The 223770-nt window shown below is 70.6% G+C and carries 215 protein-coding genes, 1 tRNA gene and 17 pseudogenes (1 of these 233 only partly in view); 122 read left to right on the top strand and 111 right to left on the bottom strand.

Annotation, left to right across the window (positions count from 1 at the left end; translation table 11 throughout):
- A pseudogene (locus AB0F91_RS07065) lies at window positions 1-785 on the top strand (cation:dicarboxylase symporter family transporter) (it extends 1266 nt beyond the left edge of the window).
- 338 nt (window positions 786-1123) lie between these two features.
- Here AB0F91_RS07065 and AB0F91_RS07060 read toward each other — a convergent pair.
- Genes AB0F91_RS07060 through AB0F91_RS07050 form a run of 3 tightly spaced genes read right to left on the bottom strand, consistent with a single transcriptional unit; the run spans window position 1124 to window position 3400 of the window.
- Window positions 1124-1888, bottom strand: a complete 765-nt coding sequence (locus AB0F91_RS07060) for a crotonase/enoyl-CoA hydratase family protein (RefSeq protein ID WP_360595532.1) — start codon at window positions 1886-1888, stop codon at window positions 1124-1126.
- Window positions 1885-2337, bottom strand: coding sequence for a hypothetical protein (locus tag AB0F91_RS07055; RefSeq protein ID WP_360595530.1), 453 nt, complete (start codon window positions 2335-2337; stop codon window positions 1885-1887). The genes AB0F91_RS07060 and AB0F91_RS07055 overlap by 4 nt, the downstream gene beginning before the upstream one ends.
- A 7-nt stretch (window positions 2338-2344) precedes the next feature.
- Window positions 2345-3400, bottom strand: coding sequence for an AMP-binding protein (locus AB0F91_RS07050; RefSeq protein ID WP_360595528.1), 1056 nt, complete (start codon window positions 3398-3400; stop codon window positions 2345-2347).
- Window positions 3401-3456: 56 nt separating this feature from the next.
- Between AB0F91_RS07050 and AB0F91_RS07045 the strand changes: the two genes are divergently transcribed.
- Entirely contained in the window at window positions 3457-3987 is a 531-nt protein-coding gene (locus AB0F91_RS07045) for a helix-turn-helix domain-containing protein (protein ID WP_360595527.1), read from the top strand.
- 3 nt (window positions 3988-3990) lie between these two features.
- Here the strand turns inward: AB0F91_RS07045 and AB0F91_RS07040 are convergent, their stop codons facing one another.
- Both AB0F91_RS07040 and AB0F91_RS07035 read right to left on the bottom strand, forming a co-directional pair.
- A complete protein-coding gene (locus tag AB0F91_RS07040; RefSeq protein ID WP_360595526.1) occupies window positions 3991-4893 on the bottom strand; it encodes a serine hydrolase in 903 nt (300 codons plus the stop codon).
- On the bottom strand, window positions 4890-5783 hold the full coding sequence (locus AB0F91_RS07035) for a LysR family transcriptional regulator (protein WP_360595524.1): 894 nt from the start codon (window positions 5781-5783) through the stop codon (window positions 4890-4892). Before AB0F91_RS07035 ends, AB0F91_RS07040 begins: the two co-directional genes overlap by 4 nt.
- 102 nt (window positions 5784-5885) lie before the next feature.
- Between AB0F91_RS07035 and bla (AB0F91_RS07030) the strand changes: the two genes are divergently transcribed.
- From bla (AB0F91_RS07030) to bla (AB0F91_RS07020), 3 genes are read left to right on the top strand one after another with little or no spacing between them, the layout of a single operon-like run.
- Window positions 5886-6794 (top strand): class A beta-lactamase, encoded by a 909-nt coding sequence (bla, locus tag AB0F91_RS07030; protein ID WP_360595523.1) that lies wholly within the window; start codon window positions 5886-5888, stop codon window positions 6792-6794.
- Between the two features lie 20 nt (window positions 6795-6814).
- Window positions 6815-7378 carry a D-alanyl-D-alanine carboxypeptidase gene (locus tag AB0F91_RS07025; protein ID WP_360595521.1) on the top strand — a complete coding sequence of 188 codons (564 nt, stop codon included), beginning with the start codon at window positions 6815-6817 and terminating at the stop codon, window positions 7376-7378.
- Window positions 7375-8298: a class A beta-lactamase gene (gene bla, locus AB0F91_RS07020; protein WP_360595519.1), complete on the top strand. Its 924-nt coding sequence runs from the start codon at window positions 7375-7377 to the stop codon at window positions 8296-8298. Before AB0F91_RS07025 ends, bla (AB0F91_RS07020) begins: the two co-directional genes overlap by 4 nt.
- 1 nt (window position 8299) lies before the next feature.
- Here the strand turns inward: bla (AB0F91_RS07020) and AB0F91_RS07015 are convergent, their stop codons facing one another.
- Genes AB0F91_RS07015 through AB0F91_RS07000 form a run of 4 tightly spaced genes read right to left on the bottom strand, consistent with a single transcriptional unit; the run spans window position 8300 to window position 10958 of the window.
- Window positions 8300-8665: an RNA-binding S4 domain-containing protein gene (locus tag AB0F91_RS07015; protein WP_360595517.1), complete on the bottom strand. Its 366-nt coding sequence runs from the start codon at window positions 8663-8665 to the stop codon at window positions 8300-8302.
- Between the two features lie 25 nt (window positions 8666-8690).
- Window positions 8691-9320, bottom strand: a complete 630-nt coding sequence (locus tag AB0F91_RS07010; RefSeq protein ID WP_360595515.1) for a TetR family transcriptional regulator — start codon at window positions 9318-9320, stop codon at window positions 8691-8693.
- A gap of 46 nt (window positions 9321-9366) precedes the next feature.
- On the bottom strand, window positions 9367-9558 hold the full coding sequence (locus AB0F91_RS07005; RefSeq protein ID WP_360595513.1) for a ferredoxin: 192 nt from the start codon (window positions 9556-9558) through the stop codon (window positions 9367-9369).
- Window positions 9558-10958 (bottom strand): fatty acid desaturase, encoded by a 1401-nt coding sequence (locus AB0F91_RS07000; RefSeq protein ID WP_360595511.1) that lies wholly within the window; start codon window positions 10956-10958, stop codon window positions 9558-9560. Before AB0F91_RS07000 ends, AB0F91_RS07005 begins: the two co-directional genes overlap by 1 nt.
- Window positions 10959-11086: 128 nt before the next feature.
- Here AB0F91_RS07000 and AB0F91_RS06995 point away from each other — a divergent pair, with 128 nt between their 5' ends.
- The 15 genes from AB0F91_RS06995 to AB0F91_RS06925 all read left to right on the top strand — a co-directional run bounded on the left by AB0F91_RS06995 (window position 11087) and on the right by AB0F91_RS06925 (window position 27953).
- Complete coding sequence (locus AB0F91_RS06995; RefSeq protein WP_360595509.1) at window positions 11087-11878, top strand: class I SAM-dependent methyltransferase; 792 nt, start codon at window positions 11087-11089, stop codon at window positions 11876-11878.
- Window positions 11879-11918: 40 nt separating this feature from the next.
- Window positions 11919-12734, top strand: a complete 816-nt coding sequence (locus AB0F91_RS06990) for a TetR family transcriptional regulator (protein ID WP_360595507.1) — start codon at window positions 11919-11921, stop codon at window positions 12732-12734.
- A 181-nt stretch (window positions 12735-12915) separates the two neighbouring features.
- Window positions 12916-13371, top strand: coding sequence for a Fur family transcriptional regulator (locus tag AB0F91_RS06985; RefSeq protein WP_360595505.1), 456 nt, complete (start codon window positions 12916-12918; stop codon window positions 13369-13371).
- Window positions 13364-15598, top strand: coding sequence for a catalase/peroxidase HPI (gene katG / locus AB0F91_RS06980; protein ID WP_360595503.1), 2235 nt, complete (start codon window positions 13364-13366; stop codon window positions 15596-15598). Before AB0F91_RS06985 ends, katG (AB0F91_RS06980) begins: the two co-directional genes overlap by 8 nt.
- A 226-nt stretch (window positions 15599-15824) precedes the next feature.
- Window positions 15825-16865, top strand: coding sequence for a LacI family DNA-binding transcriptional regulator (locus tag AB0F91_RS06975; protein WP_360595501.1), 1041 nt, complete (start codon window positions 15825-15827; stop codon window positions 16863-16865).
- A gap of 142 nt (window positions 16866-17007) precedes the next feature.
- Window positions 17008-17979 (top strand): sugar ABC transporter permease, encoded by a 972-nt coding sequence (locus tag AB0F91_RS06970; protein WP_360595500.1) that lies wholly within the window; start codon window positions 17008-17010, stop codon window positions 17977-17979.
- A gap of 3 nt (window positions 17980-17982) precedes the next feature.
- Window positions 17983-18810 carry a carbohydrate ABC transporter permease gene (locus AB0F91_RS06965; RefSeq protein ID WP_360595498.1) on the top strand — a complete coding sequence of 276 codons (828 nt, stop codon included), beginning with the start codon at window positions 17983-17985 and terminating at the stop codon, window positions 18808-18810.
- A gap of 74 nt (window positions 18811-18884) precedes the next feature.
- On the top strand, window positions 18885-20162 hold the full coding sequence (locus AB0F91_RS06960) for a sugar ABC transporter substrate-binding protein (RefSeq protein ID WP_360595497.1): 1278 nt from the start codon (window positions 18885-18887) through the stop codon (window positions 20160-20162).
- Between the two features lie 20 nt (window positions 20163-20182).
- Window positions 20183-21400, top strand: a complete 1218-nt coding sequence (locus tag AB0F91_RS06955) for an ADP-ribosylglycohydrolase family protein (RefSeq protein WP_360595495.1) — start codon at window positions 20183-20185, stop codon at window positions 21398-21400.
- Window positions 21397-22743, top strand: coding sequence for an ADP-ribosylglycohydrolase family protein (locus AB0F91_RS06950; RefSeq protein ID WP_360595494.1), 1347 nt, complete (start codon window positions 21397-21399; stop codon window positions 22741-22743). The genes AB0F91_RS06955 and AB0F91_RS06950 overlap by 4 nt, the downstream gene beginning before the upstream one ends.
- On the top strand, window positions 22740-23624 hold the full coding sequence (locus AB0F91_RS06945) for a ribokinase (protein ID WP_360595492.1): 885 nt from the start codon (window positions 22740-22742) through the stop codon (window positions 23622-23624). The genes AB0F91_RS06950 and AB0F91_RS06945 overlap by 4 nt, the downstream gene beginning before the upstream one ends.
- Complete coding sequence (locus AB0F91_RS06940) at window positions 23621-25606, top strand: SUMF1/EgtB/PvdO family nonheme iron enzyme (RefSeq protein ID WP_360595490.1); 1986 nt, start codon at window positions 23621-23623, stop codon at window positions 25604-25606. The genes AB0F91_RS06945 and AB0F91_RS06940 overlap by 4 nt, the downstream gene beginning before the upstream one ends.
- On the top strand, window positions 25603-26811 hold the full coding sequence (locus AB0F91_RS06935; protein ID WP_360595489.1) for a CoA transferase: 1209 nt from the start codon (window positions 25603-25605) through the stop codon (window positions 26809-26811). Before AB0F91_RS06940 ends, AB0F91_RS06935 begins: the two co-directional genes overlap by 4 nt.
- Entirely contained in the window at window positions 26808-27647 is an 840-nt protein-coding gene (locus AB0F91_RS06930) for a CoA ester lyase (protein ID WP_360595488.1), read from the top strand. The genes AB0F91_RS06935 and AB0F91_RS06930 overlap by 4 nt, the downstream gene beginning before the upstream one ends.
- Before the next feature lie 75 nt (window positions 27648-27722).
- A complete protein-coding gene (locus AB0F91_RS06925; protein WP_360595487.1) occupies window positions 27723-27953 on the top strand; it encodes a hypothetical protein in 231 nt (76 codons plus the stop codon).
- Between the two features lie 310 nt (window positions 27954-28263).
- On the opposite strand, the pseudogene AB0F91_RS06920 reads toward AB0F91_RS06925, so the two are convergent.
- The 4 genes and pseudogenes from AB0F91_RS06920 to AB0F91_RS06905 form a co-directional block, all read right to left on the bottom strand.
- Window positions 28264-28403: pseudogene (locus tag AB0F91_RS06920) on the bottom strand (transposase); the annotation flags it as partial.
- A 78-nt stretch (window positions 28404-28481) separates the two neighbouring features.
- Window positions 28482-28904: a DUF6010 family protein gene (locus tag AB0F91_RS06915; protein WP_360595485.1), complete on the bottom strand. Its 423-nt coding sequence runs from the start codon at window positions 28902-28904 to the stop codon at window positions 28482-28484.
- 103 nt (window positions 28905-29007) lie between these two features.
- Window positions 29008-29172 carry a hypothetical protein gene (locus tag AB0F91_RS06910; RefSeq protein WP_360595484.1) on the bottom strand — a complete coding sequence of 55 codons (165 nt, stop codon included), beginning with the start codon at window positions 29170-29172 and terminating at the stop codon, window positions 29008-29010.
- Between the two features lie 47 nt (window positions 29173-29219).
- Window positions 29220-31196 (bottom strand): Na+/H+ antiporter NhaA, encoded by a 1977-nt coding sequence (locus AB0F91_RS06905; RefSeq protein WP_360595482.1) that lies wholly within the window; start codon window positions 31194-31196, stop codon window positions 29220-29222.
- Window positions 31197-31324: 128 nt separating this feature from the next.
- Between AB0F91_RS06905 and AB0F91_RS06900 the strand changes: the two genes are divergently transcribed.
- Entirely contained in the window at window positions 31325-31837 is a 513-nt protein-coding gene (locus AB0F91_RS06900; RefSeq protein WP_360595481.1) for a CGNR zinc finger domain-containing protein, read from the top strand.
- A 37-nt stretch (window positions 31838-31874) separates the two neighbouring features.
- Here AB0F91_RS06900 and AB0F91_RS06895 read toward each other — a convergent pair whose 3' ends face one another.
- The 3 genes from AB0F91_RS06895 to AB0F91_RS06885 all read right to left on the bottom strand — a co-directional run bounded on the left by AB0F91_RS06895 (window position 31875) and on the right by AB0F91_RS06885 (window position 33482).
- On the bottom strand, window positions 31875-32009 hold the full coding sequence (locus AB0F91_RS06895) for a hypothetical protein (protein WP_360595479.1): 135 nt from the start codon (window positions 32007-32009) through the stop codon (window positions 31875-31877).
- Window positions 32010-32256: 247 nt separating this feature from the next.
- Window positions 32257-32922: a GntR family transcriptional regulator gene (locus AB0F91_RS06890; RefSeq protein ID WP_360595477.1), complete on the bottom strand. Its 666-nt coding sequence runs from the start codon at window positions 32920-32922 to the stop codon at window positions 32257-32259.
- A gap of 59 nt (window positions 32923-32981) precedes the next feature.
- On the bottom strand, window positions 32982-33482 hold the full coding sequence (locus AB0F91_RS06885) for a VOC family protein (RefSeq protein WP_360595476.1): 501 nt from the start codon (window positions 33480-33482) through the stop codon (window positions 32982-32984).
- A 105-nt stretch (window positions 33483-33587) separates the two neighbouring features.
- Here AB0F91_RS06885 and AB0F91_RS06880 point away from each other — a divergent pair, with 105 nt between their 5' ends.
- The 3 genes from AB0F91_RS06880 to AB0F91_RS06870 all read left to right on the top strand — a co-directional run bounded on the left by AB0F91_RS06880 (window position 33588) and on the right by AB0F91_RS06870 (window position 37706).
- Window positions 33588-35750: a thiamine pyrophosphate-dependent enzyme gene (locus tag AB0F91_RS06880; RefSeq protein ID WP_360595474.1), complete on the top strand. Its 2163-nt coding sequence runs from the start codon at window positions 33588-33590 to the stop codon at window positions 35748-35750.
- A gap of 34 nt (window positions 35751-35784) precedes the next feature.
- The gene (locus tag AB0F91_RS06875) at window positions 35785-37077 is read left to right on the top strand and encodes a dihydrolipoamide acetyltransferase family protein (protein WP_360595472.1); all 1293 of its coding nucleotides are present in this window, start codon (window positions 35785-35787) and stop codon (window positions 37075-37077) included.
- Window positions 37078-37256: 179 nt separating this feature from the next.
- Window positions 37257-37706 carry a hypothetical protein gene (locus tag AB0F91_RS06870; RefSeq protein WP_360595471.1) on the top strand — a complete coding sequence of 150 codons (450 nt, stop codon included), beginning with the start codon at window positions 37257-37259 and terminating at the stop codon, window positions 37704-37706.
- On the opposite strand, the gene AB0F91_RS06865 is transcribed toward AB0F91_RS06870, so the two are convergent.
- Complete coding sequence (locus tag AB0F91_RS06865) at window positions 37670-38479, bottom strand: lysozyme (RefSeq protein WP_360595470.1); 810 nt, start codon at window positions 38477-38479, stop codon at window positions 37670-37672. The two genes, AB0F91_RS06870 and AB0F91_RS06865, sit on opposite strands and share 37 nt — an antisense overlap.
- 545 nt (window positions 38480-39024) lie before the next feature.
- On the opposite strand from AB0F91_RS06865, the gene AB0F91_RS06860 reads away from it, so the two are divergent.
- A complete protein-coding gene (locus AB0F91_RS06860) occupies window positions 39025-39912 on the top strand; it encodes an RNA polymerase sigma-70 factor (RefSeq protein WP_360595468.1) in 888 nt (295 codons plus the stop codon).
- Between the two features lie 9 nt (window positions 39913-39921).
- Window positions 39922-40311 (top strand): hypothetical protein, encoded by a 390-nt coding sequence (locus tag AB0F91_RS06855; protein WP_360595466.1) that lies wholly within the window; start codon window positions 39922-39924, stop codon window positions 40309-40311.
- 10 nt (window positions 40312-40321) lie between these two features.
- Here the strand turns inward: AB0F91_RS06855 and AB0F91_RS06850 are convergent, their stop codons facing one another.
- From AB0F91_RS06850 to AB0F91_RS06840, 3 genes are all read right to left on the bottom strand, one after another.
- The gene (locus tag AB0F91_RS06850) at window positions 40322-42712 is read right to left on the bottom strand and encodes an excinuclease ABC subunit UvrA (protein WP_360595464.1); all 2391 of its coding nucleotides are present in this window, start codon (window positions 42710-42712) and stop codon (window positions 40322-40324) included.
- A gap of 135 nt (window positions 42713-42847) precedes the next feature.
- Window positions 42848-43198: a VOC family protein gene (locus tag AB0F91_RS06845; protein WP_360595462.1), complete on the bottom strand. Its 351-nt coding sequence runs from the start codon at window positions 43196-43198 to the stop codon at window positions 42848-42850.
- 162 nt (window positions 43199-43360) lie between these two features.
- Complete coding sequence (locus AB0F91_RS06840; protein WP_360595460.1) at window positions 43361-43690, bottom strand: FCD domain-containing protein; 330 nt, start codon at window positions 43688-43690, stop codon at window positions 43361-43363.
- Window positions 43691-44395: 705 nt separating this feature from the next.
- Here AB0F91_RS06840 and AB0F91_RS06835 point away from each other — a divergent pair.
- The 3 genes and pseudogenes from AB0F91_RS06835 to AB0F91_RS06825 all read left to right on the top strand — a co-directional run bounded on the left by AB0F91_RS06835 (window position 44396) and on the right by AB0F91_RS06825 (window position 46983).
- The gene (locus AB0F91_RS06835; RefSeq protein WP_360595458.1) at window positions 44396-44860 is read left to right on the top strand and encodes a hypothetical protein; all 465 of its coding nucleotides are present in this window, start codon (window positions 44396-44398) and stop codon (window positions 44858-44860) included.
- Between the two features lie 131 nt (window positions 44861-44991).
- Window positions 44992-46194, top strand: a complete 1203-nt coding sequence (locus AB0F91_RS06830) for an MFS transporter (protein ID WP_360595457.1) — start codon at window positions 44992-44994, stop codon at window positions 46192-46194.
- Window positions 46195-46393: 199 nt separating this feature from the next.
- A pseudogene (locus tag AB0F91_RS06825) lies at window positions 46394-46983 on the top strand (SDR family oxidoreductase).
- On the opposite strand, the gene AB0F91_RS06820 reads toward AB0F91_RS06825, so the two are convergent.
- The gene (locus AB0F91_RS06820; protein ID WP_360595455.1) at window positions 46958-47497 is read right to left on the bottom strand and encodes a GNAT family N-acetyltransferase; all 540 of its coding nucleotides are present in this window, start codon (window positions 47495-47497) and stop codon (window positions 46958-46960) included. The pseudogene AB0F91_RS06825 and the gene AB0F91_RS06820 overlap by 26 nt on opposite strands.
- 110 nt (window positions 47498-47607) lie before the next feature.
- Between AB0F91_RS06820 and AB0F91_RS06815 the strand changes: the two genes are divergently transcribed.
- Genes AB0F91_RS06815 through AB0F91_RS06805 form a run of 3 tightly spaced genes read left to right on the top strand, consistent with a single transcriptional unit; the run spans window position 47608 to window position 50441 of the window.
- The gene (locus tag AB0F91_RS06815) at window positions 47608-48249 is read left to right on the top strand and encodes a GntR family transcriptional regulator (protein ID WP_360595453.1); all 642 of its coding nucleotides are present in this window, start codon (window positions 47608-47610) and stop codon (window positions 48247-48249) included.
- A 15-nt stretch (window positions 48250-48264) separates the two neighbouring features.
- Entirely contained in the window at window positions 48265-49167 is a 903-nt protein-coding gene (locus AB0F91_RS06810; protein WP_360595452.1) for an isocitrate lyase/PEP mutase family protein, read from the top strand.
- Window positions 49164-50441 (top strand): amidohydrolase family protein, encoded by a 1278-nt coding sequence (locus AB0F91_RS06805; RefSeq protein WP_360595450.1) that lies wholly within the window; start codon window positions 49164-49166, stop codon window positions 50439-50441. The genes AB0F91_RS06810 and AB0F91_RS06805 overlap by 4 nt, the downstream gene beginning before the upstream one ends.
- Before the next feature lie 104 nt (window positions 50442-50545).
- On the opposite strand, the gene AB0F91_RS06800 is transcribed toward AB0F91_RS06805, so the two are convergent.
- Window positions 50546-52168 (bottom strand): AMP-binding protein, encoded by a 1623-nt coding sequence (locus tag AB0F91_RS06800; RefSeq protein WP_360595449.1) that lies wholly within the window; start codon window positions 52166-52168, stop codon window positions 50546-50548.
- A 120-nt stretch (window positions 52169-52288) separates the two neighbouring features.
- Here AB0F91_RS06800 and AB0F91_RS06795 point away from each other — a divergent pair, with 120 nt between their 5' ends.
- From AB0F91_RS06795 to AB0F91_RS06760, 8 genes are all read left to right on the top strand, one after another.
- A complete protein-coding gene (locus AB0F91_RS06795) occupies window positions 52289-53017 on the top strand; it encodes a DsbA family protein (RefSeq protein WP_360595447.1) in 729 nt (242 codons plus the stop codon).
- A 118-nt stretch (window positions 53018-53135) separates the two neighbouring features.
- A complete protein-coding gene (locus AB0F91_RS06790) occupies window positions 53136-53714 on the top strand; it encodes a TetR/AcrR family transcriptional regulator (protein WP_360595446.1) in 579 nt (192 codons plus the stop codon).
- 143 nt (window positions 53715-53857) lie between these two features.
- Window positions 53858-55036 (top strand): thiolase family protein, encoded by a 1179-nt coding sequence (locus tag AB0F91_RS06785; RefSeq protein WP_360595444.1) that lies wholly within the window; start codon window positions 53858-53860, stop codon window positions 55034-55036.
- A gap of 45 nt (window positions 55037-55081) precedes the next feature.
- On the top strand, window positions 55082-55816 hold the full coding sequence (locus AB0F91_RS06780; protein ID WP_360595442.1) for an SDR family oxidoreductase: 735 nt from the start codon (window positions 55082-55084) through the stop codon (window positions 55814-55816).
- A 16-nt stretch (window positions 55817-55832) separates the two neighbouring features.
- Complete coding sequence (locus tag AB0F91_RS06775) at window positions 55833-56990, top strand: acyl-CoA dehydrogenase family protein (RefSeq protein WP_360595440.1); 1158 nt, start codon at window positions 55833-55835, stop codon at window positions 56988-56990.
- Window positions 56991-57057: 67 nt separating this feature from the next.
- Window positions 57058-57489 carry a nuclear transport factor 2 family protein gene (locus AB0F91_RS06770; protein WP_360595438.1) on the top strand — a complete coding sequence of 144 codons (432 nt, stop codon included), beginning with the start codon at window positions 57058-57060 and terminating at the stop codon, window positions 57487-57489.
- A 3-nt stretch (window positions 57490-57492) separates the two neighbouring features.
- The gene (locus tag AB0F91_RS06765) at window positions 57493-58731 is read left to right on the top strand and encodes a chloride channel protein (protein WP_360595436.1); all 1239 of its coding nucleotides are present in this window, start codon (window positions 57493-57495) and stop codon (window positions 58729-58731) included.
- 13 nt (window positions 58732-58744) lie between these two features.
- Window positions 58745-59323, top strand: coding sequence for a TetR/AcrR family transcriptional regulator (locus AB0F91_RS06760; protein ID WP_360595435.1), 579 nt, complete (start codon window positions 58745-58747; stop codon window positions 59321-59323).
- Here AB0F91_RS06760 and AB0F91_RS06755 read toward each other — a convergent pair.
- Complete coding sequence (locus AB0F91_RS06755; RefSeq protein ID WP_360595433.1) at window positions 59306-59806, bottom strand: DUF2716 domain-containing protein; 501 nt, start codon at window positions 59804-59806, stop codon at window positions 59306-59308. The two genes, AB0F91_RS06760 and AB0F91_RS06755, sit on opposite strands and share 18 nt — an antisense overlap.
- Before the next feature lie 47 nt (window positions 59807-59853).
- Here AB0F91_RS06755 and AB0F91_RS06750 point away from each other — a divergent pair, with 47 nt between their 5' ends.
- On the top strand, window positions 59854-60123 hold the full coding sequence (locus tag AB0F91_RS06750; protein ID WP_360595431.1) for a methyltransferase domain-containing protein: 270 nt from the start codon (window positions 59854-59856) through the stop codon (window positions 60121-60123).
- Window positions 60124-60132: 9 nt separating this feature from the next.
- Window positions 60133-60414: a hypothetical protein gene (locus tag AB0F91_RS06745; RefSeq protein ID WP_360595430.1), complete on the top strand. Its 282-nt coding sequence runs from the start codon at window positions 60133-60135 to the stop codon at window positions 60412-60414.
- Here the strand turns inward: AB0F91_RS06745 and AB0F91_RS06740 are convergent.
- Window positions 60380-61600 carry an MFS transporter gene (locus tag AB0F91_RS06740; RefSeq protein WP_360595429.1) on the bottom strand — a complete coding sequence of 407 codons (1221 nt, stop codon included), beginning with the start codon at window positions 61598-61600 and terminating at the stop codon, window positions 60380-60382. The two genes, AB0F91_RS06745 and AB0F91_RS06740, sit on opposite strands and share 35 nt — an antisense overlap.
- A gap of 458 nt (window positions 61601-62058) precedes the next feature.
- On the opposite strand from AB0F91_RS06740, the gene AB0F91_RS06735 reads away from it, so the two are divergent.
- Both AB0F91_RS06735 and AB0F91_RS06730 read left to right on the top strand, forming a co-directional pair.
- Window positions 62059-62712 (top strand): LysR substrate-binding domain-containing protein, encoded by a 654-nt coding sequence (locus AB0F91_RS06735; protein ID WP_360595427.1) that lies wholly within the window; start codon window positions 62059-62061, stop codon window positions 62710-62712.
- Between the two features lie 747 nt (window positions 62713-63459).
- The gene (locus tag AB0F91_RS06730) at window positions 63460-64641 is read left to right on the top strand and encodes a hypothetical protein (RefSeq protein ID WP_360595426.1); all 1182 of its coding nucleotides are present in this window, start codon (window positions 63460-63462) and stop codon (window positions 64639-64641) included.
- Window positions 64642-64645: 4 nt separating this feature from the next.
- On the opposite strand, the gene AB0F91_RS06725 is transcribed toward AB0F91_RS06730, so the two are convergent.
- The 4 genes and pseudogenes from AB0F91_RS06725 to AB0F91_RS06710 form a co-directional block, all read right to left on the bottom strand.
- Window positions 64646-65371, bottom strand: coding sequence for an alpha/beta fold hydrolase (locus tag AB0F91_RS06725; RefSeq protein ID WP_360595424.1), 726 nt, complete (start codon window positions 65369-65371; stop codon window positions 64646-64648).
- Between the two features lie 99 nt (window positions 65372-65470).
- On the bottom strand, window positions 65471-65935 hold the full coding sequence (locus AB0F91_RS06720; RefSeq protein ID WP_360595422.1) for a helix-turn-helix domain-containing protein: 465 nt from the start codon (window positions 65933-65935) through the stop codon (window positions 65471-65473).
- Window positions 65902-66363: pseudogene (locus tag AB0F91_RS06715) on the bottom strand (hypothetical protein); the annotation flags it as partial. The pseudogene AB0F91_RS06715 and the gene AB0F91_RS06720, both read right to left, overlap by 34 nt.
- 98 nt (window positions 66364-66461) lie before the next feature.
- Complete coding sequence (locus AB0F91_RS06710) at window positions 66462-67253, bottom strand: serine protease (protein ID WP_360595420.1); 792 nt, start codon at window positions 67251-67253, stop codon at window positions 66462-66464.
- A 399-nt stretch (window positions 67254-67652) separates the two neighbouring features.
- Here AB0F91_RS06710 and AB0F91_RS06705 point away from each other — a divergent pair, with 399 nt between their 5' ends.
- Window positions 67653-68342 carry an enoyl-CoA hydratase/isomerase family protein gene (locus AB0F91_RS06705; RefSeq protein ID WP_360596277.1) on the top strand — a complete coding sequence of 230 codons (690 nt, stop codon included), beginning with the start codon at window positions 67653-67655 and terminating at the stop codon, window positions 68340-68342.
- Here AB0F91_RS06705 and AB0F91_RS06700 read toward each other — a convergent pair.
- Together AB0F91_RS06700 and AB0F91_RS06695 are read right to left on the bottom strand one after the other, a co-directional pair.
- Window positions 68326-69438, bottom strand: coding sequence for a 3-isopropylmalate dehydrogenase (locus AB0F91_RS06700; protein WP_360595418.1), 1113 nt, complete (start codon window positions 69436-69438; stop codon window positions 68326-68328). The two genes, AB0F91_RS06705 and AB0F91_RS06700, sit on opposite strands and share 17 nt — an antisense overlap.
- A 51-nt stretch (window positions 69439-69489) precedes the next feature.
- Window positions 69490-70245, bottom strand: coding sequence for a GntR family transcriptional regulator (locus tag AB0F91_RS06695; protein WP_360595417.1), 756 nt, complete (start codon window positions 70243-70245; stop codon window positions 69490-69492).
- On the opposite strand from AB0F91_RS06695, the gene AB0F91_RS06690 reads away from it, so the two are divergent.
- The 3 genes from AB0F91_RS06690 to AB0F91_RS06680 are packed head-to-tail and all read left to right on the top strand — an operon-like array spanning window position 70238 to window position 71666.
- Window positions 70238-71020 (top strand): extracellular solute-binding protein, encoded by a 783-nt coding sequence (locus tag AB0F91_RS06690; RefSeq protein ID WP_360595415.1) that lies wholly within the window; start codon window positions 70238-70240, stop codon window positions 71018-71020. The two genes, AB0F91_RS06695 and AB0F91_RS06690, sit on opposite strands and share 8 nt — an antisense overlap.
- Window positions 71021-71073: 53 nt before the next feature.
- Window positions 71074-71556 (top strand): hypothetical protein, encoded by a 483-nt coding sequence (locus AB0F91_RS06685; protein ID WP_360595413.1) that lies wholly within the window; start codon window positions 71074-71076, stop codon window positions 71554-71556.
- Window positions 71544-71666 carry a hypothetical protein gene (locus AB0F91_RS06680; protein ID WP_360595411.1) on the top strand — a complete coding sequence of 41 codons (123 nt, stop codon included), beginning with the start codon at window positions 71544-71546 and terminating at the stop codon, window positions 71664-71666. The genes AB0F91_RS06685 and AB0F91_RS06680 overlap by 13 nt, the downstream gene beginning before the upstream one ends.
- A gap of 37 nt (window positions 71667-71703) precedes the next feature.
- Here AB0F91_RS06680 and AB0F91_RS06675 read toward each other — a convergent pair whose 3' ends face one another.
- Together AB0F91_RS06675 and AB0F91_RS06670 are read right to left on the bottom strand one after the other, a co-directional pair.
- Window positions 71704-72486, bottom strand: coding sequence for a methyltransferase domain-containing protein (locus AB0F91_RS06675; protein WP_360595409.1), 783 nt, complete (start codon window positions 72484-72486; stop codon window positions 71704-71706).
- Between the two features lie 9 nt (window positions 72487-72495).
- Window positions 72496-73116 carry a hypothetical protein gene (locus tag AB0F91_RS06670; RefSeq protein WP_360595408.1) on the bottom strand — a complete coding sequence of 207 codons (621 nt, stop codon included), beginning with the start codon at window positions 73114-73116 and terminating at the stop codon, window positions 72496-72498.
- A 136-nt stretch (window positions 73117-73252) separates the two neighbouring features.
- On the opposite strand from AB0F91_RS06670, the gene AB0F91_RS06665 reads away from it, so the two are divergent.
- From AB0F91_RS06665 to AB0F91_RS06640, 6 genes and pseudogenes are all read left to right on the top strand, one after another.
- Window positions 73253-73972: an SDR family oxidoreductase gene (locus AB0F91_RS06665; RefSeq protein ID WP_360595406.1), complete on the top strand. Its 720-nt coding sequence runs from the start codon at window positions 73253-73255 to the stop codon at window positions 73970-73972.
- 20 nt (window positions 73973-73992) lie between these two features.
- The gene (locus tag AB0F91_RS06660; protein ID WP_360595404.1) at window positions 73993-75294 is read left to right on the top strand and encodes an MFS transporter; all 1302 of its coding nucleotides are present in this window, start codon (window positions 73993-73995) and stop codon (window positions 75292-75294) included.
- A gap of 8 nt (window positions 75295-75302) precedes the next feature.
- Window positions 75303-76451, top strand: a complete 1149-nt coding sequence (locus AB0F91_RS06655) for a C45 family peptidase (RefSeq protein WP_360595401.1) — start codon at window positions 75303-75305, stop codon at window positions 76449-76451.
- On the top strand, window positions 76448-77281 hold the full coding sequence (locus tag AB0F91_RS06650) for a polysaccharide deacetylase (RefSeq protein ID WP_360595399.1): 834 nt from the start codon (window positions 76448-76450) through the stop codon (window positions 77279-77281). Before AB0F91_RS06655 ends, AB0F91_RS06650 begins: the two co-directional genes overlap by 4 nt.
- Before the next feature lie 3 nt (window positions 77282-77284).
- Window positions 77285-77722: pseudogene (locus AB0F91_RS06645) on the top strand (SDR family oxidoreductase); the annotation flags it as partial.
- A 112-nt stretch (window positions 77723-77834) separates the two neighbouring features.
- Entirely contained in the window at window positions 77835-77984 is a 150-nt protein-coding gene (locus tag AB0F91_RS06640) for an SDR family oxidoreductase (protein WP_360596275.1), read from the top strand.
- Here the strand turns inward: AB0F91_RS06640 and AB0F91_RS06635 are convergent.
- Window positions 77977-79629 (bottom strand): ABC transporter substrate-binding protein, encoded by a 1653-nt coding sequence (locus AB0F91_RS06635; protein ID WP_360595397.1) that lies wholly within the window; start codon window positions 79627-79629, stop codon window positions 77977-77979. The genes AB0F91_RS06640 and AB0F91_RS06635 overlap by 8 nt on opposite strands.
- Window positions 79630-79744: 115 nt before the next feature.
- Here AB0F91_RS06635 and AB0F91_RS06630 point away from each other — a divergent pair, with 115 nt between their 5' ends.
- The 4 genes from AB0F91_RS06630 (at window position 79745) to AB0F91_RS06615 (ending at window position 81621) form a co-directional block, all read left to right on the top strand.
- The gene (locus AB0F91_RS06630; RefSeq protein ID WP_360595395.1) at window positions 79745-79924 is read left to right on the top strand and encodes a hypothetical protein; all 180 of its coding nucleotides are present in this window, start codon (window positions 79745-79747) and stop codon (window positions 79922-79924) included.
- Between the two features lie 61 nt (window positions 79925-79985).
- Entirely contained in the window at window positions 79986-80468 is a 483-nt protein-coding gene (locus tag AB0F91_RS06625) for a sigma-70 family RNA polymerase sigma factor (protein WP_360595393.1), read from the top strand.
- Window positions 80465-81007, top strand: coding sequence for a hypothetical protein (locus AB0F91_RS06620; RefSeq protein ID WP_360595391.1), 543 nt, complete (start codon window positions 80465-80467; stop codon window positions 81005-81007). Before AB0F91_RS06625 ends, AB0F91_RS06620 begins: the two co-directional genes overlap by 4 nt.
- The gene (locus tag AB0F91_RS06615) at window positions 81004-81621 is read left to right on the top strand and encodes a methyltransferase domain-containing protein (RefSeq protein WP_360595389.1); all 618 of its coding nucleotides are present in this window, start codon (window positions 81004-81006) and stop codon (window positions 81619-81621) included. The genes AB0F91_RS06620 and AB0F91_RS06615 overlap by 4 nt, the downstream gene beginning before the upstream one ends.
- 52 nt (window positions 81622-81673) lie before the next feature.
- On the opposite strand, the gene AB0F91_RS06610 is transcribed toward AB0F91_RS06615, so the two are convergent.
- From AB0F91_RS06610 to AB0F91_RS06600, 3 genes are all read right to left on the bottom strand, one after another.
- Window positions 81674-83098, bottom strand: coding sequence for a lamin tail domain-containing protein (locus AB0F91_RS06610; protein WP_360595387.1), 1425 nt, complete (start codon window positions 83096-83098; stop codon window positions 81674-81676).
- 505 nt (window positions 83099-83603) lie between these two features.
- The gene (locus tag AB0F91_RS06605) at window positions 83604-84299 is read right to left on the bottom strand and encodes a hypothetical protein (RefSeq protein ID WP_360595385.1); all 696 of its coding nucleotides are present in this window, start codon (window positions 84297-84299) and stop codon (window positions 83604-83606) included.
- Between the two features lie 322 nt (window positions 84300-84621).
- Complete coding sequence (locus AB0F91_RS06600; RefSeq protein ID WP_360595383.1) at window positions 84622-85641, bottom strand: helix-turn-helix domain-containing protein; 1020 nt, start codon at window positions 85639-85641, stop codon at window positions 84622-84624.
- A gap of 96 nt (window positions 85642-85737) precedes the next feature.
- On the opposite strand from AB0F91_RS06600, the gene AB0F91_RS06595 reads away from it, so the two are divergent.
- From AB0F91_RS06595 to AB0F91_RS06585, 3 genes and pseudogenes are all read left to right on the top strand, one after another.
- Window positions 85738-86628, top strand: a complete 891-nt coding sequence (locus AB0F91_RS06595) for an alpha/beta hydrolase (RefSeq protein ID WP_360595381.1) — start codon at window positions 85738-85740, stop codon at window positions 86626-86628.
- Window positions 86629-86646: 18 nt separating this feature from the next.
- Window positions 86647-87012 carry a hypothetical protein gene (locus AB0F91_RS06590; RefSeq protein WP_360595379.1) on the top strand — a complete coding sequence of 122 codons (366 nt, stop codon included), beginning with the start codon at window positions 86647-86649 and terminating at the stop codon, window positions 87010-87012.
- Window positions 87013-87236: 224 nt separating this feature from the next.
- Window positions 87237-88155, top strand: a pseudogene (locus tag AB0F91_RS06585) (LysR substrate-binding domain-containing protein).
- A gap of 877 nt (window positions 88156-89032) precedes the next feature.
- On the opposite strand, the gene AB0F91_RS06580 reads toward AB0F91_RS06585, so the two are convergent.
- The 4 genes from AB0F91_RS06580 to AB0F91_RS06565 all read right to left on the bottom strand — a co-directional run bounded on the left by AB0F91_RS06580 (window position 89033) and on the right by AB0F91_RS06565 (window position 90683).
- Window positions 89033-89260, bottom strand: coding sequence for a hypothetical protein (locus AB0F91_RS06580; RefSeq protein ID WP_360595377.1), 228 nt, complete (start codon window positions 89258-89260; stop codon window positions 89033-89035).
- Window positions 89261-89354: 94 nt separating this feature from the next.
- Window positions 89355-89576, bottom strand: coding sequence for a hypothetical protein (locus tag AB0F91_RS06575; RefSeq protein ID WP_360595375.1), 222 nt, complete (start codon window positions 89574-89576; stop codon window positions 89355-89357).
- A gap of 52 nt (window positions 89577-89628) precedes the next feature.
- Entirely contained in the window at window positions 89629-89805 is a 177-nt protein-coding gene (locus AB0F91_RS06570) for a hypothetical protein (RefSeq protein WP_360595373.1), read from the bottom strand.
- On the bottom strand, window positions 89802-90683 hold the full coding sequence (locus tag AB0F91_RS06565) for a fumarylacetoacetate hydrolase family protein (protein WP_360595372.1): 882 nt from the start codon (window positions 90681-90683) through the stop codon (window positions 89802-89804). Before AB0F91_RS06565 ends, AB0F91_RS06570 begins: the two co-directional genes overlap by 4 nt.
- A 222-nt stretch (window positions 90684-90905) precedes the next feature.
- Between AB0F91_RS06565 and AB0F91_RS06560 the strand changes: the two are divergent.
- A pseudogene (locus tag AB0F91_RS06560) lies at window positions 90906-91124 on the top strand (hypothetical protein); the annotation flags it as partial.
- A 65-nt stretch (window positions 91125-91189) separates the two neighbouring features.
- Here AB0F91_RS06560 and AB0F91_RS06555 read toward each other — a convergent pair.
- Window positions 91190-91570 (bottom strand): annotated as a pseudogene (locus tag AB0F91_RS06555) (response regulator transcription factor); the annotation flags it as partial.
- On the opposite strand from AB0F91_RS06555, the pseudogene AB0F91_RS06550 reads away from it, so the two are divergent.
- The 9 genes and pseudogenes from AB0F91_RS06550 to AB0F91_RS06510 all read left to right on the top strand — a co-directional run bounded on the left by AB0F91_RS06550 (window position 91506) and on the right by AB0F91_RS06510 (window position 101377).
- Window positions 91506-92274: pseudogene (locus AB0F91_RS06550) on the top strand (CoA transferase). The pseudogenes AB0F91_RS06555 and AB0F91_RS06550 overlap by 65 nt on opposite strands.
- 141 nt (window positions 92275-92415) lie before the next feature.
- The gene (locus AB0F91_RS06545; RefSeq protein WP_360595370.1) at window positions 92416-93066 is read left to right on the top strand and encodes a methyltransferase domain-containing protein; all 651 of its coding nucleotides are present in this window, start codon (window positions 92416-92418) and stop codon (window positions 93064-93066) included.
- Between the two features lie 374 nt (window positions 93067-93440).
- Complete coding sequence (locus AB0F91_RS06540) at window positions 93441-94334, top strand: FAD binding domain-containing protein (protein ID WP_360595369.1); 894 nt, start codon at window positions 93441-93443, stop codon at window positions 94332-94334.
- 31 nt (window positions 94335-94365) lie between these two features.
- A complete protein-coding gene (locus AB0F91_RS06535) occupies window positions 94366-94833 on the top strand; it encodes a (2Fe-2S)-binding protein (protein WP_360595367.1) in 468 nt (155 codons plus the stop codon).
- The gene (locus tag AB0F91_RS06530) at window positions 94830-97265 is read left to right on the top strand and encodes a xanthine dehydrogenase family protein molybdopterin-binding subunit (protein WP_360595365.1); all 2436 of its coding nucleotides are present in this window, start codon (window positions 94830-94832) and stop codon (window positions 97263-97265) included. The genes AB0F91_RS06535 and AB0F91_RS06530 overlap by 4 nt, the downstream gene beginning before the upstream one ends.
- 5 nt (window positions 97266-97270) lie before the next feature.
- The gene (locus AB0F91_RS06525; protein ID WP_360596273.1) at window positions 97271-98749 is read left to right on the top strand and encodes a CoA-acylating methylmalonate-semialdehyde dehydrogenase; all 1479 of its coding nucleotides are present in this window, start codon (window positions 97271-97273) and stop codon (window positions 98747-98749) included.
- An 8-nt stretch (window positions 98750-98757) separates the two neighbouring features.
- A complete protein-coding gene (locus tag AB0F91_RS06520) occupies window positions 98758-99528 on the top strand; it encodes an SRPBCC family protein (RefSeq protein WP_360595363.1) in 771 nt (256 codons plus the stop codon).
- A 14-nt stretch (window positions 99529-99542) separates the two neighbouring features.
- A complete protein-coding gene (locus tag AB0F91_RS06515) occupies window positions 99543-100319 on the top strand; it encodes an IclR family transcriptional regulator (RefSeq protein WP_360595361.1) in 777 nt (258 codons plus the stop codon).
- A gap of 32 nt (window positions 100320-100351) precedes the next feature.
- Window positions 100352-101377 carry a hypothetical protein gene (locus tag AB0F91_RS06510; RefSeq protein ID WP_360595360.1) on the top strand — a complete coding sequence of 342 codons (1026 nt, stop codon included), beginning with the start codon at window positions 100352-100354 and terminating at the stop codon, window positions 101375-101377.
- A gap of 256 nt (window positions 101378-101633) precedes the next feature.
- Here AB0F91_RS06510 and AB0F91_RS06505 read toward each other — a convergent pair whose 3' ends face one another.
- From AB0F91_RS06505 to AB0F91_RS06490, 4 genes and pseudogenes are all read right to left on the bottom strand, one after another.
- On the bottom strand, window positions 101634-103061 hold the full coding sequence (locus tag AB0F91_RS06505) for a UbiD family decarboxylase (RefSeq protein WP_360595358.1): 1428 nt from the start codon (window positions 103059-103061) through the stop codon (window positions 101634-101636).
- A gap of 255 nt (window positions 103062-103316) precedes the next feature.
- A complete protein-coding gene (locus tag AB0F91_RS06500) occupies window positions 103317-103622 on the bottom strand; it encodes a thiamine pyrophosphate-dependent enzyme (protein ID WP_360595357.1) in 306 nt (101 codons plus the stop codon).
- A 418-nt stretch (window positions 103623-104040) separates the two neighbouring features.
- Window positions 104041-104964 (bottom strand): annotated as a pseudogene (locus AB0F91_RS06495) (thiamine pyrophosphate-binding protein); the annotation flags it as partial.
- A 28-nt stretch (window positions 104965-104992) separates the two neighbouring features.
- On the bottom strand, window positions 104993-105706 hold the full coding sequence (locus tag AB0F91_RS06490; protein ID WP_360595355.1) for a flavodoxin family protein: 714 nt from the start codon (window positions 105704-105706) through the stop codon (window positions 104993-104995).
- 161 nt (window positions 105707-105867) lie between these two features.
- Here AB0F91_RS06490 and AB0F91_RS06485 point away from each other — a divergent pair, with 161 nt between their 5' ends.
- Window positions 105868-106194 carry a hypothetical protein gene (locus tag AB0F91_RS06485; protein ID WP_360595353.1) on the top strand — a complete coding sequence of 109 codons (327 nt, stop codon included), beginning with the start codon at window positions 105868-105870 and terminating at the stop codon, window positions 106192-106194.
- 17 nt (window positions 106195-106211) lie between these two features.
- On the opposite strand, the gene AB0F91_RS06480 is transcribed toward AB0F91_RS06485, so the two are convergent.
- Entirely contained in the window at window positions 106212-106478 is a 267-nt protein-coding gene (locus tag AB0F91_RS06480; protein ID WP_360595352.1) for a hypothetical protein, read from the bottom strand.
- Between the two features lie 122 nt (window positions 106479-106600).
- Complete coding sequence (locus AB0F91_RS06475) at window positions 106601-107818, bottom strand: GAF domain-containing SpoIIE family protein phosphatase (protein WP_360595351.1); 1218 nt, start codon at window positions 107816-107818, stop codon at window positions 106601-106603.
- Between the two features lie 99 nt (window positions 107819-107917).
- Here AB0F91_RS06475 and AB0F91_RS06470 point away from each other — a divergent pair, with 99 nt between their 5' ends.
- From AB0F91_RS06470 to AB0F91_RS06430, 9 genes and pseudogenes are all read left to right on the top strand, one after another.
- A complete protein-coding gene (locus AB0F91_RS06470; protein ID WP_360595350.1) occupies window positions 107918-108370 on the top strand; it encodes an SRPBCC domain-containing protein in 453 nt (150 codons plus the stop codon).
- Entirely contained in the window at window positions 108367-108717 is a 351-nt protein-coding gene (locus AB0F91_RS06465; RefSeq protein ID WP_360595349.1) for a metalloregulator ArsR/SmtB family transcription factor, read from the top strand. Before AB0F91_RS06470 ends, AB0F91_RS06465 begins: the two co-directional genes overlap by 4 nt.
- A complete protein-coding gene (locus tag AB0F91_RS06460) occupies window positions 108714-109163 on the top strand; it encodes an SRPBCC domain-containing protein (protein WP_360595347.1) in 450 nt (149 codons plus the stop codon). Before AB0F91_RS06465 ends, AB0F91_RS06460 begins: the two co-directional genes overlap by 4 nt.
- Window positions 109164-109254: 91 nt before the next feature.
- Window positions 109255-109701, top strand: coding sequence for a cyanase (cynS, locus tag AB0F91_RS06455; protein WP_360595345.1), 447 nt, complete (start codon window positions 109255-109257; stop codon window positions 109699-109701).
- Between the two features lie 289 nt (window positions 109702-109990).
- Window positions 109991-110656, top strand: a pseudogene (locus tag AB0F91_RS06450) (alpha/beta hydrolase); the annotation flags it as partial.
- A complete protein-coding gene (locus tag AB0F91_RS06445; protein WP_360595344.1) occupies window positions 110649-110915 on the top strand; it encodes an alpha/beta hydrolase in 267 nt (88 codons plus the stop codon). The pseudogene AB0F91_RS06450 and the gene AB0F91_RS06445, both read left to right, overlap by 8 nt.
- A 632-nt stretch (window positions 110916-111547) precedes the next feature.
- The gene (locus AB0F91_RS06440; protein WP_360595342.1) at window positions 111548-112459 is read left to right on the top strand and encodes a universal stress protein; all 912 of its coding nucleotides are present in this window, start codon (window positions 111548-111550) and stop codon (window positions 112457-112459) included.
- Window positions 112460-112816: 357 nt separating this feature from the next.
- The gene (locus AB0F91_RS06435) at window positions 112817-113206 is read left to right on the top strand and encodes a hypothetical protein (RefSeq protein WP_360595340.1); all 390 of its coding nucleotides are present in this window, start codon (window positions 112817-112819) and stop codon (window positions 113204-113206) included.
- Complete coding sequence (locus tag AB0F91_RS06430; RefSeq protein ID WP_360595338.1) at window positions 113131-113997, top strand: CoA transferase; 867 nt, start codon at window positions 113131-113133, stop codon at window positions 113995-113997. Before AB0F91_RS06435 ends, AB0F91_RS06430 begins: the two co-directional genes overlap by 76 nt.
- Before the next feature lie 560 nt (window positions 113998-114557).
- Here the strand turns inward: AB0F91_RS06430 and AB0F91_RS06425 are convergent.
- Together AB0F91_RS06425 and AB0F91_RS06420 are read right to left on the bottom strand one after the other, a co-directional pair.
- Window positions 114558-114911, bottom strand: a complete 354-nt coding sequence (locus AB0F91_RS06425; RefSeq protein WP_360596272.1) for a sterol carrier protein domain-containing protein — start codon at window positions 114909-114911, stop codon at window positions 114558-114560.
- A 30-nt stretch (window positions 114912-114941) separates the two neighbouring features.
- A pseudogene (locus AB0F91_RS06420) lies at window positions 114942-115771 on the bottom strand (GNAT family N-acetyltransferase); the annotation flags it as partial.
- A gap of 412 nt (window positions 115772-116183) precedes the next feature.
- Here AB0F91_RS06420 and AB0F91_RS06415 point away from each other — a divergent pair.
- A complete protein-coding gene (locus tag AB0F91_RS06415) occupies window positions 116184-117893 on the top strand; it encodes a phospholipid carrier-dependent glycosyltransferase (protein WP_360595336.1) in 1710 nt (569 codons plus the stop codon).
- Window positions 117894-117919: 26 nt separating this feature from the next.
- Here AB0F91_RS06415 and mmsB read toward each other — a convergent pair whose 3' ends face one another.
- From mmsB to AB0F91_RS06375, 8 genes are all read right to left on the bottom strand, one after another.
- Window positions 117920-119143, bottom strand: a complete 1224-nt coding sequence (mmsB, locus tag AB0F91_RS06410) for a multiple monosaccharide ABC transporter permease (protein WP_220239590.1) — start codon at window positions 119141-119143, stop codon at window positions 117920-117922.
- Window positions 119140-120660 (bottom strand): multiple monosaccharide ABC transporter ATP-binding protein, encoded by a 1521-nt coding sequence (mmsA, locus tag AB0F91_RS06405; protein ID WP_360595334.1) that lies wholly within the window; start codon window positions 120658-120660, stop codon window positions 119140-119142. The genes mmsB and mmsA overlap by 4 nt, the downstream gene beginning before the upstream one ends.
- Entirely contained in the window at window positions 120657-121757 is a 1101-nt protein-coding gene (gene chvE / locus AB0F91_RS06400) for a multiple monosaccharide ABC transporter substrate-binding protein (RefSeq protein ID WP_360595332.1), read from the bottom strand. Before chvE ends, mmsA begins: the two co-directional genes overlap by 4 nt.
- 14 nt (window positions 121758-121771) lie before the next feature.
- Window positions 121772-123277, bottom strand: a complete 1506-nt coding sequence (gene araA / locus AB0F91_RS06395) for an L-arabinose isomerase (RefSeq protein WP_360595330.1) — start codon at window positions 123275-123277, stop codon at window positions 121772-121774.
- A gap of 30 nt (window positions 123278-123307) precedes the next feature.
- Window positions 123308-123985, bottom strand: a complete 678-nt coding sequence (locus AB0F91_RS06390) for an L-ribulose-5-phosphate 4-epimerase (protein ID WP_360595328.1) — start codon at window positions 123983-123985, stop codon at window positions 123308-123310.
- Complete coding sequence (gene araB, locus AB0F91_RS06385) at window positions 123976-125661, bottom strand: ribulokinase (protein WP_360596270.1); 1686 nt, start codon at window positions 125659-125661, stop codon at window positions 123976-123978. The genes AB0F91_RS06390 and araB overlap by 10 nt, the downstream gene beginning before the upstream one ends.
- 60 nt (window positions 125662-125721) lie before the next feature.
- On the bottom strand, window positions 125722-126750 hold the full coding sequence (locus tag AB0F91_RS06380; protein ID WP_360595327.1) for a LacI family DNA-binding transcriptional regulator: 1029 nt from the start codon (window positions 126748-126750) through the stop codon (window positions 125722-125724).
- Window positions 126751-126872: 122 nt separating this feature from the next.
- The gene (locus tag AB0F91_RS06375; RefSeq protein WP_360595325.1) at window positions 126873-127301 is read right to left on the bottom strand and encodes an MmcQ/YjbR family DNA-binding protein; all 429 of its coding nucleotides are present in this window, start codon (window positions 127299-127301) and stop codon (window positions 126873-126875) included.
- A gap of 68 nt (window positions 127302-127369) precedes the next feature.
- Between AB0F91_RS06375 and AB0F91_RS06370 the strand changes: the two genes are divergently transcribed.
- Window positions 127370-127948, top strand: a complete 579-nt coding sequence (locus tag AB0F91_RS06370; protein WP_360595324.1) for a TetR/AcrR family transcriptional regulator — start codon at window positions 127370-127372, stop codon at window positions 127946-127948.
- 411 nt (window positions 127949-128359) lie between these two features.
- On the opposite strand, the gene AB0F91_RS06365 is transcribed toward AB0F91_RS06370, so the two are convergent.
- Window positions 128360-128905, bottom strand: coding sequence for a hypothetical protein (locus tag AB0F91_RS06365; protein ID WP_360595322.1), 546 nt, complete (start codon window positions 128903-128905; stop codon window positions 128360-128362).
- Between the two features lie 95 nt (window positions 128906-129000).
- Entirely contained in the window at window positions 129001-129969 is a 969-nt protein-coding gene (locus tag AB0F91_RS06360; RefSeq protein WP_360595321.1) for a GNAT family N-acetyltransferase, read from the bottom strand.
- Window positions 129970-130094: 125 nt separating this feature from the next.
- On the opposite strand from AB0F91_RS06360, the gene AB0F91_RS06355 reads away from it, so the two are divergent.
- The gene (locus AB0F91_RS06355; protein WP_360595319.1) at window positions 130095-130502 is read left to right on the top strand and encodes a DUF6086 family protein; all 408 of its coding nucleotides are present in this window, start codon (window positions 130095-130097) and stop codon (window positions 130500-130502) included.
- Between the two features lie 53 nt (window positions 130503-130555).
- On the opposite strand, the gene AB0F91_RS06350 is transcribed toward AB0F91_RS06355, so the two are convergent.
- The gene (locus tag AB0F91_RS06350) at window positions 130556-131713 is read right to left on the bottom strand and encodes an LLM class flavin-dependent oxidoreductase (protein WP_360595318.1); all 1158 of its coding nucleotides are present in this window, start codon (window positions 131711-131713) and stop codon (window positions 130556-130558) included.
- Between the two features lie 181 nt (window positions 131714-131894).
- Between AB0F91_RS06350 and AB0F91_RS06345 the strand changes: the two genes are divergently transcribed.
- Window positions 131895-132908 carry a helix-turn-helix domain-containing protein gene (locus AB0F91_RS06345; protein ID WP_360595316.1) on the top strand — a complete coding sequence of 338 codons (1014 nt, stop codon included), beginning with the start codon at window positions 131895-131897 and terminating at the stop codon, window positions 132906-132908.
- 3 nt (window positions 132909-132911) lie between these two features.
- Here AB0F91_RS06345 and AB0F91_RS06340 read toward each other — a convergent pair whose 3' ends face one another.
- On the bottom strand, window positions 132912-133871 hold the full coding sequence (locus AB0F91_RS06340) for an MFS transporter (RefSeq protein WP_360595315.1): 960 nt from the start codon (window positions 133869-133871) through the stop codon (window positions 132912-132914).
- Here AB0F91_RS06340 and AB0F91_RS06335 point away from each other — a divergent pair.
- Together AB0F91_RS06335 and AB0F91_RS06330 are read left to right on the top strand one after the other, a co-directional pair.
- Window positions 133870-134022 (top strand): annotated as a pseudogene (locus tag AB0F91_RS06335) (MFS transporter); the annotation flags it as partial. The gene AB0F91_RS06340 and the pseudogene AB0F91_RS06335 overlap by 2 nt on opposite strands.
- Window positions 134023-134402: 380 nt before the next feature.
- Window positions 134403-134894: a TetR/AcrR family transcriptional regulator C-terminal domain-containing protein gene (locus AB0F91_RS06330; RefSeq protein ID WP_360596268.1), complete on the top strand. Its 492-nt coding sequence runs from the start codon at window positions 134403-134405 to the stop codon at window positions 134892-134894.
- Window positions 134895-134945: 51 nt separating this feature from the next.
- On the opposite strand, the gene AB0F91_RS06325 is transcribed toward AB0F91_RS06330, so the two are convergent.
- The 5 genes from AB0F91_RS06325 to AB0F91_RS06305 form a co-directional block, all read right to left on the bottom strand.
- On the bottom strand, window positions 134946-135407 hold the full coding sequence (locus AB0F91_RS06325; protein ID WP_360595313.1) for a cupin domain-containing protein: 462 nt from the start codon (window positions 135405-135407) through the stop codon (window positions 134946-134948).
- Window positions 135404-136315, bottom strand: coding sequence for an NADP-dependent oxidoreductase (locus AB0F91_RS06320; RefSeq protein ID WP_360595311.1), 912 nt, complete (start codon window positions 136313-136315; stop codon window positions 135404-135406). The genes AB0F91_RS06325 and AB0F91_RS06320 overlap by 4 nt, the downstream gene beginning before the upstream one ends.
- 24 nt (window positions 136316-136339) lie before the next feature.
- The gene (locus AB0F91_RS06315; RefSeq protein WP_360595310.1) at window positions 136340-137554 is read right to left on the bottom strand and encodes an MFS transporter; all 1215 of its coding nucleotides are present in this window, start codon (window positions 137552-137554) and stop codon (window positions 136340-136342) included.
- A gap of 13 nt (window positions 137555-137567) precedes the next feature.
- Entirely contained in the window at window positions 137568-138206 is a 639-nt protein-coding gene (locus AB0F91_RS06310) for an HD domain-containing protein (RefSeq protein ID WP_360595308.1), read from the bottom strand.
- A 117-nt stretch (window positions 138207-138323) separates the two neighbouring features.
- Window positions 138324-139058: an alpha/beta fold hydrolase gene (locus AB0F91_RS06305; protein WP_360595306.1), complete on the bottom strand. Its 735-nt coding sequence runs from the start codon at window positions 139056-139058 to the stop codon at window positions 138324-138326.
- A 175-nt stretch (window positions 139059-139233) separates the two neighbouring features.
- Here AB0F91_RS06305 and AB0F91_RS06300 point away from each other — a divergent pair, with 175 nt between their 5' ends.
- From AB0F91_RS06300 to AB0F91_RS06290, 3 genes are all read left to right on the top strand, one after another.
- Window positions 139234-140250 (top strand): GlxA family transcriptional regulator, encoded by a 1017-nt coding sequence (locus AB0F91_RS06300; RefSeq protein ID WP_360595304.1) that lies wholly within the window; start codon window positions 139234-139236, stop codon window positions 140248-140250.
- A gap of 213 nt (window positions 140251-140463) precedes the next feature.
- Window positions 140464-142602: an alpha/beta fold hydrolase gene (locus AB0F91_RS06295; RefSeq protein ID WP_360595302.1), complete on the top strand. Its 2139-nt coding sequence runs from the start codon at window positions 140464-140466 to the stop codon at window positions 142600-142602.
- 67 nt (window positions 142603-142669) lie between these two features.
- Complete coding sequence (locus tag AB0F91_RS06290) at window positions 142670-142825, top strand: DUF417 family protein (RefSeq protein ID WP_360595301.1); 156 nt, start codon at window positions 142670-142672, stop codon at window positions 142823-142825.
- 138 nt (window positions 142826-142963) lie between these two features.
- Here AB0F91_RS06290 and AB0F91_RS06285 read toward each other — a convergent pair whose 3' ends face one another.
- Entirely contained in the window at window positions 142964-143461 is a 498-nt protein-coding gene (locus AB0F91_RS06285) for an alpha/beta hydrolase (protein WP_360595300.1), read from the bottom strand.
- A 15-nt stretch (window positions 143462-143476) separates the two neighbouring features.
- On the opposite strand from AB0F91_RS06285, the pseudogene AB0F91_RS06280 reads away from it, so the two are divergent.
- A pseudogene (locus AB0F91_RS06280) lies at window positions 143477-143959 on the top strand (ATP-binding cassette domain-containing protein); the annotation flags it as partial.
- A gap of 1 nt (window position 143960) precedes the next feature.
- On the opposite strand, the gene AB0F91_RS06275 reads toward AB0F91_RS06280, so the two are convergent.
- Window positions 143961-144665: a class I SAM-dependent methyltransferase gene (locus AB0F91_RS06275; RefSeq protein ID WP_360595298.1), complete on the bottom strand. Its 705-nt coding sequence runs from the start codon at window positions 144663-144665 to the stop codon at window positions 143961-143963.
- A gap of 282 nt (window positions 144666-144947) precedes the next feature.
- On the opposite strand from AB0F91_RS06275, the gene AB0F91_RS06270 reads away from it, so the two are divergent.
- The 3 genes from AB0F91_RS06270 (at window position 144948) to AB0F91_RS06260 (ending at window position 145918) form a co-directional block, all read left to right on the top strand.
- On the top strand, window positions 144948-145238 hold the full coding sequence (locus AB0F91_RS06270; RefSeq protein WP_360595296.1) for a hypothetical protein: 291 nt from the start codon (window positions 144948-144950) through the stop codon (window positions 145236-145238).
- A 123-nt stretch (window positions 145239-145361) separates the two neighbouring features.
- Window positions 145362-145520, top strand: coding sequence for a hypothetical protein (locus AB0F91_RS06265; protein ID WP_360595294.1), 159 nt, complete (start codon window positions 145362-145364; stop codon window positions 145518-145520).
- A 125-nt stretch (window positions 145521-145645) separates the two neighbouring features.
- Window positions 145646-145918, top strand: coding sequence for a hypothetical protein (locus AB0F91_RS06260; RefSeq protein WP_360595292.1), 273 nt, complete (start codon window positions 145646-145648; stop codon window positions 145916-145918).
- Window positions 145919-145966: 48 nt separating this feature from the next.
- Here the strand turns inward: AB0F91_RS06260 and AB0F91_RS06255 are convergent, their stop codons facing one another.
- Together AB0F91_RS06255 and AB0F91_RS06250 are read right to left on the bottom strand one after the other, a co-directional pair.
- Window positions 145967-146221, bottom strand: coding sequence for a hypothetical protein (locus AB0F91_RS06255; RefSeq protein ID WP_360595290.1), 255 nt, complete (start codon window positions 146219-146221; stop codon window positions 145967-145969).
- A 175-nt stretch (window positions 146222-146396) separates the two neighbouring features.
- Window positions 146397-146684: an amphi-Trp domain-containing protein gene (locus tag AB0F91_RS06250; RefSeq protein WP_360595288.1), complete on the bottom strand. Its 288-nt coding sequence runs from the start codon at window positions 146682-146684 to the stop codon at window positions 146397-146399.
- A 212-nt stretch (window positions 146685-146896) separates the two neighbouring features.
- On the opposite strand from AB0F91_RS06250, the gene AB0F91_RS06245 reads away from it, so the two are divergent.
- Both AB0F91_RS06245 and ctaD read left to right on the top strand, forming a co-directional pair.
- Complete coding sequence (locus AB0F91_RS06245) at window positions 146897-147022, top strand: hypothetical protein (protein WP_360595287.1); 126 nt, start codon at window positions 146897-146899, stop codon at window positions 147020-147022.
- Between the two features lie 136 nt (window positions 147023-147158).
- Window positions 147159-148874, top strand: coding sequence for a cytochrome c oxidase subunit I (gene ctaD, locus AB0F91_RS06240; protein ID WP_360595285.1), 1716 nt, complete (start codon window positions 147159-147161; stop codon window positions 148872-148874).
- Window positions 148875-148950: 76 nt separating this feature from the next.
- Here ctaD and AB0F91_RS06235 read toward each other — a convergent pair whose 3' ends face one another.
- Complete coding sequence (locus AB0F91_RS06235; protein ID WP_360595283.1) at window positions 148951-149523, bottom strand: TetR/AcrR family transcriptional regulator; 573 nt, start codon at window positions 149521-149523, stop codon at window positions 148951-148953.
- Window positions 149524-149601: 78 nt separating this feature from the next.
- Between AB0F91_RS06235 and AB0F91_RS06230 the strand changes: the two genes are divergently transcribed.
- Entirely contained in the window at window positions 149602-150987 is a 1386-nt protein-coding gene (locus tag AB0F91_RS06230) for a cytochrome P450 (RefSeq protein ID WP_360595282.1), read from the top strand.
- 352 nt (window positions 150988-151339) lie between these two features.
- Here AB0F91_RS06230 and AB0F91_RS06225 read toward each other — a convergent pair whose 3' ends face one another.
- Window positions 151340-151522 (bottom strand): hypothetical protein, encoded by a 183-nt coding sequence (locus AB0F91_RS06225; protein ID WP_360595280.1) that lies wholly within the window; start codon window positions 151520-151522, stop codon window positions 151340-151342.
- Window positions 151523-151880: 358 nt separating this feature from the next.
- Here AB0F91_RS06225 and AB0F91_RS06220 point away from each other — a divergent pair, with 358 nt between their 5' ends.
- Window positions 151881-152960 carry a sodium:proton exchanger gene (locus AB0F91_RS06220; RefSeq protein WP_360595278.1) on the top strand — a complete coding sequence of 360 codons (1080 nt, stop codon included), beginning with the start codon at window positions 151881-151883 and terminating at the stop codon, window positions 152958-152960.
- Between the two features lie 3 nt (window positions 152961-152963).
- Here the strand turns inward: AB0F91_RS06220 and pqqE are convergent, their stop codons facing one another.
- The 11 genes from pqqE to AB0F91_RS06165 form a co-directional block, all read right to left on the bottom strand.
- Window positions 152964-154058, bottom strand: a complete 1095-nt coding sequence (gene pqqE / locus AB0F91_RS06215) for a pyrroloquinoline quinone biosynthesis protein PqqE (protein WP_360595277.1) — start codon at window positions 154056-154058, stop codon at window positions 152964-152966.
- On the bottom strand, window positions 154051-154344 hold the full coding sequence (gene pqqD / locus AB0F91_RS06210; RefSeq protein WP_360595275.1) for a pyrroloquinoline quinone biosynthesis peptide chaperone PqqD: 294 nt from the start codon (window positions 154342-154344) through the stop codon (window positions 154051-154053). Before pqqD ends, pqqE begins: the two co-directional genes overlap by 8 nt.
- A 5-nt stretch (window positions 154345-154349) precedes the next feature.
- Window positions 154350-155054: a pyrroloquinoline-quinone synthase PqqC gene (pqqC, locus tag AB0F91_RS06205; protein ID WP_360595273.1), complete on the bottom strand. Its 705-nt coding sequence runs from the start codon at window positions 155052-155054 to the stop codon at window positions 154350-154352.
- A gap of 3 nt (window positions 155055-155057) precedes the next feature.
- On the bottom strand, window positions 155058-155948 hold the full coding sequence (pqqB, locus tag AB0F91_RS06200) for a pyrroloquinoline quinone biosynthesis protein PqqB (RefSeq protein ID WP_360595271.1): 891 nt from the start codon (window positions 155946-155948) through the stop codon (window positions 155058-155060).
- Between the two features lie 71 nt (window positions 155949-156019).
- The gene (gene pqqA / locus AB0F91_RS06195; protein ID WP_220239625.1) at window positions 156020-156115 is read right to left on the bottom strand and encodes a pyrroloquinoline quinone precursor peptide PqqA; all 96 of its coding nucleotides are present in this window, start codon (window positions 156113-156115) and stop codon (window positions 156020-156022) included.
- Window positions 156116-156160: 45 nt separating this feature from the next.
- Window positions 156161-157867: a PQQ-dependent dehydrogenase, methanol/ethanol family gene (locus AB0F91_RS06190; protein WP_360595270.1), complete on the bottom strand. Its 1707-nt coding sequence runs from the start codon at window positions 157865-157867 to the stop codon at window positions 156161-156163.
- Window positions 157868-157880: 13 nt separating this feature from the next.
- Window positions 157881-158342: an MSMEG_3727 family PQQ-associated protein gene (locus AB0F91_RS06185; protein ID WP_360595268.1), complete on the bottom strand. Its 462-nt coding sequence runs from the start codon at window positions 158340-158342 to the stop codon at window positions 157881-157883.
- Window positions 158343-158695: 353 nt separating this feature from the next.
- The gene (katG, locus tag AB0F91_RS06180; protein WP_360596266.1) at window positions 158696-160927 is read right to left on the bottom strand and encodes a catalase/peroxidase HPI; all 2232 of its coding nucleotides are present in this window, start codon (window positions 160925-160927) and stop codon (window positions 158696-158698) included.
- 58 nt (window positions 160928-160985) lie between these two features.
- A complete protein-coding gene (locus AB0F91_RS06175) occupies window positions 160986-162380 on the bottom strand; it encodes a LytTR family transcriptional regulator DNA-binding domain-containing protein (protein WP_360595266.1) in 1395 nt (464 codons plus the stop codon).
- Between the two features lie 131 nt (window positions 162381-162511).
- Window positions 162512-163354 carry a hypothetical protein gene (locus tag AB0F91_RS06170; RefSeq protein ID WP_360595264.1) on the bottom strand — a complete coding sequence of 281 codons (843 nt, stop codon included), beginning with the start codon at window positions 163352-163354 and terminating at the stop codon, window positions 162512-162514.
- Window positions 163312-163608 carry a hypothetical protein gene (locus AB0F91_RS06165; RefSeq protein WP_360595263.1) on the bottom strand — a complete coding sequence of 99 codons (297 nt, stop codon included), beginning with the start codon at window positions 163606-163608 and terminating at the stop codon, window positions 163312-163314. Before AB0F91_RS06165 ends, AB0F91_RS06170 begins: the two co-directional genes overlap by 43 nt.
- 665 nt (window positions 163609-164273) lie before the next feature.
- Here AB0F91_RS06165 and AB0F91_RS06160 point away from each other — a divergent pair.
- From AB0F91_RS06160 to AB0F91_RS06105, 12 genes and pseudogenes are all read left to right on the top strand, one after another.
- Window positions 164274-164521: pseudogene (locus tag AB0F91_RS06160) on the top strand (pyridoxamine 5'-phosphate oxidase family protein).
- 513 nt (window positions 164522-165034) lie between these two features.
- Window positions 165035-165397 carry a hypothetical protein gene (locus AB0F91_RS06155; protein ID WP_360595261.1) on the top strand — a complete coding sequence of 121 codons (363 nt, stop codon included), beginning with the start codon at window positions 165035-165037 and terminating at the stop codon, window positions 165395-165397.
- Window positions 165398-165511: 114 nt separating this feature from the next.
- The gene (locus AB0F91_RS06150; RefSeq protein WP_360596300.1) at window positions 165512-165676 is read left to right on the top strand and encodes a hypothetical protein; all 165 of its coding nucleotides are present in this window, start codon (window positions 165512-165514) and stop codon (window positions 165674-165676) included.
- Window positions 165673-165975, top strand: coding sequence for a GNAT family N-acetyltransferase (locus AB0F91_RS06145; protein ID WP_360596264.1), 303 nt, complete (start codon window positions 165673-165675; stop codon window positions 165973-165975). The genes AB0F91_RS06150 and AB0F91_RS06145 overlap by 4 nt, the downstream gene beginning before the upstream one ends.
- Before the next feature lie 194 nt (window positions 165976-166169).
- A complete protein-coding gene (locus tag AB0F91_RS06140) occupies window positions 166170-166574 on the top strand; it encodes a hypothetical protein (protein ID WP_360595259.1) in 405 nt (134 codons plus the stop codon).
- A gap of 24 nt (window positions 166575-166598) precedes the next feature.
- Window positions 166599-167066, top strand: a complete 468-nt coding sequence (locus AB0F91_RS06135; protein WP_360596263.1) for a zinc-binding dehydrogenase — start codon at window positions 166599-166601, stop codon at window positions 167064-167066.
- 510 nt (window positions 167067-167576) lie between these two features.
- Entirely contained in the window at window positions 167577-170288 is a 2712-nt protein-coding gene (locus tag AB0F91_RS06130) for a Pls/PosA family non-ribosomal peptide synthetase (RefSeq protein WP_360596261.1), read from the top strand.
- Between the two features lie 14 nt (window positions 170289-170302).
- Window positions 170303-173548 carry an amino acid adenylation domain-containing protein gene (locus tag AB0F91_RS06125; RefSeq protein ID WP_360595257.1) on the top strand — a complete coding sequence of 1082 codons (3246 nt, stop codon included), beginning with the start codon at window positions 170303-170305 and terminating at the stop codon, window positions 173546-173548.
- 22 nt (window positions 173549-173570) lie between these two features.
- Window positions 173571-174575: a TauD/TfdA family dioxygenase gene (locus tag AB0F91_RS06120; protein WP_360595255.1), complete on the top strand. Its 1005-nt coding sequence runs from the start codon at window positions 173571-173573 to the stop codon at window positions 174573-174575.
- Window positions 174572-175642, top strand: coding sequence for a 2,3-diaminopropionate biosynthesis protein SbnB (gene sbnB / locus AB0F91_RS06115; RefSeq protein WP_360595253.1), 1071 nt, complete (start codon window positions 174572-174574; stop codon window positions 175640-175642). The genes AB0F91_RS06120 and sbnB overlap by 4 nt, the downstream gene beginning before the upstream one ends.
- A 24-nt stretch (window positions 175643-175666) precedes the next feature.
- Window positions 175667-176653 (top strand): 2,3-diaminopropionate biosynthesis protein SbnA, encoded by a 987-nt coding sequence (gene sbnA, locus AB0F91_RS06110; protein WP_360595251.1) that lies wholly within the window; start codon window positions 175667-175669, stop codon window positions 176651-176653.
- 49 nt (window positions 176654-176702) lie between these two features.
- Window positions 176703-177059, top strand: coding sequence for an extradiol dioxygenase (locus AB0F91_RS06105; protein ID WP_360595249.1), 357 nt, complete (start codon window positions 176703-176705; stop codon window positions 177057-177059).
- Here AB0F91_RS06105 and AB0F91_RS06100 read toward each other — a convergent pair.
- From AB0F91_RS06100 to AB0F91_RS06075, 6 genes are all read right to left on the bottom strand, one after another.
- Entirely contained in the window at window positions 177029-177391 is a 363-nt protein-coding gene (locus AB0F91_RS06100) for a hypothetical protein (protein WP_360595248.1), read from the bottom strand. The two genes, AB0F91_RS06105 and AB0F91_RS06100, sit on opposite strands and share 31 nt — an antisense overlap.
- Before the next feature lie 14 nt (window positions 177392-177405).
- Window positions 177406-177936: an XRE family transcriptional regulator gene (locus tag AB0F91_RS06095; RefSeq protein ID WP_360596259.1), complete on the bottom strand. Its 531-nt coding sequence runs from the start codon at window positions 177934-177936 to the stop codon at window positions 177406-177408.
- Window positions 177937-178030: 94 nt separating this feature from the next.
- A complete protein-coding gene (locus AB0F91_RS06090) occupies window positions 178031-178162 on the bottom strand; it encodes a hypothetical protein (RefSeq protein WP_360595247.1) in 132 nt (43 codons plus the stop codon).
- 311 nt (window positions 178163-178473) lie between these two features.
- Window positions 178474-179469, bottom strand: coding sequence for a hypothetical protein (locus tag AB0F91_RS06085; RefSeq protein ID WP_360595245.1), 996 nt, complete (start codon window positions 179467-179469; stop codon window positions 178474-178476).
- A gap of 61 nt (window positions 179470-179530) precedes the next feature.
- On the bottom strand, window positions 179531-180001 hold the full coding sequence (gene cynS, locus AB0F91_RS06080; RefSeq protein WP_285967901.1) for a cyanase: 471 nt from the start codon (window positions 179999-180001) through the stop codon (window positions 179531-179533).
- Between the two features lie 29 nt (window positions 180002-180030).
- On the bottom strand, window positions 180031-180600 hold the full coding sequence (locus tag AB0F91_RS06075) for a carbonic anhydrase (protein WP_360595243.1): 570 nt from the start codon (window positions 180598-180600) through the stop codon (window positions 180031-180033).
- 127 nt (window positions 180601-180727) lie between these two features.
- Here AB0F91_RS06075 and cynR point away from each other — a divergent pair, with 127 nt between their 5' ends.
- Window positions 180728-181594 (top strand): transcriptional regulator CynR, encoded by an 867-nt coding sequence (gene cynR, locus AB0F91_RS06070; protein WP_360595241.1) that lies wholly within the window; start codon window positions 180728-180730, stop codon window positions 181592-181594.
- A 1161-nt stretch (window positions 181595-182755) separates the two neighbouring features.
- Here the strand turns inward: cynR and AB0F91_RS06065 are convergent.
- The 4 genes and pseudogenes from AB0F91_RS06065 to AB0F91_RS06050 all read right to left on the bottom strand — a co-directional run bounded on the left by AB0F91_RS06065 (window position 182756) and on the right by AB0F91_RS06050 (window position 185638).
- A complete protein-coding gene (locus AB0F91_RS06065; protein WP_360595240.1) occupies window positions 182756-183589 on the bottom strand; it encodes a spermidine synthase in 834 nt (277 codons plus the stop codon).
- Entirely contained in the window at window positions 183586-183978 is a 393-nt protein-coding gene (gene speD, locus AB0F91_RS06060; protein ID WP_360596258.1) for an adenosylmethionine decarboxylase, read from the bottom strand. The genes AB0F91_RS06065 and speD overlap by 4 nt, the downstream gene beginning before the upstream one ends.
- 60 nt (window positions 183979-184038) lie before the next feature.
- Window positions 184039-185028, bottom strand: a pseudogene (locus AB0F91_RS06055) (type III PLP-dependent enzyme); the annotation flags it as partial.
- A gap of 133 nt (window positions 185029-185161) precedes the next feature.
- Window positions 185162-185638 carry a hypothetical protein gene (locus AB0F91_RS06050; RefSeq protein WP_360595238.1) on the bottom strand — a complete coding sequence of 159 codons (477 nt, stop codon included), beginning with the start codon at window positions 185636-185638 and terminating at the stop codon, window positions 185162-185164.
- Window positions 185639-185892: 254 nt separating this feature from the next.
- Here AB0F91_RS06050 and AB0F91_RS06045 point away from each other — a divergent pair, with 254 nt between their 5' ends.
- Window positions 185893-186186 carry a hypothetical protein gene (locus AB0F91_RS06045; protein WP_360595237.1) on the top strand — a complete coding sequence of 98 codons (294 nt, stop codon included), beginning with the start codon at window positions 185893-185895 and terminating at the stop codon, window positions 186184-186186.
- Window positions 186187-186195: 9 nt separating this feature from the next.
- On the opposite strand, the gene AB0F91_RS06040 is transcribed toward AB0F91_RS06045, so the two are convergent.
- Together AB0F91_RS06040 and AB0F91_RS06035 are read right to left on the bottom strand one after the other, a co-directional pair.
- Window positions 186196-187515 (bottom strand): DUF4474 domain-containing protein, encoded by a 1320-nt coding sequence (locus tag AB0F91_RS06040; protein WP_360595235.1) that lies wholly within the window; start codon window positions 187513-187515, stop codon window positions 186196-186198.
- Window positions 187512-187820, bottom strand: a complete 309-nt coding sequence (locus AB0F91_RS06035; RefSeq protein WP_360595233.1) for a hypothetical protein — start codon at window positions 187818-187820, stop codon at window positions 187512-187514. Before AB0F91_RS06035 ends, AB0F91_RS06040 begins: the two co-directional genes overlap by 4 nt.
- Before the next feature lie 484 nt (window positions 187821-188304).
- On the opposite strand from AB0F91_RS06035, the gene AB0F91_RS06030 reads away from it, so the two are divergent.
- A tRNA-Leu gene (locus tag AB0F91_RS06030) sits at window positions 188305-188388 on the top strand.
- Here the strand turns inward: AB0F91_RS06030 and AB0F91_RS06025 are convergent.
- From AB0F91_RS06025 to AB0F91_RS06000, 6 genes are all read right to left on the bottom strand, one after another.
- Complete coding sequence (locus AB0F91_RS06025; RefSeq protein WP_360595231.1) at window positions 188370-190121, bottom strand: recombinase family protein; 1752 nt, start codon at window positions 190119-190121, stop codon at window positions 188370-188372. The genes AB0F91_RS06030 and AB0F91_RS06025 overlap by 19 nt on opposite strands.
- A 150-nt stretch (window positions 190122-190271) precedes the next feature.
- Window positions 190272-192395, bottom strand: coding sequence for a cell division protein FtsK (locus AB0F91_RS06020; protein ID WP_360595229.1), 2124 nt, complete (start codon window positions 192393-192395; stop codon window positions 190272-190274).
- A complete protein-coding gene (locus AB0F91_RS06015) occupies window positions 192388-193086 on the bottom strand; it encodes a hypothetical protein (RefSeq protein ID WP_360595228.1) in 699 nt (232 codons plus the stop codon). The genes AB0F91_RS06020 and AB0F91_RS06015 overlap by 8 nt, the downstream gene beginning before the upstream one ends.
- Entirely contained in the window at window positions 193083-193412 is a 330-nt protein-coding gene (locus AB0F91_RS06010; protein ID WP_360595225.1) for a hypothetical protein, read from the bottom strand. Before AB0F91_RS06010 ends, AB0F91_RS06015 begins: the two co-directional genes overlap by 4 nt.
- The gene (locus AB0F91_RS06005; protein ID WP_360595224.1) at window positions 193409-193735 is read right to left on the bottom strand and encodes a WhiB family transcriptional regulator; all 327 of its coding nucleotides are present in this window, start codon (window positions 193733-193735) and stop codon (window positions 193409-193411) included. Before AB0F91_RS06005 ends, AB0F91_RS06010 begins: the two co-directional genes overlap by 4 nt.
- Entirely contained in the window at window positions 193717-193911 is a 195-nt protein-coding gene (locus AB0F91_RS06000; protein ID WP_204089415.1) for a helix-turn-helix domain-containing protein, read from the bottom strand. The genes AB0F91_RS06005 and AB0F91_RS06000 overlap by 19 nt, the downstream gene beginning before the upstream one ends.
- A gap of 155 nt (window positions 193912-194066) precedes the next feature.
- Between AB0F91_RS06000 and AB0F91_RS05995 the strand changes: the two genes are divergently transcribed.
- The 3 genes from AB0F91_RS05995 (at window position 194067) to AB0F91_RS05985 (ending at window position 196468) form a co-directional block, all read left to right on the top strand.
- Window positions 194067-194447, top strand: coding sequence for a helix-turn-helix transcriptional regulator (locus AB0F91_RS05995; RefSeq protein WP_184778382.1), 381 nt, complete (start codon window positions 194067-194069; stop codon window positions 194445-194447).
- A gap of 111 nt (window positions 194448-194558) precedes the next feature.
- Window positions 194559-196121 carry a transcriptional regulator gene (locus AB0F91_RS05990; RefSeq protein WP_360595222.1) on the top strand — a complete coding sequence of 521 codons (1563 nt, stop codon included), beginning with the start codon at window positions 194559-194561 and terminating at the stop codon, window positions 196119-196121.
- The gene (locus AB0F91_RS05985; RefSeq protein WP_204089413.1) at window positions 196118-196468 is read left to right on the top strand and encodes a cupin domain-containing protein; all 351 of its coding nucleotides are present in this window, start codon (window positions 196118-196120) and stop codon (window positions 196466-196468) included. Before AB0F91_RS05990 ends, AB0F91_RS05985 begins: the two co-directional genes overlap by 4 nt.
- On the opposite strand, the gene AB0F91_RS05980 is transcribed toward AB0F91_RS05985, so the two are convergent.
- The gene (locus tag AB0F91_RS05980; RefSeq protein WP_360595221.1) at window positions 196457-197926 is read right to left on the bottom strand and encodes a helix-turn-helix transcriptional regulator; all 1470 of its coding nucleotides are present in this window, start codon (window positions 197924-197926) and stop codon (window positions 196457-196459) included. The two genes, AB0F91_RS05985 and AB0F91_RS05980, sit on opposite strands and share 12 nt — an antisense overlap.
- A 161-nt stretch (window positions 197927-198087) precedes the next feature.
- Between AB0F91_RS05980 and AB0F91_RS05975 the strand changes: the two genes are divergently transcribed.
- Together AB0F91_RS05975 and AB0F91_RS05970 are read left to right on the top strand one after the other, a co-directional pair.
- A complete protein-coding gene (locus AB0F91_RS05975; protein ID WP_360595219.1) occupies window positions 198088-198534 on the top strand; it encodes a hypothetical protein in 447 nt (148 codons plus the stop codon).
- 232 nt (window positions 198535-198766) lie between these two features.
- Complete coding sequence (locus AB0F91_RS05970; RefSeq protein ID WP_360595218.1) at window positions 198767-199165, top strand: MarR family transcriptional regulator; 399 nt, start codon at window positions 198767-198769, stop codon at window positions 199163-199165.
- A gap of 277 nt (window positions 199166-199442) precedes the next feature.
- Here the strand turns inward: AB0F91_RS05970 and AB0F91_RS05965 are convergent, their stop codons facing one another.
- From AB0F91_RS05965 to AB0F91_RS05940, 6 genes are all read right to left on the bottom strand, one after another.
- Window positions 199443-200207, bottom strand: coding sequence for an ESX secretion-associated protein EspG (locus AB0F91_RS05965; RefSeq protein ID WP_360595217.1), 765 nt, complete (start codon window positions 200205-200207; stop codon window positions 199443-199445).
- A 9-nt stretch (window positions 200208-200216) separates the two neighbouring features.
- The gene (locus tag AB0F91_RS05960) at window positions 200217-201575 is read right to left on the bottom strand and encodes a hypothetical protein (protein ID WP_360595215.1); all 1359 of its coding nucleotides are present in this window, start codon (window positions 201573-201575) and stop codon (window positions 200217-200219) included.
- Entirely contained in the window at window positions 201575-202198 is a 624-nt protein-coding gene (locus tag AB0F91_RS05955) for a DUF3558 domain-containing protein (protein WP_360595214.1), read from the bottom strand. The genes AB0F91_RS05960 and AB0F91_RS05955 overlap by 1 nt, the downstream gene beginning before the upstream one ends.
- Window positions 202195-202668 (bottom strand): hypothetical protein, encoded by a 474-nt coding sequence (locus AB0F91_RS05950; protein WP_360595213.1) that lies wholly within the window; start codon window positions 202666-202668, stop codon window positions 202195-202197. The genes AB0F91_RS05955 and AB0F91_RS05950 overlap by 4 nt, the downstream gene beginning before the upstream one ends.
- A 371-nt stretch (window positions 202669-203039) precedes the next feature.
- Window positions 203040-203972 (bottom strand): hypothetical protein, encoded by a 933-nt coding sequence (locus AB0F91_RS05945; protein WP_360595211.1) that lies wholly within the window; start codon window positions 203970-203972, stop codon window positions 203040-203042.
- Window positions 203969-207382, bottom strand: a complete 3414-nt coding sequence (locus tag AB0F91_RS05940) for an AAA domain-containing protein (protein ID WP_360595210.1) — start codon at window positions 207380-207382, stop codon at window positions 203969-203971. Before AB0F91_RS05940 ends, AB0F91_RS05945 begins: the two co-directional genes overlap by 4 nt.
- Here AB0F91_RS05940 and AB0F91_RS05935 point away from each other — a divergent pair.
- Together AB0F91_RS05935 and AB0F91_RS05930 are read left to right on the top strand one after the other, a co-directional pair.
- A complete protein-coding gene (locus AB0F91_RS05935; RefSeq protein ID WP_360595208.1) occupies window positions 207353-207880 on the top strand; it encodes a hypothetical protein in 528 nt (175 codons plus the stop codon). The genes AB0F91_RS05940 and AB0F91_RS05935 overlap by 30 nt on opposite strands.
- Window positions 207881-209818: 1938 nt before the next feature.
- Window positions 209819-213790, top strand: coding sequence for a hypothetical protein (locus AB0F91_RS05930; protein WP_360595206.1), 3972 nt, complete (start codon window positions 209819-209821; stop codon window positions 213788-213790).
- A gap of 236 nt (window positions 213791-214026) precedes the next feature.
- On the opposite strand, the gene AB0F91_RS05925 is transcribed toward AB0F91_RS05930, so the two are convergent.
- From AB0F91_RS05925 to AB0F91_RS05915, 3 genes are all read right to left on the bottom strand, one after another.
- Entirely contained in the window at window positions 214027-217758 is a 3732-nt protein-coding gene (locus AB0F91_RS05925; RefSeq protein ID WP_360595204.1) for a DUF4365 domain-containing protein, read from the bottom strand.
- Window positions 217759-218452: 694 nt separating this feature from the next.
- Window positions 218453-220351, bottom strand: a complete 1899-nt coding sequence (locus tag AB0F91_RS05920; protein ID WP_360595202.1) for a DNA/RNA helicase domain-containing protein — start codon at window positions 220349-220351, stop codon at window positions 218453-218455.
- Window positions 220352-220487: 136 nt separating this feature from the next.
- Window positions 220488-221510: a hypothetical protein gene (locus AB0F91_RS05915; RefSeq protein WP_360595200.1), complete on the bottom strand. Its 1023-nt coding sequence runs from the start codon at window positions 221508-221510 to the stop codon at window positions 220488-220490.
- A gap of 301 nt (window positions 221511-221811) precedes the next feature.
- Between AB0F91_RS05915 and AB0F91_RS05910 the strand changes: the two genes are divergently transcribed.
- The gene (locus AB0F91_RS05910) at window positions 221812-223230 is read left to right on the top strand and encodes an EVE domain-containing protein (RefSeq protein WP_360595198.1); all 1419 of its coding nucleotides are present in this window, start codon (window positions 221812-221814) and stop codon (window positions 223228-223230) included.
- A gap of 103 nt (window positions 223231-223333) precedes the next feature.
- A pseudogene (locus tag AB0F91_RS05905) lies at window positions 223334-223770 on the top strand (ATP-binding protein); the annotation flags it as partial.

The raw sequence follows: 223770 nt of genomic DNA, 5'->3' as shown, positions 1-223770 counted from the left end.
CCTGCGGCCTCGCCGCGCTGGGCGAGAAGGCGCAGCCGGTGCTGAACATCGTCGGTACCGTGCAGCAGTCGCTGTTCTGGATCATCAAGAAGGTCATGCGGCTCGCGCCGTTCGCCGCGTTCGGGGCCATCGCGTTCACGGTGTCGAAATACGGGCTGAGCACGCTGCTGCCGTTGGGCAAGCTGGTCGGGGTGTTCTACCTGATCGTGGTGTTGTTCTTCGTCCTCGTGCTCTGGCCGGTCTCGCACTACGCCGGCGTCAGCCTGTGGAAGGTGCTGCGCTACTTCCGCGCGGAGCTGGTTCTGGTACTCGGCACGAGCTCGTCCGAAAGCGTGTTCCCGCAGCTCACGGCGAAGCTCGAAAAGCTGGGCGTGGACGAGCCGGTGGTGGGGCTCGTGCTGCCCACCGCGTACAGCTTCAACCACGACGGCACGTGCCTGTACTTCGCCGCGGTGAGCGTGTTCCTGGCGCAGGCCACCGGCACGGACCTGAGCTGGCAGGCGCAGCTGGGCCTGCTGTTCGTGCTGCTGCTGACGTCCAAGGGGGGCGCGGGCGTGTCGGGCTCGGCGATCGCGGTGCTGGCGCTGACCCTGGCGGCCACGCACACGATCCCGGTCAGCAGCATCGCCCTGGTGCTGGGTGTCCACAGTGTCCTGTCGGCCGCGTTCGTGTTCACCAACATCGCGGGCAACTGCGTGGCCACGCTGGTCGTGGGCAAATGGGAGAAGGCGATCGACCGCGTGACCCTGCATCGGGAGCTCGACGCGGGTTACGTCGCGGCGTGACGAATCGGGGGCGGGGTTTGCGTACCCCGCCCCGGATTCAGCCGGTCACCGCGCAGTGGTGCCCGCGATTTCGTTGCGAACACCGGACGCCGATCGCGAGAGCACTTCGCCGGCGTCGATGGTGAGCTCGACCTCGCGGCCTAGCCCGCGCTCTCGCCGGACAAGTGGTGCGCAAGCTCGACGAGCTACCGGACGTGGCTGCAGCTGTGCACCGCGGCCAAGGAGCGATCGTCAAGTCGAGGTGCTCGCGGTCCGAACCGATGCGCGCCACGGCGAGCACTGTCCGAAGTCCCGCGGTGTCCACCGAAAACTTCTGGGTGCCGTGGCCCGCCCCGGATTCAGGCGTCGAACGAACCGTGGCGGCCGGCGCCGCGGGCGAAACGGGTGGCGCCGGCGACGGTGCCGCTCGACAAGGACACCAAGCCGTGGCCGAACTCGTTGGCCATGGCGGACTCTTCGGTGGCGCCGTGTTGTTCGAGCACCGACGCGCGGTCCTGGCGCAGGCAGGTCTGCGGGAAAGCCGCCAGGCTCCGAGCGAGCTCGACCGCCGTGTCGAGTGCCTGCCCGGCGGGGACGACGCGGTTGGCCAGGCCGATCCGCAGCGCTTCTTCGGCCGCGACCGGGCGCCCGGTGAGGATGAGGTCCAGCGCGTGACTCTGGCCGATCAGGCGAGGCAGCCGCACGGTGCCACCGTCGATGAGCGGCACGCCCCAGCGCCGGCAGAACACCCCGAACACAGCGGTTTCGTCGGCCACGCGCAGGTCGCACCAGATCGCCAGCTCCAGGCCGCCCGCCACGGCGTGGCCGCTCACCGCGGCGATGACCGGTTTGGTCAGGCGCAGCCGCGTCGGTCCCATCGGCCCGTCGCCCGAGGGTTCGGTGCGGTTGCCCCGGCCTTCACTCACGGCTTTCAGATCGGCGCCCGCGCAGAACGTGCCGCCGGAGCCCTGCAACACGGCGACGGACGCGTCCTCGTCGGCATCGAACGCACGGAACGCGTCGGCGAGGGCTTCGGCCGTGGCGCGATCGACGGCGTTGCGCCGTTCGGGCCGGTCGATCGTGACGATCGTGACGGGGCCGCGCTTCTCGACCAGGACGTTCATCGGTCCTCCCACAGGGGATCACGCAGGGCGCGGCGCAGGATCTTGCCCACCGCCGACTTCGGGATCGCATCGACCACGTGCACGCTCTTGGGCACCTTGTACCCGGCCAGCAGGCCGCGCACGTGCGTGCGCAAGTCCTCCTCGGTCACCGTCGCGCCAGGGCGCAGGGCGACGAACGCCGTCACGGCCTCGACCCACGTCGGGTCGGGCGCGCCGACCACGGCGGACTCGGCCACGGCCGGGTGCGCCGCCAGCGCGTCCTCGACCTCGCGCGGGTAGACGTTGCAGCCGCCGGTCACGATCATGTCGCTCGCGCGGTCGACCAGGTAGAGGTACCCGCGCTCGTCGGCGCGGGCCAGGTCGCGGGTGCGGATCCAGCCGTCCACGAGGGTCTCGGCGGTGAGCTCGGGCGCGTCGAGGTACCCGCTCATCGTGAACGGCGCGCGCACGCGGAGCTCACCGATCTCCCCTCGTGGGACCGGATTCGGCCGGGTCGGTGAGCAAGAGCTCCGCGTCGACGGCCGGGTGGCCGCACGAGCCGAGCAGGTCGGTCTGCAGGTGGTCGGCCTTGCCGAGCACCGTCTGGCACAGCGGAGCCTCGGTTTGACCGTAGTACTGCACGAACTTCGGCCCGAAGCGGTCCAGCGCTTCCAGGATCAGCGGCTTCGGCATGGGGCTGGCGCCGTAGACGATGGTGTCGAGCGTGGCCGCCGCGTCCACAGTGGATCCGGCGAGTAGCAGGCCGAGCATCGTCGGCACGAGGTTGACGTCGGTGACGCGGTGCCGGGTGATCGAGTCCAGATAGGACCCGGGATCGAAGCCGGGCAGCACGACCGCGCGGCCGCCGCGGATCCAGTACGGCAGCACGAAAGTTCCGCTGGCGTGGATGAGCGAGGCGGCGTGCAGCATCGCCGAGCCGCGGCCGGGGGAGAGGAGGTTGGCGAGGATGTTGGTGGTGATAGCCGCGTAGCTCGCCTGCGTGTGCTGCGCGGCCTTGAGGGTGCCGGTGGTGCCGGAGGTGTAGAGGGCGAGCACGACGTCGTCCGGGGCGACGGCGACGCGCGGGTCGGCCGCCGGTACGCGGTCCAGTTCGGCGACGAGGTCGAGGTCCTGGGCGCGTTGGCGGTCGCCGAGCCCGGCGAGCCGAAGGCCGTCGAGGGCTTCGGCGAGTGTCACGGCCCGTTGCGCCAGGGGCTTGCTGTACACGAGCAGGGTCACGCCGGTTTCGGCGAGCATCCGGGTCTGCTCGGCGACGGCGAGGCGGGCGTTGAGCGGCACCCTGGTCACGCCGGCTTTCAGGCAGGCGAAGTCGAGCGGGATGGACCACTCGCCGTTGTCGACCAGCAGTCCCACCCTGGTGCCGCGGCCGGCGCCCGCGGCGAGCAGGGCGTTCGCGAGGCGGCCGGCGCGCTCGTCGATCTCGGCGAAGGAGAACTCCCGGTCGCCGACGACCACGGCCGTGCGATCCGCGAAGCGCTGGGCACCCCGGCGCACCAACTCCACAGCGAGCATGCCCGGAGGTTTTCACAGTCCGTCTGGACTGTCAACGAGGGCGGTAGGCTGCTCGGGTGATCCGCAGCGAACAACGAGCGCGCACGCACCAGACCCTGCTGGACGCGACCGTCGGGTGCCTGGTGGAGTTCGGCTACGCCGGCACGACGACGCAGCGCGTGCAGGAGCGGGCGGGGGTCTCTCGGGGAGCGCTGCTGCACCACTTCGGCTCGAAGGCGGACCTGTTCGTCGCGGCGATCCACTACATCGCCGAGCAGCAGCTGGCGCGGGTGCGGCTCGCCGGCGCGGATTCGCGGCGGCAGCTGGTGACGGCGCTGCGCGAGGCGATGTCGGGGCCGTTGTTCCTGGCGGGACTGGAACTCTGGCTCGGCGCGCGGACCGACCCGGTGTTGCGGGCGGCGTTGCTGCCCGCGGAACGTGAGCTGGGACGGGAGCTGCGGAAGGCGTTCGAGTCCACAGGAGACGATCGCGTCGGCTACGAGTCGCTGCTGATGATGTTGCGGGGCCTGGCCCTCACCAGCATCCTGCGCGACGACCCCACGATCGCCGACGCGGTCGTGGACCGGTGGTACGACCGCCTGGGCTGAGTTTCACCGCGAACGCAGGTGGTCTCGCATCGTGCGGGCCACCCGGGCCATCAGGATCTCCGCCTCGGGCTGGATCGCCGCGGGTACCCGCGACTCGGTGAGCGCGCCCACCGCGAACACCTGTCCGTCGGCGTGCTCGGCGACCCCGATCTCGTGCCGCAGGTTCAGCAGCGTGCCGGTCTTGGACGACCACTTCGTCGCGTCGGACCCGAAATCCGGCGTGAGCCGCTGGCGCAGCAGGTTGTGGGCCATGAGATCCCGAGTGCGCGCCGCCACCCCGGGGTCTATTTCGGACGGCCGCCACAGCGCCTCCAGCAACGCGACGTACGCCCGCGCCGACCCGGCACTGGCCCGGCTGACGTCCAGCTGCGACACCGGGTGCCCCCGCCCGGCCGTGCCCGCGCGAATCGCGAGCGCGTGCGCGAGGTGCACCTCGCCCGGCTCGAACCGTTCCGCGGGGGTGTCGGCCAGCTCCGCCGTGTCGTGCCGGACGGAGACGCCGTCGATGCCCCACTCGCGCAGCATCCGCGTGACCTCGGCCGGGGGCGTGAGCGCGAACAGCGCGTCGGCCGCGGTGCCGTCGCTCACCGCGACGCTCAGGTAGAGCAGATCGTCGATCGCCACGCGCGCCGGGTGGCGGAACCGCGCCAGCCCGGCGGGCCCGGGGGTGGTGACCCGCCCGGGCTCGACGTCCAGCCGCGTCGCGCCGTCGAGTTCACCCCGCCGGATGCGCTCGAACGTCGCCGCGGCGAGCGGCACCTTGACCAGAGACGCGCTGGGGAACTCCAGGTCCGCGTCGAGCCCGATCTCCTGGCCGGTGTGGAGGTCGCGGACGAGGAACGATCCGCGCAGGCCGCCGTCGTCGAGTTCCTCGCGGAGGTCGCGGAGCAGGGATTCGGTGTTCACGTGGCCTCCTCGTCGGGGGCGCCGAGGCAGCGGGCGATGCCGGGACGCAGGCGGGTGCGCAGGTGGTGGGCGTCTTCGCCGAGGGCGGCGGCGAGGTCGAAGCCGCGGGCGAGGGCGACGTCGCCGAGGGGGCGCCAGCCCAGACCGAGCTCGGTGGCCTGCGCGGGGGAGCACAGGAGCAGGTCGGCGGAACCGTAGACGGCGGCCGCGGCGGCCGTCAGGGAATCGGCGACGGAGACCTGTGCGGGTTGCAGACCCACGGCATCGCGGACCCGGAACACGCGGTCTCGGATGTGGGGCACGTCGTCTTCGGGCTGGATCCACACGCGGCGGCGCTCGGCGTTCGTGGCGCGTCCGGCGCGCAGCGTCTCGAGGTGGACCACGGGTGGGAGCTGCTGGCGTTCCGTGGCGGCGACGCCGAGGGGCACCGTCCACACGGCATCGGTCTCGGGCATGGCGACTAGGGCGGCGCGCACCTCCTGCGTGCGCACGAGCTCGGCGCGTTCGCCGGGCGGCGCGGGGCGGAATTCGAGGAAGATGCCGAGCGCGCGGGCTTCGGCGTCGAGTTCGGCGAGATCGCGGGTCGGACACGTGCCGGGCACGGCGAGGCGCAGTGGGCGCAGCTTCGCGCGCTTGGCGTCGTGCTCCATAGCGTCGGCCAGGTGGACGAGGCGCCGCGCGGACGGCAGCATGTCGCGGCCGAAGGGCGTGAGCTGGGCGCGCCGCGTGGCGCGGTCGAAGAGGCGCTCGCCGAGGTGGCGTTCGAGCGCGGCGATCCGGCGGCTCGCCACGGGCTGGGGGATGCCGGCCACCGCCGCCCCCGCCGTGAAGCTCCCGGTCTCGCTCACGCCGACGAACGCGCGGCAGCTTCCGATCAGGTCCACGACCACACTGTATGCCCGTTCCGCATGGAAGTGGCCACTTCTGTCTTGGACAGCATGAGCGGCCTTGGTGAGACTGCGGATGTCGATCACGTCCGAAGGGGGAACACAGTGCTCAGCAAGTCTGTGGTGACAGCGGTGGCAGCGGTGGCCGTGGTTGCGCTGGCGGGATGCGGCGCGCCGCCGGCTCCGCAAGCGCTCGCGCCCGCCGCACCGCCTGCCACCTCCGCTTCGCCGACGGGCGCGAACCACGATTTCGAAGACCTCGAGCGGTCTTTCGGCGCCCGGCTCGGCGTGTACGTCCTGGACACCGGCTCGGGCCGCGAAGTCGCCTACCGCGCCGACGAGCGCTTCGCCTACGCGTCGACGCACAAGGTGTTCAGCGCCGCGGCCGTGCTGCAGAAGGTGGGGACGGCCGGGCTCGACCGCGTGATCAAGTACGGCCCTGGCGACGTCGTCGCGGATTCGCCGATCACCCGGAAACACGCGGGCGCCGGTATGACACTGAGCGCGATCATGGACGCCGCCCTGCGCTACAGCGACAACACCGGCGGGAACATGCTGTTCCGCGAGCTCGGTGGGCCGGCCGCGTTGAGCACGTGGCTGCGCTCGATCGGCGACACCACCACCCACGTCGACCGCATCGAACCCACCCTCAACGAAACCGCCCCCGGCGACCTTCGCGACACGACGACGCCGCGCGCCTGGGCCCGGTCGCTGCGCACGGTGACTCTCGGCGACACCGTGCCCGCGCCCGTGCGCACCGTCCTGACGAACACCATGCGCGCCAGCACCACCGGTACCCACCTCGTCCGCGCGGGCGTCCCCGCGGACTGGCAGGTCGCCGACAAGTCCGGCACCGCCGACCACGGGACCCGCAACGACATCGCCGTCGCCTGGCCTCCGGGCCGCGCGCCAATCGTGTTCGTGGTGTTCTCCGACCGCCCCGCCGCCGACGCTCCCACAACCGACGCTCTCGTCGCCCGCGCCACGGCGGCCGCGGTGAAGGCGCTGGGATGAGACGTTCGCCTGGGGGAATCATGAGGCTTTGCCCGTCCACTTCGGACCCCGCGGGCCGGCGGCGCGACGTCGGCTACCGCGTGGTCACCCGTCTGCTCGCCTTCGTGTTGTGGCCCTTGGCCTCCGTGATCGCTCCGGGCCGAGCGCGATCCGTCGCTTGCTCCTGGGCGCTCGGAATCCGTTTCCCGGCAGAGGACCTCACCGGCCTGTCAGCCGGGACTCACGCGGCTTTCGTCGCGGCGCGCACCACTGCCCTGTGGCACCACGGCACCCTTCTCGGCCTCACCTCAGGCCACCGCGACGCCGGCGCCCAGGGCCGCCTCTTCACCGCCGAGGTCCGCCGCACCGGCTCGGTGGCCCTGGCCCGCCACCACACCCTGCCGCCCACGGAGTCCCGCCACGTCACCGGTACCGCCCTCGACCTCCGCCCCCGCGACGGCGCCCGCTGGCTCGAACTCCACGGCGCGGCCCACCACCTGTACCGCGTCTACGACAACGAATGGTGGCACTTCGAATACCATCCCGAAGGCCGCCCACGACGAGTTCCGCACCCCGGCTTCTCGTTGGCGGACGCGGAAACATGAAAGGAACCCTCTTGGTCGGCCGCCGCTTCGCCCGCCGCACGCTGCTAACCGCGGCCTTGACCGCCCCGCTCGGCGGGTGCGCGGCACCGGCCGTGAACCCCGCCCCGGCGCGGCCGGCGGCCAAACCCGCACCGGAGCCGCCGTCGACCGCGCCGCTGGCAGCACTGGAGCGCAAATACAGCGCCCGTCTCGGCGTCCACGCGTTCGCGACCGGTAGCGGCGCCACCCTCGAGCACCGGGCGGACGAACGCTTCGCCTTCTGCTCGACCTTCAAGACGTTCGCGGTCGCGGCCGTGCTCCAGCGGCATCCCCTGTCCTATCTGGACACCACCGTGCGCTACACCCGGGCCGAGGTGAACTCCTTCTCACCCATCACCGAGCGCCACGCCGGCGCCGGGATGACCGTGCGGCAGTTGTGCGACGCCGCCATCCGCTACAGCGACGGGACGGCCGGCAACCTGCTCATGCGCGACGTCGGCGGTCCGGCCGGGCTGACCGCGTACCTGCGCGGCCTGGGCGACGCCACCAGCCGCATGGACCAGTACGAGCCGGAGCTCAACCGCGATTCCCCCGAGGATCCGCGCGACACCACCACGCCACGGGCTCTCGCCGCCGGCCACCAGGCAGTGGTGCTCGGCAACGCGCTGCCCGCCGACAAGCGCGCGCTCGTCGAAGACTGGCTCGGCCGCAGCACCACGGGCGCGCAGACCATCCGCGCGGGCGTGCCCGCTGAGTGGCTCGTGATCGGCAAAACCGGCCACGGCGACTATGGCCGGGTCAACGACGTCGCCGTCCTCAGGCCACCGGGCACACCCCCGCTGGTCTTCGCGATCATGTCCGACCGCGCGGCCTACGACGACGAACCCCGGTACGCCCTGATCGCCGAAGCCGCGAAGTACGTCGCCCGAGTTCTGCGCTGACTCAGCCCCAGCGCGAGCGGAACTCGTCGAGCACCCGGCGTTGCCGCTTCGTCGGACGCCCCGCGCCGCGCTCGCGCCGAGCCACCGGGATCGCGGCCTCCGGCGGCGGCTTCGGGGTGCGGTCGATGATGCACTTCGCGGCTTCGGGCGCGCCGACGCGTTTCTGGATCACCTGGACGACCTCGACCACCCGGGTGGTCTGGCCGATGCGGGCGCGGACCTCGTCGCCGGGCACCACGGTGGTGGCGGGTTTGGCCGGGCGGTCGTTCACGCGCACGTGCCCGCCCCGGCACGCGGCGGCCGCGTCCGAGCGCGTTTTCGCCAGCCGTACGGCCCACAGCCAGCGGTCCACCCTGGTCGACTCCACGGGTCCATCATGCCCCAGCCAGGGGTCAGCCGCGGCGCATAGGCCGCGCCGCCGAGGTGCCCAGCACGCGCCCGACCACCCAGGCCAGCGCGTCGGCCGTGCGGACGGGCGTGTCGGACGGCTGCATCACGTGGCTGAGCACCGTGCGCACCACAAGGTCGATCACCACGGCGATCTGCTCGTCGTCCAGCGGTGGCCCGTAGGTCCGCACGCGTTCGATCAGCATCGCCTTCGCCTCGGTGAGCAGCGAGCCCGCGCGCGTGGTGAGCAGCGGCAGCAGTTCGGTGTCCGTGCCGTGCGTCGCCGACGCGATCGCGCGCAGCAGCGTGTTGTCGTCGGCGAGGTCGAGCACGGCGCGGATGGCCTCGTAGATCGCCTCGACCAGGTCTTCGGGGTGCCGGTCGAACGCGGTGCGCACCACGGCGAGGAAGCGGGCCAGCTCGTGGGAGATCATCACCTCGGCCAGCGCGGCCTTGGAGCCGACCTCGTTGTACACGGTCTGTCGGCTCACGCCCGCGGCCTCGGCCAGCCGCGCCATGGTGACCGCCGACCAGCCCTCGCTCGCGGTCAGCCCGATGGCCGCGGCGACGATCGGCTGCCGGTGCTGGCCGCCCTCGGGCGGTGCGGCCCGGAGTGCCCCGCTCACGATCGTCATCCTAGGCCGCCTCCCGTGTGGTCCCGGCGAGCTGGGGACCACATCCTCAGTCCCGCACCTTCAGTGCCAGCACCGGGCACGCGTCGGCCGCGGCCGTGACGTCCAGGCGGTGCCGCTCGGCGGGGCTCTCTTCCAGGAGCACCACCGTGCCCTCGGCACCGACCTCGAAGAAGTCGGGCGCCATCGCCTCGCACATGCCGAGCCCCGCGCACAGCTCGCGGTTCGCCTCGATCCGCATCACGCACCCACCCTTCCGGGAGCCACGAAGTCGACCTTCTCGCGCACGCCGCAGTCCGGGCAGCACCACGAGTCCGGGATCGCCGACCACGGCGTGCCGGCCGGGAAACCCTCGCGCGGATCGCCGCGCTGTTCGTCGTAGACGTAGCCGCAGCCGGGGCACATCCCGCCCTCGGCGGCGTCGCCGCGGGTGTCGGCGGTGCTCGGCTCTTCGGCCGTCACGCGGGTGCCGTACCGCGCCAGGACCTTGCCCCGCTTGCGCGGCTGGATGTTGGCGCGGCCGATGTCGCCGTCGAAGTGGGCGAGCACGCGCGGGTCCATCACCCGCCGCCACAGCGGCGGCACTAGTGCCAGCACGATCATCCCCGCGTACCCGGTGGGCAGCACCGGCGACTCGGCGAAGTCCCGCAATGTCTGGTAGCGGCGCGTGGGGTTGGCGTGGTGGTCGCTGTGGCGCTGCAGGTGGTACAGGAGCACGTTGGTGGCGATGTTGTTGGAGTTCCAGCTGTGACTCGGGTCCACGCGCTCGTAGCGGCGCCGGTCGGGCGCGCCCACGCGCCGGCGCAGCATCCCGTAGTGCTCCATGTAGTTGACGATTTCCAGCAGCGAGAAGCCCACCACGGCCTGGATCAGCAGGTACGGCAGAATCCCCACCCCGAGCCACGCGAGCATCGCCGCCCACAGCACGGCCGACATCAGCCACGCGTTGAGCACGTCGTTGCCGATGCGGAACGGGTGCTTCTCGCGCCGGGCGTAGCGCTTGCGCTCCAGCCGCCACGCCGACTTCAGCGAGCCGCTGACCGTACGCGGCCAGAAGCGGTAGAAGCTCTCGCCGACGCGGCTGGAAGCCGGGTCCTCGGGCGTGGCCACGCGGACGTGATGGCCGCGGTTGTGCTCGATGTAGAAGTGGCCGTAGAAGCTCTGCGCCAGCGCGATCTTCGACAACCAGCGCTCGTGGCTCTCCTTCTTGTGCCCCAGTTCGTGCGCGGTGTTGATGCCGATCCCGCCGATGCACCCGACGGACGCGGCCAGCCCGATCTTGTCCACCACGCTGAGGTCGCCGCGCCCGATCAGCCAGAACGCCGCCACGAACCCGACGTACTGGATCGGCAGGAAGAGGTAGGTGATCCAGCGGTAGTAACGGTCGTTCTCCAGCTGCTCGAGCACGTCGTCGGGCGGGTTGCTGCGGTCGAGCCCCGCGACCAGGTCGATCACGGGCACGATCACGAGAATCACGATCGGCCCGATCCAGAACCACACGCCCCAGCCGGTGGCCGCGTGCAGCCCGATCGCCAGGAACGCGAGCGAGGGCACCACGAGCCCGATCAGCCACAGGTACCGCTTGCGGTCCGTCCACGACTCGGTCGACCCGGCGGGCACCGTTCCCGCGGCTTCGCTCATCTCGTCCTCCTCCGTCAACGACACTGTCCGACGTGGTTGACAAGACGGTAAGTGATGTACACCAAGCTTGACAAGTGGATGCAAAATGTAAAGACACGACCGGGTGGCCGCGGGCGTAGGTTCGGACGATGAGCGACTGGTCGTGGGGTGAGGCCTACGAGCGCTACGTCGGCCGGTGGAGCCGCCGCGTCGCCGCGGCCTTCCTCGACGGCACGGTCGTGCCGTCCGGGGCGCGCTGGCTCGACGTCGGCTGCGGCACCGGCGCGCTGACGTCGGCGGTGTTGGCCACGGCCGATCCCGCCGGCGTCCTCGGCGTCGACCAGGCCGCGCCGTTCGTCGCCCACGCCCGGCGGCTGGCCGCCGACCCGCGGGCGGCCTTCGTGGTCGGCGACGCGCAAGCCCTGCCCGTGGCCGGCGACGCGTTCGACGCCGCCGTGAGCGGGCTGGCGCTCAACTTCGTGCCCGACCCGCACCGGGCGGTCACCGAGTGGGTCCGGGCCGTGAAGCCCGGGGGAGTGGTGACCGCGTACGTGTGGGACTACGCCAAGGGTATGGAGCTGATGCGCTGGTTCTGGGACGCCGCGGCCGAGCTCGACCCGATGGTCGCGGACCTCGACGAAGGCCGCCGCTTTCCCTTGTGCCACCCGGAGCCGCTGAGTCGACTGTGGACGGACGCGGGGCTGGCCGGCGTGGTGGTGCGCGCGATCGGGGTGCGCACCGCGTTCGCCGGCTTCGACGACTACTGGCTGCCGTTCCTCGGCGGGCAGGGCCCGGCGCCCGCCTACGCCGTGCGGCTGCCCGAAGACCACCGCCGGGCCTTGCGCGACCTGCTGCGCGCCCGCCTGCCGATCGCCGCCGACGGCACGATCACCCTCACCGCGCGGGCGTGGGCCGTGCGGGGCAACGTGCCGCACCGCTGACTCGCCGGAAATCCCGTGTTCTCAAGCTATTCTCGGTTTCGTGGGCGGACGGCGGGTCGACTGGGCGGCGTTGCGGACCCCGCGGGACGAGACGCCCGCGGAGGGTCTGCGCGAGCGCAAGAAGCGCGAGACGCGGCGCCTGCTCGTCAACACCGCCACGGAGCTCTTCCTGGCGCGCGGTTTCGGCGCCGCGCGCGTCGCCGACGTCGCGCACGCCGCCGGCGTCTCGGAGAAGACGGTCTTCAATTACTTCCCCGCGAAGGAATCCCTCATCCTCGACCGGCCCGACGCGACCCTGGCCGCGCTGCGCGTCGAGCTCGGCGACCCGGCCCGCACGCCCGTCGAGGCCGTGCTGCGCGTCCTTGCCGGCGAGCTGGCCGGGGTCACCGGCTGGTTGGAGCACCAGCGCGACCGCCGCGCCGCGGGGGCTGGGTTCCGCCGCTACGGCGAGCTGATCCGCTCCACGCCGGCGCTGGCCGCCTACCAGCGAGACCTACTCGATGAGCTCGCCGCCGGCGCCGCGCAGCTGCTGGCCGTGCGCGCGGGCCTGGCCGCCGCCGATCCGGAGCCGCAGCTCGCCGCGACCGCGCTCGTCGGGCTGTGGCGCGTTCAGTTCGGCAGCCTCGCCAAGCACGTCGACGCGGGCCGCACGCCCGCGCGAATCCGCGGCGCCGTGACCACCGACGTGCTCCGCGCCGCCCGGCTGCTGGAGTCGGGCCTCGGCAGCTTCGCGCGCACCCGGCGTCCGGCGGTGAAGGATTCCTCGAAAACGACAGGGGTGAAAAACCCCGCCGGGAAAAGCCCGTCGAGTACGAAACCGGCACGGACTTCGCGGCGCGCGAGCACTGGCACCTGAACGTCCAGAGTGACTGCCGGCGGCGGGAACCCCCGCGCTCACCCAGGGGTGGCGCGAAGTTTCCGTGACTGTAAGTTTACGGCGACCCCGCAGCGTGTGCCGGTGGCAGCGGGTCATCCGGCAGGTTCACGACGACGGGTCATTCTTGATTGATTCCAGAAGCTGCGGCACACTGCCAGGCGTGCCAACGACTTCGGACTTCGAGCGCTTGCTACGCGGAGCGGCTCTGCGAGTGACGCGTCCTCGGATGGCGGTGCTGTCCGCGGTGCACGATCATCCCCACGCCGACACCGCGTCGCTCATCGGTGCCGTGCGCGCGGATGTCGGCGAGGTGTCCCACCAGGCTGTCTACGACGTCCTCAACGCCTTGACCTCCGCGGGCCTCGTGCGGCGGATCGAGCCCGAGGGCTCGGCCGCGCGGTACGAGGCACGGGTGGGGGATAACCACCACCACGTCGTGTGCCGGTCGTGCGGTGCGATCGCCGATGTCGACTGCGCGGTCGGCGCCGCGCCCTGCCTGACCGCGTCCGAAGACCACGGTTTCGTCATCGACGAGGCCGAGGTCATCTACTGGGGCCTGTGCCCCGACTGCAACACCGTTACCCACACTGATTCCCGGAAGGATTCCCGTGTCTGACACCCCCAACGCCGAAGTCGGCGAGATGAACGTGGAGAGCGCGGGCGGGTGCCCCGTCCACACGGGGCGCTTCGCGCACCCCACTGAGGGCGGCAGCAACCGTGACTGGTGGCCGAACCAGCTCAACCTCTCGATCCTCCGGAAGCACTCGGCCGTGGCGAACCCCATGGACGAGGACTTCGACTACGCCAAGGAGTTCCAGACCGTCGACCTCGACGAGCTGGCGCGCGATGTCGACGCGGTCCTGACCACCTCGCAGGACTGGTGGCCCGCCGACTTCGGCCACTACGGCGGCTTCATGATCCGCATGGCGTGGCACAGCGCCGGGACCTACCGCATCGAAGACGGCCGCGGGGGAGCGGGCGCGGGCATGCAGCGCTTCGCGCCGTTGAACAGCTGGCCGGACAACGGCAACCTCGACAAGGCCCGCCGTCTGCTGTGGCCGGTGAAGAAGAAGTACGGCAAGAAGATCTCGTGGGCCGACCTCATGATCTTCACGGGCAACCGCGCCCTGGAGACCATGGGCTTCAAGACCTTCGGCTTCGCCGGCGGTCGCGTCGACGTGTACGAGCCCGACCAGGACGTGTACTGGGGTCCGGAGCGCACGTGGCTGGGCGACGAGCGCTACACCGGTGACCGCGAGCTCGAGGCGCCACTGGCCGCCGTGCAGATGGGCCTGATCTACGTCAACCCCGAGGGCCCGAACGGGAACCCGGACCCGCTGGCCGCGGGCCGCGACATCCGCGAGACGTTCCGCCGCATGGCGATGAACGACGAGGAGACGGTCGCCCTGATCGCCGGTGGCCACACCTTCGGCAAAACCCACGGTGCGGCCGACGCCGACGAGTTCGTCGCCGCCGAGCCCGAGGGTGCGCCGATCGAGGAGCAGGGCCTGGGCTGGCGCAACAGCTTCGGCTCGGGCAAGGGCCGCGACGCCATCACCAGTGGCATCGAGCTCACCTGGACCCCGACCCCGACCAAGTGGAGCAACTGGTTCTTCCACAACCTGTTCACCTACGAGTGGGAGCTCGAGAAGGGCCCCGGTGGTGCGAACCAGTGGAAGCCGAAGAACAACGCCGCCGCGAACACCGTGCCGGACCCCGAGTCGGGTGAGCTCAACCGTGCCCCGGGCATGCTGACCACGGACCTCGCGCTGCGCTTCGACCCGATCTACGAGCCGATCTCGCGCCGCTTCTACGAGAACCCGCAGGAGTTCGCCGACGCGTTCGCCCGCGCCTGGTACAAGCTGACCCACCGCGACATGGGCCCGCACCAGCGCTACCTCGGTGCGCTCGTCCCGGACGAGGCCCTCATCTGGCAGGACCGCGTGCCGGCCGTGGACCACGAGCTGGTCGACGCCGCCGACGTTGCGGACCTCAAGGCCAAGCTGCTCGACTCGGGCCTCACGGTGGCGCAGCTCGTGTCCACCGCGTGGGCGTCGGCTTCGACGTTCCGCATCGGCGACAAGCGCGGTGGCGCCAACGGCGCCCGTCTGCGCCTCGAGCCGCAGCGCGGCTGGGAGGTCAACAACCCGGACGAGCTGGCGCAGGTGCTGACCACGCTCGAGGGCGTGCAGGAGGCCTTCAACGCGGCCCAGTCGGGCGGCAAGAAGATCTCCCTGGCCGACCTGATCGTGCTGGGTGGCGCCGCGGGTGTCGAGAAGGCCGCGAAGGACGCGGGCGTCACCATCACGGTGCCGTTCACCCCGGGCCGCACCGACGCGACGGCGGAGCAGACCGACGCCGAGTCGTTCGTGCCGCTCGAGCCGAAGGCCGACGGCTTCCGCAACTACCGCGGCAAGGGCAACCGCCTGCCGAGCGAGTACCTGCTCATCGACCGCGCGAACCTGCTGAACCTGAGCGCGCCCGAGATGACCGTGCTCGTGGGTGGCCTGCGCGTGCTGGGCGCCAACTACCAGGCGTCGAAGCAGGGCGTGTTCACCGCCACGCCGGGCGCGCTGACCAACGACTTCTTCGCGAACCTGCTCGACATGGGAGTGGAGTGGAAGTCGACGTCGGAGGACGGCGAGGCCTTCGAGGCCCGCGACCGCGCCACCGGCGAGGTCAAGTGGACCGGCAGCCGCGTCGACCTGCTCTTCGGGTCGAACTCGGAGCTGCGCGCCGTCGCCGAGGTCTACGCCGCGGACGACGCGAAGGAGAAGTTCGTGAAGGACTTCGTGGCCGCGTGGGACAAGGTCATGATGCTGGACCGCTACGACCTGGTCTGAGCGTGATGTGATTCCCGGGCCGGGCCCGGGCTGAGAGGGGCGGGGACCTGCGGGTCTGCGCCCCTCTCTCATGCCCGGACCACGATGTGGTGTACCGCTGGTTGACACGGCGGCTCCACGGGGTGCACTATCGTGATTAATCCCGTTGGAAACGTTTCCAACGGCCCGATCGCGATTTGGAAACGTTTCCAAACCTCGCGAGACCACAACCGAGGTACGAACGACGATGACGTCAACACGGGCCACGCTGATCCAGGTGGCCGAGCGCGCCGGGGTGTCCCTGGCCTCCACCTCCCGTGCGCTGCACGGGGTGGGCGCGAGCAAGGCGATGGTCGAGCGCGTCCGGGCCGCCGCCGAGGAGCTCGGGTACAGCGCCGACGCGATCGGCCGGTCGCTGCGGATGAAGAAGACGTTCCAGGTCGCGTTCGCCGTGGCGGACATCGGCAACCCGGTCTACGTCGAGATGATGCGCGCGATCCACGAGGTGCTGGCGCCGCACGGCTACCGTGTGGTCGTCATGTCGACGGGGGACACCTCCGACTCGACGATCGAGCTGGTGCGCAGCCTGGGCAGCGGCTTCGTGGACGGCATGATCGTGAGCCCGCTGCGCACCGACGACGGCCTGATCGCCGAGATCCAACAGGCCCCCGTGCCCGTGGTGGTGATCGGGCGCGCGATGGACGACCGCGGCATCAGCTCCGTGTCCACCGACTCCGCGGGCGGGATCGGCGAGGCGGTGCGCCACCTGCACACGATCGGGCGCCGCCGCATCGGCTTCCTCAACGGTCCGGTCGACACGACACCGGGTGCCTCGCGCCAGCGCGGGTTCGACGCCGCGGTCAACGCCGGCGATCTCGCCGCCGTGCGCATCGAGCGCGAGACCGCCGAGGACTTCACCGTGGGCGCCGGTCTCGAAGCCGCCCGCCGGATCCTGGCGCGCGTGCCCGAGGGCGCACCGCAGCTCGACGCGCTCGTCGCGGCCAATGACCTGCTCGCCATCGGCGCCATCCGGGCCGTGCGGGAGCTGGGCCTGTCGGTGCCGGAGGACATCGCCGTGACCGGCATGGACGACACCGAGCTCGGCCGTGTCTTCCAGCCCAGCCTCACCAGCGTGTCCCTCGGCGCGAGCGAACGCGGGCGCGCCGCGGCCCGGCTGATGTTGCAGCTCGCCGACGACCCCGACCAGCCGGCACAGCAGGTGTCGGTCGGCGCGGAGCTCGTGGTGCGGGAATCCACCACAACGGCCACCGAACGGGGTGAGCGATGACAGTGCGGCTTGTACTCATGCGGCTTGTGCCCATGCAGGAGGGCCCGGCTGCGGGCCGATCCTCCGCCGACGAACGGCCGGCGCCCGGGACCACCGACCCGACTGCGGCCACCGGCACCCCCGGGACCGATCGAGGTGACCGATGACGACCCCCTCCCTGACCGAGCCGAAGCGCGGCACCGCGCAGCCCCCGGCCCCACGGTCCAAGAAGCGCGTGAAGCCGATGGCGCGCACGCGCCGGCGTGAGGCGATCGCGCTGGTGCTGCCATCGTTGATCCCGATCCTGGTCCTGAGCGTGGCCCCGCTCGTGGTCGGCGTGTTCCTCGCGTTCACCAACGCGCGGCTCGTGCGCCACCCCGACTACAGCTTCGCCGGGCTCGACAACTTCGCGCGCCTCGGCGGCAACGCGTTGTTCTGGGACTCGCTGCGGATCGGCATGATCTGGACCGTCGGCGTGACGCTGCTGCAGCTCGCGGCGGCGCTGGGCCTGGCGCTGCTGCTCAACTCCGGCCTGAAGCTGCAGGGGCTGACGCGGGTGCTCGCGCTGGTGCCGTGGGCGATGCCGCCCGTGGTCGTGGCGATCATGTGGCAGATGATCTACTCCGCCAACGGCGGGCCGCTCAACGCGTTCCTCGGCGCGGTGGGCTTGCCGAGCGACATCAACTGGCTCGGGGATTTCTCCACGGCGCTGCCGGCGGTGATCGTCGTCGGCGTGTGGGTCGGGATGCCGCAGACCACGGTGACGCTCCTGGCCGGGCTGCAGCAGATCCCCGGTGAGCTGCTGGAGGCCGCGGCGGTCGACGGCGCGGGCGCGTGGCGGAAGTTCACGGCCGTGACGTGGCCGGCGATGCGCCCGATCGTCACGTCGATCACCTCGCTGAACTTCATCTGGAACTTCAACTCGTTCTCGCTGGTCTACGTGCTCACCGCCGGTGGGCCGGGCGGCAAGACGATGGTGCCGGTGCTGTTCATCTACCTGGAAGCCTTCAAGAACCGCGAGATCGGCTACGCCGCGGCGATGGGACTCGTCGTCGTGATCGTGGTGGTGCTGATCCTCGCCGTGTACCTGCGGTCGCAGTTCCGCACCGAAGACCGCACGGAAAAGGGGCGCTGAGCCATGCGCTTGCTCGTTCGCCCGGCCCAGTACGTGGCCCTGGCGCTGTACATCCTGTTCCTCGGGTTCCCCCTGCTGTGGCTGATGTCGGCCTCGGTGAAGTCCTCAGGTGAGCTCAACTCGCTCACGGTCAACCTGCTGCCGCAGGAGTGGCACTGGGAGAACTACACCGAAGCCCTGACGCGCCAAGGACTTCTGCACTCCGCGTGGAACAGCCTGCTCGTGGCGCTGGCCTCGACGGTGCTGTCGATCATCATCTCCGTGCCGGCGTCGTACGTGCTGGCCCGGCTCAAGGGCAAGGTCCGCATCGCCGGTGTGGGCTGGATCCTGGTGAGCCAGGTCTTCCCGGTGGTGCTGATCATCCTGCCGCTGTTCCTGATCCTGCGGACGCTCGGGCTGGCCGACAACCTCGTCGGGCTCACGCTCGTGCACACCACGTACATGCTGCCGTTCGCGTTGTGGATGCTGCAGGGGTACGTGGCCGCGATCCCCACGGAGCTCGAAGAAGCGGGTGCGATGGACGGCGCGAGCCGGTTCACCGTGCTGCGCACGATCGTCTTCCCGCTGCTGGCCCCCGGCGTGGTCGCGACGGCGATGTTCAGCTTCGTGTCCTCGTGGAACGAGTTCTTCTTCGCCTTGGTGTTGTTGCAGTCGCCCGAGAACTACACGCTGCCCATCACCTTGAACATGTTCGTGGGCGGCGAGGGCAAGACCGCCCTCGGACCGCTCGCCGCCGGGGCCGTGCTCGCCGCGATCCCCAGCATCGTCTTCTTCAGCATCCTGCGGAGGAAGCTCACCAGCGGGCTCATGGCCGGCGCGGTGAAGGGATGACCCCGCACCCGCCCGGACCCCGCGAAACCCCCCAACCCCGAAACCTCCAACAGAAATCCCCGAAAGGTCGGTCGATGAAGACACGACGCCTGCTGGCCGCCGCCAGCCTGATGGTCACCGCCCTGCTCGTCGCCGCGTGCGGCAGCGGCAGCGGTGACGCGAGTGGCCCCGTCACCCTCACGTTCCAGTCCCTGTCCGACCAGCCCGCCGCGATCGCCGAGACGCAGAAGATCGTCGGCGCCTGGAACACCGCGCACCCCGACGTGCAGGTCAAGATCGTGCAGGCCGGCTGGGACAGCGTCTACGACAAGCTCATCACCCAGTTCAACGCCGGCACGGCGCCGGACATCGTGCACTACGAGGCGGCGGGTATCGAGCCGTTCGCGGAGGACGACTACCTCGCCGACCTCACGCCGTACCTGTCGCAGGCCAAGCGCGCCGACTTCCAGAAGGGCGTGCTGGACTCGGTGACGTTCGGCGGCAAGGTCGTCGCGTTCCCGACCGAGGTGCAGTCCTACGTGGTCTTCGCGAACAAGAAGCTGCTGCAGCAGGCCGGGGTCGCCGTGCCGACCGGCAAGACCATGACGTGGGACCAGCTGCGCCAGATCTCCAAGGCCACCACCAAGGGCTCGACGTACGGCCTCGGCTGGGGCCTGTCGAGCCCGACGGCGGCGTTCGTCGCGCTGGCCCCCGGCTTCGGTGGCAAGTACTTCCAGGGCACCGGCGACCAGGCGAACCTGACGGTGGGCGAGGGTGAGACGGCGCTGCCGAAGCTCGTCGACGAGATGGCGTACCAGGACCACTCGATCCTCCCGGTCACGCTGACGCAGTCGGGTTCGAAGGCGCTCGCGCCGTTCTACGCGGGCCAGACCGCGATGACCGTGCAGGGTTCCTACCAGGCGGCCAACATCGCGAAGGACGCGCCGAAGGGCTTCGACTGGGTCGTGCTGCCGCCGCTGGCCGGTCCCGCCGGTCCCGCGCAGGCCGCCAGCCCGCAGACGCTGTCGGTGAACAAGGACTCCGCGCACGTCAAGGAAGCCGCGGAGTTCATCGACTACTTCACCGGCACCGACAACCTGGCCGCCATGAACGAGGCCGACGCGCTGATCCCGCCCACGAACTCCGCGCGCCAGGCGCTGGCCACGAAGCTCGCCGGCAAGACCGGCTGGGACCAGATCCTCGCCTCGGGTCAGTACATCACTTCGGCGCCGTACCTGTTCGCCGGCAAGTACCCGCAGTGGAAGGACACCATCGCCACCCCGGCGTACCAGCAGTTCCTGGCCCAGAAGATCGACGCGAACGGCCTCACCACCCAGCTGCAGAACGGCTGGAAGAGCGTCACCACCAACTGACCTGTGTCACCACAAGAACGGTGACCGACAAAGAAACGGGACTGGAGCGGATTCTCTTGACCTGGCTGGAAGACCGGGCCGTCGCGGTGATCACCGGCGCGGCCGTGGGCGACGCCCTCGGCGGGGCCGTCGAAGGGTGGACCCCCGAGCAGATCGAGGAACGCCACGGCGGCCGCGTGACCGGCATCGTGGGCCCGTGGTACCCGAACTGGCGTGACGCGCGTCCCATCGCGCCGTACCACAAGGGCGACGGGCACATCACCGACGACACCCTCATGACCCGGGCGCTCGTGGAGGTCTACGCGAAGCGCCGTGAGCACCTCGACGCGTTCGCCGTGGCCGAAGACCTCGTGCCGCTGATGATCGGCGAACCGCAGTGGGTGCCGGAGCTGGAGTCCACGGCGCTGCTGCTGCAGCGCGTGTTCCTCGCGGAGAAGTGGATCGTCGCTCGGCTCCACTACGGACACGTCGACCCGCGCGAGGCGGGGGTGGGCAACGTCGTCAACTGCGGTGCGGCGATGTACGTGGCGCCGGTGGGCGTGGTCAACGCGGGTGATCCCCGCGGTGCCTACGCCGAGGCGATCGACCTCACCGGCGCGCACCAGTCTAGTTACGGCCGGGAGGCGGCCGGCGTTCTCGCGGCGCTGGTCGCGGCCGCAGCCGCCCCGGGCGCGACGCTCGACGACGTGACCGCGGCGGCGCTGGAGCTCGCGCACGACGGGACCGCGGTGGCGCTGCGCGCGGTGATCGACGCCTTCGGCGGGGCCCCCGCGGCGCCGGTCACCGACGAGGAGGAACGCGCACTGGCCCGCAAGGTCCGGGAAGTCGTGGCGCCGTTCGATTCCGTGGGGCCGGAGTACCGGCAGATGTCGCTGGACGCGCGGCGCCCGTCGCGGACCAAGTCCATCGAGGAGCTGCCGGCGGCACTCGCCTTCGTGCTCGCGCACCGCGGCGACTTCCGCGGCGCCGTGCTCGCGGCCGTGAACTACGGGCGAGACGCGGACTCGATCGCCGCCATGGCCGGGGCGATCTGCGCGGCTCTCGGTGGCGCGCAGGTGGTGCCGGCGGAGTGGCTCGACCCGATCAGCGAGGCCAGCCGCATGGATATCGTCGAGACCGGCCGTGTGCTGGCCTCGGCGGCGGCCGACATCATGCGGGCCGATCGCGAGCGGGCGCAGGCTCGCGTCAAGGCGCTGGACGGCCTGGCCGGGGCCATCGCGGTGGAGGCGCGCGCGTGAGGCTGACCTGGGCCCAGCCCGAGGACCTGCTGGCGCACGAGCTCGTCCAGTCCTCTGTGGAGGGTCGCGAGACCGGGCACGTGCGGATGCGCTGGGTGGCGGCGGGCGGCGACCCCGTCCCCGCCGTGAGCGGCGCCGGGCCCGACCCGGCGCCGCCCGCCCTGCGGGCCCTGGCGCGCACGCTGCTCGACGAACTCGCCGCGGTTCCGGCCGCGCCGGCGCCCGACGAGCCGGACGAGTGGGACGCGATCGTCGCCACGTTGCCGGCCGCGCCGGACCTGCCGCGGGGCCTGCGGGATGGGCGGGTGCTCGGCGCGTGGACCGGGCGGGCCGCCGGGTGCCTGCTGGGCAAGCCGGTGGAGAAGATTCCGCGCGAGGGCATCGAGGAGATCCTGCGCGCCACGGGCCGGTGGCCGCTCGAGAAGTGGTTCACCGCGGTCGGGCTGCCCGCGGAGGTCGCCGCGCGGTGGCCGTGGAACAAGCGCTCGGCGCCGACGTCGCTCGAGGAGAACATCCACGGCATGCCCGAGGACGACGACCTCAATTACCCGATGCTCGCGCTCACGCTGCTGGAGACGCGCGGGCGCGGGTTCACCACCGAGGACGTCGCGCAGCTGTGGCTCGACAACCTCCCGGCCGGGCGCGTGTTCACCGCCGAGCGGGCGGCCTACCGCAACATCCTCGACGCCCGCCCGGTGCCCGAGACCGCGACGCACCTCAACCCGTTCCGCGAGTGGATCGGCGCGCTGATCCGCACGGACGTGTTCGGCTGGGTCTCCCCGGGCGACCTGCGTGTGGCCGCGCGCCTCGCGTGGACCGACGCCCGCCTGAGCCACACGCGCAACGGCGTCTACGGCGCCATGTGGGCCGCCGCCCTGGCCTCGGCGGCGATGGTGTGCGACACGGTGGACGAGGTGCTCGACGCCGCGTTCACGGTGATCCCGCCGGGCAGCCGGTTGGCGGAGGCGGTGCGGCTCGGCCGCGCGGCCGCGGTGGACGGTGACCTCCGCACCGGTCTCGACCGCCTCCACGACGCTTATGGGGACCTGCACTGGGTCCACGTGCTCGGCAACGCGGCCGTGATCGCCTACGCCCTCGCCAAGGGCGCCGGCGAGCTCGGCCCGAGTGTCTCGATCGCCGTCACAGCGGGCTGGGACACCGACTCGGCGGCCGCCACGGTCGGCGGCGTGGTCGGCGCTTTGCGCGGGCTCGCCGGCATCGGCGACCAGTGGGTCAAGCCGCTCGACGGCCGCATCGCGACGTCCCTGCCGGGCGGCGAGCAGAAGATCACCGACCTGGCGGCCCGGACGGTCGCGCTGGCGCTCGCGGAGCGTGGGGTGTGACCGGGACGGTGGTCGTGGTCGGGTCGGCGAACGTCGACCTGGTCGTCGACGCGCCGCGCCCGCCGCGGGCCGGGGAGACGATCCTCGGCGGGCGGCTGCGGCGCAGCCCCGGCGGCAAGGGCGCGAACCAGGCGGTGGGTGCCGCCCTGGCCGGGGGAGCGCACACGACGTTCGTGGGCGCCCTCGGCGAGGACGAGGCCGGGGACCTGATCCTGCTGTCGCTGGGTGGCGCCGGCGTGCGGACCGACCTCGTCGCGCGGACGAAAGCGGCCACGGGCACGGCGTTCATCACTGTGTCGCCGGACGGCGAGAACGCGATCGTCGTCGCGCCGGGTGCCAACGAGCGCGTGCGGATCGGCGAGGTGGAAGCCGCGCGGATCGCGGCGGCCGACGTGGTGCTGGCGCAGCTGGAGATCCCGCTCGCGGTGGTGCGCGCCGCCGCGGCAGCGCGCAAGCCGGGCGCGCTGTTCGTGCTCAACGCCGCGCCGTCGCGTGAATTGCCGGCCGACGTGTGGGCCGCGCTCGACGTGCTCGTGGTCAACGAGCACGAGGCCGCCGACCTCGGCGGCCTCGAAGCCCTGCTCGACCGCGTGCCCGCCGCCGTGGTCACGCTCGGCGGTGACGGCTGCCTCGTCGCCGAACGCGGCCGGGAACCCGTGCGGGTGCCCGGAATCCGGGTGACCGCCGTGGACACCACCGGCGCCGGCGACACGTTCTGCGGCGTGTTCGCCGCGGCGCTGGCACAAGGGCGCTCACTGGCCGACGCCGCGCGGCTCGCGTGCGTGGCCGGTGCGCTGGCCGTCACGCGGCCCGGTGCGCAGGCCGCCGTTCCCACTGCCGAAGAGGTCGCGGCGTTCGCGACCGGAGAAAAGGTGCGATGACCGCCCCGTTCGACCCCCTCGTGCCGCGTCCGATCGACCGGCCGGCGGAGGTCCCGCTCACCCCGCTCACCGACGAGCAGCTCGTCGCGCTCGACGAGGCCAAGATCTTCGCCGCGCCCGCGGATCGGGCCGACCGGCCGGCGTGGCGGGAGAACCTGCGCCGCTGGCGCCAGGATTCCCGCCGCCGCCACGACTACACCGGCGAGGCCTACGAGCGCCCCGGTGCCGCGTGGGCCGCCCGGTGTCACACCGTCGCGCAGGTCTGGCTGTGGGACGAGCTGCTGTACTCCTTCGCCGAGCACAAGTTCACGCCCGAGGTGTTCCTCGCCGACGCCCGCGAGCGCTTCGGCGGCCTCGACGCCGTCGTGCTGTGGCACGCCTACCCCGTGATCGGCCTCGACGACCGCAACCAGTGGGACTACTACCGCGACGTCCCCGGCCTGGCCGAGCTCGTCAAGGCCCTGCACGACGCGGGCCTGCACGTGTTCGTGGACTACAACCCCTGGGACGTCGGCACCCGCCGCGGCGCAGACGACCTCACCGAACTGGCGGCCCTCGTCGCGGACTTCGAGGCCGACGGCGTTTTCCTCGACACGCTCAAAAAAGCCGAGCCGGGCTTCGTCGAACGGCTCGAAGCCGCGCGGCCCGGGATTGTGCTGGAGGGCGAGTCGAAGCTGCCGGTCGAGCGCATCGCCGACCACACGGCGTCATGGGCCCAGTTCTTCGCCGACTCGCCCGTGCCCGGCGTGCTGCGCGCGCACTGGTACGAGCGGCGCCACATGCAGCACCACGTCCGCCGCTGGCACCGCGACCACTCCGAGGAACTGCAGTCGGCGTGGCTCAACGGCGTCGGTGTGATGGTGTGGGAAGTCGTGTTCGGCGTGTGGGTCGGCTGGTCTCGCCGCGACGCCGCGACCGTGCGGCGCATGGTGACCGTGCAGCGCGCGGCCGGCGATCTGCTGCTGGGCGGCGAGTGGACCCCGCTCGCCGAGCTGACCGCCGAGGCCGACAGCTCGGGCGTCTACGCGTCCAGCTGGGAGCTCGACGGCGTGACACTGTGGACACTCGTCAACCGCGGCGAGACGGACTACACCGGTGAGGTGCTGCCCACCGGGCCCGGCAAGGCGCTCGACCTGCTCGGCGGTGTGCCCGCCGGGGGCATCGGCGCGGTGCTGCACCTCGCCGACGGCACTCCCGAACCCCCGTGGCTGCCGGGGCTGGTTGACGCGGTGAAGGCCGCGCCGCACGACGCCAACTCCCGCTTCCCGCACCGGATCGCGAAACGAATAAGTCCACAAAGGACCAACGGCAGGCCTGAAGCCGATGCTGTCACCGTGCCGGCCGGCCCGTACGTGCTGACCGTCCGCTACCAGGCCCGCGAGACCGGGATGTACCAGGGCGCGCCCTACGTCGACGAGTGGAAGCCCCTCCCGCCGCGGTTGCACGACGCCCGCACCCTCCAGCGTGACGGCTCGCTCGCGACCTCGGTCGCGGTGGCGGCCACCGAGGTCACCAACGCGCAGTTTGCCGAGTTCCTCACGGCCACCGGCTACAGCCCCGCCCACGGGCACCGGTTCCTCGCGCACTGGATCGACGGCGTGCCCGGCAACCCCGACGAGCCCGTGACCTTTGTGGACCTCGACGACGCCCGCGCGTACTGCGCGTGGCGCGGCGGCCGGCTGCCCACCGAGGACGAGTGGCAGCTGGCGGGGGAGACCGGCGGCCTGCCCGGTGACCGTGCCGGGGCGCCCGCCCGGTGGAATTCCAATCTGTGGAACTGGACCGAGAGCGAGCATTCGGACGGGCGGACCCGCTTCGTCATGCTCAAGGGCGGCAGCGACTACCGGGCTGAGGGCTCCGAATGGTACGTCGAGGGGGGCCGCCACGCGCCGGACGTCAGCGTGAAGCTGTTGCTGCCCGGCCTGGGTCTCGCGCGCGCCGCGACGGTCGGGTTCCGCTGTGCTTGGGAGGTGACGGCATGACGACGTCGCGGGATTCCGCCGGTGGCGCGCTGGCCGGGCTGCGGGTGGTGGACGCGTCCACGCTCTTCGCGGGTCCGATGGCCGCGATGCACCTGGGCGACATGGGCGCCGACGTGATCAAGGTCGAACACCCGCGCCGGCCCGACCCGTCGCGCACGCACGGCGTCGCCAAGGACGGCGTGAACCTGTGGTGGAAAACGCTCGGGCGCAACAAGCGCACCGTCACTGCCGACCTCGGCAGTGACGGTGGCCGTGAGGTTTTCCTGGCGCTGGCCGCCGAGGCCGACGTGGTGATCGAGAACTTCCGCCCGGGCACCCTGGAACGCTGGCACCTCGGCTACGACGAGCTTTCGGCCCGCAACCCGCGGCTCGTGCTCGCACGCGTGACCGGGTTCGGGCAGTTCGGCCCGTACCGCTCACGCCCCGGGTTCGGCACGCTCGCCGAGGCGATGAGCGGGTTCGCCGCCACCACGGGCGAGCCAGACGGCCCGCCGACGCTCCCGCCGTTCGGCCTCGCCGACGGCGTCGCCTCCCTGGCCACTGCCTACGCGATCATGGTCGCGCTTGCGGCCCGGGCCACCAGCGGGCGCGGGCAGGTCGTCGACACCGCGATCATCGAGCCGATCCTCGCGATGCTCGGCCCGCAGATCACGCGGTGGGACCAGTTGCGGACCGTGCAGCCGCGCACGGGCAACCGGTCCATCAACAACGCACCGCGCAACACCTACCGCACCGCCGACGGGCAGTGGGTCGCCGTGTCCACCTCGGCGCAGTCGGTGGCCGAACGCGTGGTGCGGCTCGTGGGCCGGCCCGACCTGGCCGACCAGCCATGGTTCGCCCGCGGCGCCGACCGGGCCCAGCACGCCGACGAACTCGACGACGCCGTGGGCGGCTGGATCGCCCAGCGCAGCCGCGCGGAGGTCGTCGCCGCGTTCGAGGAAGCGCAGGCCGCGGTCGCCCCCATCTACGACGCCGCGGACATCGTCGCCGATCCCCAGTTCCGCGCCCTCGGCACCATCCACGAGATCGACGACCCCGAGCTCGGCCCGATCCTGATGCAGGGCCCGCTCTTCCGCCTGTCCGGCAACGACGGCGTCATCGGCTTCACCGGCCGCCCCCACGGTGCCGACACCGACGCCGTGCTGAAGGAACTGGGCTTCTCGGCCGAGCGCATCGCCGAACTTCGCGAAGGGGGAGCGGTATGAGCGCGACCCCGCCGTTGACCTTCCTCTACGCCCCGGCCGACCGGCCCGATCGCGTGGAGAAGGCGCTCGCGTCGGCGGCCGACGTGGTGCTCGTGGACCTCGAAGACGCTGTCGCGCCCGCGCACAAAGACGCGGCGCGCGAGAACGCTGTGCGGCTGCTGGCCGGCCTGCCCGAGGGGCGACAGGTGCAGGTGCGCGTGAACCATCCCAGCACGCCTTGGCACGAGGCGGACGTCGAGGCGCTCGCGGGGCTGCCGGTGGCGGTCGGGGTGCGGATGCCGAAGGTGGAGGCGGCCGAGGAGCTGCTGGCGCTCGCGGCGGCGTTGCCGGGGCGGGAGCTGCACCCGTTGATCGAGTCGGCCCTGGGGGTGGAGCGGGCGCTGGAGATCGCGACCGCGTCGCCGCAGGTGGCGTCGATCGGGCTCGGGGAGGCGGATCTGCGCTCGGATCTGGGCGTGGACGACGAAACCGGGCTCACGTGGGCGCGCAGCCGCGTGATCGTGGCGGCGCGGGCCGCGCGACTGGCGCCGCCGGCGATGTCGGCGTACCCGAACGTCCGGGATCTCGACGGGCTCGCGGCTTCGTGCCGGGCCGGGCGCGCACTCGGGTTCCGGGGCCGCACGGCGATCCACCCGGCCCAGCTCGCGACGATCCGCGCCGCGTTCCTGCCGAGCGCGGAGGAGGTGGCGCGGGCCAGTGAGGTCGTCGCGCGCGTCGCCGACGCCACCGCGGCCGGCGTCGGGGCGATCGCGCTGGCCGACGGGACGTTTCTCGACGTCGCGATGGTCGAGCGTGCGCGCACCGTGCTGGCGCTGGCCCAGCCGGATCCCGCTTGAGCAACCTCGAACACAGAAAAGCCCGTCCCGTCTTCGACTACTCTGGGCATCGACGAGTCCGGAGGGAGGGGGGCCATGACCGACGAGGAGCTGGTGGTCGAGTTTGCGCTGCGGCGCCTGGACAACCCCGACCTCGAGCTGGAGGAAATCGCGGCGCTGGTCGTCCGGCGGCTGGGGCCCGAGCGCATGCTGGAGTTCGCGTCACAGAACCTCGCCGCGCGCGGTGAGCTGCGCGCAGCGATCTTCCCCTCGGCCGTCGAGCACGTGCTCCGCGTCGTGCTGACCCTGCGTGGCCGCAGCGACTAGCAGCGGCCCTGTAAGCATCGGCGCCGAGGACGATGGCGGCGATGGTGAGTTCGGCTTGGTGGTAGGCGCCGCGTTCGGCGTAGCTGGTGGCCAGGTCACGGAACCGTTTGAGCCGGTTGACGCAGCGTTCGACCACGTTGCGCTGCTTGTAGACCTCGGCGTGGAAGGCCGGTGGTCGCCCGCCGTGGGAACCTTTCGCCGTGCGGCGGGCGATAGGACCCGCATCGGCAGGCTACAGCCGTCGACGGCGAGGACTTCGATTCCGTCGCTGCATCCACCGTTTTCGGGCCCCGGACGGGCCCCGGCGGAATTTCCAGAGCCCGTAGCGTTCGGGCAGGTCACGCCACGGGGCACCGGTGCGCAGTTTCCACAGGATGGCGGGATCACCTGACGGTGATCCCGCCATCGCCGGCCACCGCCCTGCTGCGGCGGCAGCACCGGCTCGATCACCGCCCACGCGTTATCCGTCAGCGCACCCCGACCAACCACCAGGCACAACGACAGACCACAGCTCACCACTCGACACGCCTAGTCGCTCACCGCGGGCGTGGCAGCGGCCGGCGCCTTCCGGCGTGGCCACGCCCAGCGACTGCGCCCGCCCGTGAACGCCCACAGCGCGATCACCGGGTCCGTCAGCGCGCACCCGAGCGACGAGTCGGCCGCGAACGGCAGGATCGGCGCGCCCTTGATGTGGTGGACGACGTCCCACGCCGTATGCAGCAGCCACCCGATCCCGATGAACGTCCACGAGTCCAGCCCGCGGAAGGCGACGAGCGCCATCGCGGCGCAGAACACCAGTTCCCACATCCCCAGCTCGCCGCCGGACTGGTAGGCCGCGCCCGCGCCGGCGGCCATGAGGGCGTTGAACTTGCGCCGGTGCGGCTCAGGGATCAGGGACGAGAGCAGCACGTACACCAGGCCGATCGCGATCGGCAGCAGCACTTCGGTCATGGTCGTCACGCTAGGAAGCCCTGGGCGCGCTCACTACCGGCCGCCCTGCCAGACAGCAGCGGATTCCCGCCAACCGACGGGAATCCGCTGCTGCGTAGCGGGCTCAACGCGGCTTCGGCGTGGCGCGCCGACGGCGAGACCAGAAGGGCAGCCGCGCGCCCTGCCGGGTGACGTAGACGCCCGGGACGAGGCCGAGGGCCGGGCTCAGCGCGCCGATGGTGTCGATCTCGGCCGGGGCGGTGGTCTGAGTGGTGGTGCGAGCGGGCATGACTTCCTCCGGGTGTCCTGAGTGGACAGGTCGCTAGTGGACGGTTCTCAGGCCGCGGCCGCTGCGGCGTCGGCCTCGATCGGTGCCGCGGTGGCGAAGGCGGCCACGCGGCTGCGGGCGCCGGTGATCACGGTCGTCAACGTCGCGAGGTCCTGCGGGCCGTCGTGGCGCTGGTCGTTGACGAAGAAGGTCGGGGTCCCGGCCACGCCGCTGAGGTCGGCCGACTCCACGTCACGCTCGACGTGGCCGGCGAATCGGCGGCGCAGCAGGTCGTCGCGGAACCGGTCGACGTCGAGGCCGAGCTGCTCGGCGTACCCGACAAGGGCGTCGAAGTGCAGGTCGGTCTGGTTGCCCAGCAGCAGGTCGTGCATCGGCCAGAACGCGCCCTGCGCGCCCGCCGCCTCGGCGGCCTCGGCCGCGAGCTGCGCGTGGGGGTGGATGTCGTGCAGGGGCAGGTGTCGCCACACGTAGCGGATGTCGCTGTTTTCGGCCAGCAGTTCGCGCGCGGTCGGCGCCGCCATGCCGGTCCACGGGCACTCGAAGTCGCCGTACTCGACCACGGTCACCGCGGCGTCCGCCGGCCCGCGCACGTGGTCGCGGCTCAGGTCGACCGGAGCGGCGAGGTCGGTCAGCAGGGGAGCGTCGCCGAGCAGCGCGCGGGTCCGCACCTGTTCCGGCAGCGCGGCTGTGATCTTCTGCACGAGGAACGTCAGCAGCGCCGCGCCCGCCGCCGCGGCGAGGACCCCCAGCTTCGCCTCCTCCAGCTCCCGCCCGGCGAAGGCGAGGTCGGCGATCAGCAGCGACACGGTGAACCCGACGCCAGCCATCGCGCCGCCGCTCAGCACGCCGGCCCAGCCGACCTGCGGCCGCAGCGCGCCGCCGGTCAGGCGGGTCAGCAGCCACGACGTGCCGAACACCGCGACCGGCTTGCCCAGCACGTAGGCGAGGAAGATCCCGACGGTGATCGGTGCCGTGACCGCGCCGGCCAGCACCTCGGTGTTCACGGTGATGCCGGCGTTGGCCAGCGCGAACAGCGGGACGACGACGTAGCTCGTCACGCGGTGGAAGGCGTGGCGCAGCCGGGCGTTGGCCGACAGCGTCGCGCTCAGCCGCTTGCTGGCCGAGCTGGCCGCCTCCGCGGTGGGCTGCTCGCGGAACAGGCGCACCAGCGTGGTCGCCTCTTCCAGCGAATCGCGCTTCGGCACGTACGCCGACGTCGCGAGCCCCACCGCCAGACCGGCCACCACCGGGTCGATCCCGCTGGTCAGCAGCGCGCCCCACACCGTCAGCGCCAGTGCGGTGAACACCGGCTTGCGGTAGCGGTAGTCGAGCCGGCGGCTCGTCAGCACTCCGGCGTACGCGGCGGCGGCGATCCCGACGGCCGTCAGGTCCACGTGCCCGCTGTACGCCAACGCGATGACCACCAGGGCCACGATGTCGTCGACCACGAACACGGTGAGCACGAACGTGCGGATCCGCTCGGGCGCGCCCCGCCCGACCACGGTGAACACGCCCAGTGCCAGCGCGGTGTCGGTGGACATCGCGGCGCCCCAGCCGTGCGCACCGGGCCCGCCGCCGTTGAGCGCCAGGTAGATCAGCACGGGCACCGCCATGCCGGCCAGCCCGGCGACGGCGGGCAGGATCAGGCGGCGGCGGTCGCGCAGGTCGCCGAGGTCGAACTCGCGCCGCGCCTCGAGCCCGACCACCAGGAAGAACAGCGTCATCAGACCGCTGTTGACCCAGTCGCGCACCGGCAGCGCGGCGCTCAGCGGGCCGATCCGCACGCTCAGCACCCAGTTCCACACGGCGTCGTACGCGCCCGGCGCCAGGTTCGCCCAGGCCAGGGCCACCACGATCGCCGCGACGAGGATCCCGGCGCTGCCGGACTCGGTCCGCAGGAACGTCCGCAGCGGGCTGGAGGACGGCCCGGACATCGACATCCGGCCCATCGGCATCCCGGACTGGCTCATCCCCGACATCGACATGGCTTCGCTGGTCCGCGGGTACATCGGCGTCACGTTCATGTCTAACCCTTAAAGTCGCTGTTTGTAGTTAGAACTGAAACATGGTAGAACTAACCTGTCAAGAGGGTATTTGAGGGTTAGAAATTCGAGGAATAGGTCCAGTGGAGGGCAGCGCGGTGGAGAACGCAGTGGGGAGATTCCCGGAGAAAGACGAGACGCTGGTCCTTGACCTGCTGAACACCACGGCCCTCGTCGACGGCGCGCCGCACGACGACCTGGCGGACGCGGCCGACGCCCGGCGCTGGCTGTCCGCCCACGGCCAGCCGGCGACGGAAGGGGAATGGCGCACCCTGCTCGACCTGCGCGCGACGCTGCAGGAGGTGGTGCGCGGCGACGCGGAACCCTCGTCGGTCGGGCGCTTCGTCGAGGGCGTCGGCTACCGCGCGACCCTCGGCGGGGACGGCATCGGCTGGACCCTCGACGCTCCCGCGGGCCACGCCGCCGCGGCGCGCGCGGTCCTCACGTGGGACGGGTTGCGCGACTCCGGCCGCCTGCGCCCGTGCGCCAACCCGGAGTGTCGCCTGTTCCTCATCGACCACAGCAAGGCCAACAGCGCCCGCTGGTGCTCGATGGCCACGTGCGGCAACCGCCTCAAGGCGCGCCGGCACTACCGCCGCGCCCAGCAATCCGAAGTGGACTGAAGAGGACCCTCGTCGGCGGCAGGGCCCGCTCCAGGGCTCATTCGTTGTGCAGCACCGTCGGGATCGGCAGCCGCGCCGCGCGTCCGGCGGGGACGAGCGCACCCAGCACGGCGATGACGACCCCGGCCAGCCCCAGCCCCACGAGCAACGGCGCGCGGTAGACGTCGATCACGAAGCCGAAGACGTCCGACTGCGCAGCGCGCAGCTCCGCCGTTGCTCGACGACAGCGGCGGCCGTTCGCGCTTCGGCTCCAGTGGCTCGGCCCCGCTCGCCGGCGGGGTCGAACAGCTCGTCCACGGTCAGTTCAGGCCTGGCGCAGGCGCCCCCGATGCCCGCGAGGACGTCCGCGGTTGAGGCGGTCACCTTCGTTCAATCTTGGTGTACATCGGGCGGGGTGTTCAGTGACCGTTGAACCCGCCTCAGGACGGGACGGGAACCGCGAACACCTCCGGGTGCCTCACCAGCTCCACCCGCGTCCGGCGGATGTGCAGCTCCAGGATGCGCTCGGCCGACGCGTGGTCGCGCTGGCGCAGCGCCTCGATGAGCAGTCGGTGCTCCGCGCGGATGATCCAGCTGCGGCGTTCGCCGGCCAGCCGCGTGAACGCCCGGCGGTAGTGCTGCGTGGTGTCCCACAGGCGGTTGAGGATCGCGGCGAGATCGTGTGCGTCGTGGTGGCGGTAGACGGTCCAGTGCAGCTGCCGGTCGAGCACGAGGAACTCCTCGACGTCGTCGGTCAGCTCGATGCGGTCCTCGAGCGCCTCCAGCTCGTCGATGTCCTCATCGGACAGCCGAGGCGCGGATTCGGCCAGCAGCAAGGGCTCCAGGCGCTCGCGCATCTTGTACGACAGCTCGCACTCGCGCACGTCCATGGACGTGACCCACGCGCCGGAGTTGGCGCGCAGGGTCACCAGTCCTCGGGACTCCAGGATGCGCAGGGCTTCGCGGACCGGCAGGCGGCTGGTGCGCAGCTCTTCGGCCAGCTCGTCCTGGATGATGCGCGTGCCGGGGGCGAGGCGGCCGTCGAGGATTCGCGCTCGCAGCTCGTCGGCGACGCGCTGGCTCGCCACGCCCGCGGGTACGGCCACGCCGGTTCCTCTCGATCGGACGCCTCGTGGCGGTGGTCCCAGACCCAGCCGAACAAGACTCAGTCGAACGCCTTCGGGTTGTGGTCGAAGGCCTTTCCGTTCGGGTAGGACACTAGCTCACACTGCAGGCCCCACGGTGACAGGAAGTACACCCACCGCTGCCCTTCGCTGGCGCCACTGCTGGTGGTCGGCTCGCCGAGCACGCGCAGACCGCGGCGATGCAGGTCGGCGACGGCGGCGTCGAGATCCTCGACGTACAGCGCGATGTGGTGCCCGCCGACGTCGGAGTTGCGCGGCGGCGTCGGGTTCTGCTCCGGCGCCGCGTACTGGAACACCTCGAAGATCGCCTTGCCGCCGAGCCGGTAGAAGTGCAGGCGCCGCATCACCGCCTTGTCGTCGACGCCCAGGTGCTCGCTCATCCAGCCGTCGTCGTGTTCGAACGGCCCGAGCCGGTACAGGTATTCGCAGCCCAGCACCTCGGTGAAGAACTCGTGGGCCTGGTCGAGGTCCGGCACTGTGAGGCCGAAGTGGTCGACGCCCGTGACTCCCGGGATCGGCATGAGCACACCTCCAATGGATCCATTCGCTTGCTTTTCATGGCTACTTGACGGCATAGTCTCCGTCAAGCCTTTCCTAATGGATCCATTCGAAGATGAGGAGCCCTGATGGCCACTCACGAGTCACTGGTCGCCGGCGCGCCATGGATCCGCCTGCGCGCCACGCCGGAGGACTGGGACGAAGCCGCACCGGACCTGCTGCTGAGCCTGCTCGGCCGGGCGCAGTGGATCAGGTCGTTCGAGGAGTACGTGCTGGAGCTCGCGGGCCAGGGTCTCGTGCACGGCCCGGCGCACTCGAGCATCGGCCAGGAGGGCGGCGCCGTCGGCTCGATCGCCCCGCTGCGCAGCGACGACTTCGTGAACGGCTCGCACCGCGGCCACCACCAGTTCCTCGCCAAGGCCTTCGGCCACGTCACCCCGAAGCCCACCGGGCTCCCGACGATCGACGACGAGGTGCGCACCGTGCTGCGCCGCACGCTCGCCGAGATCTGCGGCCTGGCCGAGGGCTACGGCAGCGGGCGCGGCGGGTCGATGCACCTGCAGTGGCGCGAGGCCGGCGCGATGGGCACCAACGCGATCGTCGGCGGGGGAGTGCCGCAGGCCGCGGGCTTCGCGTGGAACCAGCGCCACGCCGGCACCGACGCCGTCACCGTGACCTACTTCGGCGACGGCGCCGTGAACATCGGCTCGGTGCTCGAGACGTTCAACCTCGCCGCGGCGTGGAAGCTGCCCGTCTGCTTCTTCATCGAGAACAACCAGTACGCGGTGTCCACGCCCGTCGACACGGCCACGGCCGAGTCCCGGCTCTCCGCGCGCGGCCTCGGGTTCCACATCCCGAGCTGGCAGGTGGACGGAATGGATCCACTCGCCGTGCACCTGGCGATGAGCGAGGCCCTCGCCCACATGCGCGCGGGCAACGGCCCGACCATCGTCGAGGCCGAGGTGTACCGCTACTTCCACCAGAACGGCCCGTACCCGGGCAGCGCCTTCGGCTACCGCACTAAGGAAGAGGAGAAGTCCTGGCGCGATCGCGACCCGATCGACCTGCTGCGCGGCCACGTCGTGCGGCGCGGGCTCGCCGACGACGACCAGCTCAAGGCGTTCGACGAGGAGATCACCCGGACGCTGCACGAGATCGGCGCAGGCTTTCTCGAAGACGGCCCTGACGGAAAGCGCCGCATCAAGGACTCGGCGTGGCCGGACCCGGCGTTCGTCGACGTCGGCGTACGCGGAGATCTGTCCGAACTGGACGGAAGCCGTTACGAGGAACCCGAGTCCTTCAGCGGTGCGCTGAAGGACCGCCGGTTCATCGACGTCGTCAGCGATGTCCTCGCCCGGCGGCTGGAGACCGACGAACGCGTGGTCGTGCTCGGGGAGGACGTCGACCGGCTCAAGGGCGGCACCAACGGCGCCACCAAGCGGGCCATCGAAACGGCACCCGAGCGCGTGCTGGGCACCCCGATCAGCGAGAACGCGTTCACCGGCCTCGCCGGCGGCATGGCGATCGACGGCCGCTCGCGTCCGATCGTCGAGTTCATGTACGCCGACTTCATGTGGGTCGCCGCCGACCAGCTGTTCAACCAGGTCGCCAAGGCTCGCCACATGTTCGGCGGAACCGGCGGCGTGCCCCTCGTGCTGCGCAGCAAGTTGGCGGCGGGCACCGGCTACGGCTCGCAGCACTCGATGGACCCGGCCGGGATCCTCACCACCGCACCCGGGCTGCGGGTCGTGGCGCCGTCGAACCCGTTCGACTACGTCGGACTGATGAACACCGCGCTGGCCTGCGACGACCCGGTCGTGGTGCTGGAACACGTGGACCTCTACGCCACCACGGGCACCGCGCCGGTCGACGACTTCGACTACCGCATCCCGGTCGGCAAGGCCGCGCTGCGGCGCACCGGCGACGACCTCACCGTGATCAGCTACCTGTCCATGGTCGGGCACTGCCTCGAGGCACTGGACGAGACCGGCGTGAGCGCCGATCTGATCGACCTGCGCTGGCTCGACCGCGCGAGCCTCGACTGGGACACGATCGAACGCAGCGTCCGCAAGACCAACCGGGTGCTGATCGTGGAGCAGGGCGCCATCGGGACTTCGTACGGCGGCCGGCTCGCCGACGAGATCCAGCGCCGCCTGTTCGACTGGCTCGACGCGCCGGTCGAGCGCGTCACCGGCGGCGAGGCGTCGCCCAGCATCAGCAAGCTCCTCGAACGCGCGGCGATCGCGCGGACCGAGGAAGTGACCGCGGCGCTGCGGCGCCTGACCGACTGACCGCAACTGCGACTGGCAGCGAGGAGTTCCAACGATGGCAACGCTGTTGCGGGTGCCCGAGGTCGCCACGGGGTCGACCGAGGCCGTGCTGAGCGAGTGGCTGGTGCCCGAGAACGAGGCGTTCGACGCCGGCACGGCGCTGGCCGTGCTGGAGACGGACAAGGCGGCCGTGGAGGTCGAGGCCGAAGCCGGCGCGACCGTGCTGCGGCAACTGGTGGACCGCGGGACGGCCGTGGCGGTCGGCACGCCGATCGCCGTGCTGGGTGCCGTGGGGGAGGACGTGAGCGGGCTGCTGGCGGAGCTGGGTGGATCGGCTTCGCGGAACGGCTCGGGTCAGTCCGAGCCGGCCCGGCTCGAGTCAACACCGGCCGAGTCGGCGCCGGCCGCGTCGAACGGTTCGCGCGAGCGGATCTTCGCGAGTCCCCTGGCGCGCAAGATGCTGAAGGAAGCCGGGATCGGGCTCGAGGACGTGGCCGGGACCGGGCCGAACGGGCGGATCGTGCGCAAGGACGTGGAGGCCGCGATCGCGCGAGCGGACCGGCCGGCACCGGCAACACCACAGCCGGAACCGACGCCGGAACCCGCACTCGAAAAGTCCGCGGCCAAGCCGGAACCGGCTCCCGTCCGCCGGGAGCGCGCGGCGGGCGCGGCGTTCACCGAGATCCCGCACACCCGGATCCGCCGCGCCATCGCGAGCCGGCTGACGATGAGCAAGCAGACCGTGCCGCACTTCTCCGTGCGGCGCACTGCGCGGATCGACGCGCTGCTGGCTCTGCGCAAGCAGCTCAACGAGGTGTCGGCGGCGCGGATCTCGGTCAACGACCTGATCATCCGGGCCGTGGCCGTCGCGCACACCGAGGTGCCCGACGCCAACGTCATCTGGACCGAAGACGCGCTGCGCAGGTACGACTCGGTCGACGTCGGTGTCGCCATCGCCTCCGAGCGGGGCCTGGTCACGCCGGTCGTGCGCGGGGTCGAGAAGCTGGCGCCAAGCGCGATCTCGAGCCAGGTCAAGGGGTTCGCGGCCCAGGCCGACGAGGGCAAGCTCAAACAGCAGCACCTCGAAGGCGGCTCGATCGCGGTGAGCAACCTGGGCATGTACGGCGTGGACGACTTCACGGCCATCATCAACCCGCCGCAGTCGTCGATCCTCGCGGTGGGCGCCGGGAAACCCGGTGCGGTCGTGGTGGACGGCGAGCTGACGGTGGCGACGCAGCTGGCGCTCACGCTGGCGGTCGACCACCGCGCGATCGACGGTGCGCTGGCGGCTTCGTGGCTGGGCGTGCTGGTCGACGCGCTCGAACAGCCGCTGCGGCTCGTCGCCTGACCCGGCCCGGCTCCGCCCGCCCGACGTTCCGGCGGGCGGGCCGGGCTCCGGTCGATCACTTCGGCGGCGGCTGACTTCCGAGTGCCGACACTCGGGCTTTCCCCGGGTGCGGTGTTCTGGTCAACGGGCGGCTTCAGCTTGCAGCGCATCCCTGCTTGCGATTTCACCGCCGAGGCCTGTTGCGCTGGACCGCGTACGCCGCAGCTGCGGTGGGTTCGACGACGTTGTTCGACCCCGCCTGCGCGCTGGCCACGACCGACTCCCACGGCTCGGGGCCGGTCAACCTCGAACTCGTGACGCTCGCCGAAGACCGCGCCGTGATCACCTGGTACACCGGCCGCGCCGGCACCGACGACGGACTGGTGTCCGGGGTCGGCGCCGGCCGCGTGGTCCGGTCCTCGGGATACAGCCACGCCGGGGACGCCGTCGTCGAGGAGGCCGGCCCGGACCGGTGCCGCCTGGAGCTGGGCTCGTGCTCGTGGGTTTCGCTGGCCGCCGCGTTCGGGCGGTTCGACGCCGACCTGGAGGTCGTCGGCCCGCCCGAGCTGGCGGCGGGGTTCGAGGTGCTCGCGCGCCGCTTCGAACGCCGGGGTCACGCCGCGGCGGACGGCCCGCTCGCCAGCGCCTGAACCCGGTTGAACGGCCCGTTGTAGTAGTTCTGGTCGCCCGGCAGGCCACCCGTGCGGGAGAACTGCCAGATGCTCTGCTTGTCCCAGCCCGCCGGTAGTTCGCCGATCTGCGGGGCGTAGCGCGCGAGCCACAGCGGATCCGTGTCGCCGAAGCGGTTCGTGTTGCCGGTGCAGCGTTTCCACCACGTGGTGGAGGTGTAGATCAGCGCGCTGCGGCCTTCTTTCGCGAGGTAGGTGCGGGTGAAATCGGCGATCCAGGCGGTCATGTCGGCCGGGCTCTTGCCGTAACAGGCGTCGCCGTACGGGTTGTACTCGATGTCGAGCGCGCCCGGCAGCGTTTTGCCGTCCCCGCGCCAGGCCCCGCCGTGCGCGATGAAGTACTGCGCCTGCTCCGCACCGCCGGACACGTCGGGCCGTGCGAAGTGGTAGGCGCCGCGGATGATCCCGGCGGCGTGCGCGCCGTCGTACTGCCCGCCGAACTGCGGGTTGACGAACCCCGTGCCCTCCGTCGCCTTGACGTAGGTGAACCGCGCGCCCGACCCGCTCGCGGCCTTCCAGTCGACGGCGCCCGTGTGCCCGCTCACGTCGTGGCCGAGCGTCTGGTCCACGTCGGCCCGGGCCAGGTCAGGACCGCCGTGCACCCCTTCGTGCGCCGCGATCTGCGCACCCGCGTACGTGTCCCCGGCGAGCGAGTAGTCGGCAACCGGCGCCGCCGAGGCCGGCGCCGCCGTGAGCAGCCCTCCCGCCACCACCACCCCGGCGGCGAGGGGCAATACCCTCCGCCACCGGCCGCCACGGTCGTTTCCCGGCAGTGTTCGCATTCCGGCTCCGATCCTGTCACTGGCAGGTCCGGTGATCATCGTGCCTCCGATGTGGACACCTCGCGAGCCTTCTGTCACTCGATCGTGGAACGCTCCACTGTGGATGGTGAGGTCCCGGTGCCGGTCGGCGGCCTCACCCGGCGCTCGGCCCGTGAGTACGTCACAACGGTTCGACGTGTCGTCGACTCTGCTCGAAGGGCCGGAGGAGGCATCGCGGTCGATGGCCGGGGGGCGGGCTCGCACCCGGGCTCCGGGCGCATTGCCGCCGGGGCGAGCGGCCTGCCGGGCCGCGAAGGTGCCCGCGCTGCTCCACGCGTCGACGACCTGCGATTTCCCGCCCGGACCGCCGGAGGCGCTTCACTGTGGACAGGCAACCGGCCCCGGCAAAGCAGCAGCAGATCACGGCCATCATCGCGGTGGATGATCACCGCCGGTTCCGCGGCGGGCGTAGGCTGGCCGCGTCAGTCGCAGACGTCGTCGGAAGGGCCGCCGGGGGTATGGAAGACAGCGGAAGCGCCACTCTCGACGACGCGGCCGAGGTCTTCGCGCAGGTGCGTCCGAGGCTATTCGGCATCGCCTACCGCATGCTCGGCAGCGCGGCCGACGCGGAGGACGTGCTGCAGGAGGTGTGGCTGCGCTGGCAGAAGGCCGACCGTTCGGTGGTCGAGAACCCGGCCGCCTACCTCGCGACCACGACGACGCGCCTGGCCATCAACGCCACGCGCACCGCGTACGCGCAGCGCGAGACCTACGTCGGGCCCTGGCTGCCCGAGCCCGTCGACACGACGGCCGACCCGCAGCTCGGCGCCGAGCGCGCCGCCGCGCTGGAGGTCGCCGTGCTGATGCTGCTGGAGAAGCTCACGCCGACCGAGCGCGCCGCGTACGTGCTGCGCGAGGCGTTCGACTACCCGTACTCGCAGATCGCCGAGATCATCCAGACCACCGAGGTCACGGCGCGCCAGTACGTGAGCCGCGCCCGCAAGCACCTCGCGGCGGAGAAGCGCAAGCCGGTCAGCGAGGAGGAGCGGAAGAAGCTGCTCACCGCGTTCCTCGCCGCCGCGCAGGCCGGGGACATGCCGGCGCTGGAGCAGCTCTTCGCCGCCGACGTGGTGAGCTACTCCGACGGCGGCGGCGTCGCCCGGGCCGCGCGCTCGGCGATCTTCGGCCCGGCCACGCTCGCGAAGGTCATCCGCACGTTCCAGCCGTTCTTCTGGACGGACGCCGAAATCGTCTTCACGCAGGTCAACGGTGAGCTCGCCGCGGTCCTCAGCCGCAACGGCGCCGTGTACGGCGTCCTCAGCTTCACCTCGACGGAAGAGGGCATCGACAAGATCCTCTGGATGCTCAACCCCGGCAAGCTCACCGCCGCCCTGCCCGCGAACTGACGCCAGGCGGTGCGGCGCGTCGTCCTCCTCGGCCGTGGCGGCGCGGGCAAGTCGACGTTCGCCGGGTGGCTCGGCGCGGCCCTCGACCTGCCCGTCGTGGAGCTCGACGCGCTGTTCCGGCCCCCGGACCTCACCCCGGTGGCGCCCGGGCGGTGGGCCGAGGTTCAGGAAGAGCCGGCGAGCGAACCGCGCTGGCTCCTCGACGGTGACCTCGGCCCGTACGACGTGCTGAGACCCGTCTCGAAAGGCCGACACAAAAGGAGAACCGGGCCTTCTGGCACTGGCTCGTCACCTACCGCCGTCGCGCGCTGCCCGTCGTCGAAGCCGCGCTCGCTGAGCACGCCCGGCACGCGACCGTGTACCGGCTCAGGAACCCCCGCGCTGCCGAAGGGTTCCTGAGCCGCGTGGATCAGGCGCCGACGTAGTCGGCCAGGTGCTCGCCGGTGAGCGTCGCGCGCTTCGCGACGAGGTCGGCCGGCGTGCCCTCGAACACCACGGTCCCGCCGTCGTGGCCGGCGCCGGGACCGAGGTCGATGATCCAGTCGGCGTGGGCCATCACGGCCTGGTGGTGCTCGATGACGATCACCGACTTGCCGGCCTCCACCAGCCGGTCCAGCAGCCCCAGCAGCTGTTCGACGTCCGCCAGATGCAGGCCGGCGGTCGGCTCGTCGAGCACGTAGACGCCGCCGTCGGTGCCCATGTTCGTGGCCAGTTTGATCCGTTGGCGCTCGCCGCCCGAGAGTGTGGTGAGCGGCTGGCCGAGCGTGAGGTACCCGAGCCCGACGTCGGCCAGGCGCTGAAGGATCTTGTGCGCCGCCGGGAGCTTCGCCTCGCCGTTGCCGAAGAACTCCTCGGCCTCGGCCACCGACATCGTGAGCACCTCGCTGATGTTGCGCCCGCCCAGGTGGTACTCCAGCACCTCGGCCTGGAACCGCTTGCCCTCGCACACCTCGCACGGCGTGGCCACCCCCGCCATCATCGCGAGGTCGGTGTAGACGACGCCCGCGCCGTTGCAGTTCGGGCACGCGCCCTCGGAGTTGGCGCTGAACAGGGCCGGCTTCACGCCGTTGGCCTTCGCGAATGCCTTGCGGATCGGCTCCAGCAGACCGGTGTAGGTGGCCGGGTTGCTGCGCCGCGACCCGCGGATCGCGCCCTGGTCCACAGTCACCACGTCGCCGCCGCCGGAGACCGAGCCGTGGATGAGCGAGCTCTTGCCCGATCCCGCCACGCCGGTGACGACCACGAGCACGCCAAGCGGGATGTCGACGTCCACGTCCCGCAGGTTGTGCGTGCTCGCGCCGCGCACCTCGAGCACGCCCGACGGCGTCCGCACCGACGGCTTCAGCTTGGCGCGGTCGTCGAGGTGCCGCCCGGTGCGGGTGCCCGACTTGCGCAGGCCTTCGACGCTGCCCTCGTACACGACCTCGCCGCCGCCGCTGCCCGCGTCGGGGCCGAGGTCGACGACGTGGTCACCGATCGCGATCGTCTCCGGCTTGTGCTCCACGACGAGCACTGTGTTGCCCTTGTCCCGCAGCTGTTGCAGCAGGCCGTTCATGCGCTGGATGTCGTGCGGGTGCAGGCCGATGCTCGGCTCGTCGAACACGTAGGTCACGTCGGTCAGCGACGACCCGAGGTGACGGATCATCTTGGTGCGCTGCGCCTCGCCGCCCGAGAGCGTGCCCGACGGCCGGTCGAGCGAGAGGTAGCCGAGGCCGATCTCGACGAACGAGTCGAGCGTGTGCCGCAGCGAGGTCAGCAGGGGAGCGACCGACGGTTCCTTCAGCGCGCCCACCCACTCGGCGAGATCGCTGATCTGCATCGCGCACGCGTCGGCGATCGAGAGCTTGCCGATCTTCGACGAACGCGCTTCGGCCGACAGACGCGTGCCTTCGCACTCGGGGCAGGTGGTGAAGGTGACCGCCCGCTCGACGAACGCGCGAATGTGCGGCTGCATCGCGTCGACGTCCTTGGACAGGAACGACTTCTGGATCGCGGGCACCAGGCCCGAGTAGGTGAGGTTGATGCCCTCGATCTTGATCTTCGTCGGTTCCTTGTACACCAGGTCGTTCAGCTGTTTTTTCGTGAACTTCTTGATCGGCTTGTCCGGGTCGAAGAAGCCGCTGCCGCGGAAGATGCGGCCGTACCAGCCCTCCATGCTGTAGCCGGGGATGGTGATGGCGCCTTCGTTGAGCGACTTGTTCTCGTCGTAGAGCGCGGTCAGGTCGATGTCGTTGACCTTGCCACGTCCTTCGCAGCGCGGGCACATGCCGCCGGTGATGCTGAAGCTGCGGCGCTCCTTCACCGTCCGCCCGGCGCGTTCGAAAGTCACCGCACCAGCGCCGCTGATCGACGCGACGTTGAACGAGAACGCTTGCGGGGAACCGATGTGCGGCTTGCCGAGGCGGCTGAAGAGGATCCGCAGCATCGCGTTGGCGTCGGTCGCGGTGCCCACCGTGGAGCGCGGGTCGGCGCCCATCCGCTCCTGGTCCACGATGATCGCCGTGGTGAGGCCTTCGAGCACGTCGACGTCGGGCCGGGCGAGCGTGGGCATGAAGCCCTGCACGAACGCGCTGTAGGTCTCGTTGATCAGCCGCTGCGACTCAGCCGCGATCGTGCCGAAGACCAGCGAGCTCTTGCCCGAGCCGGACACGCCGGTGAACACGGTCAGGCGGCGTTTCGGGAGCTCGACGCTGACGTCCTTGAGGTTGTTCACGCGCGCGCCGTGCACGCGGATCACGTCGTGGCTGTCGGCGCCCTGCGGCGCGGACGAGGGCCGGGCCTTCGCCGTGACCTTGGTCATCGGGTCTCCCTCTGCTGGGACAGGGCCGCGCGTGCGGCGTCGACGGGTCGGTGGAGTGGCTGGCGTCGATTCAACCAGTTCGGCGGGGGAGCTCGTGGCCGATCAGCCCCTCGTTCTGCCGGAGCGGGCGGCGGCTCAACGGTCCTGGAGCAGGCCCAGCACGGTGCCGTCCGGGTCGGTGACGGTGGCGACGAGCCGCCCGCCGCCGACGTCCTTCGGCTCCTCCCGCACCACGGCGCCCGCCGCGGTCACCTCGGCCAGCTTCGCCTGGATGTCGTCGACGTGCCAGTAGGCCACGGGCGACGGCGAGGCCTGCGGGCCGCCGTTCGGCACGAGCCCGATGTGCTGGCCGGCGGTGTCGAAGCCGACGTAGTACTCGCTGTCGGCCTGCGGCGCGATCCCGAGCAACGCGGTGTAGACCTCCTTGGCCTTGCTCAGGTCGGAGACGGAGTGCAGCACGGTCTTGATGCCCTGCGTGGGGGACATGGTGGCTCCTGGGGTTCGTGGGTCCGAATGGTTCGAGTGCGTGTCTGCGACGTTATCCGCGGCGCTCGCGCGAGCGCTTCTCGATTCCTGCTCGGTTCCCGCCCCCGCAACGGTGGGTCCCCGGGTGTGGACGGTGCGTGGACCGACCACAGTGGACGCGGGTCAGAGGCCCTTCACGAGCACCTCGTGGGTCGCCTCGAGGTGGGCGGCGAGGCGATCGGCCGCGAGGCCGGCGTCGCGGGCGAGCACGGCGTCGAGCAGGCCGCGGCGCTCGGCGTCGAAGTCGCGCTCGCCGTCCGGCTCCGCGACGGACCAATGGCGGTAAAGCTCGCCCTTGTCGCGCAGCCGGTACGCCATTGGGAGGATGCGCTGGTTGCGGCAGCCTTCGAGCAGCGCGGTGTGGAACGCGCCGTGGGCCTTGCCGGCGGCCACCGAGGGCCGCGGGTCGCCCGCGCGCGGAGTGACGAGCAGCAGGCGGTGGGCGCCGACCACGCGCCTCCCACGCTGCGTCGCCCTCGTGCACCGAATGTTTCAGCGCGAGCGTCTCGGTCTCCAGCCGGGCTTCAGTTCCTCTCCGGCGCGCGAACCGGGCTCGCCGCTGCGCACGGCGCAGCTGTGCAAACGCGTCGAGTGCAGCGTCGGCGTCGCGCGCGAGAGCCTGCTGCCCTCGCCGAGCGCGACCTGGTGCAGGAGCGGCCGATGCAGGGCTTCCGCGTCGCGGCACTGTCGGAGGCGGACCTGCGGGACGTCACCGCATCCTCCGAATGTTCGAGCCCGGTGCCGGGGTGGTCAGGCCCGGCCCTTGGGCGGGCCCGGTGCCCGGCATCCCGCCGCTGAGCGTGCCGACGTTCGACGCGCCGGAGCTCACCCCGCTGCGTGAACCATTGGCCGGCGCGACCGTCGGGCTGCTCGTCACGTGCGGCGCCGACCGCCCGGACCAGAAGCGGCTGGGGCAGCGACCTGTCCTATCGCCTGCCGTCGCGCGAGCGGGATCTGTCCGAGGTGCTGTTCGCGCACATGACGCCGATCCGCCCTGGCCGACGCCAACGTCGCCTACCCGCGCGACACGATGCTCGACCTCGAGCGCGCCGGCGTGCTCGGCCGCTACGCCGACCACCGCCGTGTCGATGGTCGATCTCGCAGTACGGCCGGCTCGCCACGGAGACTGCGCCGAGGGGCGTCGACGAGTTCACGGCGATGGGGGTGGGCCTCGTGCTGGTGGTGCCGTTCTGCCCGCAGTGCCACGTCGCCGGCGGGGTCCTGGCGCGTGGGATCGAACGTCGTGGCCTGCCGACCACCAGCCTCACGACGCTGCACCGCGCGGCTTCGGCGGTCAGAGCCCCGCGCGCGACGTTCCTCGACTTCCCGCTCGACTTCCCGCTCGGCTGGCCGTGCGGCCGGCCCGGGAGGCCGAGCAGCAACGCGCCATCGTCCGCGCCGCTCTGGAGACGGGCGCCACCGTCGACCCGGCCGACGAGTGGTCGCTGCGCCGGCTGCCGTTCCAGTGAGCGGCCGGACGGCGGCCGGGCCTGGGAAGCACTGGTGACCGACCTGTACCGCGTCGACAACGAAATCCGGGGAAGTGTGCGAGCGAACCTCAACGCGCACGTCACAACGCTCGAAGGGCAGGAGAAGGAGTTCACGATCCGCTGCGCCTGCTGACGCCTGTCCTCTTAGGACTGGTTGTCGCGTTGAAGAATTCCCCGCCGCGCGCCGTGTGCCCGGCTCCGCTCGCGAGGGATAGTCGGAGCGGGTGCCGCTCGGGGCCGAACGCGCCCGGAGAGGGGGCGGCGGTGGCCGAGGAGGTCGTGGCTGCGCCCCGGCGGGCGGAGTGGGCGCTCGCCGGCGTGGCCACGAGCACGCTGCTCGCCATGAGCGTGTGGTTCTCGGCGTCGTTCGTGGTGCCGCAGCTACGGGACCGGTGGGAGCTGAGCGGCGGGGAGTCGTCGTTGCTGACCGTCGCGGTTCAGCTGGGGTTCGTGGCGGGCGCACTGGGCCTGGCTGCCGGCGGCCTCGCGGACGCGGTGCCCGGCCGGCGGCTGATGTGCGCGGGCGCGGTCGGTGCCGCCGCGGTGAACCTGGTCCTCTTGTGGGCGCCCGGGTTCGGCGTCGCGCTGGTGGCGCGGGCGCTGACCGGCGCGTTGCTCGCCGCCGTGTATCCGCCGGCGCTGAAGGAAGTCGCGTCGTGGTTCCGGCGCGGGCGCGGCACCGCGATGGGCATCATGATCGGCGCGCTCACCCTCGGCTCGGCCGCGCCGCAGCTCGTCAAAGCCGCCGGCGGCCTGGCTTGGCAGACGGTGATCGTGGCGACGTCGGCGCTCACCGCGGCGGGCGGGCTCATCGCGGTGCTGGTGCGGGGGAGCGGGCCGTATCCGTTCCCCCGCACGGTATTCAGCGTGCGCGCCGCGCTCAAGGCAGTGCGCAGCCGTCCGGTGGTGCTGGCCGACTTCGGGTACGTGGGCCACATGTGGGAGCTGTACGCGATGTGGGCGTGGCTCGGCACGTTCCTCGCCGGGCTCGCGCCCTTCGCGTCCACTCCCGACGGACCCCGCCACGCCGCGCTGGCCACCTTCGCGTGCATCGGCGCCGGCGCCGTGGGCTGTCTCGTCGGCGGGCGCATCAGCGACCGCTTCGGCCGCGCGCAGGCCGCGCTCGTGAGCCTGGTGCTCTCCGGCAGTTCGGCCGTCGTGCTGGCCTTCGTGCGCGGCCTGCCGCTGCCCGTGGTGCTGGCCGTCAGCGCGTTCTGGGGCTTCTGGGTCATCGCCGACTCGGCCCAGTTCTCGGCGATGGTCACGGAAAATGCCGACCCGCGCTTCGTCGGCAGTGCCCTGTCACTCCAGCTCGGCCTCGGCTACACCACCACCGCGGTCACGATCTACCTGGTGCCGGTGCTGGCCGAACGCGCCTCCTGGACGGCCGCGCTGCTCGTGCTCGCCCTCGGCCCCGCCGTCGGGATCGGCGCGCTCGTCGCCTACCTCCGCCCGCGGCCCGCTTGACCTGGAGCGCGCACCAGCTCCTAGCGTCGGGGCGATGGCGACGAAAGTGCTCGTGACGGGTGCGACCAGCGGCCTCGGACTTGCCATGGCGACGGCGCTCGCCGGAGCCGGGGCGCGCGTAGCGGTGAGCGGACGGTCGGGGAGAGCGGGCGCGTGAGGTCGCCGCGGGTTGCCAGGGGCGTCCGGGGTTGAGCTGGACGTGCGCGACGAGACGTCGGTGGCGCGCGCCGTCGAGTCGGCGTGGGCCCGGCTCGGCGGGATCGACCTGCTGGTGAACAACGCCGGGCTCGGCATGCGCACGGTCAACCCGCGGTTCATGACCAAGCCGCGCGAGTTCCGGGAAGTCCCGGTCGAGGGCTTCCGCCGGGTGGTGGAGACGAATCTGACGGGCTACTTCCTCGTGGCACGCGAGTCACACCGCGGATGCTGGCCGCGGGTGGCGGCCGGATCGTGAACATCGCGGTGAGCGAGGCGACCATGCGGCGGGCCGGGTTCGTGCCCTACGGCCCTTCGCGCGCGGGCAGCGAGTCGCTGTCGCGGGTGATGGCGGCCGACTTGCGCGGCACCGGCGTTACGGTGAACCTGCTCCTGCCCGGCGGCGCGACCGTCACCGGGATGCTGCCGGACGTGCCCGCCGGCCGGCGCTTCCTGGAGCCGGAGGTGCTGGGGCCGCCCATCGTGTGGCTGGCCTCGCCCGAGGCGGCCGGGGTATACGACGAACGCATCGTCGCCGCCGAGTTCGAGCAGTGGCTGCGCGAGCGCGTCAGGCGCGGAACTGCTCCGGAATGAACGAGAAGACCGCGTACTCGCGGCCCGCATACGTGAAGTCGCCGACGTGGTTCATGCCGAGGTGGGTGTGGACCGCCAACGACTTCTCGTTGGCGCGCTCCACGAACAGCACGCCCGCGGTGTGGTCGGCGAGGTGCTCGGCCACAGCGGCGAGCAGGAGCCGCACCACGCCCCGGCCACGGTGGGCCGGCGCGACCGTGACGGGGCCGTAGAGGAACACGCCCTCGGTCAGGCCCGCGGCACGCGCGACCTCGACGGTGCAGCCGGGCGGGCCGGCGCCGGCCGACTCCGCGGGTGAGGTCAGCGCGACCCCGGCCGGTTCGCCGTCGTCGGTGGCGAGGTAGACGCCGGTGGTGGTCTCGAACAGGGCGAGCTTGTCGGCGTCGAAGCTGCCCTGCACGAAGCCCTGCGCGGCGCGTTCCGCCGGGGGCAGGTCGAGCCCGCGGGCGCCGTCGAGCAGCGCGAGGATCGCCGGGCGGTCGGCGGGCCCGGACTTGCGCACCAAGATCGTCACGACCCCAGCCTAACGAGCGCGCCCAGAGCCACTCGACAGTAGTGTCGCTTGCATTGTTGACAATCCAGGCGACAGGCTCGTACCCTGGGTGGCAGCACGAAGGGACGGCCATGAAGAGCGAAGAGGTCGAGCTGCACCTGCGGGAGCGGCTGTTGCGCGGGGACTTCACGCCGGGCAGCCGGCTGCCGGAGGTGAAGCTGGCCGCCGAGCTCGGCACCACCCGCAACGCCGTCCGGTCGGCTCTGCTGGCGCTCGAGTCGCGCAAGCTGGTGGAGCGGATCCCCAACGTCGGCACGGTCGTGGCGAAGGTCGACTTCGACCGGCTGGAAGAGATCTACGACGTCCTCGAGGTGCTCGAAGGTCTCGCCGCGCGGCTCGCGGCACAGCACGCCGAACCGCGGGACTGGACGGCGCTTCAGGAGCTCTTCGCGCCGAGCCGGCTCGACGACGCCGCCGCGAGCGGTGACCTCGAGACGTTCCTCGCGGCCATCGACTCCTACCGCGACACCGTGATCCGCTTGGCGGACCAGGATTTCCTCGCCGAGACCCTCGCCGGCATCCAGGACCAGGCGCACCTGCTGCGGCGCCGGATCCTGATGACGCCCGGCCGGATGGAGGAGAGCCTCGCCGAGCACCGCGACATCATCGAAGCCCTTGTGCGCGGTGACGCCGGCCGGGCCGAAGAGCTGAAGCGCCACAACATGAAAACCGCCCGAAAGCGGTTGCGCCGCTACCGCGATTTCCTCGTCTGAGGAGAAGGAAGTTCGATGCCGAACACACCGCACGAGCGCAGGAAGGCGTTCAAAGCCCTCCTCGCCGGAACCGGGCCGCTGGTGCTGCCCGGAGCGTACGACGCATTCAGTGCCCGCCTGGTCGAAAAGGCCGGTTACCCCGCGACCTACCTGGGCAGTTTCGCCGCCGCCGCGTCGGCGTTCGGGCTGCCGGACGTCGGGCTCCTGACGCTGAACGAGATCGCCGAGCAGGCGCGCCGCGTCGTGGACGCCGTCGGCATCCCCGTGCTCGCCGACGCGGAGAACGGCTTCTACGACGCCCCGAACATCTGGCGCGCCGTGAAGGTGTTCGAAGACGCGGGGGTTGCCGGCGTGCACATCGAGGACAACCTGGGTGGCAAGCACACGTCGATGCCCGCCGGGCTGCTTTCGGCGGAGCAGATGGCGAACAAGGTGCGCGCGGCGGTCGACGCCCGCACCGACCCCGACTTCCTCGTGATCGCCCGCTCCGACGCGGCGTGGGTCGAGCACGACCTCGAAGGCTGTGTCCGCCGGCTCGAGGCGTACGCCGCGGCCGGTGCGGACCTGGTGTTCGCGCCCGCCATCCCGGCGACCGACCTCGAGCGCGTGCGGGACCGGATCCCGGTGCCGGTCATGGTGCCCGGGGATCTGCTCGACGTGCCGGGTTCGGACGAGCCGTCGAGCACGATCGCGCAGTACGGCGAGGCCGGTGCCGACGTGGTTCTGCTGTGGTACACGGTGATCGGCGCCGCGTCGAAGAACGTCACAGCGGTGCTCGACGCGCTGCGCGAAGGCGAAGACGTGGCCGCGGTGAAGCACCTCGTCACCGAGCAGCACGTGTTCGAAGCCGCCATGGGCTACGACGAGTACGAAAAGCGCAGTGCGCGGTACGCGAGCGGACCGGAGGCGCGGGCGTGAGCGACGAGACCGTCTACACGGGAGCGCGCCTGATCACCGGCGAGCAGGTGCTCGACGACGCGGCGCTGGTCGTTCGCGACGGGGTGATCCGGCAGGTCGGCGCGACGGCGGACATCGGGGCGGAAGGCACCGTGGTTTCCCTGCGCGGCAAGACGGTGATCCCCGCGATCGTCAACCCTCACGGCCACATCGGGTACATGCGCGGCACCACGTCGGACGCGAGCTTCTACTCGCGCGCCAACGTCGTCGACCACCTGCACCGGCTGGCGTACTACGGCGTCAGCACGTTCCAGTCGCTCGGGACCGACCGCGACGACACCGAACTCGCCGTTCGCGACGACCAACGTGCCGGCACGCTCGGCGAGCGTGACGTCGCGCAGCTGTTCACGGCCGGCGCCGGGATCGTCGCGCCGACACCGGGCGACACCAACGGTGGGCCGTTCTTCGCCGCCGACGCCGTGCACGAGGCGACCGGCCCCGACGAGGTGCGCGCGTTCGTGCGCGGGCTGGCCGCGAAGCGGGTCGACGCCGTGAAGTTCTGGCTCGACAGCCGCCACGGCACCAAGGAGAAGCTCGGCCCGGAGATCTACGAGGCCGTGATCGACGAGGCGCACGCCCACGGCCTCACCGTGGCGGCGCACATCTACACGCTCGAAGAGGCGAAGGCCGTCATCCGCGCGGGCGCGGACATCATCGCGCACCTGCCGCGCACGGGCATCGACGACGAGCTCATCAGGCTGCTGAAGGACAACAACGTCGCCGTCTTCACCTCGATGGCCATCCAGCGCCCGCCGGGCGAGGACTGGCTGGACGAGCCCGCGTTCGCGGACATCCTCCCGCGCGACGCCGTGGAAAGCCTGCGCGCGACGATCCGCGAGAAGGCGCCGGAACCGCTGTTCGACACGGGCGAGGCCTACCGCGGCATGGAGCAGACGCTCGTCGCTCTGGCCGACGCGGGCGTGCGGCTGATCTTCTCCGCCGACACAGGCCTGCTCGCGCAGATCATCGGCTTCGCCGAGCACCGTGAGCTGGAGGCGCTGGTGGCGGCCGGGTTGTCGCCGCAGGCGGCGTTGCGGCTGGCCACGGAGGTGTCGGCCGACCTGTTAGGGCTGGCCGACCGCGGTTCGCTCACAGTGGGCAAGCGGGCGGACTTCGTCGTCCTGGACGAGGATCCGCTGCGGGACATCACGGCGACCCGCCGGATCGCCGACGTGTACCTCGAAGGCGTTCGCGTCGACCGGGAAGGGCTGCGCAAGGGCTGGCACAACGCCTGAGCCACGCCGTCCACAGCGGAAGGCCGGTACCCCGACGGGTACCGGCCTTCCGCTGTGGACTGTCTTGTGTGGACGGCGTGGTGCCGGCACGCCGTCCACCGTGGTCAGCCGCCGACCTTGCGGTCGCTGCCCGCCCAATACCGGTCTCGCAGACGGCGTCGCATGATCTTGCCCGAACCGGTCTTCGGCAGCTCGTCGACGAACTCGACGGAGCGCGGCTTCTTGTAGCCGGCCAGGTGTTCCGCACACACGGCGATCACCTCGTCGGCCGTCACGGTGAACCCGCTGCGCACCACCACGATGGCCTTCAGCGCCTCGCCCCACGTCTCATCGGGTACGCCGACCACGGCGACCTCTGCGACCCCAGTGACCGTCGACACGACGTTCTCGATCTCCGTCGGGTAGACGTTGAACCCGCCGGTGACGACCATGTCCTTCTTGCGGTCCACCAGGTACAGGTAACCCTCGTCGTCGAACCGGCCGAGGTCGCCGGTGCCGGCCCAGCCGTCCGGTCGGAGGATCGCGGCCGTCGCGTCGGGCAGGTGCCAGTAGCCCATCATCGTCTGGTCGCCGCGCACGGTGATCTCGCCGATCTCACCGGGGCCGACCTCGGCGCCGGTGTCGTCGACGAGCTTGACCTCCACGAACGGGCTGACCCGGCCCGCCGACGCCAGCCGCGCCGGGATGCCGGCTCCCGGGTCGAACGCGTGGTCGCGCGCCGAGAGGCACGCGATCGGGATCGGTAGCTCGCTCAGCCCGTAGAACTGCACGAACACGTCGCCGAACACCGCGCGGGCGCGGGCGAGCCGGTCGGGCGCGATCGGCGAACCGGCGTACACCACGGTGTGCAGTGAGGAGTAGCCGCCGGGCCGCTGCTCCGCGGCGAGGACGAGCAGGTTGAGCATCGTCGGCACCATCGGGAGGATCGTCACGTGGTGCGATTCGACCAGGTCCAGCACCACCGCGGGGTCGAACTTGGCGCACGTGAGGTGGGTGGCGCCGCGTACGAAATACGCCGGCGCCACGTATCCGCTCAGGTGGCTCAGCGGCGCGACGTGCAGCACGAGATCGTCGTCGGCCACCGGCGGCAGTTCGAGCAGTTCGTTGCGCACCATGGCCGCCCAGGCGGCGTGGCTGAGCGTGGCGCCCTTGGGCAGGCCGGTCGTGCCGCTTGTGTAGAGGATCGCGGCGGGGTCGCCGGCGTCGGGCTTCACCGGTCGCGCGGGTTCGCCCGCGCGCAGTTCGTCCAGCGTCGTGTCGCCCGGTCCGCCGGCGACCGTGACGACGAATCGGAGGTGGGGGAGCTCCGCGCGGATCCCGGCGAGCTGCTCGGCCCACGCGGCGTCGGCGAACACCACGGACGCGGCGCAGTCGTTGAGGATGTGGACGACTTCACGCACGTGCAGGCGAGTGCTGAGCGCGGTGCGCACGAGTCCGCCGGCGAACAGGGCGTGTTCGGATTCGAAGAACTCGAGTCCGTTGGCCACCAGCAGCACGCCACGGTCACCCCGGCGCAAGCCCAGCGCGGTGAGGCCGCCGACGACGCGGTGTACCCGGTCGCCGAGCTCGCGGTAGGTGAGTGCGGTGTCGCCGTCGCGCACGGCGATGCGCGAACCGAACTGGCGGTAGGCCCGCTCGTAGAGCTCCGCGATCGTGACCCGCGCGCAGACCGGCCGGCGCACCAGGCCGTCTTCGCCGGGGGTTGCCGTGGCTGTCCCGTCGAGCATCGTCGCCCAACCTCCTTCGCCGAGTCGGCCGTTGGACCGATCGGTCTGAGCACTTCTCCTGGTTGGCGATTATGCTTGTACCGATCGGTATAAACAAGGGTCGTTGGGTACGCTCACCTCATGAGCGAGCCTGATCTGCACTTCTACTTCGACCCTGTCTGCCCCTTCGCCTGGATGACGAGCAAGTGGGTGCGCACCGTCGCGCGGCTCCAGCGGTACGACGTCGAGTGGCGGTTCATCTCGTTGCGCCTGCTCAACTCGCACATCGACTACGCGGCGCACTTCCCGCCGGAGTACGAGGAGTCGCACACGTCGGGCCTGAAGCTGCTGCGCGTGGCAGCTCGGATCCGCCGGGAACACGGCCCCGAGCCGATCGGCGCGTTCTACGAGAAGCTGGGGCAGGAGACTTTCGAGCAGGACGCCGTCCCCGGCGGCACGGCCGCGGCGGTGCACCGCGGCGTGCGCGACCTCGCGACCACGGCGCTCGACGCCTGCGGCCTTCCGCGCGAGTACGCCGACGCGCTCGAGGACGACACCTGGGACGCCGTGATCCAGGCTGAGACCGATGTGGCCCTGACGTTGACGGGTAAGGATGTCGGCACGCCGATCCTGCATTTCGAGCCGCCGCGCGGCACCGCGTTGTTCGGCCCGGTGATCAGCCGGCTGCCCGGCGACGAGGAGGCGGTCGAGCTGTGGGACCACGTCGTGGCGCTGTCGCGCTTCCCGGGTTTCGCCGAGCTCAAGCGCAGCCTGCGGGAGCAGCCGCAGCTGCCGGCGTTCGGCGTCAGCGCGGACGAAGCCGGCAAGCAGGAGGACTGGCACGGCGGGAGCCGTCGGCAGAAGAAGTGAGGCCCCGGCCGCCCGGCCGTTCGACGTGCGGGGACCTCGCCCTCGAACCGGGGCGGGGTCACCGGCGGATATCCTTGGAACGTTCGGTCCACGAGGGGTGAAGGCGGGCATCGGCGAGATGACGGTGACGGGATTCGAGGCGAACCGCGCGCGCGTGATCGGCATCGCGGCCGAGTTGTTCGCGCGCAACGGCTACCACGGCACCGGGATCGCCGAGCTCGGCACGGCCGCCGGCCTCGGGCGGGGCGCGCTGTACCACTACATCGGCAGCAAAGAGGCCGTGCTCTACTCGATCAGCAAAGAGCAGGTCGACTCCATGAACGCCTATGCCGAGCAGTTGCTCGACGAAGACCTCGGCGCCGAGGAGCTGTTGCGGCGCATGGCCCGCGGGCTGCTGCGCAACATCGCCGAGCACCGCGCGGAATGGGCCGTGTTCTTCCGCGAGTACACCGCGCTGACCGGTGAGTGGCGCGACCACGTGATCACCGCGCGCGAGCGCTACGAGGGCTACTGGCGCCAGGCGCTGGACAACGGCGTGCGCGCCAAGGTGCTGCGCCAGACCCCGCGCCTGCTCGTGAAGGGCATCCTCGGCATGCTCAACTACACCTACCTCTGGTACGAGCCCGACGGCGAGCTGACGCCCGACGAGGTCGCCGACATGTTCCTCGATGCGTTGATCGAGGGCATCCGCGCCTGACCCGAGCGCATTCAGACTGCCTTCGGCCAGCGTTTTCCCGATCGAATTACTGTCACGGGCCTTCGCGTGCCGAAGTTCTTGTACCGACCGGTCCATACAGGTATCGTCACCGGTAATTCCAGCGCCGGAGACCGGGAGGACCCATGACTTCACCACGCGACGCGGTGATCGTCGACGTGCTGCGCACCCCCGTCGGCAAGGGGAAGCCGGGTGGCGCCCTCTCGCACGTCCACCCCGTGCACCTGCTGGCCGACGTCCTCGCCGGGCTCGTCGCGCGCAACGACCTGGACCCCGCGCTCGTCGACGACGTGATCGGCGGCTGCGTGACCAAGGCGGGTGAGCAGGCCGTGAACCCAGCCCGCAGCGCCGTGCTCGCCGCCGGGTTCCCGCGGTCGGTGCCCGCGACGACGGTCGACCGGCAGTGCGGCTCGAGCCAGCAGGCCGTGCACTTCGCCGCCCACGCGATCCAGGCCGGCGCGGCCGACGTCGTGATCGCCTGCGGCGTGGAGTCGATGTCGCGCGTGCCCATGCACTCCGACACCCAGGGCACCGACCACCTCGGCTCGCGCGTGGCCGAACGGTTCCCCGGCGGGCTCGTGGGCCAGGGGATCTCCGCGGAGCTGATCTGCGCGCGGTGGGGGCTGAGCCGTGACGAGCTCGACGCCTTCTCCGTGGAATCCCACCGCCGGGCGGCCGAGTCGCGCTCGCTCTTCGCCGCCGACCTGGTCACGGTCGCGGAGGCACCGGAGGTCACAGTCGACGAGACCGTCCGCCCGTCGACCACAGTGGACGGTCTGGCCAGCCTCCGGCCGTCGTTCGTGGACGAAGTCGCCGCGAGTCGCTTTCCCGAGCTGGGCTGGAAGATCACGCCGGGCAACTCGTCGCCGCTCTCCGACGGCGCGGCCGGCGTCCTGCTGATGAGTGCGGCCAAGGCCGCGGCGCTCGGGCTGACCCCGCGCGCCCGGATCCACACGACGGCCGTGGTCGGCGACGACCCGATCCTCATGCTCATGGGTGTCGTGCCCGCCACGCGCGCGGTGCTCGCGCGGGCCGGGCTGGGCGTCGACGACATCGATCTGTTCGAGGTCAACGAGGCGTTCGCGCCGGTGCCGCTTGCCTGGCAGCACGAGATCAAAGTGGAGCCCGAGCGGCTCAACGTCCACGGGGGAGCGATCGCGCTGGGTCACCCGCTGGGCGCGAGCGGTGCCCGGATCCTGAGCACGCTCGTCGGCGCGCTCGAACACCGCGGCGCCCGGTTTGGGCTGCAGACGATGTGCGAATGGGGCGGCATGGCCAACGCCACGATCGTCGAGCAGCTCTGACGTTCGTCACAATTATCCGTACAGACCGATCGGTACAATCATTCCATGAATGCAGAAGACGCCAGGGTCGCGCTGGTCACCGGCGCCTCGCGGGGGATCGGAGAAGCCATCGCGCGGCACCTGCTCGACCGGGGGCTGAGGGTCGCCGGCACGTACCGCTCCGGCAAGGACCGCGTCGGGAAGCTGGCCGCGGACGCGCCCGGCCGGGTGCTGCCGGTGGCGTTCGACCTCGCCGCGCCCGACACGGCCGAAGCTCTCGTCGCGCAGGTCGCCCGGCACTGGGGCCGGCTCGACTCGCTCGTGCTCAACGCCGCGGTGTGGCAGGGCGGCAAGCTCGCCCGCGTCGACCCCGGCGACTGGTGGCGCGTGATCGAGGAGAACCTGCGCAGCACGGCGGCGCTGGTGCGCGCGGCGATCCCGTGGCTGGCCGAGGGTGTGAACCCCAGTGTCGTGCTCGTCGGGTCGGCCGTCGGAACGGTCGGCTTCCCCGGCGACACCGCGTACGCGAGCGTGAAGGCCGCGGCGGTGGGCTTCGCCCGGTCGCTCGCGAAAGAGCTCGCGCCGCAAGGGGTCCGGGTGAACGTGCTGGCACCCGGGTTCGTCGAGACCGACATGACCGCCGCGATCCCCGCCGGCGCCCGGAAGAAGATCGCCGACGCCACCGTGCTCGGGCGGTTCGGCACCGTCGAGGAGATCGCCCGCGCCGCGGTGTTCCTCGCCGAGGACGCCACGTTCTGCACGGGCGCGGTACTTGCCGCCGACGGCGGCTGGACGCTGTGAAACCAAGGAGGAACCGATGAGCACTGGCCTGCCCGCCGACGACTACCGCAAGCTGCGCGACGCCGTCTTCGCCACGATCTGGGACGAGCTCGACCCGCTGGAGCACCGGATCGAGGACACCGAGAAGATCCCGTACGACGTGGTGCTGCCGGCGCTGCGCGCGTGCGGCGCGTTCGGGCTGATCGTGCCGCGCGAGTACGGCGGCTCCGGCCTGTCGATCGCGCAGTACCTGCCGATCCTCGCCGAGTTCGCCAAGATCCAGGGCGGGATCCGGGCGATCGTGCACGTCCACAACTCGTTCGCCCACGCGCTGTCGGAGATCGGCAACACCGCGCAGAAGAACGAGATCCTGCCGGGCGCGGCGACGGGGGAGAAGTCCCTGGCGTTCGCGCTCACCGAACCCGGCAACGGCACCGGCGCCGACCTGTCCACGGTGGCGCGCCGCGAAGGTGACGAGTACGTGCTGAACGGGCGTAAGTGGCTCATCACCAACTCGGACATCGCGTCGCACTTCCTGGTGTTCGCGAAAACGTCGGAGGTGGACGTATCCGCGCTGATCGTGCCGCGGGACGCGCCGGGGTTCGCCATCGCGCCGCTGCCGGAGACCATGGGCTGCAAGGGGGCCGAGCACGGCGAGCTGACGTTCACCGACGTGCGCGTGCCCGCGGCGGCGCTCGTGGGCGCCGAGGGTGAGGGCGGCAAGCACCTCGAGCGGGCCCTGGAGGTCAGCCGGGTGTTCATCGCGGCGTCTTCGCTCGGCACGGCGACGCGTGCGCTCGAGCTTTCGGTGAAGTACTCGCAGGAACGGGTGACGTTCGGCAAGCCGATCGCGTCGCGGCAGGCGATCCAGCGCTACCTGGCGGAGATGGCGGCCGACGTGTACGCGCTGCGCGGCATGCTGGCCGACGCCGCGGCCAAGTGGGACGCCGGCCGGCGCATCCCGGCCGAGTCGTCGCTGCTGAAGCAGTTCGGGCTGGAGGCCGTCGGGCGCGTCACCGACCGGGCGCTGCTGGTGCACGGCGGCATCGGTTACACGCGCAAGTACCCGATCGAACGGTTGTACCGCGACGCGCGGCTCAACTGGCTGGAGGAGGGTACGCCCACGATCCAGTACCTGGTGGCCGCGCGCGAGCTGCTGGACGGCTACCGGTTCGACGACGCGTTCGCCGGCTAGCCGCGGTGGTGTGGTGCTGCTCGCAAACAGGACCGGTGTGGCCGCCTCGGAGCTATCTTTGACAGCAATGTCAAACATGACTCGGGAGGTCACCGTGCCGAACTCGGCAGAGCTGGTCGAAGCGTTCTGGAACGAGGTCTGGAACGCGCACAACCCGGCCGCGGCCGACGATTTCGTGGTCGAGGACTTCGTGATCACGAACGCGGGCGTGCGCATCGAGGGCCGCGAGAACTTCAAGGCGTGGATCCACGCGTTCCTCGAGCAGGTGCATGATCTGGAGCTGGAGATCGTCGAAACGTTCCAGAACCACGACGGCAGCCGCGTCGCCTCGCGGTGGAACGTGCACGGGCGCAACAACGGCGTGCTCGGGTCCGCACCGGACGGTCGTCCGATCTCCTTCAGCGGCACCGCCGTGTGGGAGGTCGAGGACGGCAAGCTGGTGCGCAACCACGTCGAGCGGGCTTCGTACGAGCTGCACCAGCGCCTGAACGCGGCCTGACGCGTGCGCTCGGGCCCGCTGCTCCTCGCGGCCGCCCTGGCCGGCGTTCTCGCCGGGGTCGCGGCTGTCGCGTTCGGACAGACGGTGGGCGCGCTCCGGTCGCTGGTGGCCGGTGCGACGCCCGCCGTCGTCGTGCTCGCGCCGGTCGTGGGGGCGCTGCTGTGCGTCGCGGTGGTTCGCTTCGTGCCGGACGCCAGCGGTGGCGGGATTCCCCAGGTGCGCCGGGCGTTCGCGGGTTCGTCCCTGCGCGGCCGGGTCGCGGGCGCCAAGGTGCTGGCGTCCGGCGTGATGCTCGGCTCCGGCGGTTCCGGTGGCGCGGAAGGCCCGGTCGTCCACATCTCGGCGGCGCTGGGCTCCGCGTTGGCCCGTACCGTGCGGCTGTCTCCCGCTTCGGTGCGCCCGGTCGCGGCGGCCGCCGTGGCGGGCGGGGTCGCGGCTTCGTTCGGCGCGCCGCTGGCGGGCGTGGTGCTCGTGGCGGAGGTGCTCGTCGAGGGCCTCGGCGGGGTGGAGCTCGTCGCGGTGGCGATCGGCTCGGCCGCCGGCGCGCTGACGGGCTGGGCTCTGCCGGGCGAGCCGTTGCGGCTGCCGGACGTCGCGGTCGGCGGGTCTCCGTTCGGTGGTGTGGTGGCGGGGTTGTTCGGTGTGGTGCTGGCGTGGTCGTTGTACGCCGGCGGGGCCTGGTCCGGGTGGGTTCGCGGGGTGGCCGGCGCGCGGCGGATCGAGGGCGAGAACCGGGTGGTGGCCGGTTCCCCGCGGACTGTCTCCGGCCGGGTTCGTGAGGTCGTGGAGCGGGCCGGTTCGGGCTGGGTCCGCGCTGTTGTCGGCGGGCTGGCCGTCGGGCTGCTCGTGCTCGCGGTGCCCGGTGTCGCCGGCGTCGGGCAGCCCGGGGCCGCGGCGGGCGGAGTGAGTGCGTTGCTGGTGCTGGCGGTGGTGAAGGTCGTTGCGACGGGGGTGACCGTCGGGGCGGGCGGGGTGGTTGGGACAATCGGGCCGGCGTTGTTCGTCGGGGCGACAGTGGGCTCGGCGCTGCCCACGGCGGGCGGCGCGGCGGCGGGAATGGCCGCGTGCCTGGCCGCGGCTTCGAGGGCCCCGGCGACGGCCGTCGTGCTCGCGGTCGAGCTGAGCGGGGTCGACCTGCTGCCGCCGATCCTGCTGGCAGCGGCGCTGGGGTGGCTGGCCGGGCTGCTCACGCGGCACGGCGTTTTCGACGTTCCGGTGCCGACTGGGCCGGCCGGCGGGTAGGGAAAGGGGTTCCATGGCGGGCGTACGCCAGTTCGACGAGCGCGAGGCTCTCTCCCGCGCCCTGGACGTCTTCACCGACCGCGGTTTCCGCGCCACGTCGATGCTCGACCTGGCCACCGGAACCGGCGTGCAGCGCGGCTCCCTGTACCACGCCTACGGCGGCAAGGAAGAAATCTTCCTGCGCGCCTTCGGCGAATACACGGCCGGCTTCCTCGCCGGCGCCTCCGCGGCGCTGGACCGGCCGACGAAACGCGCGGCCCTTCTGTCGTTCTTCGACTACTGCATCCAGACCTTCACCGCCGGCACCCCGGCCCACGGCTGCCTCTCCACCCGCACCGCCATCGAAGCGGCCACGGAGTCGCCCCGCGCGGAGTCCGCCGTGCGCGCCCTGCTGGACGAGCTGGAAACCCTGGTGTACGCGAAACTGTCCACTCTGGACGACGGCGTCGAGTCCCCCGTGAACCTCCACGGCGCCGCCCGGCTCGTCGTGAGCACCACGCGCGGTCTCGCGGTGATGGAGCGGGTGCGCTACGAGCCGGACGCGCTGCGGGAGATCGCGGAAACCTTGGTGACGTCACTGTTCGGTCGGTGAGGCCTGGTTCACGGTCTGCCCGTCGCGGCGGAGCAGGGGGCCGAGAATCCCGCGGTTCAGCTCGGTGGCCGCCTGCGCGGCGGTCTCGCCGAAGAAACACAGGCGCTCCTCGTGGTGGTTGCCGAGGATGCCGAACGACAGGTCTTTCGAGACGAAGATCAGGTAGTCCCCGTTGGGGTAGCGGGTGTACTCCCAGCCGTCGAGATCCGTGATGTCCGTGACGCGGTGCGGCCGGTACTGGGCCGACTGGTGCACCGAGTCGTGCCAGAACACCGAGTCCCAGTATTCGGTGCAGGCGCGCAGGACGTCGCACACGAGTTGCGCGACCGGTCGCCTCGGCGCCGAGCCGAGCGCCCGGCACACCGATGGTGCCGGCTCCCTGATCGCCGGCCAGGAGCCGGCCTTGCCACTTCCGCAACAAACCTTGCCGGTAAACCGCCCCCGGGCACGGTGGGGTCGGGCGGACAGGCGAAGGCGAGGCACATGAACACGCAGTCCTGGGACGACATGTACCGCGGTCGCGCGCGCAGGTGTTCAGCGGGGAGCCCAACGGGGTGCTCGTGGCGGAGGCCGCGGAGCTGCCGCCAGGGGAGGCGCTGGACGTCGGGTGCGGGGAGGGGGTCGACGCGGTGTGGCCGGCCCGCCGGGGGTGGCGGGTGACGGCGGTGGACGTCGCGGAAACGGCGTTGCGGCGGGGTGCGGCGGCGGGGGCGGACGTCGCCGGGCGGGTGGCGTGGACGCGGGCCAATCTGAGCACCGCCGGGTTGGCGGCCGGGGTGTTCGATCTCGTGTCCGTGTAGTCCTTCCCGTTGCCGTACCAGCCGGGGCACGAGGCGCTGCACCGGTTGCCGGCGTCGGTCGCGCCCGGGGGCACGCTGCTCGTCGCCGGGCACGATCCCGGCGACGAGGGCGCGGACTACACCGGCTACTACCGGCCCGACGAGGTCGCGCGGGTCCTCGGCGACGGGTGGACGATCCGGGTCCACGAGTGCCGGCTCCGAACCAGGCCGGGGCCGGAGGGCACTCACCACACCCGCGACGTCGTCCTGCGCGCGGTCAGCTCCGGCGGGGAGCCAGCAGCAACGCGGTGAACGTGATCGCGCACGCCACCACGATGTACAGCGCGATCACCCACGACCCGCCGAACCCCGCGAACAACGCGGCCGCGATGAACGGTGCCGGGCCGCTCGTGATCAAGCCGCCGACCTGGTACGCGACCGAAACGCCCGTGTAGCGGTGTTCCGCGCCGAAGAGCTCGGCGAGAAAACCCGCCATGGCGCTGTAGGTGGTGGCGTGGCCGAGGGTCGCGAGCAGGAACATCGCCAGCAGCACCGCGGCCGGCGCGCCCGTGTCGAGGAGCCAGAAGAAGGGGAACGCCACGGCGGCCGAGTACGCCGCGCCACCGAGGAGGACCTTCCGGCGGCCGACGCGGTCGGCGAGGATGGCGACCAGGGGCACGGCCGCGATGTCCATCAGTGAAGCCACGATGAGGCACGTCAGCACCGTCGGGCGCGACACGCCGGCTTCGTTCGGGCCGTAGGACAGCACGAAAACGCTCGCGATGTAGAACGGGATGTTCGTGCCCGCCTGTGCGAAAACGCCGACGAGCACGGCGCGCAGGGATCGTCGCAGGGTGTCCCTCAACGGGAACGTGGGCACGTCCGCGCGCACGAACTCCGGAGACTCCTCGAGCCGCGAGCGCACGTACAGCCCCACGAGGATGAGCACCGCGCTGGCCAGGAACGGCAGCCGCCAGCCCCAGCTCAGCAGCTGGTCCTTCGGCAGCTGCTGCACCGCGAGGAACGCCGACGCCGAAAGCACGAGACCCGCGGGAACCCCGGCCTGCGGCCAGCTGCCGTAGAACGCGCGCCGGTGCGGCGGGGCGTGCTCGACGGCCATCAGCACCGCACCGCCCCACTCGCCGCCGACGGCGAAACCCTGCAGCAGCCGCACGAGCACCAGCAGGACCGGTGCCGCGACGCCGATCTGGCCGTACGTCGGCAGCAGCCCGATCGCGACCGTGCCGCCGCCCATCAGCAGCAGAGACAGGAACAGCATCCGCTTGCGGCCGATCCGATCGCCGAAGTGGCCGAACACGATGCCGCCGAGCGGGCGCGCCACGAAGGCGACCCCGAACGTCGCGAAGGCCGCCAGGGTGCCGGCCAGCGGGTTGAGGGTGGGGAAGAACTGGGCGTTGAAGACGAGCGTGGCCGCCGAGCCGAAGAGGAAGAAGTCGTACCATTCGATGGCGGTGCCGACGAAACTTGCGAATGCCACGCGCGCGGGTCTGACCCGCGTCGCCTGCTGCTGCTCGACAACCACAACTACCTCCAACGTCATCGGGGGAGACGGCACGCGAACGGCGCGCCGGTGGTGCCGCCACCAGTCCTGGGACCAGCGGCGGACGGGCACGGGCCGGCGATCTTCAGGCCCGTGACCTGGGATGTTCCGCGGAACTATAGTCGTACCGACCGATCGGTACAAGACCTTGAATGCGGTGAGGCGAAGCTCCTGCCCGCCCGGCGCGGCCTGCTGTCCGCGCCGCGAGTAGCACGACGGTGGTTCCTCGCGTTCGCCCGGAACGAGCAGAGGGTGCGCGGCGGCGTCAACGTGACGACGGTGCAGCGCAGCGTCCGCGCGCTGGAGCGCAAGGTCGGGGTCGACCTCATCGAGCGGCACGGGCGCCGCGTCCGGCTGCGCGACGCCGGCCGGGTGTCGCACGCGAGGCGAGTCCGGTGCTGCGCACCCGCGCCGACGCGATCGTCACCATACGCGCCGCTTCGGGCGACCCGCGGCGGGTGCTGCGGATCGCGCACACGTTCTCCCGCCGGCTCGGCTCCGTGCCTGAGGTGCTGGCCGGTCTCCTCGACCGCCACCCCGACCTGCGGTTCCCCTGCCACCAGAGCTCCGCGACGGACGCGGTCATCCCTGCGCGGCGCCGCGGCGCTCGGCTCCGCCGCCGCGGCCGACCCCAGCGTGGTGGTGCTGCCGCCGTTCACGGAGCCCTGCTGCTCGCCGTGCCGACCGGAGATCCGCTGACCGGGCACAAAACGGTGCACCTGCGCGAAGCGAAGGACCGTTCGTTCGTCGCCACGACGCCCGGCGCGTGCAGCCGCGCGCACCTGATCGGCGCGTGGCCCGTGGCGGGGTTCGTGCCGCGCGTGACGGTGCCGGGTAGCAACCCCTTCGTCGTCGAGTCGATGGTCGGGCTCGGCGTTTCCGCGGCGCCGGGCCGGATGGCCGATCACGACCACCCGCACGTCGTGCGGAACCCGATCGCCGACGAGGGGTGCCACCGCACGATTTTCCCGGCCCACCGCAAAAAATCGGCCATTGCGCTGATGGTGCGGGCACTCACGAGCGTCGCAGTGGCGCGGGGAAGCGGCTGACCGTTGGATTTTCGCGACGGACCGGCGGGTGGTTGTCGTTGTTCGCGCCGGAGCAACGGGGTCACTGCGGCGGAGGACCCGTTGTCGGGTCGGCGGGGTTTGTTTGGGTTGATGCGGCCGGTGGGTGAGTTCTGAGCTGCGTGGTGCGAATCGGTGCGGGGTGGTGGGCGTTCGCTGCGAGGGCTGCTGCGGCTGCCGTTGCGAGTGTTGGAGTGGCTTTGCTGGGTCTGGCGGGTTCGTTGTGGCGGAGGACCCGTTGTGAAGGTCGGCGGGGGGTGTTGGCGTTGATACGGTGGATGGGTGAACCCCGAGCTGCGCGGTGCCGATCGATACGGGGTGATTCGGGCCCGCCGCGGCTGCAAGTGTGGCAGTGGCTCCGAGGTGAAGAGACGACGTCACCGTCGGTGAAAATCGGTGGTCGGCACCGCGGCGACGCAGGCCTTCGGGGCGGCTGCGGCACAAGGGCGCGCGGTGGCGCGTCGTCAGGTGCGCCGCGGCCATCGTGGTCGGGGCAGCGCACCAGCGCCGCAGCCCTCGAAGATCCGGCCGCGCGGTGTCCGCGTACCGAGGCGGCCCGCAGATGAGTACCGAGTGGACAGTGGGCAACCGGCGGGTGTACCCCTGACTCGCTGTGACAGGGATCGGCATCAGGGGGATTGCGCAACCCCGGCGCCCACCCCTAGCGTGGCCGCGAGCGTAGCTTCGACTTCTGGGGGTCTCATGTCGGTGCGTCGTCGTGTTCTGGTTGTGTCGCGGGCGGTTGTCGCCGCCGCGGTGCTCGTCGGGGGAGCGGTGGTGGCGTCGCCGCCGGCGTCCGCCGCGACCGCGCCCACCAACCTGCCCACGAGCCAGTACACCCTGAGCGCGGACTACCACCAGTTCGACGCCGTGAACACCGCCCTGGTCTCGACCTTGGGCACCGCGGCCGTGCACACGGTGATGGACAACGCGAACCACGACCGCACGGCGCTGCCGTCTTCGGTGTCGGTCGCCGGGCTGGCCGACGGGTTCCGCTTCGACAGCGCGGACAACTCCGACTGCGCCAACTACCCGCAGGGCATCACCACCAGCCGCGACGCCGTGGGTACCGCCAACAGCGGCAATTACGACGGCCACCAGCTCGTGCTCGTCAGCTGGTACACCAAGGACGGCTGCGACGGCGACCAGGCGCGCAGCCGTATCACGCTCGTCGACTGGGACGCGACCTACCCGAACAAGTACCGCAAGATCCTTCTCGTCGAGCCGACCGGCACCGCCGCGGCGCCGGACTTCAAGGACATCCCGATCCACGCCGGCGGCGTTTCCTGGTACGGCGACTACCTCTACGTCGCCGACACCGGGCACGGCATGCGCGTGTTCGACCTGCGCAAGATCCTCAAGACCGACACCGGCGGCACGGCCGGGCAGATCGGGCACCAGACCGGCAGCGTGTACTACGCCCACAACTACGCCTACGTGCTGCCGCAGGTCGGCACGATCACGTCGAAGACCACGTCGGGCACCAACCTCGCGTGGTCGTCGATCTCACTCGACCGCGTGAGCAAGTCGATCGTGATGGCGGAGTACACCTGCCAGTCCGGTTGCACCGCGTACCCGAACCGCGCGCCGCGCGCGATCCGGTTCCCGTTCGCCGCGGGCGCGACGACGTTCGCGGCCACGACCACGGCGAGCGAGGCCCTGCAGCTGCCCTGGTACAACCTCAACGGCGTTGCCTCGCACAACAACCGCTGGTGGTTCAACTCCTCGGGCCAGAAGAAGCTCTACTACTGGACCCCGGCGACCGGCCCGGCGACGCACACGTGGATCTCCAGTGGTGAAAGCCTGTCGTACTGGGAAGACGCGACGAACGCGGATCTACTGTGGACGCTCCAGGAAGGCGTGGGCAACCGCAACGTGTTCGCGGTGACGCAGGCGACGTACGGCGCCTGACCCGTCAGTCGCGGGCGGCTTCCTCGATCGCGGTGGCGAGCCGGTCCGGTGCGGTGAACATGACCTCGTGGCTGCCGCGCAGCTGTACGAGGCGGTACAGCCCGAGTCGGCCCGACATCCGCGGGTGCCAGCCCCATTCGCCCGGCGGCAGGGCGGTGTCCTCGGTGGCGTTGATGTAGCTCTTGGGGAGGTCGCTCGCGTAGAAGCGCGTGAGGTCGAGCTTGTCCAGGAACGGCTGGTACGGCTCAGTGGACAGCTCTTTGTGCGTCGACGCGGCAAGCTCGGCGTCGGCGTCCTGGATGAACGCCTCGCGCCACAGCGGGAAGGGCATCGCGACGGAGTTGTCGTCGCTGGCGGCGGCGGCCTGCGCGAACATCTCGCGGTAGTGCGGCGGGAGCTCGTCGTTGAGGCTGTTGCCCGGCGCAGGGACGAAGGCGTTCCAGAAGATCAGCCGCTTGAGCCGCTCGGGGATCTCCTCGGCGACGCGGGCGATCACCGTGCCGCCGAAGCTGTGGCCGAGCAGGACGACGTCGTGCAGGTCGGCGGCGGTGATGGCGTCGACGATCGACTGCGTGCAGTCGTCGTGGTCGACGTTCTTGGGCACGCCGTTGCCGTGGCCCGCGACGGTCGGGGTGTGTACTTCGTGGCCGTGGTCGCGCAGGTGCTTCGCGACCGGTTCCCAGAGCGGGCCGTCGTGCCAGGAACCGTGGACGAGGACGAGAGTGGCCATGGTGTCTTCCCTTCGCCGGCGTGTGCGGTGGCGGGGAAGGTAGCCCGGGCGCCCGGCCGGGGCTGTCCGGAATCCGCGGCCTGGCCGGAACGCGCGGACTCAGGCCCGGTGCAGGTCTTCGGACGGGGCGGTGCCGAACATCCGGCGGTAGTCGGCGGCGAAGCGCCCGAGGTTCCCGAAGCCCCAGCGTGTCGCGACTTCGGCCACGGACTTTCCGGCGCCGGCCAGCAGTTCCGCGTGCACGCGTTCGAGACGGACCTGCCGCAGCCGGTTTGTGGGGGACGTGCCGAGCTGCTCGCGGAAATGGTCCTGCAGGGTGCGTGGTGCGACGTCGGCCGCGGCGGCGATGTCGAGCAGGCCGACGTCGGCACCGGCGTGGGCGTCGATGTACTCGCAGGCCCGGCGGACGACGTCGGCGGCGTTGCTTTGCCGGCGGGGGTGGGCCCGCCGAACGAGTCGAGCGCCGCTGCGGCCACGAGCTGCGCCACCGACGTGCCGAACGGTGCTTTCAGCAGGCCGTGGGGAAGGACCTCGCGGACGACGAACCGGGTGACAGCGTCCCATGGCCCGGGGTCGAGCGCCGGGCCGGTGCGGATGTCGGCGGCCCGGCGCGACGCGGCCGCCGCGCGGGCGAGCAGGTTGCCGGGGAGCTTCACGGTGAGGAGCCGGCAGCCGGGGCCGAAGGTGAGGGCGTGGGCGGACCGCGCATCGAGGGCGACGGTCTGCCCAGTGGTGACACGGGTGTCGTTGCCGACCGTGAGCTCGCCGGCGAGCGGCCGGGAGAAGAGCACGAAGTCCCCGAACGGCACGGGATCGACCTGCACGGGATCTCCGCCGTAGGAGAGGGAGAAGACGCCTAGCTCGTCGCCGGACGCTTCGGCGTGGCGGGCGTGGAAGGCCGGCCCGCGCGGCGTGAGGTCGTGCGGGCAGTAGGAGCCCGCCACCTGGGCGCGGGCCAGGTCGGCGTCGCGGGTGTCCAGCCGGACGGTCATGCCCTGCATCGCGCCTCCTCCACCCGGCCGCCGCGTCGGATGGACGGACACGCTACCCCGCCGGCGGGCTGGTGCGCAGCCCGCCGGCGAGGCGGTGGTCAGCCGAGGTGGGAGCTGATGACCTGGTAGTCGTTGCCCACGTTGGAGTACACGCCGGGGAACCCTTCGCGCGCGCAGCCCTGGCCCCAGGACACGATGCCGGCCAGCTTGCCGTCGACGTAGGCCGGGCCGCCGGAGTCGCCCTGGCACGAGTCCTTGCCGCCTTCCGGCACGCCCGCGCAGAACATCGACGCCTTGTCGAAGTTGTCCCCGATCTTCTCGTACGCCTCGGCGCACGCGGTGTTGTCGGCCACCGGCACGGTGACCTTCAGCAGCCCGTCCGAGACGTCGCCGTTCTCCGACGTGGTGCCCCAGCCGACCACGGTGACGTCGGTGCCGGTCCGGTAGGCCGCGTCGTCGGCCGACTGCACCAGCGTGGCGGGCTTGAAGGAGAGGTCCTTGTCCAGCGTCAGCACGGAGTCGTCGTGCTGCATGCCCCGCATGGTGAACTCGGGGTTCTGCCAGACGTCCGTGACGCCCGCCTTCTCGCCCGTGGTGTCGGAGAAATTGGTCTGCCCGCCGATGATCTCCATCTGGGCGGGTTTCACGCCGTCGGTGCAGTGCGCCGCTGTGAGCACCTTGTTCGGTGCCACCAGGCTGCCCGCGCAGTGCTGCGTGCCGTCCACGTTGAAGATCACCGTGGCGGGGAACTCGTCGATCGTGGTGGGCGTCCCGCCCACGATCAGCGGCTCCTGCCCGGCGGACGCCGAGGGCGCCCCCGCCGCGGCCACCACGCCCGCGGTCACCACGCCGGCCAGCGCGGCCACCACGCGCCTCACGTCTGCCCTCATTCGCCATCTCCCTTCGGGACCTGCAGGATCTCGTCCCTGAGCAGACCAGACAGCCTGGGCGCAGGTTAGCTACGAAAGTAGTGAACTGAAAACCGTCCAAGATGGTTGGTTTTTGTCTGACTCTTGCGAATTGCCTTCCGAGCGGCGCCGGCGAACGGAAGCGGAAGCAGGAAGCCCGAAGGAGGCAGGGGAGTGGCCGTCACCCCGTGCGTGCCGGGAGTGTCAACTCAGGACGGTCCCGAACGGCGCGCGCGAGGGGTCCTTTCGGGGCGTCCGCCCCGGGTGCTCGGATGTCCGTACTCAAGATCAACTCATGCCCAACCGGACGCTGGAAGACCGTGACGGCGTCGCCCTCCTGACCACACCCGCGCGCCCCGCGACTACCTCGACTTCGCGTCGATCGCGGAGCTCGGTGACCCGCTCGGGGACCTCGCCGAGCGCTCCGGCGAGGTGAAGGGTGTGATGCTCACCGGCGGTGTCGACGGGTACTCCGTCGCCCACGGAGACCTCGAAGACCTCGCCCGCCTCGGCCGCGGCGAGGGCCGGGACGTCCCGCCTGCCTGGCGGCGCGTGACCGACCTCGTACGCAACCTGCCGCAGCCCGTGGTCGCCGCCATCGACGGCCAGTCCTGGGGCGCGGGCAACGAGCTGGCCATCGCGTGCCAGCTGCACGTCGCCTCCGAGCGCTCGCACGTGGGCGACCCCGAGGTCAACGTCGGCATCACCACCGGCGGAGGCTGCGCGCCGCGCCTGCTGCGCCTGATCGGCCTGGGTCTCGGCGCCGACGTCCTCCTGCGCGGCCGGCTCGTCGGCGCGGCCGAAGCGCTGCGCGTCGGCTGGATCAACGAGGTCCTGCCGAACGAGGGCTTCCTCGACGCGGCGGTCGAGTGGTGCCGCAAGCTGCTCGAGCTGCCGACCAACGCCGTCTACGTCGCGAAGCGCGTGCTGGTGCGGAGTGCGGAGCTGTGCTGGACGAAGGCCTGGCCCTGGAGCTCGACGAGTTCCGCGAGATCACCGGCACCAGTCCCGAGATGCTCGCCCGCATCGACCGGATTCTCGCAACTGACCTCGCTCAGGCGAGCGCGCTGATCAACGACCGGTCCGGGTCGCCGATCGCCGCCGGGTCCACCGTGGCGACGCGTTCGGCGATCCGGCGGCCGAGCTCTTCCGTCGTGGCACCCATGTCCGGGCCCGCCAGTGCGGGGAGCTCGGCGAGCACGGACGCCGCCGCGGCTTCGAGCGCGAGCGCCGCGTCGCGCTCGCCGAGCGTGGCCAGGCAGAGCGCGGCCGACAGCACGGCTGCGGCCGGGTTCGCCCAGCCGCGCCCGGCGATGTCGGGCGCCGAGCCGTGCACGGGCTCGAACATGCTCGGCGCGCTGCCGGCCGGGTTGTAGTTGGCACTGGCCGCCACGCCGAGTCCACCTTGGACTCCTGCGCCGAGATCGCTGATGATGTCGCCGAAGAGGTTGTCGGTCACCACCACGTCGAAGCGGCCCGGGTTCGTCGGCAGGTAAAGGCACATGGCGTCGGCGTGCACGTAGTCGTGCTCGACGTCGGGGTGGCGCGTGGCGACCTCGTCGACGACGTCCTGCCACAGCCGCCCGGCGTGGACGAGAATGTTCGTCTTGTGGCACAACGTCACGCGCCGCCGGCGCCGCTCCGCCAAGCGGAACGCGAACTCGACGATCTCCGTCGTGGCCGCCACGGTGGTCACCGAGTTCTGCAGCGCCACGGCGTGCGGGGTGCCGGCGTGGGTGGTCGAACCGCCGCCGGTGTAGAGGCCTTCGGTGTTCTCGCGCAGCACGACGAGGTCGCAGTTCTCCGGTGTCACGCCCTTCATCGGGCTTTCCACGCCGGGGTAGAGCCGAACCGGCCGGACGTTCACCGACTGCCGGAACGCCACTCGCAGCGCCACGATCAGGCCGCGCTCCAGGACGCCGGGCGCCACGCGCGGGTCGCCGACCGCGCCGAGCAGGATCGCGTCGTGTTCGCGCAGCTTCTCCACGGCCGGCTCGTCGAGGACCACACCGGTGCGCAGGTAGTGCTCGGCGCCGAGGTCGAACTCCGTGGTGGCCACGGCAAAACCGAACTTCCCGGCCGCTGCGTGCACGGCGGTGAGCGCGGCGGCGGTCACGTCCGGGCCGATGCCGTCGCCGCCGATCACGGCCAGGTGGTGCTTGCGCATGCGGGTCTCCTGTTCGACTGAGGCTTTGCCGGGGCTTCTGCGGGGGGTGACCTAGTCGGAGCGGACCGACGCGTCGAGCAGTTCCAGCCGGCGCCGGTCCTCGGCCGAGAGGCTCTGCCCGTACACGGCTGCGAGACTGTGGTGCGAGAGCGACGCGGCGGTCTCCGCGTCGCCGCGCTCGATCGCGTCGTAAACCGCTTGGTGCGTGCGCACGAACTCCGCGCGCACGTCGTCCGTCTCCGTCGAAGAGTCCACAGTGTCGCGAGCGAGGTCCACTATGGCCTCTTCGATCGCGTCGTTGATGATGTCCATCAGCGCGTTGCCCGCCGCCTTGCGGATCGCGGCGTGGAATTGCGCGTCGGCGCGTGCGAAGGCCTCGGTGTCGCCGGAACCGACCTCGGCCATGAGCCGGATCGCCTCCGCCATCTCGTCGAGGTGCTCCTGCGTGCGCAGGTGCGCGGCGAGGAAGTTGGCCGTGGAACCGGTCATCATCCGGTACTGCACGAGATCGACGAGCGAGATCTGCTCGACCTTCACCGCGCCGTTGAGCATCCGCGAGATGCCCTCGGTCATCGACGCCGACACGCGGGGTCCCTTGTGGCTGCCGGGGCTGGTCTTGATCAGCCCCATGTTCTCCAGGATGCGCAGCGCTTCCCGGACCGTGGAGCGGCCGACGGAGAACTGCTCGACCAGCGCGCGTTCCGACGGCAGGTAGTCGCCGGCTTTGAACTGGCCCCCGTAGATGGCGGCCTCGATCTGGGCGACGACCGATTCGAAGGCCCGGCCCTTGGTGACGGGGGTGAACATTGCGCAATCCTCTCGTGCCCACCCGCGTGAGGTCGACGGGGGCGAGCGCGCGCAGCTGCCGTCGCTGTCGGAGCTGTACCCGCTGGCCGTGGACTCCGGCGGCTACTGGGTCGCCGAGCTCGCGTCGATGACCGGCATCGTCTACCACACCGAGCGCGTGAAAACGCCACTGAAGTCGTGGAAAGACCTGCGGGACCCGAAGTACCGCGGCAAGGTCGCGATCTCGAACGTCAGCGGCACCGCCGGCTACCACTTCCTCGCCATGGCCGCGCGGCTCAACGGCGGCAGCGAGACCGCGATCGACCCCGGCTTCGCCGCGATCGCCTCCCTGAAACCGAGTCTCGCGGCCATCTACAGCACGCCCGACGAGATGAGCAAGCTCCTCACGAGCGGCGAGGCCGACATCGGCGTCTGGTACGCCGACCGCACGAGTGCCCTGAAATCCAGTGGCGCGCCCGTCGCCTTCGTCCGGCCCCGGGAAGGCGCCACCGCGATCCTGTCCGCGATGTGCCTGCCCGCGGCCACCAGCCGCCCGAAAGACGCCCACGCCTACCTGGACTTCCAGATCTCCTCGGCCGTCAACGGCAAGTTCGTGCAGGCGATCGCGGAAGGTCCGACCAACAGCAAGGTCACGCTGCCCCAGCCGTTCCTCAGTGCGAACTACGTGCCGTACGGCCAGCAGCAGATCTCGTCGCTGATCCAGCTCGACAGCGAAGCGATCTCCCAGAACCTCTCCGCCTGGATCACGCGGTGGCAGCAGGAGATCGCGAGCTGAGCCGTGCCCGAACCCGGCTTGTCGGGCCCGGCGCGGGGCCGTAATTTGGGACAATGGGGCGGATTCCGGCGGTGGCGCAGGCAGGGGCCGTCGGTGCTCCCGGCAGTGTCTCCTGGTCGCTGCTGGTCGCGGGCAGCGCCGTCACCGTGCTCGGGTTCGTGGCGAGCACGGTCTGCTACCGGGCGGCCTGCCGGTGGGCCTCCCGGGGGCTCGAGACGAGCAGTCTGTTCGCGGGATTCGCGGGGTTGGCGGGCATGGTCGCGGCCCTTTGGGGCGCGATCGAGATCGTCTCCGACGCGCCGGACGACCCGCCCGCCGGGACGGGAGCATTCCTCCTGCTGCTCGCCGCGGGTTTGGTGGCCGGTGCGGTACTGGCGGGGATGATCGCGCTGGAGCGCACGGCGCGGGTTCCGGCGGAGCTGGTCTCGATCGTGGCGCTGGACCCAGTGCCGGTGGTGCCCGTCGCCCTCACCGCCGTCGCCGCGATGGGCACGGCCGTGCTGGCGGTGCTGGGCGCGACCGGGTGCTGCACCTGAGCATCGTCGTGGCCGTGGCGTGGGTGTTCGTCGGCGTCGGGCTCCTGGTGGTCGCAGGACTCGTCGTCCTCGCTCTGGTGTGGATCGTGGCCCTGGTCTTCGGCGCGTGACCACCCGGCTCGCGGCCGCTCGCCGGAAACGCGCCGGTCATTCCGCTTCCGCGGTGAAGAGGTACCGGTTGAGGCAGTAGAAGTACTCGCCTTCCTCGGCGCGCTCTCGCAGGTCGGCTAGCCACGCCTCGGCGTCGGCTTCGGTGACGCCGCCATGGCCGGGCACGAACTCGGCGATGATGTGCATCTGCGTCGCGCTGAACGAATCGGGCGTCAGTTGCGGGTTCAGGATCGGGTGCACGTGGTGCCCGGTCACGCGGAAGCCCGCGCCCCGCAGCAGCGCCGGCAGGATTCGTGGCAGCCGGGGGTGCGCGAGGTGCTCCTCCCAGGCGGCGAGAATCCGGCGGTGCCGGGCGCGGTCGGCGGTGTGCCAGACGAGCGAGTCGGCGTCGGTGTCGAGGATCAGCACGCGCCCACCGGGGCGAAGCACTCGGCGCAGCTCCGCCAACGCACCGGGCACGTCGGGCACGTACTCGTAGACCTGTGTGGACACAGCCGCGCCGAACGAACCTTCGGCGTAGGGCAGGGCGCCCGCGCCGCCCTCGTCGACGCGCACCCATGGCAGCTCGCGGGTGCGCGCGACGGCGAGCTCGTTCATCGCGCCACTGGGGTCCAGCCCGTGGGCGGCGCCCGACGCGCCCACGGCCCGTGCGATGGACTCCAGCAGGTACCCCGGCCCCGACCCGACGTCGAGCACCCGCTCACCCGGCCGCGGCGCCAGCCGCGCCAGCACCGCGTCCCGCTGCGCCACGACGTCAGGGCTCGCGTACAGCCGCTCGGTGCGCTTCGCGCCTTCGTCGTCGAACCGCAGCATCGCCATGGCCAGACCCTACGACGAGAGCAGATCCAGCGAGAACCCGAAGACGAAGATGACCAGGCCGATCCATTTCAGCCGCGATTCGAGACCTTCGCGGGTCCTGAGCTGCCCGAGCGTGGTCACCACGAACGCCTCGACCAGCAACAACCCCAGCACGTACCCGCCGCCGCCCAGCACGAGGCCGCCGACGGTGGGGGCGGCGATGGTGATGAACATCAGCGCCACGGGCCACGGCATGGGGTCACTCGGCGGCGCGTACAGGTAGTGCACGCCGGCGTAAAGGAGAATCGCCATCGCGGCGGTGCCGGCGAACCACGCCACCCGCAGCCCCTTCTCGTGCGCTTCCGGGCGGGCCGGTTCCGGGGCCGCGCCGGCCGGGACCGGGCGGCGCAGAAGGGTCCAGACCCAGTAGGGCACCCACCGCGCCAGCCGCCGGCGCCGGTGGCGCAGCGACGCGTGGAAGGTCTCCATCCGCTGCCGTCCCAGCAGGTCGATGACCACCGTCAAGCCGCCGAGGAACTCCAGCGTCTTCCCGATCCGCCCCCACCAGAGCACGGCGATGCCGAACACGCGCAGCTGCGCCGTGTCGTGGCCGGCGAGCCACTCGCGCCACGCGTGCAGCAGATCCCACATCCCGCCCCCCGTGGTCGCTGCGATCTTCGCAGCCGAGTCAACCCCCGCGGCACGCACATCGGTCGAACGACCGATGCCGAGCCGGGCCCGCCCGCCTACCTTCCCCGGCACCGTCGTCGATCGGGAGGAGACGTGAGTGGACACGCTGGCGGTGGTGACCGGCGCGGCCGGAGGGCTCGGGGCCGGCTTCGCGGACCGGCTGACCCGCATGGGCGCGACCGTCGTACGCGCTGACCTGCGGTTCGACGGCGTCGACCAGGACCGGGCGCACCTCGACGTGACCGACCCGGCGTCGTGGGAGCGGCTGCGCGACCACGTGCACGAGCACTTCGGGACGGTCGGGCTGCTGGTGAACAACGCGGGCGTCAGCGCGCGCGACGACCTGCTCTCCACCTCCGACGACGACTTCGCCCGCGTGCTGGCCGTGAACGCGTTCGGCCCGTGGCGCGGCATCAAGACCTTCGCCGACGACCTCGTCGCCACCCGGGGCGCGGTCGTGAACGTGGGCTCCATCTACGGCGTCACCACGCCGCCCGGGGGCGAGGGGACCGTGCCGTCGTCCGTGGCCTACCAGATGAGCAAGGCGGCGGTGCACCAGCTGACCAAGGTCGCCGCCGTGGAGCTCGCGGCTCGCGGGATCCGCGTGAACGCGGTGCTGCCCGGGGTGTTCCGCACGGCGCTGCTCGAACACCTGCCGCCCGACGCGTTGCGCGCCCGCGTCGACGGTGCCCCGATGGCGCGTGCGGGTGAGATCGGCGAGCTCGCCGACGTGCTCGCCTTCCTCGCCGGCCCGGAGTCCTCGTTCGTCACGGGCGCGCTGGTGCCCGTCGACGGCGGGTACCTGGCGGCGTCCTGACCCACTCCCGAGGAGGAACCATGACCGTGCACCCCGCGCACGCCGCCACGGGGGCGAACACCCCGAGACTCCAGCTGAGAGCCGTCGTCTCGAGCAGCATCGGCAATCTCCTGGAGCAGTACGACAACCTCGTCTACGCGTACTCGGCCGTCTACCTGTCCGCGCAGTTCTTCGCCGGCGACTCGTTCTCGTCGCTGCTCTCGACGTTCGCCGTGTTCGCGGTCGGCTTCCTGGCCCGCCCGGTGGGCACGGTGGTGTTCGGCCACATCGGCGACAAAGTCGGCCGACGGCCCGCGCTGATCCTGAGCGTGGTCCTCATGGGCGCCGCGACGGTGCTGGTCGGCCTGCTGCCCGGGTACTCGACGATCGGGCTCGCCGCCCCGATCCTGCTCGTGATCCTGCGGCTGTTCCAGGGCTTCGCGGTGGCGGGCGAGTGGGCGGGGTCGGCGACGATGCTCGTCGAGTACGCCCCGCCGAAGGCCCGCGGCCGGTACGGCAGCCTCAACCAGGTCAGCACCGCCGCCGGCTTCCTCGTGGCCGCCGGGGTCGTCGCGCTCAACTCGCTGTTCTGGACCGAGCAGAGCATGAAGGACTTCGGGTGGCGCATCCCGTTCCTCGTCGGGGCGCTGACGGCCGTCGTGGCGCTCGTGCTGCGCTTCGGGCTCGAAGACACGCCGCTCTACCGTGCGGAGAAGGCCGCGGGGGAGGTCAGCTCGAGCCCCCTGCGCCTGGCCCTGCGTACGCAGAAATCCGCGATGGCGCTGGGGTTCTTTTTCACCGTGAGCTGGACCGTCGCGTACTTCTTCTTCCTCACCTACCTGCCGACACACCTGAAAACGCAGGTGAAGCTCGACTCCGGCACCGTCGAGGCGTCGAACCTCGTCGCGCTCGTGGTGCTGACCGTCGCCATCTGGATCTTCGGTGTGCTGTCCGACCGGATCGGGCGCAAACCGTTGCTGCTCATCGGGTCCGGCGGCTTCATCGCGCTGACGTTCCCGGTGATGTGGCTGTTCCAGACCGGCAGCACGGCCGGCGCCTACCTCGGGCAGATCCTCATCGCGCTCGTCCTCGCCGCGTTCTCCGGGCCCGGGCCCGCGGCGCTGGCCGAGCTGTTCCCCACCAACGTCCGCTACTCGGCGCTGGGCATCGGCTACAACTTCTCCGTCATGGCCTTCGGCGGCACCGCCGGCTTCATCGCGACCGCGCTGATCGACGCCACCGGCAACGCCCTCGTGGTGGCCGCCCTGCCCACCGCCGCGGCGATCATCACCTTCGTGGCGGTCTGCCGGATGCCCGAGACCTACCGGACCGAGCTGAAATGAGCACCGCCATGACCACTCCCCGCCTGATCGTCGTGCAGGGCAGCTACCACCGGATGGGCGAACAGCTCGGCACGCAGACCGCCGAGCTCATCGAACGCAGCCTCGCCACCTACGTCGGCCGCTTCCGCGACGACGCCGGCCTGTCGGACGCCGACATCGACCGCTGGGGCCGGATCTACCTCGACGTCGCCGAGTCCTACGTCCCCCAGATCGCCGCGATGCTCCACGGCATGGCCGACGGCTCCGGCCACCCGGCGCACCGCCTGGCCGCGCTCAACGCGCGCACCGAAATGCTCTACGGCACCGGCTACCGCGACGAAGGCTGCACGTCGGTGTCCGTGCTTCCGCGCTACACCGCCGACGGCCACACGCTGCTCGCGCAGAACTGGGACTGGCACCCGGAACAGGCCGAGGTCACGTTCCTGCTGGCCACCCGCGACGAGTCCGGGTTCTCCGTGCTGTCGCTGACCGAGGCGGGCATGTTCGCCAAGAGCGGCCTCAACTCGGCGGGCCTGGGCGTGTGCGCCAACCTGCTGATCTCCGACCTCGACCACGGCGGGCGCGGCGTGCCGTACCACTACCTGCTGCGCGGCGTGCTGCAGTCGCCGACGATGTCCGTGGCGCACAAGCGGTTGCTGCCTGTCGAGCGCATCTCCTCGGGCAACGTGCTGCTCGCCGACGCGGGCGGCGAGTCGATCGACTTCGAGCTCGCGCCCGGCGTCTTCGGCACGCTGCTGCCGGAGCAGGGGCTGATCACGCACTCCAACCACTTCCAGGCGAACCTTCCGTTGCAGGACAAGAAAGCCGCCACCAGCGCGCTGACCCAGCTGCGGCCGGCCCGGGCCCGGCACCTGCTGGAGCCCGCGCTGGACGAGCGGCGCGTGCGGGTGGCCGACGTCGTCGCGACGCTGCGGGACGAGTGGTCGTTCCCGGACGGCATCTGCCGCCACCCCGACCCGGACGTTCCCGCGTCGGACAAGTTCTGCACGGTGTACTCGCTGGTCATGGACCTCACGGATCGGGTGCTGTGGATTGCGCCGGGCCCGCCGAGCCGGCACGCCTACACCCGCTGGGATCTCGACCGGCTCTTCGACGGTGATCCCGCCGACCTTCCGGTCCGCACCGAGTTCGAGCCCGAGGAGGCCGCCGTCGCATGAGCCCGACTGTCTGCTTGACGTTCGACTTCGACGCCATCTCCCTGTGGGTCGCGCGCGGTCAGATGACGCCCGGACCCGTGTCGCGCGGGGAGTTCGGCGCGTACGCGATCGGTCGCATCCTGGATCTGCTGGGGCGTCACGCGGTGCGGTCGACGTTCTTCATTCCCGGGCACACTTTGGAGACGTACCCGGCGCAGTGCGAGGCGATCGCCGCGGCCGGGCACGAGATCGCGTTGCACGGCTACGCCCACGAACCTGTGTCCATTTTGGATCGTGATGCCGAGCTGGCCGTGAACCGGCGTTCGGCGGCGTTGATCGAGAAGCTCACGGGCGCGCCGCCCGCCGGGCACCGGACGCCGAGCTGGGACTTCACCGACAATACGATCGAGATCCTCGGCGAACTCGGCGTGGAGTACGACTCTTCCTTGATGGGCACGGATTTCGAGCCGTACTTCGCGCGTTGGGGGGACGTCTGCGATCCCGACGGGCCCTATCGGTTCGGGCCCGCGTCTTCGATCGTCGAGCTCCCGGTGTCGTGGACGCTCGACGACTACCCGCACCTGGAGTACCTGCGCCTGCCGCAGGGCGTGATGCCGGGGCTGCAGGACGCCGACGCGGTGTTCGAGCGGTTCCTGCGCGACGTGCGCTACCTGACCGAGACCGTGCCCGGCGGCGTGGCCACGGTGACGCTGCACCCGCAGGTCGTCGGCCGCGGTGCGCGGATGGCGGCGCTGGAGCGGTTCGTCGTCGGCTGCCGGGAGCTGGGCGTGGGGTTCGAACGTTGTGCGGACGTCGCACGGCGGTTCCGGCCAGTCCTCGAAGGACGGTGACCGGTGCTGAAATCGGTGCTGCTGCTGGGTTCTCGCGGTGGCCTCGGGCGGGCCATCGGCTCGCGGCTGACCGAGGACGGGTGGACGGTCGTCGGCGCGGACCTGCCGGAGCTGGATCTGGCGCGACCGGACGTGGCTTCGGCGGTGGCGCGGCTGCAGGAGTCGCACGGCGGGTTCGACGCGCTCGTGCACGCGGCGGGGCTCTATCCGGCGGCGCCGGTGTCGGATGGTGACGAGGAGCTGTTCGATCGGGTCCTGACGGTGAACGCGCGCTCGGCGTTCGCGGCGGGCGCGCAGTTCGTCCGGAGGTGTGTGGCCGCGGGCCGGCCCGGGGCGATGGTGTTCGTCAGCAGCGGCGCGGCGACGCGGGCGCGGCCGGGCACCGCGGTGTACGCCGCGTCGAAGGCCGCTCTGGACGCGCTGGTGCGGGCTTTCGCGCTGGAACACGGGCGCGATCGCATCCGCTGCAACGCCGTCGCGCCCGGGTTCGTTGACGTCGGCTCGCAGGTGAACCCCGTGCCGCGCTCGTACGTCGAGGGGGTCGAGGCGGCCAGTGAGCGGGCGGCTGGGCCGTCGCGAGGAGATCGCCGCCGTCGTCGCGTGGCTGCTGAGCGAAGATGCGTCGTGGGTCAACGGGCGGTCGGTGCCGGTGGACGGCGGGGACGGCATCGGGTCGGTGACTTCGCCGTCGTGGCTCAGCTGAACCGCGCCGGGGCCAGGCGGCGGTGGATGCCGCCTTCGATGCGGTAGACGAGGTGCGGGTGGCCGCGGGTCGGGTCGCCGGTGTCGTCGGGGTAACTGAGGCCGCGCTGACCGCGGCCGAGGAACTGGTGCGCGCCGGTGACGCCGAACGACGCGACCGAGCGCAGCTGCCGGCGCACCGCCGCGAAGTCCCACGGCCTGCTGACCTGGCTCCACACCTGGGCGAGCACGTTGACCATGTCGAAGTGCACCGCGGCGGCACCCAGGCCGGGCTCGCCGCCGTAGGCCGCGCGGTAGCGCTGCTCGAACGCGTGGCAGGCGGGGCTGTCGACGTGGCCGATGACCGTCGACCACAGCAGCCCTTCGGACAGCGAGCGGAACCGGTCCGTGAAGCCGGGTGCGGCGGGCGACCAGGCGACGTGTACGAGCGTGCGGTCCCGCAGCGGTTCGGCGGCGGCGAGGAACGCGCGCAGCGTCGGCTCCGGAAAGCTCGACAACGAGACGGCGTCGGCTTCCGCGCGCTCCAGCTGCCGCACGACGTTCGTGAAGTCTCCGGTGTGGTCGGGCACCGGTTCGGCGAACACCAGCTCCCAGCCCGCTGCGGCGGCGTGGCGCTCGACCTGCTCCGGGATCGACGCGTCGAAGGTGCTTTCGCGCGGCAGCACGGCCAGCCTGCGGCGCCGTCCGTGGTCGAGGTGGGGGAGCGTGCGCAGGAGGCCTGGTACGTAAGCGGATTCGGTGGAGCAGACCTGGAACACGGCGCCGAGGCCGCGCGGGTCGGCGTGCACGTCGTCGGAGAGGGCGGGCCCGGTCATGCTGTGCAGCACGGGCGCCCCGGCGGTGGCGGCCGTCGCGATGGCCTTGCGCGCGTAGGTCAGCGGGAAGTTGCCGAACACAACGGCGTCCACGCCGCGCGCCGTCAGCTCCTCGACGGCGTCCTGCAGGCCTTCCGGCGTCGCCCCGAGCGCGACGTGCTCCACCTGCCGCCCCGCGACGCCGCCCCGCGCATTGAGCTCGGTGACGGCCAGCTTGTCACCGCGGCGCATCGCCACGACCTCGGGTCCGGCGGCCGCCGCGTAGACCGCGCCGATGAGCGCGGGCCGGGGCTTGGCCGTGCGTGGTTTTGCCGGGGGTCTGGTTCGCAGGAGGGCCAGCAACTTCGCCGGCAGCACCAGCTCGATGGCGGGCAGGGGTGCCGCGTAGGCGTCGAGCTCGGCCAGCAGCGTCGCGACGGTCACGCGGGAGTTCGTGCCGGTCTTGGTGAAGATGTGCTCGAGGTGCGTCGCCACCGTTCGCCGTGAGCACTGGAGCGCCTTGGCGATGTCCTGGTTGCCCAGCCCACCCGCGACGCCGGTGGCCACCTGCAGTTCACGCACGGTCAGCCCGAACGGCGCGGTGGTGTCGACCACGTCCAGCCGCGCCAGCCGCTCGTCGCCGTCGGTGACGTCCACGGTCACCCGGCGCACCACGTTGTCCGCGACGTCGAGGTACTGCACCACTTGCTCCCGCAACGTGCGCACGGCCCGCTCCGCGACCATCACGAGGTCGTGCCGCCTCCGGAAGAACACCTGGTCACTGCCCGTTCCAGCCCCGGCTTCCGGCTGCAGCCACCGCCGCGCCGTGATGTCGTGCTCCCGCGTCACCACCAGCCGTCTCCCTTCGTGGGGGCAGAGGGGAGTATCCCAACCGGGGGCCACTTCGGCGCCGTCGTTCGGTCGTCGTTGCTGGTGTGGGGTGCCCGAATCGGGCAGAGTCGGCGATATGCGCAGATTCCTGACCGCCGGTGTGCTGGCCGGCTCGTTCGCCTTCGGCGCCCTGGCCGTGCCCGCCACTTCGTCGGCGGCCGTCGCGCCTGGCTGGTGCCTGGGGCCGGCCCCCTGCACGGTGACCCCCGACGGCTGGTGCCCCACCCCGTCCGACGACATCTGCCGGCGCTCCTGACCCGGACCGTGCAACCTCCGGGGCATCCCGGCTCGTATGGGACGGCGACGAGAGGGGTGGCGTGGCGGATCGGGCGAGTTTCACCGACGTGGCGCGGGACCGGGCGCCGCGGTGGCGTCGGGTGTCGTTCCTGCTGTGCGGGGACTGGGCGTTGGCCGAGGACATCGTGCAAGTGACGTTGCTGCGACTGTACAAACGCTGGCACCGCCTCGACCCGGCGGGCATCGACGCCTACGCCCGCCGCGTCATGGCGCGGCTGGCGATCGACGCCGCGCGCCGGCCGCACCGTCGCGCGGAGGTGCTGACGGCGCCGCCCGAACGGCCGCGTCCGGACGCGATGCCCGAGGACAGCGCCGACGTCCGCGCCGCGCTGGACACACTCGGTCCTCGGCAGCGGGCGGTGCTGGTACTGCGGTTCTATTGCGACCTGTCGGTGACCGACACCGCGAAGACGCTGCGCATCACCGAGGGCACCGTCAAATCCCAGTCGGCCCGCGCTCTCGCCACGCTGCGGACGTTGCTGACGGAAGGAGCCAGCTCATGACCCGGGACCTGCTCGACCGCGCCCTCGGCTCCGACGAACCCCCGCTGCGGCTGGACTTCGAGGCGATCGCGGCCCAGGGCGCGCGCTCGGTGCGGCGCCGGGCCCGGCTGGCGCTGGCCGGCTCGGCCGCGGCGGTCGTCGTGGCCGCGTTGGGTGCGGTCGCGGTGCTGCGGCACGAACCGGTGTCCCCGGCCTCGTCCGGGCAGATCACCTACGCCAAGCCCAACGACCGCGAGATCGCCTACTGCTACCACACCGCGGACATCACCAGCCCCGCGCCGAACCAGCACGTCCCGGCCGGCATCAACGGCAACAGCCCGAACGGACGCGGCGACATCGCCGCCGCGATCATGGACATCTGCGTCACGGCTTGGAGAGACGACTACTACGAATGGCACAGCCCCACCGTGCCGCCCTTGGTCGCGTGTGTCCTCACTTCGGCCGCCGTCGGGGTCGAAGCCGGCGCCGTCGGCGTATTCCCCGGAGACGAGCGGACCTGCGCCGTCATGGGCCTGCCCGTCGCGAACCTGAGCCGATGACCGAACCCGCCTGGCTCCGCGCCCAGTGGGACAAGTACGCCTCGCGGTACGACCGCAGCATCGGCTTCCTCGAACGCGTCCAGTTCGGCGGCGGGCGTGAATGGGTGTGCGAGCAGGCGCACGGCGAGGTGCTGGAAGTGGCCATCGGCACGGGGCGCAACCTGGGTCTCTACCCGCCCGACGCCCGCGTGACCGGTCTCGACCTCAGCCCCGCCATGCTGGCGCTGGCTCGCCGGCGCGCCGACGACCTCGGCCGGCCCGTCACGCTGCGGCAAGGGGTCGCCGAAGCACTGCCGTTCCCCGATGCGACCTTCGACACCGTCGTCTGCACCCTCGGCCTGTGCGGTTTCCCCGACGACCGCGCCGCCATCGCCGAGATGCACCGTGTCGTGCGCCCCGGCGGCGCGCTGCTGCTGCTCGACCACATCGGCAGCCACCACCGTCCGCTGCGCTGGGCCCAATGCCTCCTGGAACGCGTCACCCTCCGCCAGATCGGCGACCATCAGACCCGCCGCCCCCTGCCGCTGGTCACCGCCGCGGGCTTCGAGATCACGCGGGCGGAGCGGCTCAAATTCGGGACGGTGGAACGGCTCGCGGCCCGGAAGCCGGCCTGAACACGGCTGTGGTCCCGGCCGGCTCACGGCCGGGACCACAGACTCGCGCACGTCAGCAGCTGATGCTGCCCTTCCGCACCGCGTGCCCGCCGTCGTTGCTGTCGTCGGACCAGTAGACCGGCTTCGAGCCGCCCGAGCACTCGCTCGCGGGGGCGACGGCGAAGCCCTCGTTGTTGTAGTTCGACATCCCGGTCGGCCGCTGGTACACGGCGGCCGTCGTGAAGGAGCCCGACGACACCTGGAACGTGCGGTGCTGCCCATCGCACGTGTCGTCGCAGACGGCCCACAGGCGAGAGGCCTGCGGTTCCCACTGCAGCTCCATCACGCCCTCCATGCCGCTGCCGAACGAGGCCACCCGGGTGAACGCGCCGGAGTCCTGCAGCACGTAGCCGTAGATCATGCCCGTGCCCTCGACGCCGACGAAGAACACGCCGCCGGTGTGGGAGCCGTAGCGGCCGGGGGAGTAGGCCGCGCCCGTGGAGGAGTCCGTGAAGCCCGCCGCGGTGAGCGACGCGTCCGGCACCCAGGTGACGCCCTCGAAGCCCGAGTTGGAGTCAACGGAGGGCAGGTCCGATGTCAGGTTCCACTCCTTCGCCGCGTTCAGCGCGGTCGCCGAGCCGCTGACGTCGTAGCGCAGCACCGAAAGCCGGCTGGTGCCGGACTTGTCGTCGTCGCGCTCGGTGGCCACGAAGACGCCGGCCGAGGAGCCGGAGCCGGTGACCGTGACGCCCTCGTCGTCGGGTGTCCCGGAACCGTTGGGGAAATGCAGCTTCTTGCCCGAGGACCAGCCCGACGCGGTGTCCGGCAACCACCCGCCGGAGCCGTTGGGCACCAGGCGCCACAGCTTCCCGGAGTTCTGGGCCGCCCACAGCACGCCGCCCTCTTGGTACAGACCGGACAGGTCCTCGCCGAAGACGTTCGACGCGTCGGCCGTGGACACCGAACCGCTGCCCGGCCACGCGACCGGCGAGGTGCCCTGGCCCGAGCCAGCGCACGCGTTCGGCCCGCCCAGCGTCAGCGCGGACGCCTGGCGGAACGAGCCCGTGCCGTCGGGGCAGCGCGACCACGACGGGTCGGAGTGGTCGTGCCAGCTGAAGCTGTCGACGAGCGTGCTGCCGTTGGCGAGGTAGAGACGCGCCTCGTCCTCGGAGCCGAGGCCGAACTCGTCGTGCACGTCGAACGCGCGGAACGCGCCCGGCGCCAGCGTGGTGCCCGAGGCGATCTTGTAGTTCGAGCCGTTGTCGTCGTCCTTGAGGATCCATCCCGAGATGTCGACGGCCGCGGTGCCCTTGTTGTAGAGCTCGATCGAGTCGTTGACGTCGCCGGTCGTCACCACCTCGTTGATCCGGACGTCGTCGGCGGGCGCCGCACTGGCCGCGGGCGCGGTGAGCGCACCGAGGACCAGCACTGGTCCGGCGACGGCGACGAGGGGACGACGGAGGTTGCGGTGCCACCGGCGAACGCGTGAATCGGCCACGGAATCCGTCCTGGGGTCGGGGAACAGGGCCACCCGACAGTTCCGACCCGGGCCGAACAGGCGCCCTCTCACGGATGAGCACGGTGTGAACGCTGGACGAACGCGTGAACTCGGTGGCTCGTCGTGGCACTGTGTCGTTACCTCGACGCGTGAACGGGCTCCGTCTGGTCCCGGGCTCGGCGAGTCGCTGTGTTCACTCGGCGTCGACGCGCTGCCCGACGGCCGCGTGCCGCTGTTCGTCTGCCCCGAATGCGGTGATCTCGGCTGTGACGGCGTGACGGTGGTCCTCGGGCGGACTGCCGACGAGGCCGTGTGGCCGACTTCGGCCGGCAGACCGACTACGACCCGGAGGTGTTCCGTGAGCGGCACGCGGGACTGGGGCCGGTCGGCTCCTCGCGCGCAGTAAGCCGCGGCGCTTTCCTGACGCTTCCCGGAAACACCGAAGGGACCCCGGGGTTTCCGGGATCCTTTCGGCGCTTTTATTCGTGCTGGTGTGCTTGCCGCGTCAGCCGGCGAGGCGGATCGAGGCGACCTGGCGGTCGAAGCCGATCTTCTCCAGGTCGGGCGCGTCGCCCGTGATCAGCATCGACTTGCCGGTGCAGTTCGCGCCGGTCCAGATCTTGTACGTGCCGTCGGCGTCGATGGAGCGGACGAGGTCGGGGTTGCGGACCTCGTTGCAGCCCTTGTCGGCGGCGACCTGGGAGCCGTCGGGCTCGGAGAAGTTCTTGCCGCTGTCGAGGAGGGCGAAGGTGGAGGTGAGGTTGGCGTTGGCGCCTCCGTTGTTCCCGCCGTTGTCATCGCCGGCCAGCTTCACCGACACGGTCTTGTTGTCGAAACCGAGCTTCGCGAGGTTGCTCACGTTGCCGGTGACCACGATCGACTTGCCGGTGCAGTTCGCGCCGCTCCACAGCTTCAGCGTGCCGGTCGTCGTCAGCGACGAGGTGACCTTCGGCCGGGCCAGCGTCTGGCAGCCCTTGCCGGAGATGCCCTGGGAGGCGCCGTTGTCGGAGAACGCGGCGTCGTCGAAGAGGGTCGCGCTGGTCGCGGTCAGCGTGGCAGCCGGCGCGGCCGCGGCGGCGCGCAGGTCGTCCGCCCCCGCCGGCGCCGTCGTCGCGCTGTCGCTGCCTGCCCCACACGCGGACAGCACCGCGGCCCCCGCCGCGACGAAAGCGGCCAGGAACATCGCCTGCTTGCGGAACATGAGAACACTCCCCGTTGTTCTTGGCACCCGGTTCGTCCGGGCGACTCGACGAGGACACGGCTGCCGGATCCCCTGCGGTTCACCGGTTCCGGAAGTTTTTTCAGACCGAAGTGGACGGCCCGGCCTCAGCGTGGCGGCTGCGACGAACTCCAGCCGTGGGCCCGGACATCCGTAAGCTGCGGGGCGTGACGGTGGACGTGGCCCGGCGTTGCCCGCGGATCCGGCCGCGTTGAAGCACGACGTCGCCCGGGGTCGGGTCGAGACCGTGGCCGCATGGTGAATTCCTGCTCCGACGGCGAGACCGCCCTCGTCTCGCGCTGACTCAGGCCTCCAGCAGCCGCCACGCGGTGAGGCCGAGTTGGGCGCGCGCGGGGCCGGTGGGGGAGACCAGGCTGTAGCCGAGGGTCTTGCCGAGCTGGTCGAGGCGGCGGGCGACGCTGCTGTGGTGCAGGTGCAGCACGTCGGCGGCGCGGCGGACGGAGCCCGTGGCGCAGTAGGCGTCGAGCGTGTCCAGGTCGTCGGCGGCCAGGGAGGCCAGTGCGGCCACGTCGGTGTTGTCGCGGGCGGCATCGCCGGGCACGTGCGCGAGCAGGGCCAAGGCCCCCAGCGAGCAGTAGTCCACGACCGGCCGGCGCGACGTCGTGAAGCGCAGCGCCGTGCGCGCCGACAGCCACGAGCGCGGCAACGGCCCCACTGTCCCGATCCCGGCCCGCACCTGCGCCGGGAACCGCGAGACGTCGACGGTGGTGAGGAGCAGCACGCCGACCTCACCCAGGGGCGCAGCCTTCACCGGGCGCGTGGGGCAGACCAACGCACCGAGCTGGTCGAGCGGCAGCGGCGAGCGCACGGCGACGACGCGCACCGCCGCGTCCGCCGCGAAGCCGAGGAGCCGCAGGGCCCGCGCGCGGGCGGCATCGTCGGTACCGGGACTGATGGCGAGCTCGACGAGGGCCGGGTCGGCCATGGTGGTGCGGGCGGGGCCGTAGCGTTCGACGACGGCGGCCGCGGCGATGGCCAGGCGGTCGAGCAGAAGGCGGTCGAGGGGGAGCGGCGACTGTCGTTCCAGCCAGACCGCGCCGATCTGCTCGTCGTCCAGCGTGATCGCGACCGTGGTCGACGCGCGGCCGGAGGCGGGCGCGGGGCCGTCCGGGGCGACGCGGAACGTCTGGCCGGTGCCGTCGAGCCGGATGCCGGCCACGCACTCGGCCAGGCCCGCCGACGCCCGGGCCAGCGCGGGCAGGTCGACGCGCCGGCGGATCAGCGTGTCGTAGAACATCACGACGCGGATCGCGCCCTCGGCCTCCGAGTCCAGCTGCGAGAGCCGGACGACCAACGCCTCCATACCCGGCAGCGTACGCGGCGAGCGTCGCGGCATCAGGCGATTTCGCGCGACGGCCGGCGGGCGACTCGGCGCCCGAGCAGCGGCAGGATCATCGGCATGAACCCGGAACTCGAAGCCTTCCTCCCGCTGTTCCCGCCCGCTGACCTCGACGATCCGGTCACCGCCCGCGAGAAGCTCGCCGGCCTGTCCGCCTCCGCGCCGCCGCCCGACACCGCGGGCCTCACGATCGAGGACCACACCGCCGACGGGGACGTCCCCGTGCGCGTCTACCGGCCGCGGCAGGCCCACGGCGCGATCATCTGGCTGCACGGCGGCGGCTTCGTCATGGGAGACCTCGACACGGAGCACCCTTGGGCCGCGCGCGTCGCGGACGGCGCCGGCGCCGTGGTGATCTCCGTGGGCTACCGGCGGGCTCCGGAACACCCGTTCCCGGCCGCGGTGGACGACGCGTACACGGCGCTGACCTGGGCCGGGAAAAACGCGGCGGACCTGGGTATCGACCCGGCCCGCATCGCCGTCGGCGGGCACAGCGCGGGCGCCGGGATCGCCGCCGCGATCGCGCTGCGGGCCCGCGACGAGCACGGGCCGGCGATCCGCTTCCAGCTGCTCAACCAGCCCGAGCTCGACGACCGCCAGGACACCTGGTCGGCGCGCACCTTCACCGACACGCCGTGGATGACGCGCGACAAACTCGCCGCGACCTGGCGCCACTACCTCGGCGACGCCCCCGGCACGCCCTACGCCGCCCCGGCGCGCGCGGCCGACCTGTCCGGCCTGCCGCCGGCGTACGTCGCCACCGCCGAGTTCGACCCGCTTCGCGACGAGGGCATCACGTACGCGCTGCGCCTCCTCCAATCGGGCGTGTCCGCCGAGCTGCACCAGTGGCCCGGCACCTTCCACGGCTCGCAGGCGATCCTGTCCGCCGAGGTGTCGCAGCGCCAGATCGCCGAACTCGCCGCCGCCCTCCGTCGCGGCCTCGCCGACTGACCCCTCGAAAGGAAACCCATGACCCCGATCGACCTGTTCACCTCCTTCCTGCACCTCCACGACGACGGCCACGCCAACGCGGCTCCCCGCGCCTTCGACGGCGAGCCCGACGACTGGCATCTGATGACCTTCCACGCCACCACCGACGCCGACGTCCACTCCGACCACTGGGAGATCCATGCCGCCGCCGACGAACTCGTCTGCTGCCTCACCGGCGGCTTCCGGCTGTACCTCCGCGACGAGGACACCCCGGCCACGCTCACCCCGGGCACCGCGGCGATCGTCCCGTGTGGACGGTGGCATCGCCTCGAACTCGACGCCCCCGGCGACCTCCTGTCGGTCACCGTCCCGCGCGGCACGCGGATCGAACCCCGGGCCGCGTAGAGCTGCGCGTCCACCTCGGATCGAGGACCTCATCCCGGACAGCAGTTTCCGGCCGGGCCGGTCCAGCGCAACGCCCCGCGGAGCCCGGCGGCCGGTCCAGAACGTGTCGGCCGACAGCGGAACAGTGGTCGGAGCAGCCATGCCCCGACGGTAGGTCGGCGCCGAGCGACACGTCCAGCTCACCATTCCGGACGTTCTGTTCGGCCCAACCGCACAATGAAGCGGTGCTGAACCCGTGGCGCCTGCGCCTGCTGAGCCGGCTCGACACCCTGGGCACCATCCGCGCGGTGGCGAGCGCGTCGAACCTGAGCGCGTCGAGCGTGTCGCAGCAACTCTCCGTGCTGGAGACCGAAACGCGCACCAAGCTGCTCGAACGCACCGGCCGCCACGTCCGCCTGACTCCGGCCGGGCTGATCCTCGCGCGCCGCGCCCGGGCGATCCTCGAACCACATGGCCACGGTCGAGGCCGAGCTGCGCGGGCTCGGTGACGAACCCGCCGGCCTGGTGCGGCTGGGCGCGTTCCAGAGCGCCGTCCACGCGCTCGCGGTGCCCGCCGTAACCCGGCTGGCTGCGGCGCATCCGGACCTGCAGGTCGAGGTGCTGCAGCTGGAACCGCACGAGAGCATGCCCGCCCTGCGCGGGGGCGACGCGGACCTCATCATCACGACCACGGACTTCGTCGAGCAGCCGCTGGACCCCGACGTGGACCTCGTGGCGCTCGCGACCGACCCGATCGTGCTGGTCATGCCGCCCGATCACCCCGCGACCCGCCGCGGCGCCGTCGACCTGGCGGCGTTCGCGGACGAGGCGTGGTCGCTGGACCTGCCGCAGTCCTACATGGCCAACCTGACGCTGCGGCTGTGCCGGCAGTCGGGTTTCGAGCCGCGCGCGGTGTGCCGCTTCGGCAACTACATGCTCGCCCTGCAGCACGCCGAGGCCGGCTTGCCGATCACGCTGCTGCCCGGCCTGGCCGTCGACCCCCGGTACCGCGTGACGACGCGCGAGCTCGCGTCGCCGGTGACGCGGACGATCACCGCCGCCGTGCGCCGGGGCTCACCGCAGCGCGCGGCGCTGCAGGTCGTGCTGGACGCGCTGCGGCGGAATCCGCCGGTTTCGGCCGGTGTGCCGGGTGCGGCTGTGTGACGGTGGGCCAGCAGGCGCACGTCCGCCGACGGATCAGAACCCCAGCCCGGCGCGGGTTCGAAGGACCCGCGCGCCCGTCCCCTCCCCGGTCGGGCGCGCGGGAGTCGTTCCCCGAAGGGCTCAGTGGCTCGCGTTGAACTCGAGCACCTCGTCGAGGCGGGTCGACCACGCCGGGGACGTACGGCGGAGGCCGACGACGAAGGGGGCCGGTCGCCGGGTCCGTCGTGTCGGAGAAGCACCCGGAGCACCCGGATCGGCCGGTTTGACACGCCACCACCGGTTCACCGCGCCTCGGTGGTCGCTCATGCCGTTCAGCTCCTCTCGTCCGGTCATGATCCACTCTGGCAGCGCGGGCGCGATCCCGCACCCGTCTGCGCGGCGGGCCGGGTGGTCCGGGAATCAGGTGTGCACGACGGTCACAATGTCGTCGACAATCTTGTCAACAGGGCGCCGCCCGCCGCCGGTGTTGATCACCACGCCGGTCACCACGCGCGCGGCGACCGGGTCGGCGAAGTACCCGAACGCACCCCGCGCGGTCGTCCGGCGCGGCCGTGGTCTTGAGCAGCGTGCCGGCCGCGATGCGTTCCGAACGGCCCGCTCTGCGCTCCACAGTGGACTCCGTGCCGCCGAGCGCGGTCAGTCCCGAACAGCGCGTGCTCGAGGTGCCGCCCGGGCGCCCCGCCGTTCCCGCGCACGGCCGGCGCCAGGGCCACCGACAGGTGCTGGACAACCCCGCGCAACGCCCGCTTCGAGCTGCCGTAGAGCACCTCGCCGCCGACGGGGTGGAACGCGGACTCGGTCACCGCCACCGGCCCGCGCGTCGCGCAGCGCGCCAGGTGGCGGTCACCGCCACGAGCGCGGCGAGCACGTTGGTCCGCTACGTCTCCTCGGCCGCGGCGACGAGATCCGACACCGGCAGCTCGCGAACCCACGCGTAGTGGTCGAACACGCCGACACAGCACGTCAGCTGGTCGACCCGGCCCGCCGGTGCACACCGCCGACCGAGCACCTCGGACGAGGTCGCGTCACCTTCGACCATGGTCAGCGGCTGTGACGTGGCGTCGGCCCGCGGCGCGGCGGCGTGCTCGGCCGAGCGCTCGACCACGGTGACCGTGACGCCTTCGCGCAGGCAGGCAGCGCGGCGGCCCGGCCGATGCCGGAGCCGCCACCGCCGACGCGGATGGTCAGCCCGCGCAGGCTCACGGCGCGGACCGCCGTTCCAGCAGGGCGGAGATCAGCTCCGGTGCCGGGAAACTGAGGCAGCCGAACGCTGCCGCGTCGAGCTGCCACGAATCCCGGCGTGGGGACCGGATGTCCAGGCGCATCCGGTTGCGCGTTCGCACTTTGCGGACCACGACGTCGACGAACGCGTTGCCGATCACGATCGGCCCGTCACCCGGCTCGGCCGCCAGCGCGACCACGTCGCCGATCTGCGGCCTTTCGAACAGCGACTCCTCGACCGCGAATGCCTCTTCAGCCGAAGCTGGACCGGTTGTGCGCGTTGATCGGCGCCTGGTCGGACGCCGCCCACCACCGCGCCAGGCGCCGGCCGTCCGCGGTGCGGCGCACGGCGTCGTTGCGGGCCGGCGAGTACAGGCACGGCGTCGGGCTGCCGCCCGGTTGCGGCAGCGGAAACAGTGCTGACGTCACCGGGCTTCGAGCAGCTTCGCCACTTCGTCCTTTCCGGACACCACGGTGCTCGTCAAGGTGCCGACCTCGCCGACGGTGATCGCGACCCGGTCGCCGGCGGCGAGGGTGAAGGGCAGGTCCGGCACCAGCGCGGTGCCGGTGGCGAGCACCACTCCGTCGGGGAACACGTCGGCGCGGAAGAGGTACTCCAGCAGCTCGTCGAATGTGCGGCGCAGCAACGATGTGCTGGTGGCGCCGGACCACACGAGAGCGCCGGCGCGGTGGATCTCCAGCTCGATCGGGAGGTTCGACGCGTCGGCCACCTCCCAGGCCGGCCGGATGCCGGGGCCGACGGCGCAGCCGCCCAGGTAGGTCTTGGCCTGGGGGAGGTAGAGCGGGTTGACGCCTTCGATGCTGCGCGAGCTCATGTCGTTGACGACCGTGTACCCGACGACCTCGGCCCGGGAGTTGACGACGAGCCCGAGCTCCGGCTCCGGCACGTCGATGCCGGAGTCGGTGCGGATCGCCACGGACTCGCCGTCGCCGGTCACGCGCCAGGCGGCGGACTTGAAGAACAGCTCGGGCCGCGGGGCTTCGTACACGAGGTCGTAGACGTCGGCGGCGCGCTCGCTTTCCGTGATCCGCGCCTCGCGCGAGCGCTGGTAGGTCACGCCCGCCGCCCAGACCTCGGTGCGCCTGTCGACGGGCGGCAGGAGCCGGACGCCGGCCACGTCGTGCGACGGGCCGTCGGCGCCGGCGCACAGGTCCCGCAGCTCGTGCAGCGGCAGGGCGAGCAGCTCGCCGATGGACGTCACCGGCAGCTCGAGGACGGTGTCCGCGGTGCGGACGCCGACGGCCGGGTGGGTTCCGCCCGGGGAACGGAAACGAACGATGAGCACGGCTGACCTCGATCCTCGTGGGGATACTGCGGCCCGATCCGGGGCCGAGGGGGAACCTAGACACGGCAGCGGGTCCGGCGCAAGTGTGTCCGAAGTGGACTGTATGGTCACGGGCCGGGTCGCGGTGCTGACGCTGAACCGGCCGGCGAAGCGCAACGCGATCACGGCGGAGATGGCCGGGCCCCGCGCTCCCATGCCTTGGCGCTGGGCGCGGACCCGGACGTGCGGGCGATCGTGCCGACCGGGGCGGGCAGCGACATCGGTGAGCTGGACCGCTACGCCACAACCGCCGGCCTTCCGCGAGCGTGCCGACGACGGCGACACGATCCGCGACCTGCGCACGCCGGTGATCGCAGCCGTCAACGGCTTCGCCTTCAGGGCGGCCTGGAGCTGGCCTTGGCGTGTGACGTGCGGCTCGCCGCCTCGACCGCGACCTTCGCCGCATCCGAGATCAAGCTCGGCTGGATCGGCGGCAGCGGCCAGTCGGCTCAGCTCGCCGCCGCGCGGTTGGTCGCGCCCGCCGCAACCAGGCGCAGCACGTCGAGCTCGCGGGCCGTCAGCACGCCCGGCGCAGGACGCCGAAGGGGCGCCATCAGGTGGGCAGCCACCGCGGGCGCCAGCACCGGCTCGCCCCAGGGCGGCGGCGCGGACGGCGCGCTGGAGCTCGGCGACGGGCGCGTCCTTGAGCAGGTAACCGTGGCGCCCGCCTCGATGGCGGGCAGGACGTCGGCCTCGGTGTCGTACGTGGTGAGGCCCAGGACGCGCACGGCGGGGTGCTCGGTGGCGAGCCGGCGGGTCGCGCCGACGCCGTCGAGCTCGGGCATGCGCAGGTCCATGAGGACGACGTCGGGGTGGTGGCGCGCGACGAAAGCCAGCGCCTCGACGCCCGTGGCGCACAGCATCGGGCCGGGCGACGCGGCGACGATGCTGCTCACGGGTGACCCGGTCTCCGCGGTGCAGGCGCTGACGTGGGGCCTCGTCAGCGAGGTGACCGACCCCGCCGGCCTGGTGCCGAAAGCGCGTGCGCTCGCCGAGCGATCGCCGCCCGGGCCCGATCGCGGCGCCAACGGCCCAAGCCAATCTGCGCGCGGCCTCCTCGTTGCCGCTGGAGCAGGCCATCGGCGACGAGCGGGGCCTGCCTGCGGCATGTCTGTCCACAGCGGACGCCGCGGAAGGCCGGGCGGCCTTCGCGCAGCGCCGCGAACCACGGTTCAGCGGGGAGCGACGACGCGAGTGCTGGACGGGTACCGCGTGGCCGACGTGCCGATCGCGACGGCCGGGAAGCTGCGGCTGGGTGACCTCGGCGCGGACGTGGTGAAGGTCGAGGCGCAGGGCGGCCAGTGTCAGCGGCACGCTCCGACGGCAGAGGCGACCGGCGTCGCGGTGAACCCGTCGTTCCTGTCGCTGACCCGCAACAAGCGCAGCCGCGGACGTCATGCTGCAGAACTACCGGCCGGGCGTGGCACAGCGGCTGGGGCCGGACCACGAGATGGGGCGCGAGATCAACCCGGCTGTCGGGTACGTGTCGATTTCCGGGGGTACCGCAGAGCGCGTCCACGGCCTGTCGCGTGTTGCAGAATCACCGCCATGACCTCCGGACAAGGGTTACCTCCTCGACAACGCCCAACCGGAAGCGGGCTCGCGCTTCGACGCGCTCAGCTCGCTGTTCGACGCGTCGACGTTCCGGCATCTCGACGATCTCGGCATTTCCCCGGGCTGGCGGTGCTGGGAGGTGGGTGCCGGCGGCCCTTCGGTCGTGAGGTGGCTCGCCGACCGTGTCGGCCCCAGCGGCCACGTCCTGGGCACCGACCTCGACACCTCCTGGGCGGCGACCGCCGTGAGCGACGTCGTGGAGGTCCGCCGCCACGCCGTCGGCCTGGACGCACCCCCACCCGGCGGCTTCGACCTCGTCCACGCCCGCTTGGTTCTGGTCCACGTGCCAGACCGCGAACGCGCCCTGCGCACCCTGGTCGCCGCCCTGCGCCCAGGCGGCCGTCTCCTGCTGGAGGACGCCGACCCGGCTCTGCAGCCCCTGATCTGTCTCGACGAACAAGGCCCGGACGAGGCGCTGGCCAACCGCCTCCGCCGCGCCTTCCGCGAGCTCCTCGCCTCGCGCGGCGCCGACCTCGCCTACGGGCGCACCCTCCCGCGCGCCCTCCGCGAAGCCGGCCTCACCGACGTCACTGCCGACGCGTACTTCCCGATCACGTCCCCGGCCTGCACGGCCCTGGAAGCCGCGACCGTCCGCCAGATCCGCGGCGGCCTCGTCTCCGCCGGCCTCGCCACGGACGCCGAGATCGACCAGCACCTCGCCAACGTCACTTCCGGCCGGCTGGACCTGGCGACCTCGCCGATGATCTCGGCGTCGGGCCGTAGGCCGTAGGCCGTAGGCCCTCAGCGAGGGGCGCTCACCGCCGCGACCAGTGCCCGCAGGGCGCGGACGTGCACCCTCCGTAGGCGTCGCCCGCCGGATGCATGCCGGCGGTGATTTCGAAAGCCTCGGTCACCTCGGTGAGCAGCTCGAGGCGCACTCGGGCATGGCCGGACACTTCACCGCTTGACGAGGCACGGCTTCTTTGGTCCGCGCACTCGCGCCGGCCGCGGATGCCCCATGCCGCTCGTGCGTGGCTACCCGAAGATCACCAGCAGGCGCCGCTCGACTTGACATCCGTCCCGGCTCTCCTGAGACTCGTTCTGCAAATCGAACAGCGTTCAGCATTTCGAACACTGACCGAAACGAGCAGGAGGGGCGAATCGGTGAAACTGCCTGCTTTCGGCTACCACCGGGCCGAATCGCTGGGCGACGCGGTGGCGGTGCTGGCCGAGCACGGGCCCGACGCGCGGGTGCTCGGCGGTGGGCAGAGCCTGTTCCCGGTCATGGCGCTGCGCATGTCGAACCCGAGCGTGCTCGTGGACATCACCACGGCGAAAGACCTGCAGGGCCACGCGTTCCGCGACACCGACGGTCTCGTCGTGTCGGCGGCGGTCACCACGCGCGCGCTCGAGACCGACGCCGAGACGCGCCGCCGCCACCCGCTGGTCGCCGAAAGCCTGGCGCAGGTCGGGCATCCCGAGATCCGCAACCGCGGCACCGTGTGCGGCTCGCTCGCGCACGCCGACCCCGCGGCCGAGCTGCCCGCGTTGCTGCTCGCGCTCGGCGGATCCGTGCGCGTCGCCGGCGCCGAGCGGCGGCGCCGGATCGCCGCGCGCGACTTCTTCCTGGGTCCCTACCTGACCGCGTTGAACGACGGTGAGGTCGTCGCCGGGGCCGAGCTGCCGCTCGTGCCCGCGACGGCCGGCTGGTCGCTCCGCGAGATCACGCGCCGCAGCGGCGACTTCGCTCTCGTCGGCGTGATCTGCGTGCTGGACGCCGATTCAGCCGGGCGTTGCACCGACGCGCGGATCGCGCTGTTCGGCATCGCCGGCACCCCGCGCCGCGCCACCGCCGCCGAGGCGATCCTCGCCGGCGAGGTCCTCGACGACGCCGTGCTCGCCGAAGCCGCGGCGCACGCGTTCGACGAAATCGACGTCGTCGGCGACATCCACGGCTCCGTGACCTACCGCCGCCGCGTGGGCACCCGGCTCGTCGCCCGCTCGCTCGCCGAAGCCGCCGCCCGCAGCCAGTCCGAAGTGGAGAGTACCCGTGCTTGACGCCCATGAGCCGACACAGGTTTCTTTCACGGTGAACGGGAAACCAGAGTCGGCGCGCACCACGCCGCGGACCACGCTCGCCGATTTCCTGCGCCACGACCTGGGCCTCACGGGCACGCACCTGGGCTGCGAGCACGGCGTCTGCGGCGCCTGCACCGTCCGGGTCGACGGCACGGCGGTGCGCAGCTGCCTCACCCTCGCCGTGCAGGCGCACGGATCCACAGTGGACACCGTCGAAGGGCTGGGTGAGACGGCCGGCGCCGAGGACGTGCTGCACCCGCTGCAGCAGAAGTTCTGGGAGCACCAGGCGCTGCAGTGCGGCTTCTGCACGCCGGGCTTCCTGATGGCCGCCGTCACCGCCGTCGAGGAGAACCCGGATCTCACCCGCGACGAGATCCGCGAGCGGATGTCCGGGAACCTGTGCCGCTGCACCGGGTACGCACCGATCGTGGCCGCGATCGCCGAATACGCCGAGCAGGTGCGGGAGGCGCGGGCGTGAGCATCACCGAAGGCTGGGTCGGCCGCCGCGTCAAGCGCGTCGAGGATCCGAAGATCCTGCTCGGGCGCGGCCGCTACGCCGACGACGTCACCCCCGCCCGTTGCCTGCACGCCGCGTTCGTCCGCGCCCCGGTCGCGCACGCGCTGATCACGGCGATCGACGTCGAGGCCGCGAAGCAGGTACCGGGGGTGGTCGCCGTGTTCACCGCCGACGACTTCAACCCGATGTGCCGTTCGTGGAAGGGCCTGCTCGACTGGCCGGGCCTGGTCGGCGGCGACCAGCGGCCTCTGGCCACCGGCAAGATGCACTACGTCGGCGAGCCCGTGGTGATGGTCGTGGCCGAAAGCCGCGCCGTCGCGGAGGACGCGCTGGAATCGGTCACCCTCGACTACGAGGAGCTCGCCCCGGTCGTCGACGCCATCGCCGCCCTCGACGCGTCGGCGGCGAAGGTGCACGACGAGCTGCCGTCCAACCTCGCGTTCGAAGGCACCTTCGGCACCGGTGACGTCGAAGCGGCCTTCGCCGAGGCCGCCGTGGTCGTGGAGACCGGCATCAGCACCGCGCGCCACACGGCCGTCGCGCTGGAGCCCCGCGGCGTAGTCGCCGAGTACGACCCGGCGGCGAAATCGCTCACCGTGCGGCTGTCCACGCAGGCGCCACACATGCTGCAGTCGGTGTTCGCCGAGCTGCTCGGCCTGCGCGAGAGCAACATCCGCGTGCTCACCGACGAGGTGGGCGGCGCCTTCGGCATGAAGGCGCACGTGTACTCCGACGAGGTCGCCACGTGCGCGGCCAGCATCCTCCTGCGCCGCCCGGTGAAGTGGATCCAGGACCGCGTCGAATCGCTGCAGTCGGACACGCAGGCGCGCGACGAGCGGGTGTCCGCCGCGCTGGCGGTCGCGGCCGACGGCCGGATCCTCGGCCTGCGTTCGGAGGTCGTGAGCGACGGCGGCGCCTACTCCGTCTACCCGCGCAGCATGGTCACCGAAGGCATCCAGGTCGCCACGATCATGCCCGGCCCCTACCGGATCCCGGTCTACTCGGGTCACTTGCGCGTCGCCATCACCAACAAGGCGCCGCTCGCGGTGTACCGCGGGGTCGGGCACCCGGTCGCCATCCTCGCGATGGAGACGCTGCTCGACGAGACCGCGCGCCGGCTCGGGCTCGACCCGGCGGAACTGCGCCGCCGCAACCTGATCGCGCCCGCCGAGCTGCCGTACACCTCCGTGACCGGCCAGGTCTACGACAGCGGCTCGCACCAGGAGTCGCTGGAGAAGCTGCTCGCCATGCTCCCGTCCGGGCCGGACCTGGACAAACGCAAGGCCGAAGCGCGCGAACGCGGGCGCCTGCTGGGCGTCGGGCTCGCCTGTTTCGTCGAGGTCACCGCGCCCGGTGTGATGTTCTACGGCAAGCGCGGCGCCCCGATCACCGCGCACGACCAGGTCGAGGTCCGCGTGGAGGCCGACGGCTCCGTCACCGTGCTGCTCGGCACGCCCGGTCAGGGCCAGGGCCTGCAGACGACCGCCGCGCAGGTCGTGGCCGACCACCTCGGGGTGTCGTTCGACCGGATCAGCGTCGTCAGCGGCGACACGGCGGTGGTGCCGCACGGCACGGGCGTGTGGGCCAGCCGTTCGGCCGTGGTCAGCAGCGGCGCTGCCGCGTCGGCCGCCCGCGAGGTGAAGGAGCGGCTGCTCGCGATCGCCGGGCACCTGCTGGAGGTCGACCCGGCCGACCTCGAGATCGGCGACGGTGTGGTGCGGGTCGCGGGCGCGTCGAACGTCCACTTGGAAGTGGCAGAGCTCGCCGAGGTCGCGCACTTCCGCACCCACCGCCTGCCACCGGAGCTGCGGATCGGGCTGTCGGTGGTGGGCGAGTACAGCGGCCCCAACGTCACCTTCAACAACGGCGCCCACGCCGCGGTCGTCGAGGTCGAAGAGGACAGCGGGCTCGTGCACCTCGTCGACTACGCGTGCGTCGAGGACTGCGGGGTGCTCATCAACCCGGAGATCGTGGACGGGCAGATCCGCGGCGGCGTCGCGCAGGGCATCGGCGGGGCGTTGTTCGAGCGGCTGTACTACGACGAGAGCGGCCAGCTGCTCACCTCGACCCTGCTCGACTACCTCATGCCGACCGGCCCGGAGCTGCCGGACGTGCGCATCACCCACCTCGAAACCCCGAGCCCGATCACCATGCTGGGCGTGAAAGGCGCCGGCGAGGCCGGGGCCGCCGGCGCACCCGCGGCGGTGCACAACGCCGTGAACGACGCGCTCGCCGCGCTGGGCGCGCGGGTGTGGCACGAGCCGATCAGCCCCGAACGCGTTGTCCGGGCCCTCGACGAAGCGGCCGGCCACAGCTGGCCCGAACCACCCGACACCCCACCCGTACCGGCTCTCCCGCACCTCGGCTCGACTGTCGAGAAAGGACACTCGTGAACACCATCCAGCACTTCGTCGGCGGCGCCTTCGTCCAGGACGAACCGCCCGCGTGGGCCGACGTGCACGACCCCGCCCGGGGCAGCGTCGCAGGCCGGGTCGCGCTGGGCGACGCCGGTGCCGTGGACCAGGCCGTGAAGGTGGCACTCGATGCCCAGGCCGCCTGGGCCGAGGAGTCGCTCGGCGTGCGCCAGCAGGTTTTGCTGGAGTTCATCCGGCTGGTCGAGCGTTCGCGTGCCGAGCTGGCCGAGCTCGTGACCGGCGAGCACGGCAAGACGCTCGCCGACGCCCGCGCGGAGGTCAACGCGGGCCTGGACGTCGCGAAGTTCGCGGCCGGGATCCCGCACCTGCTCAAGGGCGACTTCAGCGAGAACGTCTCCCGCGGAGTCGACACGTACTCGATCCGCCAGCCGCTCGGGGTCGTAGCCGGCATCACGCCGTTCAACTTCCCCGTGATGGTTCCCATGTGGATGTTCCCGATCGCCGTCGCGTGCGGCAACGCTTTCGTGCTCAAGCCGAGCGAGAAGGACCCTTCGGCGGCCAACCGCCTGGCCGAGCTGGCGCTCGAGGCCGGGCTGCCCGCCGGCGTGCTCAACGTCGTGCACGGCAGCGCCCCGGCCGTCGACGCGCTCCTGGCCCACCCGGACGTCGGCGCGGTGAGCTTCGTCGGGTCGACGCCGGTGGCCCGGCACGTCTACGAGACCGCGGCCAAGCACGGCAAGCGGGTGCAGGCCCTTGGGGGCGCGAAGAACCACCTCGTGGTGCTGCCCGACGCCGACCTGGACGCGGCCGCCGACGCCCTCGTCTCCGCCGCCTACGGCTCGGCGGGGGAGCGCTGCATGGCCATCTCGGTCGCGGTGGCCGTCGGCGGGGTCGGCGACGCGCTGCGCGACCGCCTGGTGGAGCGCATCGGCCGGCTGTCCACCGCGGACGGCCACGACGAGGGCACCGACATGGGCCCGCTCGTCACCGCCGACCACCTGCGCCGCGTGAGCGGCTACGTGCAGGCCGGGTCCGATGCGGGCGCGGATCTCGTGGTCGACGGCCGCGACGTGCGCGTTCCGGGGCGGGAGAACGGGTTCTTCCTCGCGCCGACGCTGCTCGACCACGTGCGCCCGGACATGTCCGTGTACACCGACGAGATCTTCGGCCCGGTGCTGTCGATGCTGCGCGTCGACTCGCTGGACGAGGCCGTCGCGCTGATCAACGGCGGCGAGTACGGCAACGGCGTCTCACTGTTCACCCGCGACGGCGTCGCCGCGCGGAAGTTCCAGCACACCGTGCAGGCCGGGATGGTCGGGCTCAACGTGCCCATCCCCGTGCCGATTCCGTATTTCCCGTTCGGCGGTTGGAAGCACTCGCTCTTCGGCGACTCGGGCCAATACGGCGAGGACGGCATCCGGTTCTTCACGCGCCGCAAGGTCGTCACGAGCCGGTGGGCGCCTTCGGCCGGCTCCCGCGTCGATATGCGGTTCCCGGCCTAGGGGCGCTCGTGCGACTGGAGAACAGCTTCACCGTCGACCTGCCGCCCGCGCAGGCGTGGGCCGTGCTCACCGATCCGGAGCGGGTCGCGCCGTGCATGCCCGGCGTGCACCTGGACGAGGTCGACGGCGACGACGTCCGCGGCGGCCTGCGCGTGAAGGTCGGGCCGATCGTTGCCGAGTACTCCGGCGTGGCGCGGTTCCGCGAACGTGACGAGGCGGCGGGCATGGTGGTCGTAGCGGCGTCGGGGCGTGAGGTACGGGGCCGGGGTTCGGCTTCGGCGACGGTCACGCTGCGGCTGGCGCCGGCCCCGGGAGGCACGCGCGTCGACCTGGCCACAGACCTCGCGTTGACGGGACGGCTGGCGCAGTTCGGGCGTGGCGTGCTGGGTGAGGTGACGGGGCGCCTGGTCGACGAGTTCGCGCGGGCGCTGGCGGACGAGGTGTCCGGGTCGCAGGTTCGGGCCGCGGCAGCGCCGAAGGCCGCGCCGTCCAGTGCGGCGGTGGCCGCTGTCGAGCCGGTGGCGGAGGTCGTCGATCTGGCGACGCAGGAGTGGCCGGACGACGAACCCGTGCGCACCGCCTCCGCGGCCGAGCCCGTCGCCGCGGCTGCGGCCGTGGGCTTTGCCGATGCCCCGCCGAGCCCTCAGGACCGGCCGCGCACTCGCAACGCGGACACTGTCGTCCTGCGGGCCATTGCGGTCCCGGTCGCGAAACGCGCTGTCCCGGCCGTGGCCGCTGTCGTCGCGGCGATCGTCCTCGCCCGCCGGTTGCGCCGATGACAGAATCTCCCGCGATGACCAGTTCGCCTTCCTCGGCGGGCCTGCCGGTTCCTTCGGTTGCCCGCGCCGCGTACCTGCTCGACGCGCTCGCCGCCGCACCCGACGGGTTGCCGCTCAGCGAGCTCGCGCGAGCCATCGGCGCGCCCAAGAGCAGCTGCCTCGCCGTGTGCACGACGCTGGTCACCACCGGCCTGCTCACGCGGACCCCGGGCGGGCACTACCGGCTCGGCTGGAAGGTCGTCCCGCTCGGGCGCGCCTACCTCGCGAAGTCCGGGTTCGTGCTGGAGTTCCGGCGCGTCGACCAGGAGCTCGGGTTGCTGCCCGAGGACACGATCGTGCTGTCCCTGCTGGACGGTCGCCATGTCGTCTACGTCGAAACCCGCCCGGGCCTGCGGACGCTCGCGATGTCGTACGAGATCGGCCTGCGCCTGCCCGCCCACTGCACGGCGAGCGGCAAGTCGCTGCTCGCCTCGCTGACCGATGACGAGATCGCCGGCCGCTACGCCGACGGCCGCTTCGAAACCCTGACCCCGCACAGCATCTCGCGGATGCCGCGGCTCATGGCAGAGATCGAGAGCACCCGCGCCCACGGTTACGCCGTCGATGACGAGGAGACCGCGCCGGGCATGATGTGCGTCGGCGCCGCCGTCGCCGTGCGCGGCGGCCAGCCCGTCGGCGCACTGTCGGTGAGCATGGTCAAGTCCACTGTGGACGCCGAGCGCCTGAAACACTCGACGTCCGCCATCCTCCGCCTGAGCACCGCCATCACCGAACGCCTCGGCGGGCTGTAACCCCTCTCGGAAACCGGTGGCGCCGTGCTGTCGTGGACGGCACGATGGCGCCGGAGAGCGGGACGATGGCGACGGAAGAAGAACTGGACGCGCTCGCCGCCGGCGACTCGCGCGAGTGGCTGGCGCTCGACGAGTCGGAGCGGCGCTGGTCCGGGTGCTACGGCCAGGACTGCCGGCGGGCCTTGCCGTGGCGTCGGCTGAGCCGCGTCCAGCTCGTCGAGGCGGTCTGCCACGCCGACGGGTATGTCCGGGAGCCGGGTGTGCGCCGGCTGCGGAGAAGCCGCAACCCGGAGGCGTTGCCCCTGCTGCTGGTGCGCTGCGTCGACTGGGTGCCCCAGGTGCGCGCGATCGCCCGCGCGGCGGTGCTCGCGCGGTTCGCGCAGGCGGATCTGGCACCCTCGCTGCCGCTGGTCGTCGTGTTGAGCCGCCGGGCCGTGGACCGCTGGGTGGACGAGCACCTGCTCCAGCCGATGCTGCGCTCGCCCGAGCTCCTCGACCACGCGCTCGCCACGCCGGATCTGCGGACCCGCCGGATGGTCCACGAGTCGGCCCTGCGCGCCGGGCTGCTGTCCGACGAGCGGCTGGCCTCGATCGCGGTGCACGACCACGACGACGTGGTCCGCACGCGTCTCGGCCACCTCCTGCTCGACCGCGGCGACCCGCGGTTCGTGCGGCTGCTGCTCGAGGGCGGCGCGCCCAAGGTGCGGGCGCGGGCGGTGCAGTCGCTGGGCGTCGAGACCGCCTGGGAACGGCTCGCGGAGAGCTCGTCGCTGGTGCGGTCCATGGCGCAGGCCCCGGTTCTGCGCTCGGGTGGGATCCGGCCGCGTATTACCGGGAAGCGCTGCGGGCGGGTGCCGTCACGCGCGCGATCGTGGCCGGCCTCGGCGAGACGGGCACGCTCGACGACGTCGACCTCGTGCGGGCGCAGCTCGCCGACGACCGGCCCCGGTGAGATGGGGAGCTCCGACGACCTCGAATTCGTGGCGGCACGGCGCGGGATCGCGTCAAAGGCGATCTCGCGCGCCTCGGCGGAGCCGAGGCGAACAACACAGGTCTAGCCGGTGGTCGCGGCTGGCTGCCGACCTGTGGCTGCTCAGCCTTCCGGCCGACCCGCTCGCCGAAGAAGCCCGCCGCGACCTGGACGACTGGCGGCAGGACGGCACCAGCGCGTTCACCCGGCCGTCCCCGGAGCTGGCGGCCCGGATCGGCGAGCTGCTGGACCAGCTGAAGCCTCGGCTCGGCAGTGCGGTGACCGGGGAGCTGCGGCACCTCGCCCTGGTGTGAGGTTGTCCGTCCGAAGTGAACGGACAACCGTCAGGCCCAGCCGGGCAGGTCGCTCACGGCCGTGATCGTCTCGACGGCGTCCACGTCCACCGCCAGCATCGCCTCCTCCGGGACCCGCGCGCGGGCCGGGAAGACGACCGGCGGCGCGGGTTTGGTGGCGTCGACGATCACGGCGGAGGAGCGTTGCGGGGTGCGGCCGCCGGCTTCGTCGTAGGACCAGTTCGTGGGCAGCAGACCGCCGGGGCCGTTCCAGCGGGGGATGATCTGCAGGTCTTGCGACGCGTCGAAGCGGGTGCCGATGGCCCAGGCGACTTCGCGTTCGTCGTAGACGTCGATGTCGTCGTCGACGATGACGATGGCGCGCAGGTTCTCCGGCTCGGTGTTGAGGGCGGCGAAGGCCGCGCGCGTCGGGTCGGTGTCGGAGTTCTTGCGGATCGACAGGTAGCAGTGCATGCGCGCGTGCAGGGGGATGTTGACTGCGCGCAGGCCCGGCACCTTCTGCTGCACGGCCTCGTGGATGCTGGCGATGCGCGGCAGCGCGCCCATGAGCCGGTGTTCGCGGCCGGAGGCCTGGATGTCCTGGAAGATCGCGTCGTGGCGCATGGTGATGGCGTCGACCTCGATGACGGGCTTGCGGCCGCCTCCGACGTAGTGGCCGGGCCATTCGGCGAACGGGCCTTCCTCTTCGAGCTCGTCGGGCAGGATGTGGCCCTCGATGACGATCTCGGCGTGCGCGGGCACGGGGATGCCGGAGGTGACCGTGGGGACGGTTTCGACCGATTCCCCCAAGTAGGCGCCGGCGGCGTCGTACTCGCCGCCGATGCCGGGCACGCGGGACACCGCGCCCATGAGGAACGCCGGGTGGTGCCCGATCACCAGCGCGATCGGCGTGGGCTCGCCGCGTTCGGCGTACCGGCGGTGGATCGTGCCGCCGTCGTGGGAGCCGAAGAACCACACACCGAGACGCCGCGGGCCGTAGATGTGGTGGCGGTAGATCCCGGCGTTGATCGCGCCCGACTCCGGGTCGCGCGTCACGCCGACGGCGGCGGTGAGGAACGGGCCGCCGTCGAGCTCGTTGTGCGTGGGGATCGGCAGGCGGGTGAGGTCGGCGTCCGCACCGCGCCACACCACCTCCTGCACCGGCGCCGCGCCCTCGAACTCCACCGGCGGGTACGCGGCCCGGCCCTGGCCCGCGACCGACGAGCGCACGAGCGTCTCGACCTCGACCCCGAGGGCCAGCGCCATCCGCTCGTGCGTCGCGACGAGGTTGGTCAGGCACCGCAGCTCGCTGCCGGCGACGTTGCTGAACAGCAACGCCGGGTAGTCGCCGCGCTTGTCGTACCACGCTCCGTAAGCGGTGACACCGAACCGCGGGTCCACCTGCTTCGGCACGTGCTTGACCTCGCCCGCACCGGTCGAGACCACCTCCGCGAGAAACGACCGCAGATCCTTCGTCACCGTGAGCCTCCCAAAGACGTCAGACGTCTGACGCACTATAGGAAGGTCACTCCGGCCTCGACAAGGTGTCCCACCCCCTGGTCATGCAGACTGCCGGTGGAGATCCCCGCGAGGTACGCGCCGATGTTGCACCCGCCGAATCGCCGACTGCGGCGTCCGCCCAGCTGAGAAGGTCTGTCTCAGCCGAGCGTGTGACTGGCACAAAACGAACGAGGCCCGACCTCGCCGGTCGGGCCTTGTTGACAGCGGAGCTGGTTACGCCTTTTCGCCGGCATCGTGCGCCGAGATCAGGGTCTCCTCGATCTTGGCGATGGCGAAGCCCCACGCCTGGCCGACGGTGGGCTTCGGCGGGATCACGATCTCCTCGGCGTTGGTGACGACGTCGAGCAGCACCGGGCCGGGGTAGGCCAGCGCATCGCGGACGTCCGCGTCGACCTGGCCGGGGTGCTCGACGCGGACGGCGTGGATGCCGCAGGCCCGGGCGACGCCGGCGAGGTCCGGGTTCTTGAGGACGGTGCCGAACTCGGGGATGCCACCCTGTTCCTGCTCGAGCTTGACCATGCCGAGGCGGGGCCGCCGTCGCCGCAGAAGGCGATCGTCTGGCGGGCGGGGTCGAGCTGGGCGGCGCCGAGGGCGTGGGGCAGGGCGTTGGCCATGGAGCCCAGGTTGTACGACCGAGCAGCTGCCGGTTTCCGCGCAGGGTCATGAAGCGGGCGAGCCACACCGTGGACATGCCGGTGTCGGAGGTGAACACCGCGTCGGCGTCGGCGTGCCGGTCGATCGCCGCCGCGAGCACCTCGGGGCGGATGGCGCGCTCGTGGTTGTCGAACTGCTTGCGGACCCGGCCGACGACGGTGGCGTCGTAGCCGGGGTCGGCGAGGTGGCGCTGGCGCTCGCGCCAGCTCGTGTAGCGCTCGCGGGACGCGGTGAGGTGCTCGCGCGAGGGCTTCGCCTCGAGCAGGGGCAGCAGCGCCGCCAGCGTCGTGCGGGCGTCGCCGACGAGCGCGTGGTCCACGTGCGTGCGGCGGCCGAAGCGCATCCCCTCGTGGTCGATCTGCACCACCGTCTTGCCCTTCGGATACCAGTCGCGGTACGGGAAGTCGGTGCCCACCATCAGCAGCACGTCGCCGTGGGTCAGCGCGTGCTGGGCGGCGGGATTGCCGATCAGGCCGGTCTGCCCGACCTGGTAGTCGTTGTCCCGTTCGCGGGTTTCCTTGCCCTTGAGCGTGAGGACCATTGGCGCGGCGAGGGTTTCCGCCGTCGCCAGCACCTCGTCGCGGGCCGGACGGGCGCCGGAGCCGACGAGCATGGTCACGGTGTTCGCGCCGTTGAGCACGGCGGCCACCTCGCCGAGCGCCCCGTCGTCCGGGGTCACCCGCGGGTGCTGGCTCACGAACCGCGGCTCCTGCGTGCCGTGCGGCAGCTCGCGGGCCGCGACGTCCCCCGGCAGGGTCAGCACGGCCACCCCGTCGCGGGCGTACGCCGCGTTCACCGCCAGCTCCAGCAGGTACGGAAACTGGGCCGGGTCGGTGATCGTGCGGGAGAACACCGACACGTCGCGGAACACGGCGTCGTTGTCCACTTCCTGGTGGTAGTCACTGCCCATCTCGGCGCTGGGCACCTGGCCGCAGATCGCGAGCACGGGAGTGTGGGACTTCTTCGCGTCGTAGAGGCCGTTGAGCAGGTGCAGCGAGCCCGGCCCGACGGTGCCCATGCACACGCCGATCCGGCCGGTGAGCTGCGACTGCGCGCCCGCGGCGAACGCGCCCGCCTCCTCGTGCCGGACCCCGATCCACCGGATGCGGGGCTCCTGGGGCAGCGCGTCGGTGATCGGGTTCAGCGCGTCGCCGACCACGCCCCACATCGCGGACACGCCGTGGTCGGCCAGGCTTTGCACGAGCATCTTCCCGACAGCGGTCATCGGTGTCCTCTCAGCGGTACTCGGGGTTGGGGTGGGTGAAATCGAAGCGCTCGCCCTCGTCCCAGGCCGCCCGCTGGTTGCCGTACGCGGGGATTCCGCCCGCGTCCTTCAGCATTTTCGCCAGGTGCATGAGGTTCCACGTCATGAACGTGGTGTTGCGGTTCGTGAAGTCGCTCTCCGGTCCGCCCGACCCCGGGTCCAGGTAGGACGGACCCGGGCCGATCGGCCCGAGCCAGCCGGCGTCGGCCTGCGGCGGGATCGTGTAACCGAGGTGCTGGAGGCTGTAAAGCACGTTCATCGCGCAGTGCTTCACCCCGTCCTCGTTGCCGGTGAGCAGACAGCCACCGACGCGTCCGTAGTATGCGTACTGGCCGGCGTCGTTGAGCAGGTGCGAACACGCATAGAGCCGTTCGATCACTTTCTTCATTTCGGACGAGTTGTCGCCGAGCCAGATCGGTCCACACAGGACGAGGATGTCGGCGGCCAGCACCTTCTCGTACAGCGCCGGCCATTCGTCGCTCGCCCAGCCGCGCTCGGTCATGTCGGGGTACACGCCGACGGCGATGTCGTGGTCGATCGTCCGGATCACCTCGACCTCGACGCCCTCGCGCCGCATGAGCTCCGCGCTCACCCGCAGGAGACCTTCGGTGTTGCTGGGCTCCGGCGAGCGCTTCAGGGTGCTGTTGAAGAACACGGCGCGCAGGCCGTCGAATCGGGGACTCACGGGCACTCCAGGGTCGGTCCGAGCTGGCCCTCATACCCTAGGGAGCATCACGCGCAGTCACCATTATCGGGACGTTACGGCGGATCTTACGGAAGTGTTGTGCCCGGTTCCGACGGCCGTGCGGCTTGCTACTTTCGCCGCACCTCACGGGAAGGAACCCCATGGCTGAAGGACTCGACGACCTCGGGGCGCGCGACGGCGAACGCGTCCCCGCCGCCCACATGGCCACCGCCTTGACGGCCGGGCGCCTGCGGTTCGACGACGGTTCGACGCAGACCTTCTCCGCCGACGGCACCACCAGCTACGTCGATGCCGGCGCCACCACTCGCGGCGAGTGGACCGTCGAAGGGGATGGGCGGTTCGGCTCGTTCTGGCCGCCGAGCTACCGCGCTTCGTACGATTTGCGGTGGATCGTGGAGGACGGGCGGGTCGTCGGCCTGCGTTTCATCGAACAGGGCCGCGGGTCCCGGTTCGACGGCCGCTACTGAGACCTGCGGGCGGTGACTTACGGGCGGCGCTGTTCGATCGTGAACCCGAGCTTCCCCAGCACCGCCACCGCGCCCGCTCTGCCGCCTTCGAAGTCGCCGGGTGCCAGGCGCTCGCCGGTGGCGAACTCATACGCGGTACCGAGAACGGCTTTGTGCGGGTACCGCTTGCCCTCCCACACCAGCTCGTAGGTGCGCGAGGGCCCGAACCCGTGCTGCGCGAAGAACGCCTCCGCCCCGAGCCGGTCGTACTCCTGCGCGGCGCGCACCACGTCCGCCTCGCTCACGCGGCTCCACGACACCATCTCTGCCGGACCTCCCGGGGCTGGGCGACACGTCGAGGCCCAGCGTGGGTCCGGTGCGGGGTCCTTCGCATCGGGGAACTCCCCGGTGGGCTCGCACCGGGCGGCTACGAACGCACCGGCCGTTTTGTCGCCACCAGCAGAGCGACGTCGTCCTGGGCCGGGTTCGTGCCGACGAGCGCGGCCATCACGCGGGCGCACACGGCTTCCGGATCGCCCGTGGTCATGGCGGTGGTCAGTTTGCGGAAGCCGACGTCGAGGTCGGCGTCGCGGCGTTCGACGAGGCCGTCGGTGTAGAAGCCGAGCGTGCATTCCGGGGGCAGCGCGACCACGGTGTCGCGCCGGTCCGCGGGCGGCAGGCCCAGGCCCACGGGCAGGTCCGGTGGCACGTCCAGCAGGCGCGCGGGGGAGCCGGGCGTGGCGAGGACGGGCGGCGGGTGCCCGGCGAGGGACAGCACGAGGGTTTCGCGGTCCGGCGGCACGACGCCGTACGCGACGGTCGCCATGATGCCCTGCTCGAAGTGGTTCATCTTGCGGCTCAGCTTGCCCAGCGCCTCCGCCGGGCTCGCGGCGTCGAGCGCGTAGGCGCGCAGGGCGCTGCGCAGCCGGCCCATCACCACGGCGGCGCCGAGGCCGTGGCCCGCGACGTCGCCCATCACGATGCCGAGCCGGTCGCCGGGCAGGGGGAACACGTCGTACCAGTCGCCGCCGACGGCGAAGTCCGCGCCGGGCACGTAGCGGGAGGCGAAGTCCAGCCCCGGCACCGAGGCGATGCGCGCCGGCAGCAGGCTCCGTTGCAGCGCCGCTGCGGCCGCGCGGTCTTCGCCGGCGGCCTCGGCCACCATCGTCAACGCGAGGCGGGAAGCGGCGATCCGCAGGAGCTCGATGTCGTCCGAGTCGAACGCGCGCTGCACGGTGGACCCGATGTGCAGCACGCCCACGAGCTCGTCGCGGGCCAGCATCGGCACGCCCAGCAGCACTTTGAGGCCGCGTTCCCACAGCAGCGCGTTGATCACGGTCGACTCGTCGACGTGGTCGATCAGCACCGGCGTGCGCTGCGCCGCGACCCGGCCGGCGAACCCGGCTCCGACCGGCACCCGCACGCCCTGGAAGACCTCTTCCTCGATGCCTGCCGACGCGATGGCGGTGAGTTGCCCGGCGGCCTCGTCGTAGCGCAGGACGGTCGCGGTGTCGACGTCGAACAGCTCGCGGACCCGCTCCAGCAGGGCGCGCAGCAGCGGCTCCAGCTCCAGCCTGCCGAGGGCGGCGTCGGTGATCGACTCCAACCGGTGCAGGTGGTCGCGGGCGCTCGGTTTGACGGGCATCCGGCCAGGCTACTGTGCCTCAAACATGCAACAAATGGTTGCGCGTCGTGCCGGTCTCGCCTAACCTGCAACCATTGGTTGCCAATAGGGAGGACGGCCATGGAGTACGGCACCATCGAGCGCGAGATCCGGGTGGCGGCGACGCCCGAAGTCGTCTACGAGGTGATCACGCAGCCCGAGCACATCGCGGCGTGGTGGGGGTTCGACGCGGTGTTCGAGGGGACCGCGGGAACCATGGGCCGGCCGCGCCGCGACGGGAGCGGGACGGTCGTCGTGCCGGTGTCCGTGGTCGAGGCGGAGCCGCCGCGGCGGTTCGCCTTCCGCTGGGTGCAGCCGGCGGGACAGGCGGCGACGCCGGAGAACTCGTTCCTCGTCACGTTCGAGCTGGTGCCGGAGGACGGCGGCACGCTGCTGAAGCTCACCGAGGCCGGCTTCCGCGAGATCGGGTGGGAGGCGGCTCGGCTCGAGGCGTACTACCACGACCACAGTGCGGGCTGGGACGAGCACCTGCCCAACCTGGCGGCGTACGCGGCCGGGTTGGTGCGCACGTGATCGACGACGAGCTGTGGGGCGCCCTCGGCGACCCCACCCGGCGGCACCTGCTGGACCTGCTGCTGGCCGACGGGTTCGGCACGGCGACGGGGTTGAGCGAGCACCTGCCGGTGACGCGTCAGGCGGTCGCCAAGCACCTCGCCGTGCTGGAGCGCGCGGAGCTGGTCGTGGCCCGCAAGGACGGGCGTGAGGTCCGGTACGTCGTCAACGAAGCGCAGTTCTCCCGCGCCGTCGCGCAGCTGACCTCCGTCGGCGCGGCGTGGGACGCCCGGCTGCGGCGGATCAAGACGATCGCCGAGTCGATCCAGGCGCTGCGATCGACCGAAGGAAAGGAACCCCCGTCATGACCCCGGACTACCAGCGGACGGTCTCGGTCAACGCGACTCCGGCCACCCTGTTCGCCGCGCTCACCACCGTCGCCGGCCTCGGCGCGTGGTGGACCCGCGTCACGGGATCCGGCGACGCCGGCGGCGAGCTCCGGTTCTTCTTCTCCCATCCGGACCCGTGCGTGATGCGGGTCGACGAAGCCACGCGGCCGAGCGTGGTGCGCTGGACCGTCACCTCGTGCGACTTCCTCCCGGACTGGGTCGGCACGCGGCCTGCCTCCACCCTCGTCCCGGTCGACGGCGCCACGGAACTCCGCTTCCGGCACCACGGCCTGACCGCGGAGCTCGACTGCATCGACATGTGCACCGCCGGCTGGAACCACTTCACCGAAAGCCTGCGCGCCTACGCGGAATCCGGCGTCGGCATGCCGAGCGGCAGCCCCGCGGACCTGGCTCGGCGCAGGTGAGCGAGGAAATCGAGGGCTCAGAGGAAAAGGCAGTGAACACGAAACAAGAATCGATGGCTCCCGCGTGGTCGGGGCCCTTACGCTCGATCGCATGACTACCAAGAAGCAGGCGGCCGACGCGGTGCTCGAGGCCAAGACCCGGCTGGGGCTCACCTGGGCCGCAATCGCCGAATCCCTCGACGCCCCCTTGGCGTGGACGACGTCGGCCCTGCTCGGGCAGCACCCGGTCCCCGCGGACAAAGCCGCGAAGGCCGTCGCGGTCCTGGAGCTGGGTGACGACGTCGCGCGAGCGCTGCAGCTCCAGCCGACGCGCGGCGCGCTCGAGGAGGCCGTGCCGACCGACCCGACCATCTACCGCTTCTACGAGGTTTTGCAGGTGTACGGCCCCACCATCAAGGAACTGATCCACGAGCAGTTCGGCGACGGCATCATGAGCGCCATCAACTTCAAGATCGACGTCGGCCGCCGCGAGGACCCGGGTGGCGAGCGCGTGGTCGTGACGCTCGACGGGAAATTCCTCAAGTACCAGTGGGGCTGAGCGCGACCGGATCGCCTTGCCCCGGTGTGGGCAAGGCGATCCGGCACCGTGAAGCTACGAAGCCGACCACCCGGCGAGCACATTGCCTTGCCGGTCCCGGAAGTGGAACGGCCGCCCGCCCGGCAAGTTGTAGGCCGGTTCGGCGATGGTGCCTCCTGCCGCGACCAATCCTGGATGACTCCGTCGAGCGAAATGTTCTCGCTGACGACGATCTTTCCCATGACCGTTCTCCCTTGTTCTCGGCTGTCGGGGGTACCGACGCCGCGGGATCCGGAGAACGGAGACCACCATGCCGACGATCACCACCGCCGACGGTGCCGAGACCTTCTACAAGGACTGGGGCACCAGGCAGCCGCGTTCGACGGCCCGGCTGTGCGGACCCGCCCTGGTTGACGCGACCATCGTCGCCGGGCCGGGTCCCGCACAGCGCCAGACAGATGACTGTGCCGGTGACATCGTGTTCAGCCACGGCTGGCCGCTGTCGGCGGACGACTGGGACACCCAGATGTTGTTCTTCCTGCAACAGGGTTACCGCGTCATCACCCACGACCGGCGCGGTCACGGCCGCTCCGCACAGGTCGCCCACGGGCACGACCTCGACCACTACGCGGACGACCTGGCTGAGCTCACCGCGCACCTCGACCTGCACGACTCGATCCACATCGGACACTCCACCGGCGGCGGCGAGGTCGTGCGCTATCTGGCCCGGCACGGTGAGTCCCGGATCGCCAAGGCCGCCATTCTGTCCGCCATTCCGCGGCTGATGGTGCAGACCGGGACCAACTCCGGCGGACTGCCGAAAACCGTCTTCGACGACAGGCAGGCGCAACTCGCCGCCAACCGCTCCGAGTTCTTCCGCGCGGTGGCGTCGGGTCCGTTCTACGGCTTCACCCGGCCGGGCGTCGAGCCGTCCGAGGCGCTCATCCAGCACTGGTGGCGTCTAGGGGATGCTGGGCAGCGCGCTGGCCCTCTACGACGGCATCGTCGCGTTCTCCCAGACCGACCAGACCGAGGACCTGAAGAAGATCACCGTGCCGACGCTGGTCATGCACGGCGACGACGACCAGGGCGTCCCCTACGAGGACCCGGCCCTGTTGTCGGTCGAGCTGCTGAAGAACGGCACGCTCAAGATCTACCCGGGCTTCCCGCACGGAATGCCGACCACCGAGGCCGCGACCATCAACGCCGACCTGCTCGAGTTCATCCGCGCCTGACACCTCCTCGCACCGCCTGACAGCGCGGCCCGGGCCGGCGACCGTCGGAGACCCAGCCATCTGACGGGCGCCGGACGAGGTGCGGGTCCGGGTGGTCGTCTCCGGCATTCACGTCGGAGACGTCGGAAAACGGCGCGGTTACTGGGGCTCGACGATGGCCTACCCGCGCGTGATCCCGCACGGCGACGGCGCCGGAGTCGTCGACGCGGTGGGCACGGGCGTCGACCCGGCTGCTACGACCCGAAGTACCCGGTGCCGACCCTCGACGGCTGCCCGAACTGACCTGAACGCGTCACCGCGGCTGCGGTCATGGAAGTCCCTTCGCTGGAGAGCGGGCGCTGCGGAAGGTCGAAGTGCTGCCAACGCATCGCTGCGCCGCAGAAGCATCAGCACGCAGAGGAAATCGCCGCTGTCGGCCGGTCCGGTGTCAAGCATTCCCTTCACCCGACGACATGGGCGAGCGGCCTGCCGGGCCGCGTAGGCCGTCTGATGCGGATCAAATCGACAGCTGCTCGATGAGCGGGCGCCGCTGGACGAAAGTCACCCGGACGGGGGTCTGTTGGCCGTCTCGCACGCCGGTCCGCTGCGGTTACAGTCCGGGTGGCCGGCAGACCGACGAAGGCGGGGAACCCATGACAAGCGCGTCCACCGATCTGGTCGTCGGGGTCGACGGGAGTGAGTCTTCGCTGATGGCGGTGCGGTGGGCCGCGCGGATGGCCCGCGAGCGCCGCGTGGGGCTGCGGCTCGTGCACGCCGTGGACGAGATCCCGGTGACGTACCCGCACGCCGCGCCGACCTACGAGGACGCGCAGCGTGTCGTCGGCGAACGCGGCGAGCGGGTGCTCGACCGGGCGCAGGCGGCCGTCGCGGAGGTTGCTCCGGAGCTGGCCGTCGAGGCCGTGCTGCGGCCGGAACAGCCGGCGTCGGCCCTGCGGGCCGAGTCCGCGTCGGCCGGCATGCTGATCCTGGGGTCGACGGGCCTGCGCCGGCTCGGCCGGTTCGTGCTGGGCTCGGTGTCGGTCTCGCTCGCGTCGCACGCGGAGTGCCCGGTCGCGTTCGTCCGCCCCCACGTCGCCGAGGACGCGCCCCCGGTGGACGGCCCGGTCGTCGTCGGCGTGGACGCCACGCCGATCGGGGAGGACGCCATCGGCGCCGCTTTCGAGGAGGCGTCGTGGCGCCGGACTCCGCTCGTCGCCGTGCACTGCTGGAAGGAAGGCTTCCTCGCGTCGGTGTTCGAGGAGTCCGGCTCGTCCGCCGACGCCGACGCGATCGAGGCCCACGAACGGGAGCTGCTCGCGCAGCGGCTCGCCGGATGGCAGGCGAAGTACCCCGACGTGCAGGTCGAGCGCGTGGTCGTGAAGGAGAAACCGGCCGACGGCCTGCTCGACTTCGCCGATCGCGCGCAGCTGCTGGTCGTCGGCAGCCGCGGCCGCGGCGGGCTCGCCGGCCTGGCGCTCGGATCGACCAGCCAGAGTCTGATCTCGTACGCGCTGTGCCCTGTCCTGGTGGTGCGCGGGAACGCTTCGGCGACGAAGGACGAGTGAGGAGATTCTCCGAAGTCGCCCCGGCGTGGCCCGCTGCCGTCGCTACGGTCGACGCGCTGGCCCGTGTCGCGGTCGTCGCGGTCCCGACCCTGGCGTGTCCACTGTGGAAACCACCGATCCGCGGGCGATGCGCGACGCCATGCTCCAGGTGGTGCGCACCCGCGCGTCCGACGACGCGTTCGACCCTCACGCCGAGCTGCGCGAAGTGTTGGTACCACTGGGATTCACACCCGAGGACAGCGGCGGCGCCATCACCTTCCGCAAGCGTGACCGCTGCTGCCCAGCTCGATCCGCATCGGCGGGCCGGCGGCTGTCGCGCTGGCCCAGCAGTCGGTGCTCGCCGCTAAGCTGTGGCGGATGCGAACGGGGTTGGGCCAGGACATCAGGGTCGACCTCGGCCAGGCCATCCGCCGGCTCGCCCCGGCGTCGGAGCTGCGGTGGGAGACGCTCAACGGCTACCGCGCCGACCTGGCCGACCGACTCGTCGGCTCCTACCTCGGCTTCTACCCGACGCGCGACGGCCGCCACGTCGTACCCGCGAACATCTACCCGGGCCTGAAGTCGAAGATGCCCGCTGTCCTTTACTGCGCGGACAGCCCCGAAGCGCTCGGCCGCGCGATCGCCCGGCACACCTCCGACGAGCTGGAGGAGGTGGGGAGCGGCACGGCATCGTGTTTGCGAAGGTCCGCAGCGTCAAGGAGTTCGTGGCCGAGCCGGTGTTCGAGCACCTCGCTTCACGGCCGCTGATCGAGATCGAGAAGGTCGCGGACACGCCGCCCGAACCGCTGCCGGACTGGGGCACGCACCCGCTGTCCGGCATCCGCGCACTCGGCATGGGCCGCGTCATCGCCGGCGCCGGCATCGGCCGCGCGCTGGCCGCGCTGGGCGCCGACGTGCTCAACGTCTGGCGCGTCATGGAGTTCGAGATGGACTCGCTGGTCGCCACGGTCAACGTGGGCGTCCGCTCGACCCGCCTCAACGTCCGCGCCCCGACGGCCAGGCGACCCTCCACGCTCTCCTGCGCGGACGCCGACGTCTTCCACGCCAACCGCCGCCCCGGGCCTGCTCACCGAGTTCGGCGTCGACGCCCACCAGGCGATCGGCCTGCGGCCCGGCCTCGTCCACGTCACTCCGGCTGCCACGGCGACACCGACCCGTGGGCGAACCGTGGGGGCTTCGACCAGGTCGCCGAAACCGTCACGGGCATGGTCGCCGCCGAAGGCACCCTGGGCCAGCCGAAACTCCCGCCGACGTCGATCATCAACGACTACCTCGTCGCCTGGCTGGGCGCCACCGGCGCGCTGGCCGCGCTCATCCGCCGCGCCACCGACGGCGGCAGCTACCGCGTCCACGTCTCCCTCACGCGCGCCGCCATGTGGGCGACCATCCTCGGCTTCTTCGACCGGGACTACGTCCGCCGCGCCGTCGGCAGCGGGGGTGAGCACGAGCTGCTCGACCCGCAGCTGTTCACGCCGCTCGGGCTGTACCAGGGCGTCACGGAAACGTCACGCTCTCGCGGACCCCGCACCACTACCTGAACGTCCTCTCGTCCCGCGGCGCCGACCAGCCGGCATGGCTGCCGAAGCCCCGGCAGGTCGACGTCGCGGCGCTCGCGAACGTGCTCAACCGCTGAGCCTCGGCCGGAGCGCCTCCGTGGCCAGGGCAGCACTGGCACGCTGGCACCCCGACCGCCGGATAACGCTTCGCGAGATAGCAGCTCGGCACGGCATCGGTTCTGCTCTCCGAGCGACGTGATGCGGCACGTGCGGGCGGCGGCGTGCTTCATTGATCAGCGGGCGGGCGTTCGGGCCGAACAGCCACTGGCTGAGCTCAGGCATCTTTTTGCCGCCGGGAGCTTGTATCGGCCTGCTCGTGGCCAGGACGACGCGCAACCGGATTGCGGCAAGGTGGCGTCCTCGCAAAACGCTGGTTGTTTGTAGTGGCGCGGCGATGTCGACCATGGCGTTCGCGGCTACCGGAAGTGACGACGGCCACCTCTTCGGCGGTCTCGTTTTCACCGGAGGAGCCGCTGGGATCGTCGTGCGTGCGGCGATGAACATGTTCGCTCGATGTCGAACCTGAGTCTCGGCCGGCGCCGTCAGAACCAGTGCAGGCAGTGCGGCTCTCGGTCGGAGCGGAACAGCGCGTCGGCGGTTGCCGCGGCCTCGGCGTGGTGCGCGTGGACGTGGCCGGCGCGCACGAGGGTGCTCGGGGTGGTGCCACCGAGGTAGAGGGAGCCGAGGTCGCGCACGTCCAGGGACAGGTCGGGCGTGCGGTCCGTGGGGACGCACTCCGCCTTGCCGTCGCGGACGGTCAGAAGGTGGCGGCCGCGCTCGTCGAGGAAGGGGTCGATGACGTCGAGGACGAGCTCGCCGTCGGTGAACCAGCCGCGGGCGGTCAGCGCGCGCGGGACGTCGAGCAGCCGTACCCACAGCCAGTCGTCGTCGGTCATTTCGCCGGCGCGGAAGTCCGCGAGCTGCCAGCGCAGCGGGTGCCACGGCGGGATGTGCTTGAACACCACGCGCGTGACCAGGTCGTGGCCGAGCACGAACCGGGCCAGGGCGGTGAGGACGGCGTCGTCGACGGCGATGGTTCGTCGACGGTCAGCGTGCCGGGCTCACTGAGCGAATAGCTGGCGTACCCGTCCGGGGTGCCGTCGGCGTCCCGGTGCACGGCGAGGTACCGCGGCGCCGCGGTGATCGGCGGCTGGCCCGCGCGCAACTCCCACCACCGGTGCGGTCGGGACAACGCGCCGGGCTGCGCGCGGCGGTAGCGGTCGTAGACGTCTTCCAGCAGGTCGACGCACTCGTCCCGCTTCAGAACCTCCACCGAGCCGGCGTCGGCCGGCGGCTGAGCCCGCGGTGCGGCGAGCGCGGCCTGGTGCCGTGGCACTGTCAGCTTCCCGGTGTAGGTCGCCGGCCCGTAGCCGAAGCGGCCGTAGATCGTGGCTTCCGACGCCAGCAGCACGGACAGGAACTCCCCGCGCGCCCGCAGTTCGGCCAGCTGGTGGCGCATCATCGCGGTCAGCACCCCCCGGCGCCGATGCGTTGGCAGTACCCCGACGGACGTGATCCCGGCCGCCGGCACCACGACCTCGCCGGGCAGCGTGAGCTCGAACGAGTAGGCCGCGGCGGTCCCGACGGGCCGCCCGTGCGCCACGGCCAGCACCCCGCGATCCATCTCGAGCGCCGACCACCACAACCCGCCGCCCTCGGCCGGCGTCTCGGGGAACCGCGCGAACGCGGCGTGGACGGTGTCGACGAAGACGTCGAAGTCTTGCTCGGTCGTGGCGCGGATCTCCAGTGCGTGCATATCCACCGTGGCGGTCTCCCCGGGATGTCGTGGCTGTCGCGCCACAGTGCAGCGCCGCCGCAGGGCCGGGTCAACCGAATAACCGTCCGGTCCACGCGGCGCCTCGCACCGCGACGTTCCCGCAGCGTTCGTGCCGAAACCGGCTTTCGACGACGACCTGCCCGCCCGCGCCGCTCGCCGCAGGCGCTTGGCGGACAGCGGGCGCCGGCCGGCCCCTGGCACGACGACGTTCCCGGCGCCCTGCCGGTGTTCCGCACCGACCACCCGGGCTTGGACACGATCCTGTCTGCCGATAGTCGGCGAAGCCCCAGCGCTTATCCGGACGGTCGCCGGTGGTCACGAGCCGATCGCACCGCCGGGCGGGACGTAGCATGGGCTCGGACGTGTTCTCTCGCGTGGAAGGAACTCCGGGGTGTCGCCGCCTACGAGCCAGCTGTCGAGCTCGGGTCCGGCGACCCCGGCGGAACCGGACCGGGACCCGGCCAAGGCTCCGGGGGGCCGGTTCGAGTGGCTGCGACGGCACCGCCGGTGGGCGTTCGCGCTCGTCGGGTTCGCGTTGCTCGCCCAGATGGCGTTCGCGATGGTCACCACGGCCGTCGAGCAGACCCCGACGATCGACGAGCCGGTCTACGTCGGCACGGCCGTCGTCTACCTCGACCAGCACAGCCTTCGGTACAACCCCGAGCACCCGCCGCTGGGCAAGCTCATCATCGCGGCCGGCCTGGCCTTCGCCGACGTGCACCTCGACCCCGGCTTCGCCGGCGACGAAACGCAGCTCGGCCGGCGTGTGCTGTACGAGTCGGCCAGCGATCCGGGCCACCTGATGCTCCTGGCTCGGCTGCCGATGATCGTGCTGACGCTGTTGTTCGGGCTGGTCGTCTTCGCGTTCGCGCGCGACCTGGCCGGCCCGGTCGGCGGACTCATGGCGCTCGCGCTCTACGCCTTCTCTCCCGACGTCATCGCGTACGGCTCGCTGGCCACGCTCGACGTGCCGATGGCCGGGTTCCTGCTGACGTCGGCCTGGCTGGTGTGGCGGGCCCGGCGCCGGCCCGCGCGGTATCTCCCCCTGGCGGGACTCGCGCTCGGCGCCGCGATCGCCACGAAGATGAGCGCTCTGCCCGCGGTTCCGGTGGTGCTGCTCTTGGCCGCGTTGTCCGTGTGGCACTTCCGTCGCGGCCGCGGCTCCGGCTCGAAACGGACCGCCCTCGAGCTCGTCGCGGCGGTCGTCGGCGTGGGGCTGATCGCCGTCGCCGTCGTCTGGGCCGCCTACCTCGCCGTCGATCCTCGCTTGCGCTGGCAGGCACCGCCCGGCCTGCCGACCCTCCACGGCCTGCGCGCGCTCGCCGACTGGCTGCCGGTACCCGCGCCGTACCGCGACGGCATGCATCTCCAGTTCGGTTTCGAAGACCAGGTGTGGAGCGGCTTCCTGTTCGGCCGCTTGTACTTCGGCGCCCTCTGGTACTACCTCCCGGCCGCGATCCTCGTGAAGACCCCGCTCGGCACACTGGCGCTCTGGGCGGCCGGCATCGTCGCGCTGCTCGCGATTCCCCGGCTGCGCTCCGCGGCGCCCTACCTCCTCGTTCCGTCCGTGGTGCTGCTGGCCGCCGCCATGACCGGCAGCCGCGACTTCGGCGTCCGGTACACGGTTTTCCTCCCGATGTTCCTCGCCGTCGCGGCCGCCGGCCTCGCCCTCGTGCGCCGCCGCTCGGCCCACCTCACCGCGGCGGCCCTGGTCGTGTTCACGGCCGTCAGCTCGCTGCTGACGTTCCCGTACTACCTGCCCTACTCGAACGAGGCCTTCGGCGGCCCGACGCAGACCCACCTGCGACTGCACGACTCGAACGTCGACTGGGGCCAGGACCTCGGCCGCCTCGCCGATCGCCTCCGCACGACCTACCCGGGCGAGCACGTCTGGCTGGTCTACAAGGGCAGCGGCGTGCCTGCCAGCTACGGCATCGAGGCCGCCGACCCGCTCCGGGTGCCCCCGGACCAGGTCCACGGCCTCCTCGCCGTCTCCGACTCCTCCGTCGCCAAGGCCGACGCCCACATGAAGTCCTTGCTGGACACCAGCACCCCGATCGACGAGGTCGGCCACTCGATCACGATCTACCGCCGACCTTAGAAGACCCCGTCACGGCCCGGGCCGCCTTACGCCGTACCGCGACGCTTCGTCCAGATGTCGTACGCGACCGCCGCGAGCAGGACCACGCCCTTGACCAGCATCACGCGCTCGCTCGGAGCGCCGATCAGGGACATGCCGTTGTTGATCACCGCCATGATCAGCCCGCCGGTGATCGCGCCGACGACCTTCCCCACGCCGCCCTGCACGGCGGCGCCGCCGATGAACGCCGCGGCGATCGCGTCGAGCTCGAAGTTCACGCCGGCCGTCGGGCCGGCCTGGTTGAGCCGGCCGGCGAAGATGATCCCGGCGAGCGCGGCCAGCACCCCCATGTTCACGAAGATCCAGAACGCCACCGACTTGACCTTGACGCCCGACAACGTCGCGGCCTGGAGGTTGCCGCCGACCGCGTAGATGTGGCGGCCGAACACCGAACGGCCGGCGACGAGCGAGTAGCCGACCACGAGCACGGCCAGCAGGATCAGCACCCACGGCAGGTTCTTGAACCGCGCGAGCTGCACAACCACCGCGAGCACCAGGATCGCGGCGCCGGCGACCTTCGCGACGAACACCGGGTACGGGTCCACGTCCTGCCCGTACCCGAGCCGCGCGGAGCGCTTGCGCTGCTGGGTGATCGCGATCGCGGCGACGGTGAGCACCCCGACGATGAGGCTGACCAGGTCGGCGCCGCCGAGCGGGCCGAGGCCGATGTTGCCGAGGTAGCCGTCGGTGAAGCCGTTGGACAGCGTGCGGATCGCATCGGGGAACGGGCCGATGCCCTGGTTGCCCAGCACGGTCAGCGTCAGCGCGCGGAACGCCAGCATCCCCGCCAGCGTCACGATGAAGGCCGGGATGCCGAAGTAGGCGACCCAGTACCCCTGCCACGCGCCGATCACCGCGCCCGTCACCAGGGTGATGAGCACCGCCAGCGGCCACGGCACATGCAGGTTCACCATGAGCACCGCGGAGACGGCGCCGGTCATCGCAACCACCGAACCGGCCGAGAGGTCGATGTGGCCGGAGATGATGACCAGGATCATGCCGATCGCCAGGATCAGCACGTAGGAGTTCTGCACGATGATGTTCGAGATGTTCTGCGGCTCGAGCAGCGCGCCGCCGGTGAGCACCTCGAACAGCACCACGATCAGCGCAAAGGCGACGTAGATCCCGCTCTGGCGCGGGTTGATCGAGATCCGCCTGCCCGGGGTGGCGGCCGGGGGCGCGGCGGGCCGGGCCGTGTCCGTTGTGGTCATGGGCGTTCCTTCGTCATGTACTGCATCAGCAGCTCCTGGGTGGCGTCCTCGCGGGCGACCTCGCCGGTCACCCGGCCCGCGGACAGCGCGTAGATCCGGTCGCACAGGCCGAGCAGCTCCGGCAGCTCGGAACTGATGACCAGCACCGCCTTCCCTTGCGCGGCAAGGGAGTTGATGATCGAGTAGATCTCGAACTTCGCGCCGACGTCGATGCCGCGGGTCGGCTCGTCGAGGATCAGCACGTCCGGATCCGTGAAGATCCACTTGGCCAGCACGACTTTCTGTTGGTTGCCGCCCGAGAGCTTCCCGGTCACACTGCGCACGGTCGGCGCCTTGATCCGCAGGTCCCGGCGGAACCGCGCGGCGGTGTCGTGCTCGGCGTGCTCGTTGACCCAGCCGCGGCGCGCCAGTTTCCCGAGGCCCGCGGCCGAGACGTTGCGCTGCACGTCTTCGATGAGGTTGAGCCCGTAGCGCTTGCGGTCCTCGGTGGCGTAGGCGATGCCGTGGCGCACGGCGTCGCGGACCGAGCGGACGTCGATCGGCACGCCGTCCTTGACCAGCCGGCCGGAGATGCCGGTGCCGTAGGAGCGCCCGAACACGCTCATCGCCAGCTCGGTCCGGCCCGCGCCCATCAGCCCGGCCAGGCCGACCACCTCCCCGCGCCGCAGCGTCAGGTTGGCGTGGTCGACCACGACCCGGCCGGGCTGGGTGGGGCTGTGCACGGTCCAGTCCTCGATCCGCAGCACCTCGTCGCCGACGTCGGGTTCCCGCGGCGGGAAGCGGTGCTGCAGGTCGCGCCCGACCATGCCGGTGATCAGCCGCTCCTCGGTGAGCCCGGCCGCGTCGAGGGTCTCGATCGTCCGGCCGTCGCGCAGGATCGTGACGGTGTCGGCGATCGCGATCACCTCGCCGAGCTTGTGGGAGATGATCACCGACGTCACGCCCTCGTCGCGCAGCCCGCGCAGCAGATCGAGCAGGTGCGCGGAGTCGTCGTCGTTGAGCGCGGCGGTCGGCTCGTCGAGGATGAGCAGCTTCACCTGCTTCGACAGCGCCTTCGCGATCTCCACGAGCTGCTGCTTGCCGACGCCGAGGTCGCGCACCGGCGTGACCGGGTTCTCCGCCAGGCCGACGCGCCGCAGCAGCTCGCCGGCCTCGTGGTTGGTGCGGTTCCAGTCGATGAACCCGCGCCGGGCCCGCTCGTTGCCGAGGAAGATGTTCTCCGCGATCGAGAGCTGCCCGCACAAGGCGAGCTCCTGGTGGATGATCACGATGCCCCGGCGTTCGCTGTCGCGCACCGAGCCGAACTCGCACGCCTCACCGTCGAACCGGATCTCCCCGGCGTAGCTGCCGTGCGGGTGAACCCCGGAGAGCACCTTCATCAGGGTCGACTTCCCGGCGCCGTTCTCCCCGCAGATCGCGTGGATCTCCCCGCGGCGCACGGAAAGGGTGACGTCAGCGAGGGCGGTGACCCCGGGGAAGGTCTTGGTGATCCCGCGCATGCCGAGCAGTTCCGTCACTTCAGCTGCCCCGCCGTGTAGTAGCCGGAGTCGAGCAGCTCCTTCTGGTAGTTGCTCTTGTCCACCACCACCGGCTGCAACAGGTAGGAGGGCACCACCTTCTTGCCGTTGTTGTAATCCGTGGTGTTGTTGACCTCCGCCTTGCCACCCTTGAGCACCGTGTCGGCCATCTTCACGGTGACGTCGGCGAGCTTGCGGGTGTCCTTGAACACCGTCGAGTACTGCTCACCGGCGATGATCGACTTGACCGACGCGACCTCGGCGTCCTGGCCGGTGACCACCGGGTAGGGCTGGCCGGCGGTGCCGTAGCCGTTGCTCTTGAGCGCCGAGAGGATGCCGATGGACAGACCGTCGTACGGCGAGAGCACGCCGTCGACCTTCGCGCCGCCGCCGTAGGTCTTGGTGAGCAGGTCCTCCATGCGCCGCTGCGCGGTGGCCGGGTCCCAGCGCAGGATCGCGGTCGGCGCGAACGTCGTCTGGCCGCTCTTCACCACGAGCTTGCCGCTGTCGATGAGGGGCTTGAGCACGGACATGGCGCCGTTGAAGAAGTACGTTGAGTTGTTGTCGTCGGGCGAGCCGCCGAACAGCTCGATGTTGAACGGGCCGGGGCCGGTGCCGAGGCCCTTCACCAGCGAGGTCGCCTGCTCCACGCCGACCTTGTAGTTGTCGAAGGTCGCGTAGTAGTCGACGCCTCCGCTGTTGAGCAGAAGGCGGTCGTAGGCGATCACCGGGATCTTGTGGTCGGCCGCCTCCTGCAGCTGGGTGGTGATCGCGGTACCGTCGATGGAGGCGATCACCAGCAGCTTGGCACCCTTGGTGATCTGGTTCTCGATCTGGTTGACCTGCGTGGGGATGTCGTTCTCGGCGTACTGCAGGTCGACCTTGTAGCCGAGCTTCTCCAGAGCTGACTTGATGTTGTCGCCGTCGTGGATCCAGCGTTCCGACGACTTCGTCGGCATGGTGACGCCGATCAGCGCGCCGGCCGACGAGCCGGCGGCCGGCTGCTGGTCGGCCGTCTTGACACTCGAACCACAGGCGGCCAGCGTCAACGCCAGTGCTGCGACGGTGACCCCTCGGATTCCTCGGATGAACTTCATTGTTCGTGCTCCTTTCAGAAGCCCTGGGCGAGCCGGTGGTAGGCCTGGTTCCAGCGGATCCGGTCGGCGAACCCGGAGGTGGTGGTGCCGGCGTCGATGGTGAGGAGCTCGACGCCGAGCAGGTCGGCGAAGTCGCGGAGGGTCTCGACCGGCACCGCCTGGGTCAGCACGGTGTGGTGCGGCGCGCCGGCGGTGATCCACGACTCGGCAGACGTGGCGAGCGACGGCGCCGGCTGCCAGACCGCGCGCGCGACGGGCAGGCTGGGCAGGGGCTCGTCGGGTGGGACGACCTCGATCTCGTTGGCCACCAGGCGGAACCGGTCGCCGAGGTCGGCCAGGCCGAGCACCACGCCGGGGCCCGGGGCGGCGTCGAACACGAGCCGCACCGGGTCCTCGCGGCCGCCGATGCCGAGCGGGTGGATCTCGCACGACGGGCGGGCGGCGGCGATGCTCGGGCAGACCTCGAGCATGTGCGCGCCGAGGATCTTCGGCTCGCCCGGCCCGAAGTGGTAGGTGTAGTCCTCCATGAACGACGTGCCGCGGCCAGTGCCGGCTCCCATCGCCTTCACCGCGGCGAGCAGGGCCGAGGTCTTCCAGTCGCCTTCGCCGCCGAAGCCGTAGCCGTCGGCCATCAGCCGCTGCACGGCCAGCCCCGGCAGCTGCCGCAGGCCGCCGAGATCCTCGAAGTTCGTGGTGAACGCGCCGAAGCCGCCCTCGGTGAGGAACCGCCGCAGCCCCAGTTCGACTTTCGCCGCGTACCGCAAGGAGTCGTGGCGGGGGCCGTCTTCGGCGAGCTCCGGCGCTACGTCGTAGGCCGACGCGTACTCGGTGACCAGTTCGCCGGTGTCCTTTTCGGACGCGCTGTCGACGAGCTCGACGAGGTCATTCACGCCGTAGGTGTTCACCGAGACACCGAAGCGCAGCTCGGCCTCGACCTTGTCCCCTTCGGTCACGGCGACGTCGCGCATGTTGTCGCCGAAGCGCGCCAGCCGCAGCTCACGCAGGTGGTCCGCGCCGATCGCGGCCCGCGCCCACGCGTCGATCCGCGCCACGACCACCGGGTCGCCCGCGTGCCCGGCGACGGTCTTGCGCGGCACCGAAAGGCGGGTCAGCACATGGCCGAACTCGCGGTCCCCGTGCGCCGCCTGGTTGAGGTTCATGAAGTCCATGTCGATGCTGCGCCACGGCAGGGCTTCGTTGAGCTGGGTGTGCAGGTGCAGCAACGGTTTCCGCAATGCGTCGAGACCGCCGATCCACATCTTCGCCGGCGAGAAGGTGTGCATCCACGCGATCACCCCGACGCAGGAGGCGTCGGCGTTGGCCTCGAGCAGCAGCCGGCGGATCGCGGCGGCCTCGGTCAGCACCGGTTTCCCGACGAGCTCGGCCGAAAGCCGTCCCGTCGAGGCCAGCAGCCGCTGGATCTCCAGCGACTGGCCGGCGACCTGCGCCAGCGTGTCCTCGCCGTAGAGCGCCTGGCTCCCGGTGAGGAACCAGACCTGGGGTTTGTTCTGCGAAGCCATTTGTCTCCTCGTCGTGTGCGCCGGCCGGGCTCAGCGCTGGCCGTAGACGTTCTGGTAGCGCGCGTAGAGCCGGTCGACGTCCTCGGCCGGCAACGGCGTGGGTGCGCCGAGCTCGAAGGCCTTGTGGACCGTCCGGGCCACGTCCTCCACCAGCACCGCCGCCTTCACCGCGTCGCGGGCGGTACGCCCCACGGTGAACGGGCCGTGGTTGCGCATCAGAACGGCGGGGGAGCGGCTGGCCCGCAGCGTCTCGACGATGCCGCGGCCGATGGAGTCGTCGCCGATCAGCGCGAACGGTCCGACCGGGATCTCCCCGCCGAACTCGTCGGCGATCATCGTGAGCACGCACGGGATGGGCTCGCCGCGCGCGGCCCACGCGGTGGCGTAAGTGGAGTGCGTGTGCACGACACCGCCGACCTCGGGCAGGTGCCGGTAGACGTAGGCGTGGGCGGCCGTGTCGGACGAGGGCGTGAGCTCGCCGTCGCGCAGCCGCCCGTGCAGGTCGGTGACGACCATGGTGTCGGCGGACAGCTCGTCGTAGGAGACCCCGGACGGCTTGATCACCATCAGCTCGCGCCCGGGCACCCGTGCCGAGACGTTGCCCGCCGTCCAGGCGACCAGCTCGTTGCGGGTGAGCTCGCCGTGCAGGTCCGCGACGGTGCGGCGCAGTTCGGCGACGGTGCCGAGCAGCTCGTCGGTCAGCGACATGTCAGGACTGTCCTTTCGCCGGCGGAGGCGGTGGCGTGGCGGCGGGCCGCGAGGCGGTGCAGCACGTCGCTGCCGCCGCGGCCGAAGTGGTCGTGCAGCTCGCGGTAGTCGGCGTAGAGCTCGTCGTAGGCACGGGCGTGCGCGGGCACCGGCCGGTACACGTCGCGGTGGACCGAGCCCATCGCGCGAGCGGCCGCGGTGATGTCCGGGTGAGCGCCGGCCGCGACGGCGGCGTGGATGGCCGAGCCGAGCGCCGGCCCCTGCGCGGACCCGATCACCGACAGGGGCAGGTTCACCACGTCGGCGTAGAGCTGCATCAGGAAGGCGTTGCGGACGAGCCCGCCGGCCACGACCAGCTCGGTGACCGGCACTCCTGAGTCCCGGAAGGCTTCGATGATCGTGCGGGTGCCGAATGCCGTCGCCTCCAGCAGCGCCCGGTAGGTGTCCTCGGCGCGGGTGGCCAGCGTCTGGCCGACGACGACGCCGGACAGCTCGTGGTCCACCAGCACCGAGCGGTTGCCGCTGTGCCAGTCGAGCGCGAGCAGTCCATGCGCGCCGATTTCCTGATCGGCGGCCAGCTTCGTGAGGTGCTCGTGGAGCGAGACGCCCGCACGTCGCGCGTCCTCGTGGTAGCCGGGCGGCACGCCGTGCTCGACGAACCAGCCGAAGATGTCGCCGACCCCGCTCTGCCCGGCCTCGTAGCCCCACAGCCCGGGCACGATCCCGCCGTCGACGACGCCGCACATGCCGGGGACCTCACGCAGTTCCTCGCCGTTGAGCACGTGACACGTCGAGGTGCCCATGATCGCGACCATCCGGCCGGGTTCGACGGCCTGCGCAGCGGGCGCGGTCACGTGCGCGTCGACGTTGCCGACCGCGACGGCGATGCCTTCCGGCAGCCCGGTCCACGCCGCCGCTTCGGCCGTGAGCGAGCCGGCGCGGTCGCCGAGGCGCCCGAGCGGCCGGTCGAGCTTGTCCGCCACGAAGTCCGCGAACCCGGGGTTCAGCTCACGCAGGAAATCGGCGCCCGGGTACTCGCCGTCCTGCAGGATGCCCTTGTAGCCGGCGGTGCAGGTGTTGCGGACGTAGCAGCCGGTCAGCCGCCAGACGATCCAGTCGGCCAGCTCGACCCAGTGCGCCGTCGCCGCGTAGACGGCCGGCGCCTCCTCGCACACCTGCAGCGCCTTGGCGAACTCCCATTCCGACGAGATCCGCCCGCCGTAGCGGGGCAGCCACTTCTCGTCGCGGGTGCGCGCGAGCTCGGTGATCCGGTCGGCCTGGGGCTGCGCGGCGTGGTGGCGCCACAGCTTCACATACGCGTGCGGCTCGCGCTCGAACTGCGGCAGCTCGCACAGCGGCGTTCCGTCCACAGTGGTCGGAACCATCGTGCACGCGGTGAAGTCGGTGCCGAGCCCCACGACGTCGGCGGGATCGCCGCCGGCGTCGCGCAGTGCGGCGGGGATGGCGGTGCGCAGCACTCCGATGTAGTCCGAGGGGACCTGCAGTGCCCAGTCCGGGGGCAACGGCTCGCCGGTCGCGGGTAGCGTGCGGTCGACGACGCCGTGCGGGTACTCGTACACGGCGGTGCCCAGCTCGGCGCCGTCGGAGACCCGCACCACGACGGCGCGGCCCGAAAGCGTGCCGAAGTCGACGCCGATCACGAGGGGCTCGTGAATGTTAGCGCTAACATTCGGAGAGTGCGGGGACACGGGGTTCTCCTTCGGTGGGAACCGCGCTCAGCGCGGTCCGGTGCTCTCCCGGACGATCAGTTCGGGCTCGACCAGGTACCGCGCGTGCTGGTCGCCGCCGCCCATCCGCTCGGTCAGCAGCCCGAACGTGCGCCGGCCGACTTCGATGAAGTCCTGGCGCACCGTGGTCAGTGGCGGCGTGAAGTACGCGGCCTCGGGGACGTCGTCGAAACCGGCCACGTGCACGTCGCCCGGCACACCGATGCCGGCCTCGGTGAACGCGCGCAGCAGCCCGAGCGCCATCTGGTCGTTGGCGGCGAACACCGCGTCGAGTCCGCCATGCCCGGCGGGCACCTTCTTGGCCAGGGTCCGCCCGGCGGCGTAGCCGGAAGCCGGACTCCAGTCGCCGCGGATGACGGGCGGCACTTCGGCGCCGTGGCGCTCCAGCGTCTCGCGCCAGCCGCGCTCGCGCTCGAGCGCCTCCAGCCAGTCCTCCGGCCCGGCGACGTGCCACACCGTGCGGTGCCCGAGCGCGAGCAGGTGCTCGGTCGTGCGGCGGGCGCCGTCGTACTGGTCCACGGAGATCACCGGAACCGGCGCGCTCTCGCCGCCGCCGACGGCGACCACCGGGACCGCCGAAGGCACTCCCGCCAGTGCCAACCCGGCCGTGACGTGCGGGGCGATCACGACGATCCCCTCCACCGCCTGGCGCCGCAGGCTCTCCACCGCGTCCGCGATCGACGACCGGCCCGGTCGGCTCACGCTCGAGATCGTGATGGCGTAGCCGGCTTCCCGCGCGGCGTTCTCGATGCCGTGCAGGGTGCTCGCGGGTCCGTACAGATTGGACTCGAGCGCCACGACGCCGAGCGTGCCGGAACGGCCTGTGACGAGCGCGCGGGCCGCGGAGTTGGGCCGGTAACCCAGCTCTTCCACCGCGGCCATCACCCGCGCCCGGGTCTCGGGGCGGACCGGGCCGGTGCCGTTGATCACCCGCGAGACGGTCATGTGGGAGACGCCCGCGAGCCCTGCCACGTCGGTGAGGCTCGCCTGCCGATCTCCGGCTGGCCCTGCTGACACTTCGTCACCGCCTTTCCCGTCCGGGTGGTCCGCGTCACTCTTTCCGGCGCATAGTGTTAGCGATAACACTCACTCGGTCAAGCCTTGGCTCGGTCACGACTGGGTCTCCCCGACGTCGTTCGTCACCCGGTCGGCGGTGGGTGTTCAGCGAGCCACGCGGCCGCGCGACGGGCGGAGGCGCGCGAAAGCCACGCCTCCTGCACCACTTCCGCCAGTTCTCCGCGGCTGAGCTCGCCGAGGCGGCACGCTCGTGCCAGCACCGACAGGTGCCCGCGAAAGTGCGGGGTGGTGAAAAACGGCGTGGCCTCGTCCTGCACGAGCGCCTCTTTGTCGGCTTCCGATGGGACCCAGAAGACGATCACATCGGGGTAGCGCTCACCAGTGTCCGGGTCGAAGGCGTCCGGTCGCGGGTTGCGGAAGAAGACGAACGACTTGCCGCCGACCTGGTACACGGGCTTGCCTTCCGACCCCGGCCAGATCTTGACGTGCGGCATCGCGAGCGCGAGCTCGTGCACGTCCTCGACGCACGCGGGGCGGTCGTTGTCCGACATACGCCCAGGGTAAGGGGTCGGCGGCCATTTGTTGACCTGAAGGTACACAATTGACTACGGTCGCGGACATGGGGAGGCTGAGGCAGTTCGATCCGGACGTCGCCGTCGAGCAGGCGATGCAGGTGTTCTGGCGGCAGGGATACGCGGCCACGACACCTCAGGACCTCGTCGACGCACTGGGGATCGGCAAAGGCAGCCTGTACCACGCGTTCGGCAGCAAGCACGGCCTGTTCGAGCGGGCCCTGAGGCGCTACCGGGACCGTGAGGCGCAGCGGCTCGTCGACGCGCTCGGTGGACCCGGGCCGGTGAAGGAGCGGCTGCGGCGGGCGTTGCGCGAGCTCGTCGAGATGGACCTGGCGGACCCGGATCGCCGGGGCTGCCTGGCGGTGAACACGGCCGCGGAGCTGGGCGGCGCAGACGCCGCCGCGGCGGGCTCGGTCGGGTGGATGTTCGACCACGTCGAAGAGGCGTTTCGGGCCCTCGTGGAGGAGGGGCAGCGGACGGGTGAGCTCGCACGCGACCGCGATTCCCGAGCAGTGGCGAGCATGGTGCTGGCCACAGTGGTGGGGTTGCGCGTGCTGTCCCGGCTTGCCGGCGGGCGCGAGCGGGCGCTCCGGGTGGTCGACGCCACGATCGCCGCGCTGTGAGCCGCCGACGTCCGGCACGGCCGCGTTCCCGGCGCGGGCTTTCGCCGAGGCGGGCGGCGCCGGTGGCGTCGGTGGCAGTGCGCGCCGTGGACCTCGCGGGTTTCCGCGGGTTTCGGACACGCGGTAGCTCGAGGCGGCCGTCTCGTCGATCAGCTCCCGCCTGTCCGTCACCTCCGGGGAGCCGCCGACGCCACGATCATGTGCTGACCGCGGCCGCTGGACCATCCCGGACAGTCCACATCGGACAGCGCGGCGGCGGCCGTCGAGCTCGGCCGGTGTCGTTGCCGCGCGGGCGTTCCCCGTCGACGCGACACAGGCAGTTCAGCGCCGGCGCCTGCTGACGCGCCGGGCGGTGCGCCGCGAGGTGCGGCGGGCGATCCTGCGGGATCCGAACATGGTCTGCCTCCTGTCTCAGGTGCGGCTGGGTGTGGCTGTTTCGAAGGCGTGTAACTGGGTCGCTTCCTCCGCCGTCACGAGGCCGATGGCGACCAGGTCGAGCGGGCTGACGAAGCCGTCGGAGATGCGGAACCCGCCCGCCTCCGCGATGGCGTCGCGCAGCGGGATGGCCCAGCGGTGTTCCAGCAGCACGAGCGCGGCGGCGGACCCGTCGGGGATCTCCGAGAGGACGTCCCAGGCGTCTTCGTCGGAAAACATCTCGACGCCTTCGGCGGCCTCCTCGGCACCTTCGAGCGCGCCGGCGGCCATGCCTTCCTCGCCGTCGATCCCGAGCCCGATCAGCGCGCCGACCTTGCTGCCGAACTCGATCGCTTCTTCGTCACTGAGGTTGCTCAGGTGGGCCACCTCGATCCCGCCGTCGGAATCCTTGTGCACGGCCAACGCGTCGACCACGTTGACGGTGCCGCTCTCCCTCAGGCGCTCGAGTTCCGTGATGATCGCGCCGTGGAAGTCCGGGTCCGGAAATCCCAGTACGATGAGCTGGATGGGTCCGATCGTCATGACTCTGCCTCCGTTCTGCGTCGCGTCCCTCAGGGCGAGCATCTGGGCGCGGGTCGCGAACGGCCTCATCTGCGGGAGGTGAGCTTGCCCGCTCCTCAGAATTCGAGTGCCCAGCGGACATACGGCCGCTTCGACGTGAAGCCCGCGTTCGTGAAGATCCCGGACGCGCCGGCGGGACGCGCCGAGTCCACGTTCACGCTGGCCCGGTCGAAGCCGTGCTCGGCGGCCGCCCGCAGCGCGTGCCCGACCAGCGCGCCGGCGACGCCGCGGTGGCGGTAGGCGGGGATCGTGCCGACGACCATGAAGTGCACGTCGCGGACACCGGTGACCGCCGCGTCGGCTTCCCAGTGGTTGGCCACGAGCACCCCCACCGCGGTGCCGTCCGCCGCGTCGCGGAACAGGAAACTCACCTCGGGCCGCAGGGTGTGGTTGGCGATCTTGTTCTTCCAGTTGTCCGCGGGCCACGGCGCCGGATTCCAGTGGTCCGCGTAGGCCTCGTTGCGGGTCACGCGGAAATCCTCGTCGTTGTCCTCCGACCACGGCGCGATCCGCAGCCCGCCGGGGATCACCGGGTCGGGGAGCGCGGCGCCGAGCGGGTGCTCCATGCGCTGGAAGTACCGCACGGGCGCGAAGCCCAGCGGGCCCAGGAGCTCGGCCAGCCCGGCGATGTGCCCGGCCTTGTGGACGTCGATCGCGAGCCGCAGCGCCGGATGGTGCAGCGTGTGCAGCGTGTTCGCCGCCGCCACCCCGGCTTCGACGAGCGCGCCACCGATTCCGCGGCGCCGGTGGTCCGGGTGCACGCCGCCGTCGCGGAACACGCGGTGGACCTCTTGCGCGAACCGCTTGTAGCGGATCTTCATGTAGCCGACCATCACGTCACCGTCGAAGGCCGCGAGGCTCGCGCGCTCCAGATCCGCGTAGGGGTCGACCAGTTCCTGGAGGGTGTCCTGCGCGGTGTAGTTCTCGCCGATCCGGTCGACGGTCTCCATGGCGTTGAGCAGATCGGCCGCCGCCTGGGCATCGTCGCGGGCGAGCGGGCGCCAGGTGAGAGACGTGGTGTCCATGCGCCCGAAGGTATTCACGCGGGGGCGAACTGTCGCTTCGTATTCCGGCAAAAACGATCGCCGAGCGTCGCGCGCTTTGAGTACGCTTATGCGGCCGTGAACGCACCGGACGGGGAAGTGAGCCGATGAGTCAATACTTCGACCTCGGCGACAAGACGTTGTGGAATCCGTCCAACGGCGTCGGTTTGCTGTTCGTCCGCTCGGCCGAGGCCGTGGCCCCAATCGTCGAGCTGCCGACCGGGATCAGCCCCAAGGCCGCCGACGAGTGGGCGATCGACCCGCCGGTCTTCACCGCCTTCGTCGACGCCCTCGCCGACCGCTACCAGCGTTCGACCCACCTGATCCTGCGGTCGATGGTGGAAGGCTTCCTCGCCACGGCGATGGTTCTCCTTGACCGCGCGGGCGCCGAGATCCCGTCGCTGGGCCGGGAACCGGTCTCGGACGTCCGCGACGTCTCCGTGTTCGGTACCCCGCCGCCGGCCGGAAAACTCGCCGAGCTCCGCGCCGCCCACGCAGGCGCGATGCCCACCTGACCCGGGGAAACTCCCACGGCGGCACCAGAACCGTGCCGCCGTGGCCGCGCCGGTCAGGCGGACTTCTCCGCCTCGTGCCGGGCCTTCGCCTCCTCCAGCGCCTGGCCCTGCCGGCTGTGCAGCTCGGCGCGCAGCTTCTTCGCCTGCGCCTCCGTGGCGGCGAGGCGGTCGAGCCGCTGCTGGAAGTGCGGGGCGACGGCTTCGGCGAAGAGCTCGTAGTGCCGCGCCGTGGCGGCCGGGCTCGCCCACTCGTGAGCCATCATCAGGTACGACCCGAAGCCGCCCTTCGACTGCGCCTCGAGGGTGCCGATCTGGCGGATCGCGTCCTCCGGGGTGCCGATCACGCCGATGCCGCTGGCGTTGATCCAGTCGACGCGCTCGGTGAATGTCGCGCCGCCGGGCTCGAAGTGGGGGACGGCGGCGACGTGCTGCAGGTAGTCGCACCAGTCGTCCAGGCCGTGTTCGACCTCGGCGTAGGCCTGTTCCTTCGTCTCGGCCAGGTGCATCGGCCCGACGAGGCGCCAGCCGTCGCGGTTCATCGCGGTGCCGAACTGCGCGGCGCGTTCCTCCGCGACATCCCAGTGCTGGGCCAGCAGGTCGAGGTCGCCGGTCAGCGTCGCGCCGATCGACAGGAGGCTGAGGCCGTGTTTGCCGGCGATGCGCGGCCCGGAAGGCGATGCGATCGCGGCGACGCCGACCTCCAGCCCGCCCTGGGTGAAGGGCCGCAGCTGGCACAGTGCGTCGCGCAGCTGGTAGCGGTCGGTCTTGACGGTGACGGGTTCGGCGCCGTTGAGCAGCTGCATCAGCACGTCGGTGTCCTCCTCCAGTGCGCCGCGCTGGCTGAGGGGGTCGAGGCCGATCATGGACGCGTCGGTGGGCAGCGAGCCAGGGCCGAGGCCGAGCATGAACCGGCCGCGCGTGAGGTGGTCGAGCAGGATCGCGCGGTCGGCCACCCACAACGGGTTGTGGTACGGCAGCGAGAGCACGCCGGTGCCGAGCTTGATCGTCTTCGTCTGCGCCGCGACGTGGGCGATGAAGATCTCCGGGCTCGCGATGAGCTCGACGCCGCAGGAGTGGTGCTCGCCGATCCACGCCTCGTCGTAGCCCAGCCGGTCGAGCAGCTTGATCGTCTCGACGTCGCGAGCCAGGGCCGCCACCGGGCTCTTGATCGGTGAGGCGTGGAACGGGGCCATGAAGACGCCGAAACGCATGAGTCCTCCTTGACTTCGCCGGCCGGGTGATCGACGGTAACGCCGGTGTGCCGTGCGACACCGGGCCCGAGGCGGAACCGTTCAAAAGATGAACACCCCGCCCGATCGGGGGCTGGCCGCGCGCTTGGCCGATCCTGCACACTCGGGTTTCCCGGCGACGCCGCCAGGAGAGGAGCCGCCTGTGCCTGCCTCGGACGTCTGGCAGCAGTTCCTCGAGGCCGATCGCCGCGGGGCGGCACGGCCGGAGATCGAGGAGTCGTGGGTGCGGTCGCGGCAGTCCGGCGTCGATCCCGAGCGGCTCGACCTCGCGCCTGCCGAATTCGACCCCGAAACCCTGCTGGTCGCGGTCGGCAGCCGCGTCATCCCCGGCACGGCCGACTTGCTCGTGGGCGACGCCGCGTCGGTCGCGTTGGTCGACCCGCGCGGCACGCTGACCTGGCGCTGGGAATCCGATCCCGCGTTGCGCGGCGCCCTGCAACAGGTAGAGGTCGAGCCCGGGCACCGCTACGTCGAGGACGGCGTCGGCACCTGCGGCGTCGGGCTCTCGATGGCGGTGCGCTCGGCGTCGATGGTGGTCGGTGCCGAGCACTACAAGCAGGCCTGGCACCCCTACACCTGTGCGACCGCGCCGATCATCGACCCGACCACTCGGCTGCTGCTCGGCTCGGTCAACGTGTGCTGCCGCGCCGAGCACACCAACCGGTTCGTGATGGCCGCCGTCGTCGCCTTCGCCGAGCGCCTGCGTTCGGCGCTTCGCGACGCGGCCACGCCTCGGCAGCGCCGGCTCGTGGACGCGCACATGACGTTCCGTTCCCTGCCCGGCACCACCGTGATCACGCTCGACGGCGAGATCATGATCAGCGACAGCGGCCCGACCGCAACCCTGCCCGACCGCGCGACGCTGTGGTCGATGCTGCGCGAAGCCGGCCCCTCGGCCTCGCACTTGCCCCTGGCCGACGGCCGCGTCGCGACCGTCCGCCCCGTCACGCCGGGCCGGTTCGAGGACGGCCGTGTCCTGATCTTCAGCGCGACGTCGTCGGCGGAGCACGAAAACCCGCTCCAGAACGCGGAAGCCGAGATCATCCGCGAGGTCCTGGCCGCCTGCCGGGGCAACAAGACCGCGGCGGCGCACCGGCTCGGCATGGCGCGCGGCACCTTGTACAAGCGCATCCGCCGCTACGGCCTGGGCGACTGAGCTTCAGCGCTGGGCGTGCTTCGGCAGGAATCGGACCAGCACAAGCATCAGCGCGCAGACGCCGGCGCAGAGGCCGAACACCAGCTCGGCGGCGTAGAGGTAAGACGCCGGCGAAGGCTGCTCGACGCGGGCGAAGAACACGGTGCCGAGCGCGGCGACACCGAGGGCGTTGGCGAACTGCTGGGCGGCGTTGAGCACACCGGCGCCGGTGCCGACCTCCTCGCTGGTGGCGTCGCCGAGGACGAAGTCGAACAGTAGCCCGGCACCGAGCCCGGTCACGAGCAGCGCCGGGGCCAGTTGCCATCCGGTGATCGCGGTACCCCAGTGGGAGATCGACCACCGGAGACCGAGCAGGCCGGCGACCGCGATGGCCAGTCCTGCGTGGAGGTTCGCTCGCCCCAGCTTCTCGGCGAGGACGGCACCGGACAGCAACGTCGCGACCGCGGTGCCGACCGCCCACGGGATCAGGGCGAAACCGGTCTGCAGCGGCGACCAGCCGACGCCGGACTGCAGCAGGAGGTTGAGCACCAGGACGAACGCGCTGAGCGCGGCGTAGAACCCGCCGACGACCAGCAGGCCCGCCACGAAGCTGCGCTTGCGGAACAACGACGGCGCGATGACCGGGTGCGCGCTGCGGCGCTCGGACGCGATGAACAGCCCGAAGGCCACGAGCCCGGCGGCGATCATCACGTACGCCCACGCCGGCCAGCCGAGGTCGCGGCCCTGGACGAGCAGCACGATCAGCAGGGCCGAACCGGCGGTGAGCAGGCCGACGCCCCGCAGGTCGAGGCGCGCGGTGCGGTCCTCGCCGCTGTGGCAGGGCAGGGCCCGCCAGGCGAGCGTGCCGGCGAGGACGCCGAACGGGACGTTGACGAGGAAGATCGAGCGCCATTCGCTGCCGAAGAGGTCCAGGTGCAGCAGCCAGCCGGCCAGGACCGGGCCGGCGACCGTGGCCAGGCCCATGATCGGCCTCGGTGACCTGCTCGGCCGTCGACGGCTGTTCCTGCGGGGCCTGGCCGGCTTCACCATCGCGTCGCTGGCCTGCGGCCTCGCGCCCGGCGCCGGGTTCCTCATCGCCGCGCGCGTGTTCCAGGGCCTGTTCGGCTCCGTGCTGATCCCGCAGGGCCTGGCGCTGGTGAAGATCGTCTTTCCGCCCGAGCACCTGCGCAAGGCGCTCATGCCGTTCGGCCGGCCCGAGGTGATGAGGCCGAGCGCGAACGCCGCGGTGTGGGCAGAGAGCACCCACTGCAGCGTCATCGGCCCTCCGCCGAGGTCGGCGCGGATCGACGGTCCGGCCAGGTTGGCGACGCTCGTCCTCCCCCCGTGCTCTGCCCTCTGCTTCCCGGAAGCCGCCCATCACCGCCGAACGCATCACCGATGCCGCGCTACAGGTCGTCGCCACCGAGGGCTACGACGCGCTGACCATCCGCCGCGTCACGGCCGTGCTGGGCACCGGCCCGTCGTCGCTCTAGGCCCACATCACCACGAAGACCGATCTCGACGACCTGCTCATCGGCCCGGCTCTGCTCGGAGATTTCGCTACCGGAGCCGGACCCCGCCAGGTGGCGACAGCAGATCCACGACGTCTACGCCCAGATCCGCGACCAGTACCTCAAGTACCCCGGCGTCTCCCGCGCGGCGCTCGCCCTGGTCCCGACCCACGTGGAGACCCTGCGCGTCAGCGAGGGCATCCTGGCTCTCCTGCTGGCCGGCGGCGTCCCCGCGCAGACCGCCGCGTGGGCGCTGGACTCGCTCACGCTGTACGTCACCGCGTACGCCTGGGAGCGGTCGCTGGTCCACCAGCGCCGGGACAACCAGGACGACCACTGGGTGCTCAGCCGGGAGGACCTCGTCGAGCGGCTGGGCGCTCTGCCGGCCGAGCGGTTTCCCCACACGCGTCGGCATGCGGCCGAGCTGACGTCCGGGTCCGGTCACGACTGGTTCGACTTCACCCTGTCCTTGCTGCTGGACAACCTCACCGCTTGAGCACTGATCGCGAAGCGGTGAGGTGGTCCAGCCAGACCGGTTCCCGGCGGCTCAGCCGTGCGGGTCGTCCACCTTCAGCTGTTCTCCCGTCGTCGCCACGAACACGACCAGCAGCTTCGCCGGTTCGGTCGTGCTGACGTTGTCCGTGGCGACGTGGTGCGCGCCCGGCTGCTCGGTCCAGTTTTCGCCCTGGTGGTAGGTGTGGGCGGGCTGGCCTTCGAGCTGGCTGCGGACGGTGCCTTCGAGCACGTAGGCGTAGACGAACGCGTCGCCGTGGCGGTGGGGGACCGCGCTGGCGGACGGGGGGAACGTGACGATCGACGAGGTGAACGTCTTGCCTGGGATGTTCGGCAGGGCCTGGGCGAGAAGCGGGGTCAGGGTCTCGGCCGGGTGGCCGGAAGCAGAGACCGGAGCCGAAACCGGAGCGGCGGGCCGGGGCTCCGGGGCGGACGAACAGCCGGCGACCGCGACCGCGGTGATCAGCAGGCCGCCGGCGACACGCGGGTTGATCACTGCGCCACCTGGATGATCGTCTTGCCGGGAGTCCGCTGCCGGCGCGCGAACGCGTCCGCCGTCTCGGCGAGCGGGCGCACGCCGCCGACGATCGGCTTCAGCCGTCCGGTTCGGACGCGCTGTGCCAGATCTGCCAGGCGCACCCGATCCGGTTCCACCACGAAGAACACGGCACGCCCGTCGGCCGGTTGGGCCTCGGGCGGCGCGGCGATGGTCACGACGGTGCCGCCGGGGCGCACCAGCTTCGTCGAGCGCTCGAGCACCTCGCCGCCGATGACGTCGAGGATCACGTCGGCCGGACCGGCGGACTCGAAGGACGCGGTGTCCACAAAGGAGTGCGCGCCGAGGCCGAGTACGAAGTCGCGGTCGTCGGGGCGGCCGGTGCCGATCACCTCGGCCCCGGCCTCGTGGGCGAGCTGCACGGCGATGGACCCGACACCGCCGGCGGCGCCGTGGATCAGCACGGTCTGGCCGGCGGACAGCGAAGCGTGGTCGAACAGGGCCTGCCACGCCGTCAGTCCCGAGATCGGCAGCGCGGCGGCCACGGTGTGGTCGATGTCCGCGGCGAGCGGCGCGAGGTTGCGGGCCTCGACGGCGGTGTACTCGGCCAGGGAACCGTCGCGCAGCCAGTCGGTGAGGCCGAACACGCGCTGCCCGACGCTCAGACCGGTGGTGCCGTAGCCCAGCTCGGCGACGACGCCGGACAGCTCGTGCCCGGGAACGCTGGGCGTGCGGTCGCGGCCGGCGCGGTCGGTCCAGGTGCCGGGCCACTCGAGCTCGCCCGGGGTGAAGCCGGCGGCGTGGACGCGCACGATGACGTCGTTCTCGGCGGCGTGCGGGTAGGGCAAGTCGACGAGTTTGAGGCCGCCGAGGCCCGCGCTTTGGTCCTGTGCGGTGATGGCTTGCATGTCAGGTCCTTTCAGGACAGTCACTCAGTGGTGTCGGGATGCAACGAGCACGGTGAGGCGTCGGGCCGAAGAGGACTGCACTGCGGCGCTCAGGGACAGCACCCCGACGAACGCGAGGTACACGTAGCCGGTCGTCTCCAGCCCCCAGGCCGGCGCGACCAGCCCGGCCGCCAGGGCCGGGAGGCTCAGAGCCGCGTAGCTGACGACGTAGGCGGCGGAGAACACTTCCGACCGCGTCTTCGTGGTGGTGGCCGCGCTGATGCCGCGCAGCGTCCCGGTGAACGTCAGGCCGACGCCGAGCCCGGCGATCACCGACCCGCCGAGGAAGCCGGCCGCGGAGCCGAAACCCAGGGCGCCTGCCAGCACCGCCGTGCCCACGACCAGCAGGACCGCGCCCATCAGGGTCGCGATCCGCGCCGTGTGCCGCGCAGCCCACAGCCCGCCCACGCTGTTGGCGAGGAACAGCACCGCGATGGAGAGGCCGCCGGCGGCGCCGAACCGCTCGTGCAAGACGTCGGCCACCAGCGACGGAGCGAGCGCGAGGAACAGCCCGGTCAGCGACCACCCCGCGACGATGGCGGGCACCGCGCCGAGGAACGCCGGGCGCGTCTCGCGCGGCACACGGACGCGCGGGCGCAGCGACGTCAGCACGCCAGGCCGCGGGCCCGCCGTCTCGGGAATGGCGAAGACCAGTGCGGCGACGACCATGAACGCCACGGTGAGCACCGGGAAGACCACCGCGTCGGGGTACGGGCCGGCCTGCACGAGCAAGCCCGTCACACCGCCACCGGCGGCGAGGCCGAAGCTCGTCCCCACCGCGGTCATCGTCGGGCCTCGGTGCGGGCGACCCGCAGGGGAGAACTCGACCAGCCCGGCGGCCAGCGCGCCCGTCGCCGCCCCGGTGGCGAGGCCCTGCACGATCCGGGCGGTCACGAGCGCGCCGACCCCGCCCGCCGCCCAGAAGATCGCCGTGCCGGCCGCGGCCACCAGGAGCGACGCGACCAGCACCGGCCGGCGCCCGACATGGTCGCTCAGCGAACCGACCGTCAGCAGCGCGCCGACCAGCCCGGCGACGTACACGGCGAAAACGACCGTCAGCATCGTCACCGAAAAGCCCCACCGCTGCAGGTACACCGGGTAGATCGGCGAGGGGGCGCTCGTCGACGCCATCAGCAGCACGTTAGCGAACACGAGCAGGGCGAAGGAGGCGCCGCGGCTCAGGCTCTGTCGGTCGTCCATTTCGGTGGTCGGGTCAGCTCGACCAGGGCGAGCCGGTGATGCGCTCGACGGTGGTCGTGCGGCGGAAATCGGGGATGAAGTGCTCCAGGATGTCGGAGTTCACCGTTCCGTTGGTGGTTTCCGGGCGGTGCTTCAGCGCGTCGACGAAGGTGCGCAGGAAATCGTTCTTGAAATCGCCGCGCGGGTGGAACGCGAGGATTTCCTCGACCTGGGCAAGATCCAGACCGTCGAAACCGTAACCGAGCACGTCGGTCAGCACACCGAGGTGGGTCGTCGCGATTTCCGGGCCCATGCGGCCGGGGATTCCCGGCGTGGTGTGCAGGGCGATGGCCGTCCACACGGTGTCGGCGGCCGCGGCCGAGAAACCGCGGTCCAGCAGGAACTTGCGCCCGTGGTCGGCTCCGTCGACCTCGAACCGCTGTTCCACGTCGGAAAACGGCGTGATGAGCCCGGTGTCGTGGAACATCGCGGCCAGGTAGAGCAGTTCCGGATCCGGTTCCACCCCGAGCCGCTGCGCGTGGAACTGGCTGAAGAAGTAGACCCTGCGGGAGTGGTGGTAGATCAGGGGGTTGGTCGTTTCCTGGATGAGACGCGACGCCTCGACGACGGCCGCCGTCTCGGGAACCTCCACACCCGCGATGCTCTCTGACATGACTGCTGCGCTTCCGTTCTTTTCTCGGCGGATTGTGTCCGCTTCCATGGTGCCGATCTCGGCGCCCGTCGTGCCGCCTTTGTCCGGCCAGGAACCACTCAGATCGGGACGCGCGGTTCAGCCGTCGACGGTGTGGGAGTGCAGGAGCGCCGACACGAACGCGTCGGGCCGGGTCAGGAATGCCTCGTGGTCACCCGGAACGGTGATCGGCTCCACCCCGAGCCGGGCGGGGAACCGCGGGCACCACGCGTAGTCGCCCGGGGGCATGGCCAGGTCGCATTCGCCGGCCAGGTAGCTGACCGGCAGGCCGAGCGTGGACAGCGCGGGGGCGTGCAACGGCTGTTCGAAGAAGCACATCGGGTGGGGCACGAGCAGCTCGTAGATCAGTTTCTGCGTCGGTTCGGGCGTGTCCTGGGCGAAGGCGCTCTGCCACACCGGGTAGGGGAGGACCACGGAATGGTCGCCCGACTCCTGCGCGAGCTGCCGGAAGAGCGCGGCGTGTCCCGGCGGGACGTCGTCCACGAGCGGCACGCCCTTCTCCGGCACGAACGCGCTGTGGAAAACGAGGCGGCGCACCCGGTGCGGAACCCGGTGGGCCGCGCCGAAGACGGGGTATCCGCCCCAGCTGTGGGCGACCAGCGTGACGTCGGTCAGGTCGTGCGTGTCGAGGAAATCGACGAGGAAGTCCACTGTGTCCTCGAGCGTGAAACGACGGGGATCATCGCCGTCCGCGAGGCCCGGCAGCGTCAGCGCGACCACGTTGTGCCCCGCGGCGCGCAACCGCTGGGCGACCGGCCGCCAAGACCACGCGCCGTGCCACGCGCCCGGAACCAGAACGTATGTCTCCACCATGGTTCGACTCACCTTTCCTGTGGCTTCGTTGCCAGAGGGCATGCAGCCCGTGCCGGACCTGTTCTCGGTCGGGCCTGTGACGAAGGGAACGTAGCGATCAGTTCAGTTACGGTCAAGAGATGTAATGAAACTCGGCCGGTGAGCTTTCGTGGTGACGGTGTGCTACCAATGCCCTGTGCGCCCGTCCTCCGCCTCGACAGCCGCCCGGCCCGCGCGGCCGGGTGCCGCCGCGCGTGTAGTGGCGATCCTGGTCTTCGACGGGGTGACCCTGCTGGACGTCGCGGGCCCGGCGGAGGTGTTCAAGGAGGCCACCCGGCTCGGCGCCGACTACCGGATCGTGCTCGTCTCCCCGACGGGCGAGGACGTGGTGTCGAACCTCGGGTTCAAGGTCGCGGTCGAGGGCTCCGTGTTCTCCGAGCCCGCGCCGGACACCTACCTGGTGGCCGGGTCCGATCTCTACCCGCACACGCCCGTGCCGTGCGACCTGGCGGAGGCCGCCCGCGTGCCGGCCGCCGGGGCCCGCCGTGTCGCCTCGATCTGCACGGGCGCGTTCATCCTCGCCGCTGCCGGCCTGCTCGACGGCAAGCGCGCGACCACGCACTGGAAGGTCACCCACGAGCTCGCCGTCCGCTGTCCGACGTGCCGCGTCGAGCCCGACGCCATCTACGTCCGCGACGGCACCACCTACACCTCCGCCGGAGTGACGGCCGGCATCGACCTGGCCCTCGCCCTCGTCGAGGAGGACCACGGCCCCGACTTGACGCGCGACGTCGCCCGTTCGCTGGTCGTGTACCTGCAGCGCTCGGGCGGGCAGTCGCAGTTCTCCGCCCCGCTGCAGGGCCCGCCGCCGCGCTCCCCGGCCCTGCGCACGATCACCGACCTGGTCACAGCGAACCCCGGCGCCAGGCACTCGCTCGGCGACCTCGCGAAGCACCTGAACGTCAGCACCCGCCAGCTCACACGCCTGTTCCACGACGAGTTGTCCACCACCCCGGCCCGCTACGTGGAGAACATCCGCTTCGACCTGGCCCGGGCCCTGCTGGACCAAGGCCACACGGCGACCCAGGCGGCGACGCTCGCCGGTTTCCCGAGTTACGAAGCGCTGCGCCGGGTGTTCGCGCGGAAGCTGTCGATCAGCCCGGCGGCGTACCAGCGCCGGTTCAGCACGGCTCAGCGCGCGAACGCCGGGTAGTTTCCACGGCCGTCTGGCCGGTCATCACCGCCACGCACCGTAATCGCACGGTCCTCGGTCTCGGCCCCGACCTGGGCCCGACGGCGAGAGCCGATCCGGCTCACCTGGGACGGGCGATGCTTTGCGGACCGGCGGCGAGCACTGTGGCCTCGTCCCCCCGCGTCGGCCCGAGCGGCGCCGCCGCGGCAGGGCCGACGACGAGGAGGGCGGAGCATGGCGGAGACGGCCACGCCTGCGCCGACCGGCGGTACCGCGGACGGCCCGGACCGGCCGCGCCGGCAGGCGCAGCCGGGACAGCCGGGCGGGCCGGACCCCGCAGCACGGCTCCGGTCACCCGCCTACCTGCGCCTGCTGGTGCTCGCCGCGATCATCGGGGTGCCCATCTCCGCGGCGGCGTACTTCTTCCTCCAGCTGGTCGGCGGGCTGCAGGACTGGGTCTACACCGATCTGCCTCGTGCGCTCGGGTTCGCCGGGCCGCCGTTGTGGTGGCCGGTGCCGCCGTTGGTCCTCTGCGGTCTGCTGGTCGCCGTCGCGGTGCGGTACCTGCCCGGCGGGGGCGGCCATCCGCCCGTCTACGGATTCACGCCGGGCCACGAGCCCACGCCGCGCCAGCTGCCGGGCGTCTTGCTCGCCGCACTGGCGACGCTGGGGCTGGGGGCCGTCCTCGGGCCCGAGGCGCCGCTGATCGCACTCGGTGCCGGGCTCGGGGTGTGCGCGATCCGGCTCGCGCGCCCGCACTCGCCGAAGCAGGTCGGTGCCGTGGTGGCGGCGACCGGGAGCTTCGCCGCCATCAGCGCGCTGCTGGGATCGCCGATCCTGGGCGCGTTCCTGCTGATGGAGGCGTCCGGGCTGGCCGGCGCGACCATGGGACTGGTGCTTCTGCCGGGCCTGCTGGCCGCAGGGATCGGCACGTTGCTGTTCATCGGCCTGGACTCGCTGACCGGCCTGGGCGCGGCCTCGCTGGCGTTGCCCGAGCTGCCGCCGTTCACCCATCCCGACCTCGCGCAGTTCGGCTGGGCGCTCGGCATCGGCGCGGCCGCGGCGGTGCTGGGCACGGGCATTCGCCGGCTGTCGCTGCTGCTGCACTCGCGCGTCGAAAACCACGTCCTGCTGCTGACTCCCGCGGCGGGCCTCGTGGTCGCGGGGCTCGCGATCGCCTACACCGCCGCGGGCGGAAGCCTGTCGGACGTCCTGTTCTCCGGCGAGACGGCGCTGCCGGCACTCCTGGAGAACAGCGCGGCGTACTCGGTCCCGACGCTGCTGCTCCTGCTGGCCTGCAAAGGACTCGCGTACGGCGTGACGCTGTCGGCGTTCCGCGGCGGGCCCGTGTTCCCGTCCATGTTCCTCGGCGCCGCAGGGGGCATCGCGCTGTCGCACCTGCCGGGTCTCCCACTCGTCGCCGGGGTGGCGATGGGGATCGGCGCGATGTGCGTCGTCATGCTGCGGCTGCCGCTGACGTCGGTCCTGCTCGCCACGCTCCTGCTCTCGTCCGACGGGCTGGCGGTGATGCCGCTGGTGATCGTCGCGGTGGTCGTGGCCCACGTGCTGGCCGCGTGGCTCGGCCCGCGAGAGGGTTCACTCACCAGGGGTGATGAGCCGACGGCGCCCGCCACGCCAGTCTCCAAGGGCTCTGAAACGGCAGCCCGGGGAGGAACCGACATGGCTCAGCGACCGAACATCGTCCTCGTCCACGGCGCGTGGGCCGACGGCTCATGCTGGAGCGCGGTGATCGAGCGCCTGCAGGCCGGCGGCTACCGCGTCACCGCACCGCAGTTCCCGGAGACCTCGCTGGCCGCCGACGTCGCCCGGCTGCGCCAGGTGCTGGCCCGCCAGGACGGCCCGACGATCGTCGCCGGGCACTCGTACGGCGGTCAGATCGTCACCGCCCTCGGCACGGACGCGCCGAACGTCATCGGCCTGGTCTACGTCGCGGCGTTCGGCCTGGACGAAGGCGAGACGATTGGCAAGCTGCTGGCACAGGGGCCGGTGACCCCGGCTCTGGCGCACCTCGACGTCGACAAGCAGGGCTTCGCGTGGCTGCCCGAGGACGACTTCGTGAACCACTTCGCCGCCGACGTCGACCCGGTCAAGGCGCGCGTGATGCACGCCGTGCAGCAGCCGCTGGCCTTGTCAGCCCTCGACGAGGTGATGGGCGTTCCGGCCTGGAAGGCGCACCCGGCGTGGTTCCTGGTGGCCGACGGCGACCAGGCGATCCCGCCCGCGGCCCAGCGCCTGTTCGCCGCACGGATGAAGGCCACGACCGTGGAGGTCGCGACGAACCACGTCGCGATGGTCTCCCACCCCGACGACGTGCTGGGGCTCATCGCGAGCGCGGTCCAAGCCGTGCGATGACGAGTGTCCCAGGCGTCCTGACCGTCACCGCGCTGCCGGTGATGCGGTACGGCTGGCGACGCGCTTCGTGTGGGTCGGGGTGGTGAAGTTCCAGGACTACGAGGTCGAGATCGCGCAGCCCGTGGTCGTCGCCAGCCCGCTTACCTCGTGGCCGCAGAGGAAATGGGCGCCCGCACCCTCGGCCGCGTCACCGGGACCATGCAGGTCGTGCCGGGCTCCCTGATCGCGGCGACAGCGCTCGCGCCCCGGGGCGCCCGCCGCCGGCAGCCTCGGGGCCGCGGCGATGATGGTCGGCACGCTCAGGTTTCTCGTGGTGCAGTTCGGGGCGTCCCTTCCTGAGCGCCGCCGACCGTTCGGAGGTTCAGGCCCGGTGCACGGCCTCGAGGATGACGCGGGTGACCGTGTCGGGATGCGTGATGAAGGACAGGTGGCCGGAGTTGATCACTGTCGTGCGCGCCTTCATCCGCGCGGCCACGAATCGCTGGAGCTCGGGTGCCGTCGTGCGGTCGGCGGTGGTGATCACGTAGCTGTTCGGCTTCGTTTCCCAGGCGGCGGTGGTGGTTTTGGTCGAGAAGAGATCCTGCGCGACGCGGCCCTGGGCCGCGTAGAGCACCCGCGCCCTGGCCGTGGGGACGCCGTTGGCGAAGTCGTTGTGGAACGCGTCTTCGGTGAGGTGGCCGAAACCGTTCTGGTACACCAGGCCCGCGCCGGCCGGGGCGGCCGGGAACCGCGCGGTGAGCGCGGGGTAGTCCTCGCCGGCCATCGGCGCCCGCGCGGGCAGGTAGACGAGCGAGTCGACGGCGGGGTGGTCACCGGCCTGGCTGATCACCGAACCGCCGTAGGAGTGGCCCACCAGCACGGTCCGCGCGCTCTGGTCGCGCCGGTGTTCGACCTCGGCGTCGGCCTGGACCCCGAGGTCTCCGGTCGCGAGAACATCCTGATCCGCGGCCTGTTCCTGGGCATGAGCCGCAGGCAGATGGAGCGCCGGGTCGACGACATCGCGGAGTTCACCGAGCTCGGCGACTACCTCCACCTGCCGCTGCGCACCTACTCCGCCGGCATGCGCGTCCGGCTCGCGCTCGGCGTGGTGACCACCATCGACCCCGAGATCCTCATCCTCGACGAGGGCCTCGGCGCGATCGACGCGGCCTTCCTCGCCAAAGCCCGCGGCCGCCTGGTCGACCTCGCCCGCCGCTCCGGCGCGCTGGTGTTCGCCTCCCACGCCGAGGACCTGCTGCGCGAGCTGTGCACCACGGCCCTCTGGCTGGACGAGGGCCGCATCCGCGCGCACGGCTCACTGGAGGAGGTCCTCGCCGAATACAAGGACCGCGACGAAAACGACGCGGCGGGCGCGTGACTCAGGCGGCCTCGAGGACGAAGAACAGGAAGCACAGGAACGCGTGCTTGTCCCCGAACTCCTCGGGGAACCGCTCGCGCGCGCCCGGCGCCGGGTACGGCTCGCTGATCACGGCCGTCCGGAAGCCGGCCGCGGTGAAGGCGTCGGTCATCGCGTGCAAGGGCCGGTGCCAGTACGTGAGCGTGGCCATCTGGCCGGCGAAATCGTACTCCTCCGACCACCTCGTGATCGCGAAGTAGCTCGACTCGGGGTGGACCAGCTTGAAGATGATCGGGTGGTTGACGGCCAGGATCAGGCGTCCGCCCGGCTTCAGCACGCGCCGCAGCTCGGCCAGGGGCGCGGACCAGTCCTCCAGGTAGTGCAGCACCAGCGACACGATGACGTCGTCGAACTCCGCGTCGGGATACGGCAGCGGCTCGCTCAGGTCGGCGACCCGCAGATCCGCGTCGGCGCCGAGCCGGTGCCGGGCGAGCTCGATCATCTTGACGCTGGCGTCGAAGCCCCTCACTTCGGCACCGCGGTCGCGCAGCGCGGCGGACACCGGGCCGGCCCCGCAGCCCGCGTCGAGGATCCGCCGGCCGGCCACGTCTCCGGCCAGGTCCAGGATCGCGGGCCGCGCGTAGTAGGCGTTGATGAGGCTGGTCTCGTTCTCGGCCGTGTAGGCCTCGGCGAAGCTGTCGTAGTCGTTGGTGACCTCGGTGGGCATGCGCCCCATCCAACCCACTTCACGGTCTTCACCCAATCGGCCCAGCGCGGCGGACCGGTCAGGCTCCCGCCGATGACGTCGGCCAGCCCCTGCAGCTGCGCGGTCAGTTCGCGCCGCTTCTGTGCCGAATAGCGGGGACAGCACCTCGAACTGCCGCGCGCAGCTCGGTGCGCAGGGCCGGCGGGCGGTGCGCACCGTCGGCGGTGAGGTGGACGAGGACCTTCCGCTCGTCGTCCGGGGAGCGGTGCCGTGATCAGGTCCTTGGCCTCCAGGTGCTGGAGCATGCGGGTCGCGGTGGGGACGCTGACTTCAGCGCCCGCGGCGAGCCGGCTGACGCGCAGCCCGGCGGCGTTGGCTTCCTCGGCCAGGGGATCGAGCCGGGCGAGCCGGGCCAGACAGGCCGCCGGCGGCGCGGTCGCCGATGGCTGTGCGGGAGGGGCGCATGGCGTAGAACAGCCGGTCGGCGGCCTGGGCCAGGGCCTCCACGTCGTCGATCACACGCTTGTCCTGCGGGGTCAACCCGGCACCCACTTCGGTGAAGACGCCGAGGCGCGCACCTGTCGCGAGCGGTGAACACTGCCGGGACCGCGTCGGGCACTTCGCGAGCATCTCGCTGCCCGACGTCAAGGGAGCCGTCGCGGAAGCCGTCCACGTCCTGGACGCCCGGCACGCCGACGGGGTCGTCCCGATGTCCATGTGGATGGTCGCTACCTCGGCGACCCCGATTTCACGACGCTGTGGGCGGAACTGGACCGGCACCGAGCCGTCGTGTTCGTCCGCCCGGCCCAGCCGCCGATGCCGCTGCTGGCCGGCACGCCGGCGCCGTTGGCGGACTACGTCTTCGACACCAAGTGAGCTGCGCTCAACCTGGTGCTCACGGGCATGCTCGGCCGCTTCCCGAACGTCCGCGTGACCCTCTCGCACGGAGGCGGGTTCCTGCTGTACGCCGCCTACCGGTTCTCCGGCTGACGTCGACCGTCGTGGACACCACACGCGACGCCGACGTGATGCGCGAGCTCGAACGCTCCTACTTCGACACGGCACTCTCGGCCTGCCCCAGCGTCCTGCCGGCGCTGCTGGGGTTTGCCGAACCGGGGCACGTCCTTTACGGCAGCGACTGGTCCGTCGCTCCTGAACGGGCCGGCGCGTACTACAACCGGTTCCTGGAGCAGTACCCGCGCTTCGCCGAAGGCGAGGCCGCCGCGATCGACCGCGGCAACGCGGAGGTGCTCTTCCCGCGCCTGGCCGGCTGATCCGGCGAGACGGCGGCGGCGGGGCCGCCGTTCACGCGAACTGCCAGGTCACCGCGCCGCGGTGAGGGTGGTCACCTCGAGCCACTTGCGGCGGTCGAGCAGGAGGTCGATGTCGGCCCACACGGTCCGCTCGACCTCGGGCCGGCTCGACGGGGGAGTGCGCTCGATTTCTTGGTACAGCAAGGTGATGTGCTGGTCGACCGCGGACAGGTCCGGGCACAGGTACGACGTACCGGTGTGTCCGGTGACGGTGGTGAGGTCCTCGGGCTCGGAGCGCCGCGGTGACCGCTCGTTCGATTTCATGCAACCAAGGGTCGCAGCGGCGCCGCCCGCGCACATTGCCGCCAGCGGCCGTTGCGGGCCCGGTGCTGTCGGGAATACGTCGATACCGGCCAGCCGGTAGCGTCCGTACCGGCTGGCGGGTAGCGGCCCGGTACGGCTGTCCGGCACCGTCACCGGTGCCGAGTGGCCGCGGAAGTCATTTCGCGGCCGCGGTGGATCGCCGGCCGGTACGCCTGGCGGCCACCGCTCGGGCGGGCTTCCCGGTCGACCATTTCAGCTCCACTTCCAGTTCCACCTCACGGCCGTCGATCTCGATCTCGACCTCGATCTCCACCTCGTCGGGCACGTGGACCTTCACGGTGCTGGCCCCGAGCGCGAGCTCCACCTCGCCCCCTTCCGCCAGCGCGGTGGCGAGCGCGGCGAGCCGCTGGGCGGCGTCCTCGCGGGAAAGCTTTTCCTCGCGCTTGACCTCGACGTCGGACATGGCTGACTCCTTCGCTCGATGCCGTTGCCGCGAACAGCACCAGCCGCCCGGCGCCGGCGCATCACCTGCCAGGCATGAAGGCGCGCCGGGGTCGCCCGCTCACATTCAGTGGCGCACAGAGGGTCGTGAGGTAGGTCTCGCCCTGTTGATTAGTGTGCTAACTATCAGCGTACTATCCATCCGGGCGGTCAGGCGCGCGTAAAGGAGTGGTGATGGACGAGTTCATGCCGGAGCCGAGCCGCGAAGTGGCCGAGCCGCGGCCGTTCGCGTTGGCGTTGGTGGTGGGGTGCGCGCTGGTCTTCCTGCTGACGGTGGCGTTCACCGTGCTGCCGCGATGACCGCCCGGCGCCGCGACCGGATCGTCGATCCGCTGCGCGAGGTCCGTGCGACCGAGGTGCCCCGGCACCTCGGGCTCGGCAGGGCGTTGTCCACAGGGCAGTGCGGGTCGGTCCACGACCTGGTCAGGAGCCTGTCATGAGCACCGATTCGCCCGCGCGCGTGACCCCGGTCCCCGTGGCGGTCCACGCTCACCCGCGCCGGGACGCGCCGCGGGGCTCGCTGGTCGTCCGGCTGCTGCGCACGACGGACCACAAACAGCTCGGCGTCATGTACCTCGTCACCTCGATGGGGTTCTTCCTCATCGGCGGTGCGATGGCGATGCTGATGAGGACGGAGCTGGCCCGGCCCGGGCTGCAGTTCCTGTCGCAGGAGCAGTACAACCAGCTGTTCACCATGCACGGCACGGTGATGCTGCTGCTGTACGCGACGCCAGTGCTGTTCGGGTTCGCGAATTTCGTGCTGCCGCTGCAGATCGGTTCGCCCGACGTCGCGTTCCCACGGCTGAATGCCTTCTCCTACTGGCTTTTCCTCTTCGGCAGCCTGATCGTCCTTTCCGGATTCCTGACCCCGGGTGGCGCGGCCGACTTCGGTTGGTTCGCCTACACGCCGCTGTCGGACGCGATCCACTCGCCGGGCGTCGGCGCCGACCTGTGGATCTCCGGGCTGGTGGTGGGTGGCCTGGGTACCATCCTCGGCGCCGTCAACATGGTCACCACCGTGGTCTGCCTGCGCGCGCCCGGCATGACGATGTTCCGGATGCCGATCTTCACCTGGAACATCCTCGTCACGAGCATCCTGATCCTGGTCGCGTTCCCGATCCTCACCTCCGCGTTGCTCGGTCTGCTGGCGGACCGGCACCTGGGCGCGCACGTCTTCGACCCGGCCAACGGCGGGGTGATCCTGTGGCAGCACCTGTTCTGGTTCTTCGGCCATCCCGAGGTGTACATCGTCGCGTTGCCGTTCTTCGGGATCGTGTCGGAGATCTTCCCGGTGTTCAGCCGGAAGCCGATCTTCGGCTACCGCGGCCTGATCTTCGCGACCATCGCCATCTCGGCGCTCTCGGCCGCGGTGTGGGCGCACCACATGTACGCGACGGGCGCGGTGCTGCTGCCGTTCTTCTCCTTCATGACCTTCCTCATCGCGGTGCCCACGGGCGTGAAGTTCTTCAACTGGATCGGCACGATGTGGAAGGGCCAGCTGTCCTTCGAGACGCCGATGATCTTCTCGATGGGCTTCATCGTCACGTTCCTCTTCGGCGGTCTCACCGGTGTGATGCTGGCCGCGCCACCGATCGACTTCCACGTGTCCGACACGTATTTCGTGGTGGCGCACTTCCACTACGTCCTCTACGGCACGATCGTGTTCGCGACCTTCGCCGGCATCTACTTCTGGTTCCCCAAGTTCACCGGCCGGATGATGGACGAGAAGCTCGGCAAGTGGCACTTCTGGACCACGTTCCTCGGCTTCCACGGCACGTTCCTCGTGCAGCACTGGCTCGGCGCCGAAGGCATGCCCCGCCGCTACGCCGACTACCTGTCCACCGACGGCTTCACCGTGCTCAACACCGTGTCGACGATCGGCGCGTACATCCTCGGCGCGTCGATGCTGCCGTTCATCTGGAACGTGTTCAAGAGCTACCGCTACGGCGAGGTCGTCACCGTCGATGACCCGTGGGGCTACGGCAACTCCCTCGAATGGGCCACGTCGTGCCCGCCGCCGCGGCACAACTTCACCGAACTGCCGCGCATCCGCTCCGAACGTCCCGCGTTCGAGCTGCACTACCCGCACATGATCGAGCGGATCCGCGCTGAAGGCCACATCACGCTGACCGGGCAGCAGAAGGAAGTCTGACCCGGCGCGATTCTCCTCAACGTGCCGCGCGGCGCGCTCGTGGACGAGTCTGACCACTGTGGACTGACAATGAGCGTCACACGGTCACCTCGACCGCGGCGAACAGGGTCCGCACGCAGATGTCGCGCAGCTCCTCGTGGGTGACCTTCGGCTGGTCGAGCCAGTCGAGGATCAGGGTGGAGACGAAGGCCAGCCAGCCGCGCACGGCCAGCCGGGTCGTTTCGGTGACCGGCCGCAGAAGGGCGAGCGCGGCCAGGATGCGTTCGGTGTTCGCGGCCATCCCGGCTTCGCGGATCTCCCGGATCTCGCGGTCGGCGTCGCCGGCGGAGCGGTGCACGATGCGGTAGCCGTCGGGGTGGGTGCGGGCGAACTCGAGGTAGACGTCCAGCCCGGCGCTGAGCTGCTCGATCACCGGCAGCGCCGGGTCGGGCTCGCTCATCGCCAAAAGCTGGTCGCGCTGCCGGCGGACGATCTCGGCGAAGAAGTCCTTCTTCGTGGGGAAGTAGTGGTAGAGCAGGCCGCGCGAGACCTGCGCGATCTCGGCGACCTCCTCGATCCACACGTCCTCGTACGGCCGGTTCGCGAACAGCCCGGCGCCGATGCCCAGGAGCTGCTCGCGCCGCTCCTGCGTGCTCAGCCGGGTCCGCATCACCCAAGCTTACTTGACACGGGTTCAGTAGCGGGGGATCGTGACGTTATTGGATCTGGGTTCAATAGGGGAGCGAACGTGGACACCACCGGGATTCCGCACCGGCCGGGCCGGCTGCCGGTGATCGGCGACCTGCTCGGGTCGAACCCGCGCACGCCGCTGCAGGACACCCTGCGCGTCGGGCAGCAGGTCGGACCCATCTTCACGCGCAAGATCTTCGGGTTCGAGATCGTGTTCGCCGGCGGCGTCGACGTGGTCACGCAGCTCAACGACGAGACGAAGTTCGGCAAGCACGTCGGCCTGGGCATCGAGAACCTGCGCGCGGTGGCGGGCGACGGGCTGTTCACCGCCCACACGCACGAGCCGAACTGGCGGCTGGCCCACGACATCCTGCAGCCGGCGTTCTCCGCCGACGCGATGCGCCGCTACCACCCGGTGATGCTGGAGGTCGCGCACGAGCTGACGGACGCGTGGGACCGCGCGAGCGGGCCGCTCGACGTCGCCGCCGACATGACCCGCCTGACCCTGGAGACGATCGGGCGAGCCGGCTTCGGCTACCGGTTCGGCTCGTTCGAACGCGCCGAGCCGCACCCGTTCGTCACGGCGATGATCCGCGCGCTGCGGTTCGCGCAGCTGCAGAACGTGAAGCTCCCGTTCGTGCGGCGCGCGTTCGCCGGGTCGCCCGCGCAGAACCAGGCCGACATCGCGACCATGAACAACCTCGTCGACGAGGTCATCGACGCCCGTCGCCGCGAAGGGGGCGAGAGCCGCGACCTGCTCGGCCTGATGCTCACCGAGGGGCACCCGATGACGGGGGAGCGACTGGACCCGGTGAACATCCGCAACCAGGCCATCACGTTCGTCGTCGCGGGCCACGAGACGACGTCCGGCGCGCTGTCGTTCGCGCTGTACTACCTCACGCGCAACCCCGAGGTGCTCGCGAAGGCGCGCGCCGAGGTCGACGCGGTGTGGGGCGATCGCGAGCCGGGGTTCGGCGACGTCGCCAAGCTGCGTTACGTGCGCCGCGTGCTCGACGAGGCCATGCGCCTCTGGCCGACCGCGCCCGGCTACTCGCGCGAGGCCCGCGAAGACGTGCTGCTCGGCGGAAAGTACCGGATGCGCAAGGGCGACTGGGTGATCGTGCCCCTGCCGCTGGTCCACCGCGACCCGGCGGTGTGGGGGCCGGACCCGGAGAAGTTCGACCCGGACCGCTTCGAGCCGGCCGCGGTGAAGAAGCGCCCGGCGCAGGCCTACAAACCCTTCGGCACGGGGGAGCGCGCGTGCATCGGCCGGCAATTCGCGCTGCACGAAGCGGTGCTGGCGTTGGGAATGGTGTTGCAGCGCTACGACTTCGAGGCTGACCCGGCGTACGAGCTGAAGATCGCCGAGTCACTGACGCTCAAGCCGAGCGGCTTCACGGTGCGCCCGCGGGCTCGGGCCCGCGCCGCGGTTGGGGCGAGCTAGCCGACCAGGTCGGGGAAGTTCTCCGTGTAGCCGAGCAGCAGCAGGCCCGCTCGGCCAGCAGCCGGGCGACCTCGCCCCACGCGGCCACGCCGGGCGCGGCGTAGCGGTGCGTCAGATCGGCGAAGACCGCCCGCGCCTGCTCCGGCGACGGGGCGGCCGCCCGATCGAACCCGAGCAGCAAGGCCCCGACCCCAAAGTGGCGGTAGCCGCGTGTTGCCGTCCGGCGCACGATCGCGTGGTTCCGGAACAGGTTCCCGCGCTGGTGAAGTAGCCGTTCGGGATCCCCGCGATGGCCAGGTCGTCGCGGGGCACGGGTACCCGCTGCACGAGCACGACGTCGTCTGGGAACTCGTCAGGAGCCCGGTTTCACCGCGACGAGCGCCACGACGTCGACCCCACCGCTCCTGCGCTGTCCCGGCAGTCCCTCCCACCTCACCCGCGATGCGGGAGCCTCGAGTGCCGCGGCGACGTGCACCATCCGGGCGTCGTCCACCTTCCGCCGTTCGGCGGGGTCCTCACTCAGGTGCCCGAGCACGTCGAGCACCTCGGCGACCCCCGACCTCGTCCAGCCGGGCCACGGTGTTCGTGGCCACCCGCCCGCGCCGGACCTCCTGGACCGCGTCGTAGCGCGTCACTCGCATGGCCCGCCTCCTGCCACCCGCGAACGCCCGTCCTGGCGGCCGGCGGCCCCACCGGCACTGCGATCGGCCGCAGCGGAAACCGGCGAATTCCACCGCCGAACGGGAAAATTGTTCTCCACAGTTTCACGCGGGTGAGTGGACGTAGCCGAATCGACGCCGACCTGCGACGATCGGATGACGGGGGCAATGACCGGCTGCCGGTCGACCCGAGCACTGACCTTTTCGGCCCTCTCGGAAAGGAACGCCGCTACGATGTCGATCCTGATTTTCGCCGCTGGTGCGGCGTTGCTGATCTACAGCGCGGAGAAGCTGATCACCTACCTCGTCGGAGCGGCGACCGGCTTGCGCGTTTCCGTGTTCCTGCTCGCGATCGTGTTCACCGGAATCGAATTCGACGACGTCGCGCTCGGAGTGGCACTGAACGTCGAAGATCTCGGCGACGTGGCTCTCGGGACGGTATTCGGCACGGCCATCTCGATGATCGGAATCGTGCTCGCCCTCGCCGCGATCATTTCGCCGACGAAGGTGGACATTCCGCGCCCCTACCTCGCGCTGTTCGCCGCCGCGCCGCTGGCGTTGATTCCCTTCATCGCCTTCGCGCCCCTCACGCCGGTCTACGGCGTGGTGCTCGTCCTGCTGTTCGTGCTCTTCATCGGGTACGTGGCCACCCGCGAGCTCAAGCGGAGCACGCCGGTCTTCCGCAATGCGGAGATCCTCGAGAAGCTGGAGGTCGGGGCGGGCTCAGGCGGAAGCACGAGCGATACCGGCGGCGGCTCGGCCACGCGCGACCCCGCCGACGTGCCCACCGACAAGCCCCCGTTCGTCGTGACCATGCCCTTCAACAAGGAGCGCCCGATCCCCGGCTGGGCCGCGATCGCGCTGGCCGTGGTCGCGCTGGTGGGCCTCGTCGCCGGCGCGGCCATCACCAGCTACGGCACCAAGAGCATCCTGGAGGACTACCACATCCAGGGTGCTCTCTTCGGCGCGACGATCGCCACCCTCGTGCTCACGCTCGAGGACATCTTCCTGACCGTCGAACCCACCCGCAAAGGCGCGCCGGAACTCGGCGTCGGGAACGTCATCGGCAGCGTCGTCTTCGGCGTGACCGCGAAGCTCGGCGTCGTCCTGCTCGCCGGCGGCAGCATCGACGTCGACGCGAACGTGCTCTCCTGGCACCTCCCGGTCCTCGTCGGCATGACCGCACTCGCGGCGTACTTCCTCTACACGCGCCGGCTCAGGCGCTGGCACGGGTTCGTGTTGCTCGCGCTCTACATCGCCTACTGGGCCGTCAGCTTCGCCGTGTTCGGCGGAGCACCGATCGAAACGGACTGAGCGTCACACGGTGGAATGGCCTGCGCGGTGCGGACGGGGGATCACCGGAAGGTCGGTCCGGCTGTCCGTGTTCGCGGTCTCGACCACCCGGGCCACGAGGTCGTGGTCGGGCGACAGGTGGCACACCGGGTCGGTGCGGGCCGCGTCGCCCGTGAGCTGGAACGCCTGGCAGCGGCACCCCCCGAAGTCGAGCTCCCGCCGATCGCAACTGCGGCAGGGATCCGGCATCCAGTCCGTGCCCCGGAACGCCGTCATCACCGGGGCCTCGGCCCAGATCCGCGCCAGCGGGTCCTCCCGGACGTTCGCCCGCGGCAACGGCAGGGACTGGGCAGCCGGGCAGGGCAGGACATCGCCGTTCGGCGTCACGGTCAGCTGCCGGGACGCCCAGCCGCCCATGCACGGCTTGGGGTAGCGGCTGTAGTAGTCGGGCAGGACATAGATGACGTCCATGCGATCCCGCAGCCGCTCGCGGGCGGCTCGCACGACGACCTCGGCCGCGTCGAGCTGGTCCCGGCTCGGCAACAGCGCGGCCCGGTTGCGTAGCGCCCAGCCGTAGTACTGGGTGTTGGCCAGCTCCACCCGATCGGCGCCCACCTGCTCGGCCAGCGCGAGCACGTCGGCGACGCGGTCGATGTTCTGCCGGTGCAGCACCACGTTCACGGTGAGCGGCCACCCCAGCTCCTTGACCACGCCCATGGCCTCGATCTTGCGCTGGAACGACGGGGTTCCCGCGATGCGGTCGGACACCACGGGTTCATCGGCCTGGACGCTGATCTGCACGTGGTCCAGGCCGGCTGTCCGCAGCTGCTCCGCCCTCGGCCGCGAAAGCCCGAGGGCACTGGTCACGAGGTTGGTGTAGAGGCCGAGCTCGTGTGCTTCCGCCACGATCTCCACCAGGTCGCGCCGCAGCAGCGGTTCCCCGCCGGACAGGTGGCACTGCAGAACCCCGAGATCTCGGGCTTCGAGCAGCACCCGCCGCCACTCGCCGGTGGTCAGCTCGTCGGTGTAGTCGGCCAGGTTCAGTGGGTTGGAGCAATACGAGCAGGCCAGCGGGCAGCGGTAAGTGAGCTCGGCCAGCAGTCCGAAGGGGCTATCCATCGGCCGGCTCCACGCAGCGCCGGGCGGCGAGCCGGCTCAGGAACCGTCGCACCTCGTCGCCGGGCACGCTCTCGTACCGCTCGCCCAGCTCGGCGACGATCTCGGCCACCGTGCGCCGCCCGTCGCACAGCTCGAGGATGGCCGAGCCGGTGCGGTTCAGTACCACCACGGTCTCGGGGAGCTGCAGGACGTGCTGCTGCCGGGCCGGGTTGAACGTCAACCGGACGTGGCGCGCCAGTCGCGGTCGGTCCGATGTGGACATTTCGGTGCGGGTCGTCGAGTCCATGGCGCTCACTCCGGGTGGGTTCGATCGATCGCGTCCATCAGGCTCCACAGGACATCGCACTTGAACGACAGCGCGTCGACGGCACGAGCTTGGGACTCGGCGGACCGGCAGTGCGTGGTGACCACCTCGAGGGCGTGCTCGCAGTCGCGCGGAGCCTGATCGAGGCGGGCGCGGAAGTAGGCGAGGCCCTCGGGCGCGATCCACGGGTACCACCGCTCGAAGGCGGCCAGCCGCTCCGCCATCAGGTCGGGCGCGAACAGCTCGGTGAGCGACGACGCGATCGCCTCCACCCACGGGCGGGTCCGGGTGAAGTTCACGTAGGCGTCGACCGCGAACCGCACCCCCGGGACCAGGTGCCGGTGGTCGAGGACTTCCTCGCGGGTGAGCCCGGCGGCCTCGCCGAGGCGCAGCCACGCCTCGATGCCACCTTCCCCTGCGTGGCGGCCGTCGTGGTCGAGGATCCGGCGGATCCAGCGGCGGCGGACCTCCAGGTCGGGACAGTTGGAGAGGATCGCCGCGTCTTTGCGGGGGATGTTCTCCTGATAATAGAACCGGTTGGCCACCCAGCCGCGGATCTGCCCGCGGCTCAGCAGGCCGGCGTTCATCCGGACGTGGAACGGGTGCTGGTCGTGGTAGCGGCGCGAATGGGCCCGCAATGTCTCGACGAACTCGTCGGTCGTCGCCGCGGTGGTCCGTGTTGTCGTTGTCATGCCTTACACCTCGACCTCGAGTCCGTCCACGGCCACCTCCATGCCGGCGGTCTCCACAAGGTGCCGCTCGGCCGTGTCTTCCAGCAGGATGGGGTTGGTGTTGTTCATGTGCACGAAGATCACCCGCCCGACGTGCAGCGATGGGAGCACGGCCAGCGTGCCGTCCGGGCCGTCGATCGGCAGGTGGCCCATCTCGCGCGACGTCTTGCCGGCCAAGCCGAGCCGGACCAGCTCGTCGTCACGCCAGCAGGTCCCGTCGATCAGCAGGCAATCGCAACCCGCGATCTCAGCGCGCAGCGCCGGCGTCAGCGCCTGGACCCCCGGCAGGTAGACCAGCCGCCCTCCGCTGCGGTCGTCGGTCAGCCGGTAGCCGACCACGCGACCGTGGTCCGCGCCGGGCCCGAACCGGTCCCGTTTGGTGGTGGGTACGTCGAACGCTCGGCACGACAGCCCGTCGGCCAGCAGCACGTCGGCGCCGGGGACCACCGCTCGCCATTCGACCGGGCAGTAGAGCTCGAGCGTGCGGAGCAGCCCTGAGCCGTCGCGCAACGTCTTGTGTATCGCCGGCGTGGCGTGCAGCCGTAGACCGCGGGCTTCGCGCAGCAGCACTAGGCCCAGCGTGTGGTCCAGCTCGGCATCGGTGAGCAGCACCGCCTCCACCGGCGACGTGCGGTCACCGTCGTGCGGCAGCAGCCCGGGGAACGCCTCGATCTGGGAGCGGACGTCCGGCGAGGCGTTGATCAGGAACCAGGACCGGCGGTCGGCGCTCACCGCGACCGAGGACTGGGTGCGCGCGGGTCCGGTCCCGGACCGGACGGCAGCGCAGACCGGGCAGCCGCAGTTCCACTGCGGCGAGCCGCCTCCCGCAGCCGAGCCCAGCACCCGCAACCACATCCCGGCACCCCGTCCGTGTCGTCCCAGCCGGCGGAGGGCGCCGGGCCGAAGCCCGGCGCCACCCACGTCCTCTAGTCGTCCAGCTGAGCGATGTACATGGTCACCTCGGGCGCGACTCCGATCTCGTCGAACTCGGGCGTCTCCCACACATCGAGTCGAGACTCCATGGATTCACCTCCTCTGCCCGAATCGCGGCGGGTTCTTCTCGAGTGTCACGCGGATTCCGGGAGGGCGAAGACGAACAGGGCGCTTCCGTGCCCCGCACCCAGCATGCCGGGGAGGAACCCCTCGGCCCAGCCACCCCAGCCGACCGGCACGGCAATGTATTGCCGCCCGTCGACCATGTACGTGGTCGGGCTGCTGTGGTGGCCGCTTCCGCACTGGAACTGCCAGAGCAGCTCCCCGGAGCGCGCGTCGAGCGCGTTGAACTCGCCGGTGGCTTCGCCGGCGAACACGAGGTCGCCGCCGGTGGCCAGTGTCGAGGCGCACATCGGAAGTTCGTTGCGCCAGCGCCACTTCTCCTCGCCGTTGCCGTCGAACGCGCTGATCGATCCGGCCATGTCCTCCGCGTCCACCTGAACCCCGGCGCCCCAATAGGGGATGCTCTCCTTGAACTCCCGGCGGCGCCGGGTGGCCGTCGCCCCGGTGTCCTGGACCGGAACGTAGAAGAGCTCGGTCTTCGGGCTGTAGGACGCGTGCGTCCATTCCTTCGCACCGGCTGGGCCCGGGTAGAAGTGGACCGGTTCGCCCTCCTTCTCGGGGTACAACTTGGGTGTGACCCGGCCGTCCCGCGTGACCGCGCCCCAGGTGATGCGGTCCACGAAGGGTGTGGCCTGGATCAGGTCGCCGTTCGTGCGATCGAGGACGTAGAAGTAGCCGTTCTTGTCGAAGTGCCCGAGGAGCTTGCGGCCGTCCTTTTCGAACAGGATGCACTCGGCGATGCTGTCGTAGTCCCACAGGTCATGCGGCGTGCACTGGTAATGCCAGCGGATCTGCCCGCTGTCCACGTCGACGGCGACGACGCTGTCGGTGTAGAGGTTGTCGCCTTCGCGGACCTCGCCGTCGAAGTCGGGTGCCGGGTTGCCGGTGCCCACGTAGAGCAGGTTCGTCTCCGGGTCGAACGTGCTGGTGACCCAGCAGTTCGCGCCACCGCGCGCCCAGGCCTCACCCTCGGAGGGCCAGGTCTCGGATCCGGGTTCTCCGGGCTTCGGCACCATGTAGCAGCGCCACTGGTGCTCGCCGGACTCGAGATCGAACGCGTCCAGGTGACCGCGCACGCCGAACTCGCCGCCGGAACTGCCCACAATGACCATGTTCTTCACGATCAGCGGCGCGACGGTGGCGCTCTCGCCGGCCCGCACGTCGCCGTAGGTCTTGGCCCAGACCATCTTTCCTGTTGTCGCATCGAGCGCGACCAGCCGAGCGTTCGCCGTGACGAAGAAGACCTTCCCCTGCGCCACCGCGCACCCGCGGTTCACGTTCCCGCAGCACAGCGACACGTCGAACGGCACAGCGTGCTTGTACCGCCAGATCTCCACGCCCGTCTTCGCGTCCAGGGCCCAGATCCAGCCGTCCCAGCCGGTCAGGAACATGATCCCGTCGACGACGATCGGGGCGGCCTCGAACGAGTAGGTCGACGCACCCGCGATCAGGCCGGTCGTGCCGGCCTGGAACACCCACGCGGGGACGAGGCGCTTCACGTTCTCCGTGTTGATCTGGTCGAGCGGGCTGTAGCGCTGCCCGTTGTAGGCGCCGTAGTAGGTGAGCCAGTTGTGCGCTTCCTCGCGCGCGTTGAGAATGCGCTCGTAGTTCACGCCGGCCGTCACCGGCGGAGCAACTTCCCCGCCCGGCATCTTGTAGCTCAAGTTTCCTTGGTCGATGGCCTCACCGGCGTCGACGTAGTCTTCCGAAGTCGTCATGCCCTCCTCCTTCCTACGGTTGCGGCTGGTCGGGTCGGTCGAGACGAGCCTCCGGCGGCGCGTCGCCCAGGACGACGATGGCCCCGGTCAGCCCCCGGCCCTCGTCGTTGCCGGTGGGCGAGCAGAACCAGTAATAGCCCGGGCCGTCGAGATTGAGCGTCGCCCGGCCACGCGAATGATTCACCAGCCAAATGAATTTCCGGTCACCATTGCTCGGCAGGAGCGCGCAGTGGGTGTTCTTGTCGTCGTTGATGAGCTCGAGGTCAATATCCCCTCCGTGGGGCATCACGAGAATGGAGGGATCCCACATCAGCTCGTCCTCGTTGATGCGAATGGTGGCCTGCATGCGGCCATCCGATCCTTCGCTGGCCCGCCCGATCTTTCCGGTGCCCAGCACGCGACCCAGCGTTGCGTGGTTCTGCACATCCAGCCCGAGCTCTTTGAGCAAGTCGGTACGCTCCGGCGCTGTCGTCATCGGCCTTCACCTTCCTCATCCCGATCGTCGTGCCGACTTCGCATCGGTGGCATCGAAGGTGCTCGGGTGCGGTAATTCGCATTCCCGCGCGGAAATTCTTCGAAATCCGATCAATTTTCCCGCGTTGTCCGACGTCCGACGCAAAATCGGTACTCAATAGGCACGCTACGCCGGAGAAAACACGCCGACAAGCGCGCGGGGCGGCTCACTCGGCACGCGCCGTTCACCCCGAATCGGCCACCGTTCGCAGGCGATTCGGCTCCGTTGGGCAGGGGCCGGGTCACCCGGAACCCGTCCTGAGTACGGCCGGCGGCACCCAGTGAAAAACTCGGCCGGCTGGGGACGCGCCCGGATCACGCCCGCAGGTCGTACCGGTCGAGGTTCATGACTTTGTCCCACGCCGCGACGAAGTCACGCACGAAGTGAGCTTCCGCGTCGTCGCTCGCGTAGACCTCCGCGAGTGCCCGCAGTTCGGAGTTCGAACCGAAGACGAGGTCGACGCGGCTGCCGGTCCACTTGACCTCGCCGGTGGTCCGGTCGAGGCCTTCGAAGGTCTCCGCGGGCGAACCGGATCCCGGGCTCGGCCGCCACTCCACCCCCGTGTCGAGGAGGTTCACGAAGAAGTCGTTGGTCAGCAACCCGGGCCGGGAGGTGAAAACGCCCAGTGGCGACTGCTCGTGGTTCGCCCCGAGCACGCGCAGACCGCCCACGAGAACCGTCGTCTCCGGTGCGCTCAGGCCGAGTAGGTTCGCCCGGTCGACGAGCTGGTGCTCCGGCGCGAGCCGGCCGCCCTTGCCCCGGTGGTTGCGGAACCCGTCCGCGGCCGGTTCGAGCGCGGCGAAGGACTCGACGTCGGTCCACTTCTGCGTCGCGTCCATGCGGCCCGGGGTGAACGGGACCTCGACGTCGTGGCCCGCGTCCGCGGCGGCCCGCTCGACGGCTGCGGCCCCGCCGAGGACGATGAGGTCGGCGAGCGAGATCTTCTTGCCCCCCGTTCGGGATCCGGCGAAGGACTGCTGGATCTCCTCCAGACCGCGCAGCACCCGCGCCAGCCGGTCGGGCTCGTTGACCGGCCAGCTCCGCTGCGGTTCGAGGCGGATGCGGGCCCCGTTCGCCCCGCCCCGCTTGTCGCTGACGCGGAACGTCGACGCCGACGCCCAGGCCGTGGAGACGAGCTCGGAGATCGACAGCCCGGAGGCGAGGATCTCGCTCTTGAGCGCGGCGACGTCCGCCGAGGAGACGAGTTCGTGGTCCACGGCGGGGATCGGGTCTTGCCAGAGCAGGGTCTCGCGCGGGACGAGTGGCCCGAGGTAACGCTGGATCGGGCCCATGTCGACGTGCGTCAGCTTGAACCAGGCCCGGGCGAACGCGTTCGCCAGCAGGCCCGGGTTTTCCAGGAAACGCCGGGCGATCGGCTCGTAGACCGGGTCCGTCCGCAGTGCCAGGTCCGTCGTCAGGATCGTCGGGGCGTGCGTTTTCGCCGGGTCGTGGGCGTCGGGCACGGTTGCGCTGCCGCCGCCGTCTCGCGGGATCCACTGCCACAGGCCCGCGGGGCTCAGCTCCAGGTCCCACTCGTAGCCGAACAGGGTCTCGAAGAAGCTGTTGTCCCACTTGATCGGGGTGGGGGTCCACGTGCCCTCGAGCCCGCTGGAGATGGTGTCCGCGCCCTTGCCGGTGCCGTAGCCGCTTCGCCAGCCCAGGCCTTGTTCCTCCAATGCGGCGCCTTCGGGCTCGGGGCCGAGGTAGGTGTCCGGCTCGGCGGCACCGTGGGTCTTGCCGAACGTGTGCCCGCCCGCGATCAGCGCGACGGTTTCCTCGTCGTTCATCGCCATGCGGCGGAACGTCTCGCGGATGTCGCGTGCCGCGGTGAGCGGGTCCGGGACGGTGTGCGGCCCCTCCGGGTTGACGTAGATCAAACCCATCTGGGCGGCCGCGAGCGGGCTCTCCAGCTGCCGGACGCCACCGTGGCGTTCGTCGCCCAGCCAGACCTGCTCGGGACCCCAGTACACGTCGTCGTCGGACTCCCAGACGTCCGTCCGGCCGCCCGCGAACCCGAAGGTCGTGAAGCCCATCGTCTCCAGGGCGCGGTTGCCGGCGAAGACCATCAGGTCGGCCCAGGAGATCTTGCGCCCGTACTTCTTCTTCACCGGCCAGAGCAGCCGGCGTGCCTTGTCGAGGTTGCGGTTGTCCGGCCAGCTGTTCTGCGGGGCGAAGCGCTGCATGCCCGTCGCGGCGCCGCCCCGGCCGTCGTCGACGCGGTACGTCCCGGCGCAGTGCCAGACCATCCTGATCACGAGCGGCCCGTAGTGGCCGAAGTCGGCGGGCCACCACTCCTGCGAGGTCGTCAGGACCTCGTCGACGTCTTGCGCCAGGGCGTCGAGGTCGAGGGTCCGGAACTCGGCGGCGTAGTCGAAGTCCCGCCCGAAGGGGTCGGCCTCTGCGGGGTGTTTCCGGAGGATGTGCAGGGCGAGCCGGTTCGGCCACCAGTCGCGGTTGCTCGCGGCCGCGGCCGGGCGGTGGCCGCGCGCGGCCGGGGCGGGGAGGCCGAGGCCGCCCGCGCTTCGGTCGTTCGTCTCGCCGGCCACGGCGTCGGGACTGTCAGACACCGGTGAATCCTTCCGGGTAGTGCGGTGGTGCCGGGAATCAGAGGTCCAGCGCACGGCGCACGGCCGGTGCGTTGCGGCGGGAGACCGGCACCATCGCGTTCGCCCCGTCGTCCATGACGAGCCGCAGCTCGCCCTTGTGCCCGCGCTCGATCTCGCGGATGCGGCTGAGGTTGACCACGTACCTGCGGTGCACCCGCAGGAAGCCGGCCTCCGCCAGCTCGGTGTCGAGCTTGTCCAAGCTCTGCGAAGCGGCTCGCAAGCGCCCCTGCGCGGTGGACAGCCACACGTCGTTGCCTTCCGATTCCGCGAAGGAGACTTCCGGCAGGTGCAGCAGCACCATCCGGCTGTCCCGCATCCCGACCACCCGCCGAGGCCGCACGCGAGGGGTCGTGGACACCTCCGCCTGGGGCAACTGGACACCGTCGGAGACCCCGAACGAAACGAGGTGCCCGATCAGCCGGGCGGAGGAGAAGACGGGCCGGATGCTGATCGCGGCCGGCTCGTCGGCCAGGTGGGTGAAGATCTGCGTGGAGCCGACCCAGTCGGGGTTGTGGGCCGCCTGCTTGCTGGCGTGCCGAGCGGCTGAGATCAGTTCCGGGAGCCCGGGGTTCCAGCGCAGCGTCGAGTCGACCGCCGGGGTCGACGCGGGGACCCCCATGAGCACACTCGCCGTGTCGTCCGCGATCACGGCCTTGCCCGCGGTGTCGACCGCGGCCAGCGGGGCACTGGAGCGGGCGCTCGCCTGGGTGTAGGCCGCGACCAGCTCCGCTCCGCTGTCGCGGGCGCGCCGCTTCAGCGCGCTCTGAGTCTTGGCGACCGCGTTCGCCAGCCACCCGCCCGCGCTCGGGGGGAGCTGGCTGCGCCAGCACGAGAGGTTCAGGCCCCCGATCGGCTCGCCGGTCACCACGTCACGCACCGCGATGCCGGCGCCGACCCAGCTGTGGAACGCCTGGCACCAGTGCTCCGCGCCACTGATCAGCACCGGGCCGTGCGCCTCGAGCGCCGTCCCCATGCCGTTCGTGCCCGCCGCGCATTCCGACCAGCAGAACCAGGGTGCGAGATTGAGGTCGGCGGCTCGGGCGAGCGTGCCCGGGTCGCCCCAGCTGCCCAGGATCCGGCCGGCTGCGTCGGTGACGGTGACGACGCCGGGAAGGTTGGCCATTTCCCGGGCCACGGAGGCAGCGCGGAAACCCAGCTCGGCGAAGACGACGTCGTGTTCGGGGGTGGGATTGCGCTCGGCGACGGCGACCGGAGCCTCGGTCATCAGCGGATCCACCCGGTAGCGCTCCCGGCACCGGTGCCAGGAGATCGCCACCACCGGCCGGACGCCGGGGACCTGGTCCTCGCCCTGGACGAACCGCTCCCACGCCGCGAACACGGCGTCGCCGCCGGGGCTCGCCGCCTTCCCTTCGAACCGATGCGCATCGCTCATGGTTGGGGAACCCACCTCTGGTCCATCACCGACGCCCCGATGCACGCGCACGGCCTGTACCGGTTCCCGTTCGTCCAGGCCTGGTCTGGCTCGCAGCGGACTGGCCGCTGCCTCACGCGTCCGTGGCTTCGTCACTCGTTCCAGGTTGTGTCACCGACCGGTACGGGCCAGTCTAGGTACCGTTGCCAGGCTGCGCACCTTTCTCGACCAGGGCACTTGTCCCGCCGATCGCCGCCGATCAGGAAGGCGATTGTGGTTGTGGGGCCACAAAAAATCCTTTCGAGTTCTCGGTGGAGTTCGTGACGAGTTCGCCAGGCGGGGGCCGACCGGAACTCCTTACGCGCCGCGTCCGTAGAGCCAGTCCACGAACCGGGCTGCGCGTCCACGGCCCGGTCGCGCTGCAGGGCATTGCGGGTGGCGTGGAAGAGGCCGTGCCGCGGATCGCCCCAGTCGCGCACAGTGCGTTGGACGCGGGCCGGTCGTACGGCCCCGGGCCGCGGAAAAGTCCCGCAAGGCCGGGTCCCAGTCTGTGCCGGAACCGGTGTCGTACTTCTCGGCTTGCTCGACGAGAACGGTGGCGTCTCGAGTGCCTGGCAAGCGCCCCGGCCGAGGTACTGGAGCATCGGACGGGCGGCGTCACCGCGGAGGGCGAGTCGGCCGTCGACCCAGATGCCGATCGGTTCGCGGTCGTACATCCGCCACCAACGGTCCCTCCACAGGTGCGGCAGGCCGGCGCGGGCCGGTTCACACGTGGCGGCGAACGCCGTGTCGAGGTCGTCGGGCGTGCCCCGGTCCTCCTCGCCGGCGCGGAGGACCGGGGAGCGGAACACGGCGACGGTGTTGAGCATTTCGCCGGGGACGACCACGCCGTACTCGTAGCCGACGACCTTCCCGAGCCCGACGAGCATGAACGAGTACAGCCTGGGGACGATCAGCGCGAGCGTGAATCCGATGCCGTAGCCCGAGGCGCGCACGCGACCAGGATGCCCCAGATCATGCTCCGGCTGAGCAGGTGCAGGTAGGAGATCAGGAGGCCGGTTCTTCGCCGCCTGCTCCACCCTGTACCGGCCCACGCCCGCGACTCGGCGGTCTTGCGCGCGTAGGAGAACAGGACGAACGCCCTCACCGCGCCGATCAGGAACGGGATCCGCCGGCAACCGGTGGCGTACGCCGATGTCGTCGAGCCGCTCGGGAACACCACCACGAGCACGGCCGTGAGCAGCGACACGCCATGTGCGGCGCCGGCCGAGGGTGTCGGCGAGGTGGCCGTGGCAAGCGGCGCGCTGCCCGCTCGTGATCGCTGTCGTCCACGGGAAGGTGCTTCGCCCGGCGGCGGAGGTGGCCATGGCGGTTCCTTCGGGGAGCCGGCGGGGCCGGCTGCCTCGAGAGGACCGGCCGGGACCATGCCGGTGGTGACGGCCCGCCGGTGACCGCATCGACCGTGACGACGGCGAGAACGACGTTGGTCGAAGAACTTCGCCGCCGGCTGCGAGATCTCGGCGGGGGACACCACGGCCGGCGATCAGCGCCATGGCCTCCGCTGGACTACGCGAGGACCTGGAGTACTTGCATCCTGGATTTGTCAGATCCAGGTAGTGGCGGCCGGAGTGTCCCTCGGCCGTGACCCCGAATTCTTGTGTGCAGAACGGATGCGGGCTGAACCGGTACACCGAGCCGGTGGGGAAGTGGACCACGCGCCGGCACCGGAATACCACTAGCGTGGCGGCAGGTGGCCAACGAACTCGGCGCCGACGGAGCTGGAATCGACGCCGGGTTCCCCGGCTGGTTCTGTTCAGAAGAATTCCGGCCTACACCGCGCCGGCACGCGGTCGGTGTCGGGCAGCTCAAAAGACACGTAACGAGGTGTTTCCCGTGCCCACGATCAGCCAAGAAATGATCGACGTCATCGAAGACGCGAAACTGATGTTCGTCGCTACCGTCCGTCCTGACGGGACTCCAACGTCTCGACCAAGGGCTCGGTGCGCGTGCTCGACCCAAAACACCTGATCTTCATGGACATCGCCTCGCCGCAGACCGTGGAGAACCTGCGCCACCAGCCGGCGGTCGAGGTCAACGTGGTGGACTTCATCGCCCGCAAGGGTTTCCGCTTCCGCGGCACCGCCGAAATCCTCGACGCGTGACATCCGGATTTCGAGTGGATCCGAGCGTGGCTGGTGTCGAAGCGCAGCGACAGCCAGCCGACCAATCACGCCGTGAAGATCATGGTCAGCAAGGCTGCTGAACTCTTGTCGCCCGGTACACGGTGGACCACGTGCCGGAGGCCGACGTCCGCGAGGGCTGGCTGTGCAACTACGGCCTCGCCGAAGCCACGTCCGAAGCCGGCGTGTAGCCGCCGGTTCACTGAAGGAGCCGGAGTGTCGGTTTCGTTCTCGTGCACGGTTCGTGGCACGACGGGTCGTCCTGGGCCGAGGTGGTCGAGCACCTGGCGCACCTCGGGCACGAGGTGCACAGCCCGACCGTCGCCGGCCACGGCGCCGGAGCGTCGCGCGAAGTGACCCACGACGACTGCGTGGCTCGGTCACCGACTACGTCGAGCGGCACGACCTCGCCGGCTTCGTCCTCGTGGGACAGCTGGGGCGGGAGCGTCGTCGCCCGGGTCGTCGAGCGCCTGCCCGATCGGGGTGCGGCGGCTGGTGTTCCTGACCGCCTTCGTCTCCGCCAACGGGACGAGCGTGCTGGACAACGCCCCGCCCGCCTACCAGGGGCTGTTCCCGGTCCTGGCCGCGCAGTCGAGCGACGACACGGTGATGGTGCCGTTCGAGGTCTGGCGCGACGCGTTCATCGGCGACGCCGACCTCGCGCGGGCCGTTCCCCGCAGCTGTGTCCTGTGCGGCGAGGACTCGGCTCTTCCCCCGGGTGACCCCGGGCACGGCTACCTGGCCAAGGCCCGCCGGCTCGGCACCTTCCGGCTGGTGACGCTCGAAGGTCCCCACGAAGTCATGTTCACCGACCCGGCGCGGCCGGCGAGCAAGCTCGCGCTCGCGGGCCGGGACTGATCAGGTTCGACGGTTTGTCGCCGCGGCCGCGCCGGGCACCGCCCCGCCCCGCGGCGGCGGCGACGTCCCCACTCGAGCGCCGGGTTGGCTGGAAGAGCGAGGAGCTGCAGGTCGATGGGCGCATGCGAGCTGGTATTCCGGGAGCTGGGACCGGCCGGCGATCCGCGGGTGACGGAGGATTTGCTGCCGCTGCCGCTGCTGCTGCGTCCGGCGTTGTCCGGCGAACTGTTCGAAGAGCTGGTGACCCAAGGACACGACCAGGGCCTGCCCGGTACCTGATCGCCTACTCGCCGGCTGGGCAGCCGCTGGCCGCGGCCGGGTACCGCACGCTCGTCACCAGCCGGGGCCGCGTCCTGTTCGTCGACGACCTGGTCACCGACGAGGCCGCGCGGTCGCGGGGAGTCGGCGCCCGCTTGCTGGGCGAGCTGAAGACGCTGGGCCGGCGCGGCGGGTGCGTTCGGCTGGAGCTCGACTCCGGCGTCGCCAACCCCCACGCGCACCGGTTCTACCTCCGCCACCGGCTGGACATCACGGCGTTCCACTTCGCCGGGCCGGTGGAGCTCGAAAGCGGGTCTTGACCGGCGTCGGTGGCGGCTACCCCGTTCAGGAGGAGAAAACGTGCGTGCGGCCTACGTCGAACGGCTCGGTGGTGTGGCGGAGATCCGGTTCGGCAACCTGCCCCAACCTGTAGCCGGTCCGGGTGACGTCGTGGTGGATGTCGTTGCGACGTCGGTGAATCCCGTCGACACCTTCGTCGGCTCCGGGGCTGTACGTGCCGAAAGTCCCGCTGCCGCTGGTCCTCGGCCGGGGCCTCGTGGCACGCGTCGCCGCGGACGCCCACGGATCCCGGGCCGGTGCGTGGGCCTGGTGCAACAGTCTCGGGTATGCCGGGCGCCAGGGCGCGGCCGCCGAACGCGCGGTGGTGCCCGCCGGCCAGCTCTACCACGTGCCGGGCGGCGCCGATCCGCTCGCCGTCGTCGCGATGGCGCACCCGGCCGCCACCGCGTATCTGGTCACCTTCGGCCGGTTGCTGCCCGGCGAGACGGTGCTGGTCGCAGGCGGTGGTGGGAACGTCGGCGGCGCGCTGATCGAACTGACGGCCGCCGCGGGCGCCAGGAACCTCACGACCGCGGCGGCCGCCGACGTCGGCCGCTGCCGGGGCCTGGGCGCGGCCTAGGCGTTCGACCACCGCGACGAGCGGCTGCCCGCCAAGCTCGCGTGGGTCGGCCCGGTCGATCTGTTCGTCGACACCTCGGGCCGCAACGATCTGGAGGCGGCGGTGCGCCTCCTGACCTGGCGCGGCCGCATCGTGCTGCTGGCCGGAGCCCGCAGCCGCCCCGTGCTGCCGGCCCGCGAGCTGTGCATGCACGACCGCTCGGTTGTCGGCTTCGTCATCTCGAACGCGACGGTCGCCGACCTCGCAGCCGCCGCCGCGGCCCTGAACCCGCGCTTCGCCGCGGGCGGCTTGCGCCCCCGCCGGGTGGAGCACCGCACCCTCGTGGACGCCGCCGAGGCGCACCGCCGCCTGGAAGACGGCGAGGTGCGGGGCCGCGTGGTGCTGCTGACCGCGCCGCAAGTGTCCACGTCGGACACAACGGGTTGTCCGGGCGCCCAGTCGACGCTCGGGATCACAGTCGACCCTGGGGATCACATTCGTGCAACACCATGAATTGGCTGGTTCCGGCGGGTTGGAGTATTTCGCCCCCCGTTAGTTCCTTGCGCAGACCCGTCGGTGACGGAAAGTTAAGATCAAATTCGCGATGGTGAATGATCGAATCGGTGTGACGGCTTGAAAAACAAATCAAGAATCGTCGTGATGGCCCGGTCGTAAACGCTGTCTCGCCGGACCGGTGATGACCTTGCACCCGACGCGACGAACTCGGCACAGTGTGCGAACGTCTTGGTGGATCAAGGAGATTGCCTGCGGGAGTACCGGAACTACCCGCGTGCCGCTGAAATATCTGCTACCTCGGAAGACGTTCTCGGAGGAAGTTCGAGCCGGGTGGCGTAATGTGCCCGTAAGGACCGTTTCGGGGTCGACGGCACGCGGATGGGGATTACAGTGGGTGGCGAACGTAGCCGAGACGATGCCGGTACTTCCGGCCGGTCGGGGACGTGGAGGCGGGAGAATACCGGTGGGAAGAACCAAGCCCAGGCCCTGGGGAAATCTGACGAATTCCTGACGGCGGACTGGGCGAAATCTCGACGGGGGAGTGGCAGGCACGCCATCACCCCCGATCGCACCGAGCGCGTCTACACCGAGGTGCTCGCGGACGTGGCGAAGGTCGACCAGGTGTCGGCCGAGAGCCACTTCTTCGACGATCTGGGCGTGAACTCGCTGGTGATGGCGCATTTCTGCGCACGGGTCCGCAAACGGGCGGACGTGCCGTCGGTGTCGATGAAGGACGTCTACGCCAACCCGACCGCGCGGAGCCTCGCGACCGCGCTCACCGACGACGAACCCGCCGAGGCGGAGCCGGCGACCGAAGCACCGGATCGGGAACAGGGCGCCGCACCTGACCAGGTGCAGGCCGCTGACCTGCCCCGCGCCGGCACCGGAGCGTACGTCCTCTGCGGACTGCTCCAGTTCGTGACTTTCCTGGGTTATTCCTATCTCACCGCACTCCTGGTGGTACGCGGTGCTTCGTGGGTCTACGCCTCGGCGAACCTGCTGGAGGTCTACGTGCGGCTCGTGGTGTTCGGCGGTGCGAGCCTGATCGGGCTGTGCCTGCTGCCGGTCGTGGCGAAGTGGGTGCTCGTCGGCCGGTGGAAGCCGCGGCGCATTCGCGTGTGGACGCTTGCCTACTTCCGGTTCTGGCTCGTCAAGACGCTGGTGCAGCGAAATCCGGTGGCGCTGTTGTTCCTGGGCTCGCCGCTGTACGTGCTGTACCTGAAGGCGCTGGGCGCGAAGATCGGCCGGGGAGTCGCGATCTTCTCGCGCAACGTGCCCGTGTGCACCGACCTGCTCACGATCGGCGAAGGCTCGGTGATCCGGAAGGACTCGTTCTTCACCGGCTACCGGGCCGAAGCCGGCGTGCTCCAGACCGGTTCGGTGACGCTGGGCAAGGACGTGTTCGTGGGCGAGCTGTCGGTGCTCGACATCGGCACGTCGATGGGCGACGGCTCCCAGCTGGGGCACGTGTCGTCGCTGCATCCCGGTCAGGCGGTGCCGGCCGGTGAGCGCTGGCACGGGTCGCCGGCGTTGCGCGCGGAGGCGGACTACCGCGGGGTCGGGCCCGCACGCTGCGGCCGGGTTCGCCGGTTCTCCTACGGCGTCTCTCAGCTGCTGACCACGCTGCTCGTGTACCTCCCGCTGGCGGTCGGCGGTGTGGACCTGCTCATCGGGAAGGTCCCGAAACTCACGACGGCGCTCGGGACCCCCACGGTCGCGTTCGGAAGCTGGGCGTTTTACGGCAAGGCGCTGGCAGTCACGTTCGTGATCTTCTTCGGCGTCTCGCTGCTCGGGCTGCTTTTCGTCGCCGTCGTCCCGCGCGTGCTCAGCCTCGCGCTCAGGCCGGACAAGGTCTACCGCCTGTACACCTTGCGTTACTCGATCCTGCGGGCGGTCCGGCTGATCACCAACCTCAAGTTCTTCATGACCGTCTTCGGTGACAGCTCCGCGATCGTGCACTACCTGCGCTACCTCGGCTACCGGATGCGCGATGTCGAGCAGACCGGCTCGAACTTCGGCACGGCGGTCAAGCACGAGACGCCGTTCCAGAGCTCCGTCGGCAGCGGCACGATGGTCGCGGACGGGCTCTCGATCGTGAACGCCGATTACTCGAGCACGTCCTTCAAAGTTTCCCGGGCGGCCATCGGCGCGCACAACTTCCTCGGCAACATGATCGTCTACCCCTCCCAGGGGCGGACGGGGGAGAACTGCCTGCTCGCGACCAAGGTCCTGGTGCCCGTCGACGGGCCCGTCCGCGAGAACGTCGGGCTGCTGGGCTCGCCGAGCTTCGAGATCCCGCGCACGGTGGCCCGCGACCACCAGTTCGACCATCTGCGCACCGGCGACGAGTTCCGCCGCCGGCTGGCCGCGAAGAACCGACACAACGCCGGTACCGCCGTGATGTTCCTGCTGGTGCGCTGGTTCTACTTCTCCGGGGTCACGCTGCTCGGCTGGGCCTCGGTAGCGCTCTACCCGCGGTTCGGGGTCTCGGCGGTGGCGCTGGCCTCGGTCGCCGCGCTGCTGTTCAGCTCCGTGTACTTCACGCTGGTGGAACGCGCGTCCATCGTGGTGCACCCGCTGCGGCCGCTGTACTGCTCGATCTACGACCGCCGCTTCTGGCGCCACGAGCGATTCTGGAAGGCGGCGGCGTCCACGGTGTACGTCCAGGCCCTCAACGGCACCCCGTTCAAGAACCTGGCCTGGCGGATGCTCGGGGTCAAGGTCGGGCGGCGCGTGTTCGACGACGGCGCGGCGATGCCGGAGAAGACGCTCGTGACGTTCGGCGACGAGGCCACCCTCAACGTCGGCTCGCACGTGCAATGCCACTCCCAGGAGGACGGTGCCTTCAAGGCCGACCGCATCACCGTCGGCCCGCGCAGCACCGTCGGGGTCGGCGCGTGGGTGCACTACGGAGCGACGATGGGCGAGGGTTCGGTGCTCGCGGCCGACTCGTTCCTGATGAAGGGCGAGGACGTACCGCCGCACACCCGCTGGGAAGGCAACCCGGCCAGGGAGATCGGGTCCGGCCGTGAAGGGGACGGGCGGGTCATGGCCGGCCGGCACCGGCGACGGGAAGGGCACAACGGCAAGTCGATCGAGCAGTTCGCCGTCACCAACGGAAAGCGGCGGCCCAGCCCGCGGCGCCGCGCCCCGGACGGACACAACGGAAAGGCGATCATCGCCGACGGAACGTGGCGGCCGAGCCCGTGGCCACGGTGAGCGGAGGGGAACACATGGGAGAGCTGCCGAGAGCGGACTACCGGTTCTGGCGTGACGTGCTCGTGGCCGGCGGGGCCACGACGGTGCCGCGCTGGACGTCGGGTCCGGGCGCGGGAGTGGGGACGACGACCGTGCGGCTGCCCGCCCCGGTGGCGGCCGGGGTGCGCCGGCTCGCGCGGGAGCTGGGTATCCCGGGCAGCTCGGTGCTGCTCGCCGCGCACGCCAGGGTGCTGGCCGCGCTGACCGGTGAACGCGAGGTCGTGACCGGCTATGCGGCGCCGGCCGGCGCGCCGGTGCCGTGCCGCCTGACGACGGAGCCGGAGACGTGGCGGGAACTGGTGACGGAGACGTACCGGGCCGAGTCGCAAATGCTGGCGCACCGGCATTTCCCGGTGGACGAGCTGCGGCGCGAACTGGGCGTGCCCGGCCCGGTCACCGAGACCATTTTCGACCCCGCCGGTGACGGTGAGCTCACCGGGACGGCGGTGCTGCGCGTCGGATTCGCGAACCGTCGCCGTCGTCTCGAAGTGCGCTACCGCGCCGACGTGCTCGACGCGGCCGCCGCGGCCCGGATCGCCGGCTACCACGTCGCCGCGCTGGCACGGCTGGTGGCGGCCCCGGACACCGAGCACGCGCCGCAGAGCCTGCTCGCACCCGACGAGCTGCGGTTCCAGCTCGACGGGCTCGCCGGACCGAGACGGCCGCTGCCCGACCTGCGGGTGCACGAGCTGTTCGAGCAACGGGTGCGGCGGCACCCGGACGCGCTCGCGGCCGTGCACGGCGAGCACGCGTGGACCTACCGTGAGCTCAACGAGCGGGCCAACCGGCTGGCGCGGGCGCTGCTCGTCCGCGGCCTGCGCCGGGAAAGCGTGGTGGCGGTGGTGACCGAGCGGAACCTCGGCTGGCTCACCGCGGTGCTCGCGGTGTTCAAGGCCGGTGGCGTGTACCTGCCGATCGAACCGCACTTCCCGCCCGAGCGGATCGCGAAGACGCTGCGGCAGGCCGGCTGCGAGCTGGTGCTGACCGAGCGCGGCAGCAGCGAGACGCTGGATCACGCGCTGGCGCTGCTGCCCGGCGCGCTGCGACTGCACGTCGAAGCCGCCTGCGCGGAGCACCGGTCCGCCACCGACCTCGGGATCGACGTGACGCCGCGCCAGCTCGCCTACATCTACTTCACCTCGGGCTCCACCGGCGAGCCCAAGGGCGCGATGTGCGAACACGCGGGGATGCTGAACCACTTGCACGCCAAGATCGACGACCTGGGGATCGCCGAGGGACAGGTCGTGGCGCAGACCGCGCCCCAGTGCTTCGACATCTCGTTGTGGCAGCTGCTGGCGCCGCTGCTCGTCGGCGGGCAGACGCTGATCGTCGAGCAGGAGGTGATCCTCGACGCCGAGCGGTTCGTCGACCGGATCGCGCGGGGCCGGGTCGCGGTGGCTCAGGTCGTACCGTCCTATCTGGAAGCCGTGCTGTCCTTTGTGGAGAGTCATCCGCGCCCACTGCCGGACCTGCGGTGCTTGTCGGCTACCGGCGAAGCGCTGAAGAAGGAGCTGGTGCAGCGCTGGTTCGCGGCGTACCCGGACGTCAAGCTGGTCAACGCCTACGGCCTCACCGAGACCTCCGACGACACCAACCACGAGGTCATGGACCGGCCACCGGACACCAGCCGGATCCCGCTCGGGCGGCCGGTGAACAACGTGCACGTCTACGTCGTCGACGAGCACCTGCAGCCGGTGCCGCTGGGCGCGCCCGGCGAGATCGTGTTCTCCGGCGTGTGCGTGGGCCGGGGGTACGTCAACGACCTCGCGCGGACCCGCGCGGCGTTCCTGCCGGATCCGCACCGGGTGGGCGAACGGCTCTACCGCAGCGGGGACCGCGGCCGCTGGCTGCCCGGGGGCCGGCTGGAGTTCCTGGGCCGCCGCGACAGCCAGGTGAAGATCTCCGGCTTCCGGATCGAGGTCGGCGAGGTCGAGAACGCGCTGCTGCGCGTGCCCGGGGTCGGCGACGGCGCCGTGGTGGTCGCCGAGCGGGACGGCCAGGGCAAGCACCTGGTGGCGTTCTACTCCGCCGCCGAGGCGTTGCCGGCCGACGCGGTGCACAGCCGGCTGAGCAGTTCGCTGCCCGGTTACATGGTCCCGTCGGCGTTCCACTGGCGCGAGCAGCTTCCCTTGACCGCCAACGGCAAGATCGACAAAAAGGCGCTGACGGCGCTGGCGGCCGAGCTCGAAGGCGCCGAGGAAGACCACGACGCACCGGCGACACCCGCCGAGCAGCGGCTGGCGGCCGCGTGGGCCGGCGTGCTCGGTCTCCCGAGGGAGAAGATCGGCCGGCAGGACCACTTCTTCGACCGGGGCGGCACGTCGCTCTCGGCGGTGAAGCTGGCCGTCGCCCTGGACCGCGCGGTGTCGCTCGCCGAGATCACCCGGTACCCGGTGCTCGCCGACCAGGCCGCGCTGCTCGACGACCGAGCCGACGCCGAGGCCGGCGGGCTGCTGCAGCCGCTCACCGAGCCGGCCGGGGAACCGGACGCCGCGCTCGTCTGCTTCCCGCACGCCGGGGGCAACTCGGTGAACTTCCGGCCGCTGGCGTCGGCGCTGCGGGGAAGCGGGCTCGCGGTGTACGCCGTGGAGCTGCCCGGGCACGACCCGGCCGCCGACCGCGAGGCGTTCGCGCCGATGATGCGGGTGGTCGACCAGGTCGTCGCGGAAATCGATCACCTCGCTCCGCAGCGCGTGCTGTTGTGGGGTCACTCCGCAGGTGCCGCGTTCGCGTTCGAGACGGCCCGGCGGCTCACGGGGCGCGGGGTGGACGTACGGCGGCTGTTCGTGGGCGCGCAGCTGCTGGGCGACGCCGACGAGCGGCGCGCCTCGATCAGTGAGCTGGGCCGGCTGAGCAACGCCGAGATCGCCGCGGAGCTGGCGGCGGACAGCGGTGACCCCGCCCTCGGCGCGCTCGATCCGGAGCGAGCAGAGCAGGTCGGCGCGGCGTTCCGGCACGACTGCGTGTCCGCGCACAGCTACCTCGCCTCCGCCCTGGTGAATCCGCCGGCGGCGAAGCTGACCACGCCCGTCACCGTCGTCGCCGCGGACGACGACCCGATCACCGTGGACTTCCGCGACCGCTACGCCGAATGGCGACTCTTGGCCGAGCACGTCGACGTGCGGGCGATCGCCGGCGGCGGCCACTACTTCCCCCGGACCAACCCGGCCGAGACCGCGCGGATCGTGCTGCACGCCGCCGCACCGGTGCTCGTCCCGTGAACTCGAACGGAAAGGACAGGACATGTTTTCCTCACCGTCGGCATTGCTCGCCGAAGTGCGGCTGAGCCCGGGCGGCGTTCCGCTGCTGCCCGCCGAGCCGGGTGCCGGTGCGCCGGCCTGGGCGAGCGAACACCGCGAGACGCTGCGCGCTGCTGTCGCCGAGCACGGCTGCGTGCTCGTGCGCGGCCTCGGGCTGAGCGACGCCGCCGACGTCGCCGCCGTGTTCGAGCGGCTCGCCGGCGAGCTCATGAAGGATCGCGAGGCCTTCGCGCCGCGCGAGGTCTACTCGGCCGAGGTGTACTCGTCGTCGGCGTGGCCGCAGAACCAGCCGATGTGCATGCACCACGAGCTGAGCTACCGGCTCGAGGTTCCCGGTCTGTTGCTGTTCGCCTGCCTCGGCGCGCCCACCGAAGGCGGCGCCACCGCGGTGTCGGACTCGCCGACCGTGCTCGACGCGTTGCCCGCCGACCTCGTCCGCCGATTCGAGCAGGAGGGCTGGCTGCTCACCCGCAACTACAACGACGAGATCGGCGCGACAGTCGCCGAGTCGTTCGGCACCGACGACCGGGCGGCGATCGAGAACTACTGCCGTGGCAACGAGATCGAGTTCGAATGGCAGCCCGACGGCGGGTTGCGCACCCGGCAGCGGCGCAGCGCCGTCGTGCCCCATCCGGTCACCGGTCGGCGCTGCTGGTTCAACCAGGTCGCGTTCCTCAACGAATGGACGATGGATCCCGAGATCCACGAGTACCTGATCGAGGTCTACGGGGCCGACGCGCTGCCGTTCAACACCCGCTTCGGGAGCGGCGACCCGATCGGCGAGGACGTGGTGGCGCTGCTCAACCGCGTCTACGAGGCCAACACCGTGCGCGAGCCGTGGCAGGCCGGGGACCTGATGCTGGTGGACAACATCCGGACCGCGCACAGCCGGGAGCCCTTCGAAGGGCCCCGCGAGGTGCTCGTCGGGCTGGCCGACCCGGTGCGGCCCGCCGGCCTCGCGCCGGGTGTCGAAGCGGGTGCGAGATGACCGCGATCCGACCCAACCCGGCCCGCGCCGGTGCCGACGGGCCGAACACCGTGCCCCCGTTCGCCGTGATCGGCGGCGGCCAGGTACGGCGCACGCTCGCGGGGCGCGAGCAGGAGATCGTCGAACTGGTGGAGGCTACCTACCGGCTGCACAGCGCGGGCGACACGGTGAACCCGCCGTCGTACTTCCTGCGGTTCCCCGACCGCCCGGCGTCCCGGATCATCGCTCTGCCGGCCTCGATCGGCGGTCAGGTGCGAGTGGACGGTCTGAAGTGGATCTCGAGCTTCCCCGGGAACATCGAGTCCGGGATTCCCCGGGCGTCGGCGGTCCTGATCCTCAACGACCACGACACCGGATACCCGTTCGCGTGCCTGGAAAGCTCCATCATCAGCGCCACGCGGACGGCCGCGCTGGCCGCGTGTGCCGCGGCGGCACTGAGCCGGGGCCGGGCCCGGCCGATGCGCGTCGGGTTCGTCGGGACGGGGCTCATCGCGCGCTACGTCCACACCTTCCTGGCCGGCACCGGATGGGAGTTCGACGAGCTCGGGGTGCACGACCTGTCGGCCGAGAGCGCCGCGGGGTTCCACGGGTACCTCACGCGGACGGGGACCGGCGGGCGGATCACGGTCCACGAGTCGGCGGAGTCGCTGATCTCCTCGAGCGACCTGATCGTGTTCGCCACCGTCGCGGGGCGGCCGCACGTGTCCGAGCGGTCGTGGTTCGACCACAATCCGGTGGTGCTGCACGTTTCCTTGCGGGATCTCGCGCCGGAGCTGCTGCTGAGCACGGCCAACTTCGTCGACGACGTCGAGCACTGCCTGAAGGCCGGTACGTCGCCGCACCTGGCCGAGCAGCTCACGGGCGGGCGCGAGTTCCTCGACGGCACGCTGGACGACGTCCTCGCCGGACGGGTCTCCGTGCCGGCCGACCGGCCGGTGGTGTTCTCGCCGTTCGGGCTCGGGGTCCTCGACCTCGCGGTGGGCAAATACGTCTACGACGAGATCGCCCGGGACGGCGAGCTGACCGTCATCCCGGACTTCTTCCACGAACTGCGCCGCTACGGCTGACGATCCACCAGGGAGGGGGTCATCGTGACCGTGATATCCGATCCGACGGACTTCAACGAGGAAGAGCTGTACGTCGACCTCGAATCGATCTTCGGGCGCTCGCTCTTCCTCAAGTGCGAGGGGTTCAACTTCGCCGGCTCGATCAAACTCAAGGCCGCGACCGAGATGGTCGAGGCCGCCGAGTGGCAGGGACTACTGAGGCGCGGCTCGATCCTCGTCGAGTCGTCCTCGGGCAACCTCGGCGTGGCGCTGAGCATGGTCGCCGCCAGCAAGGGCTACCGGTTCCTGTGCGTCACCGACTCGCGCTGCAACCTGGCCAGCCGGCGCCTGATGGAGGCGCTCGGCAGCCGCGTGCACATCATCGCGGAACCGGCCGCCGACGGCGGTTTCCTGGGTGCGCGGCTCGCACTGGTGCGTGAGCTGTGCGCCTCCGACGACCGTTACGTCTGGCTCAACCAGTACGCCAACCCGGGCAACTGGAAGGCGCACTACCGGACCACCGCGCCGGAGATCGCCCGGCAGTTCCCGAAACTCGACGTGCTGTTCGTCGGCGCGGGGACCACGGGCACGCTCATGGGCTGCGCCCGCTTCTTCCGCGAATGGCCCCGGCCGGTCCACATCGTCGCGGTGGACAGCGTCGGCTCGGTGACCTTCGGTGGCCCACCGGGCCGCCGGATGATCCCCGGCCTGGGCACGAGCGTCCGGCCGGCCCTGCTCGACGAGTCCTATGTGGACGAGGTGATCGCCGTCGAGGAGGCCGACACCATCCGCAGCTGCCATCGCCTGGCACGCAGGGGATTCCTCTTCGGCGGCTCCACCGGCACCGTCGTCAGCGGCGCCATGCGCTGGCTCCCCGAGCACGACGAGCGCGACCTCACCGCCGTGGCCATCGCCCCGGACCTCGGCGAGCGCTACCTCGACACGATCTACCAGACGAACTGGCTCCAGGACCTCTACGGCGACGACGTGCTCGCCCGCGACGAGCTGATCGCGGGCTTCCTGCCGGACTGATCCTCGGCGGAGTCCGGTTTCCAGCGCGGGGGTGTGCGACAGTGACCGCATGCCCATCAGCGGAGCCCACGTGATCGTCTCCAGCCACGACGCCGAAGCGGACCGCGCCTTTTTCCGCGACGTCCTCGCCTTCCCCCACGTCGACGCCGGCGGCGGCTGGCTGATCTTCAAACTCCCGCCTGCCGAACTCGCCGTCCACCCTGCCGACAGCCCGACTTCGCACGAGCTGTACTTCATGTGCGACGAGCTGGACGCGACGCTGGCCGATCTGGCTGCTGCCGGCGTCACTTGCGTGCCGGTGGAAGAAGAGCGGTGGGGGCGGTTGAGCGGCTTCCGGCTCCCCGGCGGCAGCCGAGTGGGGATCTACGAACCGCGTCATCCTCGCGCCACCGACCTCCAGACTTGACTGAGTGCGAGTTTCTCCGTGCCCTGGGCGAGGATCACGGTTCCCGCGTGGCCCGGTATCCGGGCGCGCGGGTCCTGTTGACGTGATCGGCGGTCCACCTCGGAGACCGGGTACGCCGAGCGGCCGAACGGGCTGTCCACGATCGTTCGGCGGGGCTCGGCGCCACCCGTGGTGGCGTTCCAGCGCTCCAGCACCGTGCGCGAGCGCAGTTCCAGCATGATCGCGCGCAGGACGGTGCTGTCGGCGGGGTCGCGATGGGCATCGGGATGGACACCTCTTTGCTGCCCTCGAGAACCGAGCTGCCGGCCGACGCCGGGCGGTTCGAGCTCCACGGGCGAGCTCCTCGTCAGTAGCTCGGCGGCGTCACACTCACCATGAACCGCGCACTGGTTCGCCCGTCGTTGCGGAAGCGGTGGGGGATGTTCGAGTCGAAGTGGCAGCTGTCGCCCGTCTTCAGCTCGTGCACCTGGTCGCCGACCTCGACGGTCAGGCGGCCGGAGAGCACGACGACGCACTCTCCAGACGGGTGCGCGCGCAGCGTGTCGGCCGAGACCGAGCCCGGCTCGAGCAGGCCTTCGAGCACCTCGAGCTTCGCGCCGCCGGGCGAGACGCGGGTGTAGGTGATCGCGTGGTGCGGTGACGAGATGCGGTACCGGTTCTCCCGCCGGATGACGGCGACGGTGTCGTGCTCGCCGTCCTGGAAGAGGCTGAACAGCGGCACCTCCAGCACCTCGGCGATCCGCCGCATGGTTTTCAGGCTCGGGTCGGTGACGTCGCGTTCGACCTGGCTGATCAGCCCGGTGGACACCGAGGCCCGGTCCGCCAACTCGCGGACGGTCAAGCCCCGGAGGGTGCGGCACTCACGGATCCGAGTCATGGTCATCCGGCCATTATCGTCTGCCGGCCGATCGAGCCGCGGTGTGTCCGGCCCCGGGCGCACGCCCGGGGCCGGCAGCTGTCCGGAGCGTTCATCAGTGCAGCGCGACCTCGCCGACGGGCTCCCGGTCCCCGGCGGGAGCGCTGTCCCCGGTCCCGGCGTCGATCGCCGCCGCGGCGGGTGGCCGCGTCACCAGGCTCACCAGCACGGTGACGGCGAGGTTCACCACCAGGGCGGGCAGGCCGATGACCGTGCCCCGCGGCCGGGGTACTGCACACGATCAATTCGACCCACTCGGGCAGGCCGGCGGGCCACGTGTGGTGGGCGGCCGCGCTGCGACCCACGTGGGGGAGGCACACGAGCCGCACGGGGGCGTCCGGGCGCGGGGCCGAAGTGCCGCAGCCAGCTACTTCACGTCCTGTTCTCGGCGCCGGTGGCCGGCCAGCGCGAGGGGGCGCGGTGGTTCACCAGGTCCCGGCGTGGGGACTCCGGCAGCTGAAGGATTTATCCGCGCCCTGAACGGTCGAGCGCCAGCGCTCAGCCTCGCCGTCCGGCCGGCAATCGCGTCAGTGGCGGGTCGCGTCGGACGCCCGGCGCGAGGCCGGAGATCGCTAGGGTGATCGACCGCACGGCGATCGAGGCGATGAGCGTCGTCGTGATGGCGAGGATGACCGACGCCCACGTGGTGGCGCCGGCGGCGTGGACCGCGGTGAGCCAGTGGATGCCGTAGGTTCCGCCGGCGGCGAGGGTGAAGGTCAAGGCCCAGAACCCGTGGGTGAACGGCAGCCGGGCGTAGCGGGGCAGCAGGGTCAGCTGGGACAGGAAGAACAGTGCGAACACGCCGAGCAGCGCGTGTTCGAACAGGTCGGGGACGCCGTTGTTGAGCGTGAACCACGCGTTGCCCGCGACGGTCGGCGGGGCGGCGAAGATCGCGAGGGTGGGGACCAGCGGGTCGGGCAGCGGTGGCCGGAACGCGAGGCGCGCGAGGATGGTCGCGCCGAGGAGCACCCACATCAGCATGCCGACCGCGAAGGCCGCGACGCCGGCGTCGCGGAGGCCGACCGTGGCGAGTGACTGGCCGCCGATCAGCCCCGCGGCGACGGTGGGGAGCAGGTGGCCGGCGTGCATGCTGTCGAGGTCGTGCTGCCCGGTCAGCGCTTTGGCCAGGTACAGGGCGCCGATCGTGGCGGCCGCGGTGAACATGGCGAGCACCACCACTCGTCCGGCGTGCGGTGCGAATCGCGACAGCTGGCTGCCCAGCAGCATTCCGGTCACGGGCACGAGCGCGGCGAAGGGGCTCCGGACGGGGTGGGTGTGGTCGTCGAGCATCCGCCGCGCGGTTCCGGCGGCGATGCCGTAGCGCAGCGCGCTGCCGAGCCAGACCGCGGCCGCGAGCAGCCACCAGGCGGTGGTGATCGCGGCCGTGGCACCGGCGGCGGCCGTCCAGGTCCCGGCCAGCCCCGACAGTCCGAAGGCGACTCCGAACAGGTTGAGGGGAAAGGGTTTCCGCAACCCGTTGCGCGGATCGGACATCGCTTTTCTCACCAAGCCTTCGCCGGGGCGACGCTGGACGGATTCGTCTCCATCGGACGGATCAGAACGGCTTGGTCGGCAGGTATTTGCCGTTGAGCGTGATCACGGCCCGCTCGCCACCCTCGGGGTCGGCTTCCTTGCGCACGTCGAGCTTGAAGTTGATCGCGCTGATGATGCCGTCGCCGAACTGCTCGTGGACGAGGGCCTTGAGGGTGGTGCCGTAGACCTGGATCATCTCGTAAAAGCGGTAGATCGTCGGGTCGGTGGGCACGCCGCCGGGGATCGAGCCGCGCGTGGGCACCGCCTGCAGCAGCGTCACGGCGTCGGCGTCGAGGTCCAGTAGCTCGGCGACCGCTCGGGCGGAGGGCTCGGGCAGGGGGTGCTGGCCGAGCACAGCGGCGGTGACGAAGGCGACCGAAAGCCCGGCGGCGTCGGCGATCTGCTGCCAGGACAGGTCCTTGCGGGTCTTGGCTTCGACGGCGGCGACGGCGAGCGCTTCGCGGGCGGTGGGGTCGAGCTGGGTGTGCAGCATGGGGCGGGTTTCCTTCCGTGGTGGGGGTTTCAGTCCGCGTCGAGCACGTCGACGCGGCCGGTGGCGATGTCGAAGACCCAGCCGTGGAGGCTGAGCGTCCGCGAGGCGAGGCCGCGGGCGACCGATGGGTGGGTGGCCAGCGTGGCCAGCTGGGCGAGGACGTTCTGGCGCACCAGTTCCGGTACGTCGCCCGGGGTTTTCACGCGGGCCCGGGAGGCGTCGGCCTGTTCGAGCCAGCCGGCGACGGCGGGGGTGGCCGAGAGGTCGTGGTCCTCGGCCAGGGCCGTCATCGCGCCGCAGGCGCTGTGGCCGCAGACGATGACCTCGGTGACGCCGAGGGCGGCGACCGCGTACTCGATGCTGGCGGTGACCGCGTCCGCGCCGGGGTGGTAGGCGGGGACCAGGTTGCCGGCGGTGCGGATCACGAACAGCTCACCGGGCTCGCTGCTGGTGATGAGCTCCGGCACGACCCGCGCGTCGGAACAGCCGATGAAGAGCGCGCCCGGCTTGTGGTGGGTGGCCAGGTGCTCGAACAACTGCGCCTTGCGCGGGTGGACGTCTTGCTGAAAGTGCCGGACGCCTTCGGCCGTGTCCTGCATTCGAATCACCTCCGAGGTGGGCTGCAGGCCGGTTCGGCCTTGCTCCATTCACGATGCCTGACGTGTCTGTATAGGCGCAAAGTCGCAGATCTGATGATCCCTATCGCTCGCATCTATAGTGGGTTTCATGGCACCGGAACTGCGTCACCTGCGCTACCTGCTGGCCGTGATCGAGTGCGGCGGTTTCACCCGCGCCGCCGAGGAGCTGCACGTCTCGCAGCCGACGTTGTCGCAGCAGATCAAGCAGCTCGAACGCGCACTGGGTGTGCAGCTGCTGGATCGCACCGGCCGCGTCGTGCGGCCCACCGACGCCGGCGAGGCCTACGTGCGGCACGTCCGCCAGGCCCTGCGTGACCTGGCCTCCGGCGAACGCGCCGTCCACGACGTCCAGGATCTCTCCCGTGGCCATCTGCGCCTGGCGACGACGCCGACGTTCACCACCTATCTCGTCGGCCCGCTGGTGGCAGAACTGCGCGAACGCCACCCGGGGGTGACCCTCACGATCGAGGAGCGGGCGCAGGATGAGATCGAGGCCCGCTTGCTCGCCGACGACCTCGACGCCGGCATCGGGTTCGGCGACAGCGCGGCGCCGGGCATCAGCGCCACCGCGCTGTTCGAGGAGACGCTGAGTCTCGTGTGCGGCCGAGCGGTCACGACCGTCGCACTCGAAGACCGGGAACTCGCGTTGCTCACCCGTGATTTCGTCACCCGTACCCACATCGACACGTATTTCGCGCAGCACGGCATCGATCCCCGGATCACCGTGGAAGCCAACTCGATCCAGGCGCTGCTGGAGATCGTGCGGCGCGGCCCCGTCGCGACGGTCCTGCCCGACGTCCTGGCCCACGACCACCCCGACCTCACGACGATCCCGCTCGACCCCGGCTTTCCCGCGCGGACCGTCGTGCTCCTCCGCCGCACCGGCGCCTACGAGAGCGCGGCGGTGCGCGCGTTCCTCCGCCTGCTGCCCGAGGTCGTCGCGAAGCTGCTGTGACGGAAGACAACCCGCCTTTCCTCGACCGGACAGAAATCAGCCGCGAGGTGGACGCCACCTCGGGCGCGAACCTCCGCCGCCCGCGCCGGCGATGCCGAGACCGGCTGTGGCACCACTCTGGACAGGAGAACCAGCTGTGATCTGTCACGACTGCACCGAAAACGACGCGACCACCCCGGCGATCGGCTGCTGCGTCCACTGTGGTGGAACCACGTGCAAGTCCCAGACCGCGGGGGAGGAGTTCGGAGTCTTCGACGCCCGGCGTGCTGGTCGCCAGCCGGGCGGGCGCGCCGTGATGTGCGCCCGCTGTGGTGCGGCGCAAGTGGCTGCTCCGGAGCGTGTTCCGGTCGGCAACCTCCGCCGACGGTGAGGGCACGGCTCTTTCCCCGCTCTGGGAGGAGAATTGTCCTCGGCCCTCTCTCGGCCGGTGGATCTCAGGGGCCGCTCCACACCGGCGCGCGCTTGTCCCTCAACGCCCGCAGGACTTCCTGGGGTGCGGGGGATGTCCGGGGCGAGGAGCCCCGGGGCCACGTGCGGGAGTGGCTGGCGGCCGGGCGCCGGGCTGTCGTGCGGATCGACCCTCCGGGCACGCCGTGGTTCGAAGACGACCTCGCCGCGGTTGGTGCGGCGGCGTGTTCCCCCCAGCCGAGACGCCGCCGCGCTCGCCGAGGTCGCCCGGTCGCTCACGGCGGGCGCCACGCTGGCCCGTTGTTCGAAGCAGCGGCCGGGATCGTCGGCGCGGCAGCGGTTTGCGCCGTGCCCGGCGTGGTCCGGGCCGCGTTCGGCAGCGTCGACCACACCGCGCAGCCGGGCGTCGACCACACCTCGCACACCGCGCCGCGCGGTACGCCCGTTCCGCAGTCGTCCTCGCCGCCGCGGCCACCGGCCCCGATCGACGGGGGTGACGACCGCGCTCGACGACAGCGCCGCCCTCGAGGCGGACCTGGTAGAGGCGGTCCCCCTCCGCGAAACTGTGCCTGTACCCGGTGAGACCGCCGCGGTACCGAGGTTTCGCTCCGTCCGAAAAGGACGTTCGCGAGGTCAGGGCGATCCTGCCGCCGCGAGGCGACGGCTGCGTATCCATCCACGAGGGACAGAGGATCGATCGGCCGGTCGTCCTTCACGCCCAGGGCATCCTCGCGCGGGCGGGGGAGCACCAGGTCAACGGCGGAGACTGAGCGGCGGCACCGTGGATCCGCGCAGCGTGCGCTCGTCGATCGTCTGCGGACGGTACGGCAGGGTCGCCCAGCGCTGCACCATGGTCTCCACCGGCGCGTCGAGTGCCGTGCCGAAGAGGAACGCCCACTCGTGTTCGTCCGAGCCGAAGTAGACCGGCGCGGGGAACGTCTCCGTGAACCGTTTCCAGCACTTCACGAGCGTCGAGTTGCGCCACAGCGTCGGGCAGCCACCCTGGTACGCCACCACTCCGCCGGGGGTGAGCAGGTTCCGGCACAGCCGCAGGGAATCCGTGCCGTACAAGCGGTTGTGCTGCGCCTCGGTGTCGTCCTGCTCGTCGGGCAGGTCGACCACCACGATGTCGTACTTCTGCGTGGCGGTGCGGATGAACTCCCAGCCGTCGGCGTAGTGCACGCGGATCGCGCCGTCGCCACGCTCGGCCGCGGCCAGCTCGGCGGCCGAGTACCCGTAGGGCAGGTGTCGCGCGCACAACCGCACCGCCTGGGCGTCGATGTCGACGTGGTCGACGACCGACGCGCCCGCCTCCACCGCGAGCCGGCACACCACACCTTCGCTCGAACCGATGACCAGCACGCGGTTCACCTCGGCGGCCAGCAGCAGCGCGGGCACCAGCAGGGCCTCGTGGTAGACGAGCTGGCTCAGCTCGGTGCTCTGCCGCTCGTCGTCGCAGAACAACGAGATGCCCTGGGCAGTTTTGCCGATCACCAGGTGCTGGTAGTCGGTGCGGGTGTCGACGAGCACGTCCGAGACCTGCCAGACCCGCGTCAGACCGGTGCCGACCGATTCCGTGATGTTCACCGTGCGTCCTGTCCTCTGTGGATGGTGCTGGTCCTGGCCGCCGTCGCGCCGAGCGTGTCCTGCAACAGCTGCACGGCCAGTTCGGGGTCCGCGCGGCGCCCGCAGGTGAACACGTCGATGAACACCGACCCGCGCTCGGGGTAGGAGTGGATCGACGCGTGCGACTCCGACAGCAACGCGACCACGGTCACCCCCTGCGGGTCGAACCGTGTGGAGGTCACCTCACGCACGGTCGCCCCGGCCTTGCGCAACGCGCATTCCAAGCTTTCGCACAAGAATTCGACGTCGTCGAGCAGCTCGGCCGCCACGCCCGAGAACTCCGCGAGCACGTGCCGGCCGACGAACTCGCCGATCTCCTCGGGTTCCCCGCCGACGAAGTACGTCTTCAACGGCGCGAACCCGTTGAACGACACCGACGAGTAGCTCTGCGTGTAGGCGCCCGCGCTCAGGATGTCGACGTGGTCGCCGGCCGTCAAACCGAGCGGCAGGCGGTACGGAGTGCGAAGGTAGAGCACGTCGTCGCCGTCGCACGTGGGGCCGGCGACGACGACCGGGCCGTCCGGAGTTCCGTCGTACGCGGTCTCCAGGCGGTAGGCGATGGCCTCGTTCTCGGTCTCGGCCAGCCCGCCGTACCGGCCGATGTCCAGGTACACCCAGCGCTTCTCGTCCGTCACGGACTTGCGCGACACCAGCACGACCTCGCTGCGGATCAGCCCGGCGTCGGCCACCACGGCTCGGCCGGGCTCGAACGCGAGGTCCGGTGCCACGGGGAAGTGCCGCGCGATCGACGCGCGGATGGCCGCCGTGTACTCGGCGAGCGGCGGGGGAGTGGTCGTGTACCGGCCCGGCAGCCCGCCGCCGATGTTCAAGCCGCGCAACGCGACACCGCGCGCCGCCACCTCGCGCGTCACCCTCGCGGCGGTGGCGATCCCGGTCTCCCACGCCCGCGGGTCGAGGTGCTGGGAGCCGACGTGGAAGGCGACGCCTTCCGGATCGAGCCCGAGGGCGGCGGCGTGGACGAGCAGGTCCACCGCCATCTCCGGTGCGCAGCCGAACTTCTGCCCGAACGGGGTTTGCGAGCCGCAGCTGTCCACGAGCACCCGGCACGACACCGTCGACCCGGGTGCGTGCTCGGCGAGGTTGGCGAGGCCTTCGGCGCTGTCGAAGGTGAACCGGCGAACCCCGGCCCGGAACGCGAACGCGATGTCCCGCGCCTTCTTCACGGTGTTGCCGTACGAGATCAGCTCGGGGCGCGCGCCCTGGGCGAGGCAGAGCTCGATCTCCTCGCGGCCGGCGACGTCGAAGCCCGCGCCGGCCCGGACAAGCAACCGCACGATCTCCGGCGCCGGGTTCGCCTTCACCGCGTAGTACATCCGCGCTTCGGGCAGCGCCTCACGTAGCCGGTCGTGGCTTTCCCGCACCGCGTCGAGATCGATCACGAGGCAGGGGGTCGGGGGTCTCCGGTCGTCCAGGAACGCCCGAGCTCGTTCCGGTGCCGGCGGTCGGACGTCGATCACAGCCGCCGAGTATAGGGGGTGTTTCCGCTGGTGCCGGGCCGGATTCCGGCACGCCTCACCCGCGCTCGGCCGGCGGCTCGGGCTCGGTGGCCGGCACGGGGTCGGCGAACCCGGCGGGCAGGGCTTCCAGGGCGGCCTCCAGGTGCACCGCGAGGTCGGCGTCGGCGCGCGCGAACCAGCGTTCGTAGACGGTGCGGCAGGAGGCGAGCACCGAGCGGCCGACGATGCGCGGGAAGAGCGAATCCGTGGGCTGGCCCGTGCGCCGGGCGACGAAATCGGCGACGGCGCGTTCCCAGGCGTCGTAGTGGATGGTGGCGCTGGCGGCGAGGTCGGGGACGGTGCTGATCAGGCCGTGGCGTTCCGCTGTGGGCAGTGCCCGACGAACAGGAAGACGCCGTGCTCGACACCGACCTGCGGGGCGTCGTAAACCTCGCGCGCGCCGCGATCCGGGCGTTGCTGCGCCGCCCAGCCCAGCGCTCGGGCCGGTTCTCCTCGCCATGGCGTCGGCAGCGGCGACGCGCGGATTGCCCATGCTCGCGGCGTATTGCGCCGCCAACGCCGGTGTCGCCGGCCTCGTTCGCGCGGGCGGGGTGGAAACTGGGTGGCTCGACGGTGACCGCCAACGCCGTCAGCCCGGGCTCCCGCCGCCGACGCCGTGTCCGGAGAAGACCGCCGAACCGGGTCTGGTGTTCTGACCCTTCGGCCGGGACGGTCGAGGCAGGGGCTTGGTCGAGCCTTGCGCCAAATGCGCCTTTTCACCCGACCTGGCCGGATAGTCTGTGGCCCATGACTGAGTCGAGACGTGCCGGCGAGACGTCCGAAGAGCTGGCCCGCGCGCTGCGCACCCGAGCCAGGAACGCCGCGGTCGCCGTGTTGCGCGAAGGGCTGGAAGAGGTCGACGAACGACACGGCCGGGGCGTCGCAGATGAGGTCGCCGGGCTGATCGACGTCGCCGAGGTGTTCGCCGGTCTCGCCGACCGCGAGGTTCCGGCGCGGGAGAGCCGCGGGGGTCGTGGGGGTCGTGGGGGGAGCGAAGACGACGACGAGCCGTGGGAGTTCAAGCCGCTGACGTCGTTGTGACCCCGCCGGTCACTTCTTCCAGTCGTAGCTGAGCACGGGCGGGTGGTCGGACACCTTCGTGACGGTCAGGTTTTCCTCGGGGTGCGCGGCGGCGTACCGCGTCATCTCGTTGTAGATCCGGTCGCGCATGTCGGTGTCCTGCACCTCGATCGTGGCCCGCTGGCCCAGCTGGTCGGGGTGCACGCCCGGGTCGGAGCGGATCGCCAGGTTCCAAAAGTGCCGCCTGTCGGTGCCGTCGGCGCCCTGGCCGTCGTTGGTGAAGTAGACCTTGCCGCTTTCCTTGTCGTAGATCTGCTGGGTCACCTTGATCTGGTCGTCACCCTGAGCTGCGGAGAAATAGCCGGACGGGTCCTGGGACTGGGGGTCGCGCGTGTAGAACCCGACTTCGCCGCCGAACGCGCCGCCGAACCCGTAGCTGCCCTTCCACAGCTCCAGCCGGTACTGCTTCCCGGTTTTGGGGTCGGTGAACTCCATGTTGTCGCCCTGGGAGCTGGTGCGGTCGAGGTCCGCGCCGATGAGCTTCTCCATCTTGTCGTAGATGTCGTGCCAGCCGAGGTAGCTCTGCACGGAGTGCTCGCCGGTGGTGTAGAAGTCGCCGCCCTCGACGTGCTTGAAGCCGAAGTAGTCGTAGATCTTCTGTGCGACCTCGGGGTCGCGCATGATCGTGTCCCAATCGCCCTTCAGCAGGGCGAGATCGAGCTTCGGGTTCTTCGCGACGAGCGCGGCGAGACCGGGGATCTCGCGCAGGATGATCGCGGCGATCTCGGCCGGGTTCCGCTTCTCGGAGCCCGCGAGCTCCCACACCTGGCCCGTTTTGTTGCGGAGCTTCAGGCCCTCGGCGAGCAGGACCGCGTCGTAGGTGGTGACCACCCGCTGCAGATCGGCGAGCAGGACGAGGGCCTCGGCCTTGATGATCTTGTCCTGCGCCCAGGCGAACACCATGTTCCCCTTGCCGTTCGAGAGGTCCTTCCACACGTTGTCGAGCTTCGCCTGCAATTTATCGGCGTCCTCGCGTTTGCTGCGGGCGTCGGACTGCGCCTTCGCCAGCGCGTCGCGCACGACTTCGAACGACTTCGCCGACTCTTCGAGATCCTTGGCCTGGTCGTCGCGGTTCTTCTTGAAGGCATCCAGTGAGGACAGGGCCGACTCCCCGGCCCCTCCGTGCCAGCCCTCGCTCAACTGCGCGCGGACGCTCTCCAGCAGCGCCTTGGCGTCCTTCACCGATTCCTTGGTCGCTCTACAGGCCCGCGCACGGTCATCCAGCTCGGTCGTGCTGCCTTGTTCCACTTTGCCGGCGAGCTCACGGATCTTGTCGAACACCGCCGTCACCGGTCGATCCGTTCGAAACTGCTGTCCAGCGCTTTCAGGAACACGCCGCGCGCTTCGGCGTCGCTGCTGTGGTAACTCTTCGCAGCGTTGCCGATCGTTTCGACCAGACTGTCGACCTGCTGCCGCGCCGCGTCCAGATCTTCCTGCCGGGTCAGCAGCCAGACCTCGTAATCGCCCGCGAAGCCACCGGCCCGGTCCGTGCCCCCCACATTCGGCGCCCCCTGCGCAGAGAGCGACGGGGGCGTCCCCCGGCCGAGCTTCGCCGCGGCGTTGCTGATGTTCTCGACATCGACCTCGAACCCCACAGAGCTTCCTTCCCCACCGTCCCGCTCGCCAGGCGGGAGGTCACCGACGCGCCGAGTGACATTGCGTGTCGGTAATGTAACACTCGTCCTGTCTGAGACGTCCGAATTCCACTCCCGGTTCCCTTGCGGACCAGGCGGGGCGCCTCACTCGAGTCGCCGTGATATCAGCTGTCCTCCGCACGCCGGCCACATCGGCTACTCCCGGTCACCGGAAGGCGACCTCGCCCGGCAGCCGAGTGCCGGAAGGCCTGGAACCGAACATGCTCCCGACGCAACGCGCAGCCCCGCAGCTCCGCTCGACGCCGACGCCCAAGCCAGCATGGCCCCGCGAGCTGGCAGCCCATCAAAACGCGCTGACCTGGCGATACACTAGCCGCTAAATGCCATGGGCGAAACACATGATCATCCCATCTGGCCTTTGAACATCAGGTGACACCCCCCTGAAAACGGGCCTCCAGGGGTCGTATACTCTCTTCATCAGCAAGTCCGAGTGGCGGAATGGCAGACGCGCTAGCTTGAGGTGCTAGTGCCCTTAACGGGCGTGGGGGTTCAAGTCCCCCCTCGGACACACACGTTAACCACACGGGGAGAGGCGGTCACCACGACCGCCTCTTTTTTGTTGTCGTAGACGACTTGCAGGCCCAGGTCTCGGTAGACCTGCATGATCCGGTCCGGGTTCCGTGAGTTCAGGTGCCGGGCAACGTCGCCGAGCGAGTCGAGCATGGCGTACACCTCAGCCACGTCGAGCGTCTGCGCTTCTGGCAGGTGCTGAAGCTCTTCCTTCGCGGCTTGCCGCTCGGCTTGAGCGACGTTCATCGCGTCGACCAGGGCTGCCGGGTCAACCCCTGCCTCGATCGCCGCCTGATGCCTCCGCAACCGTGCTTCCGCGTCCTTAAGTCGCTTCTCCACGGCTTCCCGGCCCGTGCCAGGCTGGCCGCCCTGCGCACCGACCAGCGCGGCCACCGTCTCGTCCCGGTTGGCCCGGTCGAAGACCTGACACAGCCAATCGTTGATCGGCGGAGTCACGACGTCCTCTCGCAGATTCACCGTCTTCGGGTGGTCGGCGAGCGCCGCAGAGCCCGGCGCCAGTGTCCGCGCGACGCACCGGTAGTACACGCCTTTGCGAATCGCCGCGCCCTGCATCTTCCGCGTACAGATCTCGCAGCGCACCAACCCTTTCAGCAAGTAGGTGTGCGTGGTGGCGCTCCGATCCCGGTCAAGCTTCGCAATGCCACGCATCCCGCCGGCCGCACGGGACCGGCGCACCAACTGCGCCTGCGTGAACGTCTCCACCGTGACAATCTCCGGGTGCGCGGGCCGCCGCGACCGAACGACGCGTTCGGGCTCCGCGCGACGGAACCGCACGACGTGCCCCGCACTCACATCATCCGGGTTCAGCAACGTTTCATGCTTCGTCCAGCGCCCGAAGATCGCGTACCCGGTGTAGCGCGGATTCTCCAAAATGGATCGAACGGTGCTGCCCTGCCAGCCATCGGCGAGTCGGTGGCGATTTTGGTCGCGCCGGCGTTCCGAAGGGCAGGGCACTCCGTCCTGATTCAAGGCCTTCGCAATCGCGCGGTCGCCAACACCTTCCAGGTACTCGGCGAAGATCCGCCGGACAACGTCGGCCGCCTCGTCGTCGATCGCCAGCACGCGCAATCGGAACCCCTCGGCCGCCTTCCGCGGGTTCGGATGCGGCCCGCCGTCGACCACGACGTATCCATACGGTGCCCGGCCGCCCTGGTGTCGCCCTTCGTTCACGACCTGGGCGTCCATCGCTGCGCGGACACGAGCCTGCACGTGCTGCCGCTCTGACTCGCTCATTCCTCCGAGCACGCTCATGAGCATCTTGTGCGACGGGTTCCGCGCGTCGAACTTTCCGCCGAGTTCCGGCACCCACAAGTCCACCCCGTACGCAGCGAACCGTGGCGCGATCAGCGAGAACTGGTTGCCGAACCAACACCGGGTGCCCTCACCAACCACGACGGCGTTCCACGTCCGCCGCGGGTTCTTCAGCTCGGCAAGCAGCCGAGCGGCTTCGGTACGCCGGTCCCAGGGCACCGAACGTGACTGCCCGATGTCGAAGAACTCGGCCACGACCCGTCCGCCCAGCGGCTCGACGAACTTCCGAGCGTTCCCGAACTGCCAGCCGCGAGAAGTCTCGGGGTCCTGGTTGTCCTCGGTAGAGCACCGGCCGTAGACCGCCAGCTCGCCGATCCCGTCGTCTGCGGGGTCGACGACTTCCAGGCCAAGGATGTCGTCAAGCGTTGACCACGGGTCACTGCTGATTTCAGCCGTCACGGTCTACCTCCTCCGCCGGTCCGTCCAGTACCGGCACCTCGGCAAGCTCGATCAGGATGGCCAGCAAGCCGCGCGCGACAGCAGGCGTTAGGCTTGGCAGTCCCGCAGGTAGGGTAACTCGGATCGGTCGATCCGCGGAGTGAGCGGTGCTCATGGCTGATCTTCTTCGACGTCCAGCTCGTCGCCGCTGGTCGCTCGACTGACTGCGTCCCTGATTTCAGCTGTCAGATACCCGCGCACCTGCCGAACCTCGCCGTCTTCGCTGGTCACCCGGTCCCGGGTCGGCCGACATCCGAGGTCGGTCATCTCCTGGGCGAACGTCCGCCGGTCCATCTCCAGCGCGTCGAGCAGTTCGGCCGTCGGTACGAAGTCCCGGCCGTCCTCGCTGAGATCGTCGCCCAGGTAGTCGACGATCGACGCGAGCAGCGCGGGCAGCTCCACCTCGTCGACGGGCTGACCTGCACTGATTGCTTTCATTGCCGCGGCGTGGTTGAGGACCGGCATTGTGTCCTGCCCGGCTGCATGCCCCGTGAGCGTCCCGGCCGTCTCGCGCAGCGCCCGGCCTTGCTCGCAGATGGTCCGCCAGTCCTCGTTCGGCATGTAGTAGGTCCGGACCGTCATGGCCAGCACGTCGGCGCCAGCGGCGGTGTCGCCGTCCGGCCGCAGGATGCCGACGCCCTTGTGCGAGGGCAGCAGCCGCGAGGAGTCGAACCCTCGCGTGTTCATCTGCTCGCCGAGCACGATGTTCGAGTCGCGCCAGTCCATCACCCGCAAGGCGAACCGGGAGCCGAGCACCGCGCGCAGCCCGGACGGGATCGTCTTCGAGTCCGGCCGCTGCGTCGCGAGCACGAGCACGATCCCCGCGGCCGGCCCCTTCTTCGCCAGCCAGGTCAGCAGCTCACCGACGTACTCACCCGCGGGAAGCTTCTTTCCTTGCACGTCAACGGGTGTGCGGTCCTCCAAGGGAACCTGAACCTCATCGATGAAGATCGCTGTGATCGGCATGTTCAACGACTTGTCCCGGGACATCTCCGGCGTGACCTTCGACTCCGGGCAGGTGAGGTCGTCCAGGTCGCGCATCCGCCGGAACCGCGTCTGAACCTCGCCGACCAGCTCGATCAGCCAATCCACCAAGGCCAGCACGTGTTCGGGTTCGTCGCCCGACATGAACCGGTGCGCCACCAAACCGGCCGCGTCCCAGTCCTTCCCAGCTTTGAAGTCCGCGACGTACAGCCGGACCCACGCGTCCAGGATGAGCCCGGCAGCGGCGAGCCGGGCGGAAAACGTCTTGCCCTGTCGCGGAATCGCGCCGACGAGCAGTGACGTCCACACCAGCGGAAGGTCGATCCGCCGATCCCGCGCATCCCGTCCGAACGGAATCGGCCGCCACGCGTCCCACTGCGTCACGCCGAGCAGCGGCGTCTTCAACGGCGGTGATGCGTACGGGTCTTCATCAGCCACCCACATCGCCACCCGACCGGCGTGCCCACTGTTGCCTCGTACCCGCTCGACGATCAGCTGGACTTCGTCGACCGCGAGCGCCGACGCGAGTGCGTCCCGGTTCTTCACCACGTCGGCCGCCTTGCGCGTGGCAGGAAGGTCGACGGTGACCGCCCAGCCGTCACCGACGCGCGTCGCGCGCTCGACGAGCCGCAGCGTCTCGTCCTTGCCGATCAGCTTCGCGTCCCGGAACGCGTCCACCAGGACCTGCGGGTCCATCGTCCACGTCAGCGTCCGCGGTCCGGCGAGCGCAGGCTTACGCCCGGGACTGCCATCCTTCCTTCGTCCGAGAACCGCGAGCGCTACCGACGCAGCCGCCCCGGCGATCCACAGTGGATCGTCCCCATACACCAGATCGATGACGGCCACCGCAATGGCGACAACGACCGCGATGGCGCCGCTAACCTTCCACCGGAACAACGTCAGCGTTCGGATTTCGATGAACTTGTCCGCCAGCTTCTCCGACTCTTCGGCGGCCGTCCGGTAATCCCGGACGGTTACCCACCTACGCCACCACCGCGCACCGACGACGACACCGCGCACAACCGCACCGAGGAACCGCAACGGCGACAGCACCAGCCACACCACAGCATCCTTGAGCGCCTGCACCGCCTGCGACTTGTTCTTCAGCCACAACGGCACCCGCGGCGAGTGCAACCACCACAACAAGAAACGGTTCCGACGTCGCTTACGCCGACGAGGCTGCGGCAACGTGTCGTCGACCAGCTCGCCGTCGAGCACGGGATCGGCCTTGACCGGCAACGAGTCAGCCATTGGCCACCTCCGCGCGCAGCGCCCGCGCAAGCCGTGGTGACAGCCCGCGCGAACAGCCGGTCGCCCGCCGTACCCATGCCGGCGTGATCTCGACGTCCGGCGTCCAACTCTCCCGGGCGATCGCGAGGTAGTCGCCGAACAGGACGCGCCTACCGGCGTTCACGGGTTCCTCGTGAACAGGACGCCGTTCAGCAGCCACGAGCACGGCGTCAGTGAGCTTGTCCCGAAGGTCGGTGATCGCTTCGACCGCGACGAACACGACCAGCGGCGGCACTGAGTGCAGGACGATCGATGCAGGATCGCCGGCCGCGAACGACGTCCAGGTATTCATGACGTACGTAGCCGCGAGCGTGAACCACTTCGCCCGCCGCACCCACGGACCCGTCTGGACCTGGTATCGCGCGGTCACTTGCTCCGCGCGCAGGATCGCGAGCAGGACCAGTGAGACGGTCGGGTCCAGTACCCACGCCGCCAGCCACGGCAGCGAGCCCGGCCGTGTTCCGGCGGACGCGAAGCCCTGGACGTTGGTCATCGTGAACGCCAGCCCGAGCACGATCCCGGTCCAACACATCCAATCGACCTGCCGCCTGACTCGCTCGATCCGCAGTGCGACGACGTCCGGATCGGTCTGGTAGGCGCGCACCTCCGCTGCTTCGGCCGCGTCCTGCGCGAGCCGTTGAGCACGGTTCATCGCCGACCACCCCGCTTCCGTGTGTCGACGGTGGTCACGGTCATGGCGCGAGTCAGTGCGTAGGACGCGAACAGCGCCGGCAGGCCGAGCACGGTGATCAGCAGCCACATGCTGCCCGGGTGCGCAATCACCACCCACTGGACGGCGACGATCAAGCCGGCGTTGAACAGCACCCGCCCGACCAGCGACACGAGCCGCGCCCCGCTCCGAGCGGCTTCAGCGGCAGCCTTCGCCCGGCGCGCGCCGGCCCGCCAGACCCAGAACAGCACGAGCAGCACGCCGACTCCGGCGAGGATCTGCGTGGGTGTCACGGTCAGTCCGTTCATCGCGCACCCCTCTCAGTCCGGTCGCCGCGTCGCAGCCAGTGCGGGTACAGCGCGCGCCGGTCGTCGTCGGTCATCCCGCCCCAGACGCCGACCGTCTCAGCGCCGGCCGCCCGAAGCTCCAGTTCAAGACACTCGTTCTGGACCGGGCAGCCACCGCACAAGCGCTTGGCGAACTCCCGATCACCACGAGCGTTCGGCGGCCCGCCCGCCGCCGGGGTCATGCAGGCTCCATCGCTGGTCACGATGGTGGTCAGGACATCGGTGGGCACCCATCGCAAGTGATCCAGCCGCCACGCGATGCCGATCAGCTGGAGGTCGTCCATGCCGCACCTCCGTCCTGAAGCGCCTTGGCCAACTCGGCCGAGGAGACGCGCAGGCCAGTCCGGCATCGGGTGGCGCGCAGGGCGCCGGTGCGGATCGCCCGGCTGACCGTGTTGCGAGAGACGCCGAGAATCCACGCGGACTCGGGAATGGTGTGAAAGGTCGTTTTGGTGTTCATGAGAGAACCATTCTGTTGATTTCAAGACTATATTGTTTATTTCAGCTGTCATGCGGACGTGTTTGTCCGCGCGCCGCAGCAACACGCACCCGCGGCGCTAATGAACGGTTGAAAAGCCGCTAATCTCGGCGCTGAGGCGGAGCGCGGAGGAATACGTGACGGAGGACTGGGCGGCGGTCGCCAAGGCGATCGACATGCGCGTGCGGGAACTGGGCTGGCGGCAACGCGAGCTGGCCGAGCGGTCGCACGTGTCGCAAGCGACCGTGCGCGAGCTTCAGCACCATGTCGTCGAGCGGCGCCGCAGTGCCCGGACGCTCGAAGCGCTGTCGACGACGCTGGGCTGGCACCCGCGGCATCTGCTGGCCGTGCTGCAGAACCGCACGCCGCCGCACCCGGACGAGCCGGCCGACGACGGCAACGAGCTCGCGTCCCGATTGGACGCGCTTGAACAGCGGCTGGCCGAGATCACAGACCGGCTCGAAGATGTTCAAACGAGCCTGGCAACCGTGGTCGAGCACATCCGGCCGAAGCGTTAGCGAGGTCTTTTCCATGCCTTCAATTCAAGGCTGGAACGGCCTCTCAACCCATGCATAAGCACCGCAGCATCACCGCACAACCACCGCAGATCACCGACATTCGGGAGCGCAATGAATCCGGCCGGGGGATGGACGGGACGCACGGCGACGGCATTGCAGTCGGCATTGCGGCTGAGTCAAGAGCGCTTCGCCGAACGCCTGGGAATCAGCGCGCGCACAGTCGGGTCGTGGCACAAGAAACCGGATCTTCGACCGCAGTCAGACATGCAACAGGTCTTGGACACGGCGTTGGCGCAGGCGTCGGACGCCGAGCGCGACCGGTTCGGTGCGTTGACCAGCGACGCACCGGCCAGCGCCTCGCCGGCCGGTGCGTCGAGCGAGGCTGATGAACGCCTGGACGCCGACCCTCACATCGGCGCCGCGTTGGAGTGGCTCGACCGTCACGCGCACTGGACGCCGGGCACCGGGCGGCGCGCCGTCGCCGATCGCCTCGCGCACATCGACGTCCAGGAGCTACACGACCGCGGAACTCAGCGTGGTTGGGTCCGCCAACGTGACGTCGCCGCCGCGCTGACCACTTACTACGGCAGCCGGGTCGACGACCACGGCCTGTACACCGCGCAATGCGGTGATCTCACCATGAACACCAGTGTCCTGACCTGCGCAGACTGGCTCGACCTGAATTGCGAGCTGCGTCCGCCGTACGACCACTTCCGGGTTCCGAGCGCGCAGCCGGAAACCGACCTCGACTTGGCGGACCACGCCGTCGACCGCGCCGTTCAGCGACTCGCCGAGACCCTGTCCATGAACACCCGACTCACGGACAGCCCGATCTACCGGCTCACGAGCGCGGACATCCGTGAACACCAGCTTCGCGGCACGTTCGGCGTGTCCCAGTTCGTGCACTACGCGCTGACGGCCGACCTTCTCGAAGGTGAACTGGTCGACGCGGTGGCCGCGGGCTCGACGGCCATGCCGCTCAGGGACCGTTACCTGCCGGACCTCCGCTCGGTGCTCGACGTCGGCGAGCGGCTCTGTGCGGGCGGCGTCCTCGCGCTGACGGCGATCGCCCGGCCTGCCGACCCGTACCGCGGAGATGCGGACTACTTGCTGCTGGTCCAAGAGCGGTCCGGCAACGTGCTGAACGCGGCGCGCCGGCTCGCGGTGATCCCGAAGGGCTTCCACCAGCCGCTGACCGACCTCCGCCGCGACGCGCAGGTGGGCATGACACTCCGCCGTGAGATGGAAGAAGAGCTGTTCGGCCGGCCCGACATCGACAACACCCTGGGCGACATGCTTGCGGCCGACCCACTGCACCCAACCAAGCTCACCGAGCCGATGAGCTGGCTCATGGCGCAGCCCGGCCGGCTGCGGATGGAGTGCACGGGGTTCGGCCTGAACCTCGTCAGCGGAAACTACGAGTTCGCCAGCCTGATCGTCATCGACGACGAAGAGTTTTGGGCACGCTACGGGGGAGTGGTCGAAGCAAACTGGGAATCCGCAACTCTTCGTCAGTATTCGACTACCGACGACGAGCTCGTCACCGAGTTGCTGGGTGATGTAGCGTGGAGCAACGAAGGATTGTTCGCCATGTCGCAAGGGCTCAGGCGCCTTGCGGAAATCGGCGGAGAGCGCGTGAAGCTACCCGTGATCGAATGGGAGATCAGCCAGTGACTGACGGTTGGACCGCCGGCAACGCCAACGAAGACGCGGCGGACACGCGCGGCTGGCTGGTCGGCCACTTCATCGATCCGTCGCAGGGTGTCCGAGCGTCCAAGGACGTGGAAGTCAAGTGGGCGAACCATCCTGCGGGCGATAAGCGTCCCGAGTGGACGTCCGACGACCAGCGAACCACGCTGGTGATGCTCGTCTCAGGTGAGTTCCGAGTGGAAGTCACCGGCGGTAGTAAAGTTATGAACCGGCCGGGCGATTACCTCATGTGGGGCCCAGGAATCGACCATTCCTGGGAAGCGTTGGCAGATTCCGTTGTCTTGACTGTCCGCTGGCCGTCAGCGACCTAATTCGACTGCGGGAATCCGCACCCGCTCACCGCCGATCTCGGAGAGTCGACGCAGACCCTGGAGAAACGCAAACAATCCCTCGTTACTCCAGGTTTCGTCGCCGATCAATTCGGTGATCAGGTCGTCGTCACGCGTCGAGTACTGCCGCAGCCCGGCGGCCTCCCAGTTCGCTTCGACGTCACCGCCGAACCGCGGCCAGAACTCCTCGTCTTCGATGACGACCAGGCTGGCGAACTCGTAGTTTCCGCTGACCAGGTTGAACCCGAACCCGGTGCACTCGATCCGCAAGCGGCCGGGTTGTTCGGTCAGCCACCGCATGGGCGCCGAGAGCCGGGCCGGGTGCATGGGATCGGCGGCCCGCTGGATGCCGGTTGTCCGGTCGACGTTGCTCCTGCCGAACAGCTCTTCTTCCAGCTCGCGGCGCAGCGTGGCGCCGATCCGCGCGTCGGTGCGTTGATCGGCGAGCGGCCCGTGGAAGCTTTTCGGGATGACGGCCAGCCTGTGAGCCGCGTTCACCACGTGCCGCGAGCGCTCCTGCACCAGCAAGAGGTAGTCCGCTTCACCGCGGAACGGATCGGCGGGCCGTGCGATCGCCGTCAACGCGAGCACGCCACCAGCGCAAAGCCGTCCCGGAAGGTCGAGCACGGCCTGAAGATCCGGCAGGTAGCGATCCCGGAGCGGCATCCGACCCGGTTGTACCGCGCGGCTGTCGTGTAGCTCCCGTTCGAGAAGATCCATGGTCAGGGCGTACTCGACGAACGGCACCACCTGGACGTCGCCGCTGACCATTTCCGGTCGGATCTGCACGTCCGTGAGCCGATACAACGGCACGTCCGCGATGCGCACGTCGTCGGCCGCGGCTGCGGCCAGCCGCCGAACCGCCCCGACTTCGTCGACCGGCTCACGTGCCGCATTCTCGTTGGCAGACAGCACAATCCGGTCGTTCTCGGCCGTCAACGGGCAAGCAAGGTTCAGCCAGTCCGGCCGGGTCAGGACACTGGTCGCGATCTCAACCTGTCCGCAGCGTGCGGCATACAGCACATGCCCGTGACCCGAGTCGCCGTAATAGTTAGCCAAGGCGGCCGCAACACGACTCCGACCGGCCGGCACGTCGGAATGCGGCTTCACCGACGGGGCGCTTGCCACGCGTCCGCGTGTAGTGCCGGGAGACCAGCCGGCGTGCCGGTCCAGCCAGCCGAACGCAGGCTCAAGCGCCGAGCCAAGCTCCGCCGTCCCGTTCGGCGGATGCAGGCCGATCAGTTCGCGCAGCTCGTCTGCGGTGCGGCCGAGAACCTTGGCCAGCTTCGGCCACTGGTACGGCAGGGGCGCGTAGTCGCCAGCTTCCCACCGGATGACCGTCGTGCGGTCGACGCCCATCACCTCGGCAAGATTCTCCTGAGTCAGCCCGGCCGCCTTACGCGCTGAAACAAGCTCCTTGCGTCGACGAACGCTGACCACTCGACCACCTCATCCCGGTTGACGCGATCAGAGCGTATCAGCTGTCATTGCAGGTAAAGGCTCCAAGTGCCACATTCCCGCCGCGAAACATCAACGTTTCCGCTCTGGGCCACGCCCAACTCTCCGGATTGGATGATTTCAACAGATCCAAAGACCAGGGGGTGGATGTGACCAGCGGCGAACACGGCTCGCGCTTGTACGTGACCTGGCACCGTTGCGTGGCAGACAACCTGGACCACGCCGTCACCGACGAGGCTCTGGCCGATGGCATCGCGCGTCAGGAAGGCCGCTACCACACGCTCTGCGGCCGCAATGTGCTGTTTCACTCCTGCCTGACGCCTCCTGGCCGGCCGTGCGCTACCTGCAAGTCGCTGGTCTGGCTCCGCACGGCCCCGCCGTCGGCCGAACCCGCGTCCCATCGCAAGCCGTCGTGCTGGCGTCGCGTCTTCGGCCGTCTCCAGACTCCGGCTGTCCTGCTGCCGCGCCCGCCTCAACGCGTGCGGCTCATTCCCGAGCAGGACAGCCGGACCACCACGTCGGCGGGGACGGGCAGCACCCCGAGCGCGCCCGTTCCCGCCGACCACCATCACCGGCGGCCGACCCGATGACGGTCTTCATAGCGCGCCCGCTGTCCGGCACGTTCGGCGAATCCCGCCGCGTCGTCCACGTCTTCCCGCTCCCAGCAGGGGGTTCGGCGCCTGAGCGGCTGACGGCGTATTGCGGCGTGACGTTCGGCCGGAGCGAGCTTGAGTTGTTGGAACGCCCGGTCGGGATGCCGTGCGTGACCTGCCTCCGCCTCGCACCCACCTCCAGCGACGCCGACCGGGAGGCGATCGAGCGATGACGCCGAGCCCGCCGATCGCACCGGCGTTTCAACGTGAGCTGGACCCGCTGCTGCTCCTGCCGGCGCGGCTGTTCGTACTGTGCCAACTGGTGGACATGCGCTGGCGCAGGGCTGTCGTGGCCGGGACCGCTCTGGGCGTGGATGGGCGGAGTCTCGCGCCCCACCTGATGACCTTGCGCGCCGCCGGATACGTGGAGACCCGGTTCGAGAGAGCAAGCCTGGTGCTCCGTTTGACACCGCGCGGACTCGACGGGATGACCGAGCACGTGACCGCGCTGCGCTCTGTCGCGAACACAGCCGCCGAACTCGTCACTGCGCGGCGCGCTCCGCCCATCCGGTGTGCTGTGACGGGTGTGGCCCGATGCGCTAAACCGCCTGAAGGCGGCTGTTCGTGACGACTGTGACGGGACCCCAGCCGAGCTGTCACAGCCGTCACGCGAGCGTTCTCGCAGGTCAACCGGCATTCGTTGCCGTCACAAGCCGTGTGACGGCCGTGACGGCTATCTCGGACTGCGATAGCCAAGATCGCACGGGACGGGAGACCGCCACTACGGCCCGGTGACGGGCGCTGAGTCTTGGCTGTTCCGGCGTCGCACCCCTCGCGACCATCCGAGCGGAACGGCCGAGTCGGCCCGGCCGGCGCAGGTTGACTGCGCCGGCCGGATACCGGCTTTACCGGGCTACGGCGAGGCCGTCGTGGGTGAGGTTGAGCGCGTCGATCAGGTTGGTACGGCTGCCCGTGCACATGTTGGCTTCCAGCTCACCGTCGTCCGTGTCGCTGGTGAAAGCCAGGACCCGGCCCGTGGTGGCCAGGTCGTACACGGTCAACGGGGTGCTGCGGACTCGGTCGCCGTCCCCGTCGCGGATCGCGGCGTAGAGCTTGTGCACCGCTACGCGCTTGGCGCGCATCAGGTACCGCATCTCGTCGGCCACTCCGGACAGCTCCGACATCGGATCAGCATCCGTGCCTTCGAGGTAGGCAGTCGGCACCCTCAGCTGCTGGATGCGGGCGGGCGCGCACCCCGGCAAGGTGTCCACCAGGCTGGCCGCCATGCCACGCGGCCGGATCAGGTCGAGCTGGATCGACCGGTTGTCGGTGATCAGCCGCACCGCGTCCGGGCCGGCCTCGGCCACGAAGACGGCGCCGTTGTCATCCGGGTGGCTTCCGAACGCGGTCCACGAGTAGAATTCCCGCTTCGGCACGGCCAATAGGCTGAGCGTCGCGCGGAACTCCGGGGTGAGCCGACCGTCATCTGTGGCCAGGCGCAGCGCGGTGAACCGGGACAGCGAGCGCCTGGTGAGTTCCTTGGCGAACTCAGCTGTCGAGTAACTGTCGTCCGGATCGACCACAGCCGGGAGATCGCCCAGCTCGGCCAGCTTCCACGCGACGAAGAACGCCGATCGCGGCATCCGGACCGGCTTGTCGATGATCGTCATCGTCGTGTCTCAGCCGCCGATTGTCGGCGGGGTCGGCGGGAGCCCGGACCACGGGTCACGCAGCCTGCCGTCCTCGTCGTCGACGATGTCGAACGCGGAGTCGTCCTCCAGCACATACTTGCGCTGATGCTCCTTGTCCTCCTCACCTTTGCCGCCCTTACCGGCACCACCGATGGCGCCCATCCCGGACGAACCCCGAGCGCCGGCGGCACCGCGCGCCGCCGCACCGGCTCCTCCACGCCCCATCGATTCCTCCGCACCAGCACCAGCACCAGCACCAGCACCAGCACCGGCGCCCAGCCGGCCGGCAGAGCCGCCCGCGCGGCCACCACCGCTCACGCCGCCCGATTCACCACCGAAACCGCCACCACCAAACCCGCTGGTCGGGCCGAACCCGCCGATGCCACCCGGTGACCACGAGTTGCCGCCGCTGCTGCCGCCACCAGGCGGCAACGACGACGGCGGACTCCAGGTCGAGCCGCCGGTCGGATTCGTGGACGGTGGAGTCCACCCCGAGGTCGTCGTCCCGTCACCCGGCCCGGTGCCGGGCTGGTAACCCACGGGCGTGGTCACGCCAGACCCGTGGGCTACCGGGACCGTCGAACCCTGCCCCGGCGTGAATGTCGGCGACGCCCCGCCGCTGCCCCGGCCACTGCCAGTCTCGCTGCGGGCGCCAATCTCGGCCTGCTTGCTGGTGACAGGCTGGCCCGAGCCGATCGTGACCTTGCCACCGTCGAAGGCGGCAAGCTGGCCGTAATCGATCTTCAGCCTCTGACCGCTGGCCTGCGCGTGCGTCGCATACCCCTGGTACTTCTGGAGGTTCTGCTGCCCGACGTTGTTGTAGTCCTGGATCTGTTTCTCAGTGTCGGTCTGCCACCAAGCCGCTTCGTCGAAAAAGTTCTTGTGCGGCGGAGTCGGTGGCATCGGCTGCAGCGACTGTTTCATCTCGTCGAACCCGTGCGCCAGGTCGCTGACGTTCAGCGAATTGGATGTGAACGTCTCCGACGCCGATTGAGACACGTCCGCGAGCGGTCTGATCCGACCCTGCGCCGCATCTGCTCCGCCGCCGGTCCACACCGACTCCAGATTCGAACTCAGCTGCTGTACGCGCCCGCTGATCTGGCTGTGTTCTGAGGCGAGGTCAGCTGCATCAGAACTGCCGTTGTGCCAGTCAGGCGCACCTTTGCTGGCCATGACCTTCTGGACCAGGTCCGACGATGGCACGGTTTGCTCGCCGAGGCTCCCGTGGTACAGGTCGCCGAACCAGTTGCCAACGTCGCTGAACCGGTCACCCGTCCAGTCGGCTGCATCCTCCAGGCCGTGCCCGACCACCTTGGCGGTGTCGCCGACCCAATTGAAGAACCCCATTACGAGCCGGCCTTCTGCTTCAGGTTCGTGACGACCATGCCGGCCGCGATCGTGGCCGCCTGACACGGATCGGTGCCCTTTTTCGCCGGGCCGAGACCGACCGACACGTCGACAGTCGTCTCATCGTTGATGCCGATGCTGATCTGGCAGAACGTGCTGGGGTCACCGGCTGACGTGACGTGAGCGACCGCGGGGAACCCCTGAATAGCAGGTAGCTCGCGCCACACCACAGCCTTCGGCTTCGTGTTCTCGTACCAGCCGCTCAAGCCCTCGTGCGACTCAGAGTCGTACGCCACGTCGACGTGCGAGCCCTTTTCGCTGTTAGTCCAGGTGCAACTCGGGCCAAGCCCGGCGGTTGTGTCGGGCGAGCCCTGCGGGACCTCGCCCAGAAGGTCGGTTAGCTGTGCCGCGGTCAGGCCACTCTGGCACGGTTGGTTGTCGAGGATCGACGACGCGACTGGGTTCGGCACCTTGGGCGCGCCGCTATGGGGCAACGCCTGCGAAGTGCTCGATGGTGCACTTGCTGACGAGCTCGGTGCGGATGGGGAGTCTCCAGAGCTGCAGGCGGTGAGCCCAGCTGCCAGCGCGACGCCGAAGATCACAAGAGCTGATCGCGCCGTCATCCCAGAACTCCTCCGTTACCCGTGGTCTTCTGAATGTCACCAGTGGCGCTCTGATCGCTGGAGTGCGTCAGGTGCAGCGCATCTTCAAGCCGGCCGATCAACTCGACGACATACTGATGTTCGAGCTTGATGTGCCCCAGCCCGTAGTCGAACGCTCCAGGCTTTCCCCCGTTGCTGGCGAGGAGCGCGTTGTAGCCGTTGCTGGCAGGCTCGTCGGCTGGGGCCTTCAGCGAGGTGAGGCGTTCGGCCTTGGGGATAAGGTTCCACAGGTCGTCTCGAATCTCACGCGCAGTGTTGAGCATGGTCATCGCTTCGTCGTGGTTGAGCGTGAACCCCTGCCCGCTCGACGCCACGGCACCGCCGGCACCACCTACCGCGGCACCTGCGGCCGCCGCCGCCCCGAACGCATCGCTGATGTTGAAGTCAAGCCCTGCCAGCCAGTTACCTGGCGCAGGCGCCTGTTGCGCCATGGTGCACCCCTCGTTTGACACACGTCAGCCACACGTCGGAGCCGCCCATCCGATGGCAACTCCGTCTGTCACAGTAACCGATCACTCACTGCGGGGTGGTCAAACCTTGCAACACGTGCTGGCCGCCGATCCCAGTCTGGCCCTTGCAGGCCCCGACGGGGTCAGGCCCGCCGTGCCTGGCCTGGTCGTGTGCGCGACCAGGCCTCACAGCCCGAGCCACTCCTGCTGAGAAACGCTCACTGTGCGGGCAACGGAAGGGGCTTCCGGCTGACGAGCCGTTCTCCGCCCGATCAGTAGCTGGTCCGGGTGACTGGTCCGGAATTACCAGCCGCGCCAGCCTGGCCGGGTTCGAACTCGGCCAGGCGTGCGGCTCAGCGCTTGCGCCGCGCCCACGGTCCAGCCGGATCCGCCGGCGGGCCTCCGTCCCGCTTCCCCGGTCCGCCGGGGCGAGTGCGGCCGAGATCGTTGACCGTTCCGATGAAAACCGGCCAGTACATGTCGACGGTGTCCTCGTCCGGCACCAGCCCGGGCGCCTTGCGCTGGGCGTTGGGGTGCACGAGGTTGCGGATCGTGCGGAGCCCGCTCGCGATGCTGTAGGCGTCGGTGTCGATCCAGCCGAGCCGGTGCGCAGCGTAGATCAGCGAGTGCAGAGTCAGTTTGTCGGCCGGCGCACGCCGCACCCGCTGCGCCTTCGCGTCCGGTTCGTCCCAGATCGAGTCCGGGATCGGGCGGTTCTCCGCCGCGTCCACGAGAAGCCCTTCCACCAAGCCGCCGAGGTGGATCATCGCGGCGAGATAGCAGCCGGTCGACCGGCACTTGTCGATCTCGACGATGCGTTGCTCGAGCAGCGGCACCAGCGCCTGGTCCGTGACGATCTCTTCAATGGCGTACTGCAGCTTCTGCCGGCTGATGTCCGTCGGCACCGGTTTGGCCGCGGCTCGGCCCGGGGCGACGACCGGACGCAAGTCGCCGTCCAGTTCGACGTGCAGGTTCTCCACCTCGAGCAGGTGGTTCAGCCTCTCCAGGACTTCTGCGGCCGACTCCCGGTCGTGCTGGTACTCACGCGGGTCCGCCAGCCGGGTGAGCACCTGCTCGACAGCGTCCGGCTCGTCCTGCCTGCGCAGGAGATGCGCCACCGTCCACGACTTGCGGGTTTCCCCGTCGTACTCCCGGACCTCCTCCCATCCGGCTCGCCGAAAGAACGCCACCAGGTCGCTCGCCTTCCGATAGAACACGGAGCCGTCGCCGCAGATCAGGTCCGCGACCGCGATCAGGGTCTGTTCGTCGATGGGTTGCACGCTCACGCCTCCGCTGCTTCGATCTGCTCTGCGTCCAGGGCCGCCCAGACGACGTCCAATGCCTCGTCGGGATCCAGGACGAACTGGCTGTGCACTACCCGGCAGAACGGCCACCCGGCCCGGCTCAGCTCGCGCAGGGACTCGTCGTCCCGATGCCGGCGCTCCGCCGACAGGCCCCGATACTCGTCGCATATGACGGCCACGGACCGTTCCCGCCCGTGCACGACGATGTCGAGCGTCCGGCCGCCGATATCCACGCCGGCGTCCGCGTCGTAACCGCGGCTGCGGACCGCCAGATACACCCGCTGGACGAACAACGACCGGAACGGAGCGGCAAGCCACTCTGGGGACATCCGGGAAATGTCGAGCACCTCCAGGGGAGTGTCCTCCAGTTCCTGGTAATGGCTGAACATCCGGTGCCGGATGTCTTCGGGATCGAGGTCCTCCCCCAACGAGGTGACGATCACTAGCTGATCCTTGGCCCGGCTGGCCGCCACGTTCAGCCTCCGGTCGTACGACGAGTGGTCACGCAGTGTCTGCGTCCGCCCGGCCGCGACGGTCGAGAGCACCATGACATCGCGTTCGTCGCCTTGGAAGCTCTGAGCGGATCCGGCCCGGATATCGCGGGCATCGATCTCCGAAGCCGGGATGCGTTTCTGGATCAGCTGGTCGAGCACCTTGACCTGCTTGGGGCTCTGCATGGCGATTACGCCGAAGGACTTGCCGTCGTAGGCCGGATCGGCCAGGCGTTCGGAGAGAAGGTCGACGACGTGTTCGGCCTCCGCCCGGTTGACCAGGGTGTCCGACGAGCCGGCAGCCTGCCCGTTCGGGACGAAGCGGATCTGGACGGGCTCGAGCCGGTCAGCGCCGTGTTGGCGCAGCGGGACCAGGGCCCCGTCGTAGAACTCCTTCGACGACCAGGAAATAATCTCCGGCATGCACCGGAAGTGCTCCCGGAGCCGAACCACCGACGGGAACGCCGTGCTGAGGATGTCGTACAAGTTCCCGTTCGGGAGCAGCATCTCGCGCACGTGGTCCGGCGCGTCCGGGAAATCTCCCTTCAGCCGCTCAGACACTGATTCGAGCCCGCGTGTGCTGGAGTACGGCATGCACTGCTTGTCGTCGCCGACCACGATGACACGCGGAGCGAGCCAGAGTAAGAACAACGACGTCGGCGATGCCTGACTCGCCTCGTCGACGATCACCACGTCGAAGCTGTTCTGCTCCGCCTGGAGCAGCTCCGCGACCTTGTCGATCGGCATCACCCAGGCCGGGACCGCAGGCATCGCCTCGGAGATCGCGGAGCGCGCAGATTTCCGGTGCTGGGCGGCATGTTTTCCCTGGCCGCCCTGCCGCTGGGCGTAGTACGGGTAAGAGCGGAGCGCGCGGCGCGCTGAAGAGTCCATTGTGGACAGGCAGCTCGCCCATGCCTGCGCCGTCGCGAGCTCTTCGGCGGCCGACCGCAGCTCTTTCTTCGCCGCGACCAGTGCCGCTTCCTGCTCGGCGTCGAGCCCAGGCCGGTACTGGCCGCGGACGAACCGTTCCGCCGCCGCCCATGTCCAGGCCTCCTCGGCTGCGGCACACCGCTCACCCCACCGCTCGTCCTGGCCGGACGCCTTCAGCTCAGCTAGGAACTCCGGATGAGCGTCGTCCAGTCGCCCCGCCAGCTCCCGCAGCTGCCGATGGCTCTCGATCGTCGCCCGGGCCTGTTCGACGCCCGCGACGGCTGTCCGGAAGGCGTTGATGTCCCGGTCGCGTAGCGCGTCGGTGACAGTTTTCAGTTCTGGTGCGGCGTCGGCGGCGGACGCGATGTGCTCCCACCACGTGAGCAGCTTCGCGTGGAACTCCTCGTTCGCCGCGAGGTCGATTCTGGCCCGGGCCAGCGCGACCCCGTCGCGGAAGACGAGCCAGCTCTCCTCCGTGGTCAGCACCGCCAGAATCTGTTTCTGAGCCAAGCGGTACCGGAGCCGGATGGCGATGTTCCCCAACTCTCCCAGCATCGGCAGCACGGCTTCGGCCTGAGCGAGCCAGCGCAGCCGCAGGCCCGGATCCGCCGGGGGAGCTTCCAGCGGCACCACGAAGCTCCAGGCATGCTCGAGATCGGTCAGTGTGGCCAGAATGTCGAGCAGGTCCCATACCGCGGCAGCCGATTCCGCGGTCTTCGGCTCGCGCTGCCTGTAGGTGCAGTGCTCTCGGACGTGCGCCGTTTCCCGGCCGAGCCCGGTGAGGCTGCGAAACACCCGAGTCCGCACAGGCTGGCCGTCTCGCAGCCCCCTCGCCAACGCCTCCGCCTCTTCGCGCAGCTCCCGAAGTGCTGCGGGATCCGCTCCCGGGAATCCCACATCCCGTAGGACCGGGTTCCGGGAGCGGGCGGAAAGCCGCTCGGCCGACGGGTCGCGCTCGACAAGTTCCCGCCAGGCGTTGAGGTTCTGTCCGGCCAGCAGGTCCCCGACTGCGACGACGAGCCAGCGTTCGCCGCTGGACCGGGCACGTTCTCCCAGGTGCCGGAGGATCTCCCTCAGCCGGTCAAGGTCCTTGAGCCACTCGTCGAGCTCAGCCGGCCCGGCCCCGGCGCATCGATCGGCGATGTCGCGCACCCGTGGCGCGACTTCCGGTGCCTCGAGATCTCGGAACAGCTGGGCAATCTGCGCCGGATCATGCACGTGTTCGACGGGCGGCACCGACTGGTCGGCCCTGCGCGGGCCATCCGGATGTGCGCGCAGAAGAGCGAGCAGCTGCGCGAGTTCGAGGGCACCCAGCGGGCAGGTCGCTGACGCCGACGCGGGAAGCGACGGCAGCCAGCCGAACTCCGAGCGCCGTTCCTGCACCGCCGAGGCGATTTCCGCCAGCCGCCCGTGGTACCCCGGGGCGACCGGCGGGTGCTCCGTGTACTCCGATTCCCGCGACACCGCGAGCGCGGCCTCGGCATCGGACACCGCTTGCCGGGCCGAGTTCCACCGCTCGCGACAAGACTCGACCCGAGCTGCTGCCTGCTCATCAGTCGTGCTCGCCAGGTACTCCGACATCGCCCGCACGCACGCTTCCAGCGCGCTCGTACGGCCGCGTTTGCCGCCCGCCAGTGAGACGCACATGTTCTGCAGTTCCGGCGGCAGCATGCTGCGCACCACCCGGAGCGGATGCTCGCGCTGGCTGACCACCAGGACCCGCAGCCCCTCCGCCAGCATCGCCACCAGCAGGTTGGCGATCGTGTGGGTCTTACCGGTCCCCGGCGGCCCCTGGACGACCGCTCCGTTGTCCTGCCGGACCCGGTCCAGCACCAGCCGCTGCTCCCGGTTGTACGGCTTGACGAAGAGCGGGTGCTCGCCGAGGAGCTTCCGGTGCCCAGCTGTCGCCATCCACTCGTCCTGCTGCTCCGGCGTCAGATCGTGCAGGATCTGGACGAGCGCCAGCGGCACCGTGGTCTGCGGGTCTCGCAGCTTCGTCAGCACCTCCTCCAAGAAACCGGCCACACTGGAGCGGTCACGGCGGCGGAGCAGCAATGCGGGCGAAGCGGACACCGCGAGACCGCCGGCCCGGTCGGCTGGCACGGGCTCGGCAGCGTCGCTGTAGCGTGGTGCGTCCGGCAGCATCCGGCCGCTCCAGTCGCCGAGCCACTTGCCGACTCCCTCATCGGTCGGCAGCAGATCGGAACTCTCGATGTCTGCGCGGATCTCGTCGGCCCGGCCGAGGCGCTCGCCGAGCAGCGGGGCGAGAAACCGGCGATCCTCCATCGAGAGCGGCGCGTCGTCGGCCGGGCCCACCACTACCTTCGTGTGGCCGTCGCCGATACGGGCGAACATCCGCTTGACGATCAGATGCCGGTAGACCCGCTGGCCGCTTTCGTGCTCACCGGAAACCAGGCCGCTGCACAGCAGCAGCTCGTACTCGTCGTCCTGGGCGGCCAGCCGCGTTGAGATCTCGAGTAGCTGCTCGTAGAGCTGCCGCTGCGTACGCCCCTCCTCCACTTCGGCCAGCCACCGTTCCCGCTCGGCCACGGCCTCGCGGTAGGCCGCGGCCAATCCGGTTCCCGGCTCGGGCTCGGCGACCCTCGCTGCTAGCTCCTCGGACAGCTCGACCTCGGAGACGTCGTCGTCCTGCCACGCTCGGCGGTCGAGATGGCCGTTGAGCTCCGGCGGTAGCACGGGCGGCGCCGGCGGCGGAACGTGGTCCACGGTCAGGAGAACTCCGTCGGCGGCCGGCTCCGAACGCAGCCGCACTCCCGGCGGCAGCTCCGACAACCACCATCGATCCTCGAATTCGCTCAGGTCACAGCTGTCCGCTCGAGTCGAAGCCGCTATGAAATGGAGGTACTGCACCAGCTTGATCGCGTCGCGACGCGCGTTCGGGTCGTTCGGGCGCATTCCATCCCTATCGCCATGCCCACCCCCTCTCGGTGGGCAGTAGGACAGAATCAAGCAGCCGGCACTCTCGATCAAGCCAGGACGACGAACGCCGCCGGAATGTCGCAGCGCGCTTCACCGTCAGTAGTCGACGGTGCCGGCGAGCCACCGCACCGGACGACTTGGATCACCCGGCCCGGCCTAGACCATTTGGGGCCGGACATTTCCGAATCCGCTGACCGACTATCCGCGAAGCGCACCTTACCTCAGTTGAAATGGTTGTCGTCTTCGATTAAGTGCCGATCTGCGGACCCGCATCCTCCCCGCAGATTCGCCACGGGGCATCACATCCGACCTACCACCGGAACCATGACCTGTTTCTCGGCCGCGCGTCCACTCACACCGTGACGGCTGCCGCGATCGGGACAGCTGTCGGTCCCGGCGTCGAACGGGCGGGCGGCTCGCGGCGCACCGCCTGCCGGACGCTAGCCCGGACACCTCGGACGCCATCGACGACGAGACCGTCCGGCAGCGACGCGCTCTGCGCGTCGTGCTCGCGCTGATTGTCTGCGCCGGATCTGTCAATCCGCAGGAACCGTGTTGCAGGTTGTGCCAAGGGAATCCGCTGGCCGAGCCCGGACGGCTCCTGCTCGCCGGTGTCGCCGTCGGCTACCTGTCCCAGGCGGCCACCGGCCACCTCCAGATCAAGGCGGTGCCGGACCAGCTGCCCGGCGTCGCATTCTCGCTCCTGGATTCACCGGCCGGAGTCCGTCCGACTGCCAGTTTCGCGAGGAACGCGGGTTGGACTCGTCCGTGACATGACCGGCTGACCGAGCACGTAACCGGGCTCGGCTGGGTCGCGGGCACGGCTGCTGAACTCGTCGCCCAGCGCGCTGCATTCCGGCCACCCGGCAAGCTATGACGGGGCGCTCAGCTTCCGGTTCAAGGCCTCGGCGCGCCGGTCTCTCTGTGGCCGTTGTGACGGGTTCGAACCAGCAGCCGGCGCACCTGCGCCTCGCGCACCGCTTGGTTGACACAGTGTCGCCTAGACCATCGTGGGTCACAGCTTTCAACGGATTACTGCCTCGGTGAGGGCATCGATCACCATGACCGCGGATCCCAGCAGCTACCTCCGACAGAAACTGGCCCTCGCGGAAAGGTAGGCGGTCACGTTCACTGAATCGGGTGACCGATCGATCGAAGACCGCTCCTGTCGGCAGGTCAGGGCCGCAGCTGCAGGGCGCCGGTGGCGAACCATTGCGCCAGCGGCCGATTCGGACTCGGGCTGCCCGCTGGCCCGGTGTGCGTCTGGATGTGTGGCGGTCGGCCGCGTCGACTCTGCACCTCCGCCGGTCCTTGCTGTGGCCCTCGTCGTGCCAGGTGCAATAGCGGCTGCGGACGCCCGTCACGTGATGGCTACCTCTCTACCTATAGTTATAGCCGGTGATCGGAAAGTGAGATCTTGTGGTTCTTGACGGGTTGCGCCGGCTTGCTGTGCCGGTGGAGAAGCCGGTGTTGCTCGACGACGACGGCTTCCTCCTGCCGCTGTCGGATCCCGGTTGGCGGTCCGGTGATGCGTTGCCGCCGATCCCTGTGGCCGAGCTGCACGCGGAAACCGCGAGTTTCGCGCTGCTCGCCGCGGGCGGCGCGGGTAAGACTGTTACGTTCACCGAGCTGGCCAAAGCCGAGGAGGGCGCGCGGCGAATCGACACCGCTGCCCTCACGATCGAAATGCTCGCGCGGGAGCTGGACGATGCGTGCCTCGATGATGGGGCGATCTACCTGGACGGCCTCGACCAGGCAGCCTCCGTTGAGCCGCGCCTGCTGCCATGGCTGCAGCAGTACCTAACCGCGCCCGTCCGTCGAGGAACGCGCTGGCGGCTCGCCTGTCGCGCGGCCGCGTGGGACGTGGTTCTGGGACGAGTGTTGTTCGAGGAACTGCCCGAGTTCGCCGTCTGGAAGCTGGCTCCGCTGGATCGAGGTGCCGCGACGGAGGCTGTGGAGCGCACGGTCGATGCGCCGGGATTCGAAGCTGTGGCGTTCATGGAGGCATTGGTCGAGGCCAGGCTGGGGCGGTTGGCCGGTTGCGTCGGCCAGCTCGTCGCCGTGGCTCGATACTGGTCTGAACAGCGTGAGCTACCGCGCAGTGCGGCGGACGCGATGAAGTTCGAGATCGAGTATTTGCTTCGCGAAACCGACGAGCGTAGGCAGGCACGGCTGCCGTTGGATCGGTCGATGCGGCTGGCCCAACGGCTCGGCGCCTTCGCGATGTTCGCCGGGAACCAGGCACTCACCGTCGGACCGGTGGGCAACCGCGCGACGCTCCCGGTCGGGGAACTCCCATCCGACGCGGAGCCCGACCAGCTCGCGTGGATGATCGAACCCGCCGACTACCGCGCGGTGCTCGACACGGCACTGTTCGACCCCGGGCCAGCGGGTTCTGTGGTGTTCCGGCATCAGCGTCACCTTGAGTACCTGGCTGCCGCGTACCTCGTTGAGCGAGGGATCCGGGCCGGTCAGGTCCCGGTTCTGCTCGGGGTACACGCCAATGGCGTGCTGCCGACCGCGCGGATCGGCGTCGCGTCCTGGCTGGCCGCGCTGGCCCCGGACCTGGTCGCCCGGTTGTTCACCGATAACGCGGCGATGTTCGCCTCGACCGCCGCGGTCGTCGAGCTGCCGTCCGACGAAGCCCGCGCAGCGCTGGTGAAGGGCCTGCTCGAAGCCGCCGCCCGGGACGACGCCGAGCCTGATTGGCGGCTCGACCGGGCCGGCCTGCTGCACAGCGGGCTGACCGAACAGCTGGCCGAGTACCTCGCGCGCGGCCCGGCGAACGCGCTGCAGCTCTGGTGGATCGCCCGGCTGGCCGCCGCCGGCAACTGCCGTGCGATCACACCCGCGTTGACGCGCGCCGCACTGAAGACGGAATGGGTCGCCTATGCGCGCCGCGCGGCCGTGGCCGCCGTCGCCGAGCTAGGCGACGAGCACATGCTGCTCTCCCTGCGCGAACTGCTCGTCGTGCCGAATGACGACGATCCCGATGCGGACAACGAAGTCCGCGCCGCGTTGATCGACGCCCTCTACCCCGAGTTACTGAGCACCGCTGATCTCACCCGTGCGCTGAGGCCGCACCGGTCGATTCTGTACGGCGGTTACCGCCAGACCCTACGGGAGCTGCCCAGCCGCGTTCCCGAACACGACGTCGCCGCCTTCGTCACTTGGCTGGCCGAACACACGTGGCGAACCGATGTTCATGATGATGATCAATTCGACGACCTCCGCGCCGGCGTGATCGACCGGGCATGGCAGCAGGTTGGCGACGACGTCGTCGAAGGTCAGTTGGCCAGGCTGCTGGTGGCGTTGGTCCGCTCCGGCCGGTGGCACCGACTGTCGGCCCGAATCGAGCGGCGTCCCTGGGCCGGCGGAGCGCCCGAGCTTCGCCGGGCCCTCGCCGTTGACGCCGCGACCGTGGGGGAGGAGACCTGGTACGCGGTCCTGACTCTAGGGCTACTCACCAGTGACGACGCCGAATGGCTTCTTGACACACTGCCTTTCATAGCGCCGCAGGCGAAAGCCGCGTTGGCGACTTGTTTGCCTCAGCTGCTTCACGGCCCGTCTGCGGCCCTTGCGGATCGCGTTCTCGAGCTGGCACCGGACCACCCGGGCTACCAAGCCACAGCGTTTCTTCGCACTAAAGTCCGAATCGACGACGAGTCGGTGCAGCAGCAGCGTCGTATGGCCGCTGAAGATTACAAGCACCAGCGTGAGCTCGCTGCTCGACAGCAGCGCGTGCGAGAAGATCTTCGTACCGCGTTGGCGAACCTCGACGCGGAGCCCGGATCGTGGTGGCGCATCCCAAGGCTTCTGGCTGACGACGCCGGAAACTGCAACGACATCATCGAGGCCACCGCCCCCGACCTCACTAGCCGGCCCGGCTGGGCCGAACTCGGCACCGATGAGCGCCGGCTCGTCCTCGCCGGGGGCCTCGTCTATCTCCACACCCACCGGCCGACGGCCGGCACCTGGTGGACGGCGAAAACGTGGACTTCCGGGGTCGTGTGGCCGGACTGGTCAGGCGTGTACCTCATGGCGACACTGGCCGAGCACTTCTCCGAGCTGCTCGAGGGTCTGCCCGGCGAGGTGTGGACACGCTGGATGCCGTCGACCGTCGCCACCCCCGTGTTCGGCGGGGACGAATCGATCGGGCCGCGCCGCCGTCTGCTCGACGCCGTCCCCGCCCAGATACGGAAGCAGCTGATCGACGCTGCACTCGAGCACCTGGCCGCCCTCGCCGCCGAAAATGGTTCGTTGACACCGCATGCCGTCTACACCCATCTCGCGAAGGAACTCGCACCGTCGATCGCCAAGCGTCTCCTCGCCACACCCACCGAGACCGGCCTTGGTGCAGAGCTGCTCACTCTGCTGGTCAAGGACGGTCCCAGGGAAACCGCTTTGGACACCTGCCGCCAGCTCATCAAAGCCGACTCGCCGCTTACCTCGCACGCTCGGACCCACCTGGCGAGACTCGACCCAGACACGGTGATCGACACGCTCGCCGCCGCTCCTCGGCCGCCGGACGAGCTGGCCGAGGCAGTCCAAAACCTCGACGTCGCCCTGCTCGGCCCGGCGCGTCTTGCCGTCGCCGCCCGCCTGTTGCTCGATAGCCACCCCTATGCCGAGGACCCGCCCTTCGAGTCCGGCTTCTCGTACACCCCGCAGCACCGCGCCCGCGATCTGCGGCGACACGTCCTCGAGCGAATAGCGCTGAACGGTCGCAGCGAGGAACTCGCGGCGCTGAGCCACGACCGCCCGGACGCCGACCAGCAGGCACTGGCCTATTACCACCGGATCGCTCGGGCCCGCCAGGCCGATCTATCGCTGGGGACGACGCCGCCTCGCACACTGCTGAACCTACTCCGCTCTGGCGATGCCCGGCTCGTGCGCGATGACGCCGACCTTCAGCACGTCCTGCTGCAGCAGCTCGACGAGCTCCAGCACTACCTGGCGAGTGCTTGGCGAGAGATCTGGGACAACCGCCTGCCGCAGACCGAGGACGACGTGTCCGACTGGCTCGAACGTAGGCTCGACGAGCGCCTCGACGAGTTGATCATCGACCGCGAAGTCCAGGTCAGACGCAGAAACCGCGGCGTCGGCACCCGCATCGACTTGACCGCAACCACCAAGACGATGGACGGCGACAAGGCCCGAGTCTTCGTCGAAGCGAAGCGCGTCGACAACCGGGAACTCATGACTGCCATGAAGAACCAGCTGATCGACCGATACCTGAAACCCAAGAACCGCCGGCACGGCATCTACCTCGTCTACTGGATCACCCCAGATCAACGCCCAGCTGGCTGGTCGCGGACCAAAGCAGCAGATGTCGCGGCCTTAGCGCATGAACTCGACGAGCAGGCCCGGCAGGCGGCTGAGGCCGGTTTCCTGATCGTGCCGTACATCCTGGATATCAGCTGTCCAATAGCTCCATGAGTTCAGAACACGACGGCAACGGCATCGAACACGACCACTGTCGCGCCAACGACCTCGAAAGCGTGCGTGAGACGACCACGACGGTCGTCAGCGCGACATAGGTCGTCATCCCAGAATCGAGCGGAGAAGAACACCAAGCGCTCCCTGCACCCGCGGAGGAGCACACGGTCTGAGTTGGCGGCGACGTCCACGACGGGGGCATCACCGCCAACGCGGGGACGCAGCCATCGGAGCCTCTACTTGGCCACGATGCCGGCCTCAGCTCCTAACGTCGCAGTTAGATCCCGAACCACTTGATCCGAACGAGTGATCCCGTTCTCCGCCAGAACACTGCGCGCCACGGGTAGCACTTCAAGAGGGTCGCCGATGTCGCCGAGAGCGGCGGCGATTTGCCGCGCCGTCCGGAATCCCCCAACTAGATCATCGAATGCCGGCTCAAGTTCCCAGCCGAGCAAGGCCAAGTTCGCGAGGGCCTGACACTGCTCGGCCGGTGTCGGCTGGGCGCGGGCGGCGCCGAGCATGGCCGCACGATGCCAGTTCGGCAGCTGAGCCGGCGCGGCTTCGCGTACGGCCGGGTACAGCCGGTTCATCAGCAGGCCGAGCGGATCGTCCTGCCATCCCCACCAAGAGGGACGTTCTATAGCAAGGCCGGCCGCGGCTGGTACCCAACCGTCCGCCTCGGCCTGCTCGAGGAGCTGTTCGAGCGTCACCGGCAGGTCGACCACGAGTTCAGCGTGGAGCTCGCCCACCGTCCGGGCGGCGGCGTCGATTACCGCGTCGATCTCGTCCGGGGTGTGCGCTAACTCGAGCCGGGTGTCGCGTAGTACTTCGGCCATGGCCATGGTGGAAAAGCACGAGACGCCAGCGCTCCGGGCCAGTCTGCGCACTGCGAGATCATCGCACCACAAGGGCAGGCCCTCCTGGGCGGCGACATCGATTGCGGCCAGCCACGGCACGGCTCGCGCGCGTTCGGAGTTGTCGCCGAACACGGAAGTGGGACCGACGGGCCGGATGGAGCAACGCCGCGCGAGCGCCTCGACGGCGGCCGTGCGGTCCCGGACGAACTGGTAGTGCTCCTCGTTGCGCTCGTAGAACGTCAAGCTCCCGGTTGCTGCGCTGGACCCCAAACTACCGAAGCTTCCGGCGAGGGTGCGTGCTTGGAGCGCAGCACGCAGCACGTCGTGGTGGGCTGGGAGAGCGAGGATCAGGTCGCCGACCTGTCCGGACACGGCATCGGCGTCCGTGAGCTGGGACAGCAACAGCAAAGTGGAGATGTCGACGACAGCGGGCCTGCCTGCTGATAACGACGCCGCGTCCACCTCGGCCTGATGCTCGTCGTCACCAGCAGCGACGGCGACCAGCAGGCCAGCGGCCCGCTGAACCAGCGCCGACGTGTAGCTACGGCCGACGCTGAGGGCGAGCATGCCCGCAGGTACCTGGGCGCGGGCTACCTGCTCGGCCAGACCGGTCAGGTCCGTTTGGTCCGGTCGGCGAACGATCGCCTCAACCCGAGAGAGCAAATCCTCGGGAGAGGCCGTGGAAAGGATCCGCAGCCCCGTGGCTTCGCCGTGGGTCTCGTAAAGCGTGTTGAGGAGTTCGAACGCCCGCCGGTGCAGGTCGCCTTGGACAACTGGCCGATCATCCGGCGGATCCGGGATTGGATCAGGGGCGTCCGCGTACTCGCCGTCGTTCTCGGGGGCGGCGCCGCGGGTGGCGGTCACCAGGTGGGAGAGTAAAAAGGTCGCCAGCTGCGCGTTGTCGGCGAAGTCCGAAGCAAGCGCGATAGCTTTTTCGGCAAGTTCGTCATCCCACGCGATGTAAACCATCGCCTGTGCCCAAAGCTTTGCTTCCTCCCCGGACCTGACTCTGGGCTGGTGACGGATTACAGTCGCTGCGGCGCGGACGTCTCCGCCGCTGTTCAATTGGGCACGAACCAGGTTCCACACCACCCCGTCGGGCGGCGGCGCCTGGCCGGCGACTACCTGGGCCAGAGTCGACTCCGCCCGTGCCCAGTCCTGGGCTCTGGCGGCGATGTCGGCAAGCCGGGTAGCCAGCTCAACTCGTTCCGCAGGGCGGTCCTCAGTCTGCAACGCCTCCTGCAACGCCCGGTCAGCTTGGTCGGCCGTCGCGTGCTGGAAGACGAGCAGCGCGCGAAGGGTGAGGAATCTAGGAGAGCGAAAACGCTGGGCTGCCGACGCGCTGGCTGCTATTGCTTCCTCAGGGCGACCCACCTCGATCAGGGCGTGGACGAGTTGCTCGGCCGCCGCGGGATCTTCGGTCGAGAGTGAGCGCAGAAGGGAAAGGCCTTCCGCCGTGTTGCGGCGGAATGTGGCGATGGCCCTGGGCAAACGGTTTGTTCCTGGCGGGAGGGATCCGGCTCGGATGAGCTCATCGAGTTGTGCTGATGCGTCGACGCCCAATGCTGCGAGCCGGTGGGTTGCCATGACGGCCGCTTCGCCGTCGTGATCAGCTCGTGCACGTGCAAGGTGAGCTGTCCAAAGCACTTCAGTCTCGGCAGCTGACATATCGAGGAGGCCGAGCCGGAGGCGGGCGATTCGATCCTCCACGCTGTCGGTCATCGCCGCCTCGATCGACGCGATAAGTTCGCTGTCACCGGACCCGTGCGCAGCGGTGAGGGCAAGGCGTCGCAGGGCCGGATCGTCGGCCTCGTCGGCGTTCGCAGTTCCCAGCGGCGCCGGGAGAAGCATGTTCAGGACGGCGCCGAACTGGCCTCTGATCATCAGCACCCGGGCCAGCAGCGCCAGGATGCCTCGGGTTTCACCGCTCCATTGTCGACGCTGGATGACCGCTGCCTTCAGCAGTTCGGCGGCGCGGGTCAGGTCTCCGGCCTGGGCTTCGGCGGTTTCAGACCGTCGCGCGCAAATCAACGCAACATTGGCCATGGCCGCAGCATTATCCGGTTCAAGCTCCAGCGTTCGTTCGGCCTGACGCGCAGCTCTCGGGAGGTCGTCACTCCGGAGCGCCTGTTCGGTGAGAAAGTGCTGGACCGTCGAGTTCGTGTTCGCCTCCGCACCTGCCGCGGCCAGGACGGCCTCGGTGCGCCACGGCGAGGGATCGTCTCTTGGTACCTCCAGAATCGCCTCGACGACTGCCACAGCCACCTCAGCGCCGCCGCGTCGACGGGCCTCCTCCAGCAGTTCGGCTGCTCGCGTCCGATCCACCGCGGCGATGTTGGCGGCCGCGGCGGCTAGGCGACTCCCGGCCTCGGCGCCGCCATCTTCGGCGGCGATCTCCCACGCCGCGGAGCTCTCGGCCATGGTGTCGTGGTGAGAACAGAATGATGCCAACGCTCGCCATGGCCATGCGTTCGAAGCCCGCATCCAGAACGGTCTCGTGGAGATCAACGCCTGTGCAGTTCCGGCGGGGTTTGCCCGGCCTTCGGCCAGATGCTGTGCGACGAGAGCACGTTGGACGTGATCGGCTGGCTCGTCCTCGAGCAGCCGGCGGACAGGCGGCGGCAGGAGTTCGAGGTTGGACTCATACCGCTCGACGGCTCGCTGCTCCATACCGCTCGCAGCCAGGAGCCAACGCTCGGTAGCGGCACTCAGCGTCTGATGGTCGGGCACCGTGACGGCGTAGCGCTTCCCGGTGCGCCGCTCGACTGAGGTGTGGATCCGTTGCCAGTAGATGGCGTCGGTTTCCAGGTCGATGAAAACCACCATTACCGGGAGTGCGTGTCCCAGCCACAAGCGGCGTTTCGTTTCGTCGTAGTAGAAGGCCCAACCACCTTTGACGCGCCTGAAGTGCGAAGGCCCGGACTTGATCTGCACAGCGATAAGGCGTCCGGTGCCTCGCCCGTCCTCGTCGGCGATCTCGACGTGGCCGTCGATGCCCTGGTCGACGACGGTCTGTTCGCGGAAGATCCACCCCAGGTCCCGGGTGACGGCACGCTGGAAGAGCCCAAGGCCCTCGCGATCGATCAAGGCGGTCTTGGTGTTGCCTGACACGGGAAGACTCCTCAGCGGCCTGTTAACCGCTCGATGATACGAGCTGGCAGGGAGCGGTGCGAGGCCCGGCAGGCGGGTGGCGCGCGTCGATGGTCGCGCTGTGCATGTGCAGCACATGGCGATCGAATCGCCGACCGGACGACCCGGGGGCGGCTGCGACCGCCAGAGCCAGTCATGTCGAGCAAACCGCCTCCATCACGCCTGATACTGGCATATCACCCTTACGCCGGACAGACACACGACGAAGCCACTTCAGACGACGCCTCCGACTCCAGGTGCTAGGGATCCAGCCCTGTAGTACTAGGAGTGGGGTCCGTGGTTGACGTGCGGTACTGAATTCGGCGACGCCCGAGAGCGAGGTGCGAGGTCAGCGACGAAATATCGCTGTTCGCGCGACGTGATGATGCGGGGCGACCGTGCCACTGCCTCGTCAGCTCGCCTGCATTGTGGCGCAGAATCAAGATTGCCCGGCCAGCGATAGTGTCGTGGTTAACGAGCAAGATCGTCCGCGGACGCGCTGGCTGGTCAACTGCGCTGTCGGGCGTCCGTCGACGCCGCGAATCCGGACTTCTCTGGCCTACGTACGCGCCGTGCAACTTGCTGCGCGAGTCCGCTGGCGGCGGTCCTCACGTCAACATCGGGGACACCAGCATTTCCGCTACACACTGCCCCCGTCCAGGAGCAACATCGTCGTTCAGCTGGCCCGCCCGGGAACCAGGGTCCGAAGATGCTGTTGAGTCTGCTCGTCCACCGAGTAAACCCGGCAACCCCGGCTGGCCCTCGTCATCAGCACCCAGTAGATGTTCAGCGCCAGCGGCAGGTACTGCTCCGGAGTGAGGCCGGCCTTCTTGAACGCTGGGTCTACGTTCTTGTCTGGAATTGCTACCCAGCCACCGTCGCGCCAGACCAGGTCGCGACCCATGATGACCCCGCCGTATTCGTATTCCATGGCTTGCGCGGTGTAGATGCAGCCGACCTGGCCTTCGCCGCCGTCGTCGGTGGCCCAGTAGACGCTTTCGGGCGCGACCGGCCGACGTTCGGCGTCGAGGACCTGCGTCGCGGCGTTCCAGGGTCGCCGCCACTCGCGGTTCACGCCCCGCGCGTCCGTCCAGGTGACCTTCACGTCGTCTACCAGCGGTTGCGACGATGTCGTCTTGGTCCACTCCCAGCAGAACCCGGCGGTCATTCGCGCGCGGCGGCCGTCGGCATTGTGCTTGTCGAGCCAGGCCTGCAGGGCCTTCGGGTCTTCCGCTACCCCGAAGTCGTAGTCAGCGTCGACCGGCCAGCGCACCTCAGCCTTGCTCTGGCTCAACACCGAACCCAACCAGTTCTGGTAACGCTGTGACCCGCCGCATCGGAATTGCGCCTGGAGGTCAACTTCCACTGGTGCCGGCGTGACGCCAGCGGAGTCGGCGAAGCTGCGCAACTCGGCGACGGTGAAGCCCTCCGTCGGGCGGATCACCTGCCGCTCGTCGAAGAACACCACCGTCACTGCGGCTTTCTGCATGACTCTCTTCAAGTTGTGCCGAGCCATGTTGATCCGTTGGGCTTCGTCGACGATGGCTACTTCCATGCCCCCAGCACGCGGTTTCCAGGCTTCGACGAAGCTGAACAATCCCTTCCCGGTGTGCCCGGCCGCGGCGCGAATGAGCTGGCTGCGCAGAGTCTTAGTCGGCGTCAGGAACTGCGCGGTGCAGTCGATGCCGCTCGGGCGCACGTAGCCAGGTATCTCTGCGAGCAGTCGCGCCGCGATCACCGTCTTCCCGGTGCCGGGGCCGCCCCGCACGGCGACCACGCGACGGGTGCCCTGGTGGGCGGCGTCACTGATCGCCTCCAGCAGTGCGGCATACGCGTCCTGTTGGCGTCCGATGAGCCGGAAGCGCGAGTCGACAGCGAGCACGCGCTGCAGTTCGTCAAACAGCGCGGCGGACGGGCGGTGCGGCAGCGCCAGGAACCACTTGATCTCGGCCTCCGCAGGCGGAGTGAGATCTGCGCAGCCAAGGCGCTTCGCCAGCTCGTCTTTCGTCCCGCGAAGGTCGTCCTGCCCGAGCAGCGACACTGTCCTACAGCTCGCCATGCCGGCAACGGCTTGCACGAGCTCGGCGACCAGCCCCGCGGGCGCGTCGTGCAGCACCACCGCCCCGCGAACCTCGAACTCGCGCGGCTCCGGGTCCACCCATTCGCGGAGGTAGTGCTCGTACCCGGCGACCTGCCAGGAAGGATGCGCGACGACCCGGTCGCCCGCATAGACCCACAGCCCGTCGCCGACGACAACATCGGCTTTCGTCCACTGCTTAAGCTCCACGACGACCGTCACCAGCACGCCGTCTGGACGCATGCCGAGCAGCAGAGCATCCACCCGCTCGCCGGTGCGCGGCAGCCCGAACTCCAACGACATCCACAACCCGCCGAGCCCGGCCTCGACGAGCGCCTCAAGCAACGGCAGCCAGCTACGTTCCCAGCTCCGCTTTTCCGACCGCGAGGGCGGTGCTCCAGACACCTTCTCGAACTCGTCGGCGACTCGTGTTACGAATTCGGCTGTCGAAGCCGTCAGTTCGGCATGGATCGCCTCGACCCGTCCCCCGTAGAGCATGATCCATATCTACCAGAGCGGTACGACGCGCCAACCAAAGACGCCTGCAGCCGACTATGAGCTACAGTCGCGTGAGTTCGGCTCATGGCCCCGAAAAGTGGTGCTTCGTCAACGGGGCCGCGATGGCGTTCCAGTATCACTTCCGAAGTGGTTTGGCAAGGTCGTACGACACTCGCGCTGGCAGACCGGCGATCGCGTCGTAGCACCGCGCGCACAGAACTCCGCCCGGACCGGCTTGCGAACGACTGCATTTCGAGCACACCTTGGCCTCGGCGGCCGGAGCCGGCGAGGTGTGAGGGTTGGCGCACGCGGTCGTACGCGGCGCTCGGCTACCTCGCCGGGCCCGGGTGTCGGGCTCGTACTCGCCAAACGTCCCCGTGAGTTCGCGGAACAGCTCAAGATCGGCGTGGGGGATAAGGCGGACGTCGCCTCGCAGGTCGCGGATCGGGACGATCTCCCGGGCGGGGACCATGCCGGCGACGTCGTCGACGGTCAGCCCTCCCCAGGGCTCCGGGATGGGATGGAACTGCCCGCACGGTCGTTTCGGCTTCTTGCCGGCAGCTGCAGGGCATGTGTCCATGTTGGCGATCGTGCAGCGCGTCGCGACCAATCGACGAGGGCCGATCGCGGTGGCAGCACGCCGCGGCGGCATCGAACTCCACGGGCGCGGGTTGCTGCCGACTGTCGGAACCTCGAAGAACCACGGCGACCGCCGGTCGGAATCAAGGAACCACACCGGCAGCCAGCCCGCTCGGAACGACTTCGTCGTTCGGGTCTTCACCGACCTGGTTTGGATCGACGAGCGCTGAACCTCGACGCCGGTACGCCGGGGGCCTTCGATGGCGACGTCGAGGATCGTGCCGTGCCCGGTGCTGCGCTCCTGTGTGACGTTGAAGCCCGCATCCTCTGCGGCGCGTTGCCAATAGTCCTTCTGGTAGCGGTGCTCGTCGGACTCATGTTCGACCGCGTGCTCGGCGACGCAGTCACTTCCGGGGAAGTGCACGGCCCAGTAGCGATCGCGGATCTTCTTGATGTACATCGCAGCACCGTCGTCGCCGGTACCGTTTCGCCTCTCTCGATCCAAGGCCTGCTGACACAGCAAAATCTGATCTTTACGATCGATTTGCCCGTGCAATGAGGAGATCAGTGCGAAATCCACAGCGTTTAGCTTCGCGAGATCAAGAAGTCGTTCCTCGCCACAGTGTGGTGCGTACCGAACGAGCGTCGACACGTATGGACCTCCCTCAGCTGACTGACCAGCATAAACCGGAGGGTGCCTGGTTTTCACTCCGCCAGGTGGGCACATCGCCTGGCTCAGCGAACGACGGGGCTGAACCCGCAGGTGAACGGATCCCGCTGCTCTGGGCGAACCTCAACGCGGCTCTCGGCTCTGCCAAGTGCTCCTGGCGAGCCGAGTGATTCGGGCCGTCTCCGCTTCCTGATCACGCCCTTCTTTGTCGGTGGCTCTCGCTATCGTGCCTCTCATGAGTGACAGGCAGTTGGTGCTGCAGCCCCGCGGCACCGCCCAGGTCAACGGCCCAGTCAACTTCGAGCGCTCTGTGCGGCGCGGCGTGCGCATCGCTGATCACGCCGACGCCCTTGGCGTCGGCCTAGGAGCGCTCGAGGCGCTGTACCCGGACGGTGTGGCCAAGCTCTGGGGCGCTACCCCGACGAACTGGACCGGTAACGCCAAGGCGGTCGCGCTGCGCGACCGCGCCGTCGGTGACCGAGTGCTGTTCTACGCGGACATGGCGTTCTTCGCTGAGGCCACCATTGTCGGCCTCTTCCGCAATCGCGCGCTGGCGGAGTCAGTGTGGGGCACCGACGACGAGGGTGCCACGTCGGAACACGTCATGGCACTCGGCGGAGTCCGCGAGTTCCAACGACCGATCCCTGCTGACCAGGTGCTGAAACCGCTGGGCATGAGAGCACCGTTGCGCGGCATCACGCTGGTGCCCGCCGAGAGGCATGCTCTGGCCGACGACCTGGTCACAACTCGCGAGACCCGCCAGCCAAGGCACTGGGTCTTGGTGTGCAACCCGAAGAAGTGGGACGTGTGGTCCTGGTGGGAGAACCTGGAGGAGCGCGTGACCACCTGGTCTGTCGCCCAGCACCTCAACGACCTGCGCACCGGGGACCGATTCGCCCTGTGGATCTCCGGCGCGCACGCGGGAGTCCATGCCCTGGGCACTGTCACATCAGAGCCTTACCAAACTGAGGACTTCGACGAATACTGGGCACAGCGGCCGGCCCTACGCCACGTCGTCGATGTGCGCTTCGACCGCTTCCTGTTCGACCACCCGCTCACGAAGCAAGAACTGACCTCGGACCCGGCCTTCGCCAACGCACGGATCATCCGCATGACCTACGCGGCGAATCCGACTCTGCTCGAGCCTGCCGAGTGGGCGGTGATCGAACGACCAGCGGACCACCGAGGTCGGACCAGCACCGTCGCGCCGACCGAAACAGTGGTGACCTCACGCCCGGCAGGGAGCATCCCGGAGAAAACGACCGCGGCCGGCCGCCCCGGGACTCGCGTGGTGGACTTCCCCGAAGCGAAGCTCGTGAAGCGGTACACGGAATTCGTCGGTCGGGCCCTGAACTGTCTCAGCGCGCTGTTGCCCACCGGCGAACGGCTCGTGTGCGACCTGTTCGACTACGAGACGAACACGCTCATCGAAGCGAAGGCATCCAACACGCGAGAAAGCGTCCGCATGGCACTCGGCCAGCTCCTCGACTACCGCCACCATCTCGCGCCCGACGCCACGCTGGCGCGCCTGCTCCCGGCCCGTCCGGCACCGAGCATCGTTGACGTGCTGCACTCGCAGCAGGTGAAAGTGATCTACGAAGTCGAGGGCTCCTTCCGTACCCTCGTTTAGCCGACCTCCGGCGCGTCGGCGGCAACACTGCGTTTGACATCCGATAGCGTGATCCGCATACAGCCGACTGGCTTCCACGGGCTTGCCCGCGGACACGCCACCCATGTATAGGAGTGTTTCTCTGTCTTCGTTCCTGATCTCCCGGTCCGCGCAGAGCATCCAGCAACTCGCCGTCGGCGGAACTCTTGCAGACCAGCTGACTACCCAGTTCGCGATCAAGTACGGGTTCCGGCCCTCCGAGTCGGAGCGGCGATCCTGGCGGATGAGCCTGCCTGTGCTCGCCCAAGAGCTGGTCGAATGCGGCCTCGGTGACGTCGAGATGCTCATTGAATACCAGTTGCCGTTGTCCAGCCTGCGCGCCGACGTGGTCCTCGCCGGAGTCCATCCGGAGACCGGCCGGTCCTCGTACGTGGTCGTGGAACTCAAGCAGTGGAGCACCGCGGCCGCCGACCCGGACGAGCCGCGACTGTGCACCGTGCCGAGTGTCAAGCGCCCGTTGCTGCATCCGGTGTCCCAGGTCGAGCAATACTGCGAGTACCT

The sequence above is a fragment of the Amycolatopsis sp. NPDC023774 genome, from assembly GCF_040639695.1.
Classification (GTDB): domain Bacteria; phylum Actinomycetota; class Actinomycetes; order Mycobacteriales; family Pseudonocardiaceae; genus Amycolatopsis.
Note: the sequence above shows the minus strand (reverse complement) of the source record. Positions and strands in the feature narration are given on the sequence as shown.

Excerpts from the sequence above, each read along its gene's own strand:
- AB0F91_RS06970 (WP_360595500.1), top strand. The coding sequence starts at position 17,008 with ATGACGACCCCCTCCCTGACCGAGCCGAAGCGCGGCACCGCGCAGCCC.
- AB0F91_RS06770 (WP_360595438.1), top strand. The coding sequence starts at position 57,058 with ATGTCAAACATGACTCGGGAGGTCACCGTGCCGAACTCGGCAGAGCTG.
- AB0F91_RS06270 (WP_360595296.1), top strand. The coding sequence starts at position 144,948 with ATGCGGGTCGCGGTGGGGACGCTGACTTCAGCGCCCGCGGCGAGCCGG.
- sbnB (WP_360595253.1), top strand. The coding sequence starts at position 174,572 with ATGACCGCGATCCGACCCAACCCGGCCCGCGCCGGTGCCGACGGGCCG.
- AB0F91_RS06350 (WP_360595318.1), bottom strand. The coding sequence starts at position 131,713 with ATGCGTTTCGGCGTCTTCATGGCCCCGTTCCACGCCTCACCGATCAAG.
- bla (WP_360595519.1), top strand. The coding sequence starts at position 7,375 with ATGAAAGGAACCCTCTTGGTCGGCCGCCGCTTCGCCCGCCGCACGCTG.
- ctaD (WP_360595285.1), top strand. The coding sequence starts at position 147,159 with ATGAGCACCGATTCGCCCGCGCGCGTGACCCCGGTCCCCGTGGCGGTC.
- AB0F91_RS05960 (WP_360595215.1), bottom strand. The coding sequence starts at position 201,575 with ATGGGGTTCTTCAATTGGGTCGGCGACACCGCCAAGGTGGTCGGGCAC.
- AB0F91_RS06975 (WP_360595501.1), top strand. The coding sequence starts at position 15,825 with ATGACGTCAACACGGGCCACGCTGATCCAGGTGGCCGAGCGCGCCGGG.
- AB0F91_RS06995 (WP_360595509.1), top strand. The coding sequence starts at position 11,087 with ATGAGCGACTGGTCGTGGGGTGAGGCCTACGAGCGCTACGTCGGCCGG.
- AB0F91_RS06600 (WP_360595383.1), bottom strand. The coding sequence starts at position 85,641 with ATGGAGGCGTTGGTCGTCCGGCTCTCGCAGCTGGACTCGGAGGCCGAG.
- AB0F91_RS06015 (WP_360595228.1), bottom strand. The coding sequence starts at position 193,086 with ATGAACCGTGCTCAACGGCTCGCGCAGGACGCGGCCGAAGCAGCGGAG.
- AB0F91_RS06245 (WP_360595287.1), top strand. The coding sequence starts at position 146,897 with ATGGACGAGTTCATGCCGGAGCCGAGCCGCGAAGTGGCCGAGCCGCGG.
- AB0F91_RS06310 (WP_360595308.1), bottom strand. The coding sequence starts at position 138,206 with ATGTCAGAGAGCATCGCGGGTGTGGAGGTTCCCGAGACGGCGGCCGTC.
- AB0F91_RS06365 (WP_360595322.1), bottom strand. The coding sequence starts at position 128,905 with ATGACGATCGGACCCATCCAGCTCATCGTACTGGGATTTCCGGACCCG.
- AB0F91_RS06860 (WP_360595468.1), top strand. The coding sequence starts at position 39,025 with ATGGAAGACAGCGGAAGCGCCACTCTCGACGACGCGGCCGAGGTCTTC.
- AB0F91_RS06440 (WP_360595342.1), top strand. The coding sequence starts at position 111,548 with ATGACAAGCGCGTCCACCGATCTGGTCGTCGGGGTCGACGGGAGTGAG.
- pqqA (WP_220239625.1), bottom strand. The coding sequence starts at position 156,115 with ATGGAGTCTCGACTCGATGTGTGGGAGACGCCCGAGTTCGACGAGATC.
- AB0F91_RS06910 (WP_360595484.1), bottom strand. The coding sequence starts at position 29,172 with ATGCCCGCTCGCACCACCACTCAGACCACCGCCCCGGCCGAGATCGAC.
- AB0F91_RS06275 (WP_360595298.1), bottom strand. The coding sequence starts at position 144,665 with ATGCCCACCGAGGTCACCAACGACTACGACAGCTTCGCCGAGGCCTAC.
- AB0F91_RS07005 (WP_360595513.1), bottom strand. The coding sequence starts at position 9,558 with ATGCGGATCGAGGCGAACCGCGAGCTGTGCGCGGGGCTCGGCATGTGC.
- AB0F91_RS06685 (WP_360595413.1), top strand. The coding sequence starts at position 71,074 with ATGGGGCGGATTCCGGCGGTGGCGCAGGCAGGGGCCGTCGGTGCTCCC.
- pqqD (WP_360595275.1), bottom strand. The coding sequence starts at position 154,344 with ATGGACTCGACGACCCGCACCGAAATGTCCACATCGGACCGACCGCGA.
- AB0F91_RS05990 (WP_360595222.1), top strand. The coding sequence starts at position 194,559 with ATGAATCCGGCCGGGGGATGGACGGGACGCACGGCGACGGCATTGCAG.
- AB0F91_RS06785 (WP_360595444.1), top strand. The coding sequence starts at position 53,858 with ATGACTTCACCACGCGACGCGGTGATCGTCGACGTGCTGCGCACCCCC.
- AB0F91_RS06925 (WP_360595487.1), top strand. The coding sequence starts at position 27,723 with ATGACCGACGAGGAGCTGGTGGTCGAGTTTGCGCTGCGGCGCCTGGAC.
- AB0F91_RS06105 (WP_360595249.1), top strand. The coding sequence starts at position 176,703 with ATGCCCATCAGCGGAGCCCACGTGATCGTCTCCAGCCACGACGCCGAA.
- AB0F91_RS06655 (WP_360595401.1), top strand. The coding sequence starts at position 75,303 with ATGACCACTCCCCGCCTGATCGTCGTGCAGGGCAGCTACCACCGGATG.
- AB0F91_RS06790 (WP_360595446.1), top strand. The coding sequence starts at position 53,136 with ATGACGGTGACGGGATTCGAGGCGAACCGCGCGCGCGTGATCGGCATC.
- AB0F91_RS06885 (WP_360595476.1), bottom strand. The coding sequence starts at position 33,482 with ATGCCGATCCCGGGAGTCACGGGCGTCGACCACTTCGGCCTCACAGTG.
- AB0F91_RS06425 (WP_360596272.1), bottom strand. The coding sequence starts at position 114,911 with ATGACCGACGACGACTGGCTGTGGGTACGGCTGCTCGACGTCCCGCGC.
- AB0F91_RS06010 (WP_360595225.1), bottom strand. The coding sequence starts at position 193,412 with ATGAACGGACTGACCGTGACACCCACGCAGATCCTCGCCGGAGTCGGC.
- AB0F91_RS06085 (WP_360595245.1), bottom strand. The coding sequence starts at position 179,469 with ATGTCCGATCCGCGCAACGGGTTGCGGAAACCCTTTCCCCTCAACCTG.
- AB0F91_RS06220 (WP_360595278.1), top strand. The coding sequence starts at position 151,881 with ATGTCGATCCTGATTTTCGCCGCTGGTGCGGCGTTGCTGATCTACAGC.
- AB0F91_RS06880 (WP_360595474.1), top strand. The coding sequence starts at position 33,588 with ATGGCCACTCACGAGTCACTGGTCGCCGGCGCGCCATGGATCCGCCTG.
- AB0F91_RS06710 (WP_360595420.1), bottom strand. The coding sequence starts at position 67,253 with ATGAGGGCAGACGTGAGGCGCGTGGTGGCCGCGCTGGCCGGCGTGGTG.
- AB0F91_RS06760 (WP_360595435.1), top strand. The coding sequence starts at position 58,745 with ATGGCGGGCGTACGCCAGTTCGACGAGCGCGAGGCTCTCTCCCGCGCC.
- AB0F91_RS06375 (WP_360595325.1), bottom strand. The coding sequence starts at position 127,301 with ATGTCGGACAACGACCGCCCCGCGTGCGTCGAGGACGTGCACGAGCTC.
- AB0F91_RS06650 (WP_360595399.1), top strand. The coding sequence starts at position 76,448 with ATGAGCCCGACTGTCTGCTTGACGTTCGACTTCGACGCCATCTCCCTG.
- AB0F91_RS06435 (WP_360595340.1), top strand. The coding sequence starts at position 112,817 with ATGCGAACGGGGTTGGGCCAGGACATCAGGGTCGACCTCGGCCAGGCC.
- AB0F91_RS06845 (WP_360595462.1), bottom strand. The coding sequence starts at position 43,198 with ATGTCCCCCACGCAGGGCATCAAGACCGTGCTGCACTCCGTCTCCGAC.
- AB0F91_RS06470 (WP_360595350.1), top strand. The coding sequence starts at position 107,918 with ATGGAGTACGGCACCATCGAGCGCGAGATCCGGGTGGCGGCGACGCCC.
- AB0F91_RS07060 (WP_360595532.1), bottom strand. The coding sequence starts at position 1,888 with ATGAACGTCCTGGTCGAGAAGCGCGGCCCCGTCACGATCGTCACGATC.
- AB0F91_RS06935 (WP_360595489.1), top strand. The coding sequence starts at position 25,603 with ATGACGACGTCGCGGGATTCCGCCGGTGGCGCGCTGGCCGGGCTGCGG.
- AB0F91_RS06500 (WP_360595357.1), bottom strand. The coding sequence starts at position 103,622 with ATGGTCAAGCTCGAGCAGGAACAGGGTGGCATCCCCGAGTTCGGCACC.
- AB0F91_RS06675 (WP_360595409.1), bottom strand. The coding sequence starts at position 72,486 with ATGGCGATGCTGCGGTTCGACGACGAAGGCGCGAAGCGCACCGAGCGG.
- AB0F91_RS06050 (WP_360595238.1), bottom strand. The coding sequence starts at position 185,638 with ATGGGCAATCCGCGCGTCGCCGCTGCCGACGCCATGGCGAGGAGAACC.
- AB0F91_RS06905 (WP_360595482.1), bottom strand. The coding sequence starts at position 31,196 with ATGAACGTGACGCCGATGTACCCGCGGACCAGCGAAGCCATGTCGATG.
- AB0F91_RS05965 (WP_360595217.1), bottom strand. The coding sequence starts at position 200,207 with ATGACGATCATCGACAAGCCGGTCCGGATGCCGCGATCGGCGTTCTTC.
- AB0F91_RS06190 (WP_360595270.1), bottom strand. The coding sequence starts at position 157,867 with ATGACGACTTCGGAAGACTACGTCGACGCCGGTGAGGCCATCGACCAA.
- AB0F91_RS07010 (WP_360595515.1), bottom strand. The coding sequence starts at position 9,320 with ATGACGATCGTGAGCGGGGCACTCCGGGCCGCACCGCCCGAGGGCGGC.
- chvE (WP_360595332.1), bottom strand. The coding sequence starts at position 121,757 with ATGAAGTTCATCCGAGGAATCCGAGGGGTCACCGTCGCAGCACTGGCG.
- AB0F91_RS06795 (WP_360595447.1), top strand. The coding sequence starts at position 52,289 with ATGAGCGAGCCTGATCTGCACTTCTACTTCGACCCTGTCTGCCCCTTC.
- AB0F91_RS06695 (WP_360595417.1), bottom strand. The coding sequence starts at position 70,245 with ATGTTCACCCCCGTCACCAAGGGCCGGGCCTTCGAATCGGTCGTCGCC.
- AB0F91_RS06590 (WP_360595379.1), top strand. The coding sequence starts at position 86,647 with ATGACCCCGATCGACCTGTTCACCTCCTTCCTGCACCTCCACGACGAC.
- AB0F91_RS06780 (WP_360595442.1), top strand. The coding sequence starts at position 55,082 with ATGAATGCAGAAGACGCCAGGGTCGCGCTGGTCACCGGCGCCTCGCGG.
- pqqE (WP_360595277.1), bottom strand. The coding sequence starts at position 154,058 with ATGGATAGCCCCTTCGGACTGCTGGCCGAGCTCACTTACCGCTGCCCG.
- AB0F91_RS06020 (WP_360595229.1), bottom strand. The coding sequence starts at position 192,395 with ATGGCTGACTCGTTGCCGGTCAAGGCCGATCCCGTGCTCGACGGCGAG.
- AB0F91_RS06075 (WP_360595243.1), bottom strand. The coding sequence starts at position 180,600 with ATGCAGGACACGGCCGAAGGCGTCCGGCACTTTCAGCAAGACGTCCAC.
- AB0F91_RS05955 (WP_360595214.1), bottom strand. The coding sequence starts at position 202,198 with ATGACGGCGCGATCAGCTCTTGTGATCTTCGGCGTCGCGCTGGCAGCT.
- AB0F91_RS06005 (WP_360595224.1), bottom strand. The coding sequence starts at position 193,735 with ATGGACGACCTCCAGCTGATCGGCATCGCGTGGCGGCTGGATCACTTG.
- AB0F91_RS06475 (WP_360595351.1), bottom strand. The coding sequence starts at position 107,818 with ATGCCCGTCAAACCGAGCGCCCGCGACCACCTGCACCGGTTGGAGTCG.
- AB0F91_RS06725 (WP_360595424.1), bottom strand. The coding sequence starts at position 65,371 with ATGGCCACTCTCGTCCTCGTCCACGGTTCCTGGCACGACGGCCCGCTC.
- AB0F91_RS07050 (WP_360595528.1), bottom strand. The coding sequence starts at position 3,400 with ATGCTCGCTGTGGAGTTGGTGCGCCGGGGTGCCCAGCGCTTCGCGGAT.
- araA (WP_360595330.1), bottom strand. The coding sequence starts at position 123,277 with ATGGCTTCGCAGAACAAACCCCAGGTCTGGTTCCTCACCGGGAGCCAG.
- AB0F91_RS06360 (WP_360595321.1), bottom strand. The coding sequence starts at position 129,969 with ATGGACACCACGTCTCTCACCTGGCGCCCGCTCGCCCGCGACGATGCC.
- cynS (WP_360595345.1), top strand. The coding sequence starts at position 109,255 with ATGACTACCAAGAAGCAGGCGGCCGACGCGGTGCTCGAGGCCAAGACC.
- AB0F91_RS06960 (WP_360595497.1), top strand. The coding sequence starts at position 18,885 with ATGAAGACACGACGCCTGCTGGCCGCCGCCAGCCTGATGGTCACCGCC.
- AB0F91_RS06095 (WP_360596259.1), bottom strand. The coding sequence starts at position 177,936 with ATGACTCGGATCCGTGAGTGCCGCACCCTCCGGGGCTTGACCGTCCGC.
- AB0F91_RS06045 (WP_360595237.1), top strand. The coding sequence starts at position 185,893 with ATGACTGAGTCGAGACGTGCCGGCGAGACGTCCGAAGAGCTGGCCCGC.
- AB0F91_RS06605 (WP_360595385.1), bottom strand. The coding sequence starts at position 84,299 with ATGTTCCGCAAGCAGGCGATGTTCCTGGCCGCTTTCGTCGCGGCGGGG.
- AB0F91_RS06460 (WP_360595347.1), top strand. The coding sequence starts at position 108,714 with ATGACCCCGGACTACCAGCGGACGGTCTCGGTCAACGCGACTCCGGCC.
- AB0F91_RS06175 (WP_360595266.1), bottom strand. The coding sequence starts at position 162,380 with ATGAGCGATGCGCATCGGTTCGAAGGGAAGGCGGCGAGCCCCGGCGGC.
- AB0F91_RS06835 (WP_360595458.1), top strand. The coding sequence starts at position 44,396 with ATGGGGGTGGGCCTCGTGCTGGTGGTGCCGTTCTGCCCGCAGTGCCAC.
- AB0F91_RS07000 (WP_360595511.1), bottom strand. The coding sequence starts at position 10,958 with ATGAGCGAAGCCGCGGGAACGGTGCCCGCCGGGTCGACCGAGTCGTGG.
- AB0F91_RS06295 (WP_360595302.1), top strand. The coding sequence starts at position 140,464 with ATGGCGGAGACGGCCACGCCTGCGCCGACCGGCGGTACCGCGGACGGC.
- AB0F91_RS06355 (WP_360595319.1), top strand. The coding sequence starts at position 130,095 with ATGAGTCAATACTTCGACCTCGGCGACAAGACGTTGTGGAATCCGTCC.
- AB0F91_RS06150 (WP_360596300.1), top strand. The coding sequence starts at position 165,512 with ATGGGCGCATGCGAGCTGGTATTCCGGGAGCTGGGACCGGCCGGCGAT.
- AB0F91_RS06315 (WP_360595310.1), bottom strand. The coding sequence starts at position 137,554 with ATGGACGACCGACAGAGCCTGAGCCGCGGCGCCTCCTTCGCCCTGCTC.
- AB0F91_RS06250 (WP_360595288.1), bottom strand. The coding sequence starts at position 146,684 with ATGTCCGACGTCGAGGTCAAGCGCGAGGAAAAGCTTTCCCGCGAGGAC.
- AB0F91_RS06810 (WP_360595452.1), top strand. The coding sequence starts at position 48,265 with ATGCCGAACACACCGCACGAGCGCAGGAAGGCGTTCAAAGCCCTCCTC.
- AB0F91_RS06370 (WP_360595324.1), top strand. The coding sequence starts at position 127,370 with ATGGGGAGGCTGAGGCAGTTCGATCCGGACGTCGCCGTCGAGCAGGCG.
- AB0F91_RS06620 (WP_360595391.1), top strand. The coding sequence starts at position 80,465 with ATGACCCGGGACCTGCTCGACCGCGCCCTCGGCTCCGACGAACCCCCG.
- AB0F91_RS06595 (WP_360595381.1), top strand. The coding sequence starts at position 85,738 with ATGAACCCGGAACTCGAAGCCTTCCTCCCGCTGTTCCCGCCCGCTGAC.
- AB0F91_RS06630 (WP_360595395.1), top strand. The coding sequence starts at position 79,745 with ATGCGCAGATTCCTGACCGCCGGTGTGCTGGCCGGCTCGTTCGCCTTC.
- AB0F91_RS06660 (WP_360595404.1), top strand. The coding sequence starts at position 73,993 with ATGACCGTGCACCCCGCGCACGCCGCCACGGGGGCGAACACCCCGAGA.
- AB0F91_RS05970 (WP_360595218.1), top strand. The coding sequence starts at position 198,767 with ATGACGCCGAGCCCGCCGATCGCACCGGCGTTTCAACGTGAGCTGGAC.
- AB0F91_RS06775 (WP_360595440.1), top strand. The coding sequence starts at position 55,833 with ATGAGCACTGGCCTGCCCGCCGACGACTACCGCAAGCTGCGCGACGCC.
- AB0F91_RS06235 (WP_360595283.1), bottom strand. The coding sequence starts at position 149,523 with ATGCGGACCCGGCTGAGCACGCAGGAGCGGCGCGAGCAGCTCCTGGGC.
- cynR (WP_360595241.1), top strand. The coding sequence starts at position 180,728 with ATGGCACCGGAACTGCGTCACCTGCGCTACCTGCTGGCCGTGATCGAG.
- cynS (WP_285967901.1), bottom strand. The coding sequence starts at position 180,001 with ATGCTGCACACCCAGCTCGACCCCACCGCCCGCGAAGCGCTCGCCGTC.
- AB0F91_RS06340 (WP_360595315.1), bottom strand. The coding sequence starts at position 133,871 with ATGGGCCTGGCCACGGTCGCCGGCCCGGTCCTGGCCGGCTGGCTGCTG.
- AB0F91_RS07025 (WP_360595521.1), top strand. The coding sequence starts at position 6,815 with ATGAGGCTTTGCCCGTCCACTTCGGACCCCGCGGGCCGGCGGCGCGAC.
- AB0F91_RS06915 (WP_360595485.1), bottom strand. The coding sequence starts at position 28,904 with ATGACCGAAGTGCTGCTGCCGATCGCGATCGGCCTGGTGTACGTGCTG.
- AB0F91_RS06800 (WP_360595449.1), bottom strand. The coding sequence starts at position 52,168 with ATGCTCGACGGGACAGCCACGGCAACCCCCGGCGAAGACGGCCTGGTG.
- AB0F91_RS06875 (WP_360595472.1), top strand. The coding sequence starts at position 35,785 with ATGGCAACGCTGTTGCGGGTGCCCGAGGTCGCCACGGGGTCGACCGAG.
- AB0F91_RS06930 (WP_360595488.1), top strand. The coding sequence starts at position 26,808 with ATGAGCGCGACCCCGCCGTTGACCTTCCTCTACGCCCCGGCCGACCGG.
- mmsB (WP_220239590.1), bottom strand. The coding sequence starts at position 119,143 with ATGACCACAACGGACACGGCCCGGCCCGCCGCGCCCCCGGCCGCCACC.
- AB0F91_RS06390 (WP_360595328.1), bottom strand. The coding sequence starts at position 123,985 with ATGTCGCTGACCGACGAGCTGCTCGGCACCGTCGCCGAACTGCGCCGC.
- AB0F91_RS06670 (WP_360595408.1), bottom strand. The coding sequence starts at position 73,116 with ATGTGGGATCTGCTGCACGCGTGGCGCGAGTGGCTCGCCGGCCACGAC.
- AB0F91_RS05920 (WP_360595202.1), bottom strand. The coding sequence starts at position 220,351 with ATGCTCTACGGGGGACGGGTCGAGGCGATCCATGCCGAACTGACGGCT.
- AB0F91_RS05950 (WP_360595213.1), bottom strand. The coding sequence starts at position 202,668 with ATGGCGCAACAGGCGCCTGCGCCAGGTAACTGGCTGGCAGGGCTTGAC.
- AB0F91_RS06485 (WP_360595353.1), top strand. The coding sequence starts at position 105,868 with ATGGCTGAAGGACTCGACGACCTCGGGGCGCGCGACGGCGAACGCGTC.
- AB0F91_RS06445 (WP_360595344.1), top strand. The coding sequence starts at position 110,649 with ATGCTGGGCAGCGCGCTGGCCCTCTACGACGGCATCGTCGCGTTCTCC.
- AB0F91_RS06125 (WP_360595257.1), top strand. The coding sequence starts at position 170,303 with ATGGGAGAGCTGCCGAGAGCGGACTACCGGTTCTGGCGTGACGTGCTC.
- pqqC (WP_360595273.1), bottom strand. The coding sequence starts at position 155,054 with ATGACAACGACAACACGGACCACCGCGGCGACGACCGACGAGTTCGTC.
- AB0F91_RS06120 (WP_360595255.1), top strand. The coding sequence starts at position 173,571 with ATGTTTTCCTCACCGTCGGCATTGCTCGCCGAAGTGCGGCTGAGCCCG.
- AB0F91_RS06515 (WP_360595361.1), top strand. The coding sequence starts at position 99,543 with ATGACCAGTTCGCCTTCCTCGGCGGGCCTGCCGGTTCCTTCGGTTGCC.
- AB0F91_RS06305 (WP_360595306.1), bottom strand. The coding sequence starts at position 139,058 with ATGGTGGAGACATACGTTCTGGTTCCGGGCGCGTGGCACGGCGCGTGG.
- AB0F91_RS06720 (WP_360595422.1), bottom strand. The coding sequence starts at position 65,935 with ATGGGACGCTGTCACCCGGTTCGTCGTCCGCGAGGTCCTTCCCCACGG.
- AB0F91_RS06940 (WP_360595490.1), top strand. The coding sequence starts at position 23,621 with ATGACCGCCCCGTTCGACCCCCTCGTGCCGCGTCCGATCGACCGGCCG.
- AB0F91_RS06185 (WP_360595268.1), bottom strand. The coding sequence starts at position 158,342 with ATGACGACAGCGCCGGAGCGTACCGACTTGCTCAAAGAGCTCGGGCTG.
- AB0F91_RS06965 (WP_360595498.1), top strand. The coding sequence starts at position 17,983 with ATGCGCTTGCTCGTTCGCCCGGCCCAGTACGTGGCCCTGGCGCTGTAC.
- AB0F91_RS06320 (WP_360595311.1), bottom strand. The coding sequence starts at position 136,315 with ATGCAAGCCATCACCGCACAGGACCAAAGCGCGGGCCTCGGCGGCCTC.
- pqqB (WP_360595271.1), bottom strand. The coding sequence starts at position 155,948 with ATGTGGTTGCGGGTGCTGGGCTCGGCTGCGGGAGGCGGCTCGCCGCAG.
- AB0F91_RS06700 (WP_360595418.1), bottom strand. The coding sequence starts at position 69,438 with ATGCGCAAGCACCACCTGGCCGTGATCGGCGGCGACGGCATCGGCCCG.
- AB0F91_RS06000 (WP_204089415.1), bottom strand. The coding sequence starts at position 193,911 with ATGAACACCAAAACGACCTTTCACACCATTCCCGAGTCCGCGTGGATT.
- AB0F91_RS06615 (WP_360595389.1), top strand. The coding sequence starts at position 81,004 with ATGACCGAACCCGCCTGGCTCCGCGCCCAGTGGGACAAGTACGCCTCG.
- AB0F91_RS06815 (WP_360595453.1), top strand. The coding sequence starts at position 47,608 with ATGAAGAGCGAAGAGGTCGAGCTGCACCTGCGGGAGCGGCTGTTGCGC.
- AB0F91_RS06255 (WP_360595290.1), bottom strand. The coding sequence starts at position 146,221 with ATGAAATCGAACGAGCGGTCACCGCGGCGCTCCGAGCCCGAGGACCTC.
- AB0F91_RS06850 (WP_360595464.1), bottom strand. The coding sequence starts at position 42,712 with ATGACCAAGGTCACGGCGAAGGCCCGGCCCTCGTCCGCGCCGCAGGGC.